This window comes from Rhodococcus sp. NPDC004095 (assembly GCF_053604015.1).
The window spans coordinates 345,294-574,394 of sequence record NZ_JBSGGS010000002.1 but is presented as its reverse complement, the minus strand read 5'-3'; the positions used below and the strand labels follow the sequence as shown (position 1 = coordinate 574,394).

The 229,101-nt window shown below is 69.5% G+C and carries 207 protein-coding genes, 1 pseudogene and 1 riboswitch (1 of these 209 cut by a window edge); of the genes and pseudogenes, 105 read left to right on the top strand and 103 right to left on the bottom strand.

Annotated features, from left to right (window positions below; genetic code table 11):
- Window positions 1-143: 143 nt before the first annotated feature.
- Genes hypE through ACWEPG_RS05685 form a run of 5 tightly spaced genes read left to right on the top strand, consistent with a single transcriptional unit; the run spans window position 144 to window position 4,678 of the window.
- The gene (hypE, locus tag ACWEPG_RS05705; protein WP_450113676.1) at window positions 144-1,229 is read left to right on the top strand and encodes a hydrogenase expression/formation protein HypE; all 1,086 of its coding nucleotides are present in this window, start codon (window positions 144-146) and stop codon (window positions 1,227-1,229) included.
- 35 nt (window positions 1,230-1,264) lie between these two features.
- Entirely contained in the window at window positions 1,265-1,537 is a 273-nt protein-coding gene (locus ACWEPG_RS05700) for a HypC/HybG/HupF family hydrogenase formation chaperone (protein WP_450113675.1), read from the top strand.
- 16 nt (window positions 1,538-1,553) lie between these two features.
- The gene (hypD, locus tag ACWEPG_RS05695; protein WP_450113674.1) at window positions 1,554-2,720 is read left to right on the top strand and encodes a hydrogenase formation protein HypD; all 1,167 of its coding nucleotides are present in this window, start codon (window positions 1,554-1,556) and stop codon (window positions 2,718-2,720) included.
- Window positions 2,721-2,723: 3 nt separating this feature from the next.
- Window positions 2,724-3,494: a DUF6390 family protein gene (locus tag ACWEPG_RS05690; RefSeq protein ID WP_450113673.1), complete on the top strand. Its 771-nt coding sequence runs from the start codon at window positions 2,724-2,726 to the stop codon at window positions 3,492-3,494.
- Window positions 3,495-3,520: 26 nt separating this feature from the next.
- Entirely contained in the window at window positions 3,521-4,678 is a 1,158-nt protein-coding gene (locus ACWEPG_RS05685; protein WP_450113672.1) for a HoxN/HupN/NixA family nickel/cobalt transporter, read from the top strand.
- 271 nt (window positions 4,679-4,949) lie between these two features.
- On the opposite strand, the gene ACWEPG_RS05680 is transcribed toward ACWEPG_RS05685, so the two are convergent.
- The 3 genes from ACWEPG_RS05680 to dapA form a co-directional block, all read right to left on the bottom strand.
- Window positions 4,950-5,762 carry a CAP domain-containing protein gene (locus ACWEPG_RS05680; protein WP_450113671.1) on the bottom strand — a complete coding sequence of 271 codons (813 nt, stop codon included), beginning with the start codon at window positions 5,760-5,762 and terminating at the stop codon, window positions 4,950-4,952.
- 269 nt (window positions 5,763-6,031) lie between these two features.
- Window positions 6,032-6,901, bottom strand: a complete 870-nt coding sequence (locus ACWEPG_RS05675) for a thermonuclease family protein (RefSeq protein ID WP_450113670.1) — start codon at window positions 6,899-6,901, stop codon at window positions 6,032-6,034.
- A 425-nt stretch (window positions 6,902-7,326) separates the two neighbouring features.
- Window positions 7,327-8,298, bottom strand: coding sequence for a 4-hydroxy-tetrahydrodipicolinate synthase (gene dapA / locus ACWEPG_RS05670; RefSeq protein WP_450113669.1), 972 nt, complete (start codon window positions 8,296-8,298; stop codon window positions 7,327-7,329).
- Window positions 8,299-8,368: 70 nt separating this feature from the next.
- Here dapA and ACWEPG_RS05665 point away from each other — a divergent pair, with 70 nt between their 5' ends.
- From ACWEPG_RS05665 to ACWEPG_RS05650, 4 genes are all read left to right on the top strand, one after another.
- Window positions 8,369-9,295 carry a LysR family transcriptional regulator gene (locus ACWEPG_RS05665; RefSeq protein ID WP_450113668.1) on the top strand — a complete coding sequence of 309 codons (927 nt, stop codon included), beginning with the start codon at window positions 8,369-8,371 and terminating at the stop codon, window positions 9,293-9,295.
- 46 nt (window positions 9,296-9,341) lie between these two features.
- A complete protein-coding gene (locus ACWEPG_RS05660; protein ID WP_450113667.1) occupies window positions 9,342-10,313 on the top strand; it encodes an ATP-binding cassette domain-containing protein in 972 nt (323 codons plus the stop codon).
- On the top strand, window positions 10,310-11,113 hold the full coding sequence (locus ACWEPG_RS05655; protein WP_450113666.1) for an ABC transporter permease: 804 nt from the start codon (window positions 10,310-10,312) through the stop codon (window positions 11,111-11,113). The genes ACWEPG_RS05660 and ACWEPG_RS05655 overlap by 4 nt, the downstream gene beginning before the upstream one ends.
- A gap of 106 nt (window positions 11,114-11,219) precedes the next feature.
- Window positions 11,220-11,807, top strand: coding sequence for a hypothetical protein (locus tag ACWEPG_RS05650; RefSeq protein ID WP_452594032.1), 588 nt, complete (start codon window positions 11,220-11,222; stop codon window positions 11,805-11,807).
- A gap of 543 nt (window positions 11,808-12,350) precedes the next feature.
- Here ACWEPG_RS05650 and ACWEPG_RS05645 read toward each other — a convergent pair.
- The 7 genes and pseudogenes from ACWEPG_RS05645 to ACWEPG_RS05615 all read right to left on the bottom strand — a co-directional run.
- Window positions 12,351-12,497, bottom strand: a pseudogene (locus tag ACWEPG_RS05645) (LysM peptidoglycan-binding domain-containing protein); the annotation flags it as partial.
- 192 nt (window positions 12,498-12,689) lie between these two features.
- On the bottom strand, window positions 12,690-13,460 hold the full coding sequence (locus tag ACWEPG_RS05640) for an anti-sigma factor (protein ID WP_452594031.1): 771 nt from the start codon (window positions 13,458-13,460) through the stop codon (window positions 12,690-12,692).
- The gene (gene sigK / locus ACWEPG_RS05635) at window positions 13,457-14,026 is read right to left on the bottom strand and encodes an ECF RNA polymerase sigma factor SigK (protein ID WP_450113664.1); all 570 of its coding nucleotides are present in this window, start codon (window positions 14,024-14,026) and stop codon (window positions 13,457-13,459) included. The genes ACWEPG_RS05640 and sigK overlap by 4 nt, the downstream gene beginning before the upstream one ends.
- A gap of 89 nt (window positions 14,027-14,115) precedes the next feature.
- Complete coding sequence (locus tag ACWEPG_RS05630) at window positions 14,116-14,910, bottom strand: DUF1295 domain-containing protein (RefSeq protein ID WP_450113663.1); 795 nt, start codon at window positions 14,908-14,910, stop codon at window positions 14,116-14,118.
- A complete protein-coding gene (locus ACWEPG_RS05625; RefSeq protein ID WP_450113662.1) occupies window positions 14,907-16,184 on the bottom strand; it encodes a class I SAM-dependent methyltransferase in 1,278 nt (425 codons plus the stop codon). The genes ACWEPG_RS05630 and ACWEPG_RS05625 overlap by 4 nt, the downstream gene beginning before the upstream one ends.
- Window positions 16,181-16,939 (bottom strand): DUF1365 domain-containing protein, encoded by a 759-nt coding sequence (locus ACWEPG_RS05620; protein ID WP_450113661.1) that lies wholly within the window; start codon window positions 16,937-16,939, stop codon window positions 16,181-16,183. Before ACWEPG_RS05620 ends, ACWEPG_RS05625 begins: the two co-directional genes overlap by 4 nt.
- Window positions 16,936-18,285 carry an NAD(P)/FAD-dependent oxidoreductase gene (locus ACWEPG_RS05615; RefSeq protein WP_450113660.1) on the bottom strand — a complete coding sequence of 450 codons (1,350 nt, stop codon included), beginning with the start codon at window positions 18,283-18,285 and terminating at the stop codon, window positions 16,936-16,938. Before ACWEPG_RS05615 ends, ACWEPG_RS05620 begins: the two co-directional genes overlap by 4 nt.
- Window positions 18,286-18,432: 147 nt before the next feature.
- Here ACWEPG_RS05615 and ACWEPG_RS05610 point away from each other — a divergent pair, with 147 nt between their 5' ends.
- Window positions 18,433-19,089: a fasciclin domain-containing protein gene (locus tag ACWEPG_RS05610; RefSeq protein WP_450113659.1), complete on the top strand. Its 657-nt coding sequence runs from the start codon at window positions 18,433-18,435 to the stop codon at window positions 19,087-19,089.
- A 36-nt stretch (window positions 19,090-19,125) separates the two neighbouring features.
- A complete protein-coding gene (locus tag ACWEPG_RS05605; protein ID WP_450113658.1) occupies window positions 19,126-19,716 on the top strand; it encodes a lipocalin family protein in 591 nt (196 codons plus the stop codon).
- A gap of 19 nt (window positions 19,717-19,735) precedes the next feature.
- Here the strand turns inward: ACWEPG_RS05605 and ACWEPG_RS05600 are convergent, their stop codons facing one another.
- The 7 genes from ACWEPG_RS05600 to ACWEPG_RS05570 all read right to left on the bottom strand — a co-directional run bounded on the left by ACWEPG_RS05600 (window position 19,736) and on the right by ACWEPG_RS05570 (window position 29,265).
- A complete protein-coding gene (locus tag ACWEPG_RS05600) occupies window positions 19,736-20,752 on the bottom strand; it encodes an alcohol dehydrogenase catalytic domain-containing protein (protein ID WP_450113657.1) in 1,017 nt (338 codons plus the stop codon).
- A gap of 159 nt (window positions 20,753-20,911) precedes the next feature.
- Entirely contained in the window at window positions 20,912-22,441 is a 1,530-nt protein-coding gene (locus tag ACWEPG_RS05595) for an SDR family oxidoreductase (protein ID WP_450113656.1), read from the bottom strand.
- Window positions 22,438-23,802 (bottom strand): TIGR01777 family oxidoreductase, encoded by a 1,365-nt coding sequence (locus ACWEPG_RS05590; RefSeq protein ID WP_450113655.1) that lies wholly within the window; start codon window positions 23,800-23,802, stop codon window positions 22,438-22,440. The genes ACWEPG_RS05595 and ACWEPG_RS05590 overlap by 4 nt, the downstream gene beginning before the upstream one ends.
- Window positions 23,803-23,860: 58 nt before the next feature.
- Window positions 23,861-25,225 (bottom strand): cryptochrome/photolyase family protein, encoded by a 1,365-nt coding sequence (locus tag ACWEPG_RS05585; protein WP_450113654.1) that lies wholly within the window; start codon window positions 25,223-25,225, stop codon window positions 23,861-23,863.
- A 202-nt stretch (window positions 25,226-25,427) separates the two neighbouring features.
- Window positions 25,428-27,137 carry a cation:proton antiporter gene (locus ACWEPG_RS05580; protein ID WP_452594030.1) on the bottom strand — a complete coding sequence of 570 codons (1,710 nt, stop codon included), beginning with the start codon at window positions 27,135-27,137 and terminating at the stop codon, window positions 25,428-25,430.
- A gap of 61 nt (window positions 27,138-27,198) precedes the next feature.
- Window positions 27,199-27,771, bottom strand: a complete 573-nt coding sequence (locus tag ACWEPG_RS05575) for a TIGR03086 family metal-binding protein (RefSeq protein WP_450113652.1) — start codon at window positions 27,769-27,771, stop codon at window positions 27,199-27,201.
- Window positions 27,772-27,855: 84 nt separating this feature from the next.
- Window positions 27,856-29,265 carry a bifunctional phosphatase PAP2/diacylglycerol kinase family protein gene (locus tag ACWEPG_RS05570; RefSeq protein ID WP_450113705.1) on the bottom strand — a complete coding sequence of 470 codons (1,410 nt, stop codon included), beginning with the start codon at window positions 29,263-29,265 and terminating at the stop codon, window positions 27,856-27,858.
- A 406-nt stretch (window positions 29,266-29,671) separates the two neighbouring features.
- On the opposite strand from ACWEPG_RS05570, the gene ACWEPG_RS05565 reads away from it, so the two are divergent.
- The 8 genes from ACWEPG_RS05565 to ACWEPG_RS05530 all read left to right on the top strand — a co-directional run bounded on the left by ACWEPG_RS05565 (window position 29,672) and on the right by ACWEPG_RS05530 (window position 35,740).
- A complete protein-coding gene (locus tag ACWEPG_RS05565; protein WP_450113651.1) occupies window positions 29,672-30,040 on the top strand; it encodes an STAS domain-containing protein in 369 nt (122 codons plus the stop codon).
- Between the two features lie 440 nt (window positions 30,041-30,480).
- Window positions 30,481-30,636, top strand: coding sequence for a DUF6131 family protein (locus tag ACWEPG_RS05560; RefSeq protein WP_450113650.1), 156 nt, complete (start codon window positions 30,481-30,483; stop codon window positions 30,634-30,636).
- A gap of 80 nt (window positions 30,637-30,716) precedes the next feature.
- Window positions 30,717-31,130, top strand: coding sequence for an ATP-binding protein (locus tag ACWEPG_RS05555; protein WP_450113649.1), 414 nt, complete (start codon window positions 30,717-30,719; stop codon window positions 31,128-31,130).
- Window positions 31,131-31,204: 74 nt separating this feature from the next.
- Window positions 31,205-31,912 carry a SigB/SigF/SigG family RNA polymerase sigma factor gene (locus tag ACWEPG_RS05550; protein ID WP_450113704.1) on the top strand — a complete coding sequence of 236 codons (708 nt, stop codon included), beginning with the start codon at window positions 31,205-31,207 and terminating at the stop codon, window positions 31,910-31,912.
- Window positions 31,913-32,025: 113 nt separating this feature from the next.
- Complete coding sequence (locus tag ACWEPG_RS05545; protein WP_450113648.1) at window positions 32,026-32,403, top strand: TA system antitoxin ParD family protein; 378 nt, start codon at window positions 32,026-32,028, stop codon at window positions 32,401-32,403.
- The gene (locus ACWEPG_RS05540; protein WP_450113647.1) at window positions 32,400-32,975 is read left to right on the top strand and encodes a zeta toxin family protein; all 576 of its coding nucleotides are present in this window, start codon (window positions 32,400-32,402) and stop codon (window positions 32,973-32,975) included. Before ACWEPG_RS05545 ends, ACWEPG_RS05540 begins: the two co-directional genes overlap by 4 nt.
- Before the next feature lie 144 nt (window positions 32,976-33,119).
- Window positions 33,120-34,520: a WS/DGAT/MGAT family O-acyltransferase gene (locus ACWEPG_RS05535; protein ID WP_450113646.1), complete on the top strand. Its 1,401-nt coding sequence runs from the start codon at window positions 33,120-33,122 to the stop codon at window positions 34,518-34,520.
- A gap of 68 nt (window positions 34,521-34,588) precedes the next feature.
- On the top strand, window positions 34,589-35,740 hold the full coding sequence (locus tag ACWEPG_RS05530) for a serine hydrolase domain-containing protein (RefSeq protein ID WP_450113703.1): 1,152 nt from the start codon (window positions 34,589-34,591) through the stop codon (window positions 35,738-35,740).
- A gap of 38 nt (window positions 35,741-35,778) precedes the next feature.
- Here ACWEPG_RS05530 and ACWEPG_RS05525 read toward each other — a convergent pair whose 3' ends face one another.
- A complete protein-coding gene (locus ACWEPG_RS05525; RefSeq protein WP_450113645.1) occupies window positions 35,779-36,984 on the bottom strand; it encodes an Ig-like domain-containing protein in 1,206 nt (401 codons plus the stop codon).
- A gap of 399 nt (window positions 36,985-37,383) precedes the next feature.
- Between ACWEPG_RS05525 and ACWEPG_RS05520 the strand changes: the two genes are divergently transcribed.
- Window positions 37,384-38,370, top strand: coding sequence for an alpha/beta fold hydrolase (locus ACWEPG_RS05520; RefSeq protein ID WP_452594029.1), 987 nt, complete (start codon window positions 37,384-37,386; stop codon window positions 38,368-38,370).
- A 26-nt stretch (window positions 38,371-38,396) separates the two neighbouring features.
- On the opposite strand, the gene ACWEPG_RS05515 is transcribed toward ACWEPG_RS05520, so the two are convergent.
- Complete coding sequence (locus ACWEPG_RS05515; protein ID WP_450113643.1) at window positions 38,397-38,831, bottom strand: CBS domain-containing protein; 435 nt, start codon at window positions 38,829-38,831, stop codon at window positions 38,397-38,399.
- Window positions 38,832-39,006: 175 nt separating this feature from the next.
- Window positions 39,007-39,441, bottom strand: coding sequence for an SRPBCC family protein (locus ACWEPG_RS05510; RefSeq protein WP_450135525.1), 435 nt, complete (start codon window positions 39,439-39,441; stop codon window positions 39,007-39,009).
- A gap of 542 nt (window positions 39,442-39,983) precedes the next feature.
- Between ACWEPG_RS05510 and ACWEPG_RS05505 the strand changes: the two genes are divergently transcribed.
- The gene (locus ACWEPG_RS05505) at window positions 39,984-41,321 is read left to right on the top strand and encodes a phosphoribosyltransferase family protein (protein ID WP_450113702.1); all 1,338 of its coding nucleotides are present in this window, start codon (window positions 39,984-39,986) and stop codon (window positions 41,319-41,321) included.
- Between the two features lie 48 nt (window positions 41,322-41,369).
- On the opposite strand, the gene ACWEPG_RS05500 is transcribed toward ACWEPG_RS05505, so the two are convergent.
- Complete coding sequence (locus tag ACWEPG_RS05500; protein ID WP_450113641.1) at window positions 41,370-41,717, bottom strand: carboxymuconolactone decarboxylase family protein; 348 nt, start codon at window positions 41,715-41,717, stop codon at window positions 41,370-41,372.
- A gap of 203 nt (window positions 41,718-41,920) precedes the next feature.
- On the opposite strand from ACWEPG_RS05500, the gene ACWEPG_RS05495 reads away from it, so the two are divergent.
- The 7 genes from ACWEPG_RS05495 to ACWEPG_RS05465 all read left to right on the top strand — a co-directional run bounded on the left by ACWEPG_RS05495 (window position 41,921) and on the right by ACWEPG_RS05465 (window position 46,904).
- Window positions 41,921-42,805, top strand: coding sequence for a universal stress protein (locus ACWEPG_RS05495; RefSeq protein ID WP_450113640.1), 885 nt, complete (start codon window positions 41,921-41,923; stop codon window positions 42,803-42,805).
- A gap of 49 nt (window positions 42,806-42,854) precedes the next feature.
- Window positions 42,855-43,319, top strand: coding sequence for a DUF1918 domain-containing protein (locus ACWEPG_RS05490; protein WP_452594028.1), 465 nt, complete (start codon window positions 42,855-42,857; stop codon window positions 43,317-43,319).
- Window positions 43,320-43,383: 64 nt separating this feature from the next.
- The gene (locus ACWEPG_RS05485; protein WP_450113638.1) at window positions 43,384-43,872 is read left to right on the top strand and encodes a flavodoxin domain-containing protein; all 489 of its coding nucleotides are present in this window, start codon (window positions 43,384-43,386) and stop codon (window positions 43,870-43,872) included.
- A 239-nt stretch (window positions 43,873-44,111) separates the two neighbouring features.
- Window positions 44,112-44,399: a DUF1876 domain-containing protein gene (locus ACWEPG_RS05480; RefSeq protein WP_450113701.1), complete on the top strand. Its 288-nt coding sequence runs from the start codon at window positions 44,112-44,114 to the stop codon at window positions 44,397-44,399.
- Window positions 44,400-44,450: 51 nt separating this feature from the next.
- Window positions 44,451-45,050 carry an Rv1733c family protein gene (locus ACWEPG_RS05475; protein ID WP_450113637.1) on the top strand — a complete coding sequence of 200 codons (600 nt, stop codon included), beginning with the start codon at window positions 44,451-44,453 and terminating at the stop codon, window positions 45,048-45,050.
- A 115-nt stretch (window positions 45,051-45,165) separates the two neighbouring features.
- A complete protein-coding gene (locus ACWEPG_RS05470; RefSeq protein ID WP_450113636.1) occupies window positions 45,166-46,074 on the top strand; it encodes an ABC transporter ATP-binding protein in 909 nt (302 codons plus the stop codon).
- Window positions 46,074-46,904 (top strand): ABC transporter permease subunit, encoded by an 831-nt coding sequence (locus ACWEPG_RS05465; protein WP_450113635.1) that lies wholly within the window; start codon window positions 46,074-46,076, stop codon window positions 46,902-46,904. The genes ACWEPG_RS05470 and ACWEPG_RS05465 overlap by 1 nt, the downstream gene beginning before the upstream one ends.
- Before the next feature lie 234 nt (window positions 46,905-47,138).
- Here ACWEPG_RS05465 and ACWEPG_RS05460 read toward each other — a convergent pair whose 3' ends face one another.
- Together ACWEPG_RS05460 and ACWEPG_RS05455 are read right to left on the bottom strand one after the other, a co-directional pair.
- A complete protein-coding gene (locus tag ACWEPG_RS05460; protein ID WP_450113634.1) occupies window positions 47,139-47,747 on the bottom strand; it encodes a leucine-rich repeat domain-containing protein in 609 nt (202 codons plus the stop codon).
- A gap of 1,504 nt (window positions 47,748-49,251) precedes the next feature.
- A complete protein-coding gene (locus tag ACWEPG_RS05455) occupies window positions 49,252-49,476 on the bottom strand; it encodes a hypothetical protein (RefSeq protein ID WP_452594027.1) in 225 nt (74 codons plus the stop codon).
- Between the two features lie 444 nt (window positions 49,477-49,920).
- On the opposite strand from ACWEPG_RS05455, the gene ACWEPG_RS05450 reads away from it, so the two are divergent.
- Window positions 49,921-50,910 carry an Acg family FMN-binding oxidoreductase gene (locus tag ACWEPG_RS05450; RefSeq protein ID WP_450113700.1) on the top strand — a complete coding sequence of 330 codons (990 nt, stop codon included), beginning with the start codon at window positions 49,921-49,923 and terminating at the stop codon, window positions 50,908-50,910.
- Window positions 50,911-50,931: 21 nt separating this feature from the next.
- Here the strand turns inward: ACWEPG_RS05450 and ACWEPG_RS05445 are convergent, their stop codons facing one another.
- The 6 genes from ACWEPG_RS05445 to acsA are packed head-to-tail and all read right to left on the bottom strand — an operon-like array spanning window position 50,932 to window position 58,414.
- Entirely contained in the window at window positions 50,932-53,244 is a 2,313-nt protein-coding gene (locus ACWEPG_RS05445; RefSeq protein ID WP_450113632.1) for a heavy metal translocating P-type ATPase, read from the bottom strand.
- Window positions 53,245-53,288: 44 nt separating this feature from the next.
- Window positions 53,289-53,537, bottom strand: coding sequence for an acyl carrier protein (locus tag ACWEPG_RS05440; RefSeq protein WP_450113631.1), 249 nt, complete (start codon window positions 53,535-53,537; stop codon window positions 53,289-53,291).
- A 10-nt stretch (window positions 53,538-53,547) separates the two neighbouring features.
- A complete protein-coding gene (locus tag ACWEPG_RS05435; protein ID WP_450113630.1) occupies window positions 53,548-54,651 on the bottom strand; it encodes a dihydrolipoamide acetyltransferase family protein in 1,104 nt (367 codons plus the stop codon).
- 12 nt (window positions 54,652-54,663) lie between these two features.
- Window positions 54,664-55,638, bottom strand: a complete 975-nt coding sequence (locus ACWEPG_RS05430; RefSeq protein WP_450113629.1) for an alpha-ketoacid dehydrogenase subunit beta — start codon at window positions 55,636-55,638, stop codon at window positions 54,664-54,666.
- On the bottom strand, window positions 55,635-56,636 hold the full coding sequence (gene pdhA, locus ACWEPG_RS05425; protein ID WP_450113628.1) for a pyruvate dehydrogenase (acetyl-transferring) E1 component subunit alpha: 1,002 nt from the start codon (window positions 56,634-56,636) through the stop codon (window positions 55,635-55,637). Before pdhA ends, ACWEPG_RS05430 begins: the two co-directional genes overlap by 4 nt.
- Entirely contained in the window at window positions 56,633-58,414 is a 1,782-nt protein-coding gene (gene acsA / locus ACWEPG_RS05420; protein WP_452594026.1) for an acetate--CoA ligase, read from the bottom strand. Before acsA ends, pdhA begins: the two co-directional genes overlap by 4 nt.
- 168 nt (window positions 58,415-58,582) lie before the next feature.
- On the opposite strand from acsA, the gene ACWEPG_RS05415 reads away from it, so the two are divergent.
- Window positions 58,583-60,109: a bifunctional aminoglycoside phosphotransferase/ATP-binding protein gene (locus ACWEPG_RS05415; protein ID WP_452594025.1), complete on the top strand. Its 1,527-nt coding sequence runs from the start codon at window positions 58,583-58,585 to the stop codon at window positions 60,107-60,109.
- A complete protein-coding gene (locus ACWEPG_RS05410) occupies window positions 60,106-61,062 on the top strand; it encodes a 1-phosphofructokinase family hexose kinase (RefSeq protein WP_452594024.1) in 957 nt (318 codons plus the stop codon). The genes ACWEPG_RS05415 and ACWEPG_RS05410 overlap by 4 nt, the downstream gene beginning before the upstream one ends.
- Before the next feature lie 23 nt (window positions 61,063-61,085).
- Here the strand turns inward: ACWEPG_RS05410 and ppsA are convergent, their stop codons facing one another.
- Window positions 61,086-63,395, bottom strand: a complete 2,310-nt coding sequence (gene ppsA / locus ACWEPG_RS05405) for a phosphoenolpyruvate synthase (protein WP_450113624.1) — start codon at window positions 63,393-63,395, stop codon at window positions 61,086-61,088.
- A gap of 191 nt (window positions 63,396-63,586) precedes the next feature.
- Here ppsA and ACWEPG_RS05400 point away from each other — a divergent pair, with 191 nt between their 5' ends.
- The gene (locus ACWEPG_RS05400; RefSeq protein ID WP_450113623.1) at window positions 63,587-64,150 is read left to right on the top strand and encodes a CBS domain-containing protein; all 564 of its coding nucleotides are present in this window, start codon (window positions 63,587-63,589) and stop codon (window positions 64,148-64,150) included.
- Here the strand turns inward: ACWEPG_RS05400 and ACWEPG_RS05395 are convergent.
- Together ACWEPG_RS05395 and ACWEPG_RS05390 are read right to left on the bottom strand one after the other, a co-directional pair.
- A complete protein-coding gene (locus ACWEPG_RS05395) occupies window positions 64,122-65,570 on the bottom strand; it encodes a wax ester/triacylglycerol synthase domain-containing protein (protein WP_450113622.1) in 1,449 nt (482 codons plus the stop codon). The two genes, ACWEPG_RS05400 and ACWEPG_RS05395, sit on opposite strands and share 29 nt — an antisense overlap.
- Window positions 65,571-65,617: 47 nt before the next feature.
- Window positions 65,618-65,893, bottom strand: a complete 276-nt coding sequence (locus ACWEPG_RS05390) for an SHOCT domain-containing protein (RefSeq protein ID WP_450113621.1) — start codon at window positions 65,891-65,893, stop codon at window positions 65,618-65,620.
- A gap of 257 nt (window positions 65,894-66,150) precedes the next feature.
- Between ACWEPG_RS05390 and ACWEPG_RS05385 the strand changes: the two genes are divergently transcribed.
- Both ACWEPG_RS05385 and ACWEPG_RS05380 read left to right on the top strand, forming a co-directional pair.
- Window positions 66,151-66,669 carry a flavodoxin family protein gene (locus ACWEPG_RS05385; protein WP_450113620.1) on the top strand — a complete coding sequence of 173 codons (519 nt, stop codon included), beginning with the start codon at window positions 66,151-66,153 and terminating at the stop codon, window positions 66,667-66,669.
- Between the two features lie 24 nt (window positions 66,670-66,693).
- A complete protein-coding gene (locus ACWEPG_RS05380) occupies window positions 66,694-68,286 on the top strand; it encodes an MBL fold metallo-hydrolase RNA specificity domain-containing protein (protein WP_452594023.1) in 1,593 nt (530 codons plus the stop codon).
- A 51-nt stretch (window positions 68,287-68,337) separates the two neighbouring features.
- On the opposite strand, the gene ACWEPG_RS05375 is transcribed toward ACWEPG_RS05380, so the two are convergent.
- The 3 genes from ACWEPG_RS05375 to ACWEPG_RS05365 form a co-directional block, all read right to left on the bottom strand.
- The gene (locus tag ACWEPG_RS05375; RefSeq protein ID WP_450113618.1) at window positions 68,338-68,793 is read right to left on the bottom strand and encodes an Hsp20/alpha crystallin family protein; all 456 of its coding nucleotides are present in this window, start codon (window positions 68,791-68,793) and stop codon (window positions 68,338-68,340) included.
- A 113-nt stretch (window positions 68,794-68,906) separates the two neighbouring features.
- Window positions 68,907-69,785, bottom strand: coding sequence for a universal stress protein (locus ACWEPG_RS05370; RefSeq protein WP_452594022.1), 879 nt, complete (start codon window positions 69,783-69,785; stop codon window positions 68,907-68,909).
- A gap of 10 nt (window positions 69,786-69,795) precedes the next feature.
- Window positions 69,796-70,290, bottom strand: a complete 495-nt coding sequence (locus tag ACWEPG_RS05365; protein WP_450113616.1) for an N-acetyltransferase family protein — start codon at window positions 70,288-70,290, stop codon at window positions 69,796-69,798.
- A 110-nt stretch (window positions 70,291-70,400) separates the two neighbouring features.
- Between ACWEPG_RS05365 and ACWEPG_RS05360 the strand changes: the two genes are divergently transcribed.
- The 9 genes from ACWEPG_RS05360 to ACWEPG_RS05320 all read left to right on the top strand — a co-directional run bounded on the left by ACWEPG_RS05360 (window position 70,401) and on the right by ACWEPG_RS05320 (window position 81,725).
- Complete coding sequence (locus tag ACWEPG_RS05360) at window positions 70,401-71,045, top strand: response regulator transcription factor (RefSeq protein WP_450113615.1); 645 nt, start codon at window positions 70,401-70,403, stop codon at window positions 71,043-71,045.
- 34 nt (window positions 71,046-71,079) lie between these two features.
- Window positions 71,080-72,798 carry a sensor histidine kinase gene (locus tag ACWEPG_RS05355; protein WP_450113614.1) on the top strand — a complete coding sequence of 573 codons (1,719 nt, stop codon included), beginning with the start codon at window positions 71,080-71,082 and terminating at the stop codon, window positions 72,796-72,798.
- Window positions 72,799-72,894: 96 nt separating this feature from the next.
- Window positions 72,895-76,551, top strand: a complete 3,657-nt coding sequence (otsB, locus tag ACWEPG_RS05350; protein ID WP_450113699.1) for a trehalose-phosphatase — start codon at window positions 72,895-72,897, stop codon at window positions 76,549-76,551.
- A gap of 117 nt (window positions 76,552-76,668) precedes the next feature.
- The gene (locus ACWEPG_RS05345; protein ID WP_450113613.1) at window positions 76,669-77,841 is read left to right on the top strand and encodes a 4Fe-4S dicluster domain-containing protein; all 1,173 of its coding nucleotides are present in this window, start codon (window positions 76,669-76,671) and stop codon (window positions 77,839-77,841) included.
- A complete protein-coding gene (locus ACWEPG_RS05340) occupies window positions 77,838-78,326 on the top strand; it encodes a cyclic nucleotide-binding domain-containing protein (RefSeq protein WP_450113612.1) in 489 nt (162 codons plus the stop codon). The genes ACWEPG_RS05345 and ACWEPG_RS05340 overlap by 4 nt, the downstream gene beginning before the upstream one ends.
- A 25-nt stretch (window positions 78,327-78,351) precedes the next feature.
- Window positions 78,352-79,161, top strand: a complete 810-nt coding sequence (locus ACWEPG_RS05335; RefSeq protein WP_450113698.1) for an FAD/NAD(P)-binding protein — start codon at window positions 78,352-78,354, stop codon at window positions 79,159-79,161.
- Window positions 79,161-79,952, top strand: coding sequence for an NADH-quinone oxidoreductase subunit B family protein (locus ACWEPG_RS05330; RefSeq protein WP_450113611.1), 792 nt, complete (start codon window positions 79,161-79,163; stop codon window positions 79,950-79,952). The genes ACWEPG_RS05335 and ACWEPG_RS05330 overlap by 1 nt, the downstream gene beginning before the upstream one ends.
- Window positions 79,945-81,237 carry a Ni/Fe hydrogenase subunit alpha gene (locus ACWEPG_RS05325; protein ID WP_450113610.1) on the top strand — a complete coding sequence of 431 codons (1,293 nt, stop codon included), beginning with the start codon at window positions 79,945-79,947 and terminating at the stop codon, window positions 81,235-81,237. The genes ACWEPG_RS05330 and ACWEPG_RS05325 overlap by 8 nt, the downstream gene beginning before the upstream one ends.
- Window positions 81,234-81,725 carry a hydrogenase maturation protease gene (locus ACWEPG_RS05320; protein ID WP_450113609.1) on the top strand — a complete coding sequence of 164 codons (492 nt, stop codon included), beginning with the start codon at window positions 81,234-81,236 and terminating at the stop codon, window positions 81,723-81,725. The genes ACWEPG_RS05325 and ACWEPG_RS05320 overlap by 4 nt, the downstream gene beginning before the upstream one ends.
- On the opposite strand, the gene ACWEPG_RS05315 is transcribed toward ACWEPG_RS05320, so the two are convergent.
- Complete coding sequence (locus ACWEPG_RS05315; protein ID WP_452594021.1) at window positions 81,712-84,477, bottom strand: cation-translocating P-type ATPase; 2,766 nt, start codon at window positions 84,475-84,477, stop codon at window positions 81,712-81,714. The two genes, ACWEPG_RS05320 and ACWEPG_RS05315, sit on opposite strands and share 14 nt — an antisense overlap.
- Window positions 84,474-85,283: an HAD family hydrolase gene (locus ACWEPG_RS05310; RefSeq protein WP_450113607.1), complete on the bottom strand. Its 810-nt coding sequence runs from the start codon at window positions 85,281-85,283 to the stop codon at window positions 84,474-84,476. The genes ACWEPG_RS05315 and ACWEPG_RS05310 overlap by 4 nt, the downstream gene beginning before the upstream one ends.
- 387 nt (window positions 85,284-85,670) lie before the next feature.
- Here ACWEPG_RS05310 and ACWEPG_RS05305 point away from each other — a divergent pair, with 387 nt between their 5' ends.
- Window positions 85,671-85,949, top strand: coding sequence for a hypothetical protein (locus tag ACWEPG_RS05305; RefSeq protein WP_452594020.1), 279 nt, complete (start codon window positions 85,671-85,673; stop codon window positions 85,947-85,949).
- 29 nt (window positions 85,950-85,978) lie between these two features.
- Window positions 85,979-86,167, top strand: a complete 189-nt coding sequence (locus ACWEPG_RS05300) for a hypothetical protein (protein ID WP_452594019.1) — start codon at window positions 85,979-85,981, stop codon at window positions 86,165-86,167.
- A 94-nt stretch (window positions 86,168-86,261) separates the two neighbouring features.
- Here the strand turns inward: ACWEPG_RS05300 and ACWEPG_RS05295 are convergent, their stop codons facing one another.
- The 5 genes from ACWEPG_RS05295 to ACWEPG_RS05275 all read right to left on the bottom strand — a co-directional run bounded on the left by ACWEPG_RS05295 (window position 86,262) and on the right by ACWEPG_RS05275 (window position 88,196).
- Entirely contained in the window at window positions 86,262-86,615 is a 354-nt protein-coding gene (locus ACWEPG_RS05295; RefSeq protein ID WP_452594074.1) for a J domain-containing protein, read from the bottom strand.
- Window positions 86,616-86,657: 42 nt separating this feature from the next.
- Window positions 86,658-87,122: an Hsp20/alpha crystallin family protein gene (locus ACWEPG_RS05290; protein WP_450135491.1), complete on the bottom strand. Its 465-nt coding sequence runs from the start codon at window positions 87,120-87,122 to the stop codon at window positions 86,658-86,660.
- 255 nt (window positions 87,123-87,377) lie between these two features.
- Entirely contained in the window at window positions 87,378-87,500 is a 123-nt protein-coding gene (locus tag ACWEPG_RS05285) for a hypothetical protein (protein WP_450113603.1), read from the bottom strand.
- A gap of 52 nt (window positions 87,501-87,552) precedes the next feature.
- Entirely contained in the window at window positions 87,553-87,750 is a 198-nt protein-coding gene (locus ACWEPG_RS05280; protein WP_450113602.1) for a hypothetical protein, read from the bottom strand.
- Between the two features lie 5 nt (window positions 87,751-87,755).
- Window positions 87,756-88,196, bottom strand: coding sequence for a MerR family transcriptional regulator (locus ACWEPG_RS05275; RefSeq protein ID WP_452594018.1), 441 nt, complete (start codon window positions 88,194-88,196; stop codon window positions 87,756-87,758).
- A 150-nt stretch (window positions 88,197-88,346) separates the two neighbouring features.
- On the opposite strand from ACWEPG_RS05275, the gene ACWEPG_RS05270 reads away from it, so the two are divergent.
- The gene (locus ACWEPG_RS05270; RefSeq protein ID WP_450113600.1) at window positions 88,347-88,766 is read left to right on the top strand and encodes an Hsp20/alpha crystallin family protein; all 420 of its coding nucleotides are present in this window, start codon (window positions 88,347-88,349) and stop codon (window positions 88,764-88,766) included.
- A gap of 904 nt (window positions 88,767-89,670) precedes the next feature.
- Window positions 89,671-90,111: an STAS domain-containing protein gene (locus tag ACWEPG_RS05265; RefSeq protein WP_450113599.1), complete on the top strand. Its 441-nt coding sequence runs from the start codon at window positions 89,671-89,673 to the stop codon at window positions 90,109-90,111.
- A 96-nt stretch (window positions 90,112-90,207) separates the two neighbouring features.
- Here the strand turns inward: ACWEPG_RS05265 and ACWEPG_RS05260 are convergent, their stop codons facing one another.
- The 4 genes from ACWEPG_RS05260 to ACWEPG_RS05245 form a co-directional block, all read right to left on the bottom strand.
- Complete coding sequence (locus ACWEPG_RS05260; RefSeq protein ID WP_452594017.1) at window positions 90,208-90,738, bottom strand: glycosyltransferase family 2 protein; 531 nt, start codon at window positions 90,736-90,738, stop codon at window positions 90,208-90,210.
- A gap of 20 nt (window positions 90,739-90,758) precedes the next feature.
- Window positions 90,759-91,082: a hypothetical protein gene (locus ACWEPG_RS05255; protein ID WP_450113597.1), complete on the bottom strand. Its 324-nt coding sequence runs from the start codon at window positions 91,080-91,082 to the stop codon at window positions 90,759-90,761.
- A gap of 93 nt (window positions 91,083-91,175) precedes the next feature.
- Window positions 91,176-93,365, bottom strand: a complete 2,190-nt coding sequence (locus ACWEPG_RS05250; protein WP_452594016.1) for an acyltransferase family protein — start codon at window positions 93,363-93,365, stop codon at window positions 91,176-91,178.
- Between the two features lie 84 nt (window positions 93,366-93,449).
- Window positions 93,450-93,812 (bottom strand): cupredoxin domain-containing protein, encoded by a 363-nt coding sequence (locus tag ACWEPG_RS05245; protein ID WP_450113595.1) that lies wholly within the window; start codon window positions 93,810-93,812, stop codon window positions 93,450-93,452.
- 214 nt (window positions 93,813-94,026) lie between these two features.
- Here ACWEPG_RS05245 and ACWEPG_RS05240 point away from each other — a divergent pair, with 214 nt between their 5' ends.
- Window positions 94,027-94,194, top strand: a complete 168-nt coding sequence (locus ACWEPG_RS05240) for a hypothetical protein (RefSeq protein ID WP_450113594.1) — start codon at window positions 94,027-94,029, stop codon at window positions 94,192-94,194.
- 11 nt (window positions 94,195-94,205) lie between these two features.
- On the top strand, window positions 94,206-94,334 hold the full coding sequence (locus ACWEPG_RS05235; RefSeq protein ID WP_450113593.1) for a hypothetical protein: 129 nt from the start codon (window positions 94,206-94,208) through the stop codon (window positions 94,332-94,334).
- A 50-nt stretch (window positions 94,335-94,384) separates the two neighbouring features.
- Here the strand turns inward: ACWEPG_RS05235 and ACWEPG_RS05230 are convergent, their stop codons facing one another.
- Window positions 94,385-95,308, bottom strand: coding sequence for a universal stress protein (locus ACWEPG_RS05230; protein ID WP_450113592.1), 924 nt, complete (start codon window positions 95,306-95,308; stop codon window positions 94,385-94,387).
- Window positions 95,309-95,514: 206 nt separating this feature from the next.
- Here ACWEPG_RS05230 and ku point away from each other — a divergent pair, with 206 nt between their 5' ends.
- From ku to ACWEPG_RS05215, 3 genes are all read left to right on the top strand, one after another.
- Entirely contained in the window at window positions 95,515-96,456 is a 942-nt protein-coding gene (ku, locus tag ACWEPG_RS05225) for a non-homologous end joining protein Ku (protein WP_452594015.1), read from the top strand.
- Between the two features lie 142 nt (window positions 96,457-96,598).
- Window positions 96,599-98,728 (top strand): catalase, encoded by a 2,130-nt coding sequence (locus tag ACWEPG_RS05220; protein ID WP_452594014.1) that lies wholly within the window; start codon window positions 96,599-96,601, stop codon window positions 98,726-98,728.
- 55 nt (window positions 98,729-98,783) lie between these two features.
- Window positions 98,784-99,059: a hypothetical protein gene (locus ACWEPG_RS05215; RefSeq protein ID WP_450113588.1), complete on the top strand. Its 276-nt coding sequence runs from the start codon at window positions 98,784-98,786 to the stop codon at window positions 99,057-99,059.
- A 26-nt stretch (window positions 99,060-99,085) separates the two neighbouring features.
- On the opposite strand, the gene ACWEPG_RS05210 is transcribed toward ACWEPG_RS05215, so the two are convergent.
- On the bottom strand, window positions 99,086-99,517 hold the full coding sequence (locus ACWEPG_RS05210) for a cupredoxin domain-containing protein (RefSeq protein WP_450113587.1): 432 nt from the start codon (window positions 99,515-99,517) through the stop codon (window positions 99,086-99,088).
- Window positions 99,518-99,694: 177 nt separating this feature from the next.
- On the opposite strand from ACWEPG_RS05210, the gene ACWEPG_RS05205 reads away from it, so the two are divergent.
- The 11 genes from ACWEPG_RS05205 to ACWEPG_RS05155 all read left to right on the top strand — a co-directional run bounded on the left by ACWEPG_RS05205 (window position 99,695) and on the right by ACWEPG_RS05155 (window position 106,295).
- Complete coding sequence (locus tag ACWEPG_RS05205; RefSeq protein WP_452594013.1) at window positions 99,695-100,660, top strand: PfkB family carbohydrate kinase; 966 nt, start codon at window positions 99,695-99,697, stop codon at window positions 100,658-100,660.
- Entirely contained in the window at window positions 100,657-101,412 is a 756-nt protein-coding gene (gene surE / locus ACWEPG_RS05200; RefSeq protein ID WP_450113585.1) for a 5'/3'-nucleotidase SurE, read from the top strand. Before ACWEPG_RS05205 ends, surE begins: the two co-directional genes overlap by 4 nt.
- 91 nt (window positions 101,413-101,503) lie before the next feature.
- Entirely contained in the window at window positions 101,504-101,704 is a 201-nt protein-coding gene (locus tag ACWEPG_RS05195; RefSeq protein WP_450113584.1) for a hypothetical protein, read from the top strand.
- 2 nt (window positions 101,705-101,706) lie between these two features.
- Window positions 101,707-102,237, top strand: a complete 531-nt coding sequence (locus ACWEPG_RS05190; protein ID WP_450113583.1) for a DUF6328 family protein — start codon at window positions 101,707-101,709, stop codon at window positions 102,235-102,237.
- Between the two features lie 76 nt (window positions 102,238-102,313).
- Window positions 102,314-102,583 carry a DUF7218 family protein gene (locus ACWEPG_RS05185; RefSeq protein WP_450113582.1) on the top strand — a complete coding sequence of 90 codons (270 nt, stop codon included), beginning with the start codon at window positions 102,314-102,316 and terminating at the stop codon, window positions 102,581-102,583.
- A complete protein-coding gene (locus tag ACWEPG_RS05180; RefSeq protein ID WP_452594012.1) occupies window positions 102,564-103,118 on the top strand; it encodes a DUF2231 domain-containing protein in 555 nt (184 codons plus the stop codon). The genes ACWEPG_RS05185 and ACWEPG_RS05180 overlap by 20 nt, the downstream gene beginning before the upstream one ends.
- 75 nt (window positions 103,119-103,193) lie before the next feature.
- Window positions 103,194-104,342, top strand: a complete 1,149-nt coding sequence (locus tag ACWEPG_RS05175) for a carboxylate-amine ligase (protein WP_450113580.1) — start codon at window positions 103,194-103,196, stop codon at window positions 104,340-104,342.
- Between the two features lie 125 nt (window positions 104,343-104,467).
- Window positions 104,468-104,662 carry a CsbD family protein gene (locus tag ACWEPG_RS05170; RefSeq protein WP_450113579.1) on the top strand — a complete coding sequence of 65 codons (195 nt, stop codon included), beginning with the start codon at window positions 104,468-104,470 and terminating at the stop codon, window positions 104,660-104,662.
- Between the two features lie 233 nt (window positions 104,663-104,895).
- Window positions 104,896-105,225, top strand: coding sequence for an STAS domain-containing protein (locus tag ACWEPG_RS05165; RefSeq protein ID WP_452594011.1), 330 nt, complete (start codon window positions 104,896-104,898; stop codon window positions 105,223-105,225).
- 35 nt (window positions 105,226-105,260) lie between these two features.
- Entirely contained in the window at window positions 105,261-105,650 is a 390-nt protein-coding gene (locus ACWEPG_RS05160) for an ATP-binding protein (RefSeq protein WP_452594010.1), read from the top strand.
- 36 nt (window positions 105,651-105,686) lie between these two features.
- Window positions 105,687-106,295, top strand: coding sequence for a PAS and ANTAR domain-containing protein (locus tag ACWEPG_RS05155; RefSeq protein WP_452594073.1), 609 nt, complete (start codon window positions 105,687-105,689; stop codon window positions 106,293-106,295).
- A 235-nt stretch (window positions 106,296-106,530) separates the two neighbouring features.
- On the opposite strand, the gene ACWEPG_RS05150 is transcribed toward ACWEPG_RS05155, so the two are convergent.
- Complete coding sequence (locus ACWEPG_RS05150) at window positions 106,531-107,154, bottom strand: RES family NAD+ phosphorylase (RefSeq protein WP_452594009.1); 624 nt, start codon at window positions 107,152-107,154, stop codon at window positions 106,531-106,533.
- On the bottom strand, window positions 107,151-107,681 hold the full coding sequence (locus ACWEPG_RS05145; protein ID WP_450113576.1) for a hypothetical protein: 531 nt from the start codon (window positions 107,679-107,681) through the stop codon (window positions 107,151-107,153). Before ACWEPG_RS05145 ends, ACWEPG_RS05150 begins: the two co-directional genes overlap by 4 nt.
- Window positions 107,682-108,075: 394 nt before the next feature.
- On the opposite strand from ACWEPG_RS05145, the gene ACWEPG_RS05140 reads away from it, so the two are divergent.
- Entirely contained in the window at window positions 108,076-108,921 is an 846-nt protein-coding gene (locus ACWEPG_RS05140; protein ID WP_450113694.1) for an alpha/beta fold hydrolase, read from the top strand.
- Between the two features lie 26 nt (window positions 108,922-108,947).
- Here the strand turns inward: ACWEPG_RS05140 and ACWEPG_RS05135 are convergent, their stop codons facing one another.
- The 13 genes from ACWEPG_RS05135 to ACWEPG_RS05075 all read right to left on the bottom strand — a co-directional run bounded on the left by ACWEPG_RS05135 (window position 108,948) and on the right by ACWEPG_RS05075 (window position 115,597).
- Window positions 108,948-109,259 carry a gas vesicle protein K gene (locus ACWEPG_RS05135; RefSeq protein WP_452594008.1) on the bottom strand — a complete coding sequence of 104 codons (312 nt, stop codon included), beginning with the start codon at window positions 109,257-109,259 and terminating at the stop codon, window positions 108,948-108,950.
- Window positions 109,252-109,461, bottom strand: a complete 210-nt coding sequence (locus ACWEPG_RS05130; RefSeq protein WP_452594007.1) for a gas vesicle protein — start codon at window positions 109,459-109,461, stop codon at window positions 109,252-109,254. Before ACWEPG_RS05130 ends, ACWEPG_RS05135 begins: the two co-directional genes overlap by 8 nt.
- Window positions 109,458-110,240, bottom strand: a complete 783-nt coding sequence (locus ACWEPG_RS05125) for a GvpL/GvpF family gas vesicle protein (protein WP_450113573.1) — start codon at window positions 110,238-110,240, stop codon at window positions 109,458-109,460. Before ACWEPG_RS05125 ends, ACWEPG_RS05130 begins: the two co-directional genes overlap by 4 nt.
- A complete protein-coding gene (locus tag ACWEPG_RS05120) occupies window positions 110,233-110,613 on the bottom strand; it encodes a gas vesicle protein (RefSeq protein ID WP_450113572.1) in 381 nt (126 codons plus the stop codon). Before ACWEPG_RS05120 ends, ACWEPG_RS05125 begins: the two co-directional genes overlap by 8 nt.
- Window positions 110,610-110,900, bottom strand: a complete 291-nt coding sequence (locus ACWEPG_RS05115) for a gas vesicle protein GvpO (RefSeq protein WP_450135439.1) — start codon at window positions 110,898-110,900, stop codon at window positions 110,610-110,612. The genes ACWEPG_RS05120 and ACWEPG_RS05115 overlap by 4 nt, the downstream gene beginning before the upstream one ends.
- Before the next feature lie 6 nt (window positions 110,901-110,906).
- Window positions 110,907-111,143 (bottom strand): gas vesicle protein GvpG, encoded by a 237-nt coding sequence (locus ACWEPG_RS05110; RefSeq protein ID WP_450113570.1) that lies wholly within the window; start codon window positions 111,141-111,143, stop codon window positions 110,907-110,909.
- Between the two features lie 3 nt (window positions 111,144-111,146).
- Entirely contained in the window at window positions 111,147-111,929 is a 783-nt protein-coding gene (locus ACWEPG_RS05105; RefSeq protein WP_450113569.1) for a GvpL/GvpF family gas vesicle protein, read from the bottom strand.
- Window positions 111,929-112,342 (bottom strand): gas vesicle protein GvpJ, encoded by a 414-nt coding sequence (gvpJ, locus tag ACWEPG_RS05100; protein WP_450113568.1) that lies wholly within the window; start codon window positions 112,340-112,342, stop codon window positions 111,929-111,931. The genes ACWEPG_RS05105 and gvpJ overlap by 1 nt, the downstream gene beginning before the upstream one ends.
- A complete protein-coding gene (locus ACWEPG_RS05095) occupies window positions 112,339-113,316 on the bottom strand; it encodes an SRPBCC family protein (RefSeq protein WP_452594006.1) in 978 nt (325 codons plus the stop codon). The genes gvpJ and ACWEPG_RS05095 overlap by 4 nt, the downstream gene beginning before the upstream one ends.
- Before the next feature lie 95 nt (window positions 113,317-113,411).
- Window positions 113,412-114,050, bottom strand: coding sequence for a hypothetical protein (locus tag ACWEPG_RS05090; protein ID WP_452594072.1), 639 nt, complete (start codon window positions 114,048-114,050; stop codon window positions 113,412-113,414).
- A 104-nt stretch (window positions 114,051-114,154) separates the two neighbouring features.
- Window positions 114,155-114,505: an STAS domain-containing protein gene (locus ACWEPG_RS05085; RefSeq protein ID WP_452594005.1), complete on the bottom strand. Its 351-nt coding sequence runs from the start codon at window positions 114,503-114,505 to the stop codon at window positions 114,155-114,157.
- Between the two features lie 258 nt (window positions 114,506-114,763).
- The gene (locus ACWEPG_RS05080; protein ID WP_450113693.1) at window positions 114,764-115,102 is read right to left on the bottom strand and encodes a DUF6292 family protein; all 339 of its coding nucleotides are present in this window, start codon (window positions 115,100-115,102) and stop codon (window positions 114,764-114,766) included.
- A gap of 114 nt (window positions 115,103-115,216) precedes the next feature.
- On the bottom strand, window positions 115,217-115,597 hold the full coding sequence (locus ACWEPG_RS05075; RefSeq protein ID WP_450113564.1) for a hypothetical protein: 381 nt from the start codon (window positions 115,595-115,597) through the stop codon (window positions 115,217-115,219).
- 188 nt (window positions 115,598-115,785) lie between these two features.
- Here ACWEPG_RS05075 and ACWEPG_RS05070 point away from each other — a divergent pair, with 188 nt between their 5' ends.
- Complete coding sequence (locus tag ACWEPG_RS05070; protein WP_450113563.1) at window positions 115,786-116,427, top strand: methyltransferase; 642 nt, start codon at window positions 115,786-115,788, stop codon at window positions 116,425-116,427.
- Window positions 116,411-116,692 carry a CDGSH iron-sulfur domain-containing protein gene (locus tag ACWEPG_RS05065; protein WP_450113562.1) on the top strand — a complete coding sequence of 94 codons (282 nt, stop codon included), beginning with the start codon at window positions 116,411-116,413 and terminating at the stop codon, window positions 116,690-116,692. Before ACWEPG_RS05070 ends, ACWEPG_RS05065 begins: the two co-directional genes overlap by 17 nt.
- Here the strand turns inward: ACWEPG_RS05065 and ACWEPG_RS05060 are convergent.
- From ACWEPG_RS05060 to ACWEPG_RS05050, 3 genes are all read right to left on the bottom strand, one after another.
- Entirely contained in the window at window positions 116,630-117,658 is a 1,029-nt protein-coding gene (locus ACWEPG_RS05060; protein WP_452594004.1) for an iron-containing redox enzyme family protein, read from the bottom strand. The genes ACWEPG_RS05065 and ACWEPG_RS05060 overlap by 63 nt on opposite strands.
- 94 nt (window positions 117,659-117,752) lie before the next feature.
- Window positions 117,753-119,009: a hypothetical protein gene (locus ACWEPG_RS05055; protein ID WP_452594003.1), complete on the bottom strand. Its 1,257-nt coding sequence runs from the start codon at window positions 119,007-119,009 to the stop codon at window positions 117,753-117,755.
- A 40-nt stretch (window positions 119,010-119,049) separates the two neighbouring features.
- The gene (locus tag ACWEPG_RS05050) at window positions 119,050-121,080 is read right to left on the bottom strand and encodes a phage holin family protein (protein ID WP_452594002.1); all 2,031 of its coding nucleotides are present in this window, start codon (window positions 121,078-121,080) and stop codon (window positions 119,050-119,052) included.
- An 88-nt stretch (window positions 121,081-121,168) separates the two neighbouring features.
- On the opposite strand from ACWEPG_RS05050, the gene ACWEPG_RS05045 reads away from it, so the two are divergent.
- The 7 genes from ACWEPG_RS05045 to ACWEPG_RS05015 all read left to right on the top strand — a co-directional run bounded on the left by ACWEPG_RS05045 (window position 121,169) and on the right by ACWEPG_RS05015 (window position 128,656).
- Window positions 121,169-122,623 carry a flavin-containing monooxygenase gene (locus ACWEPG_RS05045; RefSeq protein WP_452594001.1) on the top strand — a complete coding sequence of 485 codons (1,455 nt, stop codon included), beginning with the start codon at window positions 121,169-121,171 and terminating at the stop codon, window positions 122,621-122,623.
- A complete protein-coding gene (locus ACWEPG_RS05040) occupies window positions 122,610-123,386 on the top strand; it encodes an MBL fold metallo-hydrolase (protein ID WP_450113557.1) in 777 nt (258 codons plus the stop codon). The genes ACWEPG_RS05045 and ACWEPG_RS05040 overlap by 14 nt, the downstream gene beginning before the upstream one ends.
- A 101-nt stretch (window positions 123,387-123,487) precedes the next feature.
- Window positions 123,488-123,865 carry a chorismate mutase family protein gene (locus tag ACWEPG_RS05035; RefSeq protein WP_450113556.1) on the top strand — a complete coding sequence of 126 codons (378 nt, stop codon included), beginning with the start codon at window positions 123,488-123,490 and terminating at the stop codon, window positions 123,863-123,865.
- Between the two features lie 9 nt (window positions 123,866-123,874).
- Window positions 123,875-125,950, top strand: a complete 2,076-nt coding sequence (pabB, locus tag ACWEPG_RS05030) for an aminodeoxychorismate synthase component I (RefSeq protein ID WP_452594000.1) — start codon at window positions 123,875-123,877, stop codon at window positions 125,948-125,950.
- Entirely contained in the window at window positions 125,947-126,813 is an 867-nt protein-coding gene (locus tag ACWEPG_RS05025) for a prephenate dehydrogenase/arogenate dehydrogenase family protein (RefSeq protein WP_450113554.1), read from the top strand. Before pabB ends, ACWEPG_RS05025 begins: the two co-directional genes overlap by 4 nt.
- Window positions 126,810-127,757 (top strand): diiron oxygenase, encoded by a 948-nt coding sequence (locus ACWEPG_RS05020; protein WP_450113553.1) that lies wholly within the window; start codon window positions 126,810-126,812, stop codon window positions 127,755-127,757. Before ACWEPG_RS05025 ends, ACWEPG_RS05020 begins: the two co-directional genes overlap by 4 nt.
- 68 nt (window positions 127,758-127,825) lie before the next feature.
- A complete protein-coding gene (locus ACWEPG_RS05015; RefSeq protein ID WP_452593999.1) occupies window positions 127,826-128,656 on the top strand; it encodes an oxidoreductase in 831 nt (276 codons plus the stop codon).
- Window positions 128,657-128,797: 141 nt separating this feature from the next.
- Here ACWEPG_RS05015 and ACWEPG_RS05010 read toward each other — a convergent pair whose 3' ends face one another.
- The 5 genes from ACWEPG_RS05010 to ACWEPG_RS04990 all read right to left on the bottom strand — a co-directional run bounded on the left by ACWEPG_RS05010 (window position 128,798) and on the right by ACWEPG_RS04990 (window position 158,379).
- Window positions 128,798-129,328, bottom strand: coding sequence for a hypothetical protein (locus tag ACWEPG_RS05010; protein ID WP_450116007.1), 531 nt, complete (start codon window positions 129,326-129,328; stop codon window positions 128,798-128,800).
- 122 nt (window positions 129,329-129,450) lie between these two features.
- Complete coding sequence (locus tag ACWEPG_RS05005) at window positions 129,451-130,086, bottom strand: RES family NAD+ phosphorylase (RefSeq protein WP_450116006.1); 636 nt, start codon at window positions 130,084-130,086, stop codon at window positions 129,451-129,453.
- Window positions 130,087-130,095: 9 nt separating this feature from the next.
- Window positions 130,096-130,716, bottom strand: a complete 621-nt coding sequence (locus tag ACWEPG_RS05000; RefSeq protein WP_450116005.1) for a hypothetical protein — start codon at window positions 130,714-130,716, stop codon at window positions 130,096-130,098.
- Window positions 130,717-130,830: 114 nt separating this feature from the next.
- A complete protein-coding gene (locus tag ACWEPG_RS04995) occupies window positions 130,831-157,725 on the bottom strand; it encodes a non-ribosomal peptide synthase/polyketide synthase (protein ID WP_452593998.1) in 26,895 nt (8,964 codons plus the stop codon).
- A gap of 321 nt (window positions 157,726-158,046) precedes the next feature.
- Window positions 158,047-158,379, bottom strand: coding sequence for a hypothetical protein (locus tag ACWEPG_RS04990; protein ID WP_450116003.1), 333 nt, complete (start codon window positions 158,377-158,379; stop codon window positions 158,047-158,049).
- A gap of 313 nt (window positions 158,380-158,692) precedes the next feature.
- Between ACWEPG_RS04990 and ACWEPG_RS04985 the strand changes: the two genes are divergently transcribed.
- Window positions 158,693-159,031 carry an RNA polymerase-binding protein RbpA gene (locus ACWEPG_RS04985; RefSeq protein WP_450116002.1) on the top strand — a complete coding sequence of 113 codons (339 nt, stop codon included), beginning with the start codon at window positions 158,693-158,695 and terminating at the stop codon, window positions 159,029-159,031.
- A 94-nt stretch (window positions 159,032-159,125) separates the two neighbouring features.
- On the opposite strand, the gene ACWEPG_RS04980 is transcribed toward ACWEPG_RS04985, so the two are convergent.
- Genes ACWEPG_RS04980 through ACWEPG_RS04965 form a run of 4 tightly spaced genes read right to left on the bottom strand, consistent with a single transcriptional unit; the run spans window position 159,126 to window position 163,694 of the window.
- On the bottom strand, window positions 159,126-159,902 hold the full coding sequence (locus tag ACWEPG_RS04980; protein ID WP_450116001.1) for a polyprenol monophosphomannose synthase: 777 nt from the start codon (window positions 159,900-159,902) through the stop codon (window positions 159,126-159,128).
- Entirely contained in the window at window positions 159,899-161,557 is a 1,659-nt protein-coding gene (lnt, locus tag ACWEPG_RS04975) for an apolipoprotein N-acyltransferase (RefSeq protein WP_450135415.1), read from the bottom strand. The genes ACWEPG_RS04980 and lnt overlap by 4 nt, the downstream gene beginning before the upstream one ends.
- Window positions 161,547-163,124, bottom strand: coding sequence for an amidohydrolase (locus tag ACWEPG_RS04970; protein WP_452593997.1), 1,578 nt, complete (start codon window positions 163,122-163,124; stop codon window positions 161,547-161,549). The genes lnt and ACWEPG_RS04970 overlap by 11 nt, the downstream gene beginning before the upstream one ends.
- Window positions 163,125-163,130: 6 nt before the next feature.
- Window positions 163,131-163,694, bottom strand: coding sequence for an FxsA family protein (locus ACWEPG_RS04965; protein ID WP_450115998.1), 564 nt, complete (start codon window positions 163,692-163,694; stop codon window positions 163,131-163,133).
- Window positions 163,695-163,832: 138 nt separating this feature from the next.
- Between ACWEPG_RS04965 and ACWEPG_RS04960 the strand changes: the two genes are divergently transcribed.
- Both ACWEPG_RS04960 and ACWEPG_RS04955 read left to right on the top strand, forming a co-directional pair.
- A complete protein-coding gene (locus tag ACWEPG_RS04960) occupies window positions 163,833-164,777 on the top strand; it encodes an RNA polymerase sigma-70 factor (RefSeq protein WP_450115997.1) in 945 nt (314 codons plus the stop codon).
- An 81-nt stretch (window positions 164,778-164,858) separates the two neighbouring features.
- Entirely contained in the window at window positions 164,859-166,046 is a 1,188-nt protein-coding gene (locus ACWEPG_RS04955; protein WP_452593996.1) for an NAD(P)/FAD-dependent oxidoreductase, read from the top strand.
- Window positions 166,047-166,058: 12 nt separating this feature from the next.
- On the opposite strand, the gene ACWEPG_RS04950 is transcribed toward ACWEPG_RS04955, so the two are convergent.
- The gene (locus tag ACWEPG_RS04950) at window positions 166,059-166,574 is read right to left on the bottom strand and encodes a hypothetical protein (protein ID WP_452593995.1); all 516 of its coding nucleotides are present in this window, start codon (window positions 166,572-166,574) and stop codon (window positions 166,059-166,061) included.
- Between the two features lie 218 nt (window positions 166,575-166,792).
- Between ACWEPG_RS04950 and ACWEPG_RS04945 the strand changes: the two genes are divergently transcribed.
- Window positions 166,793-167,419 (top strand): class I SAM-dependent methyltransferase, encoded by a 627-nt coding sequence (locus ACWEPG_RS04945; protein WP_450115994.1) that lies wholly within the window; start codon window positions 166,793-166,795, stop codon window positions 167,417-167,419.
- A 3-nt stretch (window positions 167,420-167,422) separates the two neighbouring features.
- On the opposite strand, the gene msrA is transcribed toward ACWEPG_RS04945, so the two are convergent.
- From msrA to ACWEPG_RS04930, 3 genes are all read right to left on the bottom strand, one after another.
- Window positions 167,423-167,935: a peptide-methionine (S)-S-oxide reductase MsrA gene (msrA, locus tag ACWEPG_RS04940; protein ID WP_452593994.1), complete on the bottom strand. Its 513-nt coding sequence runs from the start codon at window positions 167,933-167,935 to the stop codon at window positions 167,423-167,425.
- A gap of 291 nt (window positions 167,936-168,226) precedes the next feature.
- Window positions 168,227-169,570 (bottom strand): helix-turn-helix domain-containing protein, encoded by a 1,344-nt coding sequence (locus ACWEPG_RS04935; protein ID WP_452593993.1) that lies wholly within the window; start codon window positions 169,568-169,570, stop codon window positions 168,227-168,229.
- Window positions 169,571-169,635: 65 nt separating this feature from the next.
- Window positions 169,636-170,376: an alpha/beta fold hydrolase gene (locus ACWEPG_RS04930; RefSeq protein WP_452593992.1), complete on the bottom strand. Its 741-nt coding sequence runs from the start codon at window positions 170,374-170,376 to the stop codon at window positions 169,636-169,638.
- Window positions 170,377-170,452: 76 nt separating this feature from the next.
- Here ACWEPG_RS04930 and ACWEPG_RS04925 point away from each other — a divergent pair, with 76 nt between their 5' ends.
- Window positions 170,453-171,148 (top strand): helix-turn-helix transcriptional regulator, encoded by a 696-nt coding sequence (locus ACWEPG_RS04925; RefSeq protein ID WP_452593991.1) that lies wholly within the window; start codon window positions 170,453-170,455, stop codon window positions 171,146-171,148.
- 302 nt (window positions 171,149-171,450) lie between these two features.
- Here ACWEPG_RS04925 and ACWEPG_RS04920 read toward each other — a convergent pair whose 3' ends face one another.
- Both ACWEPG_RS04920 and ACWEPG_RS04915 read right to left on the bottom strand, forming a co-directional pair.
- Entirely contained in the window at window positions 171,451-172,512 is a 1,062-nt protein-coding gene (locus tag ACWEPG_RS04920; RefSeq protein ID WP_452593990.1) for a hypothetical protein, read from the bottom strand.
- A gap of 507 nt (window positions 172,513-173,019) precedes the next feature.
- The gene (locus ACWEPG_RS04915) at window positions 173,020-173,772 is read right to left on the bottom strand and encodes an alpha/beta hydrolase (protein ID WP_450115988.1); all 753 of its coding nucleotides are present in this window, start codon (window positions 173,770-173,772) and stop codon (window positions 173,020-173,022) included.
- A 382-nt stretch (window positions 173,773-174,154) separates the two neighbouring features.
- On the opposite strand from ACWEPG_RS04915, the gene ACWEPG_RS04910 reads away from it, so the two are divergent.
- The 14 genes from ACWEPG_RS04910 (at window position 174,155) to ACWEPG_RS04845 (ending at window position 186,289) form a co-directional block, all read left to right on the top strand.
- A complete protein-coding gene (locus tag ACWEPG_RS04910; protein WP_450116010.1) occupies window positions 174,155-175,219 on the top strand; it encodes a tyrosine-type recombinase/integrase in 1,065 nt (354 codons plus the stop codon).
- A gap of 136 nt (window positions 175,220-175,355) precedes the next feature.
- On the top strand, window positions 175,356-175,655 hold the full coding sequence (locus ACWEPG_RS04905) for a hypothetical protein (protein ID WP_450115987.1): 300 nt from the start codon (window positions 175,356-175,358) through the stop codon (window positions 175,653-175,655).
- Window positions 175,656-175,677: 22 nt separating this feature from the next.
- Window positions 175,678-176,388 carry a response regulator transcription factor gene (locus tag ACWEPG_RS04900; RefSeq protein ID WP_450116009.1) on the top strand — a complete coding sequence of 237 codons (711 nt, stop codon included), beginning with the start codon at window positions 175,678-175,680 and terminating at the stop codon, window positions 176,386-176,388.
- Window positions 176,385-177,716 carry a sensor histidine kinase gene (locus ACWEPG_RS04895; protein WP_450115986.1) on the top strand — a complete coding sequence of 444 codons (1,332 nt, stop codon included), beginning with the start codon at window positions 176,385-176,387 and terminating at the stop codon, window positions 177,714-177,716. The genes ACWEPG_RS04900 and ACWEPG_RS04895 overlap by 4 nt, the downstream gene beginning before the upstream one ends.
- Before the next feature lie 59 nt (window positions 177,717-177,775).
- On the top strand, window positions 177,776-178,540 hold the full coding sequence (locus ACWEPG_RS04890; RefSeq protein WP_450115985.1) for a TSUP family transporter: 765 nt from the start codon (window positions 177,776-177,778) through the stop codon (window positions 178,538-178,540).
- A gap of 45 nt (window positions 178,541-178,585) precedes the next feature.
- On the top strand, window positions 178,586-180,100 hold the full coding sequence (locus ACWEPG_RS04885; protein ID WP_450115984.1) for a TldD/PmbA family protein: 1,515 nt from the start codon (window positions 178,586-178,588) through the stop codon (window positions 180,098-180,100).
- Complete coding sequence (locus ACWEPG_RS04880) at window positions 180,097-181,461, top strand: metallopeptidase TldD-related protein (protein WP_450115983.1); 1,365 nt, start codon at window positions 180,097-180,099, stop codon at window positions 181,459-181,461. Before ACWEPG_RS04885 ends, ACWEPG_RS04880 begins: the two co-directional genes overlap by 4 nt.
- Window positions 181,458-181,847, top strand: a complete 390-nt coding sequence (locus tag ACWEPG_RS04875) for a YchJ family protein (RefSeq protein WP_450115982.1) — start codon at window positions 181,458-181,460, stop codon at window positions 181,845-181,847. Before ACWEPG_RS04880 ends, ACWEPG_RS04875 begins: the two co-directional genes overlap by 4 nt.
- 16 nt (window positions 181,848-181,863) lie before the next feature.
- A complete protein-coding gene (locus ACWEPG_RS04870) occupies window positions 181,864-182,409 on the top strand; it encodes a putative immunity protein (RefSeq protein ID WP_450115981.1) in 546 nt (181 codons plus the stop codon).
- A 199-nt stretch (window positions 182,410-182,608) separates the two neighbouring features.
- Window positions 182,609-182,788: a hypothetical protein gene (locus ACWEPG_RS04865; protein WP_450115980.1), complete on the top strand. Its 180-nt coding sequence runs from the start codon at window positions 182,609-182,611 to the stop codon at window positions 182,786-182,788.
- Window positions 182,785-183,402: an AMIN-like domain-containing (lipo)protein gene (locus ACWEPG_RS04860; RefSeq protein WP_452593989.1), complete on the top strand. Its 618-nt coding sequence runs from the start codon at window positions 182,785-182,787 to the stop codon at window positions 183,400-183,402. The genes ACWEPG_RS04865 and ACWEPG_RS04860 overlap by 4 nt, the downstream gene beginning before the upstream one ends.
- Window positions 183,403-183,443: 41 nt before the next feature.
- The gene (locus ACWEPG_RS04855) at window positions 183,444-184,874 is read left to right on the top strand and encodes a lipase maturation factor family protein (RefSeq protein WP_450115978.1); all 1,431 of its coding nucleotides are present in this window, start codon (window positions 183,444-183,446) and stop codon (window positions 184,872-184,874) included.
- A 21-nt stretch (window positions 184,875-184,895) separates the two neighbouring features.
- Window positions 184,896-185,276, top strand: a complete 381-nt coding sequence (locus tag ACWEPG_RS04850) for an RNA-binding S4 domain-containing protein (protein ID WP_450115977.1) — start codon at window positions 184,896-184,898, stop codon at window positions 185,274-185,276.
- A 104-nt stretch (window positions 185,277-185,380) separates the two neighbouring features.
- Window positions 185,381-186,289, top strand: a complete 909-nt coding sequence (locus tag ACWEPG_RS04845) for a hypothetical protein (protein WP_450115976.1) — start codon at window positions 185,381-185,383, stop codon at window positions 186,287-186,289.
- 78 nt (window positions 186,290-186,367) lie between these two features.
- Here the strand turns inward: ACWEPG_RS04845 and ACWEPG_RS04840 are convergent, their stop codons facing one another.
- Together ACWEPG_RS04840 and ACWEPG_RS04835 are read right to left on the bottom strand one after the other, a co-directional pair.
- Entirely contained in the window at window positions 186,368-187,294 is a 927-nt protein-coding gene (locus ACWEPG_RS04840) for an esterase/lipase family protein (RefSeq protein WP_450115975.1), read from the bottom strand.
- 191 nt (window positions 187,295-187,485) lie between these two features.
- The gene (locus ACWEPG_RS04835) at window positions 187,486-187,866 is read right to left on the bottom strand and encodes a PPOX class F420-dependent oxidoreductase (protein WP_450115974.1); all 381 of its coding nucleotides are present in this window, start codon (window positions 187,864-187,866) and stop codon (window positions 187,486-187,488) included.
- A 224-nt stretch (window positions 187,867-188,090) separates the two neighbouring features.
- On the opposite strand from ACWEPG_RS04835, the gene ACWEPG_RS04830 reads away from it, so the two are divergent.
- A complete protein-coding gene (locus ACWEPG_RS04830) occupies window positions 188,091-189,452 on the top strand; it encodes an MFS transporter (protein WP_452594071.1) in 1,362 nt (453 codons plus the stop codon).
- A gap of 274 nt (window positions 189,453-189,726) precedes the next feature.
- Window positions 189,727-191,154: a rifampin monooxygenase gene (gene rox / locus ACWEPG_RS04825; RefSeq protein ID WP_450115973.1), complete on the top strand. Its 1,428-nt coding sequence runs from the start codon at window positions 189,727-189,729 to the stop codon at window positions 191,152-191,154.
- 53 nt (window positions 191,155-191,207) lie between these two features.
- Here the strand turns inward: rox and ACWEPG_RS04820 are convergent, their stop codons facing one another.
- Window positions 191,208-194,849 (bottom strand): cobaltochelatase subunit CobN, encoded by a 3,642-nt coding sequence (locus ACWEPG_RS04820; protein ID WP_450116385.1) that lies wholly within the window; start codon window positions 194,847-194,849, stop codon window positions 191,208-191,210.
- 35 nt (window positions 194,850-194,884) lie between these two features.
- Window positions 194,885-195,021: riboswitch (cobalamin riboswitch) on the bottom strand.
- A 9-nt stretch (window positions 195,022-195,030) separates the two neighbouring features.
- Between ACWEPG_RS04820 and cobG the strand changes: the two genes are divergently transcribed.
- Genes cobG through cobJ form a run of 3 tightly spaced genes read left to right on the top strand, consistent with a single transcriptional unit; the run spans window position 195,031 to window position 198,379 of the window.
- The gene (gene cobG / locus ACWEPG_RS04815) at window positions 195,031-196,188 is read left to right on the top strand and encodes a precorrin-3B synthase (protein WP_450116384.1); all 1,158 of its coding nucleotides are present in this window, start codon (window positions 195,031-195,033) and stop codon (window positions 196,186-196,188) included.
- Between the two features lie 29 nt (window positions 196,189-196,217).
- On the top strand, window positions 196,218-196,844 hold the full coding sequence (locus ACWEPG_RS04810; protein WP_450116383.1) for a precorrin-8X methylmutase: 627 nt from the start codon (window positions 196,218-196,220) through the stop codon (window positions 196,842-196,844).
- Window positions 196,844-198,379 (top strand): precorrin-3B C(17)-methyltransferase, encoded by a 1,536-nt coding sequence (gene cobJ, locus ACWEPG_RS04805; RefSeq protein WP_450116382.1) that lies wholly within the window; start codon window positions 196,844-196,846, stop codon window positions 198,377-198,379. Before ACWEPG_RS04810 ends, cobJ begins: the two co-directional genes overlap by 1 nt.
- Before the next feature lie 26 nt (window positions 198,380-198,405).
- On the opposite strand, the gene ACWEPG_RS04800 is transcribed toward cobJ, so the two are convergent.
- The 7 genes from ACWEPG_RS04800 to ACWEPG_RS04770 form a co-directional block, all read right to left on the bottom strand.
- Window positions 198,406-198,705 carry a hypothetical protein gene (locus ACWEPG_RS04800; protein WP_450116381.1) on the bottom strand — a complete coding sequence of 100 codons (300 nt, stop codon included), beginning with the start codon at window positions 198,703-198,705 and terminating at the stop codon, window positions 198,406-198,408.
- Between the two features lie 178 nt (window positions 198,706-198,883).
- Window positions 198,884-199,711: an alpha/beta fold hydrolase gene (locus tag ACWEPG_RS04795; protein ID WP_450116380.1), complete on the bottom strand. Its 828-nt coding sequence runs from the start codon at window positions 199,709-199,711 to the stop codon at window positions 198,884-198,886.
- Between the two features lie 44 nt (window positions 199,712-199,755).
- Window positions 199,756-200,151 (bottom strand): DUF5313 family protein, encoded by a 396-nt coding sequence (locus ACWEPG_RS04790; RefSeq protein WP_450116379.1) that lies wholly within the window; start codon window positions 200,149-200,151, stop codon window positions 199,756-199,758.
- A 3-nt stretch (window positions 200,152-200,154) separates the two neighbouring features.
- Window positions 200,155-201,897 (bottom strand): SulP family inorganic anion transporter, encoded by a 1,743-nt coding sequence (locus tag ACWEPG_RS04785; RefSeq protein WP_450116378.1) that lies wholly within the window; start codon window positions 201,895-201,897, stop codon window positions 200,155-200,157.
- A gap of 184 nt (window positions 201,898-202,081) precedes the next feature.
- The gene (locus ACWEPG_RS04780; RefSeq protein ID WP_450116387.1) at window positions 202,082-203,953 is read right to left on the bottom strand and encodes a phosphoenolpyruvate carboxykinase (GTP); all 1,872 of its coding nucleotides are present in this window, start codon (window positions 203,951-203,953) and stop codon (window positions 202,082-202,084) included.
- 86 nt (window positions 203,954-204,039) lie between these two features.
- Window positions 204,040-204,903: a hypothetical protein gene (locus ACWEPG_RS04775; RefSeq protein WP_450116377.1), complete on the bottom strand. Its 864-nt coding sequence runs from the start codon at window positions 204,901-204,903 to the stop codon at window positions 204,040-204,042.
- An 84-nt stretch (window positions 204,904-204,987) separates the two neighbouring features.
- Window positions 204,988-205,353, bottom strand: a complete 366-nt coding sequence (locus ACWEPG_RS04770) for an ArsR/SmtB family transcription factor (protein WP_450116376.1) — start codon at window positions 205,351-205,353, stop codon at window positions 204,988-204,990.
- A 295-nt stretch (window positions 205,354-205,648) separates the two neighbouring features.
- On the opposite strand from ACWEPG_RS04770, the gene ACWEPG_RS04765 reads away from it, so the two are divergent.
- Window positions 205,649-206,812: a steroid 3-ketoacyl-CoA thiolase gene (locus tag ACWEPG_RS04765; RefSeq protein ID WP_450116375.1), complete on the top strand. Its 1,164-nt coding sequence runs from the start codon at window positions 205,649-205,651 to the stop codon at window positions 206,810-206,812.
- Window positions 206,813-207,026: 214 nt separating this feature from the next.
- Window positions 207,027-207,377 carry a zinc ribbon domain-containing protein YjdM gene (locus tag ACWEPG_RS04760; protein ID WP_450116374.1) on the top strand — a complete coding sequence of 117 codons (351 nt, stop codon included), beginning with the start codon at window positions 207,027-207,029 and terminating at the stop codon, window positions 207,375-207,377.
- 119 nt (window positions 207,378-207,496) lie between these two features.
- Here ACWEPG_RS04760 and ACWEPG_RS04755 read toward each other — a convergent pair whose 3' ends face one another.
- Entirely contained in the window at window positions 207,497-208,285 is a 789-nt protein-coding gene (locus tag ACWEPG_RS04755) for an SDR family NAD(P)-dependent oxidoreductase (protein ID WP_452593988.1), read from the bottom strand.
- Window positions 208,282-209,607: a flavin-containing monooxygenase gene (locus ACWEPG_RS04750; protein ID WP_452593987.1), complete on the bottom strand. Its 1,326-nt coding sequence runs from the start codon at window positions 209,605-209,607 to the stop codon at window positions 208,282-208,284. Before ACWEPG_RS04750 ends, ACWEPG_RS04755 begins: the two co-directional genes overlap by 4 nt.
- A gap of 125 nt (window positions 209,608-209,732) precedes the next feature.
- On the opposite strand from ACWEPG_RS04750, the gene ACWEPG_RS04745 reads away from it, so the two are divergent.
- Entirely contained in the window at window positions 209,733-212,018 is a 2,286-nt protein-coding gene (locus tag ACWEPG_RS04745) for a TIM-barrel domain-containing protein (protein ID WP_452593986.1), read from the top strand.
- A gap of 39 nt (window positions 212,019-212,057) precedes the next feature.
- On the opposite strand, the gene ACWEPG_RS04740 is transcribed toward ACWEPG_RS04745, so the two are convergent.
- On the bottom strand, window positions 212,058-215,375 hold the full coding sequence (locus tag ACWEPG_RS04740; RefSeq protein ID WP_452593985.1) for a protein kinase domain-containing protein: 3,318 nt from the start codon (window positions 215,373-215,375) through the stop codon (window positions 212,058-212,060).
- Window positions 215,376-215,594: 219 nt separating this feature from the next.
- On the opposite strand from ACWEPG_RS04740, the gene ACWEPG_RS04735 reads away from it, so the two are divergent.
- Window positions 215,595-215,951, top strand: coding sequence for a YciI family protein (locus ACWEPG_RS04735; protein ID WP_450135381.1), 357 nt, complete (start codon window positions 215,595-215,597; stop codon window positions 215,949-215,951).
- 109 nt (window positions 215,952-216,060) lie between these two features.
- Window positions 216,061-217,296 carry an RNA polymerase sigma factor gene (locus ACWEPG_RS04730; RefSeq protein WP_450116368.1) on the top strand — a complete coding sequence of 412 codons (1,236 nt, stop codon included), beginning with the start codon at window positions 216,061-216,063 and terminating at the stop codon, window positions 217,294-217,296.
- Here ACWEPG_RS04730 and ACWEPG_RS04725 read toward each other — a convergent pair.
- Genes ACWEPG_RS04725 through ACWEPG_RS04710 form a run of 4 tightly spaced genes read right to left on the bottom strand, consistent with a single transcriptional unit; the run spans window position 217,282 to window position 220,782 of the window.
- Window positions 217,282-218,025 (bottom strand): cobalt-precorrin-6A reductase, encoded by a 744-nt coding sequence (locus tag ACWEPG_RS04725; protein WP_452593984.1) that lies wholly within the window; start codon window positions 218,023-218,025, stop codon window positions 217,282-217,284. The two genes, ACWEPG_RS04730 and ACWEPG_RS04725, sit on opposite strands and share 15 nt — an antisense overlap.
- The gene (cobM, locus tag ACWEPG_RS04720; protein WP_452593983.1) at window positions 218,025-218,774 is read right to left on the bottom strand and encodes a precorrin-4 C(11)-methyltransferase; all 750 of its coding nucleotides are present in this window, start codon (window positions 218,772-218,774) and stop codon (window positions 218,025-218,027) included. The genes ACWEPG_RS04725 and cobM overlap by 1 nt, the downstream gene beginning before the upstream one ends.
- On the bottom strand, window positions 218,771-220,045 hold the full coding sequence (gene cbiE, locus ACWEPG_RS04715; protein WP_452593982.1) for a precorrin-6y C5,15-methyltransferase (decarboxylating) subunit CbiE: 1,275 nt from the start codon (window positions 220,043-220,045) through the stop codon (window positions 218,771-218,773). Before cbiE ends, cobM begins: the two co-directional genes overlap by 4 nt.
- Complete coding sequence (locus tag ACWEPG_RS04710) at window positions 220,045-220,782, bottom strand: SDR family NAD(P)-dependent oxidoreductase (RefSeq protein WP_450116365.1); 738 nt, start codon at window positions 220,780-220,782, stop codon at window positions 220,045-220,047. The genes cbiE and ACWEPG_RS04710 overlap by 1 nt, the downstream gene beginning before the upstream one ends.
- Before the next feature lie 45 nt (window positions 220,783-220,827).
- Between ACWEPG_RS04710 and ACWEPG_RS04705 the strand changes: the two genes are divergently transcribed.
- Window positions 220,828-221,241 (top strand): pyridoxamine 5'-phosphate oxidase family protein, encoded by a 414-nt coding sequence (locus ACWEPG_RS04705; protein ID WP_452593981.1) that lies wholly within the window; start codon window positions 220,828-220,830, stop codon window positions 221,239-221,241.
- Window positions 221,242-221,320: 79 nt separating this feature from the next.
- A complete protein-coding gene (locus tag ACWEPG_RS04700) occupies window positions 221,321-221,770 on the top strand; it encodes a hypothetical protein (RefSeq protein WP_450116363.1) in 450 nt (149 codons plus the stop codon).
- Window positions 221,771-221,777: 7 nt separating this feature from the next.
- On the opposite strand, the gene ACWEPG_RS04695 is transcribed toward ACWEPG_RS04700, so the two are convergent.
- Both ACWEPG_RS04695 and ACWEPG_RS04690 read right to left on the bottom strand, forming a co-directional pair.
- Entirely contained in the window at window positions 221,778-222,734 is a 957-nt protein-coding gene (locus tag ACWEPG_RS04695; RefSeq protein WP_452593980.1) for a R2-like ligand-binding oxidase, read from the bottom strand.
- A 76-nt stretch (window positions 222,735-222,810) separates the two neighbouring features.
- Window positions 222,811-223,944: a M24 family metallopeptidase gene (locus ACWEPG_RS04690; protein WP_452593979.1), complete on the bottom strand. Its 1,134-nt coding sequence runs from the start codon at window positions 223,942-223,944 to the stop codon at window positions 222,811-222,813.
- A gap of 38 nt (window positions 223,945-223,982) precedes the next feature.
- Between ACWEPG_RS04690 and ACWEPG_RS04685 the strand changes: the two genes are divergently transcribed.
- The gene (locus ACWEPG_RS04685; protein ID WP_450116360.1) at window positions 223,983-224,930 is read left to right on the top strand and encodes a 5'-3' exonuclease; all 948 of its coding nucleotides are present in this window, start codon (window positions 223,983-223,985) and stop codon (window positions 224,928-224,930) included.
- Between the two features lie 9 nt (window positions 224,931-224,939).
- Here ACWEPG_RS04685 and ACWEPG_RS04680 read toward each other — a convergent pair whose 3' ends face one another.
- The 3 genes from ACWEPG_RS04680 to tatC all read right to left on the bottom strand — a co-directional run.
- Window positions 224,940-225,809: a DUF4333 domain-containing protein gene (locus ACWEPG_RS04680; RefSeq protein WP_450116359.1), complete on the bottom strand. Its 870-nt coding sequence runs from the start codon at window positions 225,807-225,809 to the stop codon at window positions 224,940-224,942.
- Window positions 225,810-225,921: 112 nt separating this feature from the next.
- Window positions 225,922-228,612: a DEAD/DEAH box helicase gene (locus tag ACWEPG_RS04675; protein WP_452593978.1), complete on the bottom strand. Its 2,691-nt coding sequence runs from the start codon at window positions 228,610-228,612 to the stop codon at window positions 225,922-225,924.
- Between the two features lie 108 nt (window positions 228,613-228,720).
- On the bottom strand, window positions 228,721-229,101 hold the 3' portion of the coding sequence (gene tatC / locus ACWEPG_RS04670; RefSeq protein ID WP_450116357.1) for a twin-arginine translocase subunit TatC. It continues 543 nt past the right edge of the window; the window shows 381 of its 924 coding nt (coding positions 544-924); its start codon lies off the right edge, out of view; it ends in the stop codon at window positions 228,721-228,723.

Sequence of the window (229,101 nt, the reverse complement as noted above, 5' to 3'; positions counted from 1 at the left end):
GGTGGGAGGTCGGCCATGAGCGCGGAGACCGACGTGGGAGGTCGACCATGAGCGCGGAGACCGACGTGGGAGGTCGACCATGAGCGCGGAGACCGACGTGGGAGGTCGACCATGAGCGCGGAGACCGAGGCAGGAGGTCGACCATGAGTACCGAGGCCGAACGGGAGGACCGGGTCCTCGAACGGATCGAGGCGTTCCGGCGGCGTCGGCCACGACTGCGGGACACGGTGATCTCGCTGTCGCACGGCGCCGGCGGCAAGGCGTCCGCCGCGCTGGTGGATGCGGTGTTCGTCGACGCGTTCCGCAACACCGAACTCGAGCAGCTCGGCGACGCCGCGACCGTGCGCCCGGGCCCCGCGGAGCGGCTCGCGTTCTCGACCGACTCGTTCGTCGTGCAGCCGCTGTCGTTCCCGGGTGGCTCGATCGGGCATCTGGCCGTGCACGGCACCGTCAACGACCTGGCCGTGTCCGGGGCCCGTCCGCGTTGGCTGTCGGCGGCGTTCGTCATCGAGGAGGGTTTCGAGATCGACCGGCTGCGCGGGATCGTCGCCGACATGGCGACCGCGGCCACCGCGTCCGGGGTCGAGATCGTCACCGGTGACACCAAGGTGGTGGGCCGGGGCGCCGCCGACGGGCTGTACATCAGCACCGCGGGCGTCGGGATCGTGCCCGAGGGTCGACGCCTGGGCGCCGACCTGGTCCGGCCCGGCGACCGGGTGGTGATCTCCGGGACCATCGGGGATCACGGCATGGCGGTGATGCTGGCCCGCGGCGATCTGGCCATCGAGGCGGACATCGCCTCGGACACCGCCCCGGTGCACTCGCTGGTGGAGGCGTTGCTCGCGGCGGCACCGTCGACCCGGTGGATGCGCGATCCCACCCGCGGCGGCGTCGGCACCGTGTGCAACGAACTGGCGCAGGCCACCGGCCTGGCCGTGATCCTGGACGAGGCGTCGCTGCCGATCCGGCCGGCGGTGGTCGGTGCGTGCGACCTGCTCGGCATCGACCCGTTGTACGTCGCGAACGAGGGCAAGTTCGTGGCGATCGTGTCCCCGGACGAGACGGACGCCGCGGTCGCCGCGCTGCGGGCCTGCCCGGGCGGTGCCGAGGCGACGGTGGTCGGCGAGATCCTCGCCGAACCGGAGGGGATCGTCGCGCTGCGCACCGCGTTCGGCGGCAGCCGGATCGTGGACATGCTCGTCGGTGATCCGCTGCCCCGTATCTGTTGAGAACCCGGATCTGCCGAGGTGAAAGGAGTCACGTCATGTGCCTGGGTATCCCCGGCCGGGTGGTCGACATGGTCGATCCCGCGCAGCATCTGGCGAAGGTGGACGTGGGCGGGGTGCAGCGCGCGATCAGCGTGCGGCTGCTCGCCGACAGCGGACTGCAGGTGGGCGATTGGGTGCTGGTGCACGTCGGATTCGCGATGGCGCGCATCGACGAGGCCGAAGCACAGGTGACGCTGGACCAGGTCCGCAGGATGGGCGCCGACTACGTCAACGAGATCGACGCCTTCAACGCGTCGGACATCGCGTGAAAGGCAGGGCAGCGACATGAGATTCGTCGACGAGTTCCGAGACCCGGCCGCGGCCCGCGCCCTGGTGGCGTCGATCACCGAACTTGCGGCCGCCGACGAGTTCAAGTTCATGGAGGTGTGCGGCGGCCACACCCACACCATCTACCGGCACGGCATCGAACATCTTCTGCCGCCGTCGGTCGAATTGGTGCACGGCCCCGGATGCCCGGTGTGCGTGATCCCGATGGGGCGCATCGACGACGCCATGTGGCTGGCCGAACAGCCGAACGTGGTGTTCACGACGTTCGGCGACATGATGCGGGTGCCCGGATCCCGCGGAAACCTGATCGAGGCGAAGGCCCGCGGCGCGGAGGTCCGCTTCGTGTACTCCCCGCTCGACGCGCTGAAGATCGCCGTGGACAACCCGGACAAGCATGTCGTGTTCTTCGCCGTCGGCTTCGAGACCACCGCGCCGTCCACCGCGGTGACGCTCGTGCGGGCCCGGCAACTGGGGTTGGAGAACTTCACCGTGTTCTGCAACCACGTGACGATCGTCCCGCCGATCAAGGCGATCCTCGAGTCACCGGACCTGCGACTGTCCGGGTTCCTCGGCCCGGGGCACGTGTCGACGGTGGTGGGGTTGCGGCCGTACCGCTTCGTTCCCGAGGTGTACGGAAAGCCGATCGTGGTCGCGGGTTTCGAGCCACTCGACATCCTGGCCTCGGTCCACATGCTGCTGCGGCAGATCCGCGACGGGCGGTGCGAGGTGGAGAACCAGTACAGCCGCGTGGTCCGCGCGGACGGCAATGTGCAGGCGCTGCGCCTGATGTCGCAAACCTTCACCCTGCGCCCGCACTTCGAGTGGCGCGGGCTCGGATTCATCTCGCAGAGCGCGCTCGGTATCCACCCGGACTACGCCGACTTCGACGCCGAGCAGCGATTCTCGATGCCCGGTCTGCGGGTCGCGGATCCGAAGGCCTGCCAGTGCGGTGAGGTCCTCAAGGGCGTCATCAAGCCGTGGGAGTGCAAGGTGTTCGGCACCGCCTGCACCCCGGAGACCCCGATCGGTACGTGCATGGTCTCACCCGAGGGGGCGTGCGCGGCCTACTACAACTTCGGGCGCCTGCACCGGGAGACGGCGGAGCTGGTGGGACGGCGCGGCGCGGCGGGGCAGCCGTTGGTGGGTCAGGGCGAGACGGTCTGACCGATGGCCGAGCCGACGGAGGGTCAGCGGCTGTTCGCCCGCTACGCCCATGCCCCGAACGCGCTCGGATTCTGCGGTCCGGCCGGGGTGGCGGCACTCGAGCACGCCGCGTGCGGTGCGGGCGACGGCGGCGCCGTCACCGACGCGGCACGCAGGTTCAGCGGTGCCTGGCCCTATCAGGAACTGCTCGCCGAGCTGACCGGCATCGCGGATCCCCTCGACGTACGGGTGGTCCGGGCCTACTGGACCGGGAGCGACCTGACCGACCGCGTCGACCCGCATGTGTTCGGGACCCGGTTGCTGGAGCGGCTCGGGTCCGCGGCCGGACACTACTGGACGCACCTGACGCCGGCGCTGCTCGACGAGGCGGCGCCCACGCACGCCTTCCACGTCTTCGGCGTGTATCCGTGGTCGCGGTTGCTCGACACGGGCATGCCGCAGCCGTTGCAGGTGCTCGATTCCTGCCGGATCCGCTGGGGCATCGTGCTCGACGTCGATGCCGCGTCGGCCACCGTGCGCTCCCGGCCGCTCGAGTTCGACGGCGCCCGTCTGGATCTCGGTACCGAACGGATCGAGCGCGTGCAGCGACGGACCGCGTCGGGGACGTTCGTGCCCGCGCTCCGGGTGGGCGAGCAGGTCGCGATGCACTGGGGCTTCCTGTGTGATCGGCTGACCGGGGACGAGGCCGAGCGTCTCGCGGCCGGGACGGTCCGCCAGCTCGCCTGCACGAACGAACGACTCGCCGCCGAACCGGCGACGACGGATGTGCCGTGAACTCCCGCGGAGAGGACACGATCGCAATGACGACATCAATGCCCGCCTCCGGCATCACCACCACGCCGTCCGGCCGTCCCTTCACGTCGCGCATGGCCCGAATCCGGTCCGGGCTCACCGCAGCCGAATGGGTGCGGGTCGCGGCGATGGTGGCGGTGATCGTCGTGCTGCACGTGCTCGGATGGGGAATTCTGGCGCTCGTCGTCGCCCCACAGCACTACAGCCTCGGCACGACGACCCTGGGGCTCGGTGTCGGGTTGACGGCCTACACCCTCGGACTGCGGCACGCCTTCGACGCCGACCACATCGCGGCGATCGACAACACCACCCGGAAACTGATGAACGACGGCCAGCGGCCGCTGTCGGTCGGTTTCTTCTTCTCGCTCGGACATTCCACGATCGTGTTCGGGCTGGCGGTGCTGATCTCGATCGGCATCAAGGCCGTCGTCGGGCCGGTCGAGGACGACGACTCGGCGCTGCACCATTACACCGGGCTGATCGGCACGACCGTCTCGGGCACCTTCCTGTACGTGATCGCGGCGATCAACGTCGTGATCCTGTTCGGGATCGTGCGGGTCTTCCGCCAGATGCGCGCCGGTCGGTTCGACGAGACCGCGCTCGAGGAACAACTGAACGCCAGGGGGCTGATGAACCGCGTCCTCGGCCGGGCGATGAGGTCGATCACCCGGCCCTGGCAGATGTACCCGGTGGGGTTGCTGTTCGGGCTCGGCTTCGACACCGCCACCGAGATCGCGCTGCTCGTGCTCGCCGGCACCAGCGCCGCCGCGGGTCTGCCGTGGTACGCGATCCTGTGCCTGCCGATCCTGTTCGCCGCCGGGATGAGTCTGCTCGACACGATCGACGGCTCGTTCATGAACTTCGCCTACGGCTGGGCGTTCTCCCACCCGGTCCGCAAGGTCTACTACAACCTCACCATCACCTTCCTGTCCGTCGCGGTTGCGCTGCTGATCGGCACCGTCGAGCTGCTCGGCCTGCTCGCCGAACAACTCGGCTGGACCGGCGGCATCTGGGACCGGCTGGCCGGCCTGAACCTGAACCTGCTCGGCTACCTCGTCGTCGCCCTGTTCGTGGTCACCTGGGTTGCCGCGCTGGCGATCTGGCGGTACGGGCACATCGAGGAGCGGTGGACCGCGCGCCTGGCGACCGCCCCGGCCGAGGACTGACCGAGACGTCGGTGAGGCGCGGACGTCGGTGAGGCACGCGTGTGGGGCAGCCGCTTGACCAATGTCCCTGGGCAGTACAGCTGGAACAGCGCGGGTCACTCGGAGTCGACAAGTGCGCGGTTCGCCGCCCAAAGCCGGAGCCCGGTCCGCCCCGCGTCGGGATTTCCATGATTCCAGAGCGGGTGCACCCCAGACTTGGGCGTCGCGATCGATGAGAAGTGGCAGTACGCCACCCAACAGTCCGGTCTGCTGGAGCGTTGGACGCATCAGGTCAGTGTGTGGCGAAGTCACCGACCGCGGTCATTTTGCCGTTGCCCGAAGAGGTGGAGACGCCGGCGTCGGTAAGAGCGCAGTTGGTGATGATGGCACGATGGCCCGGGCTGTTCATCCACCAGTTGACCGCCGCCTCGGGTGTTGCACCGCCGCCGGTACCCCAGTAGACGATTTCGCCCCACCGCGCGACGGGAGCGTAGCCTGCGGCCGCGATCCGGGCATCTGGAGACGAGCCGTCCGAACCGGTATGGCCCGTCACACCACTGTTGAGCATGTCCGTTGCGTGCCGACTGGCGGCCGCAGCGAGCTGGCCGTTGGATGCGACAGGACCGCAACCATTCGCTGCGCGCTGCTGGTTGATCAGGTTGAGCACAGCGCCGCCCTGATCACCACCGGGCTGTTGCTGCGGGTGGCGATTGGGTTGGTTGCGCTGATAGCGCGAATCGGCCGCGGCATTGTCGGCCCAGGTCTGCGACCGAATATCGGGAGTCACGCAGACCACGTCACCGTTGAAGGCCTCCCGCCAGACGAATCCTTGCTTGCAGGTATTCGGCCCGTACGCGCCGCCGCCGGGTTGGACCCGATCTGCGGCCGTTGCGTTTTCCTGGGCCGTGCGTGACCGGACCTGCGGCGGCACACAGACGGTGTCACCGACCCGAGCCTCCCGCCATACGTAGCCCTGGACGCAGGTGTCGGGCCCGTAGGGCAGGTCATGGTCGGCGTGGGCCGGCGCCGTACCAGTAGTCGCCGCCAGCAGGCTTACCCCCACTATCGACAAGGGCAGCAGCGCATGCTTGAAGCTTGCAGACATGGTTGTCCCTCCGACTTGTCTGTCTTGTGTATTGGCCGTGTGGGCCACAGCGCGAAGCGTATGGCGCTGGAGGATCGCCGCACACGCGTAGTCGAGTACTCGACTTTGCAGGCGTTTCGGGGTTCTTGGTTCTTCCTGTCAGCCCGGCTGTCCGTAGATGGCGACGACGACCGTGTTGTCCATTCCTGCGTCCGTCCCCGCGCAGTGGTCTACGACATTCCGGGCTCCAATCGACGAATGAGGTAGGACGTTGGATTGGCGTCCGTCCTTCATTTCTCGTCAAAGACGAGGTCAGTTGGAGGGTGCGTGAGGCGGACGGTGTCTGCCTGGACATCGACGATGGCGTCGAGTCCGGTGGTGGAGTGCCCAGTGGAGAGTATGAAGAACTTGTCCTGGGCCTGGGAGAGGAAGGAGGCAAACCCGGCCAACGACAGGTTGCCGGGATCCAGCTCAAAGTAATCGACCAGGCGGCGAAACAGTTTCGGCAGGATGACAACGTCCTCGGTGAGGGTGGTTGCCGTGTCGATCACTGCGCCGCTGGTGGTGGCGTCGACGGCCCACACCCCGTCCTTGGCGGCGTGTGCACTCTCGACTGCGGCGGTGAATTCGTTGCGTAGGGCGGGAAACAGGTTGCGGTAGTAGGTGGGGTATGCCAGCCCGGTACTGAGCAGATGATGGTTGAGAGTGGTGCGCAGCAGGGTGGTATCGACGAACACAGGGCTTCCGGATGTGGTGGGAGGTGCGCCGCGACAGACGAATGCTACGCAGCGGCCGTACAAATCGGCGCCGCGAGTCAGTATGAACCCGTTGACGGTATCGGGAGTGCAAGCGGTGACCGTCTCGGCGCTGTTGCGTTCGACGTTGGTGAAACCGAGCCAGCCGAGCAGCTCTTCGGCTGCGGCGTGCCCCAATCCCAGCGGTTGGTGGGTGCGGGTGCCGTGTTTGGGCGTGTAGTGGGTCTCGAGGGCGTCGATTCCATCCAGGCGTAGCTGCGCTGCCCCAGAAGCGGTCCGTTTGACCGGATGCGGTCCGCCGACGAGTTCCCACTCGGCGGGCGCGTCCGGGATGAACCGGACGGAGTCCCCGTCAGGCTGGGCCCCCTTGGCTCGGAATGCGCCCTTGATCAGTACGAATGACATGTCCCCTCCTGTTGGCGGACTTGATGCGGCGTCGAGCGATCGATACTTGAGAGGTTCGTCGTCGGGCACGTTGGTGGCGCGAGTATGCGGCTACTCGATTTTCGACGTGCATCTGTTGCGCCCTGCTTCCGCGGTGCGACATTCCAGCGTCAGTCTCCGGCCTGGCGATGCGATCCGGGCGGGGATGTTGATCACGTGATCGCGGTGCCGCGCATCCGCGGCCGCCCCACGCGGTCTCGTCGATCGATGCAATCGCGGCCCGGATCTGTGGGTTCATCCTCTCGGTCCCCTGAGAACCAGGCTCGGCGCGGACGGCTGCGGCGGAAACGAACGTGTGCCCGAAGTAGGTCGACCCCGCGCGGGCCAGGACCCGGCCACTCGCCCCGACGCCTCGGGCGGTACCGATCGCCTTGGGCGAGTAGGCGTTACATCACCGGTGGATCCAGGCTCAGGCGCTTGTCTCGGGGAATGGCGTCGGTGGCGCGAAGGTCTCGGAGCGCGTCGAGGATCGGGGTGGGCGCCGTGGCCGGAACCAACGGCAACCGGACGTTCGGTGTCGATATCCGGCCCTGCGCGTGGAGAACGGCCTTGAGGAGCGTGGGGTTCGGTTCGGACATGAGGGCGGACGCGGGTCCGACGAGTCGACTTCCCAGCGCGCGTGCCTCCTCGAGCCGTCCCTCGTGCCACAACCGGACCAGCTCGGCGAACTCGCGTCCGCAGACGTTCGCGGTCGCCAGGACCGCGCCCGCCGCGCCCATCGCCAACAGCGGTGAGACCAGCGTGTCCTCGCCCGCGAGCACCGAGAACACGTTGGCAGGAGCGGAGCCTGCGGGGCGACCGGAGGAGGCCGTTTCCGCGATCAGTCGCGCGGTGTCGGTGTCCACCACGCCGACCGCCTGCTTGACGCCGACGATTCGCGGATGCCGCGACAGGCGCGTCAGGGACTCCCAGCCGAGCTGCTGTCCGGTGCGATACGGAACGTTGTAGACGATCAGCGGGAGTGGGCTGCGGTCGGCGACGTACTCGAAGTGCGCGACGACGCCGGCCTCGGACGGACGGGTGTAGTACGGGACAACCGTCAGCGCCGCCGCGGCGTCGACGCTCGAGTTCAGCTCTTCGACGGCTCGGACCGTGCCCGCGGTGTCGTTGCCTCCCGCCCCGACGATCAGTGGCACACCGTGTTCGCGGCACACCCTGCCGCAGATCCGCACGACCTCTCGACGTTCCTGCGGGCTCAGCGTGGACGGCTCCGCGGTCGTCCCCAGCGCGACGATCCCGGCCGCACCGTCCTCGATCGTGTCGTGGGCGAGGCGTTCGAGGTCGGCGACCGCGAGCTCGCCGCCGTCGGTGAAGGGCGTGACGAGCGGGACGAGGAGTCCTGACGGGTGGAAGGTCATATTCCCACTCTCACCGTCCGCACAATCAAGATCCAGTTACTGTTCCTTCGTCTGTCCGTAAGCTGAACTGATGCTCGACATTCGCAAGCTGAGGCTTCTTCGCGAACTCGCCCATCGCGGGACCATCGCGGCCGTCGCCGACGCGCTCGCGTACACGCCGTCCGCGGTGTCGCAACAGCTCGCGGCGCTCGAACGGGAGGCCGGCCAACCCCTGCTGACGCGGACGGGCCGTCGGGTGAGCCTCACTCCCGCCGGGGTCGTGCTCGTCGAGCACGCCGAGGTGGTTCTCGCCGACCTCGAGCGCGCCGAAGCGGCGCTCGCCGCGACTGGCGCCGGCCTGTCGGCATCGGTTCGGTTGGGCGCGTTTCCCACCGCCCTGCGGACGATCGTGTTGCCCGCGATGACGGAACTCGCTCGCGCCCAACGGAACCTGGAGCTGACGGTGACGGAGGCCGATCCGGCCGACGTGCCGGACCTTCTTCGCGGCGGCCGACTGGACCTCGCGCTGGTTCACGAGTACGACAACGTCCCCTCCACCGTGGGGGCGGGCATCGAACTGGAACCGCTGCTGGACGAGGTCGTGTACCTGGCCTCGTCCGCCGCCCCCGGTGTACCCGCCGCCGATGTGGTCCGCAGCCAGTCCGGGAGCCGGTGGATCGTCGGCAACCCGGACACCCTCTGCCACACCATGACGGTGCGCACCTGCCAGTCGCAGGGTTTCGAGCCACTCGTCGCCCACCGCGTCGACGATTTCGCCGCTGTCCTCGGCCTCGTCGCCGCGGGCGCCGGTGTGGCACTCGTTCCCCGGCTCGGGGCGACCGATGTCCCGGACGGTGTGGTGCTCACCGCCCTCCCGATCGGCAGACGGACCCGGATCGCCTACCGCCGCGGCAGCGGATCCCAGCCGGCATTCGCCGCGGTGAGCGGTGAATTGCATCGCGCGGCCCGGGCCTTCCACGACGGCCCCGCCGATCCAGCGGTCGAAACCTGTCGGTGACCTCGGGCACACTGGGAGTCGAAACCACCGGACACGGGGAGGACTCATGGCCGATGCCATAGTCGTCGAAGGTCTGATCAAGAGGTACGGCAAGGTCACGGCCCTCGACGGAATCGATCTGACGGTCCCAGCGGGGACGGTCACCGCTCTGCTCGGGCCGAACGGGGCAGGCAAGACCACCGCGGTTCGCGTGCTGACCACGCTGCTGGTTCCCGATGGGGGCACCGCTCGCGTCGACGGGCTCGACGTGGTTGCCGACGCCCAGGAACTGCGTTCACGCATCGGCGCGTCCGGTCAGTACGCGGCCGTCGACGAGTACCTGACGGGATTCGAGAACCTCGAGATGGTCGGCCGGCTCTACCACCTCGGCATCAAACGCAGCCGCGACCGGGCCAGGGAACTGCTCGAGCAGTTCGATCTCGTCGCCGCCGCGGACCGCCCGGTCAAGGGCTACTCCGGGGGCATGCGCCGCCGCCTCGACCTCGCGGGCGCACTCGTCGCGCAGCCACCGGTGCTGTTCCTCGACGAACCCACCACCGGCCTCGACCCGCGCGCCAGGCTCGCGTTGTGGGACGTGATCGACGAACTGGTCGCGCAGGGGACGACGCTGCTGCTCACCACCCAGTACATGGACGAGGCCGAGCGGCTGGCCGATCGGATCGCGGTGATGGACCGCGGCGCGGTCATCGCGCGCGGCACCGCCGACGAACTCAAGGACCAGGTCGGCGGCGAGCGCATCGAACTCGGGCTGGTGGACGCCGCACGGCTACCCGACCTGCGGACCGAACTCGCGCCGCTGTCCGCCGGGGAGATCCAGGTCGAGTCCGGTATCCGGAAGGTGGTCGTCCCGGTCAGCGGCGGAGCGGACACCCTCGCCGCGGCGCTCGCACGGCTGTCCGCGGCCGGCATCCGGGTCACCGACGTCGCGTTGCGCAAACCCACCCTCGACGACGTCTTCCTCTCCCTGACGGGGCACGAGGCGCAGGACGTGGACGTGGACGAGGAGGCGGTGCGATGAACGCGATGCAGATGGTGGCGTCCGACGGATTGACCATCGCGAAGCGAAACATCATCAAGATCAAGCGGGTTCCCGATCTCATCGTCTTCACGACCCTCTCGCCGATCATGTTCGTGCTGCTGTTCGCGTTCGTGTTCGGCAGCGCGATAGAGATCCCCGGGATGTCCTACCGCGAGTTCCTCATCGCGGGCATCTTCACGCAGACCGTCATCTTCGGTGCCACGTGGACCGGGCTCGGGATGGTGGAGGACCTGCAGAAGGGCATCATCGACAGGTTCCGGTCGCTGCCGATGGCGCCCTCGGCGGTGCTGATCGGCCGGACCTCCACCGACGTGCTGATCAACGTCATCAGCCTGGTGGTGATGACGCTGACGGGCCTGCTCATCGGGTGGCGGATCCACTCGTCGCTGGGGGAGGCCATCGCCGGCTACGTGCTGATGCTGCTGTTCGCGTACGCCCTGTCGTGGGTGATGGCGGTGGTGGGCATGTGGATTCGCACGCCGGAGGTGTTCAACAACGCGAGCTTCATGGTGATCTTCCCGCTGTCGTTCATCGCGAACACCTTCGTCGACCCGTCCTCGATGCCCACGGTCCTGCGGGTGATCGCGGAGTGGAACCCGGTGTCCGCGCTGACCCAGGCGGTGCGTGAGCTGTTCGGCAACACCAATCCGATGATGCCGCCGCCGCAGGCGTGGCCGCTGCAGAACCCGGTCCTGGCGTCGCTGCTGTGGATCGCGCTGACGCTGATCGTGTTCGTGCCGTTCGCGATCCGCCGGTACAAGAAGGCCGTCAGCCGCTGAGAGGCTCGGCAGCAGTCACGGGTGTCGGTCAGACATGCCGTACCGCCGCAGGTAGCGGCCCGCCTGGTGAGGGCGTGGCGGCACTCTGTCGCTGACCGGTGAAGTTGTGCAGATCACTGTGCTGACCTGGGAAGGTCCGCCCCGGCTGTGGACGTTCGATCAGAGCCGAATCGGTCGCCTCCCGGTGCACACTGTCATGGTGAGGAAAGCCGTGAGGGGTGCCGGTGCTCTTGTCGCGATCGCCGCCGCGTGCGCCTGTTCGCCGGTCGATGACCACGAATCGCCTGCTCCGACCGTTCTCATCCAATCAACACAGTTCGCACCGCCGCCGCCGCCGATTACCGATCTCGTTCCCACTGCCGAGCAGCTGACCACGCTGTACAACGCCACAACCAACTACTCGATACGGGAGGAGGATCGGTCGCGACTCTTGGACGGTCCCAGCGATCAGACCTTGCAGATCGCGCGGTCCTGGGGTGCACTGCCCATGCCCCAATACATCCAGTTCACCACCGTGGAACCCGACGGACCGGACCGTGTCGATGCGAGTGGGCAGGGCTACGTCGACGGCATGGCCCCGTATCCGGTGGGGCCAATTCCTTTCGTGCGTTCCGACAACGAGTGGAAGCTGTCCCACCTCCACGTTTGCGGCGTCTTGACCGGGCTTCCGGGGCCAGACGGGGGTTGTCAGTGAGCCTGACCGTCGTCCGGCGCCGGTAGGTCGATGATGTGGGTACAGGGGCGAGTGGAAGCGACCTATCGCCCAAATTCGGGGAGCGATTCCGGGTCCTGCCCGAATCAGTTGCGTCGCTTCGAGGCTCCTGTGCGTGAGTCATGCAGGCGGCAATCCCTCGAGAAATCCGGAAATGCTGTACTCCCCATCGGGGTGGTCGTATATCCCGCCGCCAACCGAGGCGCCGCCGGCTGCGTCGAACTGCAGTGTGGCCGGACCGTCCACATATATTCTCACCGAATGGTTGAAGGCGAAGAAGCGCCTTTTCCCATCGAAGGCTGTGCCACACAGAATCCACGGAAATGCATACCTCGGTGTCCCGGCGGCGCCGTGGCTGAGAAAGGCAGCGCCGAGGATCTCCTCGTCCCCGTTGTACATCCCGGTCACGGTCTCGATCACAAGACGTCTTCCAGCCGGTACCTTGTCCGGCAGTACGCATCGACCCAGGCTCTCGCTGATCATGTCGCCATGCGTCCGGAATACGTCCGAGTGTCGAGGCAGGTCCGGGATCAACAAGACCTGACCGACCGGCAGGCTGTCCGGATTTGCGATGCTGTTCGCCGAAGTGATTATCGGAAACATGGATCCGTCACCGTAAAAGCGTTGCGCAATCGCGAAGAGCGTGTCTCCGCTTACCGTGGTGTATTTCCTTGCCATCACACACCTCCAAGCCCTATGGAACTTCTGCGGTGATCCGGTCTGTGGTGCTGCGGACATTGTTGCCGTCGTGCAGCGGTCGTTCCGGCGGATTCACGATGTCACGTTCTGGACCGTCTGGCAGCGCGTCGTGGCAGCCGACCGGCATGGCAGCGGCGATTGTTGTCGACTCGATCCGCCCGATGATCAGGTCAGCGGCAACTCGGCGAAGATCTGCCCGGTCGGCTGGGTCGAGCCGCCCGGCGGTTCCACGGTGAAGCCGAGCGCGGTCGCGTCGCCGATGCCCTCGAGCACCGCCGTCGTCGACGGGGCCACGGCGCCCGCGTCCATCGTGCCTGCCGGCTGGGCGCTGCCCTGATCGTTCATCAGCCACATCTGGTAGACGGTGCCCTCCGCGGGCGGGGCGACGTTGTTCATCACCAGCACACCGGCGCCCACGTCCTTCGAGTAGACGACGGTGGCGGTGCCACCGCCCTCGATCGACCCGGACGAGGTGCGTACGTCGTCGGCGGCGAACACCTGCTCCGCCGTGGGGGCGGGCTCCGACGACCACATCCGCGAGCCCACGGCGACGCCTCCCACCGCGACCACGACGGCTGCGGCCGCCGCCAGCAATCCGTTTCGCAGCCGGTGACGCCGCGCGGCACGCCGCGCGTCCAGATCGACCGGGGCCGGGTTCGGTGAGGCATCGGGCCGGTCCGCGATCGCGTCGAGTACCCGGCCGCGCAGCTGCTCCGGTGGTTCGACCGCGGTCGCCGCGGCCACGTCGGCCATCGTCTCGCGGGCGTCGCGGACGCGGCTTTCGAACTCGGATTTCTCGGCCGGCCCAGCCGTGACCAGCCGGGCCTCGATCCGTGCACGTTCGGTGTCCGAGACGGCGTCGAGGGCGTACACCTCGGCCAGTTCGAGCCAGTCACGTTCCACGCCCCGGACACCGGGGACCGCATCGTCGGTCATTGCCGCTCACCTCCGAGACAGTTCCGGAGGCGGAGCAACCCGTCCCTGATCCTGGACTTGACCGTGGGAAGCGTCGCCGAAAGCTGTTCGGACACTTCGCGGTACGTGAGGCCGCGATAGTAGGCCAGCTCCACGGACTGGCGTTGCAGGTCCGTCAGCGTGCCCAAGCACCGCACCACCATGCGCCGATCCTCACGCCGCGTCACCTCTTCGGTCACGCTGTCGAACGGTGACTCGACGGTGCTCGCCCGATACCGGGATTCCCGATCCGAGCCGGACTGTTCGGCGCGCACCCGATCCACCGCCCTCCGGTGGGCGAGGGTGATCACCCACGACAGCGCGGAACCCTGGGTGACGTCGAACGCGCGGGCCGTCCGCCACACCTGCAGGTACACCTCCTGCGTCGTCTCCTCGCTGTACCCGGGATCGCGGAGCACCCGCAACACCATCCCGTAGACCCGGGCGCGGGTCAGATCGTAGAAACGGGCGAATGCCGACTCGTCCCGGTCCGCGACCCGCTGGAGCAGCGCCGCGAGCGTGTCGGTGTCCCCGCTGACGCCGGTCATCGGCCTTGTCCACTCATCGCAGGAAAGCCTATCGGCGGGTATTCGGGCGCTCAAGGCGGCATCCGCCGTGCTCCTGTCCAGCACGACCCTCACCGCCGCGGTGGTCGCGGCACGAAGAACGCGGTGCGCTGCTGGTAGTCCCGGTATCCCGGGCGCCGCGACATCGTCGTCTCCAGCGGGCGCGCACCGGTCGCGTACACCAGGAAGTACGTCATCAACGCCGGCGACGCCACGGTCAGCGCGCCCGGCCACACCGAGGCGCAGATCAGCCACAGGCCCCACCACACGCACGCGTCCCCGAAATAGTTCGGGTGCCGGGTCCACGCCCACAGACCGGTGTCGATGATGCGTCCCCGGTTCGCGGGATCACCACGCCAGCGCGACAACTGCCGATCTCCGACGGACTCGAACGTCACTCCCGTCACCCACAGCGCCACACCCGCGGCGACGGCGAGGGAACCGACACCCTCGGTCGGGCCGAGGACCGCCGACACCTGCAGGGGCAGCGACACGAACCACTGCGCGGCGCCCTGCGTCGCGAAGACCCGGGTCACCACGGTGCGGGTACTCGCGCCCCCGGCGCGGTCGAGCAGGTCGCGGTAACGCGGATCCTCGCCGCGGCCCTTCGATTTGAGATACATGTGCACGCTCAGCCGCAGACCCCACACGGCGACGAGGACGAACAGCAGCCACCGTCTCCCGGCTGCGCCGTCCCCGATCACCGCCGCGGCGAGTGCGACCAGCACGAATCCGGCACCCCAGGCCACGTCGACGACGTTGACGCGGTCGAGTCGGCGGCTCACCGCGAACGCGACCGCCTGCACCACCGCGACAGCGGCCAGCGAGGTCACCGCGACCACCGCGAAGGTCGACCAGGCGCTCATCGCGGACCTCCGTCCTTGGCGAGAACGATCTGCTGGACGTCCAGGTAGCCGGACCGGAACCCCGCCTCCGAGTACGCGAGGTAGAACTCCCACATCCGGCGGAACGTCGCATCGAATCCGAGCGCGTCCACGGCCGCCGCGTTGGCGACGAACCGTTCCCGCCACAGGCGGAGCGTGTCCGCGTAGTCCGCCCCGAAGCGGTCCCGCGCCCGGATCCGCAGCGACGTGGTCGCGGCGGCGGCCTCGAGCGCCTCGGGGGAGGGAATCAGGCCGCCGGGAAAGATGTACTTGGTGATCCAGGTGTGCGTGTTGCGGGTGGCGCGCATCCGCGCATCGGTCATGGTGATCGCCTGCAGTGCGACTCGTCCGCCCCAGACCAGCACGTGGTCCAGCACCGCGAAGTAGGCCGGCCAGTACTCGTACCCGACCGCCTCGATCATCTCGACGGAGACGACGGCGTCGTACTCGCCGCGCACCGCGCGGTAGTCGAGCAGGTCGACCCGCACCCGGTCCGCGTACCCGGCGTCCGCCACCCGCCGGCGCGCCAGCTGTTGCTGCTCCGCCGACAGGGTCACCGACCGGACCGTCGCGCCGCGCCGTGCGGCACGGATCGCCAGTTCTCCCCATCCGGTGCCGATCTCGAGCAGCCGGGTACCCGGGCCGACGCGGGCGGCGTCGAGCAGCCGGTCGATCTTGCGGTGCTGCGCCTCGGCCAGGGTGTCCCATCCGGGGGTCCAGCCGTCGAACAGCGCACTCGAGTACGTCATCGTCTCGTCGAGGAACAGGCGGAAGAGGTCGTTGGACAGGTCGTAGTGGCGGGAGACGTTCGAGGGGGCCTGCTCCCGCGAATTGCGCTCCCAGGAGGGTCGACGACGCGCCACCAGCGGACGCAGGGCCTGCAGGACGCCCGGGATCAGCATGGACGCGGACGCCGCGAACGGTGTCAGCGCGGAGGCGGGATCCGGCGAACTCCAGTCGCCCGCCATGTACGCCTCGCCGAATCCGATCAGCCCGTCGGCGGCCACCCGTCGCGCGAACGCCTCCGGGCGATGCACGATCATGCGCGGCGCGTGCGCATCACCTGAGCCGATGACCGTCCCGTCGGGATAGTCGACCCGCACGTCGAGCCGGGCCACGGCACGCCGGAACAGGAGGGCGGCGACCGGCGCGCCGAACCGCGCGATCGCACCGGTCGGTCGGCGCGCGACGTCCGGCCACCGAGCCGGATCGGGTCCCGGCAGGGTCGGCGCGCCGTCGGTGCGGGTGACGCTCATCGGAGGACCTCCGGGTTCGGGTGGGACGTGGTGGCCGTGGACGACGACCGGGGACGCGGGACGACGGGCAGGCCGCGCAGCCAGAGCGCGATGCCCTGGATCCGGATCCGCGCGGACACGAGGTGCGGTGCCAGCGGTGCCCGCAGCACGGTGCCTGCCACCCCGCCGACGGTGGCCGGCACGCGGTTCCCGTGCATCGTCGCCACGAAGGGTGCGTGCCCGTCCCGGTGCAGGGTCACCGAGATCGCGAGGCGCTCCGCAGGCTCCGGGACCCGAAGCGTGTAGTGGCCCGCCACCGGATTGAACGGCGACACGTAGAACGCCTTCGCCGCCTCCGCCCGCCCCGTGGGATCCGGGCGCAGCACATAGCTGTGCCTGCCGCCGTAGGTGTTGTGGACCTCCGCGACCACACAGTCGACGATGCCGTCGCGGTCGTGGCACCAATACAGGCTCAGGGGGTTGAAGGCGTGCCCGAGCACGCGGGCACCGAGCAGCGCGGTGACCCGCAGGCCGCCCGGATCGATGCCGGCGTCGACGAGAACCGCGTCGAGTCCGGCCCGCAGGGTGCCCGGCGCCGGCGACCGATCGAAGTGGTCGCGCACGTCGAATCGGGCGAACGGCCGCAACCACACCGGCAGACCGGGCAACTCGTCCAGGTCGACGAACCAGCTGTAGCCCGGGTAGTCGAAGGCGTGCCGGATCGGGCCGGCGCGTACGTGGCGGATCCGGGTGCGGTAGATCGCTGGGGTGTTCACGCGCGCGCTCCCACCGCGATGCCGTCGAGGGCGCCGATCCGGCGGGCCGCGCGCACTCCGGACGCGGCGCCGTCCTCGTGGAAGCCCCACCCGTGGTAGGCGCCGGCGAACGCCACGGTGTCGGAGTCCAGTTCCGGCAGCCGCCGCTGCGCGGCCACGGATTCCGGTGTGTAGAGCGGATGTTCGTACGTCATCTCCGCGAGCACGGTCGACGGGTCGATGCGGTCCGCGCCGCCGAGGGTCACGAGCAGCCGCCGACCTCCGGCCTCGCGCAGTCGCATCAGCCGGGTCATGTCGTAGGTGACGATGACGCCCGGTGCCCGTTCACCCGCCCTCGGAACGAGGTAGTTCCACGACGCGCGCGCCGCCCGGGCGCGGGGCAACACCGATTCGTCGGTGTGCAGCCGGGCCCGGTTCGTCGAGTAGGTGATCGCGCCGAGCACAGCGGACTCGGCCGGTGTCGGTTCGGCGAGCAGGCGCAGCGCCTGGTGCGGGTGTACCGCGACCACCGCCGCATCGAAGCGGCGCGGCGCACCGCCTGCCGTGACCACCACGCCGCCGCCGCTGCGGACGAGGCGTTCGACCGGTGTGCCGGTGCGCACCTCGTCGAGCGCGGCGGTGATCTTCTCGACGTAGCGGGCCGAGCCGCCTGTGACGGTTCGCCACGGCGGTGACCCGAAGACCGTGAGCATGCCGTGGTGGTCGAGGAAGGTCAGTAGATAGCGCGCCGGGTACCGCATCGCGTCGTCCGGGTCGCACGACCACACCGCCGCGACCAGTGGGATGGTGAAGTGATCGACGAAGTACCGGGAGAACTTCAACCGGTCCAGGAACTGCCCGAGAGTCTCCTCGGTCTCCGCCGGTCCGTCGTCGAGGAGTGCCCGCGCCGCCCGGTGGAAGCGCGGCACCTCGCCCAGCATCCGCAGGTACCGGCCGCGGCCGACGGTGCGCACGGTCGGCAGCAGCCCGGAAATCCCCTTTCCACCGGCGTATTCGAGGCCGTTCGCGTCCGAGCGCACCGACATCGACATGTCGGTGGCCTGGGTGGCGACGCCCAGCTCGTCGAACAGTGCGCACAGGGTCGGGTAGGTGCGGTCGTTGTGCACGATGAACCCGGTGTCCACGTCGACCCGCCTGCCGGCGCCCAGATCCACGGTGTGGGTGTGGGCGTGACCGCCAAGCCGGTCGTCCGCCTCGAACAGCGTCACCCGGTCGCGTCGGGCCAGCTCGTGAGCCGCGGCCAGTCCGGCGATCCCGCTGCCGATCACCGCCACCGAACGTCGCCCGGCTCGCTCGGGCGGTTCGGGAACGGGCGCCGGACCGCGGGGACGCGAAGTGGTCGTCATGACCGGTGTTCGGAACAGGGACCGGTCCGGATGGGTCGGACATTTTCTCGGTGCGCGACCCATCCGGGTCCGGAGCGGCCCCGAATCGCAGCCGACACAACCTCGTCGGCGGCACCTCGGCCGCCGCCACACGGAAGGACCCACATCATGGGAATCAGCACACGCAAGAATCTGGCGCTGGTCGGGGCGGGGGCGATCGCCCTGTTCGGCGCCGTCGCCTGTTCCTCGGACGACACGTCTTCGGCGCCGGAGTCCCCGGCGACCTCCGAGACGCAGCCGATGGCAACGGATTCGGCGATGCCGAACGCGCAGTCCGCGTCGCTGGTCGGACCGGGCTGCGCAGCCTACGCGGAGCAGGTCCCCACCGGCCCCGGCTCGGTCGAGGGCATGGCGCAGGAGCCGGTGGGCGCCGCAGCGTCGAGCAACCCGATGTTGACCACTCTCACCGCGGCGGTGTCCGGTCAGCTCAATCCGCAGGTCAACCTCGTCGACACCCTCAACGGCGGCCAGTTCACCGTCTTCGCCCCTGTCGACGCGGCCTTCGAGAAGGTCGACCCGGCCACTCTCGAGACCCTGAAGACGGACGCGGCCGCCCTCACCAATGTCCTGACCTATCACGTCGTTCCGGGCCGGATCGCACCCGCCGACATCGCGGGCACCCAGACTACGGTCCAGGGCGGCACAGTCGAGGTCACCGGATCCGGCGACGACTGGAAGGTCAATCAGGCGGGCGTCATCTGCGGCGGCATCCAGACCGCGAATGCGACCGTGTACCTGATCGACTCGGTCCTGTCGCCCCAGTAGCCGATCCCCCCACTAGACGACAGCGAGGAGACATTCATGAGATCGACGATGCGAACCGTTGCGGTGGCCTGTGCCGCCGCGGCGGCGGTCGTGCTGCCGGGGTCGACGACCGCAGCCGCCCCGTTGGGCCCCCTGACACCGGTGGACCGCGTCGACCTGACGCGTTACCTGGGAACGTGGCATCAGCTGGCCGCCAATCCCGCCCCGTTCAACCTGGACTGCGTGCGCGACACCACCGCCCGGTACAGCGCGGTCGACGATCGGGACGTGCGGGTCGAGAACTCGTGCACCACGGTCACCGGTGCCCGCCGCGGGATCGTGGGCAACGCGCGGGTCAACGGCCCGGCCGAGTTGCACGTGTCGTTCCCGTCGGTACCGGGGCAGGACAACCCGGACGGGCCGAGCAACTACCTGATCGCCCACCTCGCTGGCGACTACTCGTGGGCGCTGGTCGGCGACCCGACCCGGCTGTCCGGCTTCGTCCTGTCGCGCAGTCCCGTGGCGGACCCGGGCCGCTGGCACGAGATCCGGCAGGTCGTGGAGGCGAACGGCTACAACTCGTGCCTGATGCTGACCTCGCCGACCAGCACCGGGCTCGCGGACATCCGGCCCCTCTGCACCCTCTGACGGCCCGGCACCTCCGCCGCTACCGCGTGGTGAGGACCATGCGGTAGCGGGCCCGGCCCTCCGCCATCGCGGCGTAGGCGTCCGCCGCCTCGGCCAGGGGGCGTTCCTCGATCCGGGCCCGCACGCCGGACAGGGCCGCGAAGTCCATCGCCTCCTCGACGTCGCGGGCGGTACCCGAGGGGTGCCCGGTCACGGTCAGCCCGGGCTGGATCAGCTGAAGCGGACTGATCGGAAGGGGGTCGGCCGTGACGCCGACGACGACGAGTTCACCCTCGGGTTGCAGGCCGCCGATCGTGTCGGCCATCGCCGTCGAGTTCGCCGCGGTCCCGAGGACCACCGACACGCCACCGAGCTTCCGCAGGGCCGCACCGACGTCGCCCTCCGTGGAGTCGACATAGTGGTGGGCGCCGAGTTGCCGGGCGTCCTCGCCCTTGTCGCCACCGCGGGCGATGGCGATCGTCTCGAAGCCCATCGCCCGGGCGAACTGCACACCGAGGTGGCCGAGCCCACCGATCCCGAGGACCGCGACCCGGTCGCCGGGCGCCGCCCCGGTCTTCCGGAGAGCATCGAAAGTGGTGACGCCCGCGCAGCTCATCGGAGCGGCTTCCGTGAAGGACAGCTCGTCCGGGATCCGGGCGAGCGCGTTGGCCGGCACCGTCACCGACTCGGCGTAACCCCCGGGGTACTGCCAGCTGGGAATCTGCAGCTTCTCGCAGTGGATGAAGCTGCCCCGGCGGCAGGGCACGCACTCGTTGCAGTGGCCGCCGAACCAGCCAACGGCGACGCGGTCGCCGACGGCGTGGTCGTCGACGCCGGGGCCGAGTTCGGCGATCGTTCCGGCGATCTCGTGACCGGGCGTCAGCGGCCACGTCATGTCCGGGAAGGCGCCACCCACGAACGCGCGGTCGGTGCCGCAGACTCCGCACGCGGAGACGGCGATGCGGACGTGGTCCCGTTCGGGTGGCGTCGTCTCGACCTCGGTCAGGGTCAACGCGCCGCCGGGGGACTGGACGTGAACTGCTCGATGAGTGGGCATGACGCATCCTCGATGGAACGTTCGTCGCGGCGGGCCGCGGTCGACATCGTGTGCCGTGCCACGCCCTCGGGTCCGCGTTCCAGTCAAACGCCTCGACGGAGTTCCTGGCAAGGCCTCCCGGACCGGTCGGTCCATTCCGCGCGCGGGCCCGGAACGGGCTCAGGACCGGTGCGCGGGCCGGTGACGCGGCTCCCGATGGGGGGAGCCGCCGTGCGGTGACGCGCTCCGCCCGGCGGCGCCGGCGATGTTCTCCAGCATCCCCGCGAAGATCACTCGGTGGAACGGCACGAGCGCATACCAGTAGAGCCGTCCTGCCACACCTTTCGGCAGGAACACCGCACGCTGCCGGAGCCGGGTCCGATCCGGGCCGAGGGTGGTCAGGTCCCACTCGAGCCACGCGCGTCCGGGGGCGCGCATCTCCGCCCGCAACCGCAGCAGCACCGGACGCTCGATGCGTTCGACCCGCCAGAAGTCGAGCGCATCGCCGGTGTGCAGGGTGCGCGGATGACGGCGCCCCCGCACCAGCCCCACCCCACCGAACGCGCGGTCCAGCCAGCCGCGCACCGACCACGCTAGGGGGAACGAGTACCAGCCGTTCTCCCCGCCGATCGCCTCGACGACCGACCACACGGACGCCTGGTCGCTGGGACAGTCGATGTGTCGCTCGTCGACGAATGCGTTATCGCCGGCCCACTCCGGGTCGGACGGCAACGGATCGGCGGGTGCACCGACGGGCGAGGCGTTCGCCCACGTGGTTTCGACGTCGCCACGCTCGATCCGGCGCAGTGCCAGGCGCACCGCCTCCCGGTAGCCGGTCAACCCGTCCGGTGGGGGCGCGATCACCGAGTCGATCTCGTGGTCGCGCATCACCGCGTCCGTGCTGACAGACTCGATCAGCGCGCGACCCAGTTTCGGGGGAATCGGCGTGACCAGGCCCACCCACAGCCCGGCCAACCGTGGCGTGAGGACCGGCAGGACCAGGATCCGCCGTCGCCGCAACCCGGCGACCTGCGCGTACACCTGCATCATCTCGCCGTACCGCAGGATGTCGGGACCGCCGACGTCGTAGGTTCGGCTGTGCGGCAACGGCGCCGTCGCCGCGCCCACCAGGTAGTGCAGAACATCGCGGACCGCGATCGGCTGAATGCGATTGTTCACCCAACGCGGCGTCGTCATCACCGGCAATCGATTGCTCAGGTGGCGGATCATCTCGAACGACGCCGACCCCGATCCGATCACGACGCCGGCCTGCAGGACGAGGGTGGGCACCGACGAGTCCAGCAGGATCCGGCCGACCCGTGTCCGGGATCGCAGGTGCGGGGACAGCGTGCCCGTGTCCGGGTGCAGCCCGCCGAGATACACGATCCGGCGCACTCCCGCATCGCGGGCGGCGGCGACCACGTTGCGGGCGCACCGCTGCTCGGTGTCCTCGAACCGTCCCCGACCACCCATCGAATGCGCCAGGTAGTACAGCACGTCCACGTCGCGGCATGCCCGCGCCAGCGACTCGGGGTCGTCGAGGTCGCCGCGCACCACCTCGACGTCGTCGGCCCACGGCACGTCGCGGAGCTTGTCCGGCGTCCGCGCGAGCACCCTGACCCGATGCCCCGACCGGACCAGGCGCGGAGCCAATCGGCCGCCGATGTATCCGGTCCCGCCGGTGACGAGGATGCGCAGCGGCGCGGTCACGTCGGCTCCGCGATGTGCCCGAGCTGGTGACGCAGCGACGGCTCCAGCGTGGGGCGGCGGTACCGGTGGCCGGCATCGAGCAGGGTCTGTGGCACCACCCGCTGGTTGGCGGTCGCCAACTCCCGCGCGCCCTGCGCGCCGAGCAGGAGCCGCGGCCCGAATCCGGGCACCGGCAGCAGCGCGGGGCGGTGTAGCACCCGGGCCAGGGTCCGTGCGTACTCCCCGGCGCGGACCGGCTCCGGTGCCACCGCGTTCACCGCGCCCGACAGTCGCGGATCGGTCAGTGCGCGGTGATAGATGTCGACGAGGTCGTCGAGGTCGATCCACGACAGCCACTGGCGCCCCGAACCGACGCGGCCGCCGAGGCCGGCGGCGAACAGCGGTCGCAGCAGCCGCAACGTCCCGCCGCGGGGAGACTGCACGATGCCGGTGCGCACCCGCACCACCCGAATCCCGGCGTCGGAGGCGGGCGACGTCGCGGCCTCCCAGTCGGCGACGACGTCCGCGAGGAATCCGGAGCCCCTGCCGGCGTCCTCGCGGAGCGGTTCGTCGTCGCGGTCGTACCCGTAGAGGCCGATCGCGGAGGCGCAGACGAAGGCGGTCGGTCCGTCCGAGGCCGTGCCGGCGAGTTCGGCGAGCCGGCGGGTCGGCTCGATCCGGCTGTCCCGGACCGCGGCCTTGTGTGCCTCGGTGAACCGGCCTGCGATCGACGCACCCGCCAGGTGCACGACCGCGTCGACATCGTCGAGGAGATCCGGCGAGGGTGCGGCGGGGAACCACTGACGTTCGTCGGGACTCCGCGGCGCCCGACGCACCAGGCGCAGCACCTGGTGCCCACCGGTGCTCAGGAAGGCGGTCAGCGCGGACCCGACCAGACCGGAGGCGCCGGTCACGGCGACGGTCATCGGCCGGGTCCCGCGGTCTCGGGCCTCCTGATGCGCGGCCAGGTCGTCCGCGAGCTGCCGGTGCCGGTACGCGAACATCTGGCGGAGCATCGACGCGGGTACCGGTGTCTCCACGCCGTCCACCACGCGCGTGGTCCGGGCGTCGACCTCCACGAAGGTGTGGACGTGTCGCCACGGCACCAGCATCCCGGCGGGTAGGGAGGCAGGGCCGTCCCGCACGATCCGGTCGACGAACCGGCGCGGTGGGTCGTACGCCGACGCGTCGTGCTGGGCGATCCACCGCAGGCCACCGGGCAACGACAACTCGGCGCGGCCGTCGGCGAGCGAACCGGCCTCCGAGATCGCCCCGACAGGCTGCCAGGGCGGGAGCAGACGGTGCAGCGCGCCGGGCCTGGCGTACCAGTCGAACACCTCTCGGCGAGGCGCGGTCACGGTGCTCGCGTACTCGATTCCCATGCGAATTCCTTCCGATCGTGCGTTCCGGGAATTCGGTACCGACCGCCGTTCGGACGGGTCAGCTCGGACCGCTGATCCGCCCGTACCGCTCCAACGCGACGAGCCGCTCGTGCGCGTGATCGACGATCGGGTGCGGATAGCCGTCCGGGGGACCGTCCGGAAGGCGGTGCACCCGCTTGCCCGCGACTGCGCGCAGTTCGGGCACCCAGCGGCGCACGTAGTCGCCCGTCGGATCGAACTTCTCGCCCTGCGCGGTCGGGTTGAACACCCTGAAATACGGCGCGGCATCCGTACCGGAGCCCGCGGTCCACTGCCAGCCGTGCTGATTCGACGCCAGGTCGCCGTCCACCAGGTGCGTCATGAAGTGGCGCGCGCCCCGCCACCACGGCAGGTGCAGATCCTTCGTCAGGAACGACGCGACGATCATCCGCACCCGGTTGTGCATCCACCCCTCGGCGAGCAGTTGCCGCATGCCCGCGTCGACGATCGGGAACCCGGTGCGCCCCTGGGCCCATGCGATGAACGCGCGATCGGCGTCCACGCCGGTGTCGTAGGCGATGTGATCGAAACGCGGGTTGTAGTTGCCGCGCGCGGTGTCGGGACGGTGAAACAGGACGTCGGCGTAGAAATCGCGCCAGGCGAGTTCGCTGCGCAGCGTCGTCGCGCTCTCGTCGGAGCGACCCGAGAGGTCGTGCAGGACGGTGCGGGGGTGGATGCAGCCGAACTTCAGATACGGCGACAGGCGGCTCGTGGAGTCGCGATCCGGACGGTCCCTGTCACTCGAGTACGCGGCCAGGTCGCCGTCCCGGAAGTCGGCCCAGCGCTGCAGGGCGGCGTCCTCGCCGGCGCGGGGGAGGAGGGGGCCGTCCCCGTCGTGCGGAGGCGGCACGGGTACCCGCGCCGCGACACCTTCCGGGTCGATCCAGTCGACGGTGTCGGGTCCGGTGGCGGCGGGAGCGCGCCAGCCGTGCTCGAGCCAGGCCCGGCGAAACGGTGTGAACACCTTGTACGCGGTGCCGTCCGATTTGTGGATCCGGCCGGGCGCCACCGCGTAGGGGGAGCCCGTCGCGACGAGCGGGACGTCGCCCAGTGCGGCCGCGACCGCGTCGTCCCGCCGGGTGCCGTACGGGCCGTAGTCGGCGGTGACGTGCACCGACGCGGCGTCGAACTCCCGCGCCAGCGCGGGAACCACCGCAGTCGGATTTCCGGTGGTGACGAGCAACCGGCCGCCGAGGTCCTCGTCGAGGGAGCGCAGGCATTCGATCAGGAAGTTGCGCCTCGGCGCGCCCGAGGGGCGGAGCAGCGCGTCGTCGAGAACGAACAGGGCCACGGCGGAGTCGCCGTCGTCGGCGACGGACAGCAGGGTGGGGAGGTCGGTCAGTCGCAGATCACGCCGGAACCAGACGAGTGCAGTCCTGCTCATGACGGTCATTCTCCGCCATCCGTGCGGCAGGACGTTCCTCGCCGATATTTGTACGTCTGACCTGCTGATATGTTCCAGATCCCCGACGCGGCCCGCAAAATAATGTCATAACGCAGCTTATCGGCAGTAGGGGTGGCTCGAACCCGGCAAACCTCGCCGACCAATAACCCGCCCCGAGGGGGCGGGCCCTCGGGGCGCGCGGTCAGTGGGCCTGTTGCTCGCCGAGCGCCTCGAGGCGCGTCTCTTCGAGGTCGAGTCGGCGTTGCGCCGCCTCGAGGGTCTGGGAGCTGTACGTACCGCGGGAGCGGGCGTGGAGGAGGGCGGCGCGCTCGGCGAAGATGGTGTCCAGACGCACGCGCAGGTACTCCTCGCGGCGCAGATCGTGCTCGGGATCGGGGGAGGACCCGCCCCGGGCCTCGCGCTTGCCGATCAGGCTGTCCTGGCGGACGCGGGCCAGCACGTCCGGGTCGGTCTCCTGCGGGGCGTCGGCGAGGGCGGCCTCCGCCGCGTCCGCGAGCTCCTCGAGCAGCTTGCCGTACTCGGCGCGCAGCCGGGCCGTGTCGTCCGCGGGCACGTTCACCCAGCGGATCACCCACGGCAGCGTGAGCCCCTGCAGAAGCAGGGTGGTGACCGCGACGACGAATGCGATCAGGATCAACTCGGCGCGGTACGGGGTGTCGTGGGGGAGCGTTTGGGCGGCGGCCAGGGTGATGGCCCCGCGCATCCCGGACCACGCGAGGACGACTCCGCCCCGCCAGCCGAGGGTCTCGGTGAGCAGGAAGTCGATGTCCGCGCTGGTTCGGGTCACGCGGCGGCGGATGAGTGCCTTGCGGCCAGGGCTCAGCCTCTCCACGTCGTCGAGGTCACGCAGACGTTCTTGCCATCGTTCGATGCGCGGTGCCCTCGCCGCTGCTCGGCGTTCGTCCCGGCGGAGCACGGCCACCAGCGGAACCACGAAGATCATCCGCGCGGCGATGACGAAGGCGGAGGCGAGGAGACCGAACAGCAGGCCCTGCCCGGACGGCAGTCCCGCGTCCTGGACCTCGTCGAGGAGGTGTTCGAGGCTCAAGCCCATGATGAGGAAGATCGCCGATTCGAGGAGGAAGGCGATCGTGCGCCAGTTCATCTCCTCGGTGATGCGGTCCTGGGCACGCAGGAAGCGGGGACTGAGGTGCCCGGTGACAAGTCCGGTCACGACGACTGCGAGCACGCCCGAGGCACCGAACTCCTCGACGGGCACGAAAGCGACGAACGGCACCACGAACGAGATCGCGGTGTTGAGCACCGTGTCGTTGATCCAGCTCCGCACGCGGACGTTGACGACACCGACCACGACGCCGACGACCGAGGCGAAGACCACCGAGAACACGAAGTCGCCGGCCACGTGCCACAGCGACACCGCACCCGCCATCGCGGCGATCGCCGACCGCAGCAGCACCAGGGCGGACGCGTCGTTCACCAGGCCCTCGCCCTCGAGGACGGTCAGCAGCCGGGACGGCAGGCCGAGCTTGCGGCCGACCGACGTCGCGGCGACGGCGTCGGTCGGGCTGATAACGGCGCCGAGCGCGAACGCCGTCGCCCACCCGAGGTCGGGAATCAGCAGGTGGAACAGCGCGCCGGCGCCGGCGGTGGTGACCAGCACCAACAGCACCGCCAGCCCGCTGATGGCCTTGAAGTTCCGGCGGAAGTCCTGCGCGGGCATCGTCACCGCTGCCGAGTACAGCAGGGGAGGCAGGACCACGGCGAGGATCCACTCCGGCTCGACGTCCACGTCGGGCACCGCGGGGACGAAGCTCAGTCCGATTCCGACGACGACCAGGCTCAGGGGAGCGGCCAGACCCAGACGCTGTGAGAAGGCCGATACGGCAACGATGCTGGCTACGCCGATGATGGCTATGAGGGTGAGATCCACAGGGTCATTGTGGTCGTCCTCCGGCTACCCGCCTCGCCCCGACACCCGCGCCAGGCGTGATCTATCCGGTCCAGCGCGGGTCACGGCCGGTGAGTGCGATCAGTCGCTCGAGCGGCGTGGCATCCGCGGGGGCGGCGACCTCCGGGCCGAACAGCCCGCTGCGCGCCTCCTCGGTGCCGGGACCGCTGAACTGCGCGACGAAGTCCCGCGCCCCGTTCACCGAGGCGTCGTCGACGAGGTAGGACTGTCCGGTCGCGCGGGCCACGTCCCAGCCGTGAACCACGACCTCGTTCATCGCGACGCGACCGGCTTCGCCTCCGGTGAGGTCGACCCCGCCGGCGCGGGTGTTTCCGGACCATGCGGCCTCGTCCCGCCACGCCTGCGCGAGCTCGTCCAGCCGGGTCGCGATGTGGTCGCGCCAGTCGTCGGGGAGCCGGTCTCCGCGCCCGGACGGACCGACCTCGAGTGGCTGCTTCCGGGCAGCGAGCGTGAACGCGAGGGCCAGACCGTCGATGTGGTCGAGCAGATCCGCGACGGTGTACTCGCGGCACGGCGTCGGGGCGCTGAGCTGGTCGTCACGGACACCTCGGACGATACCGGCGACCGCGTGCGTGGCGGGTCGAAGGTCGAGCATGGTTGTCCTCCTGGATCGATGGGATTCACCTGTATCGACTCGGATTCGGCCTGGACCTCATCGCACCGGAGGCACTCGACCGCATCAGCGGTGCAGGGTCAGTGCCTTCGGCTTGCTTACGAATCGGAAAGTGGTGCCCTCGCCGACGACCTCGCCGTCGGTGGCCAGCGCGACGGCGGCACCACGCACCTCGACGTCGACGGCGTCGACGGTGCGGCGTACGTAGGTGGGGGAGCCGCCCAGGGTTCCGGTCGCCGCCGCGGCGGCGAGGCGAAGGCGGGACAGGGGGACGTCGGCGCGTAGGTACCGCACATCGAGGATGCCGCCCTGCAGATCCGGACGCGACATCGGAACCTGGTCGCCGGGTGAGTAGCGGCCGTTCCCGACGAACAGCATCCAGACGTCGAACTGTTCGCCGTCGATCGTCAGGGTGATCGGTTCGGCGGTGCGCAGCACCCTGATCATCGCGGCGGCAGCCGCAGGCCACTTGCCGAGGCGCGGTTCCCATTTCTCTCGTAGCCGCACCGAGTCGGGGTACCCGCCGAGGCTGGCGGTGTTGACGAACGGCCGCGGGTCGGCGCCGCCGACGGCGACTTCGGCGACGTCCACGAGCGCAGTCCGCCCCTTCTCCAGGGCGGTGACGCTGGTCTGCACGTCGGCGACGCCGGCGTCCCGGGCGAAGTGGTTGAGGGTGCCCCCGGGGAACACCGTCAGCGGCAGGTCATGGCGCAGGGCCGCATCGACGGCGGCGATCACCGTACCGTCGCCGCCGCAGACACCGAGTGCGGTCGGGGATTCGGATCCGATCCGGTCGTCGAGCAGTTCGCCGACGTCGCGGTCTGGATCCATCTCGACGATCGACGCCTTCGGCAGCTCGTCCCGGATCCGGCCGAGGACATCGTCGTCGTTGCCGCCGGAACCTGGATTGACCAGGACAAGCAGTCCCAGTCCCTGATGAAGTGGCGGCCCGTCGAGGGCAGGTCCGAGCTCGGCGGGCTCGTCGGTGCGCACCGCCCACCATCGTCTGGTCGCGAGCGCGACCGCCGCCCCCACCGCGGCTCCGGCGACGACATCGGACGGCCAGTGCACGCCGACATGCACCCGCGAATACGCCACGGCCGCGGCCAGCGGGGCCACCGCCACGCCTGCCGCGGGGGACTCGAGCGCCACACCGGTGGCGAACGCGGCCGCGGCCGCCGAATGGCCGGAGGGGAACGACGACGAGCGGGGGAGCGACCGGGCCCGTCGCAGAACTGACAGGTTCGTCAGGTCGGGCCGATGCCGAGGGAGGATCGGCTTGAGCAGTCCGTTGGTCAATGCGCTGGCGCCCGCCACCGCCAGGAGCCCACGTACCGCGGCCCGGCGTGGTCGACCACCCGCGGCCACCAGCACCACGGATACACCCCACCAGAGCTTGCTGTGGTTGGCTGCGCGGCTCAGATGCCGCAGGCCCCGGTCCGCCGGGGAGGGGTTCAGTCCGGCACTACGGGCCATCAACTCGGCGTCGACCTCGCGCAGCAGCCGGCGAGGATGCCGCAATCTCGATCGTCCTGGGCTCACGTGCGGTCTCCTCTCGCAAGAACACTCTCCCCAGCGTCGCACGTCTCGAGCGGTGGACGCGCGCACCGACACGGTGCCCGACCGGCTGGTGTGGGTCCGTCATCTTCGTGATCGTGATCGTGATCGCCGGTCTGATTCTGTGACGAGCACCCCTGCAGCGTTCGTGATAGGAAGAGAAGGGGGTTGCCCCTGATCGTTCCGCCGGCCGAGCGCCGCGACGGGCGGGTTACCGGAGTGACATGGAACCGACAGTTCGCTGCGTTTCAGGGGCTCGCAGTCACGCGCAACCGATCACGGAGGTCAGCCGTGCACATACAGACGCGTCGCTACGACCCACTCGATGTCTGCCTGGGTGTCCGGGAGCGGCGCTCGCCGAGAATCACGGTTGTCAGTGTCGCCGGCGACGTCGACGAACCCGCGGTGGCCAACCTTCACGGACCGAATCGAAGCCGGGGTTGCAGAAGCGTCGCATTCGGTGATCGTGGATCTGACCAACGTCGAGTTTCTGGGTCTCTCCGGGGTGCAAGCGCTGGCGGTGGAGAAGATCCGTGCCGAGCGCAGCGCTGTCGAGATGCTTCTCGTGCCGGGAGGTCGTGGTGTGATCCGGCCGCTCACCGTAGCGGGGCTGCGGGACCGCTTCCTCCGATTCGGATCGGTCCGGGAAGCCGTGGAAAGCGTGTGCGTGGGACCCGCGAGACTCGCGGGTTAGCCGCGTCCGCGATCGAACTACTCATCGAAAGCCTTGTCCCGCAGAGACGTTCTCACCGGGGCACACTCTGCACCGGAGGTCCCGGGGCAGGCGGCGGTGCCGGTGGGATCGGATCCGGGCCCGGCCCGGGGACCGGTTCAGGCGACGGCGGCTGAGGTCCGGGAGGGTGGGGTTGTGGTTCCGGATCCGGGATCGGTGGCGGAGTGGGTGGCGGTGGCGTGGGCACGGGTGGCTGGGGGATCGGATCCGAGGGGATCGTCCTAGTCGTGGCCGGCGACGCAATCGTGGTCATGGCCACCGGGTGCCCACGGTTGCCGTGGTGAAAACTGCCACTTCCGTGATCGGGCGGATCTCGGCCGCACGAGGTTTGTGATCCGCCGGTTCGGGGAAATCGATCGCGAACCGGGCAAGTTCGGCCCTTATGGCAAGGAGGTCAGGTCGTGATCATTCTCGGAGTCATTCTCGCGATTCTCGGGTTCGTGTTCGGAATCTCGATCCTGTGGACCATCGGAATCGTGCTGATCGTCATCGGCGCAATCCTGTGGATTCTCGGGGCGGCCGGGCACGCGGTGGGCGGCCGCGCTCACTACTACTGAATCCCAGCTTGCGCACTTGATCTCCCCACCACATGGAGGTAGCAGTGGGACAGTGGGCGATTGGACTGGAAGGAGTCACGATGGGGGACGGCGCGATCGTCACCTCGCCGGTCGAGGTGACGGTGGCTGCCGACTTCGGTCAACTGCCCGTCTTGCGGGCAGTCGCCGAGACCATCGCGGTGCTGGCCGATTTCAATCTCGACGATGTGTCCGACATCAAACTGGCCGTCGACGAGGTCTGTTCTCAGCTGATCAAGGACGCACTCACCGGCGCCGCACTGATCTGCAAGTTCGTCGTCGCAGGGGGCGCGATCGAGGTCGAGGCGTGCGCGGACACATCGTCCCGCACGATCCCGGATGAGCGCGGGTTCGGATGGCATGTGCTGCAGGAACTGACCGACGATATCTCGGTGAGCCACCTGCCGCTGGGATCCGATGACCGCGGCTACCGCACATCGATCGTGTTCACGAAGAGGATGGGCGGCGACGCCTAGTGGCGGTCGTCGGGCAGGGGCACGGAACAGACACGTCCGACCCCTACGACAATCTGACGGATCTGTTCGTACAGATGTGCCGGCCGGACACCGACACCGATGCCGTTCGGGAAGAAATCGTCACGCGCGCACTGCCTTTGGCCGAGCACATCGCCCGCCGGTTCCGCGGCCGCGGCGAGGCGTACGACGACCTGCTCCAGGTGGCACGACTGGGGCTGGTCAACGCGGTGGACCGGTTCGACGTCACCCGCGGTACCGACTTCGTTTCCTTCGCCGTCCCCACGATCATGGGGGAGGTGCGCCATCACTTCCGCGACGTCGGATGGGCGATACGGGTGCCCCGCCGGATGAAGGATCTCCACCTCGAGATCACCAGGGCGGTCGGCGTGCTCGCGCAACGGCTGGGACGGGCGCCGTCGGCCCGCGAGATCGCAGACGAACTCGGACTCGACGTATCCGAGGTGGCCGACGGACTGCTCGCCGGAGGGGCGTATCACACGATGTCGATCGACGCCCCGATCGGCGACCAAGAGGACAACGCTCCACTCGTCGACACCATCGGCGCCGATGACGCCGCGCTGGAAAAGGTGGAGAACTTCGTGGCGCTGGGACCGGCGCTGGAACGGCTGCCCGAGCGCGAGCGGACGGTCCTGATCCTGCGGTTCTTCGGAGGAATGACGCAGACGGAAATCGCCACACGGGTCGGGATCTCGCAGATGCACGTGTCCCGGTTGCTGTCACGAACCCTCGCGCAGCTGCGCAGCGAACTCGAGGGTCGGTGAACGACGGTGGTCGATCCTTCGGTCGCGATGCGTGACGGAGCCGCCTCCAGGGCGAGTTTGTAGCAGATTGCTACACTGGATTCGGTTGTGAGGCGTCGCCCGAAGGAGCAGTCATGACGAATGTCGCGGACAAGGTGACCAGGTTCTCGTCGGAACTCGTCGATGCGGCGGCGGCCGAGGGGGAGCGGGAGAACCGCTCGGCGCGCCAGCAGCTCGAGCACTGGGCCCGGGTGGGCCGCGAGGTGTCGAACCAGCGCCAGGTGGCGCGCCGTCGCGTCGAGGCCGCGCTCGCCGGTCGGCTGCCGCTGCGCGAGCTGTCCGACGAGGAAGGCGTGGTCTTCAACGCCGAGATCGCAGCCGCGCTCGAGGAGTCACTGGCCACCGGCGATCACGTCGCCGATCGCGCCGCGCAGGGCCGCGCCACGATCGTGCTCGATGAGCAGGGCCGCGTCGTCAAGCACCTGCCTGACGGCACCCAGATCATTCTGTGAGGCGGCTCGACCTCGTCGTCGGGCCGAACGGTGCCGGCAAGTCCACCTTTGTCGAGCAGCGTCTCGCGCCGCTTCTTCCGGGCAGTGTCTTCGTCAACGCCGATGTGATCGCGCAGGACCGCTGGCCCGACAGCGCCGAGGAGCACTCCTACGAGGCGGCACGGATCGCGGCGACCATCCGAGACGCCCTGATCGAGCAGGGGGAGTCGTTCATCGCCGAGACGGTGTTCTCGCACCCGTCGAAGCTGGAGCTGATCGACCGTGCGCGCAGGGCAGGCTACGTCGTCGTGCTGCACGTGGTGCTGGTGCCGGTCGAGCTGTCGGTCGCTCGTGTCGCCGAGCGCGTCGTCGAGGGTGGGCATCGGGTGCCGGAGGAGAAGATCCGGGATCGGTTCGGGCGGTTGTGGTCGCTGGTGGTGGAGGCGATCGGCAGAGTCGACCATGCGAGCGTGTACGACAACACCGCGGCCGACGTCACGCGGATCGTCGCCAGGTTCGTCGACGGGGAAGCGGTCGGCGAGATCAGCTGGCCCGTGTGGACTCCGCCGGAGCTGACCGAGTTGGTGGTGTGAGCCGCCGCTTCGGGTACGGGCGGTCCGGCTGGAGGCGGTGGGCTGCGATCGCCGGCCGGATGAGTGCGTTGCCGTAGTTCTGGACGGAAGAAGTCCGAGGGTGTAAAGCTGAGGAGCGATGCGTGCGCACCGCGGAGGTGCCTGATGGAATTGATGTCACCCGTTGACCTGGCGTTGCTCGTGGGAGAGATCGGTTCGCGCACCCTGCACGTCGCTGCCCTGATGGTGTTCGATGCGGCCGAGGATCAGGACGAGACCTTCGTCGAAGCGGCCTACCGGCAAGCCCTGACCTACACCACCGTGCACCCGGCGCTCATGCGCAGGCCAGTCGCACGATTGTCCACGGCAGGCCTGCCCACGTGGGAGACGGTCGACTGCATCGACATGGGCAGGCACCTGCTGTGGTCGGTGCTGACTCCTCCGGCAGGAGACGCGGAGCTGTACCAGTTGGTCGCACGTCTCCACGAGAGCCAGCTCGACCGCTCCAGACCGCTGTGGAACGCCCATCTGATCGAGGGTCTGTCCGGCGGGCGATTCGCCCTCTACGTGAAGATCCATCACGCGCTCCTCGACGGAATGTCCGGGATACGTCTGATCGAGCGTTCGCTGAGCACCGATCCGCTCGAACGCGGCAAGCCGGTTCCGCTCATGCTCGATGGCGAAGAGCCCGTGAAGAGTCCTGTCCGGGACGGGTGGGGGCTGATCGGCTCCGGCCGCCGGGCCCGCGACCTCGCCGAGGGGATGGTCGCCGCGGTGGAAATCCTCGGCAAGGCCCTGTTCGGAGAGGCGGGCAAGGTCGTAGCAGGTCTGAGGTCCGAGGCCACGGTGTTGCCGATGCAGGCCCCTCGGAGTGTCCTGAACGCAAAGATCACCTCAGCGCGGGCTTTCTCTGCCCGTTCGTGGCCGAAGGCGAGGATCAGGGCCGTTCAGGATGCGACCGGCGCTTCCTGCGGTGATGTGATCCTCGCGATGTGCGCGGGCGCGCTGCGCATCTGTCTGCTCGAGCGGGGCGAGCTGCCGCATGCGCCGCTGATCGCCTTGGTGCCGGTGGCGCAGCGCAGGCGCATGGACGCCGATTCGGGTGGAAACTCGGTAGGGGTGGCGCTGTGCAATCTGGGAACGGACTTGGCAGACCCACTCGATCGACTGGACCTGATCGTGCGGTCGATGACCGCCGCCAAGAATCGGATTCACGAGCAGGGCCTGTACCCGTCCCTGATGACGGCAGTTCCGGACCTCGTCTCGAACCTGACCACGATATTGCCGATCGACCCTCACCTGAGGCCCACATTCAATCTGGTGATCTCGAACGTTCCCGGTCCACGGCAGCGGTTGTACTGGAACGGCGCGCCGTTGCGGCAGCTGTACCCGGTCTCCGTCGTCTTCGACGGTATCGACCTGAACATCACCGTCTGTCACTACGCGGACGAGCTCCAGTTCGGTTGTATCGGGGCACCGGAATCAGTTCCGCACATCGAGCGTTTGACTGAAGTGCTCGAGGAAGCATTGTGCGACCTCGAAACCGCGACAGCAGTGGATGGATGATGAACAACCCGGCCGTTCACCCCGACCGCCCCACCCCGGTGCCAGCGCCGCCGCTCGTGACAGACGCGATGCGCGTCGACCCCGGATTCCGGACACTGGCAGCCCAGTTCTTCGACCTGTTCCAGAAGACACAGGACGGCGGTGGTGCACTCGCCGTCTACCTGCACGGTGAGCCGGTGCTCGACGTGTGGGCGGGGTGGGCGACACCGGTCGACCGGTGGCAGGTGGACACCGTCGCCTTGTCTTTCTCGACCGGAAAGGGTGTCGCCAGCACGGTGCTGCATCGTTTGGCCGAGCGGGGGATCATCGACTACGACGCCCCCGTCGCCCTGTACTGGCCCGAGTTCGCCGCCGCAGGTAAGGAAGCGATCACTGTCCGGGACCTGATGAGCCATCGCGCCGGGCTGCACCGGGTGCGGGGCCTGGTTCCCGGTCCGCTGGGGTTGCTGGACCACACCGCCGTCACCACCGCACTGGCCGCCAGCGCGCCGGACCCCCGCAGTCCGAGGCTGCCCGGGTATCACGCGGTCACCTACGGCACGCTGGTCGCGGAGCTGGCCGCGCGAGCGACTGGGAAGCCGTTCGCCGAGCTGGTGCGCACGGAGATTGCCGAGCCGCTCGGCGTCCCCGAGTTCTGGTTCGTCGTTCCGCCGGAGGAGCGATACCGGATCGCCAAGACCTTCCCGCGGATCAATCCGTTCCGGCTGTCGTGGGAGACGACCTCGTTCGCGCTTTCCAGGATCCCGGGGCTCAGGGGCGTCGCCGATGCCGGAATGCCGAAGGGATTCGACGAACTCGTGCGCAACCCAGCGATCCACGACTTCGCCATGCCGGGATGGAACGGTGTCTTCAACGCTCGCGCGCTCGCCAAGATGTACGCGGCGCTCGCCAACGGCGGCAGCGTCGAGGGCATCCAGTTCCTGCGACCGGAGACCGTCGCGCAATTGAGCGAGGTGCAGACCACTGACCGTGACTATGTCCTCGGCATCAGGATGAACTGGCGGCTCGGCTATCACGCCGGCCTTGTCGCCAGCCGGACGCAGTATGGACAAGCCTTCGGTCACTACGGACTCGGTGGGTCCGGCGCATTCGCTGACCCCAAGTCCGGTCTGGCACTGGCCTTCGTGACGAATCGGATGGGGAACGCGCTCACCCCGTTGACCGACCTACGGATGATGCGGCTGGGCGCGCACGCGCAGTCCATCGCACGCCGACTGTGACCTCGTCCGCCACGGTCCGGGCGAGGCGCGGCCTGCACTCACATTCCGCGTGACCGGGACCGGGCGACCACGAGAAGCGTCACGACGGCGGCGGCGCCGAGGGCGATGAACACTGCGGTCTCCGGTACCCGGTTCGTGCTCGGCTCGCCTGCAGCCGTCACCGTCAGGGTGCGCACCTCGGACGTCGACGCGATGGTCCCCGGGGCGCCCGAGTACTCCGCCCCGATCCTGTGGTCCCCGGCATCGGTGAAGGTGTGAGACGCCGATGCCCGGCCGTCGATCACACCGACCGGGTCGCCCAGATCGACACCGTCCGAGCGGAACTGAACAGTGCCGCCACCGGGCGCCGGAGAAACAGTGGCAGACAGGGTGATCGACGTCCCGGCGGGCACCGACTCCGGTACGGAGATCACCGTCGACGTTCTCACATCGGTCGGACTCGAGATGGCGACAGTTGCCAGGGGACCCGCCCCGGCGTTCAGCGGCCCGGTGGGCGTGTCTCGCGGCGAACACCGGGTCGCGGCCCACCGGGTTCCGAACATCGATGCCTTGGCGAGTGAAGTGTTGAAATTCGCGTCGTTGTCGAATTCGCCGGCCGCACCCGCAGTCCTGAGTTTCGGTGCGATCACGCCGGACTGGCCTGCGGTCATCGTGACCTCTATTGCGGGCATCTGGAACCAGGTGTCCCCGTTGGGGTTGGTCGAGCCGTCGAGGTTCTTCGAGTTCTTCGGAACCCGGATGCCGCCCTCGGTGTCGGTGCCCGACGTTGGGCTGTTGCCGATCACCTCGTTGTTCCCGGACAGTCGCAGAACGCCACCCGAGACGTCGTCGACGACACCGTTGTCGTCGACGCGAAGCACGTTGGGTGCCACGTTGTCGAGGTTGAAGCCCGTGCCGGCCACCACCGTGGCGCCGACGAACACCGCGTTGGCCGGGATCTCGAAGTCGTTCTTCAGTCGGGAGACACTGACGGTGGTCGCCCCCGATTTCGAGGAGGGATAGGACCTCGGACCCGTCTGAATTCGATAGGTGAACCGCTGTCCCGGTTCGACGGTGGTCGGCGCCTCGACGGTGACCGCATCCGCCCCGAGATCGTCGACGTCGATGACGGAAGACGCCCGGCAGGCATCGATGAACGACACCTCGGTCGGTGCCCCGACTGCGACGGACGACCCCAGTGTCAGGCACGAAGCCATCATCGCCGCAGCGGCCGGTGGCCTCCAGCGCCGCGGCGTCGACAACATGAATCGCTCCTCCTCTGGTGACACTCCGAAGGTCACCAGTTGGGTTGTCGCACAGGGCGAGTGCTCTCCGAATGCCGGCGGCGAACGGATTGTGATTCTCGGCTGGACCAGGCTGGCTACAGGAGTTCGGTCACGCCGGGTGCGCTCGGTGGACGGTCGACGGTCTGGCCATGGGTTCGGGGAACATCACGCTCTGCCACCAGCCGCTGAGCGGGCTCGGGTCCGGCCACACGACGTCCGGCTCAGGACCTGACTCGTTGACTGGCTGATCGTTGCGAACTGGTCTGCGGTACATCTGTTCTCCCGGTGGGCCCGAGCGTGTGATCGGACTCAGTGAACCGTGCAGTCGCCGGCATCAGTAGGGCCCGCGGTCACACGTGGTAGGGGCCTTCGGCCCGAATGTCGGCCTCGACGCCACGCGGGATTGTGGCCCGAGGCTCTGTGCGCGATGGGTTCGATCAGCGTTTGCTCGAATATGTGAACACGGATCGTGGTGACAGCGTGGCGCCGCGCGTGCGGTGGCGCCGGACCACCGTCAGCGGCCGACCGGTCCGATATGCCGTTGGTGGAAGCGGGCCGGTGGTGTTGTTCCTGCACGGATGGGGGCTGGGTGGACAGGCCTATCGTCAACCTCTCGCGCAGCTGGTTTCCGCGGGAATACAGGTGGTTGCACCGGCGCTTCCCGGTTTCGGTGGCACCGCCGCAATGTCGAAACGAACCCGCACGTTGACGGAGTACGGGCGATGGGTCGGGCATTTCGCCAATGCGATCCGGCTGGAACGTCCGGTCACCCTGGTTGGCCACTCTTTCGGAGGTGGCGTGGCCGTCGCCGCCGCGTACCGGGCGCCGGATCTGGCCGAGCGACTCGTCCTCGTGAATTCGATCGGTGGCTCGGCGTGGGTGGACGGCCGGGGACTCGTACAGGCCATCCGGGACAGGCCCGTTTGGGACTGGGGCCTGCACCTTCCCGCTGATCTACTTCCGAGACGTCAGGTCACTCGGGTGTTGCCCGTGATACTTCGGGACGCAGTACCCAATGTGCTGCGAAATCCTGTCGGAGTGTGGGAAGTCGCGCGCATCGCGAGGACTGCAAACCTCACCAGGGAACTCAACGCGCTGGCGAACCGACGACTGCCCATTTTCGTTGTCTGGAGTCTCCGAGACAACGTCATCCCGATGGCCACCACCATGTCGTTGCGTGCTGCGTTGGGGGAGCCTCGGACCATCACCGTACCCGGCGGGCATGCCTGGCTGATGGATGATCCCCGCTCGTTCGGCGAGATCATCACGAACGTGGTCTTCGAGGCTCCCGAGGGCGCGCCGAGCATCGGTGACATGGACGCAGATGGACGGGCGACCGGGGGGCACCAGTGCGGGCCCGCGTGACCCATTCCCTGGGCGGCCCGGGTCGATCACTTCCCGGACAGCTCCCCGGCCGCACAGATCGCCTCGACGAATTCACCGACCGTACGTTCCGGAAGGTGCCGGGCCAGATCGGCCTCGCTGATCATCCCGACCAGTTGGTGGTCGTCGAGGACGGGAAGCCGACGGATCCGGTGCTCCTCCATCATCGAGAGGACCTCTTCGGCCGGCGCTGCCGCATCGATGTAGTGGATGTGCCCCTGAGCGAGTTCGATCGCGGTGGTTGCCGACGGGTCTTGGCCGTTGGCAATACATCGAACGACGATGTCGCGGTCGGTGATGATGCCATATAGTCGGCCGTCGTCGCCGCAGATCGGAAGCGCGCCAACATCGAGGTCTCGCATGTGCCTTGCTGCGGTGGTGAGGGTGTCGTGTTCACCGATGCAGGTGGCTCCGTTGTGCATGATTTCTCGTGCGATGGTCACGAGTTTCCTCCAGATTTCGGTGTTCGCCGCGTCGGTGGCTTTCGTGGCCCGGACGCGCGGCCGCTGGCGCAAGTAGGCGCGGGTCGGCACCGTCATGATCTCGGACGCTCCGGTGGCATCGACAGGGCCGATGGTCACCAAATTCGGCCCGTCGGCTCGACGCCGCCGACGACGGTCAGATCTGCGCCAGCTCCCGACGAAGCCCCTGCGCGCCCCTGTCGAGCAGGTGTGCCACGGCCCGCCTGAGCAACGGTTCCGCCCATCGAAGCCATCCCTGGAACGCGAATCGGACCCGATAGGTGACCAAGCAGCGACCGCTCGGATGCGCGGTGACGGTGATCGTGTCGAGTGCGATCAGCGAGACGTTCGCGCCGCGCAACTCGATCGACCTGCCGGGTGTCAGGGCGACGACCTCGTAAATCAGGTCGCTGGTCCGGCCCGCGAACCGGGACGTGTTCGCATACCGGGTTCCGACGCCGCCGTCGCCTGAGATCCGCACGGTGCGGATCGTGCCAGGATCCCATCGCTCGGTGGTGGTGAAGTCCGCGAGGTACGCGAACACCGCGCCGGCTGACGCTTCGGTCGTCAGCTCGCGCTGCATGTCGATCATCGGGGCTCCTCCCGTTGCTGGGACCGAAATGACCAGATCTCTCGTATGAACGGTTCGCAGCGACAGACGAATCGGATGGGTGCCGCGCAAGTACCCTCGAGACCGTGGACTGACCGTACGGGTGTCACCGGCATCGCAGGCATGCGCGAAGACCCGAGACAGCGGCTACGCACTTCCGCTCGGCGGCACGTTCGCCAGCAATCATCGAACGCCGCGGATCCGGCCGAACGCGTCGCGTGGAGCCGCCACTGTCATCGCGTCAATCTGGTGGGCTGATGCGTGGCGTGTCCCGGAGCTGACGTCCTGTCCGGGTTCTCGCCTCGATTTGCCGGTGAGCCTTCCCTCCGGCCGCGAGAGATGACAGGGCACAAAGTCTCTTGACAGGTCCATTCGCAGGCAGCAGCTTGTCGGGGGGCCCGCGTCGGGGGGCCACACAAGGGCACTCTGGCCCTGGCATCGCATCGAGGTCGAGGCGACGATGGTCGGTGAGACGGATCAGCGACCCTTACAGCCGTACCGCGGTGCGCAAGGAGGCGAGGGTGATGTTCGTAGACAGAGCCGATGCGGGTATTCGACTCGCAAGGGCACTGCGACACCTGAACGGTCCAGATGTCGTCGTCGTGGGTCTGCCGCGAGGTGGTGTGCCGGTCGCGTGGGAGGTCGCGCGGGCGCTCGGCGCCCCGCTGGACGTCATCGTCGTCCGCAAGCTCGGCGTGCCGTTTCAGCCCGAGCTGGCCATGGGCGCGATCGGAGAAGGCGACGTGCAGGTGCTCGACCAGTCCGTGATCGACAAGGCCGCAATCACCCCCGCGGAACTCGCCGCCGCCGTGAGTGTCGAATGTGCCGAGTTGAAACGGCGTGTGCACCGTTTCCGGCCTGAGCGCCCCGCAATTTCACTCGCTGGGAAGACGGTCATTGTGGTCGACGACGGCGCGGCAACGGGATCGACCGCCAAGGCTGCGTGTCAGGTGGTGAAGGCGCGTGGCGCCGCCCGGATCGTGGTCGCCGTACCGGCAGCACCCCCCGTCGCGGTCACAGACTTCTTCCAGTTTGCCGACGATGTGGTGTGCCTGGCGTCACCGACGCCCTTCGATGCCGTCGGTCAGTGGTACCAACACTTTCCGCAGGTATCGGACGCTGAGGTTGCGCAATTGCTCCAACGCACCACCCCCGATCGGATCCCGACGCCGGTGACCTCGCCGGGAGATGCCCCGCAGGACCTGGATGAAGACGTCGTCATACAAACCGACGACGCCTGGCTCTCCGGGCACCTGGCATTGCCGGCCGATTCGACCGGGATCGTGGTGTTCGTGCACGGCAGCGGCAGCAGCAGATACAGCCCGCGGAACCGGTTTGTCGCGCGCACATTGAACGAGGCCGGGATCGGCACCCTCTTGATCGACCTGCTCACGCCGGAGGAGGAAACCGACCGACGCTGCGTCTTCGACATCACGCTGCTCGCGCGCCGGCTCTTCGACGTCACCGAATGGCTGCGTCGTCGACCCGAGACCGCCACCGCACAGATCGGCTATTTCGGCGCGAGTACCGGCGCCGGCGCTGCACTGTGGGCTGCCGCCAATCCTGCCGCCGGGCCGTTCGCAGTCGTCTCCCGCGGAGGACGCCCCGACCTCGCTGCCGTCAGGCTTGACGGGGTCACCTGCCCGACGCTGCTCATCGTCGGCGGACGGGACGACGCCGTCGTCGCGCTCAACCGTCAAGCACTCAACCGACTTCGGTGTGAACGCGAACTCACAATCGTCGAAGGGGCTACGCACCTCTTCGAAGAGCCTGGAACACTCGAAGAAGTCGCTGCACTGGCCTGTGACTGGTTCACCGCCCACCTGGCCGCATTGCCCGGTACCGGTGGTGGCAGTGCGTGATCGCTGCCTCGGTCCAGACGAACGCGCCTTCGGTGTCGATTCCGATGATCACGGCTGCTCCGCCAGGAACTCGTGAAATGCAGCGAATGCGCGGGGACCGTACACGGTTCCCGGTCCACCGGCCATCATGATCGCAACACCGATGGCCTCTGCTGCTTCCTCTGGGGTGCTGCCCTGCGTAGCGGCTCCCCGCGCATGTGTGGCGATGCATCCGTCGCATTGCGTTGTCACCGCGATCGCCAGGCAGATCAGTTCCTTGGTCTTGGCATCGAGCGCTCCAGGTGCCAAGGACGCAGCGTAGAGCTGCCCGAAACTCTCGTAGACCTGCGGAATCGCTTGACGCAACGCGCGGGCTGGGGCGCGTAGCTCCTGTTGGACATCTTTTCCGTAACCCATGACGTCCTCCGAATACTCGACGACGGACCTGTCGAGAACGTTCCCCGTCAGCCTCGGTCCTACACGTGCATCGCCTTGCACCCTGTCGACTGATGACCACCGGATGAGGGACCTTCGCCCCTGGGCGGTGTCTTCCCGCGTTGCGAAGATGACGTGACACCCAACTCGCGGCAGACGCGCTTGCCCGAACCGAGGAGTCCACATTGGATGCCAATGCCCCGATCGTGGTAGGCGTCGACGGATCCGAGTCCTCCAACGACGCGGTTCGCTGGGCCGCCCGCGATGCGGTTCGCCGCTCCGCACCCCTGCATCTGGTCTCGACGATGTATGTCGCAGGGACCTACGGCGTTCCGGTCGGCCTGCCACCGGCGTATTTCGACGACCACGAGGTTGTCGGACGGCGCCGATTGGCGCGGGCACTCGAGGTGGCACGTGCGGAGGCGTTGCCCCACCCACTGGCGGTTGATTCAGAGCTGGTGTGGGGTCACCCGGGCGGTCTTCTGCTGGAGCGGGCGCACGCCGCGCGGATGTTGGTGGTCGGATCGCGGGGACTCGGGGAGGTGTCGGGCGGCCTTCTGGGGTCGGTCAGTGCGACGGTCGCTGCTCACGCTGGCTGTCCGGTTGCGGTGATCCGAGAGCTTGCGGACCCCGAAGGTCCTGAAGGCGGTTCGGTGCTGGTTGGCGTGGACGGGACCCGTAACAGTGAACCGGCGCTTGTGGAGGCGTTCACCGAGGCGTCGCTCCGCGGGGCCGAACTCGTCGCGGTCCACGCGTGGTCCGACACCAACATCGGGAGCCTCTTCACTGCCGACCGTGGACTTGACTGGCTGTCGATCCAGGAGCGAGAAGAAGCTCAGCTCTCGGAGAGCCTCGCGGGTCTCGGCGAGGACTTCCCGGGCGTTCGTGTCACTCGGGTTGTCGTCAAGGACCAGCCCGCTCGAGAGCTGACCGAGCTGTCGGACCATGCGCAACTGGTGGTCGTCGGATGTCGGGGTCGGGGCGGGTTCGCGAGCCTTCTGCTCGGCTCCACGAGCCGGGCGCTACTGCACGCCATCGCCCGTCCCCTACTGATCGTCCACGCGCACTGACGAGCGTTCCCACCGGACGCCAGGACGATCTCTCGATTCACGGTGACGTGTGTCGTCTGTCCGAGGACTCTCGGCCCTACTCCAACGCGGGGTCGGGGGAGTGACGTGGGGGAGGAAGTTGTGGGCATGCTGTCGCCCGGCCGACCCAGTCCGCTGGCACCCACCTGGTCGGCGCGTGGAGCACAAACCGCGGCTCCGAAGACAGGGTGTCGCTGGAGACGACAGGGGGAGCGGTGTGTACGCCGTACCGGGAGACTGGCTCGTCGTCAAGGGAACGACCGTCGGTGCCGCAGACGAGGTCGGACAGATCCTCGGGGTGCGACGGGAGGACGGTACACCGCCATACCTGGTCAAATGGCTGCACGACGGCCACGAGGCGTTGGTCTTCCCCGGCCCGGACGCGCACGTCGTTCCGGCAGCCGACATGGAACGGGAAGACGCCCGGAAACGGAACAGGATTGCCGAGGTCCAACGGGCCATCGTAAGGGGGAGTCGGCCGCCCCGGCGCGCATGACCCGCAGCCGTCGCGGTCTCTCGGCACGGGGCTCGCGGCGATGAGCGAAAACCCCCACGTTCTCGTGGTCTACGCCAGCGCACACGGTTCGACAGCCACGATCGCCAACCACATAGCCGCCACGCTCACGGCCGCCGACGTATCCGTGCACACCGCCTCGGTGGACGAGGACCCCGATCCGAGTTCGTTCGGCGGGGTCGTGCTCGGAAGCGCAATCCACGACCGAGACGTCCTTCCCGCGTTCCGCGCGTATCTCGATCGCCGTCATACTGCGTTGTCGACGCGGCCGACATGGTTGTTCAGCGTGGGCATGGGCCCCGCACTTCGTGGCCCCGTGGGCGCACGACTGGGGCGGATGGTGCCGAAACCGATCGCCAGAATCCGCGACACTTTGGGCGTCAACGACTATCACGCCTTTGCTGGGGTGTTCGAACGCCCGCCCGAGCGACGTACACGGCTGATCATCCGGCTGCTGGGGGCACACTACGGTGACAATCGGGACCTCGCCGACGTGGCAACGTGGGCGAGCAGGATCGCCGGGGAACTCCGCTGACTGTCCTCGGCAGCGGGCCCTGTCTCGCAGGGTAAGGCATCAACGACATTGTCCACGCCGCGGATGTGCCGCCACGAGCGTCCGGAGCAACGGTCGGCCGACCTCGATCGTCGTTGCCAGCCGTCGGTCAGAGGAGCAGGTCACCAAAGATGGTCCTTCGACTCTATTCACCTGACGGCCATGCCTCCATGCTGGACTCGGCATTTTCCTTGACATGGCAGGGAGGTGACACCGCCATCATGAATCTGCACGAGAAGAAGTGGTCGGTGGACATCATCATCGACGAACACGATTCCACGACGGGTGAAACCCGGACCCGAGCGGAGGCCCGGCTTCGAACGAAGGACGCCACGTCGTTGGTCGGCATCGGAGTGGCACGTCGCAACCCACGGGACGCCGACATCCCAGAGATCGGCGACGAGTTGGCCGTCGCACGCGCACTCGCCGACCTGGCCCACCGGCTGATCGATACGGCGGCCACAGATCTCGAGGCAGTCACTCACGAACGGGTTCACCTCGATGCATAACCGCTCGGGAGTTTCGGGCGCTCGAATCGGATGATGTGAAAGAACTGGATGATGGAGGTCAACACCATACCGGCGCGATTGTGGCGATTGCGTCCGTGGAACAGCAATCGGCTGATGCGCGGTAGCGATCGGCTCGAGGCGTGGGCCGTTCTCGCCTCTGCGGCCATCCTGCTGTTCCTGGTCCCGATCTTCGCCGCAATCGGTACCGCGACCTACACCCGCTTGACCGATCAGGCTCGGACCGAGCGCTCTACCCACAGTGAAGTGCAGGCGGTGCTGCTCGAGGATGCCAACAGCGAGGCAGTGAGCACTATGGCGGGAACCGCCGCCGGCCAAGGGCACGCCCGCGCGCGATGGCAGGTGCGGGGTATCGATCACTCCGACACCATCACGGTCGGGCCTGGTGCGAAAGCCGCGCAGACCATATCCATCTGGGTGGACGGGAGCGGAACGCCAGTCGATTCACCGCGGACTGGAGCGGAGAATGCTGCTACCGCGATCGACGACTCGATTGCGCTGTGGGTGACGGCAGCTGTGGTGTGCACCGGTCTGAATCTGGGGCTGCACAGTTTGCACACGAAACTGCGACTGGCGCAGTGGGACAGCGAGTGGAGAGGCTTCGGATCGTCACCGGGATGGTCCGTGAGATGAGACGTCACGACGACAAGGCCCGTTTCGAAGCTCCCGACGAGGTGTCCGGGTGCCGATCACGGGAGAGGCCGAAAGCCTCTGGCCTGCCCTGCGGGGAAGCTGACATAGTCGAGGAATGGCCTCCGCGTCGGATGTGATAGTGCGGACCCAGAAGCTGACAAAGACCTACGGTCGGCTCACGGCCCTTTCCGCCGTCGACCTCTGTATCGAGCGCGGCGAAGTCTTCGGGTACCTCGGCCCCAATGGTGCCGGGAAGTCCACCACGCTGCGTCTGCTGATGGGGATGTTGCGCCCCACCTCTGGGACCGCGGAGTTGTTCGGAATCGATGCGTTCGCGTCGTCGGCATCCGTCCGTCGACGCGTCGGCTATGTTCCCGGCGAGCTCGCCCTGTATCCGAGAATGACCGGGCGCCAACACATCGATTACGTGCAGAACCTTCGCAGGGACCGTGACACGCAGTACGCAGATGCCATGGCCTCCCGCCTCGATCTGGAACTCGGCAAGACGGTACGTGCACTCTCCAAGGGCAACCGGCAGAAGCTCGCACTGGTGCTCGCGCTGATGACGCGCCCCGAGCTGCTGATCCTCGACGAGCCGACGGGCGGCCTGGATCCGCTCGTACAACTGGAGTTCTACGCGATTCTGCGTGAGCACACCACCGCGGGAGGGACTGTGTTGCTTTCCTCCCACGTCCTGAGCGAGGTGCAGCGGGTCGCGGACCGTGTCGGTGTCCTGCGTGACGGCCATCTGGTGGCCGTCGAGACACTCGAGGACCTGCAGGCGAAGTCGCTGCACCATGTTGTCGCCGAGTTTGCAGATCCGGTGGACGTCGAGGACTTCCGGCGCATCGAGGACGTGCGCGATGTCGTGATCGATGGAACCGTCCTCCGTTGTAGCGCACCGCAGTCTGCGCTGGATGGTCTCGTCAAACACGTAGCGCGGTACCCCCTCATCGATTTCGAATGCGCTGAGGCGAGCCTCGACGAGACCTTCCTCGCGCTGTACGGCTCGGAGGATCCGTGATGCCGGACATCGATTTCAGCCGGGCAGTGGCCACCCGCACCGTCTTCACCAAATCTCTGTGGGATCAGCGGCGGTCGCTGCCCGCCTGGGCGGTGGGGCTGGTGTTGCTGGTCGCCATGTATGTCGCGATCTGGCCGAGTGTGCGGGACCAACCGTCGATCAGTGACTTCGTCGAGCAGATGCCGGAGGCGATGCGGGCGCTGTTCGTGATGTCCGGTGCGGACATGTCCACCGCAGTCGGCTACGTGCAGGTGGAACTACTCTCGTTCATGGGCCCGCTGTTGCTGCTGCTGTACGCGATCGCCACCGGCGCCGCAGCGGTCGCGGGGGAGGAGGAGCGTCGCACCCTGGGCCTGCTGTTGTCCAGCCCGATCGGCCGTAGCCGAATCGTCGTGGAGAAGTTCGCCGCGATGGCGGTGGGAGTCGCGCTGCTCGGGATCGTCACCGGAGTCGCTCTGATTGCGGAGGGACGTCTGGTCGACATGGACCTGCCCGCCGGCAACGTCGCCGCGACGATGGTGCACCTGTCGCTGCTCGCCCTCGTGTACGGCACACTCGCGACCATGCTCGGCGCGCTGACCGGGCACACCATGGTCAGTCGTGCCGTGCCTGCCGTCGCGGCCGTCCTCGCGTACGTCGTCAATGGCCTCGGTCCTGTCGTGTCCTGGCTCGAGCCGTGGCAGAGGTTCTCGCCGTTCTTTCAGTACGCCGGACACGATCCCCTCCGCAACGGACTATCCGTGCCAGCCGTCCTGGTCTCCCTGGGTACGGTGGCGGTCCTCCTCGCTGTCGCATTACCGGGATTCCGCCGCCGCGACGTCGCGGGGTAATCGACGACGAAAGGCCTTCGTATCCGGCTTCGGAAGCCTCGAATGTGGGGCTGCGTGGATCACCTGCACACCGTTGCAGGTGATCCACCGGGGAAAATTGGTAGTCGCCATCGTGCTCATTGCCGGCTTTCTCGTACTCATTTCTCGCCCGGACGCAGGCGCAGGTTCCAGTCCTGGTGATGGCGGCCCAATGCGACTTCCGGCACTGGCGCACCCAGTCGTCCTTCCGTCCACTCACCCGTCGATGATGGTCAGGTTGGCCATGCTGCGCAGCGAGGAAACATCTGTGACGTGCGATCCGGAGAGTTCGAGCATTCCCAGATGCGGCAAGCCGGCCAGTGGCGAGACGTCCGTGATCGAGGTCCCCTCGAGGTCGAGCCAGGTCAGGCCCGTCAGGCTCGCCAGCGCAGCCACGTCGACCACCTCGGTCTCCGCGAGTTTGAGGCAGGTGAGGCCGCTCAGGCCCCCCAGGGGGTCGACGTCCCGGAGTGGCGTCCAGCGCAGGTCCAGAAACTCCAGTCCGGTCAGACCGGCAAGCGGGGACACATCACTGACTTCCGTTGCGCTGAGGTAGAGGTGGGTGAGAGCGTTCAGGCCCGCCAACGGGGACACGTCCCGCACAGGCGACCAGCGTAGGTCGAGCCTCTGCAACGCGGTCAGCGTCGACAGCGGGCGAAGATCGATCACTACCTCCCCATGCAATCGCAGTTCGGTCAGGTTCGACAGTTCGGACAACGGGGCCAAGTCCGCCACGGGTAGCTGATCAAGCTCGAGGAACGCAGTCCGGGCGATGGCTTCAGCATCCAGAGGTGTCGAGATCGGACGGCCCAGCTGCGCGTTCACCGCAGCAAGCACACCAGCCGCCCCCTGACGCACGCTACGTCTCGGGCTCATCATTGCGATCCTTCGCCTGTTCGGGACATGGTCCGGCGGGTCACGCTCCCCGGGAGGGTGCGTGCAGCGGCAGGGGGCACCTCAGATCGCACCCGCACAGTATGCGAGTGCGCTACGACTGCCAGTTCGCTGGGACCGTCATGATTGCCCCGCAATCTGAGGTTGGTTAACCATCTTGACAATTGGCCAACTATGCCGGCGATTCACACGGGTAGTCGCGATGAGTGAATGCTGTTGCTGCGCAATATATTTCATGGATAATCGCAATTATCCATGAAACTCGGTCGAGGTCCCGGGCCTCCACGTGGGGAGCGTAGCCGCGTCCGGTGTTCCGGTGCCGATGCGGCGGCCGTCCGGATGCCGGCCCGAATGATCCTGCATGTGTGTCACGACGACACACGGCGGTCTTTGCGTAGAGACCCGGGCGTCGGGTCGGTACGGACACGGTCCGCGTGGCCTCGTCCGAATGGGGTCGGCAGGCGGTCGGGGCCACCGGGTTGGGTCCGGCCCGCCACGGCTCGACGACACGGACCCACGGGTAGGGTGCCGATGCTCGGCATCCGGTGCGCGGCCCTGTGCGGGGACACCCCGATCCATTCAAACTGACATAATGTTCCTTATCGGGTGGGCATGAATTGCGGTGATAATGTGCCTTTCGGTGCCTTTCGGTGCCTTTCGGTGCCTTTCGGTGCCTTTCGGTGCCTTTCGGTGCCTTTCGGTGACGACCGTTGTCCGCAGTTCGCGGCCGTCGACGTCTTCCTTGCCGGAGTTCGTCCGATGGTCCTTGTGTCGGCCTTCGTGGGCGCCGTTGGCAACCGGCGTGCGTCGCGCACCGCATCCGCCGACCCGTCGCTCCGGCCGGCCTTCGTGGCGGCGCCTGGCCGCGGCTCGGCCGGCTGTGTCGCCACGGCCGAATGTCGGTCTCGCCCTCTCTGGTCGGCACGCAGTAACCGAGTCGGTATCCCGGTTCCTCGGCCCTCGCTCCCTGCCTCCGGTTCCCCCACTTCAATACGTCACTGTGACGTATTGAAGTGGGGGAACCAGGACGCCGAACCGGGTTGAGTGTCGAACCGACCCCGAGTCGGTCCTCGGTGCGGCGGTGTGCTTGTTCGGGCACTGTCACATTCGCCGGCCGATATGATCCGCGTCGCACTCCGCGAGCTAGGTCATGTGGCGGATCGAAACGCGTCCTTACACTTTGCCCGGCGCCGGTTCTGGCGCACTTCACATCGCACATCGGGGGTTTCATCATGGGTTCATCGGAGATCATCGGCCTGTTCCAGGCGGTCTCGGGTTTGATCAACATCATTTCCAAGATCAGTGACGGGAGCTCCGACTCGGAGTCGCCGACCACCCTGGAAGGCTAGGCGACACAACGTAATCCGGGGGCTGCGGTAATGGATCCTTACCGCAGCCCCCGGATTGATGTCTGCCCGTCGGTCGTGACGGGTCGTCATGCCTCGCCGTGTTGCCCGCCCGGCCCGGATTCCGGCAGGTCGCTGTCGGGGTCTGCGCCGGAATCGTAGCCGAAATCGTCTGTCCCCGAACCGGGTCCGCGCTCATTCGGACCGAAGCCGAACCCCGTGGACATGTTGCCGGTCCGGTCGCGACGCCGCCCGAACAGCACGACCAGTGTTGCCGCTCCCGCGAGCGTGACAACTCTGCCCATCGCGGACATTCGCACTCCTACCATCCTTCTGTCGTCTTCGCGCCGTCACGACGCGCGCATTCTGTCCGGAATCCGCGCTCGGCCGGGACGCCGGGTCGCAGCGTATTCCACACACCGACGTCCGGTCCGGACCGACAGGCGACTGGCAGGAAGTCGGCAGGAATTGCCGCTACCGGCGATAGCGGAAAATTGCTCTTCGCGGATGCGCTCACCCGCCATTCCCTCCCCCGCACGCCCTGCGCGCGAATCCGAGTGGTCTCCCCGATCGCGGCGGCGCGAACCGACCTGGATCAAGGGACAAACGTCATCGATCCCGATCCGCGCCGCGGCAACGCGCCCGTTCACCGAGTGACAATCGGCCCTAACCCGGCGCACCGGGTTGGCGGGACACTGACTGCATGGGCCCGCTCCGCGGCATGGGCCGTGTCCGCGCATCGGGCGGAAGTGGAGACGATCGTGAACACCTTTCCCGACGTGAACGTGGTCCGAATCGCTGTGGATCTCGCGGGGCGTGCGCCTTCGGTTCACAACAGTCAGCCGTGGCAGTGGACGTACTCGGGCGGCCGGCTGGAGCTGTATGCCGAGCGTGCCAGGCTCCTGCCGTCGATGGATCCGTCGGGCAGGCAGTTGGTGGTCAGTTGTGGTGCGGCCTTGCAGCATCTGGAGACGGCGCTCACCACGCTCCGCTGGAGATCGGATGTCGAGCGGTTCCCCGAGGGGGCGGCGTCGGACCACCTCTCGACCGTTCGATTCCAGAGGGACGCAAGTCCGCGTTCGCACGACTTCGACCTGGTTGCCGCGATCCGCCACCGCAGTTCCGATCGTCGGCCGTTCGGCCCGCTCGGGGGTGAGCAACGGCTCCCCGCGCACCTGCAGGATCTGGTCGGACGACGGGGCGTCCAGCTGACGGTCCTGCCCGCGGATGCTCGGCCGACGTTGGCGGAGGCCACCGCCGCGACGGCTTCGGCGCGCAGGTACGACGCCACGTACCAGGCCGAACTCCGCTGGTGGGCAGGACATTTCCTCACATCGGGCGGGATACCGCCGGAAGCGCTCGCCACCGACGAGGAGCGGTCCCGGGTGGACATCGGGCGTGAGTTTCCCGCTGGTGAGGACGACTACTCCGCCGAGGAGGTCGACCGGTCGACCGTTCTGGTGCTGAGCACCACCGCGGATGGCCGGCCGGATTGGCTCCGTGCCGGGGAGGCGCTGTCGGTGGTGCTGCTCGAGGCCACCGTCGACGGGCTTGCGACCTGTCCCCTCACCCATGTCACGGAGCTGACGCCGAGCCGGGAGTTGGTCCGCGGCCTCCTCCCCGACCGCGGGTTCCCGCAGGTGCTGATCAGGGTGGGCGTCGCGACGAGGGAGCTCCCGCCCCGGCAGACGCCGCGCCGACCGACCGACTCGGTGTTCACCGTGGTACCGGGCGAGGGTCGCCGGTGACGGCGGGAGTTGCGGGCACCGTCATCCAGGGCGGTCGGGGTCGTCTCCCTGGGTGGCGAGCGTGAAGTAGCTCTCTTCTTCCTGGACGAAGTGCAGTCGCAGCAATGCGTACAGCCCGTACAGGCAGGCCAGCAGGTCTTCGGATTGGTCGGGGTCGAGTCCACCCCGCGCGTCGACCCGTCGTCGGTGGTTGTGCAGCCGGCGACCGAGCCGGTCGATCTCGGCGTGCATCCGGCTCATGGTGGCGGTGGCTTCCCCGCTGCCGAGCGGGCCTGCGAGCGCCGGATACAGTTCCGTCTCCTCGGCGCGCTCGTGCGGCAGGAGCGTTCCGGTGAGAAAGTCGTCGGCTCGGCGTAGCGAGGTCACCGCGTGTGCCTGATCGCCGGCGGACACCGACTGGGCGACGTCGCGCAGCAGGGCCAGCTTGTCGCGCATCGCTTCGTGTTCGGCGGAGAAGCGGTGCAGCAGCCGATCGGTTTGTGGCGGTACCGCGCTGTCCGGTGCGCGTTCGCCGCGCAGGGCGCGAAGTGCGTTGAGTATGACGGCGACGTCGATCGCCTCCTGCAGCAGCGCCCCGAGGGCAGGCGTGAGCCACCCGGCCGCGGCGAAACCCATGGCGACCAGGGACATTCCCATGCCCGCCGCCGCGCTTTCCACCGCGATGCGGCGTGAGCGGCGCGCGATCTCCATGGCGTCGGCCAGCCGGTCGAGGCGGTCCGTGGTCAACACGATGTCCGCGGCCTCCGAACTTGCCGTCGAGCCTCGCGCTCCCATCGCGACTCCCACGCTTGCCGCGGCGAGAGCGGGAGCGTCGTTGACGCCGTCGCCCACCATCACCGTCACCGCTGATTCCCGCTCCCGGCGCACACCTGCGACCTTGTCCGACGGGCTCTGCTCGGCATACACCTGATCGAGGCCGAGGACCCTCCCGATCTCCTCGGCGGGCTCGCGCCGGTCCCCCGTGAGCATGACGAGTCTGCTCAGTCCGGCCGATCGGAGTCGGCGCAGGGTGCGAGGTGCATCTCGACGCAGCGGGTCCGCGAACAACAGGGCGCCGAGCAGCTCGTCGTTCGCGGTCACCCACGCGACGCCCACGCCGTCGAGGGCACTGCGGGCGAGGGTCGCGCGGGCCCAGCCGGGGGCGTCGGGCGGCAGTGGCCGGGCGCCGACGGTCACCCGGCGACCATCCACGGTCGCGGTCACTCCGGTGCCGGCCTCTTCCACGACGTCGGCGGGATACGACAAGGTCAGCTTCCGCACCTTTGCCTCCTGCACCAGGGCGGCGGCGAGGACGTGCGGCGACAGCTGGTCGGCGGATGCGGCCAGTCGCAGGACCTCGGCGCGGTCCTGGCCGGGGGCCGCCACGATGTCGGTGCCCGTGGGTCGCCCGGTGGTGAGGGTGCCGGTCTTGTCCATCACCAGGGTGCGCGCGTGGCCGAGGTTCTCCAGGGCGCCCCCACTGCGGATCACCACCCCGATTCGGGAGGCCCGGGAGAGGCCGGAGACGATCGCGACCGGCGCTGCGAGCAGCAGCGGGCACGGGGTCGCAACGACGAGTACCGCCACTGCGCGGTCCGCGGAGCCGCTGACCGCCCACGCCGTCACCGCGACAGCGGCCGCCACCGGTACGAACCATGCGGCGATCCGGTCCGCGAGCCGGACGACCGGCGCGGACTCGGCGGCGGCCTCGCGTGCCAGCCGCACCACGCCGGCGTAGGTGCTGTCGTCTGCGGTAGCGCCCGCCTCCATCTCGAAGACGTCGCCGGCGTTGACGACGCCCGAGCGCACGGCTTCGCCGGGACGGCGCACGACCGGGTCGGGTTCCCCGGTGAGTGCCGATTCGTCCAGCACCGCTGGGCCGTCGGTGACCCAGCCGTCGACGGGAACGGTCTCGCCGGGGCCGACGATCAGATCGTCGCCCGTTCGGATCCGGTCGATCGGCACGGTCTCGACGTCGTCCCCGACACGACGGCGGGACGAGCGTGGGGCGCGATCGAGCAGGGCGCGCAGGTCCTTGGACGCGCGGCGGGTCGCCGCGGCGTCGAGGCTGCGCCCGGTCGCCAGCATGACCGCGATGAGTGCGCCGGCGAGATACTCGTCGACCAGCAGCGTGCCGATCAGCGCGAGCACGGCGATCAGATCCACCCCGATCCGGCCGCGGCGCATCGCGTCGACGACCCACCAGACGGACGGGACGATCGCGGCCAGGGTCCCTGCGATCCAGCACCGGTCCGCGAGGGTGGATGCACCGACGAGCCAGGCGAGGGCGCCGGCGGCGAGTGCGCTGGCGGTGACGACCAGGAGCGCGGGCTCGAGGGCTCGGCGCCAGCGCACCGGTTGCCCTCGCGCCGCTCGATCGACCACGACGACCTTCCCCTCTAGCCCGGTGTCCGAGCGGCCAGGTAGTCGGTCAGGTCGCGCAGGGTGACGAGGCGGCCGTAGTCGGATTCTGGTATGTCGACATCGAACCGTGCATGCAGCCGGACCAGAAGGTTCAGCCAGTCCATCGAGTCGAGGTCGACCTGATCGCGGAGCGGGGAGTCCGGGGCCAGTTCCTGCCCCGAGACCTCAGGGGCGATGTCCTCGAGTGCGGTCACCACGGCGGACTCTATCTCGGCAGCATCCACGTTCGGCTCCTCACAGGTCGTTCGGGCGTTGCAGACGATCTCGGATCCCGGCGAGGAACTGCGCGCCGCGGTGTCCGTCGGAGACCCGGTGGTCGGCGGCCAGGGTGGCGGTGACCACGGGTACCACGGACAGCGTCCCGTCGACGGCCCATGGGCGGTGACAGGGTCTGCCGAAACCGACCAGCGCGACCTGCGGTGGGTAGATCACCCCGTAGACAGTGCGCACGCCCTGCTCGCCGAGGTTGGTCACCGTGATCGTGGGGTCGGACATCTCGGAGCTGCGCAGTGATCCGGCACGGGCGCGGGCGACGAGATCGGTGAGTTCTCGCATCAGCTGGTCGAGGGGCTTGTCCGCGGTGTCGTGGATCGCGGGCGCGACCAGTCCGCCCTGCCGCAGGGATATTGCGACCCCGACGTGGACGGACGTCGGCGACCGGAACTCGCCGTCCCGCCAGACTCCGTTGATTTCGGGGAACTGTACGGCGGCGAGTGCCACGGCCTTCAGTTGCAGGGCGGCCATCAGGATTCGCGAGGTCACCGGGCGTCCGGCGTTCTCGGTCTCGAGCCAGTCGGTCGCGGTTCGGAGCGGGATGTCCTCGGCGAGGTAGTAGTGCGGGATCTCCCGTTTCGAACGGCTCATCGCAGCGGCGATCGCCCCGCGCATGTCGCGGACCCGCTCCTCGGTTGGACCGGGTTTGGCTCCAGCGGTGCCGCGGCCGTCGTCGGCGGCGTGAAGCACGTCGCTCAGGGTGACAACCGATTCCGGACCCGTCCCGGTGAGCGTCGCCGGGTCGATCCCCCGCGTGTCGGCTTCCCGGCGTGCAGCCGGGGTGATGTGTACGCGGGTGGGCGGTGCCGGTCCGGTTGGCGGTTGCTCCCCCGGTTCAAGCAATGTCGCGAGGGGTGTTCCCACCGACACCGTGGTACCGGGCTCGACGAGAAGTTGACGAACGGTGCCTGGACGCCAGATCTCGACGTCGACGGCCGCTTTGACGGTGTCGACGGTTGCGATGGCCTGGCCGCGCTCCACTTCGTCGCCTGGTGCAACGAGCCAGTCGGTGAGCGTGCCCTCATCCATGTCTGACCCCAGCGAAGGCAGTGTGAACTCGAACATCGGGCCTCCCGGTCACCGGACTCCGACGGCGGCTCGTACCGCGGACACGATCGTGTCCACTTGCGGTAGCGCAGCCTCCTCCAGATGTTTGGCGTACGGAACCGGAACCTCGGCGCTGCACACCCGCTGCGGTGGAGCGTCGAGTTCGTAGAACGCGGACTCCACGATCCGGGCGATCACCTCCGCGGCGAGACTGCCGCTGCGCCATCCTTCGTCGACGACGACGACGCGTCGAGTCCTGGACACGGACCCGACGATTGTTTCGGTGTCGAGAGGCCGCAACACCCGCAGATCGATGACCTCGGAGTCGATCCCCAGGTCTGCGAGCACGTCTGCCGCGGCCATCACCTTCGGCAGTGACCCCCCGTACGAGACGAGGCTGACGTCTGTACCGGCACGACGGATGTGGGCGGTGTCGATGTCCACCGGTTGTGTCTGTGTCAGGTCGTCGGTCGTGTTGTAGAGCCGTACGTGCTCGAACATGATCACCGGATCCGGATCCTCGAGTGCGGGTGTGAGCATGCCCCTGGCGTCTGCGACGGTGGCCGGGGCGAGTACCCGGATTCCGGGTATGTGCGCATACCAGTTCTCGAGACTGTGGGAGTGCTGCGCGGCGAGTTGGCGCCCTGCACCGGTTGCCATTCGGATAACGACTGGCACGGAGAACTGGCCTCCGGACATGTGGCGGAGCGACGCCGCGGTGTTTACGATCTGATCCAGCGCGAGCAGGCTGAAGTTGACGGTCATGATCTCGACGATCGGTCGCATCCCGCCGATTGCCGCGCCGATGCCGACCCCGACGAATCCGAGTTCCGACAGCGGCGCGTCGCGGATCCGGTCGGGCCCGAACTCGTCCAGCAGTCCCCGTGAGACGGCATAGGTGCCTCCGTAGCGGCCCACGTCCTCTCCCATGAGGAAGACCCGATGGTCGGCTTGCATAGCCTCCCGGATCGCGTCTCGCACGGCTTCGCGATAGCTGGTCTTCACCGCGCCTCCCCGACCGTGTCGATCGGCGCGATCACGTCTCGCAGGAGTTCTGCCGGTTGCTCGGCGGCGCCGGCCTCGGCGAACGCGACTGCGGCCTCCACCTCCGCGCCCACCGCGGCGTCGATGCGCAGGAACTCCGCTTCGGTGAACAAGCCGAGTTCCTTGAGCCGGGCCGAGAAGGTGTGGATCGGACCGCGCTCCTTCCACGCGTCCACCTCGGCCTTGTCTCTGTACAGCTCGGGATCGAACATCGAGTGGGGGCGGAATCGGTAGGTCCGGAACTCGATGAAGAACGGGCGTCCGGTGGTGCGGACGTGCGCGGCCCCGGCCCGGGCGGCTTCGAGGCTGGCGATCACGTCCATCCCGTCGGCGCGGAGCGTGGGGACATCGAAGGAGGAGGCCTTGACACACAGGTCGGTCTGCGACTCGGATCTGGCCAGAGCGGTCCCCATCGCGTACAGGTTGTTCTCGCAACAGAACAGCACGGGAAGCCGCCACAGGGACGCCAGATTCATCGACTCGTGGAACGCGCCTTCGGCCATTGCTCCTTCGCCGAAGAAGCAGGCGGTGACTCGCTGAATGCCCTGCATCTTGTCGGCCAGGGCCAGCCCGACCGCGAGCGGCAGGCCGCCTGCGACGATGGCGTTGCCCCCATAGAAGCGGGTCGTGGCGTCGAACAGGTGCATGGAACCACCGCGTCCTCGCGAGCAACCCTCGCGTTTGCCGAACATCTCCGCCATGATCGCGTTCATCGGGACTCCGTGCACGAGCGCATGCCCGTGCTCGCGGTAGGTGGCGACCACGGCCTCTCCCGGGTCGAGTGCGTGCAGGGCGCCGACGGCGACGGCCTCCTCTCCGATGTACAGGTGAAGGAAGCCGCGGATCTTCGCTGCGCCGTACAGTTCTGCCGCCTTCTCCTCGAGCCGACGGATGCGCAGCATGTCGGTGAGAAGTGCGACAGCAAACGCCTTGTCGTATGGAAAGTCGGTTCCGGTCATCCGCCTGCCTCCAGCGTCGAGGTGTCCCCCTCGGCCAGTCCGAGTTCGCGAGCCCTGAGTACCCTGCGCATGATCTTTCCGCTGCGGGTGTGAGGCAGGGTCTCGACGAATTCGACGTCCTTCGGTGCCACAGCGGCTCCCAATGCGGTGCGGGCGTGGCCGAGCAGCTCCCTGCGTAGCCCGTCGTCGGCGGTGCAGCCGCTCTTGACAGTGACGAATGCCTTGACCACCTGCCCGACCGTTGGGTCCGGGATCCCGATCACGCCCGCCTCCGCGACCGCGGGATGCTCCATGAGGACGTTCTCGACCTCGAACGGCCCGATGAGGTGTCCGGCGGACTTGATGACGTCGTCGGCGCGCCCGACGAACCAGAAGTAGCCGTCGGCGTCCCGTTTGGCGAGGTCGCCCGTGAGGTACCAGTCGCCGGAGAAGCACTGGCGATAGCGTTCCTCCTCGTTCAGGTAGCCGCGGAACATCGACGGCCACCCCCGGCGCAGCGCCAGTTCGCCTTCCACGTTCGGGGAGTCGATGACCGCCACGTCGTCGGTTCTGCGCCCATCGCGCGGTGGGGTGACGATGCAGGCGTCGACGCCGGGTAGTGGTCGGCCCATCGACCCCGGTTTGATGTCGAAGCCCGGTGTGTTGGCGATCATGATTCCGCCGGTCTCGGTCTGCCACCAGTTGTCGTGGATCGGATGTCCCAGGTTGTCGCGCCCCCACAGCACTGCTTCGGGGTTCAGCGGTTCGCCGACACTGGCGATGAACCGTAATCGCGGAAAGGCGTGCTTGTGGGCGAGTTGGGGCCCTGCCTTCATCAGCATCCGGATGGCGGTGGGTGCGGTGTACCAGACGGTCACCGATTGATCGCTCAGGATCCGGTACCAGTGCTCGGCGTCGAATTCGGCGGTGTCGACGACCGAGGTGACGCCGTGCAGGAGCGGGGTTATCACCCCGTAGGAGGTTCCGGTCACCCAGCCCGGGTCGGCGGTACACCAGAAGATGTCCGAGGGGTGCAGGTCGAGGGCGTAGCGTCCGGTGGCGAAGTGCGTGGCCACCGCCCCGTGAACGTGGATCGCTCCCTTCGGGGTGCCGGTCGTCCCGCTCGTGAAGTGGAGCAGCGCGGGGTCCTCCCGGCCCGTCGGGGTGGTGGCGGCATCGTCGTCGGCTTCCGCCATCGCGGTCCGGAAGTCGATCGTGCCCGGCGGTGGGTGGTCGTCTCCGTCCCCCACGATCAGGATGTGGCGCAGGCAGGGCAGCTGGTCGGCGATCGCTGCCACGCGGCGGCGGTAGATCCGCTCGGTGGTCACCAGGACGCGGGCGTCGCCGAGGCGGATTCGGGTGGCCAGTGGTTCCGGACCGAAGGCGGAGAACAGTGGAGCGACGACGCAGCCGTTGCGAAGTGCGCCGAGGACCGTGACGTACAGTTCCGGGATCCGTCCGAGCAGGACGAACACCCGCTCTCCTTTCTGCACCCCGAGATTCCGCAGAACATTGGTGAAGGTTCGTGCACGCCTGCCGAACTCGGAGAATGTGAGGGTGTCGGCGGTCGGTCCGCCGCTGTCGCGGCCTTCCTGTGAGACGAACCGGAACGCGGGGGTGTCGGCCAGTGGTCCGGCGGCGTGCCGGTCGACGGCATAGTGGGCGATATTGCATCCACCGGGCGACTCGCCCAGTTCGCGCTCCACCTCGGTCCAACGGAAGCGTGCGCGTTCGCCTTCGTAGTCGGTGAAATTCGGGGCGACTCCGGTTCCTGCGGTTTCGTGGTAAATGGTGGCCATACGGGTTGTCCTGCTCGACTGGGGAGGCGAGGGTCGGGTCCAGCATGGGCGCGTCGGAGCCGGAGCGGATAGAGGCAAAGGACCATTTTCGGTGACCAATTACTCTGGGCGGGGTCCGCGACGCCGGTTTGAATTCCACCGACGGCATCGACGGATCAGGTGAGGCGAATGGTGCGCGCGACCGACCCGGCGCCGCCACCGGCGGCTGTGCGGGAAACCCATACCGCATATGTGTTCATGGTCGGCGACGTGGTCTTCAAGGCGAAGAAGCCGGTGCGGACTGCGTTCCTGGACTTCGGCACGGCGGAGCTGCGGGCGGCGGCGTGCCACCGGGAGGTGGACCTGAACCGGAGACTGTGTCCCGACGTGTATCTGGGTGTCGCCGAGCTGACCGACCCGAACGGCGGCCCGCCGGAGCCGCTGGTGAAGATGCGGCGGATGCCGGACGACCGGCGGCTGGCGACGATGATCGCCGGCGGGGAGGACCCCGCAGTGCACCTGGATGCCCTCGCCCGCCTGCTGGTCCGCTTCCACCGTCGGTGCCGGCGCGGCGCCGACGTCGACCGGGACGCGACGCGGGACGCTGTCCTCACGCGCTGGCGGGACAACGTCGACGAGGTTCGGGGATACGATGCGGACCTCCTCCCACGGGCGGAGATCGACGAGATCGAGTGTCGCGCGCACGACTATCTGGCCGGTCGCGGTGACCTGTTCGCCGAGCGGATCGCCGATGGACGGATCGTCGACGGCCATGGCGACCTGCTGGCCGAAGACATCTTCTGTCTCCCGGACGGTCCGCGGATCCTCGACTGCCTCGACTTCGATGATCGCCTCCGTCATCTCGACGTGATCGATGACCTCGCCTGTCTGGTGATGGATCTGGAGTATCTGGGCCGGGCGGATCTGGGGGCGGGTCTCCTCGCTCGCGTTCGGGCGGAGTCCAGCGACGATCCGCCGCGGTCGCTGGTCAATCACTTCGTCGCGTATCGGGCGTTCGTGCGGGCCAAGGTCGCGGCCCTGCGCCACACACAGGGCGCCCCGACGGCGCGGGCGGATGCCCGCAGGCACTGTGGCCTGGCAGTGCGCCACCTCCGGCGGGGCACTGTGCGGCTGGGCCTGGTCGGCGGCTTGCCGGGCACCGGAAAGTCCACGCTGTCGCGTGCTCTCGGAGAGGACGCCGGTGCGGCCGTCCTGTCCAGTGACCAGGTACGGAAGCAGCTGGCGGGCGTGGACCCGCGGCAGTCCTGCCCGACCGAGTACGGGCACGGCCTGTACACGCGTGAGATGACCGATCGGACTTACACAGAACTGCTCGGGCGGGCGTCAGAACTGCTCGGCCGGGGCATGTCGGTTGTGCTCGACGCCTCGTGGATCGATCCGAGGTACACCGAGTGGGCGCAGTCGGTTGCGCGCCGCACGCGGAGCGAGTTGATAGAGATCGAGTGCGTGGCGCCGCGGTCCGTTGCCCTGGAGCGGGTCGCCGGGCGGCCACGTGGTGAGTCGGATGCGAACGCCGAGGTGTACGACGCGATGGCGGCGCGCCTCCGGCATCGGCCGGCGGCGACCCGGATCGACACGACGACCGAGCTGCGTGCGGCGACGGACGCCGCCCTGGCTCGATGGAATGCACCGGAGGAGCCACAGCACGATCCGGCCCGGCGGGCCGGCGACCCGCCGTCAGGAGGCCCCGGATGACCGACGTCGTCACGCTGACCATGAATCCGGCCCTCGACATCGCGACCACCACCGGGCGGGTCGTCCCGACGGACAAGATGCGTTGCGGCGAGCCGCGCCGGGACCCTGGCGGCGGCGGAATCAATGTCGCCCGGGTCTTGACGGTGCTCGGCGAACCCGCGCTTGCGGTGTTCCCCTCCGGCGGGCACAGTGGCCGCGCGCTGGAGGATCTCCTGGCCTCCGAGCGGGTCCACAGTCGGACCGTCACGATGCGGCGATCGACCCGGGAGTGCTTCACCGTCAATGAGGAGCGGACCGGGCTGCAGTATCGGTTCGTGTTGCCCGGACCGACCCTCACTTCCCTCGAGGTCGATTCGTGCCTCGACCGGTTGACCTCCGCGGCGGCGGGTGCGCGATACGTCGTCGCGAGTGGAAGCCTGCCCCCTGGGGTGCCGGCGGACTTCTATCAGACCGTCGCCGACGCGGTGTCGGATCTGGGTACGCGCCTGGTCCTGGACACGTCGGGGCCGCCGTTGCGCGCGCTCCGTCGCGGGGTATATCTCCTCAAACCCAGCATCCGCGAGTTACGTGACTGCGTCGGGCGGGACCTGCGATCCGTTGACGACCAGGTCGCCGCCGCGCGGGATCTCGTCGATCGGGGGGTCTGCGCTGTGGTGGTGCTGTCGCTGGGCGCGGAGGGTGCGGTACACGTGACGGCCGACGACGCCGAGTACTGCCCGTCCGTCGAGGTACCAGTGGTCAGCGGCGTCGGGGCGGGTGACAGCCTGGTGGCGGGCATCGTGTTCGGCCTGGTCAGGGGGTGGGCGTTGCGGGACGCGGTGCGGTACGGCGTCGCGGCCGGTGCGGCGACGCTCGGCAGTCCCGGGACCGCACTGTGTACTCGGGCGGACATCGATCGCTGCCACGAGCAGTTGATCCGCCGCATCGCGGTGGGCGGCCCCGTCGAGGGCTGATCGGGTCGGTGCGGCCGGGTTCTTCAGTTGTCGGCAGCGCGGGCACGGTCCAGCAGGATCCGGCGTTCGGCGGCGGCGATCACGCGCCGGGTGTGAGCGACCGCGTCCGGTGTCACCGAGACCGAGTTGATCCCCTGTCGGACGAGGTGCTCGGCCAGGGCCGGGTTCGTCGACACCGCCTGACCGCACAGTGACGTTGTCATTCCGGCGCGGGTGGCCCGTTCGATGATCGTGCCGATGGCGTCGAGCACGGCCGGGTCCATCGTGTCGAACAGGTCTCGGCAGATCTCGGAGTCGCGATCGACGCCGAGGACGAGTTGGGTCAGGTCGTTCGTGCCGATGGAGACGCCGTCGATGCCGAGGGTCGCGTAGTGCGGGATCCAGTAGGCGACGGACGGGACCTCGGCCATGATCCAGCGGTGCATCCGCCGGTCCGATCCGAGTGGATGTGCGTCGAGGTGCCGGAGGCAGCTCTCGAGTTCCCACCGGGTGCGCACGAACGGGATCATCAGGTGCACGTTCGGGCTGCGTTGCCGGACGGTGTGGACCACGTCGAGGTCGAGTCCGAACAGTTCCGGTTCGCGGACGTATCGGTAGCAGCCGCGGTAGCCGATCATCGGGTTGTCCTCGGAGGGTTCGACGTCCCCGCCGGACAGGTTCGCGAACTCGTTGGTGCGCAGATCGATCGCCCGGTATACGACCGGCCGGGGTGCGAAGGCCGCGGCGATGCGGTGGACACCGTCCGCCATCTTCGCGACGTACTCGTCGCGCCTGCCCTCGGCGAGCAGTCTCGCGGGATGCATCCCCTGCAGCGCGTCCATGATCATGAACTCGGCGCGCAGGAGACCGACCCCGTCGACATCGGTTGCCGCGACGCGTTCGGCGGCCTCGGGCGTCGCCAGGTTGGCGTACACCGCCGTCGCGGTCGTCTCCATCCACGTGGTCCCACCTCGATCGGGCGGAATTGAGGGCGCCGCGGGGCGCGTTGGCGTGGCCGCGGCGCCCTCCGACACGGTGCCCGCGTCGCCGTCGACGGTGACGACGGTCCCGTCGACGAGAGTGGTCGTGGCGGTCCGGGTCCCGACGATGACGGGGCGGCCCAGTTCGCGACCGACGATCGCGGCGTGGCACGTGATGCCGCCCCCGTCCGTGACGATCGCCGCCGCGCGGCGCAGCACGGGAAGCCAGTCGGGCCGGGTCATCGGGGCGACGAGGATGTCGCCGTCGTGCAGCAGGTGCGCGTCGGCGACCGACAGGAGCACGCGAACCGGCCCGGACACGGTCCCCGGGCTGGCGCCGAGTCCCTGTGCCAGGATCCGCCCTGTCGGGGCCGACGGACCTGTCTCGGCCCGCTCCGGGTGGCCCCCGAGGGTGGTGATCGGGCGGGTCTGGACGAGCCAGAGGTCGTCGCCGGCGAACGCGAACTCGAGGTCCTGCGGCGCCTGGTAGTGCTGCTCCACCGACACGGCGAGGCGTGCGAGTCCTTCGAGCTGGTCGTCGGTGAGCACCCGCTTGCCTCGGTCGGCCGGCGCGATTTCGGTGCGGTGCTCGCCGCCTGCGTCGGCCGTGATGGCGAAGGCCTGCGACCCGATGTGTGTGTCGAGGACCCTGAGCCCGTCCTTCGCCACGACGTAGGTGTCCGGCTCCACCTGGCCCCCGACCACGACCTCCCCGAGGCCGGCGGCGGCCTCCACGACCACGCGATCACGGTCCCCACTTCGAGGGTCGGCGGTGAAGGCGACTCCCGAACTCTCCGAGTCCACCATGGTCTGGACGACCACCGCGATCGCCGGCTCCGCGTCGTACGCCTGGACACTGCGGTAGGTCAGGGCCCGTTCCGACCACAACGACGCCCAGCACTTGCGGACTGCCTCGACGAGGGCATCCGCGCCGACGACGTTGGTGAAGCTGTCGTGGATGCCTGCGAACGAGGTGTCCGCGGCGTCCTCCCCCGGCGCCGATGAACGCACCGCGACCCGTACCGCGTCGCCGAGGTCGTGGTAGGCCGACACGATGCGGGCGCGAAGCTCGTCGGGCACCGGTGCGCCGAGCGCGAGCGCGCGCAACTCGCGCGCGGCGGCGGTGAGTTCGTCCTCCCCGGTCCCGGCGGCGGGAACGCTCCTGGCGCGCAAAGTGTCCCGCACGCCGGCCTCCGCCATCGTGTCCAGGTAGGCGTCCTTGGTCAGGACGAATCCGGCGGGGACGGGGAAGCCGGCGTGCGTCAGCTCGCCGAGATTCGCCGCCTTGCCGCCCACGCTGGGTGTGTCGGGCAGACCGATCCGGTCGATCGGGCGCACCCACCGGTTCTCGACTACTGCTGGGGTGGTGGCCATCGGAACTCCTCACCGTTTCCCACCAGCCAACACCGAGGCAGGCCGGTCGCACAGGGCCGAAAGTCACCGCTGCCGGCCCCCGGCCACCCGGCGGCTCGCTCGCGGGTCGTCGGGACGGTCAGGAAGGGTCGAATGGCCCTTTCGGCGGACACGTCGGGTGGTGACGCTGGATCTCGAGGGAAGGAGTCGTGATGCATGCGCGGCACATCATGAGCAGTCCGGTCACCACCGTGACACCGGCGACTTCGGTCGACGAATGCCTCCGTCTCGTCGAGGAGTTCGGATACACCGTCCTGCCCGTGGTCGACGACGCCCAGAAGCTGGTGGGCATCGTCTCCGAGGGCGACCTCCTCCGCGAGAAGTTCCGCACGCCGCGCCCGGTCGACGAGGCCGTCGCGGAGGCGATGACCAGTCCGGTGGTCGCGATGACCCCGGACGCCGACGTCAGCGACCTCGCCTCCGCGATGCTGCGGTCGGGATTGCGCGGGATACCCATCGTCCACGACCACGACGTGGTCGGGATCGTGACCCGGCGGGATCTGATCGGCGTGCTGGCAATGGACGACGGTCACATTCAGCGGGAGGTGCAGCACCGGCTGGACGTGTACGCGGGAACCCGACGCTGGACGGTCGCGGTCGCCGAAGGCCGAGCGGAGATCGCCGGCCTGACCGACGCCGATCCGGAACTGGGGGTCGTCACGGCGCTGGCGGAGACCGTTCCCGGTGTCACCGAGGTTCGGTTCGCCCAGGCGTGAGCCGCGCGGATCCGCCGGGGCCGGTGGCCCTCATCGGATCGAGAACCACGGCTGTGCCCGGGGTGTCCGGGCACAGCGCGAGCACGTCCCGGAATCCGCCGGCGAGCGATTCGGTGAGCGTACCGAGGTCGGGGACGGAAGCGGTGTCGGCGTTGATCCCGACACCGCACCAGGACGTGTAGGACAGCAGCGTGACATTGAAGGCCGAGCCCAGGGTGGGGCTGAACGCGTAGTAGCGGAGCACCTCCGCCCCGGCGGTGAACAGCGGTATCGGTGAACCCGGCACGTTCGAGGCGAGGAAGTCGACGTGCTTGAGCATGTTGCCCAAGGTCGCTGCCGGGAGCAGGTTCAGAGCGCCGGCGATGGCGGGCGAGAGCGCCACCGCGGGCTCGTGTCGCATATGGTCGACGACCGAATGGACGTGGTGGATCAGATCGGCGGGATCGTCGATGTCGGTGCGCAACGCGAATCGCGCGAGCGTGATCCGGTTGCCGCCCAGGGGGTCCTCGTCTGTGCGCAGGCTGATGGGCATGGTCAGCCGCAATTCGTGCACGTCCGCCCCGTGATGGCGGTGGTATCGCGCCATACCCAGCAACACCGATGCGAGGAATCCGTCGTTGACGGAGCCGCCGCCCGCCGCGGCAGCCCGGTCGAGCGCCTGCATCGAGACGTCGAGCACCGCGAGTCGTCGACGGGTGCTGCGAGCGGTCATCACCGGGGACAGCGTGCTCAGGATCGGACGCGTGAACCGCGTCGTCGACATCACCGCGGTGACGTTGTCGCGCAGCGTGCTTGCCGGGTGCCGCGCGAATCCCACACTCTGTCTGGCCAGCGTCGTCGACGCCTGCCGAACCAGCCGGCCCGCGGTGTCCCGGTACCAGTCGAGCCCGCCGGGGAAATGCGATGTCGCCGCGTCCGTTGCGGCAGGCGCAGCGACGCGGGACGCGTCGTGCGGTCCGCCTTCCCTGGTGAAATCCACGATCTCCCGGGCGATCTGCATGCCCCCGACCCCGTCGGTGAGGCTGTGATGCACCTTCATCACGAGGGCGGTACGGCCGGAATCGAGCCCGCTCAGCAGGGTGAACTCCCACAGCGGACGGTCCTTGTCGAACGCCGTCATCGCGGCAACCCGCGCGAAGTCGAGCACACCGTCCCAGCCACCCGGCTCCGGCACGGCGAGTCGGCGCAGATGCCAGTGCAGGTCGAAGTCGGGGTCGTCCACCCAGCGGGGCGGGGCCGGACCCAACCGGTCTCTGACCGCCTTGCGCCGGAAGATCGGGATCTGCCGTGTCGCCCGCTCCATCATCTCGACGAATCGTGCCCAGTCGGGGTGCCGATCGAGCAGCGCGACGGCGACGATCGTCGAACGCAGGATCGGGTCCGCTTCCATCCGCCACGACAGGTGATCCGTCTGCGTCATGTGGTTCATCCGACCGCCTCACTCGCGATGGTGGCTGCGACCGGCGATCACGGTGATTGCTCGGCCCGCAACGTCTGCATGCGCTCCTGGTACTCCGCCGTGTCGATCTCTCCGCGCGCGAACCTCTCGGCCAGAACCTGTTCGGCTGCGCCGCCCGAAACGGGTGGGGGCGCCGGGGGTGGGTTGTGGCCCGCATAGCGGATCAGCGCGACGACAGCCAGAGCCAGCACCCCCCAGAAGAGCGCCATGCCGATCAGCATCAGCGCATAGCCCCACCCCCATCCACCGGGTCCGTACATGTACATCACAGCCAGGCCTCCCACTCTGCACGTCGCTGCGCCGGGACCGGGTACAGCCCACTGCACCCCGCTTGTTCAGTGTCCCGCGTCCCCGTCGTCCGCCACAGGGTCTTTCGGCCCAACCCGGGGGCGGGTGCTCGTCCGGTGACGATGCCGCGGGAGTGTGTATGGGGTCGTTCGGCCCTAGCCCGACCCGGGACCGGCGGGTTCGATGGCAGGCAGAGGCGTGCACACGTTGGAGTTGAACGACGCGCCACGGGATTCTCGAGGGAGGAATCGTCATGCGCACACTCGTCGTCTACGAGTCGATGTTCGGAAACACTCGTCACGTGGCAGAGGCGATCGCCCGGGGTATCGGCGCCTCGGGCGAGGTGAAGACCGTCGCGGCGTCGCGCGCCGATCAGGAGGATCTGTCCGGCTACGACCTGCTGGTTGTCGGCGGTCCGACGCACGCACACGGGATGAGTCGCCCGTCGACGCGCCGCGGAGCGGAGAAGACCGCCGCCAAACCCGACAGCGAGGTGGAACTCGAACCGGACGCGGAGAGCGAGGGCATCCGCGAGTGGCTCTCGTCGTTGTCGCCCGCGCACGGCCACGCGGCCACGTTCGACACCCGCGGGGACGCGCCCGCGTTCCTGACCGGAAGGGCGTCGAAGGGAATCGGGAAGAAGCTTCGGCACCTGGGATACGACCTCGTCGCGGAGTCGGAGAGCTTCCTCGTCGACAAGGAGTCGCACCTGGAGGCGGGCGAGGAGGACCGAGCCGAGCAGTGGGGCCGCTCGCTCGCCCAGCAACCCTGACACCGGTCAGGATCGGAGACCTCGATGACGGATCACGTGAATCTGACCTTTCACGGGGCGGCGAAGACGGTGACCGGCTCGTGCATGGAGCTTTCCACCAACGGGACCAGGATCCTGGTCGACTGCGGTCTGTTCCAGGGGTCACGCAGCCTCGAGACGCTGAACCACAGCGCGTTCGCGTTCGACCCGCACGAGATCGACGCGGTTGTCGTGACCCATGCCCACATCGACCACTGCGGGCTCCTGCCCAAACTGGTGGCCCGAGGTTATGGCGGATCGATCTTCTGCACCGACCAGACCGCGGATCTGCTGGAGTACATGCTTGCCGATGCCGGACGAATCCAGGAGTTCGAGGCGTCCCGCCGAAACCGTCGGCGTGATCGCGTCGGCGAGGACTCCTTCACCCCGCTGTACACCGAACGAGACGCCGTCATGACATGGCAGCGGACGCGCCCGGTGCCGCTCGGCGAGTGGTTCGCTCCCGCACCCGGCGCACGGGTTCGGCTGTGGAATGCGGGGCACATTCTCGGAGCCAGTTCGGCGGAGGTCGAACTGGCCGGTGTCCGCGTGTTCTGTTCCGGCGACCTCGGTCCGCGGAACAAGGCCTTTCACACCGGGCCCGCGGGGCCCTCCGGTGTGGATCACGTTGTCTGTGAATCCACCTATGGCGGCCGCGCACGGGCACGGCTGACCATCGCCGAACGGCGCGGCCTGCTCGAGGACGAGGTCAACCGGGCGATCGCTCGCGGCGGCAATCTGTTGATTCCTGCGTTCGCCCTCGAGCGGACGCAGGAACTGCTGCTCGACATCGCATGCCTGGTCGAGGAGAATCGAATTCCCAAAGTGCCGGTTTTCGTGGACTCACCGTTGGCGACCCACGCCACCCGGGTGTTCGCCAGGCATGCGCGGGAACTCGAGGATCTCGGTGGGAGGGACATCTTCCACCATCCCGCGATTCATTACGTGGACAACGCCGCCGCCTCCGCACGGATAAACGACATGTCGGGAGTGATCGTCATCGCGGCCTCGGGTATGTGCGAGGCGGGGCGCATCCGCCATCACCTCGTGCAGAATCTGCCCAGGCAGGATTCCACTGTTCTGTTCGTCGGGTTCCAGGCTCAGGGGTCGCTCGGTCGTGTGATCCTCGACGGCGCGCGGCGAGTGCGGATCTCGGGCACGGATATCAACGTGCGGGCTCGGATTCGACGGATCGACAGCTACTCCGCACACGCCGACCAGACCGAGCTGCAGGACTGGATCAGGGAACGCAAGCCGATCTCGGGCAGCCTCTTCCTGACCCATGGTGAGCCGACGGCGCTGGCGGCGCTGGCCCAACTCGTTGCGGAGGAGGACCCGTCCCTGAACGTCGTCACCCCGGAGATCGGCGAAGGCTACCGGCTACGGCCCGGAACCCCCGCGACGCTGGTCCAGACCGCCCGTTCGGACGCGGCGCAACTGGTCGGCCGGGACTGGCAGAACGACTACGCGGATTTCACGGTGACACTCAAACAGCACCTGGCCCTGATCGAGGATCCCGAGGATCGGCAAACGGCCATCGCCGAGATGCGGAAGATACTCGACGGATACGCCGAGCGGCGCACGCGGGCCCACGGCTGATCACGCACGGCGTTCCAGCCGCAGGGCGCGCTGCGCAGGTACCGCTCGACCCTACTTCCCCGCCTCTCCGCCCGCCTTGATCTCGACGTGCTTCGCCGGGGCCGGGGCCTCGGCCACCGGAACCGTCACCGTGAGGATCCCATCGGCGTAGGTCGCGTCGATGGCGTCCTCGTTCGCGCCCGCAGGCAACGGCATCGAACGGTAGAAGCTGCCGTAGTGGAACTCCGACCGCAGGCCCTCTTCCTGCCTTTCGGTGCGTTCGGCCTTGATGGTCAGCTGGCCGTCCCGGACGCTGATGTCGACATCCTTGGCCGGATCCACCCCGGGCAGTTCGGCACGCAACGTGTACCGGCCCTCGGCGAGATGCTCCTCGACCCGGATCATGTGACCCTCGATCGCCGTCCATGGCGACATCGACTCGAACCGGGCCACGAGGTCCGACCAGTCCGGCATCGCGGGCCAGATCGACGGTGGCTGGGTGGGACGGTGTGGCGACAGCATGCCCATGATTTCCTCCTTGCGCGACAACACTGTTCCGACCCCTTCACGTCACACCCCGGGGCCGGCGGGCGATAGGGCCGAGTGTCGTCGGGCCGGGGACCCATGTCACCGCCGCCCGCTCAGTGCGGTGCGTGCACGACCAGCAGCGGGCAAGTCACGGTGTGTATCAGTGCCCGGCTCGTGGAGCCGAGCAGCAGGCCGGCGAATCCACCGCGGCCCCGGCTTCCGACCACCACCAGCTGCGCCTGTGCCGACTGCTCGGCGAGCTCTCGTGCGGGCTTGTCCTTGACCACGACCCGGCGGACGCGGACGTCGGGAAAGTTCTCGCCGAAACCCGCGAGGCGCTCCGCGAGCTGCGCGTGTTCCCGCTGGTGAATCGACTTCCAGTCCAGTCCGCGGTCCGCGTTGAGCAAACTCGCGAGGTTGGTGTCCGACCATGCGTGGACCGCGACGAGTTCGACGCCGCGCAGTGACGCCTCGGTGAATGCCTCCGCGAGCGCTGGTTCGCTGTTCCGGGTGCCGTCGACACCGACGACAACCGGGCCGCATTCGGGTTCGGCGCGTTCTGGGATCACCGCGACCGGACAGCGGGCGTGTGCGGCGACCGCGGGACCGACCGAACGCGGACGGTCACCCGCCTCGTCGCCGAGCCCGCGTGAGCCGACGGCCAGCAGGCCCGCGGTGGCGGAGCGCTCGAGCAGGATGCCGGCGGGGTGACCCCACGTCAGCTCTGCGTCGATGTCCAGCGGGTGCGGTTCCGCCGCCGCGCGTGCCACCTCGAGCGCGTGCGACAGGAGGCGGTTGCCCTCGCGTTCGTGATCGTCGACGAATGCTTGCGGCAGACCGGCAGGCACCCCGTGCTTGCCCGCGACGAACACGGTCGAGATCAGGTGCAGCGGCGCCGAGCGTCGTACCGCAGCGCGCGCCGCCCAGTTGACCGCGTCGAAGGCGGAGTCGGACCCGTCCACTCCCACCACTATCGGAGCGTGCGTGTTCATGACGTTCTCCTCAGTGCGATCTCGACAGCGCGATCTCGACGTGCACGACGCTCCCCTCCCGCGAACGCGTCGTCGGCAGACCGGTTTCGTCGATGACCTTCAGCATCGTGACGTTCTCGAGCAGCACCTCCGCGACGAGCGTGCGGATGCCACGCTCCCGGGCCATCTCGGCGAGGCGCGCCAGCAGCGTGGTGCCGATGCCATGGAGTTGGTGATCGTGCCTGACGATCATGGCGATCTCCGCGGTTTCCGGGTCGTCGAGAACCACGAGATTCGCGACGCCGACCAACTCGCCCGCGTCGAATGCGCCGACGGCGCCGTGCCGCCGGTCGACCGCGGCGAGCCTGGACACCAGTGGCGCGAGATTCTTGGGCCGCGCGGCGAGGAACCGCAGATATCCGTCGTGCTGGTCCAGGGACTCGTGCAATTCGACGACCGCCGGGGCGTCGTCGGCCGTCAGGGCCCGGATCCGGATCGGGGCGATCGCTCGCTCGACGTCCGTCATGCGACGACGGTAGTCCCGACCGCTTCGGTTGCCCAGCCTCACCGGCGTCGACCCTGCACCCGGCGGCCGGAACTGACGTACGGTGATACCCGGGAGCGGGAGGTTTCCGCATGATCAAGGTCTTCCTGGTCGACGATCACGAGGTCGTGCGCCGGGGATTGGTCGAACTACTGGCCTCGGATCCCGAACTGGAGGTCGTCGGCGAGGCGGGGACCTGTGCCGCTGCACTGGCCCGGATACCGGCTCTGCGACCGGACGTGGCGGTGCTCGACGTGCGACTACCCGATGGCAGCGGCATTGAGCTGTGCCGCGAACTGATGGCCCGACTGCCCATGCTGCACTGCCTGATCCTGACCTCCTTCACCGACGAGGAGGCGATCCTCAGTTCGATCCTGGCCGGCGCGAGCGGCTACGTGGTCAAGGACATCAAGGGATTCGAACTGGTCAGGGCGGTGCACGAGGTCGGCGCGGGCAAGTCCATGCTCGACAGCAACGCCGCCGCCGCGCTGATGTCGAAGCTACGGGCGTCGGAGGCGGAGGACACCGGTCCCTTCTCCGGCCTCTCGGACCAGGAGCGGACGCTGCTCGAGCTGCTCGGGGAGGGCCTGACCAATCGGCAGATCGCGGCCCGCATGTTCCTGGCCGAGAAGACCGTCAAGAACTATGTTTCGCGTCTGCTCACCAAACTGGGCGTCGAACGGCGCACGCAGGCCGCCGTGCTGGCGGCGAAGGTGGAACCCCGGGCACGCTCGTGACCGCCGCACCACGATCCATGACAGGAGGTGAACCGTGACCGGGAAGGCCCGGGACGGGAGCGCGGACCTGGTACTCGGGTACCTCACGAGGGACGCTCGCTCGACCCCGTCGGACGTCCGGGGCCGGGTGCTCGAAATCGTGCGCGCGAGACAGAATGTCGACGGCCTGCTCGGTGCGATCCTGGCGGTGGCCTCCGGGCTCGATCTCGACGACACCCTGCGCACCATCGTGCACGCGGCGATCGGCCTGGTGGACGCGCGGTACGGCGCGCTCGGTGTGCTCGGCCCCGGGGACGAACTCGTCGAGTTCATCTACGAGGGGATCGACGAGCAAACCCGCGAGCTGATCGGCGACCTGCCCCGCGGCCGCGGCGTTCTCGGCGTCCTGACGACCGATCCCGAACCGATTCGGATCGCGGACCTGTCGACCCACCCGGCGGCGGTGGGATTCCCCGCCCACCACCCGCCGATGCGCACGTTCCTCGGTGTTCCCGTGCAGACACGCGACACCGTGTTCGGGAACCTGTATCTCACGGAGAAGGCGGACGGGAAGCAGTTCACCGCCGACGACGAGGTCGTCCTCGAAGCCCTGGCCGCCGCGGCGGGCATCGCGATCGAGAATGCCCGGCTGTACGCACTGTCCCAGACCAAGCAGTCCTGGCTCGAAGCCACCCGCGAGATCACCTTGGCATTGTTGGCCGGGAACGAGCCACCGGTGGTCCTCCAGGTCGTCGCGGACAAGATGCTGGAACTGACCGGGTCGTCCTGCGTCCTGCTCGCGGTCCCGGACGATCCCGACGCCGAGCAGGAGTCGGTGACCGAGTTGGTGGTGAGCGTGGCGGCCGGGACGACACCGGTCGACGTCGTCGGCCGCCGGATTCCGCTGTCCGGACCGGGATTGGGCGAGGCGTTCCGCACCCGGCAACCCGTGTGCGCCGACCGGTTGACGCTCGACCCCGGTCCGAACGCGGTCACCTTGCCCGGTGCGTCACTCGCGCTGCCGCTGCGCGCTGCAAACGCGGTCTCCGGCGTGCTCGTGTGTCTTCGCGGGACACGCGGAGAACCCTTCGACGCGGACGAGCTGTCGCGGATGTCGGCATTCGCCGATCACGCCGCGGTGGCGCTCACGCTCGCGAACGCGCAACGCCAGATGCGTGAGCTCGACGTGCTGGCCGACCGCGATCGCATCGCCCGTGACCTCCACGACCATGTCATCCAGCGCCTGTTCGCCGCCGGTTTGTCGCTGCAGGGAACCGTGCAGCGCGCAAAGTCTCCGGACGTACACAGGCGGCTGCTCGGCACCGTGGACGAACTCCAGGAGATCATCGAGGACATCCGTTCGGCGATCTTCGACCTGCACGAGGGCGAGGCCGGGGTCACTCGGCTCCGGAGTCGACTGCACCAGGTGATCGCCGACGTCACCGCCGATTCCGGCCTCCGGACCACTGTGCACATGTCGGGTCCGCTCTCCGCCCTGGCACCGGATCTGGCCGACCATGCCGAGGCGGTGCTACGAGAGGCGCTGAGCAACGTGGTCCGCCACGCCAAGGCCACCGCGGTCACCGTCACCGTCACCGTCGACGACGACCTGCTCCTCGAGATCTCCGACAACGGAAGGGGAATCGCGCGCGGCGAACCCGGGCGAGGTCTCGACAACCTCCACTCGCGCGCCGAGGCCGCCGGTGGAACGGTCACGGTCGACAGCACAGCGATGGAGGGCACCACCGTCCGCTGGCGGGCCCCGGTGCGCTGACGGCCCACTTCCCCACCGGGCCTGCACACCCCGGCCGGATCTCGTTCTCTGTTCGGGAACAGGGAAAAACGCGTGCGCGACGTGGATACTGAGAAGGTGATCCGCCCGGTCATCGATCTGCGCTATCACCGTGCCGTCATTTTCGCCGCCGACGTGGTGGTGGACCCGGCCGACCCGACGCGGTGCGCCGAATCCGTTGTCGCACTGGCGGAACGGTTGCACGGCGCCGGCGTCCTGTGTGCGGTGGTCGCGAGCGGTGAGACGCTCGGCCGGTGCGAGGCAGCCGGAATCGGCAGGTGGTTTCCGGTGAGGATCGGTGATGCGACGCCGCAGGACGCTGCCGTTGAACTCGGCGTCGCGCTGACCGGAGCAGTGCTCGTCGCCTCTGGTGAGGATGTCGTGGCCGAGGCGCGCGGTGCCGGCTTCGCCCTCGTCGTCGCCGTCGACCGGGCGGAGCGCGGCGACGAGTTGCTGCGCCGCGGCGCGGACGTGGTCGTGCGAGACGCCGCCGAGATCGAACTTCGGGTCGGTGACCGGCGACTGAGCGAGATTCCCGGTGCCCTGACCGAGCGGCGCGCGCTCACCGCGCCGCTTCGCGTGTGCCGGCCCGCCGTGTTCCTCGATTTCGACGGCACGTTGTCCGAGGTGGTGCCGGACCCGGCGGCGGCCGTGCCGGTCGACGGCGTGGCGGCCGCCCTGACGCGGCTCGTGGCCGAATGCCCCGTGGCGGTGATCAGCGGACGCGATCTCGCCGACATTCGGGCGCGGGTCGGGGTGCCCGGCATCTGGTACGGGGGAAGCCACGGTCTCGAACTCGTGGGGCCCGCGGGTCAGCGGTACGAGAATTCGGACGCGCTCGCGGCGATCCCCGTGCTCGATCGGGTGGCCCGGCAGCTCGAGCAGCGTCTGCGACACATCCCCGGGGTGTTCGTCGAGCACAAGCGGTTCGCGGTCGCGGTGCACTACCGGAACGTGGGCGACGACCACGTCGGCGAGGTCGTGGCCGTGGTGTCCGAAGTGGCAGGCGGTGAGGCCACGCTCCGAATCTCCAGTGGCCGCAAGGTGATCGAACTCCGTCCGAATCTGGACTGGGACAAGGGCCGGGCGTTGCGCTGGATCCTCGAGCGCGTCGTCGATCGGGACGTCGACACCGGGGCGATTCTTCCGATCTACGTCGGAGACGACCTCACCGACGAGGATGCCTTCGATGCGTTGCCGAACCGGGCCGTCGGCATCGTGGTGCGGAGCCCGGAATCCGGAAATCGGTGGTCGGCGGCGCGCTTCGCGGTGGACGGCCCGGTCGAGGTCCGCGAGCTGCTCGAGCGACTGGCCGAGATCGCGGAACTCGACTCCCCGACCGCGCCGAGGGACGGGGCCTGGATTCTCCACTTCGACGGCTACGACCCGGCGGCCGAGAAACTGCGCGAAGCGATCTGCACGGTCGGCAACGGGTACTTCGCCAGCCGTGGTTGTGCACCCGAATCGGTGGCCGGCCGCGGGCACTACCCGGGCACCTACGTGGCGGGCCTCTACAACCGCCTGGGCGACGAACGTGCGGGCGTGGTCATCTCGAACGAGAGCCTGGTGAACGCGCCGAACTGGCTGCCGACGACGTTCCGCGTCGACGGCGGGCCGTGGTTCGACGTCGACACGGTCGACCTGCTCGAGCACCGGCAGGACCTCAACCTGAGACGGGCTGTGCTGACGAGGCGGATCCGCTGCCGCGACGCGGCGGGCCGGACGACGACGCTGCTCCAGCGGCGGTTCGTGGCTATGCACAGTCCGCACGTCTGCGCGCTGCAGACGGTCATCGTCGCCGAGGACTGGTCCGGGACCGTCGAAGTGCGGTCGGCTCTGGACGGTTCGGTCCGGAACAGCCTGGTCGATCGCTATCGCGATCTCGCAGGCACCCACCTCGAACGGGTCCAGGCGGTGGAGCTGGCGCCGGACTCGGTGTTGCTGACCGTCCAAACCAACCAGTCGCGCGTCCCGGTGGCGATGGCGGCCCGAACGACGGTGCGACGAGACGGTGAACTGTGCGAAGGCGGGCGCCGGTGGTTCGACACCGACGGTGTCGTCGGCCACGACATCGTCGTCCACCTCGCGGCCGGCCAATCCGTCACGGTGGAGAAGACGGTGACCCTCTTCACCGGACACGACCACGCGGTCTCCGACCCCGCCGACGAGGCGGCGCGCCTGCTGCCCGGGCTCCGTGGATTCGACAGCCTGCTGGCCGGGCACGCCCTGGCCTGGGAGCACCTGTGGGACCGGGTCGGTATCGACATCGCGGGGCAGGTGGAAGCGTCGCGGATCCTGCGGTTCCACTTCCTGCACCTGCTGCAGACGGTCTCCCGGATCACGGCCGATCTGGACGTCGGTATCCCGGCCCGCGGGTTGCACGGCGAGGCCTATCGCGGTCACATCTTCTGGGACGAGTTGTTCGTCTTCCCGGTGCTGACGCTGCGGGGTCCGGCATTGACGCGGTCTTTGCTGCTGTACCGGTTTCGCCGGCTGCCCGAGGCCCGCCGCGCTGCCCGGGCGGCGGGCCACCGCGGCGCGATGTTCCCGTGGCAGTCGGGCAGCGACGGCCGCGAGGAGAGCCAGCAACTGCATCTGAACCCGCGGTCGGGCCGGTGGCTTCCGGACACCAGTTGGCGGCAACGCCACATCGGCATCGCGGTGGCGTACAACGTGTGGCAGTACTACCAGATCAGCGGCGACGTCGAGTTCCTCGCGTACTTCGGCGCCGAGATGCTGATCGAGATCGCCCGTTTCTTCGCCAGTGTGGCGTCGTACGACCGGTCACGGTCCCGGTTCGTCATCCGGGGTGTGATGGGGCCGGACGAGTTCCATTCCGGCTACCCGGATGCGCCCCAGGACGGGATCGACAACAACGCCTACACCAATGTCATGGCGGTGTGGGTGATCTTGCGCGCTTTCGACGCATTGGATGCGGTCACCGAGCCGGACCGAACGGAACTCGTCAACCGTCTCCATCTGGATGCACCGGAGCTGGCCCGGTGGGAGGAGATCAGTCGCCGCATGTTCGTGCCCTTCCACGATCGGGTGATCAGCCAGTTCGAGGGGTACGGCGATCTGAGCGAACTCGACTGGGACCGCTACCGGCGGCGGTACGGGGACATCCGGCGGCTCGACCGGATCCTCGAGGCCGAGGACGACGACGTCAACCGCTACCGCGCGTCGAAGCAGGCGGACGTGCTGATGCTGTTCTACCTCCTCTCCGCCGACGAACTGCGAGACCTGTTCGGGAGGCTGGGATATCGGCTCGATCCCGAGGACATTCCGCGGACGGTCGACTACTACCTCGACCGGACGTCCCACGGCTCGACGTTGAGCGCGGTGGTGCACTCCTGGGTGCTCGCGCGCGGCAACCGCGAGAAGGCGATGGCGTTCTTCGAAAGCGTGCTCGCCTCCGACATCACCGACATCCAGGGTGGTACGACGGCCGAAGGGATCCACCTGGCGGCGATGGCCGGCAGCGTGGACCTGCTGCAGCGGTGTTTCACCGGCCTGGAGACACGCGGCGACAGGCTGGTTCTCGGCCCGCAGTGGCCGGAGTCCATGGGGGCGCTGGAGTTTCCGATCTTCTACCGCGGTCACCAGCTGTGGTTGACGGTGAGCGGGCGCAGCGTGGAGGTGCGGGCCGCGGCCGGCAATCAGCGACCGATCGAGATCGAGTGCCGCGGCCAGGTCGTCGAACTGCGGCCGGGTGCCACCGTCAGGCTCAGCTAGCCGCACGATTGACCGGCGCGAGGACACCGCCGATACTGGGAATTTACCGGTACGGCCGAACCAACGGCGGACATCGAGCGGCGCAAGACGATCCGCTCGCGACGCGAGGAGGGGCCTGTGGAGGGCACCCGGCATCCCGATCAGCAGCAGCCCGACCCCGCGCCGGGCGGAGCGGTGCTCGACCGGCGCGGACTCGACGACCTGGTCACGGTGCTGCGTGGCGACGGCTATCGGGTGATCGGCCCGACCTTCGACGACAACGCCATCGTCCTGCGCGAGCTCGAGAACGGTGACCAACTCCCGGACGGGTGGGGCGTCACCACGGCGCCCGGCCGGTACCGCGTGCACCGGCGTGACGACGGGGCGGTGTTCGGGCACTCGTCGGGTCCGCAGTCGTGGAAGCAGTACCTGCATCCGCCGCGCAGGCAGCTGTGGTCGACGAGCGGGGACGACGAGTTCCGTCCGCCACCCGACGAGGAGGTGTCCTACGCGTTCCTCGGTGTCCGAGGCTGTGACCTGGCGGCCATTCGTACGTTGCGGACCGTCCTGGCCGGCGGAGGCGACGGCCGGACCGCGGCGCTGTTCGCGCGGCTGTTCGTCGTCGCGGTGGACTGCACGGAGCCGGGCGGGGTGTGCTTCTGCGCGTCCATGGGCACCGGTCCCGGAGCCGCGGGCGACTACGACCTGCGGTTGACCGAACGCCTGACCGACGGTGCTCCGCACTATCTCGTCGACGTCGGGACGAGTCGGGGCGCGGAGGTCCTGGCGCGGGTGCCGCACGCGCCCGCCGCACCCGAGGAGGTCGACCGCGCCGCGCAGGAGGTGTGCGCGGCCGCGGACCGGATGGGCCGGCAGATGCCCGACGTCGATCTCCGCGAGCTGCTGCGCACCGCCCGCGATGCCGACGTGTGGGACGACGTGGCGTCCCGATGTCTGACCTGCGGCAACTGCACGATGGTGTGCCCGACGTGCTTCTGCACGAGCGTCGAGGACGTCACCGACCTCACCGGAACGGGTTCCGAACGCTGGCAGCGGTGGGCCTCGTGCTTCGAACCCGAGTTCTCCCACCTGCACGGGGGTGACGTCCGGGAATCGGGGCAGAGCCGCTACCGCCAGTGGATCTCGCACAAGCTCGGCACCTGGTACGACCAGTTCGGCTCGTCGGGGTGCGTGGGTTGCGGACGGTGCATCGACTGGTGTCCCGTCGGCATCGACATCACCGAGGAGGCCGCTCGCCTGGCCGAGGCGTTCCCGGCCGTCGGCGCGGATCCCACCCGGGGATCGGGATGAATTCCACTGCACCCGAGCAGGTTCCGATGTTGGCCGGGCTGGATCCGGAGCATCTGCGAGCGCTGTTGGGGTTGTCGCGGCTGGTGGAGTTCGCCGCCGGGGAGAACGTCTTCCGGGAGGGCGACCTCGCGCAGCGGCTCTGGCTGGTGCGCGGTGGTCGGGTCCTGCTGCACACCCATGTTCCCGGGCGCGGCGACGTGCCCATCGAGACGCTCGGGGTCGGCGACGTGCTGGGCTGGTCGTGGATGACCGCTCCCTACCGGTGGCATTTCGCCGCCACCGCGCGGTCCGCTGCGCGCGCGCACGAGATCGATGCGGAGCTGCTGCGCGAGGCGAGCGCGGTGGACCCGGTGTTCGGGTACGCGGTCGCGTGCGCGTTGTCCGGTGCGCTGGTCGACCGGCTCCAGGCCACCCGGGCCCGGCTGCTGGACCTGTACGGCGAACCGCAGGCGTCACCGCCTCGCACCGACCGGGGCACGCGGTGACGACGTGAGGACCGCGACGGATCCGATGGTGCCCACCCGGTATCTGGTGCGCGACCGGGTGACCGAGACCCACGATTCGGTCACCCTCTCCCTCGTCCCGATCGGTGCGCCGCTGCCCGATTCCACGCCCGGGCAGTTCATGATGCTCGCCGCCCCCGGCATCGGCGAGGTCGCGGTCTCGATCAGCGGCGCGCCGGGCGGCGGGGAACTTCAGCACACCGTCCGCGCGGTCGGTGCGGTCAGTCGCGCTCTGCACGACGCCCCCGTGGGTTCGACCCTCGGCGTGCGGGGCCCGTTCGGCACCGGATGGGAGCTCGGTTCGTGCCGCGGCCGCGACGTGGTCGTCGTGGCCGGTGGTGTCGGGCTGGCGGCCGTGCGGTTCGCGGTCCTGGCGATCCTCGCGGCGCGTGACGCCTTCCGCCGGGTTGTTCTGGTCGTCGGTGCCCGTGGCCCCGACGAGTTCCTGTTCCGGCGCGAACTGGGTGCGTGGTCCGCCGCCGGGGCCATCGACGTGGAGACCACCGTCGACCGGCCGAGCAGCGACTGGGACGGCCCGGTCGGGTTCGTCACCGAACCGCTCGGGCGGCTGCGTCTGGACCCGGGCCGGACGACGGCCCTGCTGTGCGGCCCGGAACCGATGATGCGGTTCGCGGCGCGGGTGCTGATCGGCAAAGGGGTGGCCGCGGCGGACATCCGCGTCTCCCTGGAACGGAACATGCAGTGCGGCACGGCCCTGTGCGGGCACTGCCAGCTCGGCGAGCTCCTGCTCTGCCGCGACGGCCCGGTCGTCGACTACACCGTTGCCGGGGCACTTCTCCACGTGCGGGAGCTGTGATGACGAAACCGACCCTGGCGGTGTGGAAGTTCGCGTCCTGCGACGGATGCCAGCTCTCGCTGCTCGACTGCGAGGACGAACTGCTCGGACTGTCCGAGGAGGTGACCATCGCCCACTTCATGGAGTTCTCCAGCGCGACTGTCGACGGGCCCTACGACCTCTCGCTCGTCGAGGGATCGATCACCACCGCTACGGACGTGGACCGGATCCACCGTATCCGGGACCGGTCCCGGATGCTGGTGACGATCGGGGCCTGCGCGACGGCGGGCGGGATCCAGGCGTTGCGCAACTTCGCCGACGTCGAGGAGTTCGCGTCCCACGTCTACGCCTCACCCGAGTACATCGACACCCTCGCGACGTCAACGCCGATCGCCGCCCACGTGCACGTCGACCACGAGCTCCGCGGCTGCCCCATCGACCGGCGCCAGCTCCTCGAGGTGCTGACCGCGTTCCTGGCCGGCCGGCGTCCGGACACCCCCGCGACCAGCGTCTGCAACGAATGCAAGCGCCGCGGCCTGACCTGTGTGATGGTCGCGGACGGGACGCCGTGTCTCGGTCCGGTCACCCACGCCGGCTGCGGTGCGCTGTGCCCCGCTCAGGACCGCGGCTGCTACGGGTGCTTCGGCCCGATGAAGGGGCCGAACCTCGCCTCGATGGCGGCCTGGTTGCGCATCTGCGGCATGGACGACGCGGCCATCGACCGGGTGCTGGCCACCTTCAACGTCGCCGCACCCGAGTTCGCCGCCTACACCCACGGCGAGCCCGACCGGCCGGGGACCGGCGATGGGTGACGAGGACAGGCGACTGATCGTGCGCGCCCTCGCCCGCGTCGAGGGCGAGGGCAGGCTCCGGGTCACGGTCCAGGGCGGCCGGGTCGAACGGGCCGAGCTGAGCATCTACGAACCGCCCCGGTTCTTCGAATCGTTCCTGCGCGGCCGGGACTTTCGCGAGCCGCCGGATCTCACCTCCCGGATCTGCGGGATCTGCCCGGTCGCCTACCAGGTCAGTGCGTGCAACGCCATCGAGGACGCGTGCGCGGCGCCTCCCGACGACGCCGTGGTCCGGCTGCGCCGGCTGCTCTACTGCGGAGAGTGGATCGCCAGCCACGTGCTGCACATCTACTTCCTGCACGCCCCGGACTTCGCGGGCGTCGCCGACTCGATCGCGCTCGCCCGCACCGACCGTGCCCGGGTCGAGACCGGACTGCGGCTCAAGAAGGCGGGCAACGCGATCCTCGAACAGCTCGGCGGTCGCCCGATCCACCCCGTCAACGTCCGCGTCGGCGGCTTCTACCGCACACCCACCCGCGACGAGCTCGCTCCGCTCGCCGAGCAGCTGCGCCGCGCCCTCGACGACGCCCTCGACACGGTCGCCTGGGCCGCCGGCTTCGACTTCCCCGATCGCGAACTCCCCTACGAGATGATCGCGCTGACGGAACCCGACCGATACGCCATCGAGTCCGGGACCGTGCACACCTCGTCCGGTGCCCGGTTCCCGGCCGCGGACTTCCCCGCCCACGTCGTCGAACACCAGGTTCCGCACTCCACCGCGCTGCACGCCCGGCTCGACGGCGAACGGGTCCTGGCCGGACCGCTCGCCCGGTACTCGCTGGGCAGCGCGAGGCTGTCGGTGACCGCGCGGCAGGCCGCCGCGGCGGCGGGACTCGGCGATGTGTGCCGGAACCCGTTCCGCAGCATCGTCGTCCGGGCCGTCGAGGTGGTCTACGCGGTCGACGAGGCGCTGCGGTTGATCGCGTCCTACGAGCGGCCTCCGCGGCCGGCGCGCGACGTCCGCCCCCGGGCGGCGACCGGTCACGGGGTCAGCGAAGCCCCCCGCGGACTCCTCTACCACCGGTACGACGTCGACGGGGACGGCGTCATCCGCGATGCGGTCATCGTGCCGCCGACCTCGCAGAACCAGTCGGCAATCGAGCACGAGCTCGCGGGTGTGGTCGAGCGGCACCTCGACCTCGACGACGCGGAGCTCACCGCCCTGTGTGAGCGGACGATCCGCAATCACGACCCGTGCATCTCCTGCGCCACACACTTTCTCGACCTCACGGTGGATCGTCGATGACCGCGGTGCTGATCGCGCTGGGCGACGAGTTCCGCCGCGACGACGGCGTGGGACCGGCCCTGGCCCGGAGCCTGCACCGGGACGGCGTTCCCGCCCGGACCCTGATCTCGCCCGGTGACCCGATCGAGCTGATCGAGGCGTGGAGCGGCGCCCGGGTGGCCGTCGTGCTCGACGCGCTGCGGATGCCGCACCCGCGACCGGGACGGGTGCACGTGCTCGCCGCCGCCGATCTGCCCGTCGCCACCGCCGGGACCCACGGGTTCGACCTGGGCGCGGCGATCGCCCTGGGCGGGGCCCTCGGCCGCATGCCGGCCCGGCTGGTGATCGTTGCCGTGGAGGTCGCCGACGTCGCGCCGGGCCGGGGCCTGTCGCCCGCGGTCGCCGCCGCCGCCCCCGCGGTCGCGCGCGCGGTCGCCGCGGCGCTGTCCGCGGACGCCGAGCCCCGCATGGAGCACCCGGATCCGGTCGCCGGTGTCACCGATCGGTGACCGGTGCCGCCCTCCGGCGCGCCAGCCACCGCAAGGCCTCGTCGACGCCCCACACGATGAACGGCAGCGGCAGCAGCGCCGCCACCTGCCAGGGCTGCGGAGTGACGGTGCCGAAGACGCGTTGCAGGAACGGGACCGTGACGACCAACGCGGCGAAACACAGTTCGAAAGCGATGCCCCACAACAACAGCGGATTCGTGGCGAACCCGATCCGGGCGAGCGATGCCCGTCGGGTGCGTGCGGCGGTGGCGGTGCCGATCTGGCAGGCGACGATCCCGAGGAAGGTCATCGTGGTGGCCTGCTGCCAGGTGTGATGCAGCGGCCCCGACCCGAGGTCGGCCCCGATCGTCCACCCGCCCGCGACGAGCGTCGCGGCGAACAGGGCCATCACCAGAACCGCCGATACGCCTCCGAGGACGCCCCACGCGCGCAACAGCATCGGACCGTCGATCACCGGCTGGGACCGCGGTCTCGGTGCGCGCTCCATCAGCCCGGGTTCCGCGGGTTCGCGCCCCAACGCGAGCGCGGGCAGGGTCTCGGTGCCCAGGTCGATGGCGAGGATCTGCATGATCGTCAGCGGCAGCGGAACCGCTCCCCCGGTGAGGGCGTAGATCAGGAAGGGCACGACCTCCGGCGTCGCGTGCGCGAAGATGTAGACGATGAACTTGCGCACGTTGTCGTAGACCTGCCTGCCGGCCTCGACGGCGCTGACGATGGTCGCGAAGTTGTCGTCGGTGAGCACCATGGTGGCCGCTTCCCGTGCGACGTCGGTACCCGAACGACCCATGGCGACACCGATGTCGGCGCTGCGGAGCGCGGGTGCGTCGTTGACGCCGTCGCCGGTCATCGCGACGATGTGTCCCTGCGCCTGCAACGCATCGGTGATGCGCAGTTTCGATTCCGGTGAACTGCGCGCGAAGACCAGCTCACCCTCCGTGGCGAGCATCGCGTCGAGTTCGTGATCGGACATCCGGTCCATCTCGTGTCCGCCGATCACCCGGAGACCGCCCCGACCGATGCCCACGCCCTCCGCGATGCCCCGCGCGGTCAACGCGTGATCTCCCGTCACCACGACGAGGCGGATCCCGGCCGTGTGGCAGCGCGTGACGGCGTCGGCGACCTCCGGCCGCGGCGGGTCGACCATGGCCGCGACCCCGAGGAAGACCAGATCGCGTTCCGCCTCGTCACGGCCGAGCCCGGCCGCGGTGGCGGCGTCGAGGCGACGGTCCGCCAGCGCGAGCAGCCGCCGGCCCTGCCGGGCCCAGGGCGTCACCGACGCGTCGATGTCGGCGCGGTCGGCGTCCGTGAGTGCACGGTCGGCGTCCCGGCCGACGGCGATCCGGGTGCAGCGCGCGAGAACCTCCTCCGGCGCACCCTTGGTGTGCACCCGCGCTCCGTCGTTGGTCGCGTCGATGGTGGACATGCGCCGGAGGTTCGGGTCGAAGTGGAAGTGCGCGATCCGATCGCGGTGATCGCTGCGGGGATCGACGCCGAGCTGCTCGGCGGCGTGTAGCAGCGCCAACTCGGTCTGGTCACCGACCTCGTCGCCGCCCGGCCCGGCCAGTTCGGCGTTGCTGCAGGACACGGCGGCCCGAGCGAGGCGGTCCAGGGCCGAGCCCGGGGCGACGACGACCGTCCGGTCGAAGTCGAGGACACCGTCGGTGGTCCGGATCCGGTCCACCCGCATGCGATTGAGGGTGAGGGTGCCGGTCTTGTCGGTGCAGATCACGCTCGTCGATCCGAGGGTTTCCACCGCCGAGATCCGTTTGACCAGCGCTCCCTGCCGGGCCAGGGCACGCACACCGACCGCAAGGGCGAGCGTGATGGTCGGCAGCAGGCCCTCGGGGACGTTCGCGACCAGGAGCCCGATCGCGAAGGTGACGGCGTCGCCGAACGACAGTCCGGCCGCCAGGGTGCCGAGAGGAATGAACGCGATCCCCATCCCGACCGCGACCACGGCGATGAGCCGGGCGACCCGCTTCACCTGCCGCTCCAGTGGGCTCTCCTCGTGTCGAACTCGCTGGGAGAGCGCGGCGATACGGCCGAGTTCGGTGCGCATCCCGGTGGCGAACACGACCGCGGTGGCTTCGCCCGCGGTACAGGTGGTTCCACTGAAGACGATGTCCCTGGCCCGGATGAGCGGGACGTGACTGTCCGCGATGTCGACGGCCACCGCGACCGGTGCGGATTCCCCGGTCAGTGTGGACGTGTCGACCTCGAGCGAGCCCGTGAGCAACCTGGCGTCGGCGGACACCCGGTCCCCCTCGCCGACGACCATCACATCCCCGGGGACGAGCTCACGCGCGTCGATCTGCCGTTCCGCACCGTCGCGGAGGACCCGGGCATGCGGAGGCAGGTAGGCCGACAGCGCCTCGACCGCCTGTTCCGCATGGCGTTCCTGGACGAAGGCGAAGCCCGCGTTCAGGAGGATCACGACGACGATCGCGACGGCCAGCGGTCCCGAGCCGGACAGCGCGGCGAGGACGGTGGCCAACCACAGCAGCAGCGCGAGCGGATGGACGAGTTGGCGGAGCAGTTCCCGCCACCACGGTTCACCGGCCTGTCGCACCAGTTCGTTGGTCCCGGTCACGGTCAGCCGCCGCTCGGCCTCGCGCCCGGACAGGCCTTCGCGACGCGACCGCAGGTCACGCAGGAGGCGGTCCAGTGCCTCCTGGGGATCGGCGGACGGCGGTGGCGCCGCAACCGTGGTGGTGGACGAATGGAGGTAGGAGTGGTGCGCCGACCGGCTCACGCGTGGCCGGTCCGATCGGGGGCACCCGTGGTCTCGAACGTCCAGGACAGGGCGTCGACGCCGGGCACGACGACATCCGCGCCGCTGCGCCGAAGCGCTGCCGCGTGTCCCGCGGGCGCGAGCCCGACGACGAGGCCGAATCCGCCGCGGCGGGCGGCCGTGACACCGGATTCGGCGTCCTCGATCACGATCGCGTCGCCCGGGTGCAGCCGCAGCCGCCGCGCCGCTTCGAGGAAAAGCGCGGGGTCCGGCTTCCCCGGCAGCGCGAGCCGGTGGGCGTCGTGCCCGTCGACCCGGCAGTCGATCGCGTCGGTCAGTCCCGCGCGGGACAGCACAGCGGCGGCGTTCCGGCTGGCACTGACGACCGCGACGGGCACCCCCGCGCGGCCCAGCCGGTCGATGAGGTCCACGGTCGGTGCAATCGGGTGCGGTCCCTCCGCGTCGAGCAGGTCGTGGAACATCCGGTCCTTGCGCTCCGCCAGCCCGGACACGGTCTCGACCTCGCGCCCACCGCGTGTGGCGGGCTCCTCCGGGAGGATGATCGAGCGCGAGGCGAGGAAGGACCGCACCCCGTCGGCCCGATTCTTCCCGTCGACGTAGGACAGGTAGTCCTGCGCGCTGAAGGCCGGCTGTGCAGGGTGGCATCGGGTGAGGAAGTCGTCGAACACCGCCGCCCATGCTCGGCGGTGCAGGGTCGCGGTGTCGGTGATCACCCCGTCGAGGTCGAAGATCACCGCGCGGAACTCCCGGCCGCGCACCCGCACACAGGGGTCAGCTGAGGCGCCACCCGCGTCGGTCGGTTTCACGTTCAGTCCTCCCGTCTTGTACAGCTTCGGCCGCGTTGCCTGTTTGCGTCGCCGTCCAAGGGCGGCGGGATGCGGTGAAGTTGGTGCTGTGTGACAGGTCGATTCCGTGGGTAGCCCATTGCCGTGGAGTCGTGGGGCCTTCTGATTCTGATCTGCGTCGCCGCGTACCTATCCTGGCAGATGACGGGCTCTGGGTCCGGCTATCGAACCCGCCGTCGTCCGGGAGCGGAACGGTCCCCGTGACGCGAGAACTGTGGCATGGGTCCTTCTCCCTGGAGGGGATCTCCAGTCCCTGGGGGACCAATCGTTGCCGGATGCGGGCGGGCCAGCAGCGATCCGCACTTGGGAGAGGATTCTTCCTGTGTACTCGGGGGTAGTCGAGGCGGCATGGAGAAGCAACTTCGCATCTACCTCAACGATCAGCTCGCCCTCGGTGTTCTTTGGCGGGAGATGGCTCGAAGGTCTGAACGCGAGAACCGCGATACCGACCTCGGTGCTGCGCTCGCGCGGGTTTCGGCAGGCATTGCCGAAGATATCGAGACCTGTCGCACGATGATGCACCGCTTGGGCATCCGGGAAAACCCCTCAAGACCGGCCTGGCAATGGGCGCAGAACGACTGGGACGACTCAAACTCAACGGACGAGCACATGGCTATTCGCCACTGAGCCGGTTCAGTGAGTTGGAATTCCTCACGATGGGCGAAGCCAAGAAACAGTTGTGGACCACCCTGCGCGACATTGCGGGCCTAGACCGGCGGCTTCCCAACATCCACTTCGACGAGCTGATCGAGCGCGCCGAGAGTCAGCGGAGTGAGCTGGATCCGTTCCGCGTCCAAGCGGGAACCGCGACACTGGCTGCCCCAGTCGGCCGCATGGCCACCTAATGGAGTTCACGCCCCGATCTCGCTACCGCCTCGCACGCCTGCCGCCCGTTGCCCTCCACATCACGGGCGCTGATATCGACGTCCGGTCCCGCGGTCACCTCCCGAAACGTACAGGTCCAGCCCACAGCGGGGACCGTCGCCGGGCGTCGGCCGCTTTCTGGGTTACGGGGATGTCGACAGGCGTTCCGGTGCTCCGTGCAGGTGTAACTGGCGCGGGATCGGGATGGTCGCGGTCGTATTCTGTCCGGCGTCGTGAATCTCGGAGGACCCGGTAGGCGGCGATGATCCGGCCAAGGCATTCATCCTCGACAGGGTCCGACCGGAACCGTGTATCGGGGTGGTGGGCGCGGATGAGTCGGCGAAACGCATGGCCGATCTGATCCTGGCTGGCGGAGGGATCCACCCCCAAGACCTGATACCAGTCCTCTCGCTCGGGGCGGTACTCCATCACCCACGCCTCCTGTCGACCGGCCGGGTCCTGGCGTCGTCGTTACTCTGTGGACTGTTCAGGATCGTCCGGCGCGTTCGCGTCGACCGCCTTCTGTTGGCCGCGGGATGCGACGGTGATGCGACGCCTCTTCGCTTGCTCCTGCGCCGGAAGCGTGACCGTCAACACGCCGTTTTGGTAGGTGGCGCTGATGTTGTCCGCGTCGATTCCCTCGCCGAGGTGAAGTCGACGTACGAAGCGCCCGGCGAACCTCTCCGAAGTCATCCATTCCACATCGTGTTCGGTGCGTTCGCTACGCATTGCCGTCAGAGTCAGAACACCGTTCTCCACGCTGACTTCGATCGAGCCCGGATCCACGCCCGGCAGGTCGGCGTGCAGCACGTAGTGGTCCCCTGAGCGGTACAGGTCCATCGGGATGAACCGCGGAACCCTCTCCGATCCTGCCCTCGTTCCCAGCATCCGTTCGGTGAGTTGATCGATGTCGCGGAACGGATCGAATCCCAACACGGTTTCGCCTCCTGGTCCTCGTGTGGCGGCTCGGTGATGTCCTTGCGGCGCGTTCAATCCGTCGAGTAACCGGGTCTGGCGCCCGCCGAGCGCCCAAAGCTTATCTTCCGGTATAGGTAATCTGTACTGCTTGAAAAAGATCTATGAACCTCGCTGCTCTCCCGGCGAGCGCAACTGGGACGGTGTCGGGGTCGAACGACACCCGCGTGCCCAGCGCTGAGGCCACCAACCGGGGGTGGTGCGGCGCGGCGGCGTTCAGCCGCTCTGCTGCCCGCCCGGAGGGCGGCCGGCGAACATCTGCTCGATCCGGCGCTTGATTTCCTCGGTACTCAAGCTCGAGGACGTTGCAGCGGGTCGCTGCGCTGACGGTTCGGTCATCTTCCCTCCCGAAATGATCTCCAAGCCATGAACAGTCCCAGGCCGATCCCTGTCAGGTCCTGCGCTCCTCGGCGTCCCACGGCACGGCGAGAGCCTGGTCGATCCGGTCAGCCTCGGAGGCGTCCCACCCGACGCCCGCCTGCGCCATCTCATCGAGGTCCGGTTCGTTCTGATCGACGACATCGAGACGCTGTTCGATCAGGTCCGCTTCACCGGTGACAGTCAGGGTCCGGTCCGTGTCGTTCGTCATCAGGGCTATCCCTTCCTGTTGCGTTGTTCCTGTCGTAGCTGTGCGTTGTCGGACGTGAGCTGCGCGTTGTCGGACGTGAGCTGCGCGTTGTCGGACGTGAGCTGCGCATTGTCGGACGTGAGCTGCGCGTTGTCCGACTTCAGGCGGGCATTGGTGGACCTCAGCCAGCTGCTATCGGTCTGCAGTTCGACATTGTGGCTCTCCAGTTTCAGGATCTTGGCGATGCCGGCGAGGTTCACCCCGCTGTCGATGAGCTCGGTGATCCGTTGCAGTCGGTTGATGTCCTCATCGCTGTACCGTCGCGTGCCCCCGTCGGTGCGAGCAGGGGTGAGCAATCCCTTGCGTTCGTACAGCCGCAAGGCTTGCGGCCCCACACCTGACAGCTCCGCGGCGACCGAGATGCCGTAAACCCCGCGCGCTTCCCGTGCGGACGATTCCTTCGTCATCGACATCTCCGTTTCAGCTCTCGGCCCTTGTCGCACTCTTACTCAAGTGCTATATCTAATCTATACCACGGAATGCAGATAACGTGGTGATTGTTGGAAGGATCATCGGGACAGAACCGAGACTGGAAGGGTTTGTTGGAGGTGGCCACGATGTTGATGCGCACTGATCCGTTCCGTGAGCTCGACCGCTGGACCCAGCAGGTGCTGGGAACGGTCGCCCGGCCGGCGGCGATGCCGATGGACGCCTGGCGCGAAGGTGACCAGTTCGTTGTCGAGTTCGACCTCCCGGGGGTGCCGGCCGATTCGCTGAACCTCGACGTCGAGCGGAATGTACTGACTGTGCATGCAGAGCGGCCCGTGCGTGACGCGGACGTCGAAATGGTGGCTTCCGAACGTCCTCGGGGGGTGTTCAGCCGCCAGTTGTTCCTCGGCGAGAACCTCGCCGCCGATCGGATTGAAGCCAAGTACGCCGACGGGGTGCTCAGGTTGACGATTCCGGTGGCGGAGAAGGCCAAGCCGCGGAAGATCGAAATCAACACCACCGCTGGTCAGGAAGCGATCACGGCCTGAGTCCGGCGCAGTGCGAGCGCGCTTCAGGAGATGAGACAGATGATCACCGTGGACCGCGTGTACGACGCTCCCCCCGAAGTGGGCCAGGCGCCATGCCTCGTCGCCGACGAGGCATGGCTGGCCAGCGTAATTGACGACATCTTCGGCGAGATGCCCTCTTCGTGCACTCCGCCAGAAGGACCGCCGTGCACGCTCACGGCGCGGCGGCCACCTTCACCTCGGCCGGTCCCGAGTGACACAGGACAGGCGGGGGTTGGGCAGGCCACGTCGGCGCGTCTACGTCAAGCCAGGAGGGGCGGTCCTGAACGCGCTCCCCCCGACCGCCGGCACCGCGTGCCGTAGCTCCCCCGTGCCATTGATCTAGGAGGTGATACAGCACCTGATTCAATACGGTGAGTCCCTGCGGGGCCGCTCGCATCGAGTTTCTTCGTAGCCGGCGCAACGAGCCGAACACTTCCGGCTCTGCGCACTGCGCCCGTACGGCGTGACACCACGTTGCGAGCTGCCCCGCAGCCGTGACCGGCCCCCGCGGACGTGTCGCCGTGCGCACCCACATCCGCTGGCCAGGCCAAACCTCTCGGCCCCGGAGCGTCTTCGTCTGGAGTGCGCGTGCCCGTCTTGAGTCAGGCGACCCACCGGCATCCGTGTGAGGGATGTGGGGCGTCGGGTCTCCGTCGCTGAGGGAGGCTGTCTGTCTGCAACGACCTGTTCAGTATTGGTCCGGCCCGACTGGACAATTGGTCCGTTGCCGTGGCTGTCGCGGAGTGCTACACCGGTAGTGGGTTTCGATTCGACCTTGACGCTGACGGCTCGGACCTCGCTGTCGGTCGACACTCCCCGCGGCCCACCCAATCCATTCGGCGGTTGAGCAAACAGCTGCGTTCGACCACGTTGGAGGTTTGCCGTGCGCGTCCACATTCATTGCTTGGCCCACCCGCTAGTCGAATCCGTCAACGGCGTCGGGTGTTGTCGTGTCCGTGGACCGGGCCCGACCATTGCCTCAGTGGTCGGCGACGTTGACGCGCGGGTGATCGCCGACTTCGTCAAGGGCCTGGACAAGGCCCTCCGCGAAGCACGTCGCACCGTCATCGTCGACTTCTCGCACGCCGGCTTCGTGTCGATTGCGGGTGTGCAGGCCCTCGCTGAGGCTCAGCTCCACGCGGATCTCCGTGGCCTGGCGATGCTCCTCGTCCCCGACGAGAGTTCCCGGCGGGTGTTGCAGGTCGTCGACGCGGACCAGCACTTCCGCTGTTTCCCGAGCGTTCGTGCGGCCGTGGAGGCTCGACGTGCGGAGCTTTCCGCGCACGTCGATCTCGACTACGTGCTCGTCCGGTCGCGGCAGTAACCGAGCCAGATGAAGTCATCGGGCGCGCGGGGCCTCTCGAGGGTGCGCGCCCGATCCGAGGGGCCGCCGGAGCTGAGTGTGCGCTCCGGCGGCGTTTTACCCGGCCCGGCAATGCCCGAACCGACGAGCACCGGGGTTGAACGTGCGGACGGTGTCGCGTCGGCGATCAGAGCCGCTCCGCGCCACCGCGGGCACACGCCGGACGAGCGACATCCACAGGGCGAGGTTCCGCGGGTCGTGTGCTGTTTCGGCCACTAGTTCCCGGAGAAGCCGGACGCAGTGTGCACCGGGCCTCCGCATGAGCGCCGTGAGGATTCGATTGCGTTCCTCGCGTCGTCGGCGTGCCCGACGGTGCAGTCGGCGGCGTAACGGCTTGTGATACGCCACCAGGTCCGGCAGGTAGCACAGATCCCATCCGTGCTGCGACAGGTCGATCGCGAGCAGATCCTCCTCACCGGCGAACTGCAGGAGCCTGCTGAACCCACCCACCTCGAGGTATGCGTCGCGACGCACGATCGCCGCACTCGCCAGGAAACCGAGCACCGACACGCCCGGCAGGTCCGGCAGGCGCCCCAGCGGACTGGACTCCATGCGCTCCGAGATCGGATCGTCCCGCTGTTCCGGCATCGACACCATGCGGGCGGCGATCAGTCCGACCGTGGGATGCGCATCGAAGGTGCGCTCGCCCCGTTGCAGTGCTTCAGGTCCCCACCACGAATCGTCCTCACAGAATGCGACATCCGGTTCACGGCCACGACCGCGACGATTCCCAGGATCAGGACCACGGCACCGGCGAGACCGCTGATCCACGCCCAGCCCTCGTATCCGTAACCGGCGGCGAGCACACACAGCGCGATCAGGACGACGCCGCCCATCACACCTCCGTATCCCGGCCAGCCTCGGACGTCCCGCACCGCCTCACCGGCGTGTTCGCGGGCGGTGTTCGATCCTTCGACGTGTTCGTCGGTCACGAGGTCCCTTCCTTCCGTCGGCCTTACGTCACCGGCATACCCCGGAACGGCGTGCACGAATCCCCAGCGTCGGGGTCGGCCGATCCGGACGCGTCAGCGCGGGGCGAGGGCGCGGTCCGCGAGTGCGCCGACGACCGGTGCCAGCGCCCGGGCGTGCTCGATCGTGAGGTGGTTGTCGTCGCGGAAGACCAGGTCGTTGCCGACCACGACCGGGCAGCGGTCGGAGGTGCAGAACAGGTCGGACAGGTCGGCGTACTCGCCGCCTCCGGCGGTGGTGGCCGCGGCCTCGGCGGCGATGCCGGGCGCGCTGAGCGCCGCCGGCCGCTGCGGCGAGCAGGCGGTGGCGTCGTCGAGGTGCTCGGACAGGCACACCGGCACGACACCGCGTGGATCCGGAATCGGTCCCAGGACGAGGACTCGCGCGCCGGTCGCCCGGAGCTGCGCGACCATGGCGGTGAGGCTGCGGAGATACTCCGGGCCGTACATCGCGAAACCGAAGTCGCCGCCGTACCGGCGGGACATGCTCAGCACGATCAGTTGCGGCCGCTCGGTCTGCAGCCGCGCGACGACCTCGCCGCGCCACTGGTCGCATTCGGTGTACGCGCGACCGAGATACGGGCTGGTCAACGGCAGATCCAGGAGCGGGCAGGTGACCTTGCCCATGGTCTCCAGTCGCCAGTGCCGCTGCTCGGCGACCGACTCGAATGCCGGACTCCACATCGCCGCGTGCGAGTCTCCGACCAGGGCCGCCGTGGTCGGCGACGCGATGTCACCGGACGCGCATTCGTCCTGCCCGACCTCCAGCCACGAGCGCACGCAGCCGTTGAGGAACACCTCCGGCTTGCTCGCGGGCGCGTCGGCCAGTGGCGGGGCCAGATTCGACGGGACGGGACCCAACCCGGCCGACGCCGTTACCGCGGCCTGCACCTGGGCGGTCAGGTCCTGTACCGCGACGTCGTGCGGGTCGGCGGTGGGCGCCGCCACCTGCGTCGGTGCGGTGACCGTCAAGGCCGCGGCCTCCTGCCCGTGGCCGACCGGAACGGGGCGCACCATCAGCAGCGCCAGACAGGTCGCCACCGCGACCGCGGTCACGGCGCCGCCGAGCGCGAGGCTGCGCACCGATGAGCGGCGCAGGGACGCCGCGAATCGGACGGGGTTCTCCACCAGGTTCAGCGTGAGGATCGCGAGCCCGGCGGCCACCGCCACCGCACCCAGTCGGCCGGACAGGCCCAGCTCGTGGCCGACGAGCTCCGGCGCGAGGATAAGCAGGGGCCAGTGCCACAGGTACCAGGAGTAGGACGTCCTGCCGATCGCCCGCATCGGTCCGAGCGACAGGCCGCGACCGACGCCCCACCGGGACGCCGCGCAGCCGGCGCCGATCACCAGCGCGGTGCCGAGCACCGGCAACAGGGCGGCGGTGCCGGGATAGGGTGTCGTCTCCCCCAACCGCACACAGGCGAGGGCGATCAGTCCCAGTCCGCCCCACCCGGCGAAGGCCGCGGGCAGTGCGGGCAGCCGGCGCCACAGCGGGACGGACAGTGCCACCAGGCCGCCGACGGCCAACTCCCAGGCCCGCGACGGCAGCGAGAAGAACGCCCACGGCGGCTGCGTGTGGGTCCAGGCCAGCGACACCGCGAACGATCCGGCGGCCACCCCCGCCAGGACCAGCAGGTACGGCAGCGCCGAGTGCTCGGTCCGGGCCCGGGAGCGTCGCCGCACCACCCAGGCGACCGCGACGATCAGCGCCGGCCACACCAGGTAGAACTGCTCCTCCACGCCGAGGGACCAGAAGTGCTGGAACGGTGACGGGGGCGTGGCGGCGGCGAGGTAGTCGGTGCCGCGCATCGCGAACCGGTAGTTGCCGACGTAGAGCGCACTGGCGATCCCGTCGCCGAGCGCGTCCCGTGCCTGCAGTGGCGGCAGGAGCAGTGCCGAACCGACCGCCGTGGCGACGAGCACGAGACCGCCGGCCGGGAGCAGGCGGCGGGCACGGGCGCCGTAGAAGCGGGCCATCCGGACGGAACCGGTGGCGGTCACGTCCCGCCACAACAGGCCGGTGATGAGGAACCCGGAGACGACGAAGAAGACGTCGACGCCGACGAATCCCCCACCGAGGCCGGGTACGCCCGCGTGGAAGAGAACCACGGCCAGGACCGCGACGGCCCGCAGGCCCTCGATGTCCGGGCGAAAGGTCGCTTCCGGCGTGGACGCCGCACCGGCGGAATCGGCGAGGCGGTCGCGGCCCGGGCGGCGCCAGCGTTCCGCGATGCCAACCGAATTCACTCGCGCCATCTTGGCAGAGGCACGACTCGCGTGGCGGGAAAACCGTGCTTCTAGGCGCGAGCGGGTTTGCGCCGGTGACGGCGTTCACTCCACGACGAGGGATCCGCGCATCGTCGGGTGGTACGTGCAGTGGAACCGATACGTTCCCGGCGTCATCGGCGCGGTGAAGGTGGCGGTCGATCGGCCGCCGACGTCCTCGTCGAACTCCCCCGCGTCGTCCGATGTCACCGAATGCCTGACCTCGTCGCCGTTGCCGACCGTCACCTCGACGCCGGGTCGCACGGCGAGTGTCGTCGGGACGTACGAGTGGTCCTCGATGGAGACGACCAGCGCAGCGGCATCCGTCGGCCTCCCCGTATCCGGGGCCTTGTCACCGGCGGGTGTGTCGCATCCGGTACCCACCGCCACAGCCACCACAGCGGCGGCCGCGCAGGTCGCGGCGCTCATCCTTCTCACGTTGTCCTCCTGAGCGAGTGGGTGCCCAGCCGAACGACACGCCACACACCGGCCTCGCGGTGGCGAGCGGGTGGGAGTGGTTCGATCGAGCGGAGTGAGTGTCATCGGAGTTGGATTCACATCGAGGTTTGCCATATCCCCCAGGTGGGTATCCGACACTCGCGAACGTGGGCCGCATCGGTGCCGCGCCGCAGAGGAGGTCGCGATGAGTCTCGACAGGACGTCCGCCGGCACCGAGTCGGGTGGGGTCGAGCAGGGCCGCGCACCCGCCGAGCCGCCGGTGGATGCCGAGAGTGGAATCGTGATCGTCTGGCCGGACCCCAGCCCGTTGGACTCCTGGTGGGAGACCGTGCTGAAGCGGCCGACATCGTGATCCGGTGACCCGTGACCCGCCGCGGGCGCCCACGCGGATCCGACGACAGCTGGCCGCACCTGCTGCTGCTCGGCGGAGCAGTCATCCTGTTCTTCGTGCTGGGCCTGGTGCTGATCGCGCTCGTCAACGAGATGCTCTGAGAAGGTTCTCCGACCGAGCTCGGCGCCGGCCCGGGTACCGGTCCCCGGTGCTAGTCTGCCTGCGCCGCCGCGTCGTCCGATCGATCGGTGCGGACGATCATGAGCGGGCACTCCGCGGTGTGCAGCAGTTCCATGCTGGTCGAACCCATCAGCATGCCCGCGAATCCGCCGCGACCGTGGCTGCCGACCACCAGAAGCTCCGCATCGACCGCCACATCCCGAAGTGCTTTCGCCGGATGTCCCCGGGTCACGGTCCGCGTCACGGGCGTTTCCGGGTACCGCTCGGGCCAGCCGGCAAGGCTCTCGGCGAGTGTCGCCTGTTCGGCCACCTCGACCTCGTCCCACGGCAGATCGAGGTGACGGTCGAAGGCCGTGGACAGCGCGAACTGGGACCAGGTGTGGACCGCGACGAGGCCGGTCGCGCGCAGTGACGCCTCCTCGAACGCCGTCGCCAGCGCAGGTCTGCTGTTCTCGCTGCCGTCCACTCCGACCACGACGGTGCCGGTGCCGGACGTCTGCCCGGCGTGGCCGCGGATGACGACCACCGGCCCGTGGGCGTGGGTGGCGAGGGCGACGGCGACCGACCCGGCGAGCGCCGTGGTGATCTGACTCAGTCCGCGGTTGCCGACGACGACCATCCGGGCAGACTTGGACGCCTCGAGCAGGGCGGGTCGTTCAGGTCCGTCGAGAACGCACGTGACGACGTCGGTGACGGACGTCGAGGTGTCCGTGGTGCGGGCGATCGCGGCGGCCTCGTCGAGGTTGGCGCGGACCACGCGGTCCCGGTCGGTGAAATAGCTCGGCGGCAGGCGGATTCCGTTCCCGGTCGCGGTGACGGCGCCGAGCGCGGAGACGATGTGCAGCGGGCATCCGTGGAGTTGGGCCTCGCGGGCGGCCCAGCTGACGGCGGCGAAGGAAGTGGTGGATCCGTCGACGCCGACCACGACCGGCGCACTCGTCCCGACAGCGTCCACGGTGAGACCTCCACGACCTCGAACGTTCCCATCGTGGACCGGCCCCGCGGAATCGGGGTAGGGCCGAAGGTCCCCAACTCGTGATGCGCGGGCGTCGGCGAGACCCAGGGGTGATCTCCGGTCACCGCCCGCGAGGTTTGCCCACGCCCGGGCCGGGTATGCCACGAAGCGAACTCGAGCCCGGGAGTGTGGTGTCGATGCGGTCGATGTGGAAGGGAACCATCGCGTTCGGGCTGGTCGCCGTCCCGGTGCGGCTGTACGCGGCAACCGAGAACCAGAACCTGGCGTTCCACCAGGTCCACGTCGAGGACGGCAGCCGTGTGCGGCATCGAAGGTTCTGTGCGGCCGAGGACAAGGAGATTCCCTTCGACGAGATCGGGAAGGGCTACGAGACGGCGGACGGACAGGTCGTCGTGCTGACCGACGAGGATCTCGCGGATCTGCCCCTGCCGAGCGCGCACACCATCGAGGTTCTCGCGTTCGTTCCCATCGAATCGGTGGATCCGATCTACTTCGACAGGAGCTACTTCCTCGAGCCGGAGAAGTCGGCCGTGAAGCCGTTCGTGATGCTCCGCGACGCGATGAACAAGTCGGGCCAGGTGGCCGTGACGAAGATCGCGATCCGCCAGCGCGAGTCGCTCGCCCTGCTGCGCGTCCATCGTGACGTGATCATGGTCGACACCATGCTCTGGCCGGACGAGGTGAGGTCCCCCGAGTTCGACTTCCTCGCCGCCGATCCTCCGCAGGTGAGTGTGAAGGAGATGAAGATGGCCGCCCAGCTCATCGACGCGCTGTCCGAGCCGGTGTTCGACCCGGGTGAATACCACGACGATTACCGGAAGGCACTGAAGGAACTGGTGGAGGCGAAGATCGAGGGGCACGAGACGGTCGAGCCACCGGCGGCGACCCAGGCCCCTGACGCGGATGTCACCAGCCTCCTCGAGGCACTGTCGAGCAGCATCGAGGCGTCCCGGTCGTCGGGCGGGAGCAAGCGGACCACCGGCAAGCGCACCACCGAGGAGAAGAGTTCGAGCAGGGCGACGAGTTCCGGCGAGGAGAAGGCCTCGAGCCCGAAGAGGCGCACCACGAAGTCCTCGTCCCGAACGGGAGGAACCGGCGGCCGTCGCCGCGCCCGTTCGCAGGGGTGAGGCCTCCCCCGGGTTTGCCACACGGGCCGACCGGGTACCAGCAGGACCGAAGGCGTGCGGATCGGTCCGCCCTCGCCGGCGCCCGCTTCGCCACCCGGTTCGGAACATCGGTACCCGATGGACACGTGTGGAGGTGCTCGAAATGGCGGAACGCTCGTCGCGTCGGGAGGAGCCCCGGAACGGGGACCCCAAGGACGGCCAACTCGACTCGGCACGGGTGGACCGGTCCACCGGCCACCTCACCACGCAGCAGGGCGTGCCCGTCGCGCACACCGACGACTCCCTGACGGTCGGTGAGCGCGGCCCGACGCTGCTGGAGGACTTCCACTTCCGGGAGAAGCTCACCCATTTCGACCACGAGCGGATCCCCGAGCGCGTGGTGCATGCCCGCGGCGCAGGCGCGTACGGCGTGTTCGCACCCTACGACGACCGGCTGTCCGCCTACACCTCCGCCGGGTTCCTGACCCGGTCGGACGTGGAAACACCTGTGTTCGTGCGCTTCTCGACTGTGGTTGGGTCGCGGGGATCCGCAGACACGGTGCGTGACGTGCGCGGATTCGCCACCAAGTTCTACACCGCGCAGGGCAACTACGACCTCGTCGGGAACAACTTTCCGGTGTTCTTCATCCAGGACGGCATCAAGTTCCCGGACCTGATCCACGCGGTCAAACCCGAGCCCGACAACGAGATCCCCCAGGCGCAGTCGGCGCACGACACGTTCTGGGACTTCGTTGCACTGCAGCCGGAGACCCTGCACACGGTGATGTGGTTGATGTCGGACCGGGCACTGCCGCGCAGCTACCGGATGATGCAGGGCTTCGGGGTCCACACCTTCCGGCTGGTCGACCACGACGGGCGGGGCACGTTCGTGAAGTTCCACTGGCGTCCCCTGCTCGGGGTGCACTCGCTGCTGTGGGAGGAGTGCCAGCAGATCGCAGGCAAGGATCCCGACTTCAACCGGCGTGACCTGTGGGAGTCCATCGAATCCGGCAGTTTCCCCGAGTGGGAGCTCGGTGTGCAGCTTGTGCCCGAATCCGACGAGAACGCCTTCGCATTCGACCTCCTCGACGCGACGAAACTGATTCCGGAGGAGGCGGTGCCGGTGCTCCCGGTGGGCCGGATGGTGCTCGACCGCAACCCGGACAACTTCTTCGCCGAGACCGAACAGGTCGCCTTCCACACCGCGAACGTGGTTCCCGGCATCGACTTCACCGACGATCCGCTGTTGCAGGCACGGAACTTCAGCTATCTCGACACCCAGCTCATCCGGCTCGGCGGCCCCAACTTCGCCCAGCTGCCGGTCAACCGGCCACTCGCGGACGTCCGGACGAACCAGCAGGACGGATACGGTCAGCACCGGATCCCCCAGGGCCGGACCGCGTACACGGAGAACACGCTCGGCGGCGGATGCCCCGCGCTCGCCCGCGAGGACGGATACCGGCATCGCGCCGAGCTGGTGGAAGGGGCGAAGGTTCGGATCCGCGCGGACGGCTTCCACGATCACTACAGCCAGGCCCGGATGTTCTGGAACAGCATGTCCGAGGTCGAACGCAGGCACATCGTGGCCGCGTTCGGGTTCGAGCTGGGCAAGGTGCGATCGGTGGACGTGCGAGGCCGGGTGCTCGCACAACTGAACCTCCTCTCGCACACCCTGGCGTCCGAGGTCGCGCCCCTTGTCGGCATGGCCCCGCCATCACACGACCTGATGATCGGTGACGGCGCCGCCTCGCCCGCGCTGTCCCAGACCGGTCAGGCGCCAGCCGGGATCGCAACCCGCAAGATCGCGGTGCTGGTGGCCGACGGCGTCGACGTCGTCGGAGTGCAGCGCCTGCAGGAGACGCTCGAGGGGCTGGGGGCGGTGATCGAACTTCTCGGCCCGACGGAGGGCGCGATGCTCGGCGGCTCCGGTGGCTCCCTCACCGCGGATCGGGCGATCAACACGATGGGGTCAGTGCTCTACGACGCGGTGGTGGTCCCGTGCGGGCCGTCGAGCAACGCGACCTTGGCCGCGGACGGGGCCGCCGTGCACTTCGTCACCGAGGCATACAAGCACGCCAAACCGATCGCCGCGTTCGGAGTGGGTCTGGATCTGTTGCGGGCGGCGGGGATTCGCGAGGAGCTGGCCGATCGGGCCGACGTGGTCGTCTCGCACGGCGTGATCTCCTCGGCCGCGGCGTCCGATGCGCTGCCGAGCGCGCTGTTCGCCGAGTTCGCCGACGCGGTCTCCCGGCACAGGTGCTGGGATCGCGACACCGACCCGGTGCCGGCGTGACGAACTCGGACCGCCAGGGCGTTTCGGCCGGCCCGTGTGCGGGCACAGGCCATCCATGACCGAACCACGACGTGAACCAGCCGACAACATCGAGGAAGAAGAGCGAGCCGCCTCGGGTGCGGAGTCCCTGGACGAGGACCGCCTGGGTGCCGATCCTATCGACGTGGGATACGACGCGCCCGACCACTGGGCGGAGGCCGACCGCTTCGGCACCACCGAGGCGGAGTCCCGCCGCGGCGAGTCGCTCGACGAGCGCTTGCGTGAGGAGGAGCCCGACGTCGACTCCGCGGCCGAGCACCCCGATGTCGACGGGGACCGCCCGGAGCCGTGACCCGGCGGCGTCACTGGACGGCCGTGTCACTGGACGACGAGGGTCCCCACCATCTCAGGGTGGTACTTGCAGTGGAACCGGTATGTGCCGGGGGTTGTCGGCGCGCGGAAGGTCGCGGCGGCGTTCCCGTCGACGTCCTCGTCGAACGCGCCCGCCGTGTCCGATGTCACGGAGTGTTCGGCGCCGTCGCGGTTGTCGATCGTCACCTCCGACCCCGCCCGCACCGTCGCCGGAGTCGAGAAGGCGAAATTTTGAACGGTGACCACCGCCTGCCCGGCGGGACTGTCCGGGATCTCGTCGACGGTGTCCTGTGCCTCGGCGGTGTCGTTGTCACCGTGTGGTCCGGGCAAGGAGGTCTGCGGCGCCTCCGGCGTGGTCGGTTCGTTGTCGCCGCATCCCGCCATGGTGAACAGGACCAGTGCGGCGCCTACCACGGTCGCGCCCGCGGTTCGATTCATCTCGTGCTCCTGACCGTCGGTGTTCGCGCGTGATACCCGGTACGGCGCGAGCCGAAACCGTGGTCGGGACGGGCCCGGTCAGCCGGTCAGAGCGTCCGGTCCTGCACCCGACGCCCCGGAGGGTCACACGTCGAGGACGGGGTTTCCCGGACCCGCCCGGCGGGTATGCGGTCACCGATGAGTGAACCGCGCCGTTCGACCGCCGACAGTCCTCCGCGGATCTGTGTCTTCGCGCCCGATCCGGTGCTGACGATCACGCTCGAGGACCTGCCGGACGGGAGCAATGAGCTGCACGTGCACGCCGGTGGTCAGGGGTTCTGGATGGCGCGCATGGCCCGCATCCCCGGCGCGCGGGTGAGCCTGTGCGGCGCCTTCGGTGGTGAGACGGGCTCGGTGCTGCACGACCTGATCGCTCGGGACGGGCTCGACGTGCACTCTGTGCGGGCACGTGGACCGAACGGCGCCTACATTCACGACCGGCGCGGTGAGGACGGCGAGCGGCGGACGATCGAACCCATGGCGTTGAGTCGGCACGAGGCCGACGACCTGTTCGGCATCGCGCTCGGCGCGGCCATGTCGGTCGATGTGATGGTGCTCGGGGGAATGCGGAGCGGCGGCGTCGTACCCACCGATGTGTACTCCCGGCTGACCGCCGACCTGTCCGGATTGGGAATCGCCGTGGTCGCCGACCTGTCCGGGGACACCATGGCCGCCGCCGCGTCCGCAGGGCCGACGGTGCTCAAGGTCAGCCACGAGGATCTCCTCGGCAGCGGGCACGTGGACTCGGCAGCCGAGTCACATCTGGCTGAGGCCATGACCTCACTGGCCGAGGAGGACACGGGCACGATCGTGGTGTCCCGGGCGGCGGAGCCGGCTCTGGTCCTGTCCGGCGGGGAGTTCTCGGAGGTCGTCTCACCGCCCCTGCGCGTCACCGACCCGGCCGGTGCCGGGGACTCCATGACGGCGGGAATCGCGGTCGGGCTGGCCCGCGGCGACCCGATCGAGGGAGCACTCAAACTCGGTGCCGCCGCCGGTGCCGCGAACGTCACGCGCCACGGCCTGGCCATGGGACAGCGCGCCGTGGTGGCCAGGCTCGCGGACGCGGTCGTCGTTCGGCGCTGTACCGGAGACCCGGGCCGATGAGGGCGCTGGTGGTCAACGACGACGGGGTGGACTCCGCCGGCATCGGTGTGCTCGCCCGGGTGGCGAGGGACGCCGGGCTCGAGGTGGTGGTGGCGGCACCCTCCTCGGACAGCAGCGGTTCGAGTGCCGCACTGACGCGCCTCGAGGAGCACGGTCGGCTGGTGGTCGATCACCGCGAGTACCCCGATCTTCCCGGTGTCGAGGTCATGGTGGTCGAATCCTCCCCCGCGATGATCGTGTTCCTCTCCGCCTCTGGCGCATTCGGTGCCAGACCGGACCTGGTGCTGTCCGGGATCAATCACGGGCCGAACACCGGGCAGGCCGTCCTGCACTCGGGGACCGTTTGCGCCGCCTTCACCGCCGCCAACCAGGGCGTGCTCGCGGCAGCGCTGTCGATGAACGCCGCCGTGCCGGAGCACTGGGCGACCGCCGAAGCGGTGGCCCGCTCGGCGATCGACTGGCTGATCGCGAGCGGGGTGAACGGCACGGTCCTGAACATCAACATCCCGGATGTGCCCCCCGCGTCCTGTCGGGGGATTCGGTACGCCTCGCTCGCCGCGTTCGGCGCCGTGCAGGCGGTGATGGAGGAAACCTCCAGCTCGCGCCTGGCGGTCACGTTCACCGGTGTGCGCGCGAGCGAATTCGAAAGCACGGATGCCGGTCTGCTGCGACAGGGCTGGGCGACCGCGACGGTCCTCCGGGCGCCCGCCGAGGCGCCGGACGTCGACGTGGACGGGCTCGCGCCGCGATGAACGCGGCGGGACGGCAGCACGACGGGCCGACTTTCTGCGCGCGTTTGATACTCCGCCCCGCGGGGCACCCCCCACCCGAGTGAGGTGTGCCATGAGGATCGTTCTGCTCGTCGCGGTGATCTGGCTGGTCATCGGCGCGGTCGCCGCCTATCAACGGGGGTACTTCGAAAGCGCACCCGGCGACTGTGCCGGCGCGGGCACGACCGCGGTGACGGTGGTCGCGGGACCGTTGAACTACGTCGGTGTCAATCCGAAGGTCACCGACTGCGAACTCCCCCAACCGAGTACGTGATCATGCGAGGGTCTCCGGTCGACCACGCCGCGGCGGACGACGGCTGGGACCGTGCCGCGCGGCACGAGACGCCCACCGAACGCCTCGACCGGAACTGGGCCAGCCTGCTGCAGGAGCTCCGCGTCACCCAGACCGGCGTCCAGTTGCTGACCGGGTTCCTCCTGATCCTGCCGTTCCAGCCCAAGTTCGACACACTCTCCGAGGTGGAGCGCGGGGTGTATCTGGTGGCGGTGCTCTCGGCGGTGGCGTCGACCGTGCTGCTCGTCGCGCCGGTCGGGATGCACCGCATCCTGTTCCGCAGGCACCGCCTGGAGACCCTCGTCGCCACCGCACACGGATGTGCGATCGCCGGTGGCGCCCTGCTCGGCCTCGCGTTGTCCTGCGTCGTCGTCCTCACCGTCGGTGTGGTCGCCGGGATCGAATTCGGGATCCTGGCCGGGGCCCTCGCGGCGATCATGTTCGCGTTCTTCTGGCTGGTGTGGCCGTGGCTGCTCCGCCGTGATCCCCCGACCCGTGATCCTGCGAACGGGTGAGTGCACCGGCAGCGCCACGGTTTCGCCGGACCGGGCCGTGGGTATCCGACATGGACGCCGACGGAAGGAGGAGACGATGCCCAGGAAGGGTTCCGATCCGCATCTCAAGGACCAGGAGATGTACGAGGAGCTCCGCAAGCAGGGCGACTCGAAGGAGAAAGCGGCGCGCATCTCGAACGCCGCCGCCAACCGGGGACGCAGCAGCGTGGGTCGCAAGGGCGGACACGGCGACTCCTACGAGGACCGCACGGTTCCCGAACTGCGCGACCGCGCAAAGGAAATCGGCCTCACCGGCTACTCGAAGATGAACAAGGGGGAACTCGTCGATGCGCTCCGCAACCACTGATCTGTCACAGCCCGACACCTTCGGCGTTCGAGAGGTGCTGGCGATCCCGGAGTCGTTGACAGGCCTCGATCAGGTCGGCGATCCACTGCACGCTCGCCTCCAGCAGGTCTTCGGCGGCAGGGTCGGAGCGGCCCTCCGCGGTTCCTGGCTCGGGCACCCGGTGCACCCGATCGTGGTGACCGTTCCGATCGGCGCGTGGACGGCCGCGGTCCTGCTAGAAACCTTCCTCCGTGATCATCGCGCGGCCCGCAGGCTGATCGGCCTCGGACTGATCGCCGTGCCGTTCGCCGCCCTGACGGGCTGGGCGGACTGGTCCACCCGCGACGCCACGGAACGGCGCGCCGGGCTGGTGCATGCGGCAGGAGTCAACCTCGCCGCACTGGCGATGGTGTCGTCCTACCGGCAGCGCAGGAACGGACCGACCGCGCGTGCCGAGGCGAGCAGCCTCGCTGCCGTCCTGATCGTCGGCGCCGGCGGCGCGCTCGGCGGCCACATTGCGTTCGGTCGTACGCCCGGGAACCCTGCCGACCGCTGAACCCGCCCGGTTTCGTCGCGCGAGCTCCGGCGCGGATCGGTGTTTCCTGCGCGGCGTACCGGGCATCCTCCGCTCGTGAGCACCGAAACCGCCCCGTCCCCGCCTCGGCCGGACGATCCGGCGCGCCCCTCCTTCGGGGTGGAGGAGGAATTCCTGCTGGTCGACTCCGAGACCGGGCAACCGAGTCTGTGCAACGACGCGGTGGTGGCCGCGGCCGAGCGGTCGGGGCTGGACCTGCAGCTGGAGCTGTCCCAGTGTCAGGTGGAGACCAACTCGCCGGTCTGCTGGGACACCGGCACCCTCCGTGACCACCTCCTCTCCTCCCGTTCCCAGGTTGCCGCGGCGGCCCATTCGGAGGGCTGTCGACTGGTGGCAGCGGGAACACCGATACTCGGGCCGTGGCGCATCCCGATCAGCGATGCCGAGCGCTACCAGCGGATGGCCGACCGCTTCGGGGTCCTCACGATCGAGCAGGCGGTCTGTGGCTGCCATGTGCACGTGGACGTCCCCGATCGCGAACTCGCCGTCCAGGTCTGCAATCACGTGCGCCCATGGCTGCCGACGCTGCTGGCGCTCGGTGCCAACAGTGCATTGCACCGCGGCGCCGACAGCGGGTACTCGAGCTGGCGGTCCGTCGTGTGGTCCCGGTGGCCGACGTCCGGGCCGCCGCCGTTGTTCCGATCGGCGGAGCACTACGACCGGATGGTCGACACCCTCGTCGATTCCGGTCTGCTGATGGACGAGCGGATGGTCTATTGGGACATCCGGCCGTCCTGTCACCTGCCGACCGTGGAGATACGGATCGCGGACGTGCAGCCGACCGTGGACGAGGCGATTCTGCTGGCCACGTTGATCCGGGCGCTGGTTGCGACGTCCACACGGGTTGTCGCGGCCGGTGCGGCGGCACCCGACGTCGACCTCGAAACGCTTCGTGCGGCAACGTGGATCGCCGCTCGCGATGGCCTGGCGGGTCGGGCGATCGACCCGCGAACCGCGACGCCCTCCGCGCCGCTGCCGATGATTGATGCGCTGATCGCGCATGTCCGGGACTCTCTCGACGAGTTCGGTGAGTATCCCCGCATCGACCGCCTGGTGCGCCGGCAGCTGGCCACCGGTAACGGTGCGCAGTGGCAACGCCGCACCTGGCACGAGTGCGGCACGCTCGAGGCGGTGGTGGAACGGTCCGCGCAGCGGACGCTGCAGGGCGCCCCCCACCTCGATTGACACGAGCGGGTTTGGAACCGCGTCGCACCTGGGTACCCGGACAGTGGGCCGCACGGTCGTCGAGAGAACCCGAAGTGGCCGCCCGTCGCGTATTCGCGGCGGATCCGAACCCCGAAGGAGAACTCATGGGTGCCGTCGACAAGGCGAAGAACAAGACCGAAGAGCTGGCCGGGAAGGCCAAGGAGAAGCTGGGCCAGGCCACCGGAGACAAGGACACCGAAGCCGAGGGCCACGCCGACCAGGCCAAGGGCAACCTGAAGCAAGCAGGTGAGAAGGTCAAGGACGCCGGAGGCAAGGTCAAGGACGCCTTCAAGGACTGATCTCCCGGTTCCCGCCGCCACCCACCCAATTGGTCGGGTGGCGGCGGGCAGCTGTGGGTGCACGACTGCGCGCACGCCGGGAAATGTTCTGGTAGAAAGGGACGCGGTTGAGCCAACAGCCACATCGCGTACAACGATGTCAGGGGCCCGCTGTGCTTCACCTCCTCCTTTCCCCTTCCGGTCCGACCAACGGTTCGACCACGAGACGGCAGGCATCGGCGAACGGTGCGTCCGTGGTCCGCGTGGCCGGTGACGTCGACGCCGCCACGATCGACGGCTTCACCATTCGTCTCAACGACGGCCTGACTGCAGCTCGCCGCGCGCTGATCGTCGACCTCTCGCGCATCCGATTTCTGTCCATCACAGCCTGTTTCATCCTCGGCGACGCCCAGTGGCGGGCCGGATACGACGGCGTGGAAGTTGTCTTGGTGGCACCGGATCGACAGGTACGGCGTGCGCTGGCGGCGACCGGCATACTCCAGCGGTTCCGTATCTTCGACACGGTCGACCGCGCGTGTGGCGCGACCGCTGTCGGCGCGGCCGGCTCCGCCCTGTGTCTGTAGGCGACGACGAGTTCGGGCAACCGGTGGAGTTGTGCGTGCCCGCCGACGCGGAACAGGCGAAGGGGATTCGCGAGGTCGCGAGCGTGCTCGGGGAACAGCACGAATTCGACGAGGACGCGATCGCCGAGCTGCAGATGGCGGTCGACGAAGCCTGTACCCGACTGATCCGTGCCGCGGTGCCGGGGACCTCGTTGGTCTGTCGATTCGGCGCGACGCGCCGTCGGCTGCGTTTCACTGCCACAGCGATAGTTGGGTCGCCCGAGGAAAGCAGGTGGTCTGAACGAGGCTACGGCTGGCATGTCCTGCAGAACATGGTCGAGGGGCTGTCGATCCGACGCGGACGCGACACGGAAGCGCGACATCTGCTCATCGTGGAGTTTGCGAAGCAGGTGGAAAGCCTCTCGGGCAGGTGCCAGACTTGTTAGGTGACGACGGCTGACGACCGCTTCCGTGAAGTGCTGATGTCCGGTCGGCTCGAAAGGGTCGGCAGTTTCCGCTTCCTGTTCGACGGCGAACGGTGGGAGTGGTCGGACGCGGTGGCCCGGATGCACGGCTACGAACCCGGCGAGGTCACCCCCACGACGGAGTTGCTGCTCGAACACAAGCATCCGGACGACCGAGACGGCGTCGCCGGCCTGCTGCAGCGGGTCCTGCACGACGGCGAGCCGTTCAGCAGCCGACACCGGATCGTGGACACCGCGGGCCACGTGCGGCACGTGGTGGTCGTCGGGCACCGCATCATGGAGGGCGACCGCCCGGTCGGGACCGCCGGGTTCTACGTCGACGTCACCAGTTCCGTTCAGGCGGACACCCACCGGACCATCACCGAGACGCTGCCCGGGCTCGTCGAATCCCGCGCCGTCATCGAACAGGCGAAGGGTGCGCTGATGGTGGTCTACGGCATCGACGCCGACCGCGCCTTCGACGTGCTGACCTGGCGCTCCCAGGAATCGAACGTCAAACTGCGGGTGATCGCGGAGCAACTCGTCGAGGCTCTCCCCGGGGCGGTGGACCTGCCCGCGGGACTTCGCGGCCGGTTCGACCACCTCCTGCTCACCACCGGCAGTTAGACGTCTGACAAATGCCTGACCCAGGCGATGAAGGCATTCAGCATCACCGCCGCGCGGTGAAAGATCGCGAGTTTGTCGTACCGCGTAGGCAACCCACGCCACTGCTTCAGGTGGCAGAACCGGCGCTCGACCACATTGCGGCCGCGATAATCGACCGCATCGAAGACCGGGGGCCTGCCACCGCCGCGAACCTGCCGGTGAGGGCAGAGTGCGGGTCCTGGTGGTGCGGCCGGGATCAGCTCGTCGGCGGCGAGACGATCCGCACCGACCGCGGCGGGCCGGCGACTGTGAGGCCGCACCGTCGAGCAGCTGCGGTGAGCGGCTCGGGGTTCGGGTCGGTCGGCCAGGTCGCGGCCTCGCCCGCCTCGTTGAACAGGCCGACCGCGTTCGGGTTCGGCCCGGTGGTGAACCGGGTCTGGTACCGCAGCCCGTCGAAGCTGACGGCGGCGAACGCTGCGGCCCACTCCTGCGGCACCGCGTACGGGGTCATCGATGCCAGTTCTCGGGTGAGGCCGAAGTCGGCGGCCCTGTCTGCGCAGGTGTCGGCCACGTTGTGCGCGTGCGGCACGGCCAGGGTCGACAGCTGACGGTCTGAGGCGAACTCCTCGGTGATGACCCCGGTGGTCGCCAGTGCCTCCCCGACGGTCTCCCGGATCGCGGTGAGCTCGTCGAACGCGAGGTAGCAGGTACCCCGCGGCGGCGTCAGGTCGAACCGGCCGCCGCCGGAGGAGGAGAACCACCAGGGGCCGTTCGCGGCGCGGTGCCCGCGGACGAGCGGCTGCGCTGCGGTGAGCTCGCAGCCGGGGAACTGCTGCAGCGGCAGGGCCGGGGGACGGAGGGCGACAGAGTCCCGGGTCACGCGGCCCACCGCGCCGCGTCGGCGCGGGCCAACTCCAGGGCCGTGTCGATCGGGTGGCCGTCGGTGACCCAGTCGACGGCGCTGCGGTCACCGAGCCCGGGCTGCGGGCTGCGCAACCACACCGCGCAGGTCCACGGGTCGGCGGCGGCGCGGAGCAACTTCCACAGGGTGATCAGGTGCGGGTGCGCCGTCCCCTCGGCGGTGAACTGCCAGGTGGGGTAGACCCACTGGCCGTCGGCGAGCCGGCAGGCGATCACCGTGCCGGCGGCCACGGCCTTGTTGACGGCCTGTCGGCTCACGTCCCACCACCGGGTGAGGCCGCCGGTGTCGTAGAACGGGCCGACCAGCTGGTCGTAGACGTGGGTGGTGGGCAGCGCGGCGGCCATGGCCGCGGCAATGGCCTCGACGTCGCCGAAGGCCTCGGCGGGGACGCCGGCCGCGCGGGCGTCGGCGAACGTCTCGTGGACGCGGCGGGTGAGAAGGTCCAGGAGCTCACGTTCCTGCTCGACCAGGGTGGGGGTGTTCATGGAAATCCTCCTGGGGGTCAACCTCGTCAACCTCAGTGTTCTCGGTTGCGTCAACCGTGTCAACCAGCCGGTCGGGCCGGTTGTTCCCGGCCATCCGTGCCCCCGCAACGAAACAGGGGACCTGGGTTTTGGCTACTCGGCCTGCCCTACCTTGCCTACCCACCCCAGCTGGTGAAGGTAGCCCAGCTACAGAAGGTGGGTTGGGTACCCAAGTTTCAACCCTGGCGGTCCTGGACGCTGCGAGGCGCTGCAGGAGACTCGACCTCTTCGGTCAGGCCCGACCGATAGTTTTGGGCTTCGCCATGGGTCTATCTGTGCACGAGCGGCTTACGGGCCAGTTCACTGGCCGGACCGTGCAGACAATGACCGGGAGGAGACCCTAATGGCAGACGTGATGAGAACGATCGACGCTGGCGGCATCACATTCGGGGTGGAGCACTTCGGGGACGCGACGGCGCCGCTGGTTCTCCTGGTGGGCGGAACCACCATGCTCTCGTGGCCGAGCGCCCTGTGCGCTGCTCTCGCCCACGGCGGGCGCCACGTCGTGCGGTATGACCTGCGCGATTCGGGGGCATCGACCACCGTCGATCCCGAGTCGCCGGCCTACACGCTGCGCGATCTGGCATCGGATGCCGCATCGCTCGCCCACGAGCTTGACTCCAGGCCGGCGCACCTGGCGGGCATTGGTGTCGGCGGGATGGTCGCCCAGGTCGCCGCGCTTGACCATGCGGAGGCGTTCAGCGCGCTCACGCTCGTCGGAACAAGGCCCGTCGCTCCAGGTCCGGTCGACGACGACCTGCCTGACCATGACGGGCCGACCATGGCCAGGGCGTTCGCGCGTCCAAAGCCGGACTGGTCCGACCGCGCCAGCGTGGCGGAGTTCGCCGCCGCCGGCGCCGAGATCCTTGGCAATGACCCCGCCGCCGCGCGCGTGACCGCCGAACGAATCTGGGACCGCACGCCGGGCACCGACCCCGCGATCCAGATGGCCAATCAGCTGGGAATGGTGTTCTCCAAGCTCGACTGCGAGCCGCGCTGGCGAGAACGTCTGCCCGAACTCGCGATGCCGGCACTCGTGGTGCACGGCAGGCGCAACCCGTTCTTTCCTGTCGGTAATGGCGAGGCGTGCGCGCGGGAGATCCCCGAGGCCCGGCTACTCGTGATAGAGAATGCAGCGACCGCGATCCCCGATGCGGCCACCGGCGAGGTGGCGGCGGCGATGCTTTCGCTGAGACGGTAACCACGGGGCGGGGTGTCCCGCTGCCATCACTCGTCGGCCAGGAGCGGTCCCAGTGGCCCGAGGTCGATGTTCAGGTCGTCGGCGGTCAACCCGAAATGATCCCGTAGTTCCGCCATTCTCTCCTCGAGCAGCATGAGGGTGGTGCCGATCCGTTCGATCTGCGCCTCGCTGAGATCACCGACCTCTACCCGGCGGATGGCCTGGCGTTCCATCAGTTGCCGCAGGAGTTCGACGATCGTGAGCACCAGGCTGACCAGACCCTTCTCCACCGACTCGGGATCGGCGTCGATGCGACGTGGAAGTCCCCGGCGGTCGCCATCCGGTCGCTGCTCAGTCATCGTCGGGGGCCGGCAGGAGTGCACTCACCGAGGAAACGAGCGTGCGGAGGGAGATCTGCACCATGTCGATGTCGGCGAGCGACAGGGTGATCTCCCCGGAGATCACGACACCGCCCGCGAGCACGCGGTCGAGGAGATCGACGAGGGCGATGCGGCGGTACTCGTCCGTCGGCAGCTGCTCGTTCGGCAACGGTTCGTTCATGGGGCCGCCCGGTCGTTGCCGGTGAACGAGTACGGGGGCCACGGCCCCGTGAGTTCGACTGTGACGCCGGGGTGTTCGGCGTCGAGTTCCGCGACCAGTGCGGCGAACTCGTCGGTGCGGGCGGTGTCCACCAGATAGGTGCCGTTGTGGATCATCCACGCGTGTCGGCCGGTGAGGACCGGGTCGGTGATCCGCTGTCTCCGCCCGTGGACCGCGACGCGGCAGAGCCGATCGTGGATGTCGCTCGCGTGAGCGGCGGCACGCTTCTCGACGTCGGCCTGTGCGGCGAGTTCGGCTCGTCGCCGCAGCAGGTAGGCGGTTCCGGTTCCGGCCGCTCGTTGTTCGCGTTCCTCGTCTGTTGCCGATGCCGCCATCGCCTTGCGGTCACCGTAGGCCTTGACTCCCCATTCGCTGCGATCCGTCACCATGCGCAGCACGGCGGCGAATTCGTCGCTCCGCTCCGCGAGCAGATCGGTGATCGGCTCGTCGCCGTGGTACAGCGTCGCCAGCCGCAGCGGCACCGTCGGACCGCAGTGCAGGAGCGCCGCCACCACCGCATCGTGTGCCCTTGCCGTGCGCGCCAGCCAGTCCAGATCGTCGAGGTTGCGTTGCAACGCGGCTTCCCCGAACTCGTCGAGATCGACCGAACCGACCGCGGCGACCAGACCGCCGGCCCGCACGGTCCGGACCTGTTCGCCGCCGACTCCTTTCACGCCGGCGAGGCCCGACGTGTCGACACCGTCCAGGGTGATGCCGTACAGCCACACTCCGTCAGTCATCGGGTGTCGACCGCGATTCGACTTCCGGCTGCCTGCCGTCCCCGATCGCCGAGCGCACCGAGTGGTCCGACTCGAGTTCGGCAACCCGCTCCTTCAACTTCCGATTCTCGAGTTCGAGGTCGCTGCTTCGGCCGGTGAGCCACGGGTCGTGCTCCCACCAGTCGATGCCAACCTCCTTCGCGGTTTCGAGCGAGGCGATGACCAACCGCAGTTTGATGGTGAGCAGTTCGATGTCGAGCAGGTTGACCTGGATGTCTCCGGCGATCACCAGCCCCTTGTCGAGTACCCGTTCGAGGATGTCGCCGAGATTGGTGGAGTGAGGTCCCCCGGCGGACTGAGGCAGATTCGCGTTTCCGGGCCCGACAACGGTCATGGGAGTCCACTCCGATCGTCGCTCACCCCGCGGGTGTACCGGCGGGTCCGCTTGTACGACAGCAGTTCGCCATCCAGGTCGAGCACCACTTCGTAGGTCGCGAGCAGGTCCGTGGACGAGGGCACGCGCCGGTCCTCGACCACCTCCACCTCGACCGTCCAGCCGTCGTCCGACGGAAGCACCGCCGTCGCGCCGAGGGGTTCTCGGCCCGTCAGCTCCGTGATGTCCCGCAGCGCCAGCTGCGCGATCTCGGGGGCCGGCAGCGGGGGCCGCTCCTCCTCTGCCATGACCTCTCACTCCTTCCGCGGACGTCTCGTCAGCTGGTCGAGGATCGCCTGCTCGGCCTGCTCCTCTTCCTCCGGCGTGATCTCGCCCCTCTCACGTGCCTCGTCCAGCTCCTCGAGCGCGCGGCGCGCTCGGGCGGGATCATGCAGCTCCTGCTCGACCTGCCGCTGAATGAGTTCGGCGAGCGAGATCACCCCGGTCACCGGTCGCAGCGGCAGGGTCGCGATGAACGACAGAATCCCCACGGCTCAGCCCTGGTCGGCCGGTTCCGCGGTGACGACGAAGTCGTATGGCGCCAGCGGTCCGAGCAGGCGCATCTCGACGCGGTTCTCCCATTCGTCCGCGAGCTTCCCCACAGCTTCTTCGAGTTCCTCCTGCCGGCCGACGTCGACGAGGAGTGCAACGTGAACGGCCTCCCTTTCGTGCGTGGGTTCGCGGATGTTGACGGCGGCGGAAAGCTCGTCGAGCGCTTCGACCGCCCTGCGGGTGTCTTCATCGCGTTTGGCGGAGATCGCGTTGGTGACGAGCTCGCCGAGCGCCATGCGGGCGTCACGGGTGGCATCCTCGGACGTGCCGCTGATCGCGTCCCGCAGCCGGGCGGCCTCGTCGTTCTCGGCGATCACCTCCCGCAGGACGGCGTGCTCGACGTAGCGGCCCTTCACCACGTATTGGGCCTTGCCCTCGAGTTCCGACAGGGCCGCCGCGAACTCGTCCGCGTGGGCCGACAACAACTCCTGTTTCACCGCATCGGTGTCGGTGAGAACCGCGCCGAACCGCAGCGGCAGGATCGGCGCGACGCGCGAGGTTCCGTCCAGCACGCGGGCGTGTGCCCGCAGGTCTTCCGGTTCCCCGAGTGGACGGTCGACCGACAGTTCACTCACGAGCGCAGCTATGTCGCCCTCCTTGACGACGCTGATGTCGGAATCCACCACTCCGACGGCGTCGTTCTCGGCTTCCACGTCGGCAGGAACTATCCCGTAGACGTAGATGCCGCTGGTTTCGGTCTTGTCCGTGGTCTGCTCGGCAGACATCACCGATCACCTCTGCTGGACTTCCGCGACGCGCGTTCGCGCTCCGGACTCTCGTCGCCGGCGAGGAACTGGCCGAGCTTCTCGCCTGCGGCCTCGATGGCGCCCTTCGTCTTCCCCTTCGCGCCGGATTCGGTCACGCTGCCGACGATGTCGGTCAGGCCCTTCGGCTGGCTTCCGGATATCTCGAGCCGGTTCACGGCCTCGGCGAACCGGAGATAGGTGTCGACGCTCGCGACGACGATGCGTGCGTCGATGGTCACCAGCTCGATGCCGACCAGCGAAAGACGCACGTACGCGTCGATGACGAGTCCCTTGTCGAGGATCGTGTCGATCACGTCGGCGAGGCCGCTCGAATTGGGACGCCCCGCGACCCCTCCTCCTGAGCTACCTGCGGGTTGTATGGCGGTGGTCATGTACGTGCTCCTTGCTTTCGGCGCGGCCCGCTCGCTGCCGCTTCCTTACGGGTACGGCCGGCCGGGCGGCGTCGCGGTGCCTTCTGCGGAGGTTTGGACTCTTCGTCCTCCTCCTCGTATTCGTCCTCTTCGCCTTCGTCCTCTTCGCGCTCACCGGAGCCTCGCTCCCCCGTCTCCTCGCCCTCCTCGGCTTCGGGTTCGCCGGGTTCCTCGCCTTCCTCGGGTTCCTCCTCGGGCTCGACGACCTTGCCGTCGCGAATTTCGCCCGGCCATCCCTCCACTTCTTCTTGGTGAAGGATGGTCTGGGTCATGACGTGACGCTGGAAGTGCTTGAGTTCGAGGCGCATTCGCCTTCCCTGCGCCCGCCAGATGTTGCCCGTCTTCTCGAAGAACCCCTGCGGGTGATACTCGAGGACGACGAGGATCCGGGTGAGGTCGGGCGTGAGCTCGTGGAAGGTCACCGCACCGTCGACGAAGCCCTTGGCGCCCTTGGACCGCCACACGATACGTTCGCCGGGAACTTGCTCGATGATCGTCGACTCCCAGGTTCGATGGGACCAGAAGACCTGCGCCTTCCAGCTCAGCTTCTCGTCCGACACCTGCTCGACCTTCTCCAGCTTCTTCATGAACTGGGGAAATTCTCCGAACAGCGTCCACTGGTCGTACGCGACCTGCACCGGAACGCCGACATCGATGGACTCCACGATGTTGATGATCTTCTTGCCTTTGCCCTTACCCTTGCCGCCGGTGAACGCGTTCTTGATGGCGGACAGCTTGTCCTTCACTCCCTGTTTCACCGCGGCCATCCCCGCGCCCATCGCGGCCTTGACGGGCGACTTGCCTTCGCCGAGCTTCTCGGCGCCGGTGACCGCCGCGAGCAGACCGGGACCGCCTTGCTGAGCGGCGTACTCGTTGAGCCGTCCGGTCGCATCGAGCACCTTGTTCGACAACGACGACACCGCCTTGTCGGTCACGGTGGAAACCAGTCGCTGCACCGACTCCTGCAGTGGCGACAACTCCTCCGAGGTGTCACGGCTCGTCTCGTCGTTGGACTTGTCAGTCATCGTGATCACTTCCGGGTCCGGCGTACCGGCGCGGAGTCACTCGAAGCCGGCGCACGTGTCTTCCTGGGCCGTGCCGGAGCCTCGTCCTCGTCGTCGTCTGCCCTGGCGGACGACCGGGACCGGGTGGACCGAGACGAACCCTCCTCGCTCCGGCGCCTCGCGGCGGGACGCTTCCGTGCACGGGGCGCTTCATCCTCCACCGGCTCCTCTTCTTCGTCTTCCTCGTACTCGTCTTCGTCGTATTCGTCTTCCGGCTCCGGCTCCGCGCGCTTGCGCTTCTTTCCGGTCACGACCTCGCCGACGCCCTCGCCGACGCCCTCGAGCAGGTCTTCTCCACCCTGGACGACTCCCTTACCGCCGGATTGGAGCCGTTCGCTGAGGGAATCGATCCGGCCGCTGGCCGCCGTCGTCGCCGCCGTCTTCGCAGCGGTCAGCAGCTCACCTCGGATCGACTTCCCCAGTTTCGCGACCTCCGGTGAGGCGGCGAGTGCCTTGCCGCCCCGTTCCAGAAGATCTCTCGGTGCGGCCGGGAACCGACCGGTCAGGCCTGCGCCGGCGAGCATGAGCGCGGTCTTCATCCGGCGCGTCCGGCCCAACAGATATCCGGCCCCTACCGCGAGGCCCACCTGCATTTTGGTATTCATCGCCAATTCCTCATCGAAGATCTGACGCACGTGCCGTCTCGGAAAGTGCGTTTTGTCTCGACTACCCCCGAGCCCGCCTGCTCAATCAGTCCGGGCGAACAAATTCACCGTCGGCGCTTTGGGTCGCAGCGCACGAGCTCGCGCATCCCGGTCGCGTCGAGTGCGCGTTCGACTCCGCGCGACTCCACGAGGACGCTCAGGTCGAGGTGGTCACGCCACGCCCTCTCCTGCGCCGGACCCAGTGCCAGGGCCGCCGCCGCGCTGAGGAACTGCACGGCCGACAGATCGACCACCACGGAGTGTTGGCTGATGGTGAGCGCGCGGTCGAGGACGTTGAGGAATGTGGGGAGCAGTGCGGCGTCGAGATCGCCCACGACGATCACCACGGCGGTGTGACAACCCGTCAGCGTGCCGGCGTCGTCGGACAGCGGATCGCGCCCGAGTGGGGATCCCACGAATTGGCGCTCCAGTGTGGCGGTTGCGAACATGACGAACCTCCCAGAACTTTCGGGATGGTTCGCGCGCCGACAACCTGTCGTGGCCACCACGGGGGCCATGTAGGACTGGCAATTCGATGAGCCCGAATCGGACACGAACCGCGTCGGCTGTCATCTCAACCGCATCTCTTGCTACCACACTGCGGCAGTCCTGTACACCCTCCTGCGGCAGTCCTGTACACCCTCCCGGGAACAGCAGGTCCGGCACCGGTCCGTTCAGGGCGGGCTTCTGCGTGCCTGAAGGCACGAATCACAGAGTGCGACAACCGATTCGGGATGCGGAACGGGTGCGCCCGTGGTGCTGCAGAGCGTGATCATGTCCTCGCTCGAACCGGTCTCGACCGCGAGTCTCCAGCCACCCGAGTCCAGCCAGATCAGCGCCAGTTCCCGGCCCGGGAACAACACGTCGTCACGGGGCAACGGGATGTATGCCTCCGATGCGGGCCCCGACGCACAGAACTGCCAGCGGACATCGCCGTGCGCGGCGCCCACCGCGGCACTCACCGACTCGACGTACCGCCGGAAACCGGACTCCGTCGAGATTTCGTAGTCCATCACCACTGTCGCCGGACCTTTTCGACCGTCCATGGCCACGGTATGCCCAGGCCGGACCAGAGCAAACCCCTGGTCGGTGCCCGGGTGTACCCGCGGCGACAGCAGCGGTCGAGACTACGGGCAGGCCGGGGACACGAGGTTGTAGATGTTCTCCGCCTGTTCCGGGGTCGGCTTGGTGTCGCCGTTGGCGGCCAGCGTCTCGATCTGGACGGTGACCGCCTCCTTGGATGCCCCGGTCGCGAGTTGGTCGCAGGATTCGGTGACGATCTTCTCGATATCCTCGTCGCTGCGGCCTTCCGCCAGTTCCGAATAGCCGGTGCGGAAGGAGGCGACGAAGGCGGTCAGCTTGGCCTGGTCGACCCCCGATTCCACGCTCGTGACCATGCCTCCCGTGTGCTCGCTCGGCATGTTGTTGTCGCCGCTGTCGTCGGAACCGCAGCCGGCAAACGCCAGCACCCCGGCCGCGGCAATGGTCAGTGCAATCGAATTCCTCATGACCCCGGCTGTGCCCGCCCGTCGTGTCGCTCAAACGCGTTCACGTTTCGGTTCGCGCCAACCGGGTACGTGAGGACACCATGCACCCCTTCGCGAGGACGACGGACTTGGTCGGGCCGGTCGACTGTGGGCCGTCGTTGCTCGCAGCCGGTCGCCGTGCTGCGACGCCGGTCCTCCGGTTGCCGGGCGTGTACCGGCCGCAGGAGGACACCTGGCTGCTGGCCGCGGTGCTCGGTCGCCGTCCGCTGCCGCGGACGACCCGGGTGCTCGACTTCTGCACAGGCAGTGGGGCGCTGGCACTGACCGCGGCAACTCTGGGCGCCGCCGGGGTCACCGCCGTGGACGTCTCGGCGCGGGCGGTGCTGTCCGCGCGTGCGAACGGGATGCTGCGGGGCCTGCACATCCGGGTTCGCCGCGGCGGCATGGGAGTCGCTCTCGCCGGGGGCCCCTACGACCTGGTGCTCGCGAACCCGCCCTATGTGCCCGACCCGGGAGCCCGGGCTCCCGGGCCCACACTGCCGTTCCGCTCGATCTCTTGGGATGCCGGCGCGGACGGCCGTGAGGTCCTGGAGCCGCTGTGTGCCCATGCCCGGCAGCTGCTGCGACCGGGAGGCCGCCTCCTGCTCGTGCAGTCGGAGTTCGCGGATCCCGGAAGCACGCTGGCGGCCCTGCGGGAGTCCGGGCTGCACGCGGTCGTCTCGGCCAGTGTCGACATCCCGTACGGACCGGTTCTGCGCAGCAGGGCCGGGTATCTGGCAGCCCGCGGTCTCACGGCACCGGGGCAGGTCACCGAGCGACTGGTGGTGATTCGTGGTGATCGACCGTGCTGATCCCCCGGCATGGGACTCGCCTGCCGCGCAGCTCGTGCGGCGGGTGCCCGGCGGTCCCGCGCTGGTGCGCGGCCCGGTGCGCCTGACGCGGCCCGACGGTCAGGTGATCGTGTGCGAGCGGTTCGTCGTCGCGGTGTGCCGATGCCGCCGCAGCACGATCTTCCCGCTGTGCGACACCAGTCATCGGTCCCTGCGTCGCCGCTCAGTGGGAGACAGCGGGGTGGGAGACAGCGGGTTCGGGTCGGCGGCCGACGGCGAGCAGTGAGCTCACGCCGTGGCGCCAGCTGGACAGCACCAGGTCGGTGAGACGACTGTCGAGCAGGGCGGCCGCCTGAATTCCGAACACGACGTCCGTCGCCAGTTCGGGCTCCTGATCGAGCATCGCCCCGACCACATCGGTCCTGAGAACCTGTTCGTGTACGGCGTCCGCCTCGACGTGTTCGGCGTAGAAGTGGACGCACGGCGGCGGCGCGTGCATCCGCTCGAGGGCGGCGACGAGGCGGCGTGCGCTGGGAGGGGTCGAGATCTCGGCGGCCGCGAACTGCCCGACGAGGGCGCCCCGCAGTCCGCGACGGAGCCCGCAAAGTGACGTCAGGTTCACCGTCGCAAGAGTCTCGGGTGGCACGCAGTCCAGGTAGCCGAGGTAACCGGTGTGCAGGTCCGCGGCGCGCAGCAGGTTCTCGAACAGGGTGGAGTGCACGCGCTCCGGGTGGCCGGCGCCGAACTCGTCGAACTCCACCGCCACCAGCGCGCACTTCGCGCCCTCTCGCAGTCGCGGGATCACCCAGGCCTGCGGGTCCGCCTCCTTCAACTGGTAGATCGACCGGTGCACGAAATACTCGCGCATTTCATCCCACGTGCCCGCTCGTTCCAGGTGGGCGCTGACGCCTCCCGATTCGGGTGTGTCCGCCGCGACCTCGTCGAGCGCACCCTCGACGTCCGCGCCGCCGGGGATCTCGGCGCGCACGCGCGCCAGGAACGCACGTTCCATGGCGCTGCGCGCCCGGATCAGCTCGGGATCCCATTCCCAGTCGGGGTCGACTCCGCGAAACCCTCGATAGTGCAGTTCGTAACAGACGTGGAGCGCGAGTTGCACGTCGCCGCCGAGCGGGTCCGCATGCCCGAGCGGGGGCGGTCGCCGCATCGACTGCGGCGAATCGGACAACGCGCTGATGATCTCGCACGAGATGGGTCCGCGCGGGACGGGAAGAGCGGGCGTCGGCACCGGCACGTGACAAGTATGCCTCCGACGGACTCCGCGCAAACACCCTCGGCCCCTCCCGGCATGCCCGGTTCGGACAACCGGGCATGCCGGCGTTCCCTGGTCACGTCGCGTCGAAGCAGGACCGCCATCCGCCGGATCGGTACGTCTGCGCGGCGCAGTACGTGGCCCGCGGATAGTAGTCGTCCATCGTGGTCGACGGGTCGGCGTGCCGGTCCTGCGACGCCTGCACCGAGTACGGGTAGAACCGGTTGCTCGGCAGCATGTGCCGCAGGAACAGCACCTTCTTCGCGACGTCCGTCGAACCCCACGGCAGCACGGTCACCGCCGGATCGGAGGCGGCTTCGCTCGGCAGGTCGCCCGGCGCGGCGAGGACGTAGGTGTAGAACCCCGAATCATCCACGCGGGTCTGGAAATCCGCGGCACACGCGACCACCGGGTACGGCGAGACCAGGTCGTTCTGGCACATCGACCAATACCGGACATCGGTGCCGGGTTCGGCCGCGGGCACCCCGGCGCGGGTGTCGGGGAAGGTGGGGGCGCGGCCGCGGACCACCACGATCCGGCCCGGCTGATACGTCAGTCCCGCGCCGACATACTTGTTGTCGCCGTTGGGAAACAACCCGGACGTACTGGCCGGGTTGACGAACGTCGCCTCGGGGACGTCACCGGGAAACGCGCCGGCCGCGGCGGAAGCGATCACGCTGTCGAAGGCGGTCGTCGCGGCGCCACCGAGCGGTCCGGCGGTCACGGTCGCGGGGTCGAACGGGGCTGCGCACGTGGTGATGTCGACGGTGCGGCCGGCGCGGGTCAGGCTCACCTCGGGCAGCGGGACTCCCCCGGTGGGTGACGATGCGTCGTCCGGTACGTACACCCGGATGATCAGAAACCCGACCGGTGCGCGCTGGGCGCCGGAACCGGTGGGCAGCGCGGAGATCTCGTTGCTGCCGTGATCGGCGGCGCCGGTGACCACACTCGCGTGCCAACGACGTTGCGGCGCCGGCAGATCGGCGTCCGCGGTGTCGGCGAACGGGTTGCCGCTGCCGGGATCCGATGCGATCTGGTTGTCGCGCAGGGTGTCCACGGTGTCGAAGTTCGTGCCGTACGTGTTCAGCGACATGTACCGGGCGTAGGGGTACCAGCCGCTCAGGTTGATCCGGTCACCGTCGACGAGCGCGTACGGCAGCACCCAATAGGTGGCGTTGGCGTCGGGGAACGCGATGTTCAGCGCCGTGGAGTTCGACATGAACTGCCAGGCACACCCGATCTCCGGGGCCGCCGCGGCGGGGACGGCGGTCAACACCCCGCCGGCCACGGCGAGGGCCCCGAGTGCCGCGCACGTCCTGGCCCGCAGGCGCATGGTTACACCGTAAGACCCGTCGTCCTCACGCACAAACCTCTCAGCCCAGGTCACGCCACCCGACGAGGACCCGGTGCACCGCCTCGGCGCCGTGCAGCGGCTGCGGCGGCGCGGGCAGGTCGGACGGGTAGAGCAGGAACGGTGTGGTCTGCGGGCCGCCGAGACCGCCGTGCGAGCCGACCTGTTCCTCGAAGGCGGCGACCTCGTCGGTGTCGGGCCAGTACCGTCCGTTGATCATCAGGTCGGCGACGTTGTCGAAACTGTCGGTGCGACGGATCCGGGAGAGGGTGCAGGGACCGAAGTCGGCCAGCGGATCCCGGCCCGTCACCTCGCCGGTCGCGACGTCGACGCTGCCGTCGCGGCCGAGGACGACGGAGCCGCCGTCCTCGCGGGCCACGAGCACGAATCCGATGCCGGGATGCCCGGTCAGCGCGGGCAGGAGTCCCGGATGGTGCTCGTCGATCCACGTCAGGGTCGCGCGGCCGGGAACCCGGGGGAAGCTGACCAGTCCGAGGTTCCCGGAGGCCAGGACCACAGGTTTGCCGGGCTCCCCCGGTGCGGTCGTGTCGACCGCGGTCGTGCGCAGGCTCGCTTCGGCGTACCCGAGTCCCTCGGCGCCGCGCCCGCGGGTGCCCGTCGTCGCCGCGTGCACGTGGTGGCCCGGTCGTGGCTGGGCGGGCGGTGGTGTCCCGGGTTGCTCGCCGCAGGCCCGCAGCACGAGATCCTCGAGGGCTTCGCCGTACCGCTGGCTGAAGGTTGCGCCCTGGCTCTGCCCGTGATCGGAGAGCACGACGATCCGGTACGGCCGCCGGGCCTGGGCGGCGACGGCGACGATCATGCCGATCTCGGCGTCGAGTTTGCGCAGCACGTCGCGGGTTTCGGGTCGTTCGACGCCGGAGTGGTGGGAGACCTCGTCGTAGCCGACCAGGTCGACGTACACGGCCCCACGTCCGGCGATCAGGTCGCCGATGACGGCGGAGACCACGACGTCGGTCTCGACGACGGTGGTGAACGCGCGGACCAGCGGGTACAGGCCGCCGCGGCGGATCCGGGGCGTGACGTCGGCGCGGCGTTGCCCGTAGGCCTGGCGGATCTCCCGGAGCACCTCGGCGACGAGCCGGATACTGGTGCGCAGGGCGCTGGCCGGATCGGCGAAGTAGTGGGCGTAACCGGCCGCGCCGCCACCCATCCGGGCGCCGCGCATCCGGCTGACGACGAGCACGTTGTCCTCGGCGCCGCCGGTGAACAGGTTGCCGCGGCTGGCGCCGCGACCGCCGCTGAGCAGCCCGTCGCGGTGCGCGCGTTCGGTTTCGCGGGCGGCATTGTCGGCGGGGTTGCTGAACACGGCGACGGCGTCGCGGGACTTGTCGTACCAGCGGAACGCGGGGACGTTGTGGTTGTCGCCGTGCAGGATTCCGAGTTGGCTGGCGCCGGTCTGACTGCTCCAGTCGGTGTGCCACGGCACCAGAAGGTGCGAGCGGTCCCGCACGAGGTCGGCGAGCACGGGGACGATGCCGTCCCGGATCGCGCGCTGCAGTACGCCGTGGCCGAGCCCGTCGATCTGAATGCAGAGCAGCCCTGGGCCTTCCGTGTCGACGCGGACGGACTGTCCGGTGCGGCGCAGCCGGGACCGGTTGCGCCGCACCAGCATCATCCGGTAGGTGTCGTCGCGGCGGGCCGCCATCGCGCCCGCGACGGCAGAGCCGACGAGCGACAGCACCACCGACAGCGCGAGCAGGTCGCGGGCCCGGTCGACGGTTGCGAGCGGAACCAGCCTCACCGCGAGCATCATGATCAGCCAGTTCCCGGCGAAGGCTCCGATGAACAGCAGTGCCGGGCCCGCCCACAGCATGGCCCGCACCAGCAGCGGCCACAGGATCACCGACAGGATGCCGAACACCAACGCCAGCGCCAGGGCCGCGGGTACCGTCGCGAACCATCCGCCGCCCGGCACGGCGTCGAGGCGGACGCCCGGGAGCACCAGGTCGGTGAGCACGAGCGCCAGGGCCGAGATCAGCCACAGGACCAGGAATTCGGTGGCGGACCGGGCGACGGATCCCACAACGCGCATCGACGTACCTCCCTTTGCTACGGATCGTAGGGGTGAAGTGCGGTGATACTGTCGAGGCACGACGAACCCCCCACCGGTGGTGACTGACATGTCAACCGAACACGTCGATGTGCTGATCGTGGGAGCAGGGCTGTCCGGTATCGGGGCGGCGTGTCACCTGCGGCGGAGTCGGCCGGCCGCGACGGTGGCGATTCTCGAGGCGCGGGACCGCATGGGCGGCACGTGGGACCAGTTCCGGTATCCGGGGGTGCGATCGGACTCCGACATGTACACCCTCGGCTACGCGTTCCGGCCGTGGCGAGGCGCGAAGGCGATCGCGGACGGGCCGTCGATCCTGGACTACGTGCGGGAGACGGCGGCCGAGTACGACGTGGCGCGCTGGATCCGGTTCGGGCACCGGGTGGTCGAGGCCCGGTGGAGTTCGGACGAGGCCCGGTGGACGGTGACCGCGGACCGGGGCGGCGATCGCGTGCAGATCACCTGCGGTTTCCTGTTCGTCTGCAGCGGCTACTACGACTACGGGCACGGCTATCGTCCCGAGTTCGCCGGTGTCGACACGTTCGGCGGGCAGATCCTGGACCCGCAGCACTGGGACACCGAGTTCGATTACTCGGGCAAACGGGTCGTGGTCATCGGAAGCGGCGCCACCGCCGTGACGCTGGTGCCTGCGATGGCCGCAACCGCGGCCCATGTGACGATGCTGCAGCGCTCGCCCAGCTACGTGCTGTCGCTGCCGTCGCGTGACGCGCTGGCGCGGACGCTGGGCCGGGCCCTGCCCGCGCGGTGGGTGTACCAGCTCATTCGGTGGAAGAACGTGCTGCGTTTCATGGTGTTCTTCGAGCTGAGCCGGCGGCGGCCGGAACTGGTGAAGCGCCTGCTGCACAAGGGCGTCCGCACACAGCTGGGGGCGACGTACGATCTACGGCACTTCACCCCGCGGTACGACCCGTGGGATCAGCGGATGTGCTTCGTGCCCGACGGTGACCTGTTCTCGGCGATTCGCTCGGGGGCGGCCACGGTGGTCACCGACGCAGTGGAGTCGTTCACCCCCACCGGGATCCGGCTGACGTCGGGTGCGGAGCTGCCCGCCGATGTGGTGGTGACGGCGACGGGGCTCGAACTGCTGCCACTCGGCGGGATGGCGCTGTCGGTGGACGGGGCCGCGGTGGATCTGTCGAAGATGTTGGCCTACAAGGGCATGATGATCGAGGGGGTGCCGAATCTGGCCTTCTGCATCGGCTACACGAACGCATCGTGGACGCTCAAGTGCGATCTGACATGCGACTACGTGTGTCGGCTGCTGGAGTACATGGACGAGAGGGGCTACCGGCAGTGCACGCCACGCAACACCGACCCGGCGATGCCGCGACTGCCCGCGATCGACTTCAGTTCGGGCTATGTCCGGCGGGGCATCCACCGGTTCCCTCGACAGGGTGGGCGGACACCGTGGCGGCTGCATCAGAACTATCCGCTCGACATCGTGGCGCTGCGATTCGGGTCGCTGGCGGACGAGTCGATGGTGTTCTCCCGTGACGGGCGCTGACCGGGACACGGTGCGTGTCGAATGGCTGGGTCACGCGACGGTGTCGATCACCGACGGCGCGACGACGGTCCTGACCGATCCGGTCCTCACCGCTCGGGTGGGCCACCTGCGTCGGCGCCGGGGCCCGGACCCCCTCGTGGAGCTTTCCCGGCCGGACGCGGTGCTGCTCTCGCACCTGCATGCCGACCACACCCACATTCCGTCGTTGCTGCTGCTCGACGGTGAGACACCCATCGTGGTGCCGCGCGGTGCGGTCGACGCGTTCGCCGGCCTGCGCCGGTTCGGCGACCGGCTGATCGAGCTGGGCGCCGGGGACGAGACGGTCATCGGCGACGTGACGGTGCGGGCGGTGCCCGCCGATCACGACGGCAGGCGGTGGCCGCGCGGGGCGCGGGCTCAGGCGGTGGGATACGTGGTGACGGGCTCGGCGACCACCTACTTCGCCGGGGACACCGCGCTGGACCCGGCGATGGCGGACTGGGTGCCGCGTTGTGACGTGGCCCTGCTGCCGGTCGGCGGGTGGGGGCCGAATCTGGGTCCCGGGCACATGGATCCGGAGGCGGCGGCACGGGCGGCGGAACTGGTGTCCGCGGGCACCTCGGTGCCGGTGCACTTCGGGACGTTGTGGCCGATCGGTTTCGACGCGGTGCGGCCGCTCCGGTTCCACGGTCCGGGCGGCGAGTTCGTGCGGCGCGCCGAGGCGGCGGGGCTGCGCGCGGTGGAACTGGCCCCGGGCAGCGCGGCCACCGTTGATCAATCGTGACCTGCGAACATCGGCGAACCGTATTGCCGGACCCCGCGACGGTGGGACCATGAAGGGCAAGTCGGGGACACAGTTTCGGACAGTTCAAGGTGGTACCGAGCATGGACGATTCGACCGGCAGCACCCGGATCGGCAGCATCAGCACCGAGGTACCCGAGCCTGAGCGCCGGGATCCGAGAGGGCACGAGCTCGAGGGCCTGCGCGCGGAGTTGGACGGCATCGACGACCGACTCCTCGACGACATCCGTGCCCGGATCGAGATCTGCAGCCGAATCGCACTGGTCAAACGCCGGCACGCGATCCCGATGATGCAGCCGCGTCGGGTCGGGGCGGTGCACGAGCACGCGCACTCGTACGCGCTCGACCACGACCTGTCCCCGCAGTTCCTGCACGACGTGTACGACCTGCTGATCGCCGAGACCTGTCGGGTCGAGGACCAGATCATCGCGGTGCCGACGGCGGAGGACGAGGCGAACTGAGGGGGCACCGTGCGGACGCTGCTGATCGACAACTACGACTCGTTCACGTACAACCTGTACGCCCTGTTGACGGAGGTCAACAGGTGCACCCCGACGGTGGTCACGAACGACACGCCCTGGGCGTCGGTGCGGCTGGCCGACTACGACAACATCGTGATCTCGCCCGGTCCGGGACGACCCGACCGTGTTCGGGACTTCGGGATCAGCAAACAGGCGCTGACGGAGAGCGGGCTGCCGGTGCTCGGGGTGTGCCTGGGACATCAGGGACTCTGTCACCTGTTCGGGGGCGGCGTGGTCCCGGCACCGGAGCCGCGACACGGCCGGCTCAGCACGGTGCGGCACGACGGCCGGGGCCTGTTCGCCGGCATCCCCTCCCCGTTCCGGGCGGTGCGGTACCACTCGCTGGCCGTGGAGGACCTGCCCGCCGATCTGGAGGCGCAGGCGTGGGCCGATGACGGGGTGCTGATGGCGGTGCGGCACCGCGAGCGCCCGTTGTGGGGGGTGCAGTTCCATCCGGAGTCGATCTGCACCGAGTACGGCCGCGAACTGGTGGAGAACTTCGTGTCGTCGACGCCGGTGCGGTCCCGTCGTCCCGCTCCACCCGCGGCACCGGTGGCCGCCGAGGAGCCGGCGCACCGGTACCGGGTGCGGACCGCGCGGGTCGATCGCGCGGTCGACCCGCACGCGGTGTACGAGCGGCTGTTCGCGGGCGGACCGAACGGGTACTGGCTGGACGGGTCCGCGGCGACCGCGGCGGACGGCCGGTTCTCGGTGATGGGCAACTGTGCGGGCCCGCGGGCGGAGTACGTCACGTACCGGGTGCCGGAGACGACGGTACGGGTGTCCCGGTCCGACGGGGCCTCGCACGAGATCCGCAGCCCCCTGTTCGACTACCTCGACGAGCAGTTGCGTGCACGCGCGGTCGCGCCGCGGTCGGACCTGCCGTTCGGCTTCTGCCTCGGCTATGTGGGGTACCTGGGTTACGAGTTGAAGGCGGACACGGGCGGACAGCTGGCTCACGCGTCCGAGCAGCCGGACGCGGCGTTGGTGTTCGCGGATCGGGCCCTCGTGATCGACCACACGGCCGGCTGCTGTCACCTGCTCGCGCTCGAGCTCGCCGACGGGCCCGACGATCCGGCCACCACGCGCTGGATGCGGGAGACGGCGGCCGCGCTCCGGGAGCTCGAGGACGGCGCCGGGTCGGCGGCGGCGACCGCTCCCCCGCTGGTGCCCCACCACGCGGACGTGCCGATGACGTTCCGGCACGACCAGCAGACCTACCTGCGGCTGATCGAACACTGTCTCGCGGAGATTCGCTCCGGCGAGTCCTACGAGGTGTGCCTGACGAACGCCGCGACGGTGCACCAACGGCTCGACCCGCTGGCCGGGTACGCCTGCCTGCGGGAGATCAGTCCGGTGCCCTACAGTGCGCTGCTGCAGTTCACCGGACTGTCGGTGCTCAGCGCGTCCCCGGAGCGGTTCCTGCGCGTACACGCGGACCGGACCGTCGAGTCGAAGCCGATCAAGGGCACCCGGCCGCGGTCCGACGACCCGGACCGGGACCTGGCGTTGCGGCGCGATCTGCTGCTGAGCGAGAAGGACCGCGCGGAGAACCTGATGATCGTCGACCTGGTGCGCAACGACCTGTCCCGGGTGTGCGTGCCGGGATCGGTGCACGTGCCCTTGCTGTTCGACGTCGAGACGTACGCGCCGGTGCACCAGTTGGTGTCGACGGTGCGCGGACGGTTACGGGAGGACCAGTCGGCGGTGGACTGTGTGCGGGCGGCGTTCCCCGGCGGTTCGATGACGGGGGCGCCGAAGGTGCGGACGATGGAGATCATCGACAAGCTCGAGGCCGGCCCGCGTGGCGTGTACTCCGGCGCGATCGGCTACTTCTCGCTGACCGGCACCGCCGACCTGTCGATCGTGATCCGCACGATGGTCGCGGCCGGTGACTCGGTGACCTTCGGTGTCGGCGGGGCGATCGTCGCGTTGTCCGACCCGGACGAGGAGTTCGAGGAAACGATGGTCAAGGCACTGTCTATGCGGCGCTGCCTGTCTATGGCCGGTGAGAGCGAGCCGTGACCACACCGGCCACCCGGATGCCGCGATCGGTCGTCGTGGCCGGTGGTGCGGGCGCGGTCGGCGCGATGCTCGTCGACAGGTGGCGTGGATCCGGTGCCGCGGTGACCGTCGCGGACGTCGCGTCCGGCATCGACATACGCTGTCCCGAGGGCGAATTGACGGAAATGATCGATAGCGCCGATGTGGTGGTGCTGGCGGTGCCGGAAGGCGTGGCGCTGACCGCGGTCGCGACGGTGGGACCGATGCTGCGGCCGGATGCCGTGCTGGTCGAGACCCTGTCGGTGAAATCGAGGTTCGCGGAGGCGGTTGCCGGGGCGCAGGTCGAGGCCGCGGTGGTCGGGGTGAACCCGATGTTCGCGCCGGCACTGGGGTTGCCCGGCCGCGCGGTGGCGGCGGTGATCCACCGCGACGGGGCCGCCGCGGACGCGGTGGTCGCCGAGATCCGCGGTTGGGGTGCACGGGTGCAGGTGACGACCGCGGACCGGCACGACCGGGTGTGCGCGGCGATGCAGGCGCTCACCCACGCGGCGGTGCTGGCGTTCGGGCTGGCCCTGGCGGATCTCGATGTCGACGCGGACGAGACCGCGGCCCTCGCCCCACCCCCGTTCACCGCCCTGTCCGCGCTGCTCGCCAGGATCGCCCGCGGCACACCCGAGGTGTACCGGGACGTCCAGACCGCGAACCCGTACGCGCCGGCGGCGCGGGAGGCGTTGGCGCTGGCGGTGTCCCGGATGTCGGACGCCTGCGCCGCCGATGCAAGCGCGTTCGCGGAGATGCTCGCCGACGCCGCCACGCCCCTCGGCGATCGGGCCCGGGGCTACGCCGACCTGTGCGCGGGCCTGTTCGAAGGACTGCCCCGGTGACCGGCCGCCTACCCGAGCACGATCCCACCGACCCGGTGGAGACGGCGGTGATCCGCGGTCTGGTGCGCAGCTGGCCGCGCCGGGCGACGGTGCGGCGCACCGAACCCGAGCTCGAAGGACCGACGATGGACGAGCTGTTCGACGCCGATCGCATCGACTACCCGGAGGTCCTGCTGCCGTTCGCCGGCCACCCGGCGTACGAGAAGCAGGACGAGGACGTCCGAGACCGGATCCGGGCGTGGGCGTGGATCTCCTACAACCGGAACGTGATCGACGTCGAACAGGACGTGGTGACCCCGGGCTTCGGCCTCCTGTTCCGGGATGCGTTCGACACCGGCTTCTCCGACACCGCGCGGGCGGCGGTGGTCCAGGCGATGGTCGACGAGGAGTACCACACGCTGATGCACCTCAACGCGTCCGCACTGACCCGGCGCCGGCGCGGCTGGGCACTGGGTGAGGGCGCACTGCCCGCGACTGCGATGGTGCGCGGGCACCGCGATGCGGTGGCGCGGGCGGATACTCCGCGCGACGCCGCGTTGACGACGCTGGCGTACGAAACGGTCGCGGAGACCTCGATCGGCGACTATCTGGCCCTGATCGCGAACGACCGCAGCATTCAGCCGGTGCACCAGGCGACGGTCGCGCTGCACCGCCGCGACGAGTGCGCGCACGCCTCGGTGGCCACGGAGATGATCGCGTTGGTCCACGACAAGCTCGATGAACGCGACCGGAACACCCTCGCGGCGGCGCTGCGCGAGGGGGTCGAGGCGTTCACATCGACGGATCTGATGGTGTGGTCGGCGATCCTGTCCGCCGAGCACGTCGACGGCGGCGACGCGATGCTGCGCGACGTCGCCGCCGACCCCGAGCGCCGCCGGTTCCTGCAGGACTGCAGCGCCATCGACCGCCTGCTGGCGCGCTTCGGTCGGTCCGATTCGCAGTGAGGTCGGGTTCCGGTGGCGACGGCCCAGAAGAGGACACGAACGTCGGTTCGGTGTCGTAGTGAGGCGATATGACCACCAAGACAGCGCTCGTCACCGGGGCCTCCTCCGGTATCGGCGAAGCCACCGCACGCACACTGGCCGACCTCGGCTACACCGTCTACGGCGCGGCGCGGCGTACGGGCCGCTTGCAGAAACTCACGGACCACGGCATCCGACCGCTGGCGATGGACGTCACCGACGACCCGTCGGCGACCGCAGGAATCGACCGGATCATCGCCGAGACCGGCCGCATCGACGTGCTGGTCAACAACGCCGGATATGGCTCCTACGGCGCGATCGAGGACGTGCCCTTGGGTGAGGCCCGCCACCAGTTCGAGGTCAACGTGTTCGGCGCCGCGCGCCTGGCCCAGTTGGTCCTGCCGCACATGCGTGCCCAGGGAAGCGGCACCATCGTCAACATCACCTCCATGGGCGGCAAGATCTACACGCCCCTCGGGGGCTGGTACCACGGCACCAAATTCGCCCTGGAAGGACTCAGCGACTGCCTACGCCTCGAGGTGCGGCCTTTCGGGATCGACGTCGTGGTGATCGAGCCCGGCGGTATCGCTACCGAATGGGGCGGCATCGCCGCCGATCACCTGCGCAAGGTTTCCGGCAACACCGCCTACTCCGTCCAGGCCCGAGCCGTGGCCACCTTGCTCGGCTCCGACGCCAACGCCAAACGTAACTCGCCACCGCAGGTGATCGCCGACACGATCGGCAAGGCCGTCACTGCGCGCCGCCCCAAGACCCGCTACACCGTCGGATTCGGAGCCAAGCCGTTGATCTTCGCGAAATGGTTACTGCCCGACCGCGTCTTCGACGCGATCATCAAACGCGCCACCGGCGTTCGCGACTGACAGACAAGCACAACAGGCGAACCATCTCCGTAGGTCATGCGCGACCGCAGCGGCCTCCTCGGCTCCGGAGCCGAGGAGGCCGCTGACCGGCAGCTACAGGAACTTGATTGTTGCTGCCCGGTTCCCACCTGGACCCCAGGATCAGTTCATGGGCACGACCGAGATGGTCCCCCGGCAGACGGCGTTCTGCGGGTTGACGAACCACCATCCGCCGCCGGTTTGCACGGTGACGGTGAAGTCCACCGTCCCGGTCCCGGTCCAGGTGCGGTTGATCGGGATGCCCGGATACTGCTGCAGGGCCGCCTCGTCGCTGACGCTGCGGCCGGACGCGCCGGTCGTCTGGTTGTGCCAGTCGACGAGCACCCGTGTGCCGTACCAGTTCACCCCGAACTCGAACGAGGTGGGTATGGGCAGTTCGTTACCGCCGCTGAGCAGGATCGCCGGCTCGAGTGGCCCGTCGTTTGGCGCCGCCGCCCCCGACGCGGCGCGTACGTTCCACGTGAACGCCGGCGCCCAGAAGAGCGGATTCGCACTCGAACACGTCATCGTCGTAGACGTCGGCGGCGCGGGCTCTGCATTCGCGACAGCGCCTCCACCCACCGCGACGCCGGTGGTCAGACCGACAGTCGCGAGCACCGCAGTGAACATTCGACGCACATTCTCGTTCTTCATGACTTCCTCCCCGTGGACATGAAACCCCTTGGACATCAAACGTGAGAAATGGGACGTACAGCGCCCATCAGGTTATTCGGTGGCGCAACGGAATTCATTACAGATCGTGCCACAGGCAGCGCTCAGGCGATGGTGTAGCCGAGTTCGTGGGCGGAGGTGTCGACGGCGCCGGCCAGGGCCGGATGCGCCAGGGGCAGTGACAGTTCCGGCCGCGGGGGGAACGCGTCGGCGGCGCGTTCGACGACGGCGACGGACGTGCTGCCCGCGAACCGGCCCCGGTAGATGATCCCGTCGAGGTCGGCGTGGGCACAGTGAATGGTCCGCGCCCAGTGCTGTGAGAGGCCGTGGGGTGCCGAGTCGAGGGCGTGGTTGCCGCCGACGCGGGTGGCCCAGGCGCCGCCGCCGATTCCGGCCACGTCGAGCAGCCGCAGGGGGCGGGCGAACCGCAGTCCCGTCAGATACGGGTCGCCCCGGTGTCGGTCGATGACCCGCGCCGACTGGAACGCTTCGGCCAGCGCACCACGTGGACTGGATGCGCCGTACCAGACGCCGTGGCCGGGATGCTCACCGCGCGGGGCCGGATGGTGGTCGAACCGCAGGATCGGCCCGAACGTGCGCAGCTCGTTCCACGGCAGGACGTGCAGCCCGGTGGTGCGGTGCACCCGCCACGTCAGCTCGGCCGGCTGCCACTCGACGACCTCCCTGGGGAGCAGTCCCGCCGCGCGGAGTTCGGGGACCGGCGGGGGTGGCGGGAGCATCGCCCCCATCTACGCCGATTCCCACTCGGCCGCGGTGAGCACGTCGGTGACCGGTGCAAGGTCGGCGGCGGAGCCGGCACTGCCGTTCAGCCACGTCACGATCGACACCGGGCGACCGTCGACGATCAGCGACGGCTGCGGGCGGGTCAGCAGCGCCTGCACCGTCAGCGGGTGCAGGTCCTTCGCGAGCAGCGGGAGCACCTTCTCGAGGTGCGGCACCGCTCCGGTGTCGGTGAACTGGGCCGGGGGCAGCAGGCGGTTGCGGCCCGAGTCGAACGCCCACAGGGTGCCGGTCGCGATGCGTTGCCGGACCCGGGCGGGGGTGACACCCAGGCGTGCCGCGGCGTCGGTGATCGACAGGGAGGTCCCGACCAGCTTCAACATGCGGATGTCGCGGTCCACCCGGGCCGCCGTGGCGGTGGCGGGATCGGCGGTGAACCCGGCGTCGGCGAGCACCTGAGCGTCGTGCTCGGACAGTGCGGGGGTGCCCGGGTTGCGGGAGTCGAGGCTGTGCAGGATCTGGACGAGGTCGTCGCGGCCGATGTCGGCGCCGGTCACCTCGCGCAGGGCGTCCTCGAAGTCGAGGTCCCCTCGCAGGTAGCGGGCTTCCACGGTTGCTGCGTCGTTCACCACAACCACCCAGCCTTTCGTCGATTTCCGGGTGCAAATCGATGATAGCGCGGAGCGGGTGGGGCGGCCACCACGAACCCGAGCGCACGCCCGCGACCGAACGTGGGTCGGCGACTAGTGGCTGGTCAGGTACTCGTCGAGCACCGGGCCGACGACGGCGAGGACCTCGGGTTCGATCATCTGGTTGTGTTCGCAGTCGATCTCGATCTCCCGGATGCCGCCGGTGACGGCGTCGCGCCACTCCTCGGGCGAGTGGTCGTCGTCCGCGGAGCGTGCCGCGCGGAAGAACAGCAGGTCGCCGTCGAAGACGTCGGGGCTGAAGGTGCGCATGATGTGGGTCGAGTCGGTGAACCCGGCACTGATCCGCTGCAGGTGCTCGGCGGTCAATCCGGTGCTCTGCCCGAACGATTCGTCGAGCAGTTCGACGGCGCGTTCGTAGGTGAGGGTGTCGCCGTCGCCGGCGGGCAGGTCGAGACCGAGCCCGTGCAGCAGCTCCCCGACCGTGAGGGTGTCGGGGGTGCCGTCGTCGAGGCCGACGTAGCTGTCCATGATCGCCAGCGTCGCGACCTCTTCCCCGCGCGAGCGCAGTTCGACGGCGACGGCGTGGGCGATGACGCCGCCGAGCGACCAGCCGAGCAGGTGGTACGGCCCGTGCGCCTGCACCGACTGCATCTCCTGCACGTACCGCTGCGCGAGTTCGGTGACGGAGGTGAAGTGCGGGCCCCCGCTGATGACGGGCAGCTGCAGGCCGTACGCGGGCCGGTCACCCGACAGGTGCCGCACCAGACCGGCGTAGCCCCACGACAGCCCGATCCCGGGGTGGATGCAGAACAGCGGCGACCTACTGCCCTGGGTGCGCAGCGGGATCAGCACGCTCAGCGCCTGGTCGACGGGGGCCGCGCCGCCGGGTTCGTCGATGGCCAGGGCGATTCCGCGGGGTGTCGGGTCGAGGAACACCGCCTGCAGCGGCAGCCTCCGGTCGAGGCGGGACGCGATCTCGCCGACCAGGCGGGTCGCGACGATCGAGTTGCCGCCGAGGTCGAAGAAGCTGTCGGCGACCCCGACCCGGTCGACGCCGAGGACCTTCTCGAACACGTCGGTGACGGTGCGTTCGGTCGGGGTGCGCGGCGGCTGGTACAGGTCGGCGCGGGAACCGAACTCGGGGGCGGGCAGTGCCCGGCGGTCGAGTTTGCCGACCGGGGTCATCGGCACGGAGTCGAGGACGGTGACCGCGGCGGGCACCATGTGCGCGGGCAGCCGGGCCGCCACGTACGCGCGCAGCTCGCCCGGGTCGGGCCGCATGCCGTCGGCGCCGACGACGTAGGCGGCGAGCAGTGTCGCCCCCGACGGTCCGGTGTAGCCGATGGTCGCGGCGAAGCCGATCGCCGGATGTCCGGCCAGCACGGCGTCGATCTCGCCGAGTTCGATGCGGAAGCCGCGGACCTTGACCTGGAAGTCGCTGCGGCCGACGTACTCCACGGTGGCAGGCCCGTCGGTCGTGGTCCGCCAACGGACGATGTCGCCGGTGCGGTACATCTCGGAGCCGGGCTCGCCGAACGGGTTCGCGACGAAGCGGCCTGCGGTCAGCCCGGGGCGGTGATGGTAGCCGCGGGCCAGGCCCGGTCCCGAGATGTACAGCTCGCCCGGGACGCCGACCGGGACCGGGTGGAGTCGGGTGTCGAGGATCATCTCCTCGAATCCGATCGCGGGCCTGCCGATGTTGACGGCCTCGTCGGCGCTCATCGGGTCGCTGACGCTGGCCTGGATGGTGGTTTCGGTGGGGCCGTAGCCGTTGAACATGCTGCGGCCGCGCGCCCACTTGGCGACCAGCTCGGGCGGGCATGCCTCACCGGCGACGGCGAGCACCTTCAGCTCGTCGAGACCGGTGTCATCCATCGACGACAGCGCGGTCGGGGTGATGAAGGCGTGGGTGACCCGTTCGCGTCGCAGCAGGTCGGCGAGTTCGGTGCCGCCGTAGATGGTGGGCGGCACGATCACGACGCGGGCGCCGGCACTGAACGCCATCATCAGCTCGAAGACCGAGGCGTCGAAGCTCGGGGACGCCAGGTGCGAGACCCGCGACTGCGGGCTGACCTTGAAGCGGTCGTACTCCTCGGCGGTGAGGTTCGCGATGCCGCGGTGGGTGATGATCACGCCCTTCGGCAGACCGGTGGACCCGGAGGTGTAGATCAGGTACGCCGGATGCGCCAGGTGCAGGGGCGAGATGCGGTCGGCGTCGGTGATCGGGGCGGCGGACGTGGCCGCCAGCTCCTCCTCCAGGTCGTCGAGGACCAGCCACGGCACCGTGTCCGGGAGAGCATCGCGGCGGTCGGTGACGGTCAGGCCGAGCACCGCCTCGGAGTCCCGGAGCATGTAGTCGATGCGGTCGCTCGGGTAGGTCGGGTCGACGGGGACGAACCCGGCGCCGGCCTTGGCGACCGCCCAGATCGCGGCGATCTCCTCGAGCGACCGGGACATCCCCAGCGCGACAAAGGTTTCCGGTCCGACACCCCGGGCGGTCAGCGCGCGGGCGAGGCGGTTGGACATGTCGTCGAGCTCCCGATAGGTCACCCGGCGATCCCGGAAGGCCAGGGCGACGGACTCGGGGTCGACGGCGGCGGCCGCGGTGAGCAGGTCCGGCCACAGCTGGGGCGCGGCTCCCTCGGGGCCCTGCGCCGGCGCGTACTCGGCGAGTTCGACGGCACCGAGGATGCCGATGTCGCCGACGGCACCGGACGGGTCGGCGGTCACCGCGCGCAGGATCCGCAGGAACCGGTCCGCGAGCGCCCGCACGGTGTCCGCGTCGAACAGGTCGGTGGCGAAATCGAAGGCCCCGCTCATCCCGGCCGGGTTCTGCTCGTCGTCGAAGCGTTCGGCGAGGACGAGTTCGAGGTCCTCCTTTGCGACGCGGGTCGACAGGTCCATCGCCTCGGCCGCCAGGCCGGGCAGCTCCAGGTGCGGGGTCTCGGTGTTCTGGAACTCGAGGGAGACCTGGAACAGCGGCGAGTACGAGGTGGACCGCGGCGGATTCAGCTTCTCGACCAGCAACTCGAACGGCAGATCCGCGTGCGCGAACGCGTCGAGGTCGAATTCCCGGACCTTGCCGAGGAACTCGGTGAACGACTCCGCGGCGTCGATCCGGGTGCGAAGCACCAGGGTGCCGACGAACATGCCGATCATCTCGTCGAGCGCGGCATCCCCGCGACCGGCGATCGGGGTGCCGATCGCGATGTCGTCGGTGTCGCCGAGGCGGGACAGCATCAGCGCGTAGGCGGCGTGGACCGCCATGAAGACGGAGGCGCCCTCCCCGCGGGCCAGGTCGGCGACGGCGCGGTGCAGGTCGGCGGGGACGGTGAACTCGACGCGGTCGCCCCGCATCGTCTGCTGCAGGGGTCGGGGCCGGTCGGTGGGCAGGGCGAGGACGTCGGGCAGGCCGGCAAGCGCGTCCCGCCAGAACTGCCACTGTCTGCTGATCAGCGACTGCTCGTCGTCGTCGGAGCCGAGGACGCGGTGCTGCCACAGCGTGAAGTCGGCGTACTGCGCGGGCAGCGGCGTCCACTGCGGGGCCTGCCCCGCGCTGCGGGCCAGGTAGGCGGCCATCACGTCGCGGGCCAGCGTGGCGAGGGAGGCGCCGTCCGCGCTGATGTGGTGGACGACCACGACGAGGGCGTGGTCGTCCGGCGCGAGTGCGTACAGGGCGGCGCGGATCGGGACGCCGGCGCTCACGTCGAAACCGCGGGACGCGAAGTCGGTTATCCGGGAGGGCAATTCGCCAGCCGTGGTCTCGGTCTCCACGAACTCGGTCAACGCGTCCGCGGTGCGGACGATCCGCTGCGTGGGCTCCCCGTCGACGACCGGGAACATCGTGCGCAGCGATTCGTGGCGGTCCAGGACGTCGGCGACCGCGCCGCGCAGCGCGGCGACGTCGAGGTCTCCGGTCAACCGGACCGCGAGGGGAATGTTGTAGGCCGGCGAGGTGGTGTCGAACTGGTTGAGGAACCACATCCGCTGCTGCGCGAGGGAGATCGGGATCCGCTCCGGCCGCGGTCCGGCGGTCAGCGCGGGGCGGCCCCGGTCGTGCTCCGAGTCGTCGATCCTCGCCGCCAGGGCCCGCACGGTCGGCGCCTCGAACAGCGCCCGCACCCCGACGGAGGTGCCGAGCGCGGCGGCGAGCCGGGCGGTGACCCGCGTTGCGACCAGCGAGTTTCCGCCCACCTCGAAGAAGTCGTCGTCGATGCCGATCCGGTCGAGGCCGAGCACCTCCGCGAACACGTCCGCTACGGTCCGTTCCAGTGCGGTCGTCGGGGCGGTGAACCGGCCGCCGCGGCCGGCGAACCGCGGGCTCGGCAGCGCCGCGCGGTCGAGCTTGCCGACCGGGGTCAGGGGGATCTCGTCGAGGATGGTGACGGCCGCGGGCACCATGTGCGTCGGCAGCCGGTGGGCCAGGCCCGCGGTGAGTTCGGCGGGATCGAGGCGGTGCCCGGTCGCGGGCAGGACGTAGCTGGCGAGCGCGGTGTCCCCGGACGGTCCGTCGACGGCGACGGTCACGGCGAACCCGACGCCGGGCTGGGCCATGATCGCGGCGTCGATCTCGCCGAGTTCGATGCGGAAGCCGCGGATCTTGACCTGGAAGTCGCTGCGTCCCAGATACTCGACCGTGTATTCGCCGGTTCCGACGGTGCGGGTCCAGCGGACGATGTCGCCGGTCCGGTACATCCGCTCGCCCGGCGCGTACGGGTTGGCGACGAAGCGGCCGGCGGTGAAACCGGGGCGGTTGTGGTAGCCGCGCGCCAACCCGACACCGCAGATGTACAGCTCGCCGGGCGCGCCGACGGGCACCGGCTGCAGGTGGGATCCGAGCACCAGTTCCTGGACGCCGCGGATCGGGCCGCCGAGGCTGATCGGCCGGTCCGGCGTCATCGGTGCGCTGATGTTCGTCATCACCGTCGTCTCGGTCGGTCCGTACGCGTTGTGCAGCAGCCGGCCGGGCGCCCACCGGGTGACGAGGTCCGGCGGGCACGCCTCGCCGCCGAACACCACGTCCTGGAACTCGTCCAGTCCGCCGGGATCGACGGTGGCCAGCGCCGCCGTGGTGACGAAGGCGTGGGTGATGCGTTCGGCCTTGATCAGCTGCGCGAGTTCGGTTCCGCCGTAGACGGTCGGCGGTGCCAGCACCATCGTCGCGCCCGCTCCGAACGCCTGCAGGTACTCGAACACTGCGCCGTCGAAGCTGGGTGTGGAGAAGTGCAGCGTCCGGGAACCGGGTGCGGCGGCGAACCGGTCGAGCTGGTCACGCGCGAAGTTGTCCAGGCCGGTGTGGGTGACGACGACACCCTTGGGGGTGCCGGTCGACCCGGACGTGTACACCAGGTAGGCGGCGTTGGTCAGTTCGATCGGGGCGAGCCGGTCGGCGTCGGTGATGGGCTCGGCGGATTCGGCGGCGCACCGGTCGGCGAAGGCGGGGGCGTCGAGGTACAGCCAGGGCACCGAGTCGGGCAGCGTCCCGCGGTGGGCGTTCAGCGCCAGGCCGACAGTGGCACCGGAGTCCGTGAGCATCTGGGTGATGCGCTCCGGCGGATAGTTCGGGTCCACCGGGACGAACGCGGCACCGGTCTTGGCGACCGCCCACATGCACAGCACCGACGACAGCGACCGGGCGACACCCACCGCGACGAACGTCTCCGGTCCGGCGCCGAGCCCGATCAGGACCCGGGCCAACCGGTTCGAGCGTTCGTCGAGCTCGCGGTAGCGGACCTCGTGGCCCTCCGCGCTCAGCGCGACCGCGTCGGGATCGAGTGCCGCTGCGTCGGTGAGGATCTGGGGCAGCGTCCGCAGGGACCGTCCGGCGGGCCCGGCCACCGGCAGCAGTTCGGCCAGTTCGGTGGCGTCGAGGGCGTGGGCCTGTGCGACGCGGGTCTCGGGGCTCGTGGACAGCAGGCGCAGCACGCGGTGCACGCGGTCGGCGATGACGGCGATCTCGCCGCGGCCGAAGGCGTCCGAGTACTCGTACTTCAGGTGCAGTGACTCCTCGCCCGTCCGGGAGGTCGCCTCCGACGCGACAAGCGCCAGCGGATAGTGCGCGGAGTCGCGGCCGCCGACCGCTGCCACCCGCATCCCCGCGATGTCGGTGTCCTCGCTCAACCCGGCCCGGTCGACGGGATAGGACTCGAACACCGTGAGGGTGTCGAACACCGATCCCGGTCCGGCGGCCTGCTGGATGGCCGGCAGGCCGAGAAGGTGGTGGTCGAGCAGGCTCGCCTGTTCGACCTGGAGCCGATCGAGGAGCTCGCCGAGGGATTCGTGCGGGTCGAGGGTGACCCGGACCGGGATGGTGGTGATGAACAGGCCCACCATCTCCTCGATGCCGGGGATCTGCGGCGGACGCCCGGAGACGGTGGCACCGAACACCACGTCGTCGCGGCCGGTCAGCGCGCCGAGGACGACACCCCACGCGGCCTGCACGACGGTGTTGACGGTGACGCCGCGGCCGCGGGCCAGCGCGCGCAGGCGGGCGGTGTCCTCGGAGGTCAGCGACACCGCGTACTCGCGGGACCCGGCGGGCGCCGGCTGCCCGGGTGAGATCGGGGCCAGGAGCGTCGGCTCCCCCACGTCGCCGAGGCGGTCGCGCCACACGTCCATCGAGGCGGCGCCGTCACGTCCGGCCAGCCAGTGCAGGTAGTCGCGGTACGGCCGGACCCGAGGCAGGTTCGACGCATCGGCGTCGGTGGCGTACAGGGTGAGCAGGTCCCGCAGGATCAGCGGCGTGGACCAGCCGTCGAGCAGGATGTGGTGGTTGGTGAGCACCAGGCGGTACTCCCCCGGTGCGATCGTCACCAGCAGCAACCGAAGCAGCGGCGGGGCGGTCATGTCGAAGCCGGCGGTCCGGTCCGCGTCGAGGATTCGGGTGAACTCGGACTCGGCGACGCCGCGGTCCCATCCGGTCAGGTCCGTCTCGGTCCACGGCAGCACCGCGTGGGCGGGCACCACCTGCACGGCGGTGCCGTCCGGATCATGCACGAACGCGGCCCGCAGGTTCGGATGCCGGTCCAGCAGTGCCTGGCCGGCGCGGCGCAGCCGGTCGGCGTCGACGACGCCACGCAGGTCGAGCGTCAACTGCACCACGTACGGATCGACGGCGTGCTCGGTGACGCGGGCCTGGAACAGCAGCCCCGACTGCAGCGGACCGAGCGACCAGATCTCGGACAGGTCCGGGTAGCGGGCCTCGAGGCGGTCGATGGCCCGCTGGTCGAGGTCGACGAGGTCCACGTCGGACGGGGTGAGACCCCCGGCAGCCGGGTCGGCGGCGTGCCGGGCGACGGCGGTCAACGCCTCCACCCACAGTTCCGCGAGCAGCGTGACCTCCTCCGCCGACAGCACCCCGGTCGGGAACTCCCAGGTCGCCTGCAGCCGCGACCCGTCGGCACCGGCGAGGGTGACGGCGTTGACGTCGAGGACGGCCGCGACCGGCAGGTCGGGGCTCGGCCGGTCGTCGAGGTCGACGTCGGCGACGGGCACCCAGCCGGCGTCGGTGTCGGTGACCGTGCCTCCGAGGCGGCCGAGGTAGTTGAAGGAGACCTGCGGGGTGCGGGTGTCGGCGAGTGCGGTCGTCCCGTCCGGCGGGTACCGCAGCAGCCCGAACCCGATGCCGTGGTCCGGGACCGCCAGCAACTGCTCCTTGACGGCCTTGATCGCGGCTCCGGTGGCCGGACCGGAGTCGAACGCCTCGTCGAGGTCCACCCCCTCCAGGTCGAGCCGCACCGGGTAGATGGTGGTGAACCAGCCGACCGTGCGGGCCAGATCGGCCCGGGCGGCACCGCCCGCTCCGGGCTGGTCGGCACCGCCGACGCCGGTTTCCTCGCGGCCGTGCCCCTCCACGTTGATCAGCGCGTCGGTGTGGAACTCGCCGCGATCGGCCCGCCACCGGGTCAACGCGAGCGCCAGCGCGGTCAGCAGTCCGTCGTTGACGCTGCCGTGGAAGGACTCCGGCACCGCGGTGAGGAGCGCCTCGGTGACATCGGCAGGCACATCCACCCGCACCCGCTCCACGGTCGCGTTCACATCGACCGTGGGGTCGAGGGCCCGGGTGCCGAGCACCGGATCAGGTCCGGCGAGCACCGAGGTCCAGTATCCGAGCTCGGAGGTGCGGTCGGTGTCGGCGAGCGCGCGCGACCACCTGCGCATCGACGTTCCGACGGGTGCGAGCGCGGGTTCGGTGTCCTGCACGATCCGGGACCACGCGATCGCCAGGTCCGGCACCAGCACCCGCCACGACACCCCGTCGACCGCCAGGTGATGCACCACCAGCAGCAACCGACCGGACCCGGTGTGGTCCGACCCGCCGACCGGGTCGAACCACACCGCCTGCAGCATGATCCCGGCTTCCGGGTCGAGCCTGCCTGCTGCGTCGGCGAGCTCCGCAGCGGCGATCCGCTCGAAAGCGGCACCGCTCACGGAGTCGACGGGCACCCGGGTCAGAGCGGGCCCCACGGACCCGGGTGCGGCGACCGTCATCGTCGCGGTCGCGCGGTCGAGCCGGGCCCGGAGCATGTCGTGCCGATCCAGCACGGCGCGGAGGGTGCGTTCGAGATGCTCACGGGTGGCGCCCGCCGGCAGGGTCAGCAGCGCCGACTGCGTGTACCGGCCCAGATCGCCCGCACCGGCCCGGTCGAGCAGCCACCGCACGATCGGGGTGGCCGGGAAGGAACCGACCCCGCCGCCGGGCAGTTCTTCGAGGACCGGCACGTCCTCGACGGTGGACTCCTCCGCTATCTCCGCGAGCGCGGCGACGGTCTTGTGCTCGAACACCTGCCGCGGGGTCAGCGTCAGGCCCGCGTCCTTCGCCCGGGCGACCAGTTGGATCGACATGATGCTGTCGCCGCCGAGCGCGAAGAACGAGTCGTCGACGCCCACGGTGCGGGACGAGTCGGCACCGCCGACGGTGTCGAGTCCGAGCACCTCGGCGAACAGCCCGGCGAGTTGTGCCTCGGCCTCGCTCGCCGGGTCCCTGCCCGCACCGGCGAGGGCCCCGAAGTCCGGCTCCGGCAACGCCTTCCGGTCCAGCTTCCCGTTCGCGGTCAACGGCAGCCGGTCCAGGTCGACGAACGCGGTCGGCACCATGTGCGAGGCGAGTTCGGCGGCGAGGTGCTCGCGCAGCCGTCCCCGGTCCACCTCGACGCCGGGCTCGCGGACCAGGTAGCCGACCAGGCGCGTCCGGCCGGCGCCGTCGTCGTGGACGGTGGCGACGGCGGCCGCGACGCCGGGGAAGCCGAGCATCTCGGACTCGATCTCGCCGAGTTCGATGCGGAAGCCGCGGATCTTGACCTGCATGTCCGAGCGACCGAGGTATTCGAGGTGCCCGGTGTGGTCCCAGCGGGCCAGGTCGCCGGTGCGGTACATCCGTGCGCCCGGCGCGCCGGACGGGTCGGCGACGAACCGGGCCGTGGTCAGGTCCGGGCGGCCGAGGTAGCCGCGGGTGACCTGGTCGCCCGCGACGTACATCTCCCCGACCACGCCCGGTGGGACCGGACGCAGGCGGCGGTCCAGAATCGACACCCGCAGACCCGGGATCGCGCGGCCCACCACGCTCGCCGACGACGTCGCAGCCAGTTCCGGAGTCAGCGGCAGCCGGGTGACGTGCACGGTGGTCTCGGTGATCCCGTACATGTTCACCAGTTCGGGTCCTGCAGTGAGATTCCCCGTCGCTTCGCTCGCCCCGCCGTGGCGGGTGTACCAGCGCCCGAGCTGCGCGAAGTCGAGGGCCTCCCCGCCGAAGATCACGTACCGCAGTGCCGCAAGCAGGTCCGCTCCGCTGGCCTCGCGGTCCGCCTCGGCCAGTTGGTAGAACGCGGTCGGGGTCTGGTTCAGGACCGTGACCTGTTCCCGTTCGAGCAGGCGCAGGAACTGCTGCGGGGATCGGGCCGTGTCGTGGTCGACGACGACGAGCCGGCCACCGTGCAGCAGCGGCCCCCACAGTTCCCAGACCGAGAAGTCGAAGGCATAGGAGTGGAACATGGTCCACACGTCCGCCGGTCCGAAGTCGAAGCTGTCGCGGGTGTTCTCGATCAGGGTCAGCACGGAACGGTGCGGGACGAGCACGCCCTTGGGGCGCCCGGTCGAGCCGGAGGTGTAGATGACGTACGCGATCGCGGCCGGGTCGAGTGGCGCGGCGCGGTCGGCGTCGGTGACGGGTGCGGGCGACATCGCGGCCAGCCGGGCCGCGACGTCCGGGGCGTCGAGCAGCACCGTCGGGACATCGCTGTCGGGCAGTCGCGCGACGTCCGCGGACACCGACAGCGTGCACACGGGGTCGGCGTCGGCGAGCATGAACGCCAGCCGGTCGGGTGGGTAGCTGACGTCGAGCGGCAGGTATCCGGCGCCGGACTTGATCACCGCGAGCAGCGCTACGACCAGGTCGGTGGTACGCGGAAGCGCGACCGCGACAAGCCGTTCCGGTCCCGCGCCGCGCTCGGTCAGCAGGCGGGCGAGCCGGTTGGCGCGGGCGTCGAGTTCCGCGTACGTGAGGGTGGTGTCCGCGAAGGTGACCGCGGTCGAATCGGGGTACGTGGCGACCGCGGACGCGAACGCGTCCGCCAGCGTGGTCTGCGGGGCGCGCCGGCCGGGGAGATTCCACTCGGTGTCGATCGCCGCGTGTTCGGCCGCGGTGCACAGGTCGAGGTCGCCGATCGGCCGATCCGGGTGACTGTTGACCGCCGTCAACAAGCGCTCGAAACGGGCGGCGAGGGTCGCGGCGGTGCGGCTGTCGAAGACGTCGGTGGCGTAGGTCAGGGCACCGGTCATCCCCGCCGGGGTGCCGTCGTCGGCGAACGTCTCGGCGAGGGTCAACTGCAGGTCGAACTTCGCCACCGGCAGATCCGGTTCGAGCGCGGTGACCGTCAGGCCGGGCAGCGTGAGGGTCGGCAGTTCGTTGTTCTGGAACTCGATCAGGACCTGGAACAGCGGGGTGTGACTGGTCGACCGGTCCGGGGCGAGGGCGTCGACGAGCACCTCGAAGGGCAGGTCGGTGTGTTCGAACGCGGCCACGTCGCGGGCCCGCACGTCGCCGATCAGATCCCGGAACGACCGTTCCGGCGGGACCGGGCTGCGCAACACCAGTGTCCCGACGAACATGCCGACCATCTCGTCCAGCGCGGCGTCGCCGCGCCCGGCGACCGGGGTGCCGATCGCGAGGTCCTCGGATCCGGTGGTCTTCGCCAGCAGCACCGCGAGCGCCGCGTGCATCGTCATGAACATCGTCGCGCCGCGGGTGCGGGCGAGGGCGGCGAGCGCCCGGTGCGTGTCGGCGTCCACGGTCAGCGGGATCCGCCCGCCGCGCAGGGTGCGCTCGGCGGGACGCGGCCGATCCGTGGGCAGCGCCAGGACCTCCGGGAGGCCGGCGAGCTCGTTCGACCAGAAGTCGAGTTGGGTGGCGTGTCGGGAGGCCGGATCGGCGGGGTCGCCGAGCAGGCCCCGCTGCCACAGTGCGAAGTCCGCGAACTGGACGGCCAGCGGCTCCCGGTCCGGCGCGACCCCCGCCGCGCGCGCGGCGTAGGCGGCCATCACGTCCCGGGCCAGCGGCGCCATCGAGAAGCCGTCCGCGCAGATGTGGTGCACGACGATCGCCAGGACGTGCTCGGTCGGCGACAGCCGGAGCAACGACACCCGGATCGGGACCCCGGCGGTGACGTCGAATCCCGCGCCGACGAATTCCGCGAGGCGGGTGGGCAACTCGGCCTCGGAGACGGTCTCGACCGACAGGTTGGTCGACTCGTCCGCGGTCAGGACCACCTGCTCCGGTTCCCGGTCCGCACCGAGCGGGAACACGGTGCGCAGCGACTCGTGCCTGGTCTGCACGTCACGGAGCGCGGCGGCCAGCGCATCGACGTCGAGGTCGCCGCTCAGGCGCACCGCGAGGGGGATGTTGTAGGCCGGCGACGCGGTGTCGAACTGGTTGAGGAACCACATCCGCTGTTGGGCCGGCGAGAGCGGCAGCCTCGCCGGGCGCGGGCCGGCGACCAGGGGCGGCCGGTCCGGTCCGGTGCCGGTGTCGGCGACCAGCTGTGCGACCTCCCGCACCGTCCGTGCCTCGAACAGGGCGCGCACCCCGACGGTCGCGCCGAGGGTGGCACCGAGCCGGGCGGCGACCCTGGTCGCGATCAGCGAGTTGCCGCCGAGGTCGAAGAAGTCGTCCTCGGCGCCGACCCGCTCCAGGCCGAGGACGTCGGCGTAGACGTCCGCGACGGTCTGTTCGATCGGATTCGACGGCGGAACATACTGTGCCGAAACGAACTCGGGCTCCGGGAGGGCCGAGCGGTCCAGTTTGCCGACCGGGGTCAGCGGGATCTCGTCGAGGAAGGTCACGGATTCGGGGACCATGTGTGCGGGCAGGCGGCCCCGGACGAACTCACGGATCTCGGTCGCCGCCGGTCGCGGCCCGGGGGTCGTCACGTAGGTGGCGAGATGGGTGTCCTCGCCCGTCCTGCGGGCGACGGTCACCGCGAAGTCGACATCCGGGTGGGCGGCGACGGCGGAGTCGATCTCGCCGAGCTCGATGCGGAAGCCGCGGATCTTGACCTGGAAGTCGGCGCGGCCCAGGTAGTCGAGCTCGAGCGTGGTCGCGCCGGTCGTCGTGCTCGTGTGCTCCGTCCACCGCACCAGATCCCCGGTCCGGTACATCCGCTCCCCGGGCTCGCCGTACGGGTTGGCGACGAACCGGCCTGCGGTGAAGCCGGGACGATCGTGGTAGCCGCGGGCCAGGCCGGGACCGCACAGGTACAGCTCACCGGGTACCCCGAGCGGGACCGGCTGCAGCCGGGTGCCGAGCACCACCTCGGAGACCCCGAGCACGGGCCCCCCGATCCCGACCGGCTCCCCCGCAACCAGCGGCTCGCTCATGTCGGCCATGATCGTCGCCTCGGTCGGCCCGTAACCGTCGAAGAACCGGCGGCCGTCCAACGCGGCCCACTTGGCGGCCAGTTCCGGTGGGCAGGCCTCGCCGCCGACCATCACGGTCGTGAACTCGTCCAGGCCGGTCGGGTCGACGGTCTCCAGGCCGGCGACGTTCACGTACGAGTGGGTGACGTGCTGGCGGGCGATCACGTCGGCGAGTTCGATTCCGCCGTACACGGTCGGCGGGACGATCACCATCGTGGCGCCGGGACCGAAGGCGAGCAGGTAGTCGTAGACCGCGCCGTCGAAACTCGGGGACGCGAAGTGCATGGTGCGGCTGCCGGGAGTCGCGCGCATCCGCTGCTGCAGTTCGTGGGTGAAGTTGTCGAGGCCGCGGTGCGGGACCACCACCCCCTTGGGGGTGCCCGTCGATCCGGACGTGTAGATCACGTAGGAGGCGTGGTCGAGGCGCAGGGGCGCCCGGCGGTCGGCGTCGCTGACCGGTGCCGCGGAGACGGAGGCGAGCAGATCGGCGGCGTCCGGTCCGTCGAGGACCAGCCAGATCACCTGGTCGGGCAGCCGGTCCACGGTCGCCGCGTCCGTGATGCCGAGTACCGCACCGGAATCGGCGAGCATGTGCGCGACCCGCTCGGGTGGGTAGTTCGGATCGGCCGGCATGAACGCGGCCCCGGACTTGGCGATCGCCCACATCGCGGTCACCGACTCCACCGAGCGGGCCAGGCACAGCGCGACGGAGGTGTCGGGTCCGGCGCCGCGGGCGATCAGCAGCCGCGCCAACCGGTTCGACGTCTCGTCGAGCTCCCGGTAGGTGACCGAGCGGTCGCCGGTCGCGGGATCGGCCGGCGGCGCGATGAGCGCGACCGCGTCCGGGTCCTGCGCGGCCGCGTCCGAGAGGATCTGCGGGAGTGTTCGCCGGTGATCGGCCGGGAGGCCCCGGGCGGGGACCAGGTCGGTGTGCTCCCGGTCGGTGAGCAGACGCAGCCGGGACAGCGGCAGATCCGGGGTCTCGGCGAGGGCGGTCAGCGCGAGGGCCATGCGGTGCCCGAACTGTTCGACCTGCTCCCGGTCGAACAGTTCCGGGAAGTACTCCAGCTTCAGGGTGAGGGTGTCGTCGTCGGTGACGACCAACGCCAGCGGGTAGTGCGCGGTGTTCGCGTTGTCGTGGACGCCGGTGACGTGCATCCCCGCGATGTCGGTGTCCGCGGTCAGCGCGTCCCGGTCGATCGGATAGGACTCGAACACGGTCAGGGTGTCGAACACGGCGCCGGCGCCGGCGCCGGCCTGGATGTCGGAGAGGCCGACGTGTTGGTGGTCGAGCAGCGTCGCCTGCTCAGACTGCAACCGGACGAGGAGGTCGAGAAGCGTCTCGTGCGGGTCCAGGGTCACCCGCACCGGCAGCGTGTTGATGAACAGCCCGACCATCGTCTCGATGCCCGGCACCTGCGGGGGACGTCCGGCCACGGTGCCGCCGAACGTCACGTCGTCGCGACCGGTCAACTCCCCCAACAGGATTCCCCATGCCGCGCGGATCATGGTGGAAATGGTGGTGCCGCGGCCACGGGCCAGTGTCCGCAACGCGTCCGCGGTGTCGGTGTCGAGGGCGACCCGCACCTCGTGCGAGGTCGGCCCGGTCGGTCGACCGTGACCGAGCAGGGTGGCGTCCGTCGCCCCGGCCAGCGCCCGCTGCCATTCGTGCAATGACTCCTCGGCCGGGCGCCGCGCCATCCAGCCGAGGTAGTCGCGGTACGGCCGCACCGGCGGCAGGATGTCGTCCTCGCCGTCGGTCGCGTACAGGGTCAGCAGATCCCGCAGGACCAGGGGCATCGACCAGCCGTCGAGCAGGATGTGGTGATTCGTCAGCACGATGCGCTGTTCGTCCGGCCCGGTGCGGATCGCCGTCATCCGCAGCAACGGCGCGGTGTCCATCTCGAATCCGCGGGCCCGATCCTCCGCCATCAGCCGGTCCAGAGCCCGGCCGCGGTCCGCGGCGGGCAGTCCGGTGAGGTCGACTTCGGTCCAGGGCAGCTCGACGTGGCGGTGCACGATCTGCAGCGCGCGGCCGGTGTCGTCGGCGGCGAACGCGGTGCGCAGATTCGGGTGGCGGTCGAGCAGCGCCTGGCCCGCACGCCGCATCCGCACCGGGTCGGCGCCGAGCACCTCGAGCGTCAACTGCACCGTGTACGAGTCGACGGGCTTGTCCCCCTCCACGTCAGGGGTGCCGGCCGCCACTGCGTGGTACAGCAGGCCGGACTGCAACGGCGACAGGGACCAGATGTCCTGCAGATCGGGGTATCGCGACTCGAGTCCGTCGATCGCCGTCTGGCTCAGGTCCACCAGATCGAGGTCGGACGGGGTCAGCCCGCCCGCGCCGGGCGCGTCCACGTGGGCGGCGAGCGCGGTCAGCGCAGAGGTCCACAGGCCGGCGATCTCCCGGACGTCCGCGGCGTCCAGGACACCCGACGCGTACGCCCACGTGGCCCGCAGCACCGGCCGGCCGTCGACCTGTGTGGTCACCGCGTTGATGTCGAGCGCCGACGCGACCGGCAGGTCGTGGTCCTGGGCTCGCTCCATGTCCACGTCCGCGGTGGGGGCCCAGCCCGTCTCCGCGCCCTCGTCGGTGAGGTCGGTCGCGAATCGGCCCAGGTAGTTGAACGCGACCTGCGGTGCGGGCTGCCCGGCCAGTTCCGCGCCGCCCTCCGGGTCGAGGTACCGCAGCAACCCGTAGCCGATGCCGTTGTCGGGGACCGCGAGCAGCTGCTCCTTGACGGCCTTGATCGCGGCACCGGTCGCGGCGCCGCCGGTGAACGCGGCGTCGAGGTCGATGTCGGGCAGGCGCAGTCGCAGCGGGTGGATCGTGGTGAACCAGCCGACCGTCCGCGACAGATCCGCGCGACTCTCGTGGGCGTCCTGTACTCCTCGGGCATCCGGTGCCGTGACGATCTGGTCCTCGCGACCGTGCCCCTCGAGCGCGACCAGGGTGCCGCCGTCGACGGTGCGGCCATGGCCGCGGTGCCACCGGGTCAGGGCCATGGCGAGTGCGGTGAGCAGTCCGTCGGTGACGCCGCCCCGGTACGTCTCGGGGACGGCGGTCAGGATCGCGGCGCTGACGTCGGCGGGCAGTTCGACGGTCAGTCGCGCCACGGTGGACTCGACGTCGACGTCGGGGTCCAGCGGCCGCGACCCGAGCAGCGGGTCCGGGCCGGTGGACATCCCGCGCCACATCGCGAGCTCGTCGCGGCGTTCGGCGGCGGCGTCGACGAGGGCATGGGCCCACCGGCGCATCGAGGTGCCGACCGGGGGCAGCGTCGCCGTCTGCCCCGCCGCGACGTGCGCCCAGGCGATCGCCAGGTCCGGGACCAGCACCCGCCAGGAGACACCGTCGACCGCCAGGTGGTGGACCACGACCAGCAACCTGCCGTCCCCGGTCGTGGAGTCGAGCCACACCACCTGCAGCATGACGCCGCCGAGCGGGTCGAGGCGGTCCTGCGCCGCGTCGAGTGCGTCGAGCGCCTCGGACGCGTACTCCGGCGTGCCCGGCGCCGCCTGGACCGCGACCCGCCGGACACACCCGGCGGCGTCGACGGCGCCGACGGGCCGAACCTCCATCACCGCACCACCAGTGGCGGCGGTGGTGCCGCCCGATGCTGCGGCGCCGTCGATCCGCAGCCGCGCCCGAAGCATGTCGTGCCGGTCGAGGACCGCCTGGACGGTCGCCACCAGCGGCGCGAGCGAGGTCAGATCGTGCGGCGCGCGGAGCAGCGTGGCCTGCGACATCCGGTCGAAGCGCCGTCCCCCACCGACCTCCCCGACGCTGGCGCGCTCGAGCAGCCAGCGCACGATCGGGGTCGCCGGCATGTCGCCGACCCCTCCGCCGGGCAGTTCCTCGAGGACCTGCGGACCGGTGTCCCCGGCCTGGGCGACCGCCGCGAGCGCGGCCACGGTCCGGTGCTCGAACACCTGCCGCGGGGACAGGTGGACGCCGGACTCCTTGGCCCGCGCCACCAGCTGGATCGACATGATGCTGTCGCCGCCGAGCGCGAAGAACGAGTCGTCGACCCCGACCTCCCCGACACCAAGCACCTCGGCGTACAGCTCGGCGAGGACCGTCTCGGTGTGCCCGGTGGGGGCGCGCCGGGTACCGGCGCGCGGGGTGAAGTCCGGTTCGGGCAGTCCCTTGCGGTCGAGCTTGCCGACCGGGGTGACGGGCAGGTCGTCGAGCACCACCAGCGCGGCGGGCACCATGTGGGGCGCGAGCAGCGTATTGGCGAACGCGAGGACCTCGGCGCTGTCGACGGTGGCACCGATGTGGGGCACCACGTAACCGACCAGCCGGGGTCGGCCGGCGCTGTCCTGGTGCGTGGTGACGACGGCCCGGGCCACCGCGTCGTGGCGCATCAGCGCGGACTCGATCTCGCCGAGCTCGATCCGGAAGCCGCGGATCTTGACCTGGAAGTCGCTGCGCCCCAAGTACTCCAGCTCCACCCCCGCGACGTCCCCCGGCGCTCCGCTCGTCAGGGTGCCATCCCCCGTCGCTGCGCTCGTCAGGGTCCAGCGCACGAGGTCGCCGGTGCGGTACATGCGGCCGCCGGTGAACGGGTCGGCGACGAACCGTTCCGCGGTGGTGCCGGGACGGTTCCGGTAACCACGCGTCACGGACGGCCCGGTGACGTACAGCTCGCCGGTGACCCCGACCGGGACCGGGTGGAGGCGGTCGTCGAGGACGACGGCCGCGCTGCCCAGCGGGGGTCGCCCGATCGTGACCGGCCGCTCCGCGTCCATCGGCCCGGACACCGCGGCGACGACGGTCGTCTCGGTGGGACCGTAGGCGTTGTACATCGACCGGCCCGGTCGCGCCCACTGGCGGACCAGCTCCGGTGGGCAGGTGTCGCCGCCGGTGACCACGCACCGCAGATCCGGCAGCGCGTCCGCGTCGACGGAGGCGAGCGCTGCCGGGGTGACGAACCCGTGCGTGACCCGCTGCCGCCGCAGCAGCTCGGTCAGTTCGTCGCCACCGAGCATCCCGGCCGGCGCGATCACCATGGTCGCGCCGGCGCCGACGGCGAAGAACAGTTCCAGGATCGACGCGTCGAAACTCGGCGAGGAGAAGTGCAGGGTCCGCGACGCGGCCGTGACCCCGTAGCGCGCCCGCACGTCCTCGGCGAAGCCGGCCAGTCCGCGGTGCGTGACGATGACACCCTTGGGGACACCGGTGGATCCCGACGTGTAGATCAGGTAGGCACAGTGGTCGAGGAGCAGCGGCCCGGTGCGATCGGCGTCGGTCACCGCGTCCCCCGGCAGTGCGGCGATCGACGCCTCCGTTTCAGGGGCGTCGAGGACGACGGGGGTGACGCCGTCGGGCACGATGTGCCGGTGTTCGGCGAGGGTGACGGTCCACGCGGCGCCGGAGTCCTCGAGCATGTGCAGGATCCGGTCCTGCGGGTAGTGCGGATCGACGGGCACGAACGCGGCACCGGTCTTCGCGACCGCCCACACGGTGAGGACGGAGCGCAGTGAGCGCGGCACCGCCACCGCGACCACCGTCTCGGGCCCGGCGCCGAGGCCGATCAGCCTGCGGGCCAAGCGGTTCGACGACTCGTCCAGGTCGCGATAGGTCAGTGCGTCGGGACCGTCGACGACGGCGATGCCGTCCGGGTTGCCCGCCGCGGCCGCGATGAGCAGCTCGGGCAGGGTGCGCAGCGGGACGGTACCGGGTCCCCACACCGGGGCGAGGGCGTGGGCGGTGTCGGAATCGAGGACGGCGACATCGCCGACGGGCGTGTCGGGATCGGCGGTCACCGCGTCGAGGATGCGCACCAGTCGCCGCCCGAACTCGTCGATGGTCGCGGGGTCGAAAAGGTCGGCGGCGTAGGTGAACCCGGCGTCGATGCCGGCCGGGGAGCCGTCGCCGTGGAACCGTTCCGTGCAGGTCAGCTGCAGGTCGAAGTTCGCGGTCGCGACGCCGAGGTCCAGTGCCGAGACGGTCAGGCCGGGCAGCTCGAGACGCGGCCGTTCGTTGTTGCGGAACTCGAACATCACCTGGAACAGCGGCGAGTGGGCGGTGCTGCGTTCCGGGGCGAGGGCCTCGACCAGCCGCTCGAACGGCAGATCCGACTGGTGGAACGCCTCCAGGTCGCGGTCGCGGACGGCGGCGAGAAGGTCGGTGAACGAGCGCTCCGCGGGTACCTCGGTGCGCAGTACCAGGGTGTTGACGAACATTCCGACCATGTCGTCGAGTTCGGGTTCGCCGCGCCCCGCGATCGGGGTGCCGACCGCGATGTCGTCGGTCCCGGACGACCGGGCCAGCAACACCGCCAGGACGGCGTGCATCGCCATGAACACGGTGGTGCCGCGGTCCCGGGCGATCGCGATCAACCGCCGATGCAGGTCCGCGTCGATGTCGAAGGTCGACGCGGCACCGCGCAGGGACTGGGTCGCAGGCCGGGGCCGGTCGGTCGGTAGCGGCAACAGGTCCGGCAACTCGTCGAGCGTGGTGGTCCAGTGGTCGAGTTGCCGCGCCATCAGCGACTCCGGGTCGGCGGGATCGCCGAGGACCCGCTGCTGCCACGACGCGAAATCGGCGTACTGCACCGGCAGCGGGGCCCACTGTGGGACCTGCCCGGTGGTGCGGGCGCCGTACGCGCCCATCACGTCCCGGGCCAGCGGCGCCATCGAGAAGCCATCGGCGCAGATGTGGTGCACCACGATCACGAGCACGTGCCGGTCGCCGGCGACGCGCAGCAACCGGGCCCGCAGCGGCGCGGCGGTGGTGACGTCGAACCCGGTGTCGGTCAGAGCGGTGATCCGCTCCGGCAGTTCGGATTCGCTGATCGGGACCGGAGTCAGGTCCGGGGCCACCGCGGCGGTGGGCAGGATGTCCTGGGTCGGCTCGGCGCCGACCAGCGGGAACCTGGTGCGCAGGGACTCGTGCCGATCGAGCACGTCCGCCACCGCCGTCTGCAGGGCGGGGACGTCGAGAGTGCCGTCCAGCCGGATCGCCATGGCGATGTTGTAGGCCGGGGACGTGGTGTCGAACTGGTTGACGAACCACATCCGCTTCTGCGCCAGCGCGACGGGAATCGGGTCGGGGCGCGCCTCCGGTCGCAGCGGCGGCCGGTCCGCGGCGGCCGCGGTCGCCGACTCGACGCGCAGTGCCAGGGTGGCCACCGTCGGCGCGTCGAACACCTCGCGGACGCCGACATGGGCGCCGAGCGCCCCGTTGGCGCGGGCCACCAGCCGAGCAGCGATGAGCGAGTTGCCGCCGAGGTCGAAGAAGTTGTCGTGCACGCCGACGCGGGGTATCTCGAGCAGGTCGGAGACGATCGAGCAGAGAATCTCCTCCACCGGGTTGCGGGGTGCGACGAACTCCGCCGACGCGACCAGGAACTCGGGCTCGGGCAGCGCCCGGCGATCGAGCTTGCCGGACGGGCCGAGCGGGAACTCGTCGAGGACCAGGATCTGCGCCGGCACCATGTACGCGGCCAGTTCGGTGGCCGCGTGCGTCCGGACCGCGGCCGGGTCCACCGCGGCGCCCGGTGCACCGATCACGTACCCGACCAGCGAATCCCCGGTGATGTCGTCGTGATGGGTGACGACCACGGCCTGCGCGACGCCCGGAGCCGCCAGCAGCGCGGCCTCGACCTCGCCGAGCTCGATCCGCTGCCCACGCAACTTGACCTGGAAGTCGCTGCGGCCCACGTACTCCAGTGCCCCGATGCTCGGCCGGCCCGGCGCCCGACTCGGGTGTTCGAGCCAGCGCACCACGTCACCGGTGCGGTACATCCGGCTGCCGGGTTCGCCGCTGAACGGGTCCGCGACGAACCGGTCCGCGGTCAGGTCGGGGCGCCCGACGTAGCCGCGCGCGATCTGCGCGCCCGCGAGGTACAACTCGCCCCGCACGCCCACCGGAACCGGGTGCAGGCGCGAATCCAGCACGTACAGGCGGGTGTTCCACACCGGGGCACCGATCGGCACCGTGTGGACGTCGGCGTCGGAGGTCTCCCAGGCGGTCACGTCCACCGCGGCCTCCGTCGGGCCGTAGAGGTTGTGCAGCGCGGCGGTGCAGAAGCGGCGGAACGTCTCCGCGGTGGACGGGGGCAGCGCCTCGCCGCTGCAGAACACCCGGCGCAACCCCGTGCAGTCGTCGGGGCGGGCGGCGGACAGGAAGGTCGCGAGCATCGACGGCACGAAGTGGACGGTGGTCACGTGCTCGGCGGCGATGACGCGGGACAGGTAGTCCGGGTCGCGGTGGCCGTCCGGGGCGGCGAGGACCAGCCGCGCCCCGGTCTGCAACGGCCAGAACAGTTCCCACACCGACACGTCGAACGTGACCGGGGTCTTCTGCAGCACCACGTCGGTGCCGTCGAGCGGATAGGTGTCCTGCATCCACCGCAGTCGGTTGACGATGGCGCGGTGGGTGACCGCCACACCCTTCGGGGTGCCGGTCGACCCGGAGGTGTAGATGACGTACGCGGTCGAATCGGGATGCGGCAGCGGCAGCGGGGCGCCGCCGGAGCCGGACAGCTCGACCACGTCGAGGTCCAGTAGGTCGATGTCCTCGGGCAGCAGTGCCCGGTGCACGCCGGTGCTGAGCACGCACACCGGGGCCGCGCTGTCGAGGACGTGCCGGACCCGGGCCGGTGGATGATCCGGGTCCAGCGGCACGTAGGCGGCACCGGCCCGGATCACTGCGTAGATGGCGACCAGCAGTTCCGGGGACCGGCGCAGCGCCACCGCCACCCGAGACTCCGGGCCGACTCCGCGGGCGATCAGGATCCGTGCGAGTGCGTCGACCCGTTCCGCGAACTCGCCGTACGTCCAGGTCCGGTCGCCGGATACGAGCGCGACCGCGTCGGGGGTGCGGGCCACCTGCTCACGGAACAGCCCGGTGAGCGTGGCCTCGCCGTCGAGCGCGACGACGGTCTCGTTCCAGTCCTGCACGACGCGCCGGCGCTCGTCCTCCCCGACGATGGACAGATCACCGACCAGGGCCGCCGGATCGGCCGTGATCTCCTCGAGCACGCGGACGAAACGATCGATCATCGCCGACATCGTGGTGTGGTCGAAAAGGTCTCGGGCGTAGGCGAACTGGGTGTCCAACGGGCCGGGGTCGCCGGCCTTGTCGGTGTGTTCGGTGGCGATCACCTGCAGGTCGAACTTCGCGGTTCCGGTGTCGACGTCCCGGACGTCCGCGGTGACGCCGGGCAGTTCGAGATGGGCGTCGACCGCACCCTGGAGCACCAGCATCACCTGGAACAGCGGGGAGTGCGCGGTCGTCCGGGTCGGGTGCATGGCGTCGACGAGCACCTCGAACGGCAGGTCGGTACGGCTCATCGCCGCGAGGTCGTCGCCCCGGACCCGGTCGAGCAGGGTGGCGAACGGTTCGCCGGGATCGATCCGGGTCCGCAGCACCAGGGTGCCGACGAACATGCCGACGAGGTCGTCGAGGCCGGCCTCGCCGCGACCCGACACCGGGGATCCGATCGAGATGTCCGATTCGCCGCTCGACCGGGCCAGCAGCACCGCCAGTGCCGCGTGCAGCACCATGAACAGGCTGGTGCCGTGAGCGTGGGCGAGATCGAGCAGTCGCCGGTGCAGATCGGGCTCGAGGGTCACGTCGACGGTGCCGCCGCGCATCGACGCCCGCGCCGGCCGCGGCCGGTCGGCGGGCAGTGCCAGCACCTCGGGCGCGCCGTCGAGGGCCGTCGTCCAGTACTGCAGCTGCCGGGACATCAGGCTGTCCGGGTCGTCCGCGGACCCGAGGAGGTCGCGTTGCCACAGCGCGTAGTCCGAGTACTGCACGGTCAGCGGCGCCCAGGCGGGTGGTGCACCCGCGACCCGGGCGGCGTACGCGGTCAGCAGGTCACGGGCCAGCGGGCCCATCGACAGCCCGTCCGCGGCGATGTGGTGCACCACCAGCACCAGGACGTGGGTGGTGGGCTCGATGCGCAGCAGGGTGGCGCGCAGCGCGGTGCTCGCGGTGACGTCGAAGCCCTCCGTCGCCAGTGCCCGCACCCGCGGCCGCAACTGGTCGACGGGGACATCCACCGGGGTCAGGTCGAGTGCCGACTCGGCGGCAAGGAGCACCCGCTGCACGGGTCCGGTGGGAGTGTTCGGGAACACGGTGCGCAGCGTCTCGTGCCGCGCGATCACGTCGCTGAGCGCGGCGGCCAGTGCGTCCACGTCGAGATCCCCGGACAGCCGCACCGCGATCGGGATGTTGTAGACCGCCGAGGTGGTGTCGAGCTGGTTGACCACCCACATGCGCTGCTGGGCCATCGACACCGGAACCGGACCACCGAAGGAACGAACCGTCAGCGGCGGGCGGGACGGGACCGGGACGGCCGCGCCGGCGCCGGCCGTGAGTGCAGAGGCGGCCTCGTCGGCACGGTCGGCGAGCATCGCGACGGTCGGCGCCTCGAACAGGTCGAGCACGCCGAGGGACGTGCCGAGGGCGGCGTTGGTCCGTGCGATCACCCGCGTCGCGATCAGGGAGTCGCCGCCGAGATCGAAGAAGCTGTCGTCGGCACCGACGCGGGGGTTTGTCAGGACGTCGGCGAACACCGCCGCGATCCGGGCCTCCGTGTCGGTGCCCGGTTCCCGGTACTCGGTTGCGGACGCGTCGAACCGCGGCTGCGGCAGCGCCTTCCGGTCCACCTTGCCCGCCGGGGTCAGCGGCACCCGGTCGAGGACTACGATCGTCGCCGGCACCATGTGCGCCGGCAACGACTCGGCGGCCCTGGCCAGCAGTTCCGGTTCCCGGACGGTGGCCCCGTCGACGGGCAGGACGTAGCCGACCAGGGCGACATCCCCGGACGACCGGACGTACCCGGTGGTGACCGCGAACGCGACCGACGGGTCGGCGCGCAGCACCGAGTCGATCTCGCCGAGCTCGATCCGGAAGCCGCGGATCTTGATCTGGAAGTCGCTGCGGCCCAGGTACTCCAGCTCCCCCGCGTCGGTCCACCGGACCAGGTCGCCGGTCCGGTACATCCGGCCCCCCGTGAACGGGTCGGCGACGAACCGTTCGGCGGTCACCCCGGGCCGGTTCCGGTAGCCCCGTGCCAGGCTGGGGCCGGTGACGTACAGCTCGCCGATCGCGCCCACCGGGACCGGGCGCAGGCGGTCGTCCAGGACCATCGAGCCGCTGCCCCTGGACGGACCGCCGATGGTCACCGGGAGCCGCGGATCCAGGGGTGCACTGATCCCGGCGACGACGGTGGACTCGGTGGGGCCGTACGCGTTGAACATTCGGCGCCCGGTGTCGTCCTCCGGGGCGGTGCCGACCCACTGCCGGACGAGTTCCGGCGGGCACACGTCGCCGCCGGTGATCACGCAGGTGAGGTCGTCGAGCCCCGCCGGGTCGACGGACGCCAGCGCGGCCGGGGTGACGAACGCGTGCGTGACCCGCTGCCGCCGCAACAGGTCGGCCAGTTCGGTGCCACCGAAGATCCCGGGCGGCGCGATCACCATCGTCGCCCCGACGTCGACGGCAAGCAGCAGTTCCAGGATCGACGCGTCGAAGCTGGGCGACGAGAAGTGCAGGGTGCGGGCACGGGGCGTGACCCCGAAGCGTTCCCGCATCTCCGCGGCGAAGTTCGCCAGACCGCGGTGGCCGACCACAACGCCCTTCGGCACCCCGGTCGAACCGGACGTGTAGATCAGGTAGGCGGCGTCGTCGAGGTGCGGCTCGTGGACCGGGACGTACCCGCTGCCCGACACCAGGTCGAATTCGTCGACGGCGAGCCACTCGACGAGGTCCGGGATCTGGTGCCGATGGGCCCGCGTGGTCAGGCCGAAGGCCGCGCCGGAGTCGGTCAGCATGTGTTCGATGCGGTCCGCCGGATAGTTCGGATCGACAGGGACGAACGCGGCGCCCGTCTTCGCGACCGCCCACACCGCCGTCACCGATTCGATCGATCGCGCAATCGACAGGGCCACAACGGAGTCCGGACCGACACCGCGCGCGGCGAGCAGCGAGGCGAGGAGGCCGGACCGCGAGTCGAGCTCCCGGTACGTCAGGGTGCGGTCGCCGTCGACGACGGCATCCGTGTCCGGTCCCGCGGTGACCGCGTCCGCCAGGATGCGGTCCAGCGTGCGGGGCGGCACCGGCGGCGGCCCCCACACCGGGGTCAGGGCCTGCGTCTCCGTCGGCGACATCACCGGCACGTCCCCGCAAGCCAGGTCCGGGCGGTCGAGGATTGCGGTCAGCACCTGTTCGAGGCGGGCGACCAGGACGGCGACGGCCTCCGGACCGAACACGTCGTTGGCGTGGTCCACGACCAGCGCGGGCGACCGGCCGGATCCGGCGTCGGGGAACTGCAGTACGAGGTCGGCGCCGCCCGGATGGGAGTCGGGATCGATGCCCGGCGCGGAGATCGCGACGGGGAGGAAGGGAATCGTCAGGGATTCGGCGAGGCGGGCCAGCGGCGTTCGGGAATGGGCGGCGGCGCGGCGCTCGCGGTCGAACACGGCGCGGGCGAGGTCGGAGAACGGTGTGGCGGGGTCGAGCGCGGTGCGGATCGGGAAGAGGGCGTCCGGGGGCTTGTCCGCGGCATGCGCGACGGCCGTGGCGATCGCGAAGTCGTCGGCACCGGTGAGGCGGCCGATCAGCACCGCGACGGCGGCGTGCAGCAGCGCCGCATCGTCCACCCCGAGGCCGGTGGCGACCGGGTGGACCCTGGCCCACAGGTCGGGATCCAGCTCGAATTCGGTTGTGGTGTAACCGGGTTGGCGGCGTTCGTGACGAGCGCCGGGCAGGCTGGGTTCGGCGGGGAGGCCGGCCAGTTCGGCGCGCCAGAAGTCGAGCGCGGCGGACGCGCGCAGGTTCTCCTCGCCGAGAGCGGCGGACTCGCCGTGCACTTCGGTGACGGGGGTGTCCTGCCCGGCGGCGAGGAACTCCTCCGCCAGGGCGAGGAACCGGTCGTGGTGATCGCGGAGCTCGTCGGCCCCGTATCGGTTCGGGTTGCCGCGGAAGTCGACGAGAGTACGGGCGGGAGACCCGCTCTGGTAGATGTTCACCAGCAGGTCCTGCACGGGCCCGGAGGTGACGATGTGGTACTCCCCCACCACCGAACCCAGCGTGATCTCCTGCCGGAACAGCATCACGTTGACCATCGGCCCCGACAACCCCTGACGGGCGCCGGTCAGTCCGGCGTCACGGCGGATGTCCTCGATGCTGCACCGCTGGTGACGCAGTGCGCCCATCAGTTCCAGCTGCACCCGCTGGACGAGCGAGCCGACGGTGTCGTCCGCGGCAACGGTGATGTTCAGCGGCGCAACGTTGACGAGCATGCCACCCGACCGCTGCAGCGGCGCGGTGGTGCGCGCGGACACCGGCAGGTTGACGAGCACGTCGTGCCGACCGGTCATCCTGGACAGGTAGCAGGCGAACGCCGCGATGAGCACCGCCGCGGACGTCCCGCCGAACAGGTCGTCGGACGATCCGAGCCGCGCGAGGGCGGCGGGCGTCAGGGCGGCACTCTCGAGCCGGCTGCGGGCGGAAACCGGGCCCTCACGCTGGGCGAGGGTGGACCCCGATTCGATACCCCTGATGTGTTCGGCCCAGTACTCACGGTCGGCCGTGAAGCGGCTCGACTCACGGTACTTGAGGTCCAGGTCGTACACCTTGCGTAGGTCCAACGCCCGACTCGGGTCGGGTTCGACGCCCTTCGCGGCCGCGGTGTACAGCGCGGCGATCCGGTTGACCATCGTCATGCCGCTGTAGCCGTCCAGTGCGACATGATGAATTCTGGTGTACCACAGGTAATCTCGATCGCCCACCTGGAGAATCGTCATCTCCACCAGGCGATCTCGGGTGAGTCGGATCGGCGTCACGTAGTCGGTGTCGATCCAGGCGTGCGCCGCCGCCATCGGATCCCGTTCGCCACGGAAGTCGAAGAAGCCGACACTCGAGTCGATCGACGGGTCCACGATCTGGCGGGGTTCGCCGTCGATCTCGACGAGGGTCAGGAACGGCGACTGGAACTCGTGCGCGGCCGTGACGGCGGCCTCCCGCAGCAGCGGGATGTCGATTTCGCCGTGCAGCTCGACGTACTGCGCGATGAACGTCGGCACGGTCGGGTTGAGCTGCTGCGAGAACCACATCGTCCGCTGTACGGCAGACAGCGGAAATGAACCGGACGACCCGGTCTGGTCGAGTGGTTCGGTTCCTTCGGTGTGGGGATCCCGCGTACGTGGTGCGTCTGGGCCGGGATCAACAGAGGAAGAATCCTTCATCGTAATCCTCACGCAAAGGGACAGTTGCGGTGCTGTTTCGGCGTGTTCTCAACGATTCGGCGTTGTGTTCAGCGTAATGGGCGCCTCTGCCTGCCGTCTGTGGATTTGTGCGTCTGTCGTTTAGTCGAGACCACGCCCGAGGGCGTTACCTGGTTCGATCTTTCTACAGGCGACGAAAAGATGGAAGGGTCAACGCAGACGTTCGGCGTCTCGGGCCAGCTTGACCAGCGTGTCGCACAGGGTCGCGATCTCGTCCGCTCCCGCTCCCTCCGCGGCCGCGGTGGCCACGTCCTCGGCAGCGCAGCGCACCTCGAACATCCGGTCCATCGCGGCCTCCGCCTCCGCGGCGGTGAGGATCGTGGAGTCCGGCGCGATCGTGGTGCCCTTGACCGCGCTTCGCTGTTCGTACGCGCGCTGCCGACAGGACTGCCGGCAGTAGCGGCGTCGGCGGCCGACCCCGGCGTCGGGAACCTCCCGACCACACCACATGCAGGACTCGAGTCGGCGGGTGGGGCTGGGCACGACCTCACCCTACTAGGAGGTAAGCAAGTGGGCGGCACGCGAGCGTGCGGCGAGCGAGCCCGGTGCCCGTCGCTGCGGCAGTTCATGGTGGCTCCGGTGGATCGTGGAGTTGCTGACACGGTCGAGAGTTCCGGATTCCCGCACGGCCGGGGAGTCACCCTAGGGGTGAGATCGCCACACCCCCACCGGTAGAATGGCGTGGTTGCTTCTGCGCTCGGCGCGGGAACCATTCGGGAGTACGTGTCGTTGTAGAGAGTGAACGCCTGGTCCGCCGGGCGTGCTCGCGTGACGACCGAGGAGAGGAATCACCACCATGGCAGATCGCGTACTTCGAGGGAGCCGCCTCGGTGCGGTGAGCTACGAGACGGACCGTGATCACGATCTCGCGCCCCGACGGATCGCCCGGTATCGCTGTGACAACGGCGAGGAGTTCGACGTTCCGTTCGCCGACGAGGCCGAGATCCCCGGTACCTGGCTGTGCAAGAACGGCCTCGAGGGCACGCTCCTGGAGGGCGCCGCACCCGAGGTCAAGAAGGTGAAGCCGCCGCGCACCCACTGGGACATGCTGCTCGAGCGTCGCTCCGTCGAGGAGCTCGACGAGCTGCTCAAGGAGCGCCTGGAACTGCTGAAGACCAAGCGGCGCGGAGCCTAGCGGCACCGCGGCGCGGAGCCGGCGGACGCGGACAGGCGTCGGATCGACGAAAGCGCCCCGGAGGATCATCCTCCGGGGCGCTTTCGTGTCGGTACTACTTCCCGATCAGGGATCGCAGCTTGTCCCACCGGTTCTTCATGCCCCAGCCGAGGACCTTGGTGAACGCTTCGGTGATGATGTTTCCGGACATCTTCGATTCACCGAATTCGCGCTCGGTGAAGGTGATCGGCACCTCGACCATGGTGAACCCGGCCTGCAGCGCCCGCCAGCCCATGTCGATCTGGAAGCAGTAGCCGGCCGACTCGATGGCACCCAGGTCGAGGGTCTCGAGCACGACGCGACGGTAGGCGCGGTAGCCGCCGGTGATGTCCTTGATCTTCACTCCGAGCGCGAGCTGGGAGTAGATGTTGCCGCCGCGGGAGAGGATCTCCCGGCGCCGCGGCCAGTTGACGACGCTGCCGCCGGGAACGTAGCGGGAGCCGGCGACGACGTCGGCGCCCGCGTCGATCTTGTCGAGGAGGCGGTGCAGCTGCTCGGGGGCGTGGCTGCCGTCGGCGTCCATTTCCACGACGACCTGGTAGTCGCGTTCGAGGGCCCACTGGAATCCGGCGATGTATGCGGCGCCGAGCCCGTTCTTCTCGGTGCGGTGCATCACGTGGATGCGGCCGTCGGTGTCGTCGGCGGCGAGCTTGTCGGCGATGTCACCGGTGCCGTCCGGGCTGCCGTCGTCGGCGACGAGGACGTGGACGTCGGGCAGGGCCGCGTGCAGGCGGCCGATGATCAGTGCGATGTTCTCCCGCTCGTTGTAAGTCGGAATGATCACCAGCGTGTGGGAGCTCGGCTTGTCCCCTGTCGGCGTACCCGCGCTCATTCGATCCTCTCCCCCAGCCGAGGCTGGTTCTTTCCGTGAACATCCGCACCGTCCTTTGAGGGTGCGGCCGGCCGGCGCCGCCGCGCTGCCGAGTGCAGGGCTGCGGCGAGCAGGGCCAACACGGCTCCGATGCAGAGAGCGAACTCCGGAATCGGGCCGAGCCGAGTAGCCAGCGTAGTGGAGGCGCGCAGCGGCACCTGCGCCACCAGCGTCGTGGGCGTGAAAAGTGACGAAGATTCCTGCACGGTGCCGTCGGGCGCGACGATCGCGCTGACCCCGGAGGTGGCGGCGACGACGACGGCCCGGCCGTGCTCGACAGCGCGCAGTCGCGACATCGCGAGCTGCTGATACGTCATCTCGGTGTCGCCGAAGGTCGCGTTGTTGGTGGGGACCGCGATCAGCTGGGCACCGGCCCGCACCGACTGGTTCAGCGCCCGGTCGAACGCGACCTCGTAGCAGGTGGCGATGCCGATGGGAATCCCGGCCGCGTGCACGACGCCGTCGCCGGTGCCGGGCACGAAGTTACCGGCGCGGTCGGCGTACTCGGAGAAGTGCCGGAAGAAGTCGCGGTACGGCAGGTATTCGCCGAACGGCTGGATGATCTTCTTGTCGTGCTGGTCGCCGGGGCCGGTGGTCGGGTCCCAGGCGATGACCGAGTTGGTGGTGGTGCCGTCGCCCCTGACAAGGACGGTGCCGACGAGGATCGGTGCGCCGACGGCGCGGGCGGCGGCGGTGATCGCGGCGGCCGCGTCGGCGTTGCGGTAGGGGTCGATGTCGGAGGCGTTCTCCGGCCAGATCACGATGTCCGGTCGCGGGGTGCTGCCCGCGTCGATGTCGGTGGCGAGGTCGAGGGTCTGGCGGACGTGATTGTCGAGGACGGCACGGCGCTGGGCATTGAAGTCGAGGCCCAGGCGCGGGACGCCGCCCTGGATCGCGGCGACGGTGATCGTGCCGCTCGCGGTGAGATCGCTGTCGGCGGAGTCCGCTCCGGGCAGGGTCGGCCACAGGGCGGCGGCGAGGACGGGCGCGACCAGGGTCAGCGCGGCTGCGGACACCCACCGCCGGGGGGTACCGGTCAGACCCGTCACCAGGGCGGCGAGACCGGCGCCGGTCAACGCGACCGCGAAACCGACCAGCGGCGAGCCGCCGACGCTCGCGAGCGACAGCAGCAGTCCGTCGGACTGGCCGAACGCCAGCCGTCCCCAGGGAAAGCCGCCGAACGGGACGGACGCGCGCAGCCATTCGGTCAGCGACCAGGTGCTCGCGATCCACAGCGGCGCCAGCGGCAGCCGCGACACCGCGATCGCGAGCGCACCGAACAGGCCGACGAACAGGGCCTCGACGGCGGACAGGGCCAGCCACGGGACCGGCCCGACGTACTCGCCGACCCACGGCAGCAGTGGCAGCAGGAAGCCGAGACCGGCGAGGTAGCCGTACCCGAAGCCGGCGCGCCACGTACGCGGCCGGCGACCCCACCCGGTGAGAACCAGGACGAGTAGGCCGATGCCGACGGGAGCGAGGAACCACAGCGGCCGCGGTGGAAAGCTCGCGAACAGCAGCAGACCCGCGCCGACGGCCGCCGCGCCGTCCCTCAGGACCGGCACCGCCCGCCGCCACCGACCGGGCGCCTCGACGGCCACTGCCTCAGCGTTCATAGATGGTGGCGCCGCGGTGCACGGTGCGCAGGCACACCGGGTTCGGTGCGTCGTCGTCGAGGCGCGGCATCGCGGGCACCCGGGACCGCGGGTCGGTGGACCAGCGCTGCACCGTGTCCTTGGCGGCGGTGACGACCAGTTGGCCGGCGTCCCACACGGCATAGGACGCGGGGGCTCCGGGGACGAGGGTGCCCGCCAGTCCGTCGCGCACCCCGCCGGCCCGCCAGGCGCCGCGGGTGGCGGCCGCGTAGGCCGCGCGGGGCGAGATGCCGCTGCCCTCGGTGCGGTGATGTGCGGCCGCGCGCAGCGAGTCCCACGGGTTCAGCGGGGTGACGGGGGCATCGGATCCGATCGCCAGGGAGACCCCGGCGGACGCCATCGCGGCGAACGGGTTCATCGCGACCGCCCGGTCGGCGCCGAGGGCGCGCGCGTACATCCCGTCCGCGCCGCCCCACTGGGCGTCGAAGCCGGGCTGGACGCTGGCCACCACGCCCCAGGCGGCGAGCTTGGCGGACTGCTCGGCGTCGATCATCTCGACGTGCTCGAGGCGGTGCCCGCACGCCGCGACGGCCGGGCCGCCGAGCTCCGCGACGACGCGGTCGAATCCGTCGACGGCCGCGGCCACCGCGGCATCGCCGATGACGTGGAATCCGGCCTGGATCCCGGCCAGGGTGCAGGCGCGCACATGGGCGGCGATCGCGTCGCCGTCGAGGTAGGAGGTGCCGGTGTGCGGCCGGTCGGCGTACGGCTCGGACAGCCACGCGGTCCGTGAACCGATCGCGCCGTCGACGAACAGGTCACCGCCGAGCGCGTGCGCGCCGGTCTCGGCGAGCAGTGCGGTGGCCTCCTCGGCGCTGCCGACGGCCTGCCCCCAGTACGCCCGGACCTGGACACCGTGGTCGGTGGCGAGCAGTTCGGCGAGATCGGCGCGGCCGGCGATGTCCGGTCCGGAGCATTCGTGGACGGCGACGATGCCGTAGGAGGCGGCCCGGTCCAGTGCGGCGGCGCGGGCACGCGCGCGCTGGTCGATGGTCAGCAGGTCACGGGCGGCGGCGCGGGCGCGGTGGTGGTCGTCTGCGGTGACCGGGGTGTCGCCGGGGATTCCGGCGCTCGTGCGCAGCGGAGTCGAGCAGGCGGCGGAGTGCGCGTCGATCCGGGCCAGGTACACGGCCCGGCCGGGGGCGGCCTCGTCGAGCTCGGCGGTGGTGGGTCCGCGGTCGGCGTCGGGCCAGCCGGTCTCGTCCCAGCCGTGTCCCCAGATCACGGCGTCGTCGTGGGTGGCGGCGTACGCGCGCACGAGGTCGAGGCATTCGCGCAGGGAGCGGGCCGCGGCGACGTCGAGCCCGGTGAGGGCGAGTCCGGCCGCGGTGGTGTGCACGTGGGTGTCGACGAATCCTGGGGCGACGAAGGCTCCGTCGAGGTCGACGATCTCGGCATCCGGGTGAAGCGCGCGGCCGGGGCGGTCCTCACCGACCCAGACGACGGTGCCGTCGGTGATCGCCATGGACGTCGCATCCGGTGCGGACGGGCTGTAGATCCGGCCGCCGACCAACAGTTGGGTACTCACGGGACGTCAGTCTGCCCGCCCGCCGTCGGGACGGTTCGCACCGGGATCGGGAAGTATGACTTCGCCCTCGATGGCGAGCGGATCGACGATCCGCGTGGTGTTCGCTTCCGGGCCGGTCTCGACGATGACGTCCTCGACGACGGTGCCGTCGACCACGGTGCGGTGGCGCATGCGCGAGTAGACCCCGGCCCCGGCCATGCCGGTCGCACTGATCACGGCCAGCCGCTTGCCGCCGAGCAGCGTGGCAACCGGGCGCAGCAGGCGCCGCGTCGGCGGGAGCACGAGCAACAGCCCGATCAGACCGGTCACCAGTCCGGGCACGATCAGCAGGATGGATGCGGCGGCGACCAGTGCGCCGTCGACGATGGCGCGGTCGACCGAACCGGTCCCGCGGCCGGCCTGCACGAACTGACCGAAGGCGGAGCGGAACTGCGAGAAGGCGAGCGCGAGTCCGATGGCCCAGCAGACCGCGAAGAGCACGATCGTCCACCCAACCCCGATCATGGATGCGATCCAGACCACCGCCCCGATCTCCACCACGAGGTACAGCACAAAAAGTGCCAGGAACATGTCGGTCCTTTCGGTCGAAACCCTGCCCGTTCAACGTCCGGGACGTCCGATTTTCTCCCGGACCGCTCCGGAACATGAATCCGGCGCGCACACCTGGCCGGCTGGACGTGACGGGCCCGCGTCCCCGACCATGTGGTGATGTCGCTCACCGACCGCGAGGCCGATCTGTTCGAGAGCTCCAGGGGCCGCCTGGAGGCGATCGCGTACCGGCTGCTCGGGTCCGCCGGGGATGCCGAGGACACGGTGCAGGAGACGTTTCTGCGGTGGCACGCGGCCGACCGAGAGCGAATCGAGACGCCCGAGGCCTGGCTGACGAAGGTCCTCACCAATCTCTGCCTCAATCAGCTCACCTCGGCGCGGGCCAGACGCGAGACCTACGTGGGGCAATGGCTCCCGGAGCCGCTCCTGGCGGGCGACCCGATGCTCGGTCCGGCCGACACCGCCGTCCAGCGTGAGTCGGTTTCGATGGCGATCCTCACGCTCATGGAGCGACTGTCGCCCAACGAGCGCGTGGTGTACGTGCTGCGGGAGGCGTTCGGGTACCCACACCGCGAGATCGCAGAGATCCTCGACCTCACCGAGTCGAACTGCCAGCAGATCTACCGCCGCGCCAAGGGGCATGTCACCACGGACCGGCCCCGCACCGAGGTCGATTCGGTCGCTGCGACGAAGATCGTCGAGGAATTCCTCACCGCGGCACTCAGCGGCGACACCGAGCCGCTGATCCGACTGCTCACCGACGACGCGGTCAGTGTGGCCGACGGTGGAGGCCGGATCCCGGCCCGCAAGACCCCGATCGTCGGTGCGCTCGGTATCGCACGGTTCCTGCGCGGCCTGTTCCGGCCGACGGACGCCCGGCGGGCCCAGGCCGGCGGCAGGCCGGCGCTCCACGCCGTCGTCGTCAACGGCGGCCCCGCCGTGCTGGTCGAGGTCGACGAGCGGATCCTCGGAGTCCTCTGCCTCGAGGCCACCGCCGACGGGGTCGCAGCGATCCGCACCCAGGTCAACCCCGAGAAGCTTGAGCGCATCACGCGCCAGTGGGCGGCCGAGGGGCCTCACCGCCCCCTCGTCGAGATCTGGTGACCCAGATCACAGTTCGGTTCTGTCAGGGATCGCCCGGCTGTCCGGTTCAGGGAGTGACACTCAACCGGACAGGAGCGAGCCATGAAGCACCGCATTGTCATTCTCGGGGGCGGATACACCGGAACGATCACGGCGGGACGCCTCGCCAAGCGGATCCATTGCGACGACGTCGAGATCACACTCGTCGACGCCCACCCCGAGTTCGTCGAGCGGGTGCGGATGCACCAACTCGCGAGCGGACAGGACCTGCCGCACCGCCCGCTGCGCGACATCCTTGCGGGCACCGGGGTGCAGGTCCGGACGGCGCGGGTCACCGAAGTCGACGTGGACCGTCACACCGTCGACGTCACCGCCGAGCAGGGTGCCGAGACGCTCACCTACGACACCCTCGTCTACGCGTTGGGGAGCACCGCCGCCGACCACGGCGTCCCGGGTGTCACGGAATACGCACACGACGTCGCCGGGAAGCGGGCGGCGCTGCGGCTGCGGGCCCGCCTGACCGAGTTGAATCCGGGTGGGACGGTGGTCGTCGTCGGCGGCGGCCTGACCGCAATCGAGGCCGCCGCCGAGATCGCCGAGGCCCATCCGGACCTCGAGGTCGCGATCGTCGCCCGCGGCGGCGTCGGTGACTGGCTGAGCGACAAGGCCGTGCGCCACCTGCACAACGTCTTCGACCGACTCGGCATCACGGTCCACGAGCACGCCGACGTCACGCGCGTCGAGGCGAACGCGGTGGTCACCGCCGCGGCCGGCGAGATCCCCGCCGAGGTCACCGTCTGGACCGCCGGTTTCGCCGTGCACCCGATCGCCGCCGCCGCCACCCTGGAAGTGTCCGAGGGCGGGCGGATCGTCGTCGACGCCACGATGCGGTCGCGTTCGCACCCCGACGTCTACGCCGTCGGTGACGCGGCACTCGCCGACGGCGCCGGCGGCACGCCCCTGCGGATGTCCTGTGCCTCCGGAATCCCGATGGCATGGCTCGCCGCCGACGCCCTCGCCGCCCGTCTGACCGGTCGCAAGGTTCCCGAGACGACCATCGGATACAACATCCAGTGCATCAGCCTCGGTCGCCGCGACGGCATCATCCAGCGGGTGACCCCCGACGACCGGGCCACGCCCACCGCCGTCACCGGCCGCACCGCCGCCCGGATCAAGGAGTTCGTCTGCGCAGGCGCCGCGTGGGGCGTCTCCCACCCGACCGCGATGGTGCCGAGCCGTCGGCGCCATCGCGTTTCCGACGGGACGGTCGAGCCCCTCGCCGCCCCGTGAGGCCGGGCGCGGTCAGCTGCTGAAGATCGCGCCGAGGTCCGGAAGCAGGCCTGCTGCCGGTGGTGTCGAGGGGATCGACACCACCGTCGAGGCCTGCTCCACCGTGAACGTGGTGGCCGGGAACACCGCCAGGTACTCCTCGACGCCCGGGTAGGCCGAGACCCACATGGTCGGGTCGTCGTCGTGGCGTCCGCACGTGGCCAGGACGACGTAGGTGCCGTCCGGGATGTTGGAGACGACCTGGGTCGACACCCCCGGCTGTACCTCGCCCGCGTCGTAGAGGGTCTGACCGCCGGCGATGACGTCCGCGACCGGCGGCAACACCCCGCCCGGCGCGGCCGCGAGCGACGTGGCGCAGGTCAGGGTCACACCGGAGTTGTTGGTGATCGTGTTCGTCACGGTCGATCCGTTGACCGTGTAGCTGTAGCTGACGTCGCCTGCGGCAGCCGCAGATGCCAGCGCAGGAGCGGCGGCGGCAAGTGGAATCGACGCTGCCGCAACGAGTGCGGCGCGGGTGATCACGCGCATACGGGTGTCCTCTTCGTCCGGTTGGGTTCCGGTTGCGATCCTGCCCGACCCGCGGCCCGCTGCCGGTGCAGCCGACCGCCGCCGAGCACGCCGCCGGCCGCGCGTTTCCTGCCGTGACATGCGGCGGCCGCACGCCACTCCCCCTCCGGCTCGCCGACAGACGTCGGGCGTGTCACCACCGCATCCCCTGCGGGCACCGCATCGACGATCCTTGACGGATGAAGAACACGAGCGCCCCGCGAGACGACACCGTCCGAGCGTCGTACTCGGCCAGGTCCCAGGAGTACGTGGATCTCTTCGGCAGCATCGCTTCGACACACCCGTCCGATCGGGCCCTGGTGAGCAGCTGGGCCGCCACCCTGACCGGTCCCGTGCTCGACGCCGGGTGTGGCCCGGGACAGTGGACGGACTTCCTGGCCGAGCGCGGACTGGCCGCGCGCGGGATCGATCTGGTTCCCGAGTTCATCGACCGCGCGCGTACGCAGTATCCGGACCTGTCCTTCGAGGTCGGCGGCTTCGAGGCACTGGACGCCGCGACGGGATCACTGGGTGGCGTGCTCTCCTGGTACTCCCTCATTCACCACAGTCCGCAGGACATCCGGACGCCACTCGCCGAGTTCGCACGCGTGATCCGGCCGGGCGGAGGATTGCTGGTGGGCTTCTTCGAAGGAGCAACCGTAGGGAGCTTCGACCATGCCGTGACCACTGCCCATCGGTGGCCGGTGGCCGAACTCGGCGAGGAGTTGGTCACGGCAGGCTTCGAGGTGGTCGAGACACATACACGAACGGGGACCGGCCACCGGCCGCACGGCGCGATCGCCGCGCGCCGGCAGGACACCCGGTGAGGCTCAGGTGGTGGCTCGGCGGGTCGGCAGTTTCCAGTCCGGTCGCGGAAAGTGGCAGGTGTAGCCGTCCGGGTAACGCTGCAGGTAGTCCTGGTGCTCGGCTTCCGCCTCCCAGAAGGTGCCCGCGGGGGTCACCTCGGTCACCACCTTGCCGGGCCACAGCCCCGAGTCCTCGACATCGACGATGGTGTCCACGGCGACACGCTTCTGATCTTCGTCGAGGTAGAAGATCGCCGAACGGTACGAGGTCCCGATGTCGTTGCCCTGACGATCCTCCGTCGTCGGATCGTGGATCTGGAAGAAGAACTCCAGCAGCGCTCGGTAGTCCGTTCGTGCGGGGTCGTAGACGATCTCCACCGCCTCCGCATGACCCGGATGGTTGCGATACGTGGGGTGATCGTTGCGCCCTCCGGTGTAGCCGACTCGTGTCGACACCACACCCGGCTGCTTGCGAATCAAGTCCTCCATGCCCCAGAAGCATCCGCCTGCCAGAATCGCCTTACGCGTGTCGGACATTCCTTCTCCTTCGTGATTCACCCACCGGGCCGGCGTCGGCTCCGAATGTGGAGCCGTGCCGGTCACTATCGCCAAGCACCGCAGACCGACAAGAAATTCCCGTCGCACGATCACCTGCCGTGCCGGTTCGGCTTCGAGTGTGCCGCCAGCGGATGAGTTCATCGCTACGCTCGCGGGCATGGGCGGGGACTTGTTACTGCTGATCGCCACGATCGGACCGTTGGCGCTGTTCGGGTGGGCAGCCATCCGGGCGAAGCACCGCGGGCTCGGGGGAACGTTCGTCGGGCCGTTTCAGGAGATGTTCGATCCCGGTGCGGCGCGAGCACAGATCGTCATCGAGGAGATGGCGGAACTGCCGGATCCCGCGGACTCGGGCGACCCGGACAACGACGACGATGTGCCGTACACAGTGGTGTACAAGGGTGTTCGGCTCGACATCAACCGTGACAATGCTCGACGGCGCGGACGTGACGGGACCACCAGAGGTGATGGGACCACCAGCCGATCCGGGTGAGCACCCGCCTGGCCAACCCGCAACGCCGACCCCGACGCCCTCGCGTATCTCGAAGACCCATACCCGGCAATGACGCCCTTGTCGTCGACCGCGAACCGTCCGACGCGACCATCGTCGAACAGGACACCGAACGAGCGTCCGACTCCATCCGCGGGACAAGTCTCGGTACCCCTGGATGGATAGGGTGTGTCGATGAGTATCGGGCCCCGTCGCATCGAGACGAACGAGCGACACCCATGATGGCTGGCCCGGACCCTGCCGAGCCAACCCAGGAGCGGTGGCAAGCCCGGGCGATGGCCTGGCCACTGGTATGTGGGGCTGCTGTGGGTACGTGGCTCGCCTTGCAGTTCGCCGGCCCTGATGTCGGATCGAAGCTGTGGGCCATCACGATTGGGGTCTGCGCATCCCTGCCCGCAGGCGCTGTCCTGGGAGCGGTGGCGGTCGGGATCGGCAACGTTGTCCTTCGCTTCGCCGCTCACGGTCGTCCCCCGAGAAAACCGGTCCGACTCCGTGTGCTGTTCGCCGGGGCAACCGGACTGGCAATCGCCGTGCTCGCAGTGGTTGCCTTGGCGCTGATCGGGCTGACCGGCATCGATCTGTGGCCGGCGATTGCGGTTGGCAGCGTCGCCTGCGTTGCTGCCGCCGCGTACTTCCCGGAAGGCCAGACCACCGGCTAGCTGTACTGCCCCGGGGAGGTTGATCAATCGTGAGAAGGGCGGCTGGTTGCCGCACGCCGTGTGCGGGCGATGCTGGTTGTACTGGTGCAACCACGCCCCAAGTGATCCCCGCCGCTCTTGTTCTGAGGTGTAGCAGCGGGCGTAGGCCGATCCGTCGGCCATAGTGCGGTGAAAGCGCTGAACCGGGCCTTCGCGCAGCCGCATCCGCAGGCTCACACATCGCTTCGTCACGGCCTTGCTCGTCTTGTTCGGCGATGTTCTCGGCAGCGAGGAGCGATCGTGCATCGGCTCGCCGGCGAGGTAGCGATCGACCCAGCGCTTCACAGTCGGCCAGGACACCTGGAAATGGGCGGCGACCTCGCTGATCGGCCACCCCTCCTCTACGACGAGACGGGCGACCTTGAGGCGGTGTCTTGGGGTGAGTGCGGCATTTGGGTGTGTCATGAGATCCTTCGGGAATGGAAGAGGGCCAGCCGCTTCGGCTGGCCCTCTTCAGATCTGTCTGCGGTTCAGTTGGCTGGGGAAGTCGCTGCTGCGGCGAGGATGTGGGCGAGGTCGCCAGGGCGGCTCCACATGGGCCAATGCCCGGTCGGGAGGTCGATGAGGTCAACATGGTCGAGGTTTGACACCTCGGCGAACATGGGATGACCCGCGTTGGCCAGCTCCACTATCTGCGCGCTCGGGATCGAGCAGCACACCAGAGTGGTCGGGACCGCCAGACGCGCATCGTTGGTGAGCTCCACTTGCTGGCGTAGCACGGGACCGGGTTCTGGAACGGCCCTGGCTCGAAACCGCTCGAGAGCCTCAGGGCTCAGGCCCTCAAGACTGGCCTGCTCCCCGAGCGTGTCGAAGGGCGGCAGGGGAAACTCGTTCAGATCCTCGGGCGCATCCGGGGCGAAGACACTGCCGGACGCGACGGGCCCACTGTCGACCCACACCACTCGGCGGACAAGTTCAGGATGCTGATCGAGCACAAGGCTAACCGGCGCGTTGGCTCCGCTGTGCGCCACGATGACTACCGGCTGAGCCTCGGAAGCCTCAGCCTGGGTCATAGTCTGCTCGATCGCCGTCGCCTGGTCATCGAGCGTCCTGGACGCCCGCTCGGGGTCCCGCTCATCGAGGCCAGGAAGCGTCATCGGGATGGTTCGCCAGCCGTCAGCGGTCAGGTGTTCGCGCACCTCGTCCCATGCCCAAGCACCTAGCCAATGGCCAGCGATCAGGACGATGATCGGGCTGCTCGCATTGTTCATCACACCACGATGCTCTCAAGCCTCTAGGACAAGAGTATGTCACCATTTCTGACATGATTTTCTGCCGGGGTGGGGGATGAAGCGAACGGAGCGGCTCCACGCCCTGTCCGAGATGCTGAGACGCAGCGGGCCGCGTGGATGCACTGCCGAACGACTGGCAAACGAGTTCGGCGTGTCCGTGCGGACCGTCAAGAGAGACCTCGCCGCACTCGAGAACAGTGGTGCGCCGATCTGGTCGCGCCCGGGCCCCGGAGGGGGCTACGGGCTGGTCGCCCGAGGCACCCTGCCACCGGTCAGCCTGACCCCGGTGCAGGCGGTGGCGCTACTCGCGGCAGTCTCTGCTGCACCCGATGCCCCCTACGCCGATCTCGCCTTGGCCGGCGTTCGGAAGATCATGGACGTCCTCGATCCGCTGACCCGGACGAAGGCCGATGAGCTGGCCAGTCGCGTCTGGGTCGACGCGCCGCCTACTCGGCGCACGATCAAGTCAGCGCTGGAGGAAGCGATGGCCGAGCAACGGGTGGCGCGTATCCGCTACACCTCTCGTGACGGCAACACGACCACCCGCGACGTCGAGCCGGTGATGTTCGCCGCCAGGAACGGCCAGTGGTACCTGATCGGCTGGTGCAGGCTGCGCAGCGATATGCGGTGGTTCCTCGTGTCCCGTGTCGAGCACGCCAGTACCACCAAGATTGCCTGCAGCGGCCATGGCATCGACGAGATCGGAATCCCCCCGGCGACAGCAAGACCCGTGAATGGCCAAGGTGAGTGAGGCACTCGATCAACGTCTCCGGTCAGTACAGCTAGCCGCGCCACCTGCCCCGCTGAACCTGTCCGTCTCCACCATCGTCAAACACGGCGTCAGATCCACCTGAGGGAAGGCCCGCAGACACCGATTCGTCTCACGATGTAGAAGGACTTCTGCCCCATTCGCGCTGCAAGTCCGGGCACTCGACTCAGATGTCCACGTCAGCGACGGCAATGCCGCAGGTGAATCTGCCTTCCGACAAGTCGCGGATCCACCGCCGGTGCGAGCGATCAGGCGCCGCGACCGGCATGATCACGCCGCCGGTCTCAGTCCGAGGCGCGTGAGTCCGGCTCGGCCGGCGCTGCCCGGAGAGCGGCGAGTTGATCGCGGAGCGCGGCCTCCGCGGTGCGCGCCTGACCTGCCTCGACGCGGGACCGTTCGAGTTCGTCGCGGAGGGTGTCCAGTCGCATCCGGGCGTCGACCGCGGCGGCGCGTTCGTGCTCGACCGACTGCTCGAGCCGCGTGATCGTGGTCGCCGCGGCCGTCGCCGCGCTCTCCGCGGCCGACCGGAGATCCACGATGCGCTGGTCGGACACCGCCGTGACCTGGGCGAGGTGGCGGGCGGCGGTCTCGCTCTCCTCGACGGCGCGCTGCTGGGCGGCGGTCGCCGCGAGCTCGGCGACCGTGGCCCGCTGTTCGGCGGACTCGGCACGCGAATCCGACTCGCGCAGCTGTGTTCGCAATGCGTTGATCTCGGCCGCGGCGGAAGACAGTCGGGTGTCGCGGTCAACCTCCAGCGCCGCGATCTGCTCGGCGGTCTCCCCCAATCGGGTTCGGTGGGACCGTTCGAGGTCCTCGATCTCGGTCCGGTGGTCGACGGTGAGCTGTTCGACCTCGGCCCGGTGAGCCCTCAGTGCGTCGACCAGTTCGGCGTCCACAGCCTCGACGGCGGCGTCCGCGTTGGCGCGATCGTCGACGGCCGCGTCGAGCGTCGCGCGCAGCTCCGCCAACTCGGTCTCGTACTTGGCCTTCGTCTGGGCGAGTTCGACGTTCGCGCGGTGCAGTGCGCCGTCGAGTGCCGCGGGGTCGGCCAGCCGGTCGACCGCGGCGGTGATCTGACGGGCCGCGAGCGAGAACTGCTCGAGCGCGCCGTCACTGACCGTCCGCAGTTCGGTCAGGGTGCGTTCGAGGGTGCCGACCGCCTCGCTCGGGGTGGCGGTCGCGACCGCTTCGAGATCGATCTCCTGGCCCTTGGCTTTCTGTCGAGCTCGGAACGCTCGGACCCGATCCGCGTCGCTCGCGTACTTGCGGGGCCGGCCCGGTCGCGGCCGGGACTCGTCGGCGGCGCCGGCCTGTGCCGCGTCGTTCTCGTTCGGTTCGGTTTTCACGGCGTCACCCTCCAAATTGTCTTTTATTACGTTACGTTTCAGGATACGTAACATCGAAAGAAATGAAACAGTGATTCTTGATCGTCATAATCCCCACTTATGGTGAGTTACAAGTCGGGCTCGATCTCGCGCCGAACGCCGCCGAAATCCCGGTCCGAAACCGGTGGGATGAGTGGGCCCGCGGACAGTGGCGCCACGCATCTGCATGGCGACCGACTGCTCCGAGAGTGTGGGCGCCGGCGCAGTCCACCGTTGACACACGTCAACGCGACCTCGGCGACCATTCCCCCGGGATGTCCCACGCGGGTGCTCCCCGCTCGGGTCGAGATCGCCGGGACTGCATCCACTTACCGCAGCCCGAAACGTCACTGTGACGCACCAGCGCTCGAATTTGAGCCGTATCACCAGGCTCGACGTCCGGTTCGGACGCGACAACCACGTGCTTTCCCGGGCCCTGACCGGCAGGAACGTGACCGGTGTCGGCCTCCGACACCGGTCACGTCACTCCTACGCCGCGGCGGCCCGGCCGAGGTGGCGGGCGAAGAACCGGGCCGAGCTTTCTCGCTCGTGGTCCGGCACCTGGTAGTGCCTGCCCGGGTGGGCGTGCAGGGTCTTCTCCTTCGAGGCGAAGGCGTCGAACAACGCGACCCCTGCCGCGCGGTCGAGTTCGCCGTCGTCCCACGGGATCCGGTACTCGACCGGGACCGTGATCCTTCTCGCCGCCTCGATCAGGCTGTCGGTCACGAAGACCCCGCCGAAGCTCACAGCGGCGATCCGGGGTTCGACCGGCGTCAACATCAGTCCGGTCACCACGCCCAAGGTCATGCCGCCGTAGCCGATCGGCGCTGCGGCGCCGATCTCGGGCAGCGCCTGGAGTGCATCGAGGGTGGCCTGCCATTCCGGTACCGCACGCTCTGCGAGCGACAGGTTGTAGTCGATGACGATCGGGGCGATCGGCTCGCGCGATGCCCGGGCACGGTGGATCGCCTCGACCCACCGTTGATCCTGGTGGTTTCGCGGGCGGTCACCGTGTCCGGGCGCGTCAATGGCTGCCACGGTGAAGCCGTCGGTGGTCACGCTGCGGAATGCGCCTGCCACCAACCCCGGGGCCTTCTTGTGCATGCCGCCGCTGTGCCCCGACAGCAGCAGTGGTGCGCCCACGGTTCCGGATGTGGGCGACCAGAGCACGCCGGTGATGTAATCGAGGGTGAAGTGTCGTTCGACGACGCCGTTCGACGATGTCTCAGAGGTGAAGTGCATGGTGTTGCCTTTCGGGAGTGCCTTGTTGTCGAGGCGCTCCCGGCGACACCTACGCCGGTCGCCGAACCGTGAACACGAGTGGGAGCACCCACATGGTTACTGCGTTCATGGGTCTCACCTCCTGGCGTGATGTCACGGTCTCGCGGACGCTATCAACCGACGTCGAGGCTCGTCCAACGAATTTCCGGCCCGCTGACCGACCCCGCACCACGCGACCGCACGCTCCCCTCACGTGTCACCCCGAACCCGTATCGTCACCGAGGTGACGATCGCCGCCGAACCAGAGAAGTGGGATGGGATGGGCGGCGCCGGCGACTCGCCGGTGCGGTCGGGCGCACTGCCGTCGACGGTGACCCCGGTTCCCGAGGACGTCGCGGCGGCAATGCAGCGACTGCGGGCCGAGTCGGTGTCCGCAAACACGCGTGCCGCGCAGATCAGCGACTGGACGATCTTCACCCGTTGGTGCGGACGCGTCGGGCAGCGCCCGCTGCCGGCGACCCCGGAACTGGTCGGCTGGTTCCTCACCGAGAAGTCGACGGAGGTTCGGCCGGACGGGCGGCCCGCGTACGCGCCGTCGACGCTGACGCGGTGGGTGGCGTCGATCAACACGATCCACTCGCTCGCCGGGCACCCGAAGCCGGGCCAGGCGGCCGCGGTGCGGGAGATCCTGCGCGGCATCGCCCGCACCCGCGCCACCCCGCCCGCACGCCGGGAACCGTTGCTGACGGACGACATTCGGATCATCGTCGAGAAGATGCGCGCCGGGTCCTCGGCCGGATCCTGGTCGGACCGCGTCGCGGAGCGTCGGGACTCGGCCCTGCTGTTGATCGGGTTGACCGGGGCGATGCGCCGTTCCGAGCTGGCGGGACTGCTCGTCTCCGACGTCCGGCCACACCGCGCCGACGGGCTCTACGTGACGATTCGCCGGTCGAAGACGGACCAGGCGGCCGCCGGGCGCACCGTCACCCTGCCCTACGGGGCGTCGGCGGTGACGTGCCCGGTGTGCGCGTACTGGCGGTGGCGGGAGGTCGTGGACGGGTGGGACGGCACCGGCCGGGACGGTGTCGCCGCGCTGCTGTCCGGCCCCGACGACGACCACGCCGAGCACCGCTGCCGCGGGATCACCGGGACCCCGGAGTCGGTGGCGCGACCGCTGTTCCGCCGGGTGCACCGTACCGGCGCTCTCGGCGCGGCGGCGCTGTCCGGGCAGGCTGTCGCGTCGATGATCCAGCGTCGGGCCCGGCAGGCAGGGTACGCCGAGGAGTTCGTGGCGATGCTCGGTGGGCACAGTCTGCGGGCCGGGTTCGTCACCCAGGCGGTCCGCAACGCCGCCAGCGCCGAGCAGATCATGACGCAGAGCGGGCACACCGACCAGCGGATGATCGCCCTTTATTCGCGCCAGCACGCGGGCCTGCACGGCAACGCCGTGACCGCGCTCGGGCTCTGACGCGCGGCGCCGACTCTCACAAAGTTCTCAATCGCCCGCAATCGAACCCCCATCTTCCGTACCTAGCCTTGTGTCACAGGCTCTTCGGTAATCGAACATCCTTGAAGGGAAAGATGTTTCGAGGCAGGGAGGCGTCATGTCGAACATTCTGAAGACGAGCCGGGATCGGCACTGCATCACCACGACCACCGCCGAGTTGCGCAGCCGAGGGCTGGCCGTGATCGTCGCGGATGAGCGGAACTGCCGAGAGGTGCTCGTCACCGAGCCCGGCCGCGGGTGGATGGCATCCGTGCTGCCCGGTGCCACGCCCGAAGTCGAGGTCGATGTCCTGTTTTTCGCCACCGAACCGGCGCAGCAGTGGACCGAAGGTTTCCGCGAGTGGTCCGACGCGGTGGAGTGCCTGCTGAACCCCCAGCCGGCAGCCGAGGCCGCATAGCCCGGCGCTGACGGGCGTGGCACTGCAAGATGAGGAAGTGGTTGCCGTCCACAAGGTACTGATCGTCGAGGACGATTCGGACGTCCTGACCGCGCTGCGGCGCGGACTCGAACTGTCCGATTTCGCGGTCTGCACGGCAGCGGACGGGGCGGCCGCTCTGCGTGCCGTCGACGTGCACGATCCGGACCTGATCGTGCTCGATCTCACTCTCCCCGTGCTCGACGGGGTTGGGGTGGTCACCGCGTTGCGCGCGATGAAGAACGATGTGCCGGTGTGTGTGCTGAGCGCACGCAGTGCGGTCGGCGACCGGATCGCGGGCCTCGAGGCAGGCGCGGACGACTACCTGGTGAAGCCGTACGAGTTCGGCGAGCTGGTCGCGCGGATCCGCGCCCTGCTGCGGCGGCGGCCGGGTCCGGTCGACGCACACCCTGGTGGGACGGTCCACGTCGGACCGCTCACGGTCGACCTGTTGGGCCGCAGCGTCGACGTCGACGGCACGACGGTGCAGCTGACCAAGCGGGAGTTCGACCTGCTCGCGGCGCTGGCCGAGAATCGTGGGATCGTGCTCAGCCGGGAAACCCTGCTCGAGTCGGTGTGGGGATACGACTTCGAGACCGAGACGAACGTGGTGGACGTGTTCGTCAGCTACCTGCGGCGCAAGTTGGAGTTCGGCGGCGCACCCCGAGTGCTGCACACCGTGCGCGGGGTCGGGTTCGTCCTCAGAGACGGATGACCACGCACCGGGGACCGGTCTCGCTGCGGCTGCGGGTGACTGCGGCCGCAGCGTTCGGGACCGCGCTGGTCGTGTTGCTGCTCGGTGGGGTCGCCTGGATCGGTATCGAACGCCAGATCACCTCGCAGTTCGACGCCAAGCTCGATTCGGTCACCCAGGTGACGGCGGCGAACCTGACCAGCCTGCGGGTCCTGCAGGGACCGCTGCCGCTGCCACCGGATTACGCGGGCACGCTGCGCGCGGGCGGGCTGGTGGTGTCGACGACCGCCGCGACACTTCCGCCGTCGCAGGCAGGTTGGAGTGACTCGACGGTGGACGGGACGCACTACCGTGTGCGGACGGTCGAGGTGATCAGTGGGCTCGGCGCGACGATCTCGGTCGGTGCGCCGACCGCCCCGGCCCGGTCGACGATCGCCGGGCTGCACCGGTGGACGGTGGTCGTCGGTGTCGGCGCGGTCCTCGTGGCGGCCGCGTTGGGGTGGCTGTTCGCCGGGGTCGCGATCGCGCCGCTGCGCAAGCTCGCGGAACAGACGAGGCGGCTCGGCGTCGATTCCGCGGCGCCGCCGCCACAGGGGTCGGGGGCGCAGGAAGCCGAGGAGCTGGCCGCGGCGCTGCGGCAGCTGCTCGAGGCCAATGCGGCCGAGCGCGCCCGCACGAAGTCTGCGCTGGAGACGGCCCGTGACTTCGCGGCCGCGTCCGCCCACGAGTTGCGGACCCCGTTGACCGCGATGCGCACGAATCTCGAGGTCGCGACGACGATGGACCTGCCTGCGTCCACCCGCCAGGAGATCCTCGCCGACACGTTGCGTACGCAGCGGCGGGCGGAGGCCACTCTCGGTGCGCTGGAACGGCTCGCGGCCGGTGACCTGACGTCGGGTGCCGACTTCGTGCCGGTCGATCTGGCCGAGTTGCTGGACCGAGCCGCGCAGGACGCGACCCGCATCCACAGCGGGGTGGACATCGGCCTGGACGTGCCGTCGACACTGACGGTCATCGGCCTGCCCGCGGGGCTGCGGCTGGCCGTGGACAACGCCGTCTCCAACGCGGTCCGGCACGGCGGGGCGCGGGTGATCGAGATCGGCGCCCGGGACGGTCGCGACGCGGTGTACATCGCGGTGACCGACGACGGCACCGGTGTACCGACGGATGAGCGTGAGGCGCTGTTCGAACGATTCCGCCGCGGCACCACCGCGGCGCCGGACGGCTCAGGGCTGGGCCTGGCGCTGATCCGTCAGCAGGCGCAGTTGCACGGCGGCGCCGCATGGTTCGAGGACAGTCCGCTCGGCGGCGTCCGGCTGGTGTTGAGGCTGCCCCGCGCACCGTCCTGACGGATCGGCCGAGTGCGTCCGCACCGACGTGGCGACCGGGTCTGTGATTGGGTGACCTGGTGCCGTGGACCGACTGGGGTGTGCTGATGGCCGCGGCGATGGCCGCGGGCTGGGTGGACGCCGTGGTCGGCGGCGGCGGGCTGATCCTGCTGTCGGTGATCCTGCTGACCATGCCGCAGATGACGCCGCAGGAAGCGCTGGCCACCAACAAGTTGACGGCTGTCAACGGCACCGCGGCCGCCGTGGTCACGTTCGCCCGCAAGGTCCGGCTCGAATGGCGGCTGCTGGTCCCCGCCGCGCTGCTCGCCGCAGTCTTCTCGGCGCTCGGGGCGGCGACGGTGTCGCTGATCGACAAGGACCTGTTCATCCCGATCATCATGGTGCTGCTGGTGGCGGTGGCGGTGTTCGTGACGCTGCGGCCGACCGTCGGCACCACCCTCGCGAAGCACCGGCCGACGCGACTGAGGGTGATCACCACCGTCTTGGTCGCCGGTGGCGCACTCGGCTTCTACGACGGCCTCTTCGGTCCGGGCACCGGCACGTTCCTGATCATCACGTTCGCGGTGATGCTCGGCACCGAGTTCGTGCGTAGCGCCGCGATGGCGAAGGTGATCAACCTCGGCTCCAATGTCGGTGCCCTGGTGTACTTCGCGGTCACCGGCAACGTCTGGTGGGCTCTCGGGCTGACGATGGCGGCGTGCAACGTGATCGGCGCGGTCCTCGGGGCGCGGATGGCGCTGGCGAAGGGAGCCGGCTTCATCCGGATCGTGCTCCTGGTGGTGGTCGTGGTCATGGTGATCCGGCTGGGTTGGCAGCAGTTGTGAGCGCAGCCTGCGGAGCGAATCGCACCGTTCGGCTAGGTTGACCGGGTGGGAACACACGACGTCGATCCGGATTTCCTGGCGCTGCCACTGGCGGCGCTCACCGACGCGGCACTGTCCGCCGCACACACGGCCGGGGCGAGTCACGCCGACCTGCGGGTCCACCGGTTACGGACCCAGTCGATGCGGTTGCGGGACGGCGCGGTCCAATCCGTGGTCGACGGTGACGAGCTCGGGCTGGCGGTGCGGGTGATCGTCGACGGCACCTGGGGTTTCGCCTCGCACGCCGAGCTGACGGTCGAGGCCGCGGCGCGCACCGCGAACCGTGCGGTGCAGGTGGCGCGGGCGCTGCGTTCCCTGAACCGGGACCCGGTCGACCTGGCCGACGAAGCGGTGTACCGGGACGCGGTGTGGGTCTCCGAGTACGGGGTGGACCCCTTCGCGGTGCCGACCGCAGAGAAGGTCGAGTTGCTGACCGAGTACTCGGGACGGTTGTCCGGGGCGGACGGCGTCGACCACGTGACCGCGAGTGTGCTGCAGGTCAAGGAACAGACGTACTACGCGGATCTGGCCGGGTCACGGATCACGCAGCAGCGGGTGCGGCTGCATCCCGAACTCGAGGCGACGGCGGTCGATGCGGAGGCGGGCAGTTTCGAGACGATGCGCACCCTCGCTCCCCCGGTGGGGCGCGGCTGGGAGTACCTGCGCGGCGACGGCTGGGACTGGGACACCGAGCTGGCCCGGATCCCGGAGTGGCTGGCGGAGAAGGTGAAGGCGCCGTCGGTGACCGCCGGCCCGACGGACCTGGTGATCGATCCGACGAACCTGTGGTTGACGATCCACGAATCGGTCGGCCACGCCACCGAATACGACCGGGCGATCGGCTACGAGGCCGCGTATGCGGGCACGTCGTTCGCGACCCCGGACCAGCTCGGCACCCTGCGCTACGGCACCCCGGTCATGCACGTGACCGCGGACCGCACGCAGCTGCACGGTCTGGCGACCGTCGGCTACGACGACGACGGGGTGTCCGGCCAGAGGTGGGATCTGGTGCGCGACGGGATTCTCGTCGGCTACCAGCTGGACCGGGTGTTCGCGCCGCGGCTGGGGCTGGCACGGTCCAACGGCTGCTCGTACGCGGACTCCCCGCACCACGTGCCGATCCAGCGGATGGCGAACGTGTCGCTGCAACCGGATCCGGAACGGGACGTGAGCACCGAGGAGCTGATCTCCCGTGTCGAGGACGGCGTCTACGTCGTCGGCGACAAGAGCTGGTCGATCGACATGCAGCGCTACAACTTCCAGTTCACCGGCCAGCGGTTCTTCCGGATCCGGGACGGCAAGCTGGACGGCCAGCTCCGCGACGTCGCCTACCAGGCGACCACGACTGACTTCTGGGGGGCGATGGAGGCCGTCGGCGGACCCTCGACGTGGCGACTCGGTGGCGCCTTCAACTGCGGCAAGGCGCAGCCGGGTCAGGTGGCCGCGGTCAGTCACGGTTGCCCGTCGGCCCTGTTCCGCGGCGTGAACGTGCTCAACACCCGTCAGGAGGCCGGCCGGTGATCCCCGCTCAGGAACTGATCGAGAAGGCGTTGTCGCTGGTCACCGTCGACGAGGCGATGGTGATCGTCACCGACGCCGCCGAGACCGCGCTGCGGTGGGCGGGAAGTTCGATGACGACCAACGGCGATTCCCGCTCACGCACCTGGACCGTCGTCGCGATCGTCCGGGACGGTGACCGGGCGCGAGTGGGATCGGTGACGTCGTCGAGCGTCGACCCGGATTCGATCCGGGGTGTGGTGCAGGCGGCCGAGGGTGCGGCGCGCAGCGCCCGCCCCGCCGAGGACGCGATGGAACTCGTGCAGCCCGGCAACGGAACCGACGCCGGCTGGGCCGACGGTCCGGCGGAGACCCGAGTCGAGGTGTTCGCCGGTCTCGCCGACGCACTGACCGCTGGTTTCGACGGTGCGGACCGGTTGTACGGGTTCGCTCACCACCAATTGCATTCCACCTGGCTCGGAACCACGACGGGCGTGCGGCGGCGGTTCACCCAGCCTACCGGTTCGGTGGAGATCAACGGCAAACGTGGGGACGCCAGCGCCTGGGTGGGCGCGGGCACCCTGGACTTCGCCGACGTCGACGTGTCGAACCTGTTGGCGCAGTTGAGTACCCGGCTGGATTGGGCGAAGCGGACGGTGCAGCTCCCTGCGGGACGGTACGAGACGCTGCTCCCTCCCTCCGCGGTCGCGGACCTGATGATCTACCTGATGTGGACGATGGAGGGCCGCGGCGCGCAGGAGGGGCACACCGCCCTGTCGCGGGCCGGAGGCACCCGTGTCGGGGAACGGCTCACCGACATCCCGCTCACCCTGTTCTCCGATCCGCACTCCCCCGGGTTGACGTACGCCCCGTTCGTCGCGACCGCCACCTCGAGCGAGACGGTGTCCGTGTTCGACAACGGCATGGACGCGTCCCGGGTCGACTGGATCCGCGACGGCGTGATCAACGCGCTCGCCTATCCCCGGCACGCGGCCCGCGAGTTCGATGCACCGGTCGCGGTGCCGGGCGACAACCTGCTGCTCACCGGCGGTGGCAAGGGCACACTGGACGAGATGGTCGCCCGCACCGAGCGGGGACTGCTGCTGACGACGCTGTGGTACATCCGCGAGGTCGACCCGACGACGCTGCTGCTGACGGGGCTGACCCGCGACGGTGTGTACCTCGTCGAGGACGGCGAGGTGACCGGCGCGGTGAACAACTTCCGTTTCAACGAAAGTCCCCTCGACCTGCTGCGCCGGGTGACCGAGGCGGGTGCCACCGAGCCGACGCTGCCGCGTGAGTGGAAGGACTGGTTCACCCGCACCGCGATGCCGCCATTGCGGATCCCGGACTTCCACATGTCCTCCGTGAGTGCGGCGCAGTGAGCGTCACCGACGGTTCCCGCTGTCCGTGCCTGAGCGGGGAGACCTACGGGGCGTGCTGCGGCCGGTTCCACTCCGGTGCGGCCGAGGCGCCGACCGCGGAAGCGCTGATGCGGTCGCGGTACTCGGCGTTCGCGGTCGGCGACGCCGACTACCTTCGGCGTACCTGGCATCCGAGCACCCGCCCGCCATCCCTCGACCTGGATCCCGACCAGCAATGGGTGCGCCTCGACATTCTCGGCCGGTCGGGCGGCAGCCCGCTCGAATCCGCCGGGACCGTCGAGTTCGTCGCCCACTACCGGTACGGACGTGAACGCGACTCCCTGCACGAGCACAGCCGGTTCGTTCGCGAGCACGGCCGTTGGCTGTACGTCGACGCGCTGGGCTGACCGGGCGGACGAGTCGATGCCCGACGCGGCCGGTGATTTCGAGCTGACGATCGACGACCTGCGCGTCGTCGCGCGGTTCGCTGCGGAGTGCGCCGACGACCTCCTCCCGGTGTTCGAGGCTGCCGTGCCGGGTGATCGTCGCCCACGTGCGGCACTCGACGCGGCATGGGAATTCGTTCACGGCGCGAACAGGACCAGGCTGCAGCGCGTCACCGCGCTGGACGCGCACCGCGCGGCCAGGGATGCGGGCACCGAGGCCGCTCGTCTCGCTGCCCGGGCCGCCGGTGACGCCGCTGCCGCCGCCTACCTGCACCCGATCGCGAAGGCCACCCAGGTCGGCCACATCCTGCGTGCGGCTGCGAGTGCCGCGCGGGTCGCCGAGTTGATCTCGGGCGGCGATCCTGCGATCGGAGACATGGTGATCGAGCAGGTCCGGCAACGAGCGACGCCGCACCTGGTCGACGTGCTCAGCCGGTATCCGCTCGCCCCGACCGGCAGGAACCGCACGGCGCAGCTCATGAGCGCACTGGACACGTCGCTGCGCGCATCACACCCGAGGTAGCGACACGATCACGTCCAGCGCCCGCTGGTCGAGGATCGGCATCGGTCCTGATGCGTACCGTCCAGGGATGAGCCCGTGCCCGGATCCGTCGATGCGGTGGCGCCACCGACAACCGCGCGAACGATCATGACGCCCGGGGTGATCGGCCACCTGTTCCCGGATGGCTACGATCTGGTGCACACGAGGAGGGGCGGTGGCCATGAGTCGTCCGGTGACTGTTTTCGGGGTGGTGTTGCTCGGGGTGGGTGCCGTCGGCACCCTCGGATCGATCGTGTTCGGGGGCTTGCTCATCGGGCAGTGGGCGATGGCGTCCGCGGTGGTGTTCACGATGGCCGGGGTGGCCGGCGTACTTCTCGTGGGCAGGGGTCAGGAGCCGTGACGGGCACCAGGGACGCAGCGCTTGCCGCAGTCGCTGCGTGTCTGCTCGGCGTTGTCGGATGCGGCGCGGACACCGCACCCAGGTCCGACAACCCCGGATGGGTGAGTCCCGCGCCCGTCGAGCAGTCCGGTCACCTCCGGGTGGGCTCGGCGCCGGAGTCGCCGCCGACGGTGGTCGTGCCGACCTCTGGACCCGATGCCGCCGATCCGGGGCCGTGGGTCTCGACCGCAGCGGTCGCCGAGGTGACGGTCGAGGGGAATCGCGTCGTACTCCGATTCGCCGGCGACGGCACCCTGTTCTGGAAGGTCGGCTACGTCGCCGAGGCCGTTCCGCACGGTGGCGGCGCGCCGATTCCGGTGTCCGGGCGCGCCATCCTGCAGGTGGACATCATGGGCACCGCTGCTGCACCGCCACCCGGCGCGCCCGTCCACGACCGGCGGAATCCCCTGCCGGGACCGCCAGGGTCCGTCGTCACCGAACTGTTCCTGCTTCCGGGTCGCGGTGTGGGTACCGACGCCGTCACCCAGTCGTTCATCGGACTGTCCACCGCACCCGGACCGTTCGCGGTCACCACCGTCGAGGATCCGCCCGGTGTGGTCGTCTCCGTCACCTGAGCACAGACGGAGTACCGTCCGATCTGGGCGCGGTGACGGTGATGGACTGGTTCGGAGTCGGATACCTCGGCCGATGGCTCTTCACGGAAGGGCTCGCGGTCATCTATCTCGTCGCCTTCGTCGCCGCGGCCAGCCAGTTCCGTGCACTACTGGGCAGCGAGGGAATGCTGCCCATCCCCGATTACCTGGCCGCATCGTCGTTTCGCGGGTCTCCGAGCATCTTCCACTGGTACTACTCCGACCGTTGCTATGCGTCCGCGGCCTGGGTGGGTGCCGGGTTGGCGGCCGTCACTGTCGCCGGGGTGACCGCGCGGCTGCCGCTGCCGGTGTCCATGCTGGTGTGGCTGCTGATGTGGGTGCTGTATCTGTCGATCGTCAACGTCGGTCAGCTCTGGTACGGCTTCGGATGGGAGTCGCTGCTGCTGGAGACCGGGTTCCTGGCGATCTTCGTCGGCAATGCGGCGATCGCGCCGCCCGTGGTGGTGATGCTGCTGCTGAGGTGGCTGCTGTTGCGGCTCGAGTTCGGGGCCGGATTGATCAAGATCCGCGGCGATCCGTGCTGGCGCCGGCTGACCTGCCTGTACTACCACCACGAGACCCAGCCGATGCCCGGACCGTTGAGCTGGTACTTCCATCATCTTCCGCGGCCGCTGCACCGGGTCGAGGCGGCGGGCAACCATGTCACCCAACTGGTGGTGCCTTTCCTGCTGTTCGCGCCTCAGCCGGTGGCGGCGGGCGCGGCGACGGTGATGATCTTGACGCAGCTCTGGCTGGTGGCGAGCGGGAACTTCTCCTGGCTCAACTGGCTGGCCATCGTGCTCGCCTGCTCGGTGCTGCCCGACGCGATGCTGGATCGGCTGCTGCCCGTCGAGATTCCCGAGACCTCCCCGGCGCCACTGTGGTTCACGATCGCCACCCTCGCTCTGACGGCGGGTGTCGTGGTGCTGAGCTGGTGGCCGGTCCGCAACATGCTCGGACACCACCAGTTGATGAACGCGTCGTTCAACCACTGGCACCTGGTCAACACCTACGGCGCGTTCGGTTCCGTCACCCGCGTGCGTACCGAGATCGTCGTCGAGGGCACCGCCGACGAGGCGATCACCCCGGCTTCCGAGTGGCGCGAGTACGAATTCAAGGGAAAACCCGGCGACCCGGCTCGGCGGCCGCGTCAGTTCGCGCCGTACCACCTGCGTCTGGACTGGCTGATGTGGTTCGCCGCGATCTCACCCGGCTACGGTGACCGCTGGTTCGGGGGATTCGTGCGCCGCCTGCTCGAGAACGACCGAGACACCCTGAAACTGCTGCGCCGCAACCCGTTCCCGGACGATCCACCCCGGTTCGTGCGGGCCCGGCTCTACGAGTACCGGTTCACCGATCGGCGGACCCGGCGAGCGAGCGGGCGATGGTGGGATCGCGAGCTGCTCGGCATGTGCATGCGGCCGGTGAGCCTGGCACGATTCGGCAGGCCATGAGCCCTCGGTACCCTGGTGGGCGTGTCTGAATCCTCGGGTGTGCGGCTCGACAGCTGGGTGTGGTCGGTGCGGCTGTTCAAGACCCGATCGGCGGCGGCCGCGGCCTGCCGGTCGGGGCATGTCCGCGTGAACGGGGTCTCCGCGAAACCAGCGCAACTCGTCCGGGTCGACGACGAGATTCGGATGCGGGTCGGCGGCCGGGAACGGATCGTGGTCGTAACCCGACTGGTCCGTAAGCGGGTCGGCGCGCCCGAGGCCGCGCTCTGCCTGATCGACAAGTCTCCCCCTCCGCCGCCCCGAGAGGTGTTGCTGGCCGTTCCCCAGCGTGACCGCGGGACGGGCCGTCCGACGAAACGTGAACGGCGAGAACTCAATCGGCTTCGCGGGTTTAACGAAGACTAGCTAACCAATCTGGGCGAATCATCAATTCCGATTCACGGTGTCCGCGAGGGCATTCCGTGTCATGCTTCCGGCCGCCGGTGGCGTCCGCTCCGGCATGGACGTGAATGAGTGAGGTGCGGTTGATGATCGGTCGTGTCGGCAGTCGACGGGAACAGGTGCGGGGGCGCAGGCCCGCGCGGATGGCCGCCGTGGTGGCCGTCGCATGTACCTCCGCGGGACTCCTGGGCGCTGGGGGTGTGTCGGCGCAGCCTGCCGCGAGCACCGGGTGCGGGTCGGCGAACGGCAGCACGACCTGCGCATACGACAGTTCCTCCGGAATCGAAGAGTTCTTCCTGGAGGTTCCGCACGACGTGACCACCATGCACGTGGTCGCGGAAGGAGGCAGCGGCGGTGGTGCACGGGGAGGCCGAGGCGCACTCGTCGAGGGTGACATTGCGGTCACTCCCGGCTCGACCCTGTACGTGGTGATCGGGAGCGGCGGCGGAACCGGCACGAACCGCGGCGGCGGATACTCCGCGCTCAGCACCGCCTCACTCGACGAGGGTGCGGCGGCGCTCGCGGGTCGTCTCGTCGTGGCGGGAGGCGGCGGAGGCGCCGGCCTCGGCGCCGGCGGTGACGCCGGTGCGGACGCCCCCAGCGGCGGCCTCGCCGGCACCGACAGTGCCGGTGGCGCAGCGGGTCTCGGCGGCACTGCTGGGGTGCTCGGCGCAGGTGGATCCGGCGGCGTCGGCGGCGGCGGTGGCGGCGGCGGCCTGTACGGCGGCGGTGGCGGTACCGCGGGCGGCGGTGGCGGCTCGTCCCTGGTTCCGGCCGGAGGAACCCTCGGCCTCTCCTCGCCCGGCTATCGCGCCAAGCTCAAGGTGTCCTTCGATTCGGCGTACGTCGTGAGTGGCAGCTCCGACAGCGGCAGCTCGGACACCGGCAGCGCAGGCAGCTCCGATTCCGGTAGCGCGGGCAGTTCCGACGCGGGCAGCTCCGGCAGCGCCGACCTGTTCGGCAGCAGCCAGTCCTGACCTCTCCGGCGCGGCATCTCGGCGCCTGGTGAGGGGAACGTCCGGCCCGAGCCGGACGGGTCCCTCACCAGGGCGCTGTCACCGACCGGAGCAGGCGTCGCCGACGTAGGACGGGTCGAGGGCGGACTTGACGACGTGCGCGACGGTCGGCGAGCTCGGCAGGCTGCCGTGGTCGGTGGTGTCGGCCGGGCACAGATCCTGCAGCCACACGTTGCGCACGGTGGCGCCCGGCCCGGCGGTCAGGAAGGTTGCCTCCGGCGGGGTGGAGATCCTGTCCGCGTGGCTGGCGGCCACGGTGTAGTCGATGCCCGGCAGGGTGTCCCCGCCGTCGTTGAGCGAGGTGATGATCGGGCTGCCGACCAGCTGCTGGACCGCGGCCTTCCCGACGATCCCCTCCACGTCTCCGGTGAACTGCGGGAAGGTCTTCGCGAGCTCCGAGAGTCCGGACATGGTGGTGCCGTGATTGGTGGCGGCGACGGTCACCAGGGTGCGCACCTTGTTCTCCGCCGGGTCGGTGGCGGCGCCACCCTCGAACTTCAGGTAGTGCCGGGCGACCACCCCGCCTTGGGAATGCGCAACCACATCCACCTGTGCGACTCCGGTCGCCGCGCGAACCCGATCGACGAACGCGCCCACCTCCCTCGCCGAGGTCGGGATGTCTCCGTTGGCGTATGACCCGGGCTGCGACCCCATCAGGCTGGAGGTGTCCTGCCCGTAGTTGAGGGTGAACACGCAGTAGCCCTGCGCGGCGAGGTCGGGTGCGAGCGCGTCCCAGTTGTTCTGGTTGCCCCAGGTGCCGTGCACCAGCACCACCGGTCGCGGGTGCGCGGCTGCGGGGCGGCAGTTCCAGTCGTTCGCGCCTGCCGGCGCAGCGGTGGGCGTCGACGCCGCGGGCGGGGCGGGAACGTTGGCATGGGCCGCCCCGGCCGCGGCGACGGCCAGCACCCCGGCCGCGGCCAGTGTCGCGCCCTTCCGGGCAAGGCCGTGGATGGTCCTGCGAGGCATCGTGATTCCCTTCGTCATGACGGGCGCGGCCGGCTCACACCGGTGGGCCGTCCATCCGACGCCACGTGGACACCGGCGACCGCTTCAGCCGGGACTCTAGTTGCGAACTGCAAGTAACCGGTGGACGTGGCGAACTCGGTGCGCCGGACGAAGGGGGCGATGTCCCGCCGGGTGGGGACTCGTGTCGGCCGCTATGCGGCGGTGACCGCCAACCCGACCGTGCCCGCCTTCCCCCGACGCAGCAGGCTGCCCTTCATCGTGAGCCAGCCGAGGATGCCGTACCTCTTGGCGATCGCGTCACGAGCGTGATCGGTCCCGGGCGGGTCGAGGATCTCCGCGGTTGCCTCCACCGCCTCGCCCTTCGGGTTGCCGCGCACGTCGCAGGGCGCAACCGTCACCCGGGGATTGCGGCGGATCCGTTTGACCTTCCACGAGTCGGTGACCGTCCACATCAGCAACCGGTCCTCGTCCCGTGCCGCCCAGAGTGGTGTCGCCACCGGTGTCCCGTCCTTGCGAAACGTCGTCAGCAGGACGTATTTCGCGTCACCGATTTCACCGAATGTGGAGTGCATGACAACAGACTACGGGGTGTGGTCCCGGTCACCGAGACAGTCCGGGGCTCGGAGTTCCGGAGCACTTTACCGTTTCCAGCCATGCGAGCGGGGCGTTTTCGCTTGCCAGAATTCGGTAGACGGCAGACGGGTTTTCAGTGACAGCAACAGACCACATCCGAGTCGACGACGCGCCGGACGGCACCGCGCGGAAGGGTCGATACAACCGTCAACGGTCCGCCTGGGTGATCATCGCGGTTCTCGTGGCGGTGGAGATCATCAGCGCGTTCGAGACGTCGATGGTGTACGCCGCCATCCCCACGTTCATCGCGGAGTTCAACAGCAACGCGGCCACGGTCGGCTGGGCCGTGACCGCCTTCCTGCTGGTGGCGGCGGCGTCGGCGGCGGTGTGCGGGCGGCTCGGCGACATGTACGGCCGCGAACGGGTCCTGATCGTGCTGCTCTTCGCCGCCGCGGCCGGGTCGATCATCAGTGCCGTCGGCGACAGCATCGGCAGCATCATCGTCGGACGGGCGATCCAGGGCGTGGCGGGCGCGATCCTGCCGCTGTGCATCGGCCTGGCCCGCGAGCACCTGCCCGCGGCGAAGGTTCCGGTCGCGGTCGCGATCATCTCCGGCTCCGCGGTGGCCGCAGGTTCCGCGTCGCTGCTGGTGGCCGGCGTGATGCTCGACCACGCCAGCTGGCACATGATCTTCGTGGTCGCGGCCGTGTACGCGATCGGCGCCATCGCACTGGTCGCGTTCGTGCTGCCGTGGCGCCCGCCGAAGGGCACGACGGAGAAGGTGGACTACGTCGGCGCGGTCGCCTTCGTGCCCGCGATCGCGGCAGTGCTGCTCGGCGTCAACAAGTCGACGACGTGGGGATGGACCGACCCGGCGACCCTCGGCCTGGTGCTCGGTGGCCTGGCGATGATGGTCCTGTGGGTGCTGTGGGAGTTGCGGGCCACGTCCCCGATCGTCAACATCCGGCAGTTCGCCGACCGCAAGTTCGCCCTCACCATGCTGGCGACCCTGGCGATCTCGATCGGCCCCATCGGCGTGACCACGATGATCATTCCGATCGTGCTCCAGTCGCCCACCAGCGCACCGTTCGGGCTGGGCCTGACCCCGACGAACGCCGGGTGGCTCTCGTTCGTCGGCTCGATGTTCGGCTTCGTCTGCACCCCCCTCAGCGGTCGCATCGCCGCGGCGGTCGGTGCCCGCACCTCGATGCTCATCGGCAGTGTCCTGTTCCTGATCGGCAACGTGCTGCTCTTCTTCGTCCACGACTCCGTCGCCGGGATGATGGTCATGGTCATCACGGTGTCGGTCGCCACGGCCTTCGCCTACACGGCGCTGCCGAACCTGCTCGTCGAGGCGGTCCCCGAGCACGCCACCAGCGAGGCCACCGGCACCAACGCGGTGGTCCGCACCGGCGGCAGCGGCATCGGCGTCTCGATCGCGACCATGCTGCTGTCGAGCACTGCCCTGGCCAGCGGCCTGAACACGATCAGCGGCCTCAATGCCGTCATCGTGATGTTGAGCGTGATGTCGCTGGCGGCCATCGGCTTCACGCTGCTGATCCGCCGGGGCGCCACCTCGCGCTGACACGGGAACCTCGAGGAGCAGAGCCAGTGGGGCCGAACCGGATTCCGGGTCGGCCCCACTCGTGTCTCGGGTGGCTGTCGGTGTGATGCGGTTTTCGGTGGCAACAGCGGAGCACACCCCTCACCCCCTTCCAACGTACAGCGCACCCCGGGTCTTGCGGCAAGACCCCGGGTGCGTTGCAGACTCGTCAGTCCGGGTCGGAACCCGCGGCGATCAGGCGATCGAGACGCGGGTCCGCGGTCGCCCGGAATCCAGGTGGACGAATGGGGTGTGCATGAGTGACGTGATCGTTGCCGGCGGCGGGCCGACCGGTGTGATGCTCGCCGGCGAGTTGCGGTTGCACGGGGTCGATGTGGTCGTGCTGGAAAGGGAGCCGGAGCCGACGAAGGTGGTCCGCTCGCTCGGCCTGCACGTGCGCAGCATCGAGGTGATGGATCAGCGCGGGCTGCTCGAACGCTTCCTCGCACACGGCACGCGACACGAGGTCGGCGGATTCTTCGCCGGCCTCGTCAAGCCGTGGCCGGACGGGCTGGACACCGCACACGGATACGTCCTCGGCATCCGGCAACCGGTCACCGACCGTCTGCTGGCCGAACACGCCACCGAACTGGGCGCCGAGATTCGGCGCGGCATCGAACTTGTCGGGCTGAGTCAGGACCAGCGGGGCGTGACCGCGGAGTTGTCCGACGGCACCGCGCTGAGTGCGCGCTACCTCGTCGGGTGCGACGGCGGCCGCAGCACGGTGCGCAAGTTGCTCGGCGTCGGCTTCCCCGGTGAACCTTCCCGCGTCGAGACGCTCCTGGGCGAGGTGGAGTTCACGGCGGAGCCGGAGCAGATCACCGCCGTGGTGGCAGAGATCCGCAAATCCCAGTTGCGCTTCGGTGCCGCACCTCTCGGGGACGGGCTGTACCGCGTGATCGTGCCTGCCGCCGGGGTGGCCGAGGACCGCACCGCCGCGCCGACACTCGAGGAACTGCGACGGCAGCTCGAGGCGGTCGCCGGCACCGACTTCGGCGTGCACTCCCCGCGGTGGCTCTCCCGCTTCGGTGACGCGACCCGGCTCGCCGACCGCTATCGGAGCGGCCGGGTGCTGCTGGCCGGCGACGCGGCGCACATCCACCCGCCGACCGGCGGGCAGGGACTGAACCTCGGAATCCAGGACGCGTTCAACCTTGGCTGGAAGCTCGCCGCCGAGGTGGCGGGCTGGGCGCCGGAGGGGCTGCTGGACAGCTACCACACCGAACGGCGCCCTGTGGCGGCCGACGTGCTGGACAACACCCGTGCGCAGATGGAGCTGATGTCCGTCGCGCCGGGCGCCCAGGCGTTGCGCCGGCTGCTGGCCGAACTGATGGACTTCGACGAGGTCAACCGCTACCTGATCGAGAAGATCACCGCGATCGGGGTTCGTTACGACTTCGGCGAGGGGCACCGGCTCCTCGGGCGGAGGATGCGGGACGTGCGGTTGACCCGGGGGCGCCTCTACGAGCTGATGCGCGGAGGTCGCGGACTGCTGCTCGACCGGACCGGCCGGCTGTCGGTGTCGGGCTGGGCCGATCGGGTCGACCACGTCGTCGACACCGACGCCGAACTGGACGTGCCCGCGATGCTGCTGCGGCCGGACGGTCACGTGGCGTGGGTCGGCGACGATCAGCAGGACCTGCTGGGCCACCTGCCCAGGTGGTTCGGCGCAGCCGCCGACTGAGCGGTCCCGGTCGGCACGTCACGGGTGGTCGCCCGTGACGTGCCGACCCGGTGTCAGCGGTCCTCGAGGTCGCCCTCGGTTTCCAGGTACACCTGTCGCAGCCCGTCGAGGACGTCCTGCGCCGGCTCCGACCACATGTCCCGTTCGACAGCCTCGAGCAGGCGCTCGGCGATCCCGTGCAGGGCCCACGGATTCGACTGCGTCATGAACTCGCGGTTCTGCTCGTCGAGGACGTACGTCTGCGCGAGCTTCTCGTACATCCAGTCCGCGACGACGTTGGTGGTGGCGTCGTACCCGAACAGGTAGTCCACCGTCGCGGCCATCTCGAAGGCGCCCTTGTAGCCGTGGCGGCGCATCGCCTCGAGCCAGCGCGGATTGACCACCCGCGCCCGGAACACCCGCGACGTCTCCTCCGAGAGGGTGCGGGTGCGCACCGCGTCCGGTCGGGTGCTGTCGCCGATGTACGCCTCCGGGTCCTTGCCGGTCAGCGCGCGCACGGTCGCGACCATGCCGCCGTGGTACTGGAAGTAGTCGTCGGAGTCGGCGATGTCGTGCTCGCGGGTGTCGGTGTTCTTGGCCGCGACCGCGATTCGCCGGTACGCCGTCCGCATGTCGTCCGCGGCCGGGGCGCCGTCGAGGCCGCGACCGTACGCGTAGCCGCCCCAGGTGGTGTACACCTGCGCCAGATCGGCGTCGCCGCGCCAGGACTTCGAGTCGATCAGCTGCAGCAGCCCGGCACCGTAGGTGCCCGGCTTGGACCCGAAGATGCGGGTGGTGGCGCGTCGCTCATCGCCGTGCTCGGCGAGATCCGCCTGCGCGTGGGCCCGGACGAAGTTCTGCTCGGCCGGTTCGTCGAGCGCCGAGACCATCCGGACGGCGTCGTCGAGGAGCGCCAGCACGTGCGGGAACGCGTCCCGGAAGAAGCCGGAGATCCGGACCGTCACGTCCACGCGGGGCCGGCCCAGTTCGGCGAGCTCGATCACCTCGAGCCGGGTGACACGGCGGGACGCCTCGTCCCACACCGGCCGGACGCCCAGCAGCGCAAGCACTTCGGCGATGTCGTCACCCGAGGTGCGCATCGCCGAGGTGCCCCACACGCTCAGACCCACCGACGTCGGGTACTCGCCGTGATCGGCGAGATAACGCGCGAGCAGCGACTCCGCCATCGCCTGCCCGGTCTCCCACGCCAGCCGGGACGGCACGGCCTTCGGGTCCACCGAGTAGAAGTTGCGGCCGGTGGGCAGCACGTTCACCAGTCCGCGCAGCGGCGAACCGCTGGGGCCCGGTTCGATGAACCGGCCGTCGAGCGCGCGCAGCACCTGGTCGATCTCACGACCGGTGCCGCGCAGCCGCGGCACCACCTCCGCGGCGGCGAACTCGAGCACCCGGACGACGTCGGCACCGTGCTCGGCACCGACCTCCTTGGCGGCGGCGGGATCCCAGCCCGACCGCTGCAGCGCGGCGACCAGGCCGTGGGCGAGTTCCTCGATCTGGTCGACTCGTCCGCGGGCCTCGTCACCGGCCTCGCTCAGACCGAGTGCCTCCCGCAGTCCGGGGACGGTTCGTTCGCCGCCCCACATCTGCTTCGCGCGCAGTACCGCGAGAACGAGTTCGACCTCGGCGGCCCCCACGGGCGCCTGCCCGAGCACGTGCAGCCCGTCGCGGATCTGCACGTCCTTGATCTCGCACAGCCAGCCGTCGACGTGCAGCAGCATGTCGTCGAACACGTCCTCCTCGGGGCGTTCGGCCAGGCCGAGGTCGTGGTCCATCTTCGCCGCCCGCATCAGCGTCCAGATCTGCTGGCGGATCGCGGGCAGCTTCGACGGGTCGAGGGCGGAGATGTTCGAGTGCTCGTCGAGCAGCTGCTCGAGCCGGGAGATGTCGCCGTACGACTCGGCGCGCGCCATCGGCGGGATCAGGTGATCGACCAGGGTGGCGTGCGCGCGGCGCTTGGCCTGGGTGCCCTCGCCCGGGTCGTTGACCAGGAACGGGTAGATCAGCGGCAGCTCGCCGAGCGCGGCGTCGGTGCCGCACGAGGCGGACATGCCCAGGGTCTTGCCGGGCAGCCACTCCAGGTTGCCGTGCTTGCCGAGATGCACGATCGCGTCCGCTTGGAAACCTCCGGCACCCGCATCAGCTGCGATCCACCGGTACGCCGCCAGGTAGTGGTGGCTCGGCGGCAGGTCGGGGTCGTGGTAGATCGCGACCGGGTTCTCCCCGAACCCGCGGGGCGGCTGCACCATCAGCACCACGTTGCCGACCCGCAGCGCCGCGATCACGATCTCGCCGTCCGGGTCGGACGTCCGGTCGACGTACAGTTCGCCGGGCGCCGCGCCCCAGTGCTCTTCGACGGCCTCGCGGAAGTCCGCGGGCAGAGTCGCGAACCAGTCGCGGTAACGGGCCGCGGAGATGCGAATCGGGTTGCCCTCCAACTGCTCCGCCGTCAACCAGTCCGGGTCCTGTCCGCCGGCCGCGATCAGTGCGTGGATCAGCGCGTCACCGTCACCGGCCGCGAGGCCGGGCAGCGCGTCCTCCCCGTCCGCCGGGCCGAGGTCGTATCCGGCCTCGCGCATCGCGGCCAGCAGCGCGATCGCGCTGGCCGGGGTGTCCAATCCGACGGCGTTGCCGATCCGGGCGTGCTTGGTCGGGTACGCCGACAGCATCAGCGCGATCCGCTTGTCCCGGTTGGGAACGTGCCGCAGCCGCGCATGCCGGACGGCGATCCCGGCCACCCGGGCGGCACGCTCGGCGTCCGGTACGTAGGTGGTCAGTCCGTCCTCGTCGATCTCCTTGAACGAGAACGGGACCGTGATGATCCGGCCGTCGAACTCGGGCACCGCGACCTGCGTCGCGACATCCATCGGGGACAGGCCGTCGTCGTTCGACTCCCACGCCTCCCGGCTGCCGGTCAGGCACAGGCCCTGCAGGATCGGCACGTCCAGCGCGGCGAGCGCGCTGACGTCCCACGACTCGTCGTCCTCCCCCGCGGACGCGCCCGCAGGCCTGCTGCCGCCGGCCGCGAGCACCGTCACGACCATCGCGTCGACGGCGCCCAGGACGTCGAGCAGTTCCGGTTCCGCGGTGCGCAGCGAGGCACAGAAGATCGGCAGGGCCCGGGCGCCGCGGTCCTCGATCGCGCGGCAGAGCGCCTCGACGTAGGCGGTGTTCCCGGCGAGATGCTGCGCGCGGTAGTAGAGCACCGCCACGGTCGGGTTCCGTGATGTCACATTGGGGGTCGTCAGGTGACCCGATGTGACATCAGGGAACCCGGGACGGTCGAGGTGTCCCCACGTCGGGGTGTGCGCCGGGGCCTCGAACCCGACGCCGGTCAGCAGCACCGTGTCCGAGAGGAACCCGTGCAGGTGCGCCAGGTTCGCCGCGCCGCCCTCGGCGAGATAGGTGTGTGCCTGCGCCGCCACCCCGGCAGGCACCGTGGACAGTTCCATCAGTTCCGCGTCTGGTGCGAGTTCGCCGCCGAGCACGACGGTGGGCTTCCCGGCGGCGAGGACCGCGTCCAGGCCCTCCTCCCAGGCCCGGCGGCCGCCGAGGATGCGGACGATCACCAGGTCGACGCCGTCGATCAGCCCGGGCACGTCGTCGACGAGCAGCCGCGCGGGGTTCGCCCACCGGTAGTCGGCGCCACTGGCTCGTGCACTGAGCAGGTCGGTGTCGGACGTCGACAGCAACAGGATCACAGGGCTGGCCTCCTCGGGGTTTCGCGCCCCACTCGGTTCGGTGGGCAGCGTCGGAGGGTCTGACTCCCCGGGAACACCCGGGTCACAGTGGCGCGACCGCACCGGATTTGCACCGGTTTCCTCACGAGCTGCCGCAATCGCCGCTGATGCTACCGGCACGGCCCCCGTAGGCTGGTGGGTGATGTCCGATACCGAATCCGCACCTGCCCGGTCCCGACCCGACGCCTGTCCAGGGGCTCTTCAGGTGCACGAGGCCGCCGACGGCGCCCTGTCCCGGGTCCGGCTGCCCGGCGGCGCGATCACCGCAGCTCAGTTGCAGGTCCTCGCGGACGCGTCCCGCGACCTCGGCAACGGGGAGCTCGAACTCACCTCCCGCGGCAACATCCAGCTCCGCGCGGTCGCCGACCCCGACGCGTTCGCGGGCCGGCTCCGTGAGTCGGGGTTGCTGCCGTCGCCTACCCACGAACGGGTGCGGAACATCCTCGCCACCCCGTTGTCCGGGCGGATCGGCGGACTCGTCGACGTCCGCGGCTGGGTGCGGGCGCTGGACGCCGGGCTGTGCGGGGACCCGCGCCTCGCGGACCTGCCGGGCCGGGTGCTCTTCACGCTCGACGACGGCCGCGGCGACGTCTCCGCGCTGAGCGCCGACCTCGGGCTCCATGCGGTTTCCCCGGACCAGGTGGCGCTGGTGCTCGCCGGCGCCGACCACGGGGTGCGGCTGCCCGCCGACGACGGGGTCGCGATGCTGCTGGACGCGGCGCGGGCGCTGCACGAGATCCGCGGCACGCGGTGGCGTCTGCACGAGATCGACGGCGGACCGCGGCTGCTGCTCGATCGGCTGGGCCTCGGGGCGACCGCCGAGCCGATCGCCTTGACCGGACCCGAGTCCGCGGGTCCGATCGGCTGGCTCGATCAGCCCGACGGCGGGGTCACCCTCGCCGCCGGCGTGCGGTTCGGGGTGCTGCCTGCGCGCCTGGCGGACTTCCTGGTCGCCGTGGAGGCACCGATCACGGTCACGTCGTGGCGGTCGATCCTGCTGCACGACCTCGACGAAGGGGTCGCCGAACAGGTCGTCCGCGTCCTCGCCCCGATGGGCCTGATCTTCGACGCGAACTCGACGTGGCTGCAGGTCAGCGCCTGCACGGGCAGGCCAGGCTGCGCGAAGTCCCTCGCGGACGTGCGGGGCGATGCGACCGACGCCGTCCAGTCCGGTCGACTTCCCGCGGAGGGCCGCCAGCACTGGTCCGGGTGTGAGCGGCGGTGCGGCCGGCCGCGTGGCGAGGTGACCGACGTCGTCGCCACCGGCGACGGCTACCGGGTGGACCCACCCGCACGCTGAGCGTGGATCGCCCCATATCGTGGGGAGCCATGACCGACTACATCCGCGACGGAGCCGAGATCTACCGTCAGTCCTTTGCCACGATCCGGGCCGAGGCCGACCTCACCCGGTTCCCCGCGGACGTCTCACAGGCCGTCGTGCGGATGATCCACGCCTGCGGTCAGGTCGACCTCGTCGACGACGTCGCGTTCACGCCCGGCGTGGTGTCCGCGGCCCGCGCCGCGCTCCGCAACGGGGCGTCGATCTTCTGTGACGCGACGATGGTGTCGTCGGGGGTGACGCGAAAGCGCCTGCCCGCCAGGAACGATGTCGTGTGCATGCTCGGCGATCCGCGGGTGCCGGTGATCGCCGACCGTCTCGGCAACACCCGCTCGGCGGCGGCGCTGGAATTGTGGGGGCCCAAGCTGGAAGGTGCGGTCGTCGCGATCGGCAACGCCCCCACCGCGCTGTTCCACCTACTCGACATGATCGACCAGGGCGCACCGAAGCCGGCGGCGATCATCGGCTGCCCGGTCGGATTCATCGGTGCCGCCGAGTCCAAGGAGGACCTGATCCTCCGCGCCGGCGACATCGAGTACATCGTGGTGCGGGGACGCCGTGGCGGCAGCGCGATCACCGCCGCCGCACTGAACGCGATCGCCAGCGAGGTCGAGTGATGGCGGGCAAACTCTTCGGCATCGGTCTCGGCCCCGGCGACCCGGAACTGGTCACCGTCAAGGCCGCGCGGATCATCGGCGAGGCCGACGTCATCGCGTTCCACAGCGCCCGTCACGGCCGCAGCATCTCCCGCGCCGTCGCCGCCCCGTACATGCGCGAGGGACAGCTCGAGGAGCACCTGGTCTACCCGGTGACCACCGAGACCGTCGACCATCCAGGCGGCTACCAGGGCGCGATCGACGACTTCTACGCGGAGGCGTCGGAGACCCTCGCCGCGCATCTCGCCGCGGGCCGGACGGTCGCCCTGCTCGCCGCCGGGGATCCGCTTTTCTACAGCTCCTACATGCACATGCACAAGCGACTGTGCGACCGCTTCGACGCCGAGGTGATCCCCGGCGTCACCTCCATCAGCGCGGCATCCGCGGCGCTCGGGGTGCCGTTGGTCGAACGGGACGAGGTGCTCACCGTGCTGCCCGGGACGCTGCCCGCCGAGGAGCTCACGAGGCGGCTGCGGGAAACCGACTCGGCCGCGATCCTGAAGCTCGGCCGCACCTTCCCCGCTGTGCGGCAGGCGCTGGCGGACTCCGGCCGCCTCGGCGAGGCCTCGTACGTCGAACGCGCCAGCACCGACAAGCAGCGGGTCCTGCGCGCCGCCGACGTCGACGAGTCGCAGGTGCCGTACTTCTCCATCGCCATCGTGCCCAGCCCGTCGAACAATCCTGCGGCGCAGCGTGACAGCGTGACCGGGGCGAGCGAAGCGACGGGGTGTGTGACCGGGGCGAGCGAAGCGACGGGGTGTGTCACGGTCGTCGGGCTGGGGCCCGGCGACGACGCGTGGACGACCCCCGAGGTGCGCGACGAACTTGCTCTGGCGACCGATGTCGTCGGCTACACCACCTATGTGAACCGGGTACCGGTGCGGCCCGGACAGAACCGGCACTCCAGCGACAACAAGGTCGAATCCGAGCGCGCCGCAATGGCTTTGGATCTCGCCAAGCGCGGGGCTCGCGTCGCCGTCGTGTCGTCGGGCGATCCCGGCGTGTTCGCGATGGCGGCCGCCGTGATCGAGATGGCCGCCGACGAGCAGTGGCGCGACGTGCCCGTGCGGGTCCTGCCCGGCATGACCGCCGCGAACGCCGTCGCCAGCCGCGTCGGCGCCCCACTCGGCCACGACTACGCGATGATCTCCCTCTCCGATCGGCTCAAGCCGTGGGACGTGGTGGCGCGGCGGATCTCCGCGGTCGCCGCCGCCGACATGGCGATGGCCGTCTACAACCCGGCGTCGAAGTCCCGGACCTGGCAGGTCGCGGCGATGAAGGACCTGTTGCTCGAACACCGCTCCCCCGATACCCCGGTGATCGTCGGCCGCGACGTCGCCGGGCCGGAGGAGAGCGTGCGGATCGTTCCGCTCGGCGACCTCGAGCCGTCCGAGGTGGACATGCGCACGCTGCTGATCGTCGGCTCTTCGCAGACGACGATCGTCGACTCCGGCGGTGAGCGGAAGGTGTTCACGCCGCGGCGCTACCCCGGCTGACCGGTACCCGCGCCGCCGACGCGGCGTCAGTGTTCGTCGTAGTGATCGCCGTGCTCGGCGTGCCGGTGGCCGTCGTGGATGTAGTCCACGTGGTCGCCGTGCGGCACCGCGACGTGGCCGCAGCCCTCGCCGTGGTGGTGTTCGTGGCTGCCGTGCACGGAGTGCTCCGCGGTCTCGCACTCGTCGACGTGGCCGGCGTGCACGCGGTGCAAGTGTCCGTCGTGGACGTAGTCGACATGGTCGCCGTGCGGCACCGCGACGTGCCCGCAGCCGGGCCCGTGCTCGTGGTCGTGATCGGTGTGAGGGTGATGCTCGGATTGCGTCACAGGACACTTCCTCCCGGATCGACGTCAGGACGTCCCCACTCGAAGCTAGACCGCGGTGACGGGCGCCACAACACGACCGACATCGGAACCAGCCGCGCCCCCGCGCCGTTGCCTGCTGAATGCCGATTGGGTGCCGCGGACCTCTTGCACACCGACCGGCCTCCGGTGAGCTATGCGTTCATCCGGCTATCGATGGCCCGACACCTGTCAGGAAGTCCACGAGTCGCTGGTTGATCTCGTCGGGCCTCTCGAGGTATCCGTAGTGGCCGCAGTCGGCGATCTCTTCGTAGCGGCCGCCGGGAATGGCGTCGGCAACCTCGCGGCCATGGGCGGGCGGCGTCATGCGATCGTCGGCGAAGCCGATGACCAGGGTGGGCGCGGTGATACTGGCGCAATCGCCGAGCCGATTGCGTGATCGGTCCATGCCGAGCTGGGCGCGCACGCCCGCCGTGGTTCGCGGTGCGGCGGAGAATTCGAAGATGTCCAGCCACTCCTGCGCCTTCTCGGGGTCGCAGAGTGTCCGCGGCGACAGGTGCAAGAGTGCGTTCACTGCTGCGGCATACTTCGGTGGCAGTTCCACTCCCTGGTCGTGAAGGGCCTGCCGCCCCAGATTGAGGGTGGTCTCGACCGGATGCGGTCTCCCGGTGGCGGCGAGCATGACAGCCTTCGCAACCAGGTCCGGACGCGCGATCGCAAGTTCCTGGACCACGCGCGCTCCCATCGAGACCCCGACGACATGTGCAGGCGCCCCGTCGAGGTGTTCGATCAGTGCGGCCGTATCGGCTGCCAGATCGTCGATGCTCATGTTGTCCGTGCCCTCGTCCGAGGGAGCGATCCCGCGGTTGTCGAAGGTGACGACCCGGAATCCGGCCTTCACCAGGGCTGGGACCTGGTATGTGTTCCAGACGCGGCCCGGGCTGCCGCTCCCCATGACCAGCACAACCAGTGGACCGGTGCCTGTCACGGTGTAGTTGAGTCGGATTCCGTTGAGGGTGGCGATGGGCATGTCCGAGTGACTCCTTGTCATCGTGGGTGGCGGGCGGCCGTCGGCTAGGGGGCAGATCGGTATCGGGTCTCGTATCCCTCGCGTTCCTTGTCGAGCCGCTGCTGCTTGTGCTTGGCGAGGAGCTGCGGATCGAGGCCGTGGCTGACGAGGCGGTGACGCAGGTAGATGTTCTTCAGCGCGAACAGGAAGTAGACGAACGGGAGGAACAGCAGAAGGACCATGCCGATTCGGATCACCCACGGACCGGGGATCAGCATCAGGGCCGCGAGAACGGGCACGAGGGGGACGACGCAGCGGATCACGTAGCGGTGGGTTGAGCCGGGCCCCGTGACGTCGTGGACGACCCAGTCGTGGAGGTGTGGCGGCAGGGTGCGGCCGGTGAGGTAACCGAGATACTGGCGCATCGTCGGTGTGTCGGTGGTGGATTGGATTCCTGGCATCGGTCAGTCCTCTGTACTGGTGGAGGCGTAGTGGCTGTCGGGAAGGACGAGCATCCGCGCATAGCTGATGGCGCGTGGCGTCGTGTCGAAGATGTGCCGGTCCTCGCTGTCTGTGGTGGTGAACACGCCGAGGGCTTCAAGTGGGCGCACATGTTCTGGCCTGATGCCCGAGATCAACACGGTTATGTGACGGTGTTCGAGTTTGGTGATGGCATCCTTGAGGACCATGGCGCCCGTGGCGTCGAGGGCTGTCACCCGCGACATGCGCAGGATCACGACCTTCACCTCCGAGACCTCCGCAAGTTCGAGGAGGAATCGGTGGGCCGCTCCGAAGAACAACGCGCCGTCGATGCGGTAGGCGACGATGTGCTCGCGCAGAAGTTCGTGTTCCTCGGCCAGGTGCTCGTCCTGCTCCAGTGGCACCTGCTCGATCCGCGCTGCCTTGGCGACCGCCCGCAATGCGAGGATCGCGGCGAATCCGACGCCCACGGCGACTGCGGTGACCAGATCGAAAACGACGGTGACGAGGAACGTTGCGATCATCACGATGGTGTCGGCGCGAGTGGCTCGGGCGATGGCGAGGATCGAGGCAGTTTCGACCATCCGGACGGTGGTGGCCAGGAGCACCCCGGCGAGGGCGGCGAGAGGGATGTCGGCGACGAGACTTGCGGCCAGGTACACGATCGCGGCAAGGATGAGTGCGTGGGTCAGGGCCGCGAGCCGGGTGCGGGCGCCGGAGCGGACGTTGACCGCGGTCCGGGCGATCGCGCCGGTTGCCGGGACGCCTCCGAACAGCGGTGCGGCGATGTTCGCCAGGCCCTGCCCGAGCAGCTCCCGGTCGGGGTTGTGGCGCGTGCCGACTCCCATCGAATCGGCGGCGGTCGCCGACAAGAGCGACTCGAGTGCCGCGAGTGCTGCCACGGCGAGGGCCGGCGCAAGCAGCGAGGCGAGATTTCCCAGGTGTAGAAAGCTCAGAGTCGGCGCGGAGAAGCCGGACGGAATGGCGCCGATGCGCGCGATGTCCAAACCGAACAGCTGCGCGACGACTGTCGCGACTGCGATCGCGAAGAGGGAGAACGGGACCCTCGGGAAGTAGCGTCCGCCGATGAGAATCGCCACGGCGACCACCAGCGCGATCGACGGCGCCAAGATCGACGGATCCGCCACGAACTTGCGCACGGCATCGAACGCAGACTGCCACACCTTCTCGCCCTCGGCACCGGTGATTCCCAGGGCGGCCGGCACCTGCTGGAGAGCGATGACGATGGCGATACCCGCGGTGAATCCTTCGATGACGGGGGCGGGCATGTATCGGACGGCTCGGCCTACGCCCGCAAACGCCAACCCGACCAGAACCACCCCCGCGATCAACCCGACCGCAAGCACGCCCTCCGGACCGTACTCGGCCACGATCGGCACCAGGACCACTGTCATCGCCCCGGTTGGGCCGGACACCTGGAAGCGGGAACCTCCGAACACTGCCGCGACCGCTCCGGCGATGACCGCTGTCGTCAGACCCGCGGCTGCGCCGAGGCCGGAGCTGACACCGAAGCCCAACGCCAATGGCAGCGCGACCAGCGCCACGATGAGGCCGGAGAGCAGATCGGCGCCGGGTGTGCGGACCGCGGGTTTCCACTCGCTCCACCTGGGGAGGAGTTCGGCGACCGTCCGAACAGCGCCGGGGACGCGGCCACCGGCAGGGCTGGTCGCGTTCGCGGGCCCGTTCGGGTTTCCAAGTTCAGACATGTGCAGCTTCCTCGGTATGCCGAGAGTCTCGCCATCTCGCTAGTTACGAATGTTGGCAATCCACAAAAATGGAAGGTTGGACGATGCGGGTGACACCGTTCAGCCCACTGTCGGGGACAAATGTTGCGGTGCGCGGAGGAGTGCGATCTCGGTGCCCGAGTCCAGCACCCCTGTGCGCCGGATGTCAGGCTTCGCGGCGACGGGTGCGGCCCCGGACGCGACGGAAGTCGGCATCTCGTGTGGTGGCCGGTTTGCCGGGATACAGATCGGCGAGGGCGGGAGCACTGAGCCGGAGCCTGAGGGCGCCGAGCTCCTCGCGCAGGACATCGGGCAGGGTATTGCCGCCGATGGCGGCGTACCACTCGTCGATCAGCTGAGTCTCGGCGAGCCACTCGTCGACGTCGACCTTCAAGGCGGCGGCAATCTTGGTGTGGTCGAGCTGCAGGCCCGTCAAGTCGAGTGCGTCCACCGCTGGCACGTATCCGATCGGCGTCGACTCCGCCACCCCCTGACCTTCGATCCGCTCGAGTGCCCACTTCACGATCCGGACGTTCTCTCCGAACCCCGGCCACAGGAACTCGTCGTCGTCACCGCGCCGGAACCAGTTGACGTAGAAGATCTTCGGCAATCTCGCCGGATCCGCCTTCGCCCCGATGTCCAGCCAGTGCCCGAAGTAGTCGCCGACGTGATAGCCGAGGAATGGCAGCATCGCCATCGGGTCGCGGCGCACCACACCGACCTTGCCGGCCGCCGCCGCGGTGGTCTCCGAGGACAGTGTGGAGGCGAGGAACACTCCGTGTTGCCAGCTCAGCGACTCGGTGATCAGTGGAACGGTCGTGGCCCGGCGGCCCCCGAAGAAGATCGCCGAGATCGGCACGCCGGCAGAGTCGTTCCATTCCGGGGCCACGGTGGGGCACTGCGCGATCGGGGTGCAGTACCGAGAGTTCGGGTGCGCCGCACGCTCGCCCGAGTTCGGGGTCCAGTCCCGGCGCAGCCAATCGGTCAGGTGGGCGGGCGGCTGATCTGTCATCCCCTCCCACCAGACGTCGCCGTCGTGGGTGAGCGCGACATTGGTGAAGATCGAGTTGCCCCGCTCGATGGTGGCCATCGCGTGCGGGTTCGTGTGGGCGCCGGTGCCGGGGGCTACGCCGAAGAACCCCGCCTCGGGGTTGACCGCGTACAGTCGCCCGTCCTCACCGAAGCGCATCCAGGCGATGTCGTCGCCGAGCGTTTCGGCGGTCCACCCGTCGAGTGTGGGCTCGAGCATCGCGAGGTTCGTCTTCCCGCACGAGGATGGGAACGCCGCGGCGATGTAGTGCACCTCCTGTTCGGGGGAGGTGAGTTTGAGGATGAGCATGTGCTCGGCGAGCCAGCCCTCGTCCTTGGCCATCTTCGAGGCGATGCGCAGGGAGTAGCACTTCTTGCCGAGCAGTGCGTTGCCGCCGTAGCCGGAGCCGTAGCTCCAGATCATCCGCTCCTCGGGGAAGTGGGAGATGTACTTGGTGTGATCGCACGGCCACGTGGAATCCGCCTCGCCCGGACGGAGCGGGGCGCCGACCGAGTGCAGGCATTTGGCGAATTCGGCTCCGGCAGTGAGCTTGTCCCATACCTTGGCCCCGGATCGGGTCATGATCTGCATCGAGACGGCCACGTACTCGGAGTCGGTGACCTGAACACCGAACTTCGGTTCTGCTGCGTCCAGCGGGCCCATACAGAAGGCGATGACGTACATCGTGCGACCGGACATCGCGCCGCGGTAGTGCTCGGTCATGACCGTCTTCATGTCGACGGGGTCCATCCAGTTGTTCGTCGGCCCTGCGTCGGCCTCGAGTCTGGAGCAGATGAAGGTTCGGTCCTCCACCCGGGCCACGTCCTCCGGATCGGACCCACACCAGAAGGAGTTCGGCTTGCCCTCGAGTCGGACGAACGTACCCTTGTCGACCAGTTGCGTCGTCAGGCGGTCCCATTCGTCGGCGGATCCGTCGCACCACACCACGGCGTCGGGGCTCGTGAGGTCGGCGACGTCGACGACCCAGGACACGATCTCCTCGTGCATTGTCGGGGCGGCCCCGATACCGGTTGCGGGTGTGGTCACGGGTGTTCTCCTCACGGATACCTGCGGACGTGGCGTGTCATGTGTGGCTATTGGTTGGTGGACAAGGCGATGGCGCGGCCGACGTGCCGGGCTATGGCCGGGGTGACGAGGCCGTCGTCCGACGACGGCAGTGTCTGTCCCGGGGGTGTGGTCAACGCCAGGGCTCGCGCGCACGCGGCGAGGATCTCAGCGGTCACCTTCGTCGTGTCGTGCCCACACAGAGCGCTCATCAGGCCCGGCACGACCAACCGTCCCAGCGCGAAGCGGTCGGTCGGCCAGGCCACGGTGCGGCCGGGCGCGTCGGTGTCGGTCGCGGTGCCGGCGAGATCGATCAGGACATCGTGGCGCTGCATCAATCGCCGCAGGGGGAACGCATGTGCGTCAACTCTGCTCCAGTTGATCACCTCGCCGATTCCGGACTTCAACAGGACCGGACCGAGGAGGGGTGCGCGTTCGGGGCCGTTGATCACGACGCGTCCCGAACGGGGTGCGGCACCGCCGCGACGAAGAAGGGAAATCGTGGTTGCCACCAGTGCGGCGGTCAGCACATCGAGTTCGGTGACGATCACGGGTCCGCCACGAGCATCCACGTCGTCTGCGATCCGGGAGGACTCCCCCGCCCCGATGCCGGTCACGAACGCAACCGACACACGCGGTGATGCCGAGGCGATCCGCGCTGCGACAAGCCGGGAGTCCCCGGTGGCCATGGGAAGCCGCAGCACCCGAATCGGGGTGCGGCGGCGAATCAGATCCGCGTACATCTCCATCACCATCCAGGGCGAGCGTTGCGGCTCGGCCGGAGAACGGTCGCGACGGGATGCGCCGACAGTCACAACGGCGGCAGTGATCCCCTCGAGCTGAACACCCGTGCCGCCGGCGGGTCCGCGCGTGTCGTCGTCTTCGTCAGTCACCCTCGTCGTCCATTCATGCAAGATGCATATTTAAGAAAGTCTGCAATCAGTGGGTATGAGTAAACCCGGCCGGCGCCCGTTCGGTCAGCCTGCGGCCTCTCCTACCAGCACTGCCGACTCCGCTTGTTCTTCGAGCAGCTCGGCCTGCCCCGCGACGACGCCCGTGAGAATCCCCTTGGCGATCGCCAGCAGATCCGCGACCTTCGGCGAGGTCAGCGTATAGGACACCGACAGACCTTCCCGCCTGGCCGTGACCAGCCCGGCGCGACGCAGGATCGACAGCTGCTGAGACAGGTTCGCCGGTTCGATCCCCACCTCGGGCAGCATCTCCGAGACGGCGTGATCACGCTCGCTCAGCAACTCGAGGACCCGGATGCGTGCCGGGTGCCCCAGCGTCTTGAAGAAGTCCGCCTTCATCTGATACAGCGGTTGGCGCGCGCTCGTGGCCATTGCGCCTCCTGTCGTCTCCGTTGCGGGAGTGGTCGTCTTCGCTCGTAGCGACGTGGTCATGCACCCTCGCTTTCGCGGGATCATCCCACACGGAAGGCGCCACTTGCGAATTTTAGCAATTTGCTAGTCTCTGCGCTGCCAGCTTCCCCCGGTCGCACGTCTCGCGCCCTGCGGTACCCGTGTTCGTGTTTCAGTTTCAGTCGAGCAAAATTCGAAAATGGTTGGTGTGTCGACTTTTTCATGCTTCGCTGATATTAAGAACCTGTTCTAACCAAAACAGTGGAGGTTGTTGACCATGGGCACACCAGTGATCGTCGAGGCAGTGCGTACCCCCATCGGCAAGCGCGGCGGCTGGCTGTCTGGCCTGCACTCGGCCGAGATTCTCGGTACCGCACAGAAGGGCATCGTTGACCGCGCGGGCATCGATCCGCTGCTGGTCGAACAGGTCATCGGCGGATGTGTCACCCAAGCCGGCGCCCAGTCCAACAACGTCACCCGCACCGCGTGGCTCGCAGCCGGGCTCCCGTGGCAGACCGGCGCCACCACGATCGACTGCCAGTGCGGCTCCGCACAGCAGGCCAACCACCTCATCGCCGGCCTCATCGCGACCGGTGCGATCGACATCGGCATCGCGTGCGGTGTCGAGTCCATGAGCCAGGTCCCGCTCGGCGCCAACGTCGGAACCGACGCAGGCCCGCGCCGCCCGGCATCGTGGGACATCGACATGCCCAACCAGTTCGAGGCCGCCGAGCGCATTGCACGCCGCCGCGGCATCATCCGCGCCGACATCGAGACCCTCGGTGTCCGCTCGCAGGCCCTCGCGAAGCAGGCGTGGGAGGAAGGCCGCTTCAACCGCGAGATCGTCCCGGTCACCGCGCCGGTCATCGGTGACGACAAGCAGCCGACGTCGGAGATGAACGTCGTCAGCCGCGACCAGGGCCTGCGCGACACCACCGCCGAGTCTCTCGCCAAGCTCACGCCGGTCCTCGAGGGCGGTATCCACACCGCGGGCACGTCATCGCAGATCTCCGACGGGGCCGCCGCCGTCCTGCTCATGGACTCCGACCGCGCCCGCTCACTCGGGCTGACGCCCCGCGCCCGCATCGTCAGCCAGGCCCTCGTCGGCGCCGAACCCGAGTACCACCTGGACGGCCCCGTCCAAGCCACGTCCCGGGTGCTCGAGAAGGCCGGCATGAAGATCGGCGACCTGGACCTGTTCGAGGTCAACGAGGCATTTGCCTCCGTAGCGCTGTCGTGGGCGCAGGTGCACGGGCCGCACATGGACAAAGTGAACGTCAACGGCGGCGCGATCGCACTCGGACATCCCGTGGGCAGTTCAGGGTCCCGATTGATCACCACCGCCCTGCACGAGCTCGAGCGTCGCGACGGCTCGACCGCGCTGATCACGATGTGCAACGGCGGCGCGCTGGCCACCGGCACCATCATCGAGCGGATCTGACCGTCTCGGTGTCGGCCATCGGACCCATCCGCCGAAGGCCGGCACCGTTTCGTCGCGGAGTGCCCCTCGCATGTGGGGCCGTCGAAAATGAGACCGCAGAGGCGAGTCGGTTCACCTGAGAGGCGCCGACTCCGCGGCATCGGTGTTCCGCAGCAGCCTGAGCCCAGGACGACAGGTGATGGACTCGTTCACCGTCTCGAATACGATGCCTCGAATGGACCAGCCACTTCCCCCGTGCCCCCAGTGCTCGTGTGTGTACACCTACGAGATGGGCGCATTGATGGTGTGTCCGGAATGCGCGCATGAATGGGAACCAATCTCCGAGCCAACGACCTATGCGGACGGTCCGGTGATCAAGGACGCCGTCGGCAATGTCCTCGCTGATGGAGACACGGTCACTGTCATCAAGAGCCTCAAGGTGAAGGGCAGCCCCACAGGAATCAAGACCGGGACGAAGGTGCGTAATATTCGCCTCGTCGCCGGTGTCGGTGACCACGACATCGATTGCAAGGTTGACGGCATCGGCCCCATGCAACTGAAGTCGAGCGTCGTCAAGAAGGTCTGAGGCGCGGCAGTGGAAGCACTGTGCCGACTCTGATCGTATGGCGGCGCAAGGTGAGTCATCTCGACCCTCCGGACCGCCGGACAGGGCTGATCGACCCGGGACCTCGGACCGGCCGCCGATCAGAGTCGGTGGCGGGTCCGGTACCGGTCGAGATTGCGCCCGGCCAGCCGGCCGATCCACGGCAGGGCCCGCAGGGTGGCACCGGGAATCAGCATGCCCGCCTTGACCATCCAGCCGTCCGAGCGAGGGAGGTTGACCTCGACCCGGGGACGGGCGACGAGGGCGAGCACCCGGTCGGCGACGGCCTGCGGCGCGAGCGGAGCGCCGAGGAAGTTCAGCGGCGATCCCCCGGTTGCGGCCTCGTGCCGCAGCATCGGGGTGTCGACCGACCCCGGGTTGACGATGCTGACGCGCACCCCGGTTTCCGGGTGACGGGCAGCGAGCGAGAGCAGGAAGCCGCGCAGCCCGAACTTCGACGCGCTGTAACCGGGACTTTCCGCGAGCGGCAGCATCCCGCCGATCGAGGCAACCGCGATCACGTGACCGCCCCGGTCCTGCAGCCTCGGGTACAGCGCCCGGGTGAGCTGGATCGGGGCGAGCAGGTTCACCCCGAGTTCACGATCGACCTCTGCCGCCGTCACCCGCTCGAAGGGTGTGGTGACAACGATTCCCGCAACGTGCACGAGCAGGTCACAGGTGTCGATCGACGCGGTCAACGCCTCCAGCTGTGCGGGGTCGGCCAGATCGCACGGGTGCGGCCGGATCCGTCCCGGAGCCGAGTCCGCGAGCGCGTTCGCGCGGGCGGCGTCGACATCGACTGCGGTGACGTCGAAGTCGCGCGCGGCGAGTCCCCGGCAGATTGCCGACCCGATGGCTCCGGCCGCCCCGGTGACCAGTGCGCGCTTCACACCGTGACCTTGACGCGGTCGAACATCCCCGGCGTCAGGTCCGCCCAGCCGAGCTCGGCCCGAACCCGGGTCAGGTGGTCACGGAACGCGTGCGAGTCGACGTACGCGCTGTGCCGGTCGGTGCCGATGAACGAGATCCCGCCGCTCAGGTCCGGCCGGTCGGTGGCGATCCTGCGGTCGAAGGCCGCCGCCCGGGCCGGGTTGTGCTGCTGGTCGTGCAGGTAGTGGGCGAGCAGATTGGTCACCTGGTCGAACAGCGTGTACGCGCTCGAGTTGGTCTCCAGGTATCCGACGCCGAACAGGGTGGGCCGCTTCGGGTTGAAGGCCGTGAGATACAGCCGAGGTCGGCCCGCCGCCCAGTCGAAGCAGTCCTGCGGGACGTACGGGATCGCCCAGTCGTAGCCCGTCGCATACAGGACGAGGTCCGCTTCCCGGTGCGATCCGTCGCTGAACTCGACCCGGGGGCCGTCGAATCGCGCGATGTCCGGAACGATCTCGACGTCGCCGTGCTGAAGATGGTGCACCAGTTGGCTGTTGAGCAGCGGGTGCGACTCGAGCAGTTTGTGGTCGGGTCGCGGCAGGCCGAGACGGGTCAGGTCGCCTTGCAGCAGTCGGAGCAGTCCGGTCAGCAGCGGCCGTTCGAGCATCAGCGGCAGCTTCGGGCCACGTTCGGCGAACACGTCGGTCGGCGTGCCGAAGATGTGCTTGGGAATCACGTGGTAGCCGCGGCGCACGCTGACGTGGGTGCGGGCGGCCGCCGCGGCGGCGTCACAGGCGATGTCGGCGCCGGAGTTGCCCAGGCCGACGATCACCACCCGTTTGCCGCGGAACTCGTCGAGGCCGCGGTAGGTGACCGCGTGCCGCACCTCGCCGTCGAAACTGCCCGGGTGCTCCGGGATCCGGGGCTGCCAGGTCACCCCGGTCGCGCACACCACCGCCCGGTAGCGCCGCACCTCACCCGTCGACAGCCGCACGGACCACCCGTCGCCGGCGGGGATCACCTCGTCCACCCCGGTGTCGAACCGGATCGCGTCGTACAGGCCGTACGCGCGGGCGAAGCTACGCGTGTAGTCGAGGATCTGCCGGTTCCCGGGGTAGTCCGGGAACGAGTCCGGCATCGGGAAGTCGAAGAACCCCGATACCGTGCGGGACGAGATGAAGTGCGCGGACTCGTACATCGGCGTGCCGGGATTGTCGATGTCCCAGATCCCGCCGACGTCGCTGTGCCGTTCGAACTGGTCGTACTCGACACCCAGACGCCGCAGTGCCCGCGCGGCCGACAATCCGGCCGGCCCGGCACCGACGATGCACACTCGATCCATATCCAGTCCCCTTCTCCTCGCCGCACATTCAACCCGCCCGGTCCCTCGATGTCCGGGAATCGCCTCCTCCTGACCTGCTCGGCGGTACCGTGTCGCCGGTCAGGCCACGCGAAAAGGGGTGGACGATGGTCGAACTGAGTCGGCGTCGCTTTCTCGTGGTCGCCGCGGCCGGGATCGGTGCAGGCGCACTGGGAGCGGGGCCTGCAGGCGCCGCCCCCGCGGAGGGGGTGGTGGCCGACGGGCAGGCCCGGTTCCAGGTGCTCAGCCCGACACTGATCCGGCTCGAGTACGCCGACGACGGCCGGTTCGAGGATCGTCCGACGATGCTCGCGTACCGGCGAGACACTCCCGCGCCCAGCTTCTCCCGGGAGACGTCCGGTGACGACCTGGTGCTCCGTACCGGGCGCGTCACCGTGACATACCGGCGCGGCAGCGGTCCGTTCGGACCCGACAACCTGCGAATCACGGTGCGACGCGGCGACTCCGACGTGCTCGCGTCCCCGGCATGGCAGTCCCCCATTGCGACCCCGAGCCCGGCGGGCGCCGGGATGGCCGGCTACCTCGGGCTCGCGTCGGCCGAACCCGGAACCCCCGGCAACCTCGGGGGCTGGCTGCGCAGCCTGGACAGCCGCTCTGGACCCGTCCCGCTGCACGACGGACTGCTCTCCCGCGCCGGCTGGACGTTCCTCGACGACTCGCACAGCGTCCTGCTCGGCGAGGACGGCGCCACCCGCTCGCCCCGCCCCGCCCGCACCGGCGCCTACCAGGACGGCTACCTGTTCGGGTACGGCACCGAGCTGACCGCCGCGTTCGCCGACTACCGATTGCTGTCCGGTGCCGCGCCGCTGCCCCCGCGAAAGGCGCTGGGCGTCTGGTTCTCCCGCTACCACCCGTACAGTGAGCAGGCGTACCGCGACGAGCTGCTGCCCGCGTTCCGGGCCGAACGGGTACCGCTGGACGTGCTGATGGTCGACACCGACTTCAAGGCCCCGCACCGGTGGAACGGCTGGGAGTGGCGAACCGACCTGTTCCCGGATCCGCGTCGGTTCTTCCGCTGGGCGCACGACGAGGGGCTCGCGGTGGGCCTGAACGTGCATCCGTCCATCGCCCGCGGCGACGCCCGGTTCGCCGAAACCGACGCCGCGGGCGGCGGACTGGCCCCGGTGGTGATGCCGAATCTGATCAGCATCCAGTCCGACCCCGGCGGCGTGATCGATGTGCACCACGGCTTCGACTTCGCCGATCCGCGGCAACTCGACGCGTACATGGACCTGCACACCGCGTTCGAGGAGGACGGCGCCGACTTCTGGTGGCTGGACTGGTGTTGCGAGGGGTCGACGGCGGGTCCACCGGACGGCTCGATGTCGGGAGACGCGTGGATCAACTCGCAGTACACCCGCCGGACCCGTGCCCGCGGCAGCAGGTGGCCGACACTGTCGCGCGTCGGCGGCTCCTGGCAGGACTGGGCCGGGGACCGGCCCGGACCGTGGGGCGAGCACCGATCGACGATCCACTTCACCGGTGACGCGCGCTCGACGTGGGAGATGCTCGACTTCCAGACCCGTTTCACCGTCGCCGAGGGCAATGCCGGACTGCCCTACGTCTCGCACGACATCGGTGGATTCCAGGGCGCCCTGGACGACGAGTTGTACACCCGGTGGATCCAGTCCGGCACGTTCGGGCCGATCCTGCGCCTGCACTCCTCCAACAACGGCGACGCGCGGCGCCTGCCCTGGGAGTTCGGAGGCAAGGCCCGCACCGTCGCCGCGGATTTCCTGCGGCTGCGCGGCGAGCTCGTCCCGTACCTGTACACCCTCGCCCGCGAGACCCACGACAGCGGACTGCCCCTCGCCCGCGGCATGTACCTGCAGTGGCCGGATCACGAGGACGCGTACGTCCACGACCGGCAGTACACCCTCGGGTCCGACCTGCTGGTCGCGCCGGTGGCGACGCCCGGCGACCCGGCCACCCGGACCGTCTGGTTCCCGCCGGGTGACTGGATCGACTTCTTCACCGGCGAGCGGCGCAGCGGACCCGGTGTCGAGCCGGTGACCGTCCCGCTCGAGCGGGCGCCGGTGTACGCCAGGGCCGGGTCGATCGTGATCCGTCGCCCGTACCAGGACTCCGACGACCAGCGACCGCTCGATCATCTCGTCGTGTCGGTGTTCCCCGGGGCGGACGCACGGTTCACGCTCTACGAGGACGCCGGCGCCGGACTGGACTACGGCGACGGTGCGTTCGCCCGGACCACGATCCGGTGGGACGAGAACTCCAGGATGCTGAGCGTCGAGCCCGTGGTCGGCGGCTTCCCCGGGCTACCCGCCCGCCGCACCCTCGAGGTGCGGGTCGGCGATCGCGCGCCCGTCAGGGTCGAATCCGCGACCGACCGGCAGTGCGACGTCCAGGTCTGAGTCCGGAACGATGTGGGAGCAGGTGGCCGCTCGCACGCGTCAGGGTTCATCGTCTTTCTGCTCGGCGACCCAGGCGGCGATCTGAGCCCGCGATGTGAAACCGAGTTTGATCAGGATGTGCTCGACGTGGCCCTCGACGGTCCGCCGCGAGATCACCAGTTGGGCGGCGATCGCCTTGTTGGTCAGACCCTTTGCCACCAGGCCGGCAACCTGCCGTTCGCGTTTCGTCAGGGTCGCCTCGGTGTCCGCGTTGGTCGACGCGGCCGCGGACGGCTCTCGGAGTGCGTAGGCAACCGCGTCGGCGAAACTCAGAGCCCGGCCCTTGCGGTGGGCTGTCTCGAACGCCCGCTCCCCGATCGCGCCGCGGATCTGACGCTCGCACTGCTCGTGGTGGACGAGCAGGTGCAGGTACAGGAGGGTGGAGGTGCCCACGGCTCGGCGCAGCGACTCGGCTGCTCCGAGCAGGGTCGCGGCCCGCTGCGCGTCGCGCCCGTCGCCCTCGATCCACGCCAGTGCCTCCAGACCCGCGGAGGCGATGAGAGGGTCGTCCACCAGCCTGGTCAGTCGCAGGACCTGTTCCATCAGCCGAACGGCGCGGGTGCCATCACCCTGCCTCCACGCCGCGACACCCGTGGCCCACAGCGAATACGACCGATACACCGATTCGTGACGCGATTTCGTCATCTCGAGCACCCGCTCGTGGCAGGCCGCGGCCCGCGTGGCGTCACCCTGCAGTTCCAGAGTCCATCCGAGCGATTGCAGGACCGCAATCCCCACCCGGGACACCTCGTCCTGGGCGTCGAACCACTCGAGGGCCTCGCTCAGCCGGGTGTGCGCGCGGGAAAGATCACCGCCGTACAGCGCGAGCATTCCGGCGCCGGCAGCGACCAGGGCGTCGCTCGCGGGGTCGGGCGTCTGCTCGGTCAGCGCCTGCCCCTCCTCGACGAGGGCGATCCCCGCGGGCAGGTCGCCCTGCATTCCGGCGAGCAGAGCGTCGGCGTAGAGCGCTCTGATGCGTTCCGCGGCCGGTGGGAGGGGTCGGCGGGCCAGTGCGCGGTCGAGCCAGTGCCGTCCTTCGCTGAGCCGACCGCGCGACACCCAGAAGGGGAACAGGCCGACGGCGATCCGGAGCCCCGCGACGCCCTCGCCGTCACCCGAGTCGGTCAAGGCGAACTCCATCGCCTCACGCAGGTTCGGCTGTTCCCGGTCCAGGCGCTCGATCCACTCCAACTGTCGGGGCCCGATCCAGCCGGCCTCCGCATCCAGCGTCATCCTCTGATACCAATCGCGATGCCGGCTGCGCAGGGCCTCGTGCTCGCCGTCCTGCTCCGCCTTCTCCCAACCGTAGGCGCGCAGAGTCTCGAGAATCCGGTAGCGCACCGTGTCGCCGGTCTCCTCGCGCGTCATGATCGACTTGTCGACCAGCGCTGCGACGGTGTCCATCAGGTCCTCCCGATCCAGGTCTCCCCCGCAGATGTCCTGCGCCGCATCCAGTTCGAAGCTACCGGCGAACACCGACAAGCCCGCCCACAACCGCTGTTCCCGCGGGGTGCACAGCTCCCAACTCCAGTCGATCGACAGCCGCAATGTCTGCTGGCGTGGCGGCACGGTGCGCGGGCCGCGGGTCAGCAGCGAGTACCGGTCGGCCAGCCGCTCCAGGACCTGCTCGGGCGACATCGCCCGTAGTCGCGCCGCCGCCAGCTCGATCGCCAGAGGCAGGCCGTCGAGGTGACGGCAGATCTCGGCCACCGTGGCTCGGTTGTCCTCGGTGAGCTCGAATCCCGGCACCGTCGTGGCGGCCCGTTCCGCGAACAGGGTCACCGCGTCGTACCGTGGCGCGCTCCGCACGGATGGAGGTGCGTCCGTGTCGGGAACCGCCAGCGGTGGGACCGGCAGTACCGTTTCCCCGCCGATGTTCAACGGCTCGCGGCTCGTGGTCAGGATCCGAAGCTCCGGGCAGCGGCGAAGCAACGTACCGGCCAGCGCGGCGACCGCGTCGACGACCTGCTCGCAGTTGTCCAGTACCAGCAGCAGGTGCCGGGGGGTGAGGAACTCCACCACCACGTCCTCGAACGTCCGCGCGGACGGATTCCGCACTCCAAGGGCGGCGGCCACCACGTCCACGAGCAACGAACCGTCGCGCAACTCGCCCAGCTCGACCAGGCACACCCCGTCCCGAAACCCGCGCCGCATGTCCGCTGCCGCGTGGAACGCGAGTCGCGTTTTCCCCACCCCGCCGATCCCGGTCAACGTCACCAGACGCGACACGGACAGGCTCTCCTTGACCTCTGTCAGTTCCCGGCGGCGACCGACGAAACTGGAGAGTTCGAGCGGCAACTCCCCTGTGGTACTCGGCACGGCCGGTACGGCGACGGTGCGTCGTCGAACCGACGAGTTCAAGCCACGGACCGACGGCGGACGAGGCGGCGCTCCTTCTCGTCGTCGGCCGACCGAGTCGGGCAACAGGGCCATGTCATCGGCGGTGAGGTCGTTGGCGAGCTGGACCCGGCGCAGCTCGTCCCCGAGATCCGCTGCGGTGGCGGGTCGCTCGTCCGGATCGGCGGACATCGCCCGTTCGACGACCGCGCTCACGTCGTCGCCGACACCCCGTTCACGCAGATCCGGGACGGGCTCGGTGGTGATCCGCAGGAACTGTGCCACCACCTGCTCGCCGGCCCGGCGTTCGAAAGCGGCGTGCCCGGTGAGGGCGCTGAACAGGGTTGCGCCGAGACCGTAGATGTCCGAGGCGGCGCTCGGCGGGTTCCCCCTGAGCACCTCGGGGGCCGTGAACGCCGGCGATCCGGTGACGGTGCCGGTCCTGGTCTCGAATCCGCCGGAGATGTGGGCGATGCCGAAGTCGGTGAGCGCCGGCTCTCCGTACTCGGTGAACAGGATGTTCGCGGGTTTGACATCGCGGTGGACGACACCCAGACGGTGTGCCGTCTCGAGGGCGCCGGCCATCTTCACGCCGAGGCGAAGCGCCTCGGCGAGTGCGAGTGGGCCGTCGCGGCGGATCCGGGCTTCGAGCGAATCGCGCGGGTGGTACTGCATCACGATGTAGGGCCGACCACTGGCGGTTGCGCCGGCCTGCAGGACGCCGACGATGTTCGGGTGTCCCGTCAGGCAGCCCATCGCCCGCTGCTCGCGGACGAACCGTGTTCGGGCCTCTTCGTCGAGGTCGGCGGTGAGGACCTTCACGGCCACGTTGCGTTCCAGCGAGGACTGCACGCAGCGGTAGACCACGCCGAATCCGCCGCGCCCGATTTCGCGTGCCTCGTCGAATCCGGCGGCGCTCAACTCCGCCGCGACGGAAGGAACCACGGCACGCTGCGTCTCGAGCGGATCACGGTCGGCCATCTCGCTGCGCCGCCCTGACTGCTCCGAACTCCGCACCGGGCCGGCACGACCCGTGCACATGCACCATGCGCTCACCTCGGAAGGACTGGCATCCAGGATATGCCGCCGTGGTGAGGACCTCTGGAAAAGAAATTCCGGAAGCTGTCGATTCCGGGCCTCGCCGATCGACTCACAGGTAGCGGCGGGGAACGGCCCCGCCGAGCAACCCGAGGAGTCACCATGCCCCGCTACCTGTCGCTCATCCGGGTCGACGAGCGCACCGCCCCCGCCGACGGCCCCAGCCCGGAATTGATGGAACGCATGGGCGCCCTGCTCGAGGAGGTCACCAAGGCCGGCGTCATGCTCGACACGCAGGGCCTGACCCCCAGCTCGGAGGGCACGCGGATCACGTGGTCGGGAGGCGAGCTCAGCTACACCGACGGCCCCTTCACCGAGAGCAAGGAGGTGGTCGGCGGCTACGCGATCATGCAGTGCAAGGACAAGGCCGAGGCCCTCGAGTGGTCGCGGCGGTTCCTGCGGGTCCACGAGGACTACTGGACCGTCACCCTCGAACTGCGCCAGATCGCCGAGGAGTGACCGTCGCCCGAATTCCGAACGGCCTTGATCTCGAACAACCTTGATTTCGAACAACAGGGCCGCCGGACTCGCCTTGACCGGGCCCCACGGGTTTGCTGTCATCGGACCCGTGGGGTCGCAGTCGGTCGACGAGGCGATCGAGACGGTATTCCGGATCGAGTCGCCGCGGATCATCGCGGCCGCGGCCCGGATCGTGCGGGACGTGGGGACCGCGGAGGAACTGGCCCAGGACGCGCTGGTCGCTGCCCTCGAACAGTGGCCACAGACCGGGATTCCGGACCGGCCGGGCCCGTGGCTGATCGCCACCGCCCGGAATCGGGCGGTCGACCTGGTGCGCAGGCAGCAGAACTACACACGCAAGCTCGCCGAGATCGGCCGCGGTCTCGATGTGGCAGCGGCCCCCGACCTGCCACCGGACCCGGACGAGATCGACGACGACCTGCTGCGGCTGATCTTCGTTGCCTGCCATCCGGTGCTGTCCACCCCGGCGCGGATCGCGTTGACGCTGCGCCTGGTGGGCGGCCTGACCACCTCCGAGATCGCCCGCGCGACGCTGGCGTCGGAATCGACGGTCGCACAGCGCATCGTGCGCGCCAAACGGACCCTCGCCGCCCGGCAGGTGCCGTTCGAGGTTCCCACCGGACCGGACCGGGCCGCCCGATTGTCGTCGGTCCTCGAGGTGGTCTACCTGGTGTTCAACGAGGGCTACTCCGCGACAACCGGTGACGACCTGCTCCGCCCCGGACTGTGCGAGGACGCCCTGCGCCTGGCGCGGGTCCTGGCCGCGCTGATGCCCCGCGAACCCGAAACGCACGGCCTGCTGGCACTGCTGAGCCTGCAGGCCTCCCGGACCGCCGCGCGAGTGGACGCAGACGGGGCGCCGGTGCTGCTCGCGGACCAGGATCGGGCCCGCTGGAACCGGCTCCTGATCCGGCTCGGCATGGAGGCCCTGCTGCGCGCCGGCACCGGCCCGTACTCGCTCCAGGCGGCGATCGCCGCCTGCCATGCGCGGGCCGCCACGTACCAGGACACCGACTGGGCCACCATCGCGGCGCTCTACGAACGCCTGTACACGCTGACCCCGTCGCCGGTCGTGGCACTGAACCGTGCCGTCGCGGTGTCCCGGGCCGACGGCCCGGAGGCCGCACTGGTTCTCGTCGACGCCCTCGCCGACGATCCGATGCTGCGCGACTACCACCTGCTGCCGAGTGTCCGCGGCGACCTGCTCGCCCAGCTGGGCCGCGGCGGTGATGCTCGCACCGAGTTCACCCGGGCCGCGGCGCTGACCCAGAACCTCCGCGAGCGGGACCTGCTGTTGCAACGCGCCGAGTCAGTCGGCGACTGACTCGAGTGCCCACGCGGCCGCCGCCGCGACGTCGGACGTCACCGGCACCCAGGAGGGAAGCGGGGGCCGCGACACCATCAGCACCGCGACCCCCAGCTCACGGGCGGCGGTCAGCTTCGCCTCGGTAAGCGCGCCCCCGCTGTTCTTGGTCACCAGAACATCGATCCGGTTGTCGCGCAGCAGTTCCCGCTCTGCGTCGAGCCCGAACGGGCCGCGGTCGAGCAGCAGCGTCGTGGCCGTGGGTGCCGGCCCCTCCGGGGGATCGATGGCGCGGACGAGGAACCAGGCGTCCGACCCGGCGAACGCGTCGACGCCCTGCCGGCCGATGGTGAGGAAGACGCGACGGCCGAGTGCGGGAAGCGCGGCGGCCGCGGCGGCGAGCGAGTCGACCTGTGTCCAGTTGTCCTCCGGTGCCGGTGTCCATGCGGGGCGGCGCAGGATCAGCAGCGGCACACCCGCGGAGGCGGCCGCGGTCGCGGCATTGGCGGTGATCCGGGAAGCGAACGGGTGTGTCGCGTCGACGATCGCGTCGATCCTGTTCGCGCGCAGGTACTCCCGAAGGCCGTCGACGCCGCCGAAACCGCCGACGCGGACCTCGCCGTCGGGCAGACGCGGATTCCGCACCCGGCCGGCCAGCGAGGATTCGACCGCGATCCCCGGTTCGCTCACCAGCGCGGCGGCCAGCGCACGCCCTTCGGACGTGCCCCCGAGGATCAGGACGCGTCGCATCAATGGGTGACGCGGGCGCGGCTCGCCGAGTACAGGTAGCTGTCCGGGAACCCGGCCGCACCGAGCACACGCCCGACGATGATCACCGCGGTCTTCGTCACACCGGCCTCGTGCACCTGCGCCGCGATCGAGTCCACGGTGCCGCGCAGCACGATCTCGTTCGGACGGCTGGCGAACGCCACCACCGCCACCGGGCAGTCGCCGCCGTAGGGGACGCGCAGTTCGTCGACGACCTGATCGATGCGGTGCGCGGCCAGGTGGATCACCAGCGTCGCGCCGCTCGCGCCGAGCGTGGCCAGGTCCTCCCCCTCCGGCATCGCCGTCGACAGGGTCGAGACGCGGGTCAGGACGATGGACTGGGACACCCCGGGGACCGTCAGTTCACGGCCGAGGGTGGCCGCGGCGGCCGCGAATGCCGGGACGCCCGGCACGATCTCGTAGTCCACCCCAGCGGCCTCGAGCCTGCGGACCTGCTCGGCGACCGCGCTGTAGATCGACGGATCGCCGGAGTGCAGCCGCGCGACGTCCTTGCCCTCGCGGTGCGCGGAGACGAGCAGTTCGGTGATCCGATCCAGGCTCAACCGCGCCGTGTCGACGATCTCGGCGCCGTCCGGGCACAGGTCGAGCAGCTCGGCCGGCACCAGGCTGCCCGCGTACAGGCACACCGGGCTCTGCTCGATGATCCGCGCGCCGCGCAGGGTGATCAGGTCGGCGGCGCCGGGGCCGGCGCCGATGAAACGGACGGTCACGAAAGCTCCTCTGGTGACTGGATCGGGGTCGCGCACGGGGGCGTCTTCGCGGCGATCCACTGGGCGACCGGCAGCTGAGGGCGCCACGCGGTGAAACCGCCGAGTGCGCTGCCGCGGTAGATCTGGAACTTGCGCAGCCTGCCGCCGTACTCGGCGTGCCAGGCCAGCAGGAGGGCTTCCGATTCGGCGGTGACGGCGTTGACGACGATCCTCCCGCCGACCGGCAACGCCGCCCAGCAGGTCTCGAACACACCGGGCGCGGTCACGCCGCCACCGAGGAAGATCGCGTCCGGGATCGGCGCGCCGGTCAGAGACTCCGGTGCGGCGCCGCGGACGCCGAGCCCGGGGACACCGAGCCGGGAGGCGTTCGCGGCGATCCGGTCGCGGCGGCGGTCGTCACGCTCGAACCCGATCGCCCGACAGGTCGGGTCGGTGCGCATCCACTCGATGGCGATGCTGCCCGAGCCGCCGCCGACGTCCCACAGCAGTTCCCCCGGTTCGGGGGCCAGTGCGGCGAGGGTCAGGGTGCGGACCTCCTGCTTGGTCAGCTGGCCGTCCGACTCGAACGCGTCGTCCGGCAGGCCGGGCAGGCGCGTGTGCCGCACCGCGCCCGCGGTGCGCAGACAGTGCAGGGCCAGCAGGTTCAGGGCGTCCCCGGGGGCGCGGTCCCAGCCGGCGGCGGTGCCGGACACCACCGTCTCGGCCGGGCCGCCGAGCTGTTCGAGGACGGTGATCGCGGTGTCCCCGAAACCGTTGTCGCGCAGCAATTCCGCGACCGTCTCGGGGGTGTGCGCATCGCGACTCAGCACCAGCAGCCGTCGCCCGTGGGCGAGGTCGGGGATCAGCGACTCGGGCGGCGCCGTCACCAGCGACACCACCGCCGTCTCGTGGAGTGCCCAGCCCAGGCGTGCACAGGCCAACGACGCCGACGACGGATGCGCGAGCACCCGAACCCGATCCGCCCCGAGCAGCCGGACCAGGGTGACTCCGATGCCGTGGAACATCGGGTCGCCGCTCGCCAGGACGCAGATGCGCCGACCGTCGTGTTCACCGAACAGGCCCGGCAACGCCGGCACCAGCGGCGACGGCCACGGCACCCGGAGCCGGTTCGAGTCACCGGGTACGAGGTCGAGTTGACGCGCGGACCCCATCAGCACCTCGGCGTCCTCGATCGCGCGCCGAGAGTTCGGAGACAGGCCGTCCCAGCCGTCGGCACCGATCCCGACGACACTGACCGGAGCGCCCGTCAGCACATTTGTGTGATGTCCCATCAACGCGGCATCCGGCGCCAGATCGCCTGCGGCAGCAGCCGCATTACGAAGAACACGAACTGGAGCCGACCGGGGACCGCCACCCGCTCGCGGCCCTTCCCGAGCGCCGCGACCACCGCGTCCGCGACCTGACCCGGAGTGCTCGACATCGGCGCCGGGCTCATCCCCTCGGTCATCCGGCCGATCACGAACCCGGGCCGGACCAGCAGCAGCGAGACCCCGCTGCCGTGCAGGGCGTCACCGAGGCCGCTCGCGAACCCGTCCAGGCCGGCCTTCGCGGACCCGTACACGTAGTTCGCACGCCGCACCCGGACCCCGGCCACCGATGAGAACACCACGATCCGGCCCGACCCCTGCGCGCGCAGCAGCTGCGCCAGGTGCGTCAGCACCGACACCTGCGCGACGTAGTCGGTGTGGATGACGTTCACCGCGTGCTGGGCGTCCGTCTCGGCGCGCGCCTGGTCGCCGAGGACACCGAACGCGAGCACCACGGTGTCGATCGGGCCCAGCTCGACGATCTCGGAGAGCACACGGGCGTGATCGGAGACCTTGTCGGCGTCGAACTCGACGGTGTGCACTGCGGTCGCGCCCGCGGCCTGCAGGGCCCGCCGCTCGGCGTCCAGATCGCCGCTGCGCCGTGCCGCGAGGACAACCGGGCGTCCGGATGCGAGTCGCGTCGCGACCTCGAGACCTATCTCGCTGCGCCCACCGAGAACGACCACCGATCCGACACTCATGCATCCAGTGTGCCGGGCCGTAGCGCTGTGTCCTAACGTCGGGGTATGGCCCGTGCCCCCTTCGATCCCGCCGACCTGACCGCCGAGGCGCTCGCGTTCCTCACCGATCGGCACCTGGCGTCGCTGACGACCCTGCGCCGGGACGGCACCCCGCACGTGGTCGCGGTCGGGTTCACCTGGGATCCGGAGCGACTCCTGGCCCGGGTGATCACGAACGCCGGATCGCAGAAGGCACTCAATGCCGAGCGTGGCGGGTACGGAGCGGTCACGCAGATCGACGGACCCCGCTGGTTGACCCTGGAGGGCACCACCCGGGTCAGTTCGGACCCGGACGACGTCGCGGAGGCCGTCGCCCGCTACACGCGCCGGTACCGACCGCCGCGCGAGAACCCGACCCGGGTGGTCATCGAGATCAACGTCCGGCGTGCGTTGGGGGTGGCCGGGCTCCTCGGCCGCTGAGCCTCAGGCCCTCGACGGCGCCCCGGAACCGCGCCTAGTGTTGTACGGATTACGGGGGCACCCGAGCCGAGGGGCAGTCATGACACGCACAGCAACTCGAGTTTCGATCCTGGTGGGGGCGGCGGCAGCCGCGCTCCTCGCGTCGGTCCCGGCGGCGCAGGCCCTGCCGCCACACCCGTTCGGGCCGCCGGCCCTGACCATCGGCTGCGCCAACCAGGGCAGCCTCATGTCGCTGACCGGGGCCACCGGGCAGTCCGGGCCCGAACCCGGAATCAACCCCGGCGAGATCCGGTTCCAGAGCTTCCCCGCCGCGCCGCCGATCCCGGCCGCCGGTCAGGTGACCGTCGCGTGGGTCAACTACGACACCGGCCAGAACGGGATCGCGAACCTCGAGGGCACCTACCCGTACTACTCGAAGACCGTGTACACCGGGCACGGCAGGGTGATGGCGACGGTGTTCGGCACGATCGACCTCGGCAGCCTGCCGCTGTGCCAGACGAACCCGACGTTCGGCAACTTCATCGTCTGACGCGTCACTACTTGGCGGCCTCCTCGAACGCCGCCGCGTCCTCGGCCCCGAAGCGATCCTCGAGCACCTCCGGGGTGTAGTCGAGGTCGATCTCCTCGACCGGGCGACCGCGCGCCGACTCGATTGCCCCGAGACGCCGCTGCGCGCGGTCCGCCGCGTAGGCCACGAACTCGTCGTTGTCGAGACCGAAGGGCTGTACCTCGAACTGGTCGTCGACCCAGTTGATCAGGCCCAGGGCAAGCGGCATGAGCTCCGCCATCCGCTGCTGGACCACATCCCAGTTGCCGTCGTCCGCGGCCACGTGCCTGCGGCAGGTGAACGTGCCCCACGCCATGTGCCTGCGCTCGTCGTTGCCGATCAGCCGGATCAACTCCACCATGCCGGGCAGGATGTTCCATTCGGTGCACACCTTCTGCCACGCGAAGTACCCGGTCAACGCGAGGCTGCCCTCGATGACGTGGTTGTAGGTCACCGACGCGCGCACCTGGTTCGCCGGGCTCGGATCCGTCTCGAGAATCCGCAGGGAGCCGGGCAGCTCCTCGTAGAACAGTTGCCGGTAGTAGGGGTTCTCGGCGACGAACGGGTGCAGGTCCCCGGTCAGGCCGACCGCGTCCATCCAGAGCCGGAACACCTGGGTGTGCTTGGCCTCCTCGAAGCAGAACTGCGTCAGATACATCTCGTCGCCGAGCCGGCCCTCCGCGGACATCGCCTTCATGAACGGCTGGATGTCCTCGGTGACAGCCTCCTCACCGGCGATGAACTGCGTGCACAGGTAGGTGGCGCTGCGCTGCTGTTCGCTGGTCAGGCCCTGCCAGTCCTTCGCATCCTGGGTGAAGTCGATCGTCAGTGGGTCCCAGAAGTGCGCGTTGCCCTTGGCGAACAGGCGCAGCGGAAAGGCGTCCCAGTTGAGCCCGCCGGACCTGATCGATCCGAAGCCCTGCCGGGTGAGCGGTGTAGCGGTCATGGCGGCACGTCCTCACGACGGAATGGATGGTGACCTGAGTCACACCCTATGCTTGTGCCGTGCCGCCGGGAGCCGACTACAGCACGGTGAGTCCGTGCGGCCGGGTGTTCATCGACTCGCACCCATCCGCGGTCACGACCACGATGTCCTCGATCCGGGCACCCCAGTCGCCACGGAAGTAGATCCCCGGCTCGATGCTGAATGCCATCCCCTCCGCCAGCTCGATCCGGTTGCCCGCGACGATGTACGGCTCCTCGTGGACCGACAACCCGATGCCATGCCCCGTACGGTGCACGAACACCTGCGCGAGCCCTTCCGCGGCGAGTACGTCCCGCGCCGCGGCGTCCACCGCTTCGGCGGTGATCCCCGGCCGGACCGCGTCCACCGCCGCCTGCTGCGCCCGCTCCAGGACCGCGAACTTCGCCGCGACCTCCGCGGACGGCTCCCCGATGCTGTAGGTACGGGTGCTGTCCGAGTTGTAGCCCGGCGCGACGGGACCACCGATGTCGATCACCACGACGTCCCCGGACTCGATGACCCGGTCGGACACCTCGTGGTGGGGGTCCGCGCCGTGCGGCCCCGACCCGACGATCACGAATTCCGGTGCGGTGTGGCCTTCCTCGACGATCGCCGAGGCGATGTCGGCGGCCACCTCGGCCTCGGTGCGGCCGGCGCGCAGGAACTCACCCATCCGGGCGTGCACCCGGTCGATCGCCGCACCCGCCCTCCGCAACGCCTCGATCTCCGCCTCGTCCTTGACCATTCGCAGTTCCCGCAACACCCCCGTCGCGAGCACCGGCGGCGCCCCGAGTGCGGTCGTCAGCGGAATCACGTGCAGCGCCGGCATCGCCTCCGCGACCGCCGTGCGACCCGGAGTCGGGAGCAGCGACCCGACGAGGGCGTACGGGTCGACGCCGTCCACCCAGTCGTGCACGGCCAGGCCGAGATCCGCGATCGCGGAGTCCGCCAGCCCGGCCAGCTCCAGCGTCGGCACCACCACCGAGGCCGCGGTGCCGTCCGCCGGGATGACCAGGCAGGTGAGGCGTTCGAACGACGCCGCCCCCGAACCCACCAGGTACTTCAGGTCGGGGCCCGGTGTGATCAGCAGTGCGTCCAGACCGGACGCCGCGGTCAGTTCGGCGGCCCGGCGCAACCGCTCGGCGTAGACGGTGGTCGGAAAGCGTGCTGCGGACTCGCTCTGTGCACTCATGACAGTCAAGGCTAGTGGTCTTTGGCAGGATGGGCGCCATGACCGGACCCCTGCTACTCCTCGACGGCGCGAGCCTGTGGTTCCGCGCGTATTACGCGCTCCCCGAATCGTTCACGGCCGCCGACGGGCGACCGGTCAACGCGGTCCGGGGATTCACCGACATGGTCGCCGCGCTGATCACCCGCCACCAGCCGAGCCGACTGGTCGTGTGCCTGGACCTCGACTGGCGTCCCCAGTTCCGGGTGGACCTGGTGCCCTCCTACAAGGCGCACCGGGTCGCCGAGGAACTCGACGCCGGACCGGACGTCGAAGAGGTGCCCGACACCCTGACCCCGCAGGTCGACATGATCATGGACGTGCTCGCCGCCGCGGGAATCGCCACCGGCGGCGCCGTCGGGTTCGAGGCCGACGACGTGCTCGGCACCCTCGCCGCCCGCGAACGCGACGACACCACCGTCGTCGTCAGCGGTGACCGGGACCTGCTGCAGGTGGTCTCCGACGACCCGGTTCCAGTGCGGGTGCTGTACGTCGGCCGGGGACTGTCGAAGGCCGAATTGTTCGGCCCCGCCGAGGTCGCCGAGAAGTACGGTGTGCCCGCGGACCGGCCCGGCCCCGGCTACGCCGAACTCGCACTGCTGCGCGGCGACCCGTCGGACGGATTGCCCGGCGTCAAGGGGGTCGGCGAGAAGACCGCGTCCACCCTGCTGCTCCAGTACGGCTCCGTCGCGGCCCTGCGCGCCGCGGTCGACGACCCGGCGTCCGGCCTCGCCAAGGGGATGCGCGGCAAGCTCACCGCGTCCGCCGACTATCTCGACGCGGCACTGCCGGTGGTGCGCGTGGCGGTCGACGCACCCGTCGAGCTGTCCGGGCCCGACACCCTGCCGACGGCACCTGCGGACCCCGACCGGCTGTCCGCCCTCGCCGAGGAACTGAAGATCGGCGCGTCGATCGGTCGCCTCACGACCGCACTCGCGGCAGCCCGGTGAGGCGAGCGGTCACCGCGAGGTGGGCCGGCTCACCTCGTAGGTGCCGTCCTCGTCGGTGAAGGTCACCGTCACCTTCTGAGGCTGGCCCTTCACCGTGAGCGTGCAGGTGAAGGTGCCGCCCTCGACGACCTCCTGGCCTGCCGGGCACACGACGTCATCGACCTCGGTGAGTCCGTACGTCCCGGTCAGCACCTGCACGACGCCCTTCTCGGCGGCCGACCGGTCCAGGGTGGTCGTCAGCCCCAGGCCGAAGCCGCGAGTGAACAGGCCGATCAAGCCGATCACCGCGACCACCGCCAAGACGCCGATCCCGATCCACAACGGCAACTTGGACTTCGGGGCGGCCGCGGCCGGCTGCGGGAACTGCCCCTGCGGATACCCGGGCTGCTGCGGATAGCCCGGTTGCGGATACTGCGCCGGGTACTGGCCGCCCTGAGGGTACTGGGGCCCCTGCGGGTACTGCGCCGGCTGCGGGTACGGAGCCTGGTATCCCGCCTGCGGGAACTGCCCTGACGTCGGCGCCTGCTGGTACTGACCGTACGGCTGCTGCCCCGGATACTGGGACTGCTGCCCGGCCGGGTACGGATACTGCTGCTGGTACTGGGCTTCCGAATACTGGGCCTGCGGATACCCGGGCTGCTGCGAATACTGGGGCGGAACGTACTGCTGCGGCGCGCTCCACGCCTGCTGGCCCCACTGCGGCGACGGCTGTTGCGGAAGCACGGTCGTCGCCGACGGCACACCCTGCGGCGCCTGTGCGGAATCGGCCGGGCGCTCGCCCTGGCCCTGCTCGGCCTGCGGCGGAGCCTGCTGACCGGAATCGGCGTCCGCGGGCGGACGGTCACCGACCGTGTCGCCACCGCTCTCCAGGCCACTCATCTGCTGCCTCCACTCGTCGCTGCTCGCACTGTCGATCCCCCGTATCCACCCCTGTACAACGAACCCCCGGGTGGCGGCAGAGCGCGAGCGAATCCAATCACACAACCGCCGATCAAGCTGCGTCGACCGCCACCACGCCGCGGCGGATCGCACCGACCGCCTTGGCCGCCGCCGACCGCACCTCCGCGTCCGGCGCGGTCTGGTGCACCTGGTCCAGCAGGTCGATCACCTGACGGCACCACCGCACGAAGTCGCCCGCCGACAACGCCTGCCCGCGGTCGCCCGCGGCCAGCAGCGCGTCGACGAGCGGTCCACCGCTCGCCCACTTGTGAATCGCGGACACGAACCCGAAGTCGGGTTCGCGGGTCAGCGGCAGCTTGTGCCGGACCTCGTCGGTGCGCAGCGCCGACCACAACTGGACAGTCTCGCCGAGCGCGTGGCGGATCGGCGCCGTCGGACCACGATCCGCCGTGGCTGCGTCCTGCCGGGACTCGAACACCAACGCCGAGACGACCGCGGCCAGTTCCGCCGGGGCAAGCCCCTTCCACGTCCCGTTGCGCAGGCACTCGGCGACCAGCAGGTCGCTCTCCGAATACAGCCGCATCAGACGGTGCCCCTGCTCGGTGACCGCGCCGTCGGATCCGGTGTATCCGCGTTCGGCGAGCAGCCGCAGAATCCGATCGAAGGTGCGGGCGAGCGAATTCGTCGTCGCCGCCACCTTCTGCCGCTTGCTGTCGATCTCCCGCGCCAGCTTGTTGTACCGCTCGCCGATCCTGCTGAGCCGATCACGGTCCGGATCGGTGTGACAGGGATGCGAGCGAAGTGCACGCCGCAACGCCGCCAGCTCATGGTCGCTCGCGGCCGGGGACTTCCGCTTCGAATAGCGTCCGGGCGCGACGATCCCGGTGCTGCGCAGCGCCGAGGCCAGATCGCGGCGGGTGCGGGCGGTGCGGTGCTCGACGTGTCGCGGCAGCCGCATACTGCCGAGTGCCTTCGCCGGCGACGGGAAGTCGGCCGCCGAGATCCGGCCCGCCCACTTGTCCTCGGTCAGCACCAGCGGCCGCGGATCACGGGGATCGGTGTCCGTCTCGAGGACGACGGCCAGACCGGACCGGCGCCCGGTCGGGATCGCGATCACGTCACCGCGGCGCAGCGAGGTCAGTGCGGTCACCGCGTCCTGCCGACGGTCGGTGCGGCCCTGCCGTTCGAGCTGCCGCTCCCGGTTCCGAACCCGCTCGCGCAGCTGCGCGTACTCGAAGAACTCACTGTCCTCCCCGCCCAACTGGTCACGCAGCTCGACGAGTCCCTGCTCGTCGCGCTCGATCGACCGGACCAGGCCGACCACCGAGCGGTCCGCCTGGAACTGCGCGAAGGATCGCTCCAGGAGCGAGCGCGCCTCGACGGCGCCCATCCGGTCGATCAGGTTGATCGACATGTTGTAGGACGGCCGGAACGAACTGCGCAGGGGGAAGGTTCGGGTCGACGCGAGCCCGGCGACCTCGGTGGCCTCGACCCCGGGCTGCCAGAGCACGACCGCATGCCCCTCGATGTCGATGCCGCGCCGCCCCGCCCGGCCCGTGAGCTGGGTGTACTCCCCCGGGGTCAGCTCGGCGTGGGTCTCGCCGTTGTACTTCACGAGTCGCTCGAGGACGACGGTCCGGGCCGGCATGTTGATGCCGAGTGCGAGCGTCTCGGTGGCGAACACCGCGCGCACGAGGCCCTTGACGAACAGTTCCTCGACCGTGTGCCGGAACGCGGGCAGCATGCCCGCGTGGTGGCCGGCGATGCCCCGCTCCAAGCCCTCGCGCCACTCCCAGTACCCGAGCACCGACAGATCGTGCTTCGGCAGGTCCCCGGTGTGCTTGTCGATGATCGCGGCGATCTCGTCGGCCTGGTCCTCGGTGGTCAGCCGCAGCCGCGACCGCAGGCACTGCGTCACCGCGGCATCGCACCCGGCCCGGCTGAAGATGAACGTGATCGCCGGCAACAGCCCTTCCGCGTCGAGGCGGGCGATCACCTCCGGGCGCGGCAGCGGACGGTTCGCCGAACTCGGCGCCGAACCGCGACCGCGGCCGCGCGGCTGCCAGGTGTCGTACCGGTCGAGGGCCTGGCGTTCCTTGAGGTGCCGGACCAGATCCCGGTCGATGACCAGCCGGGCCGTCGGATCGGCGCCTTGGGCGGTGGTGTCGAACAGATCGAACAGTCGGCGGCCGACCATCATGTGCTGCCACAGCGGGATCGGTCGCACCTCGTCGACGATGATCTCGGTGTCGCCGCGGACGGTCCCCATCCAGGCGCCGAACTCCTCGGCGTTGCTGACCGTCGCGGACAGGCTGACCAGGCGCACGTCCTCCGGCAGGTGCAGGATCACCTCCTCCCACACTGCGCCGCGAAAGCGGTCGGCGAGGAAGTGGACCTCGTCCATCACGACGTGCGACAGTCCGCGCAGGGTCGGCGAGTCCGCGTACAGCATGTTCCGGAGCACCTCGGTGGTCATCACGACCACCGGGGCGTCCGAGTTGATGCTCACGTCGCCGGTGAGCAGGCCGACCGATGCCTTGCCGTAGCGCTCCACCAGGTCGGCGTACTTCTGGTTGCTCAGCGCCTTGATCGGCGTGGTGTAGAAGCACTTGTGCCCGGACACCAGCGCGAGGTGCACGGCGAACTCGCCGATCACCGTCTTGCCCGCCCCGGTCGGGGCGCACACCAGCACTCCGTGACCGGCTTCCAGTGCCCGACACGCCTCCACCTGAAATCCGTCCAGCGGGAAGCTCAGCTGGGCGGCGAATACGTCGAGTTCCACCCCGCAAGGCTATCGACCGGGACCGTCCGCAGGAATTCACCCGCCCGCATGGGCGCGCCGACCGGCGCACCGCGGGCAAGCGCCGCGGTGCGTCCGAACGAGTGGGACCTACAACGTGTCCGAGTAGTCGTTGACCCGGCTGGGTGCGGCGATGTCGGTGGCGGCGTCGAGCGGGGACGCCTCGTCGTCGTCGAGGGCACCCCACCCCTCGGAGTCCTTACGAGCCTTCCGCCTGTCATTGAGGCGAGCGATCTGGATGGCCATCTCCAGCAGGACGGTCAGCGCCACTGCGAGCACCAGCATCGAGAACGGGTCCTGCCCCGGGGTGGCGATGGCCGCGAACACGAACATCGCCATGATCAGGCCGCGCCGCCACGCCTTGAGCTTGGCGTAGGGCAGGATGCCGACGAAGTTCAGCGCCACGATCAGCAGCGGGATCTCGAAGCTGACACCGAAGATGATCAGCAGGTTGATCACGAAGCCGAAGTA

Bases quoted from the DNA above. Each gene is read 5' to 3' on its own strand.
- hypE (WP_450113676.1), top strand. From the start codon at position 144: ATGAGTACCGAGGCCGAACGGGAGGACCGGGTCCTCGAACGGATCGAG.
- ACWEPG_RS05700 (WP_450113675.1), top strand. From the start codon at position 1,265: ATGTGCCTGGGTATCCCCGGCCGGGTGGTCGACATGGTCGATCCCGCG.
- hypD (WP_450113674.1), top strand. From the start codon at position 1,554: ATGAGATTCGTCGACGAGTTCCGAGACCCGGCCGCGGCCCGCGCCCTG.
- ACWEPG_RS05690 (WP_450113673.1), top strand. From the start codon at position 2,724: ATGGCCGAGCCGACGGAGGGTCAGCGGCTGTTCGCCCGCTACGCCCAT.
- ACWEPG_RS05685 (WP_450113672.1), top strand. From the start codon at position 3,521: ATGACGACATCAATGCCCGCCTCCGGCATCACCACCACGCCGTCCGGC.
- ACWEPG_RS05680 (WP_450113671.1), bottom strand. From the start codon at position 5,762: ATGTCTGCAAGCTTCAAGCATGCGCTGCTGCCCTTGTCGATAGTGGGG.
- ACWEPG_RS05675 (WP_450113670.1), bottom strand. From the start codon at position 6,901: ATGTCATTCGTACTGATCAAGGGCGCATTCCGAGCCAAGGGGGCCCAG.
- dapA (WP_450113669.1), bottom strand. From the start codon at position 8,298: ATGACCTTCCACCCGTCAGGACTCCTCGTCCCGCTCGTCACGCCCTTC.
- ACWEPG_RS05665 (WP_450113668.1), top strand. From the start codon at position 8,369: ATGCTCGACATTCGCAAGCTGAGGCTTCTTCGCGAACTCGCCCATCGC.
- ACWEPG_RS05660 (WP_450113667.1), top strand. From the start codon at position 9,342: ATGGCCGATGCCATAGTCGTCGAAGGTCTGATCAAGAGGTACGGCAAG.
- ACWEPG_RS05655 (WP_450113666.1), top strand. From the start codon at position 10,310: ATGAACGCGATGCAGATGGTGGCGTCCGACGGATTGACCATCGCGAAG.
- ACWEPG_RS05640 (WP_452594031.1), bottom strand. From the start codon at position 13,460: ATGACCGACGATGCGGTCCCCGGTGTCCGGGGCGTGGAACGTGACTGG.
- sigK (WP_450113664.1), bottom strand. From the start codon at position 14,026: ATGACCGGCGTCAGCGGGGACACCGACACGCTCGCGGCGCTGCTCCAG.
- ACWEPG_RS05630 (WP_450113663.1), bottom strand. From the start codon at position 14,910: ATGAGCGCCTGGTCGACCTTCGCGGTGGTCGCGGTGACCTCGCTGGCC.
- ACWEPG_RS05625 (WP_450113662.1), bottom strand. From the start codon at position 16,184: ATGAGCGTCACCCGCACCGACGGCGCGCCGACCCTGCCGGGACCCGAT.
- ACWEPG_RS05615 (WP_450113660.1), bottom strand. From the start codon at position 18,285: ATGACGACCACTTCGCGTCCCCGCGGTCCGGCGCCCGTTCCCGAACCG.
- ACWEPG_RS05610 (WP_450113659.1), top strand. From the start codon at position 18,433: ATGGGAATCAGCACACGCAAGAATCTGGCGCTGGTCGGGGCGGGGGCG.
- ACWEPG_RS05605 (WP_450113658.1), top strand. From the start codon at position 19,126: ATGAGATCGACGATGCGAACCGTTGCGGTGGCCTGTGCCGCCGCGGCG.
- ACWEPG_RS05600 (WP_450113657.1), bottom strand. From the start codon at position 20,752: ATGCCCACTCATCGAGCAGTTCACGTCCAGTCCCCCGGCGGCGCGTTG.
- ACWEPG_RS05590 (WP_450113655.1), bottom strand. From the start codon at position 23,802: ATGGGAATCGAGTACGCGAGCACCGTGACCGCGCCTCGCCGAGAGGTG.
- ACWEPG_RS05585 (WP_450113654.1), bottom strand. From the start codon at position 25,225: ATGAGCAGGACTGCACTCGTCTGGTTCCGGCGTGATCTGCGACTGACC.
- ACWEPG_RS05575 (WP_450113652.1), bottom strand. From the start codon at position 27,771: ATGCTCGACCTTCGACCCGCCACGCACGCGGTCGCCGGTATCGTCCGA.
- ACWEPG_RS05570 (WP_450113705.1), bottom strand. From the start codon at position 29,265: ATGGCCCGTAGTGCCGGACTGAACCCCTCCCCGGCGGACCGGGGCCTG.
- ACWEPG_RS05565 (WP_450113651.1), top strand. From the start codon at position 29,672: ATGTCTGCCTGGGTGTCCGGGAGCGGCGCTCGCCGAGAATCACGGTTG.
- ACWEPG_RS05555 (WP_450113649.1), top strand. From the start codon at position 30,717: ATGGGGGACGGCGCGATCGTCACCTCGCCGGTCGAGGTGACGGTGGCT.
- ACWEPG_RS05550 (WP_450113704.1), top strand. From the start codon at position 31,205: ATGTGCCGGCCGGACACCGACACCGATGCCGTTCGGGAAGAAATCGTC.
- ACWEPG_RS05545 (WP_450113648.1), top strand. From the start codon at position 32,026: ATGACGAATGTCGCGGACAAGGTGACCAGGTTCTCGTCGGAACTCGTC.
- ACWEPG_RS05535 (WP_450113646.1), top strand. From the start codon at position 33,120: ATGGAATTGATGTCACCCGTTGACCTGGCGTTGCTCGTGGGAGAGATC.
- ACWEPG_RS05530 (WP_450113703.1), top strand. From the start codon at position 34,589: ATGCGCGTCGACCCCGGATTCCGGACACTGGCAGCCCAGTTCTTCGAC.
- ACWEPG_RS05525 (WP_450113645.1), bottom strand. From the start codon at position 36,984: ATGTTGTCGACGCCGCGGCGCTGGAGGCCACCGGCCGCTGCGGCGATG.
- ACWEPG_RS05520 (WP_452594029.1), top strand. From the start codon at position 37,384: ATGTCGGCCTCGACGCCACGCGGGATTGTGGCCCGAGGCTCTGTGCGC.
- ACWEPG_RS05510 (WP_450135525.1), bottom strand. From the start codon at position 39,441: ATGATCGACATGCAGCGCGAGCTGACGACCGAAGCGTCAGCCGGCGCG.
- ACWEPG_RS05505 (WP_450113702.1), top strand. From the start codon at position 39,984: ATGTTCGTAGACAGAGCCGATGCGGGTATTCGACTCGCAAGGGCACTG.
- ACWEPG_RS05500 (WP_450113641.1), bottom strand. From the start codon at position 41,717: ATGGGTTACGGAAAAGATGTCCAACAGGAGCTACGCGCCCCAGCCCGC.
- ACWEPG_RS05480 (WP_450113701.1), top strand. From the start codon at position 44,112: ATGAATCTGCACGAGAAGAAGTGGTCGGTGGACATCATCATCGACGAA.
- ACWEPG_RS05475 (WP_450113637.1), top strand. From the start codon at position 44,451: ATGGAGGTCAACACCATACCGGCGCGATTGTGGCGATTGCGTCCGTGG.
- ACWEPG_RS05470 (WP_450113636.1), top strand. From the start codon at position 45,166: ATGGCCTCCGCGTCGGATGTGATAGTGCGGACCCAGAAGCTGACAAAG.
- ACWEPG_RS05465 (WP_450113635.1), top strand. From the start codon at position 46,074: ATGCCGGACATCGATTTCAGCCGGGCAGTGGCCACCCGCACCGTCTTC.
- ACWEPG_RS05455 (WP_452594027.1), bottom strand. From the start codon at position 49,476: ATGTCCGCGATGGGCAGAGTTGTCACGCTCGCGGGAGCGGCAACACTG.
- ACWEPG_RS05435 (WP_450113630.1), bottom strand. From the start codon at position 54,651: ATGTTCGAGTTCACACTGCCTTCGCTGGGGTCAGACATGGATGAGGGC.
- pdhA (WP_450113628.1), bottom strand. From the start codon at position 56,636: ATGACCGGAACCGACTTTCCATACGACAAGGCGTTTGCTGTCGCACTT.
- acsA (WP_452594026.1), bottom strand. From the start codon at position 58,414: ATGGCCACCATTTACCACGAAACCGCAGGAACCGGAGTCGCCCCGAAT.
- ACWEPG_RS05415 (WP_452594025.1), top strand. From the start codon at position 58,583: ATGGTGCGCGCGACCGACCCGGCGCCGCCACCGGCGGCTGTGCGGGAA.
- ACWEPG_RS05410 (WP_452594024.1), top strand. From the start codon at position 60,106: ATGACCGACGTCGTCACGCTGACCATGAATCCGGCCCTCGACATCGCG.
- ppsA (WP_450113624.1), bottom strand. From the start codon at position 63,395: ATGGCCACCACCCCAGCAGTAGTCGAGAACCGGTGGGTGCGCCCGATC.
- ACWEPG_RS05400 (WP_450113623.1), top strand. From the start codon at position 63,587: ATGCATGCGCGGCACATCATGAGCAGTCCGGTCACCACCGTGACACCG.
- ACWEPG_RS05395 (WP_450113622.1), bottom strand. From the start codon at position 65,570: ATGACGCAGACGGATCACCTGTCGTGGCGGATGGAAGCGGACCCGATC.
- ACWEPG_RS05385 (WP_450113620.1), top strand. From the start codon at position 66,151: ATGCGCACACTCGTCGTCTACGAGTCGATGTTCGGAAACACTCGTCAC.
- ACWEPG_RS05380 (WP_452594023.1), top strand. From the start codon at position 66,694: ATGACGGATCACGTGAATCTGACCTTTCACGGGGCGGCGAAGACGGTG.
- ACWEPG_RS05375 (WP_450113618.1), bottom strand. From the start codon at position 68,793: ATGGGCATGCTGTCGCCACACCGTCCCACCCAGCCACCGTCGATCTGG.
- ACWEPG_RS05370 (WP_452594022.1), bottom strand. From the start codon at position 69,785: ATGAACACGCACGCTCCGATAGTGGTGGGAGTGGACGGGTCCGACTCC.
- ACWEPG_RS05365 (WP_450113616.1), bottom strand. From the start codon at position 70,290: ATGACGGACGTCGAGCGAGCGATCGCCCCGATCCGGATCCGGGCCCTG.
- ACWEPG_RS05360 (WP_450113615.1), top strand. From the start codon at position 70,401: ATGATCAAGGTCTTCCTGGTCGACGATCACGAGGTCGTGCGCCGGGGA.
- ACWEPG_RS05340 (WP_450113612.1), top strand. From the start codon at position 77,838: ATGAATTCCACTGCACCCGAGCAGGTTCCGATGTTGGCCGGGCTGGAT.
- ACWEPG_RS05335 (WP_450113698.1), top strand. From the start codon at position 78,352: ATGGTGCCCACCCGGTATCTGGTGCGCGACCGGGTGACCGAGACCCAC.
- ACWEPG_RS05330 (WP_450113611.1), top strand. From the start codon at position 79,161: ATGACGAAACCGACCCTGGCGGTGTGGAAGTTCGCGTCCTGCGACGGA.
- ACWEPG_RS05325 (WP_450113610.1), top strand. From the start codon at position 79,945: ATGGGTGACGAGGACAGGCGACTGATCGTGCGCGCCCTCGCCCGCGTC.
- ACWEPG_RS05320 (WP_450113609.1), top strand. From the start codon at position 81,234: ATGACCGCGGTGCTGATCGCGCTGGGCGACGAGTTCCGCCGCGACGAC.
- ACWEPG_RS05305 (WP_452594020.1), top strand. From the start codon at position 85,671: ATGGAGAAGCAACTTCGCATCTACCTCAACGATCAGCTCGCCCTCGGT.
- ACWEPG_RS05300 (WP_452594019.1), top strand. From the start codon at position 85,979: ATGGGCGAAGCCAAGAAACAGTTGTGGACCACCCTGCGCGACATTGCG.
- ACWEPG_RS05295 (WP_452594074.1), bottom strand. From the start codon at position 86,615: ATGGAGTACCGCCCCGAGCGAGAGGACTGGTATCAGGTCTTGGGGGTG.
- ACWEPG_RS05285 (WP_450113603.1), bottom strand. From the start codon at position 87,500: ATGACCGAACCGTCAGCGCAGCGACCCGCTGCAACGTCCTCGAGCTTG.
- ACWEPG_RS05280 (WP_450113602.1), bottom strand. From the start codon at position 87,750: ATGACGAACGACACGGACCGGACCCTGACTGTCACCGGTGAAGCGGAC.
- ACWEPG_RS05275 (WP_452594018.1), bottom strand. From the start codon at position 88,196: ATGACGAAGGAATCGTCCGCACGGGAAGCGCGCGGGGTTTACGGCATC.
- ACWEPG_RS05270 (WP_450113600.1), top strand. From the start codon at position 88,347: ATGTTGATGCGCACTGATCCGTTCCGTGAGCTCGACCGCTGGACCCAG.
- ACWEPG_RS05260 (WP_452594017.1), bottom strand. From the start codon at position 90,738: ATGCCGGAACAGCGGGACGATCCGATCTCGGAGCGCATGGAGTCCAGT.
- ACWEPG_RS05245 (WP_450113595.1), bottom strand. From the start codon at position 93,812: ATGAGCGCCGCGACCTGCGCGGCCGCCGCTGTGGTGGCTGTGGCGGTG.
- ACWEPG_RS05240 (WP_450113594.1), top strand. From the start codon at position 94,027: ATGAGTCTCGACAGGACGTCCGCCGGCACCGAGTCGGGTGGGGTCGAG.
- ku (WP_452594015.1), top strand. From the start codon at position 95,515: ATGTGGAAGGGAACCATCGCGTTCGGGCTGGTCGCCGTCCCGGTGCGG.
- ACWEPG_RS05220 (WP_452594014.1), top strand. From the start codon at position 96,599: ATGGCGGAACGCTCGTCGCGTCGGGAGGAGCCCCGGAACGGGGACCCC.
- ACWEPG_RS05215 (WP_450113588.1), top strand. From the start codon at position 98,784: ATGACCGAACCACGACGTGAACCAGCCGACAACATCGAGGAAGAAGAG.
- ACWEPG_RS05210 (WP_450113587.1), bottom strand. From the start codon at position 99,517: ATGAATCGAACCGCGGGCGCGACCGTGGTAGGCGCCGCACTGGTCCTG.
- ACWEPG_RS05205 (WP_452594013.1), top strand. From the start codon at position 99,695: ATGAGTGAACCGCGCCGTTCGACCGCCGACAGTCCTCCGCGGATCTGT.
- surE (WP_450113585.1), top strand. From the start codon at position 100,657: ATGAGGGCGCTGGTGGTCAACGACGACGGGGTGGACTCCGCCGGCATC.
- ACWEPG_RS05195 (WP_450113584.1), top strand. From the start codon at position 101,504: ATGAGGATCGTTCTGCTCGTCGCGGTGATCTGGCTGGTCATCGGCGCG.
- ACWEPG_RS05190 (WP_450113583.1), top strand. From the start codon at position 101,707: ATGCGAGGGTCTCCGGTCGACCACGCCGCGGCGGACGACGGCTGGGAC.
- ACWEPG_RS05185 (WP_450113582.1), top strand. From the start codon at position 102,314: ATGCCCAGGAAGGGTTCCGATCCGCATCTCAAGGACCAGGAGATGTAC.
- ACWEPG_RS05180 (WP_452594012.1), top strand. From the start codon at position 102,564: ATGCGCTCCGCAACCACTGATCTGTCACAGCCCGACACCTTCGGCGTT.
- ACWEPG_RS05170 (WP_450113579.1), top strand. From the start codon at position 104,468: ATGGGTGCCGTCGACAAGGCGAAGAACAAGACCGAAGAGCTGGCCGGG.
- ACWEPG_RS05155 (WP_452594073.1), top strand. From the start codon at position 105,687: ATGTCCGGTCGGCTCGAAAGGGTCGGCAGTTTCCGCTTCCTGTTCGAC.
- ACWEPG_RS05145 (WP_450113576.1), bottom strand. From the start codon at position 107,681: ATGAACACCCCCACCCTGGTCGAGCAGGAACGTGAGCTCCTGGACCTT.
- ACWEPG_RS05140 (WP_450113694.1), top strand. From the start codon at position 108,076: ATGAGAACGATCGACGCTGGCGGCATCACATTCGGGGTGGAGCACTTC.
- ACWEPG_RS05135 (WP_452594008.1), bottom strand. From the start codon at position 109,259: ATGACTGAGCAGCGACCGGATGGCGACCGCCGGGGACTTCCACGTCGC.
- ACWEPG_RS05130 (WP_452594007.1), bottom strand. From the start codon at position 109,461: ATGAACGAACCGTTGCCGAACGAGCAGCTGCCGACGGACGAGTACCGC.
- ACWEPG_RS05125 (WP_450113573.1), bottom strand. From the start codon at position 110,240: ATGACTGACGGAGTGTGGCTGTACGGCATCACCCTGGACGGTGTCGAC.
- ACWEPG_RS05120 (WP_450113572.1), bottom strand. From the start codon at position 110,613: ATGACCGTTGTCGGGCCCGGAAACGCGAATCTGCCTCAGTCCGCCGGG.
- ACWEPG_RS05115 (WP_450135439.1), bottom strand. From the start codon at position 110,900: ATGGCAGAGGAGGAGCGGCCCCCGCTGCCGGCCCCCGAGATCGCGCAG.
- ACWEPG_RS05105 (WP_450113569.1), bottom strand. From the start codon at position 111,929: ATGTCTGCCGAGCAGACCACGGACAAGACCGAAACCAGCGGCATCTAC.
- gvpJ (WP_450113568.1), bottom strand. From the start codon at position 112,342: ATGACCACCGCCATACAACCCGCAGGTAGCTCAGGAGGAGGGGTCGCG.
- ACWEPG_RS05090 (WP_452594072.1), bottom strand. From the start codon at position 114,050: ATGAATACCAAAATGCAGGTGGGCCTCGCGGTAGGGGCCGGATATCTG.
- ACWEPG_RS05080 (WP_450113693.1), bottom strand. From the start codon at position 115,102: ATGGACTACGAAATCTCGACGGAGTCCGGTTTCCGGCGGTACGTCGAG.
- ACWEPG_RS05075 (WP_450113564.1), bottom strand. From the start codon at position 115,597: ATGAGGAATTCGATTGCACTGACCATTGCCGCGGCCGGGGTGCTGGCG.
- ACWEPG_RS05055 (WP_452594003.1), bottom strand. From the start codon at position 119,009: ATGCGCCTGCGGGCCAGGACGTGCGCGGCACTCGGGGCCCTCGCCGTG.
- ACWEPG_RS05050 (WP_452594002.1), bottom strand. From the start codon at position 121,080: ATGCGCGTTGTGGGATCCGTCGCCCGGTCCGCCACCGAATTCCTGGTC.
- ACWEPG_RS05045 (WP_452594001.1), top strand. From the start codon at position 121,169: ATGTCAACCGAACACGTCGATGTGCTGATCGTGGGAGCAGGGCTGTCC.
- ACWEPG_RS05035 (WP_450113556.1), top strand. From the start codon at position 123,488: ATGGACGATTCGACCGGCAGCACCCGGATCGGCAGCATCAGCACCGAG.
- ACWEPG_RS05015 (WP_452593999.1), top strand. From the start codon at position 127,826: ATGACCACCAAGACAGCGCTCGTCACCGGGGCCTCCTCCGGTATCGGC.
- ACWEPG_RS05010 (WP_450116007.1), bottom strand. From the start codon at position 129,328: ATGAAGAACGAGAATGTGCGTCGAATGTTCACTGCGGTGCTCGCGACT.
- ACWEPG_RS05005 (WP_450116006.1), bottom strand. From the start codon at position 130,086: ATGCTCCCGCCACCCCCGCCGGTCCCCGAACTCCGCGCGGCGGGACTG.
- ACWEPG_RS04995 (WP_452593998.1), bottom strand. From the start codon at position 157,725: ATGTGGTTCTCGCAGCAGCTCAACCCGACCGTGCCGACGTTCATCGCG.
- ACWEPG_RS04985 (WP_450116002.1), top strand. From the start codon at position 158,693: ATGGCAGATCGCGTACTTCGAGGGAGCCGCCTCGGTGCGGTGAGCTAC.
- ACWEPG_RS04980 (WP_450116001.1), bottom strand. From the start codon at position 159,902: ATGAGCGCGGGTACGCCGACAGGGGACAAGCCGAGCTCCCACACGCTG.
- lnt (WP_450135415.1), bottom strand. From the start codon at position 161,557: ATGAACGCTGAGGCAGTGGCCGTCGAGGCGCCCGGTCGGTGGCGGCGG.
- ACWEPG_RS04965 (WP_450115998.1), bottom strand. From the start codon at position 163,694: ATGTTCCTGGCACTTTTTGTGCTGTACCTCGTGGTGGAGATCGGGGCG.
- ACWEPG_RS04960 (WP_450115997.1), top strand. From the start codon at position 163,833: ATGTCGCTCACCGACCGCGAGGCCGATCTGTTCGAGAGCTCCAGGGGC.
- ACWEPG_RS04955 (WP_452593996.1), top strand. From the start codon at position 164,859: ATGAAGCACCGCATTGTCATTCTCGGGGGCGGATACACCGGAACGATC.
- ACWEPG_RS04950 (WP_452593995.1), bottom strand. From the start codon at position 166,574: ATGCGCGTGATCACCCGCGCCGCACTCGTTGCGGCAGCGTCGATTCCA.
- ACWEPG_RS04945 (WP_450115994.1), top strand. From the start codon at position 166,793: ATGAAGAACACGAGCGCCCCGCGAGACGACACCGTCCGAGCGTCGTAC.
- msrA (WP_452593994.1), bottom strand. From the start codon at position 167,935: ATGTCCGACACGCGTAAGGCGATTCTGGCAGGCGGATGCTTCTGGGGC.
- ACWEPG_RS04935 (WP_452593993.1), bottom strand. From the start codon at position 169,570: ATGACACACCCAAATGCCGCACTCACCCCAAGACACCGCCTCAAGGTC.
- ACWEPG_RS04930 (WP_452593992.1), bottom strand. From the start codon at position 170,376: ATGAACAATGCGAGCAGCCCGATCATCGTCCTGATCGCTGGCCATTGG.
- ACWEPG_RS04925 (WP_452593991.1), top strand. From the start codon at position 170,453: ATGAAGCGAACGGAGCGGCTCCACGCCCTGTCCGAGATGCTGAGACGC.
- ACWEPG_RS04915 (WP_450115988.1), bottom strand. From the start codon at position 173,772: ATGCACTTCACCTCTGAGACATCGTCGAACGGCGTCGTCGAACGACAC.
- ACWEPG_RS04910 (WP_450116010.1), top strand. From the start codon at position 174,155: ATGCAGCGACTGCGGGCCGAGTCGGTGTCCGCAAACACGCGTGCCGCG.
- ACWEPG_RS04905 (WP_450115987.1), top strand. From the start codon at position 175,356: ATGTCGAACATTCTGAAGACGAGCCGGGATCGGCACTGCATCACCACG.
- ACWEPG_RS04895 (WP_450115986.1), top strand. From the start codon at position 176,385: ATGACCACGCACCGGGGACCGGTCTCGCTGCGGCTGCGGGTGACTGCG.
- ACWEPG_RS04870 (WP_450115981.1), top strand. From the start codon at position 181,864: ATGCCCGACGCGGCCGGTGATTTCGAGCTGACGATCGACGACCTGCGC.
- ACWEPG_RS04865 (WP_450115980.1), top strand. From the start codon at position 182,609: ATGAGTCGTCCGGTGACTGTTTTCGGGGTGGTGTTGCTCGGGGTGGGT.
- ACWEPG_RS04855 (WP_450115978.1), top strand. From the start codon at position 183,444: ATGGACTGGTTCGGAGTCGGATACCTCGGCCGATGGCTCTTCACGGAA.
- ACWEPG_RS04845 (WP_450115976.1), top strand. From the start codon at position 185,381: ATGAGTGAGGTGCGGTTGATGATCGGTCGTGTCGGCAGTCGACGGGAA.
- ACWEPG_RS04840 (WP_450115975.1), bottom strand. From the start codon at position 187,294: ATGCCTCGCAGGACCATCCACGGCCTTGCCCGGAAGGGCGCGACACTG.
- ACWEPG_RS04835 (WP_450115974.1), bottom strand. From the start codon at position 187,866: ATGCACTCCACATTCGGTGAAATCGGTGACGCGAAATACGTCCTGCTG.
- rox (WP_450115973.1), top strand. From the start codon at position 189,727: ATGAGTGACGTGATCGTTGCCGGCGGCGGGCCGACCGGTGTGATGCTC.
- cobG (WP_450116384.1), top strand. From the start codon at position 195,031: ATGTCCGATACCGAATCCGCACCTGCCCGGTCCCGACCCGACGCCTGT.
- ACWEPG_RS04810 (WP_450116383.1), top strand. From the start codon at position 196,218: ATGACCGACTACATCCGCGACGGAGCCGAGATCTACCGTCAGTCCTTT.
- cobJ (WP_450116382.1), top strand. From the start codon at position 196,844: ATGGCGGGCAAACTCTTCGGCATCGGTCTCGGCCCCGGCGACCCGGAA.
- ACWEPG_RS04795 (WP_450116380.1), bottom strand. From the start codon at position 199,711: ATGCCCATCGCCACCCTCAACGGAATCCGACTCAACTACACCGTGACA.
- ACWEPG_RS04790 (WP_450116379.1), bottom strand. From the start codon at position 200,151: ATGCCAGGAATCCAATCCACCACCGACACACCGACGATGCGCCAGTAT.
- ACWEPG_RS04785 (WP_450116378.1), bottom strand. From the start codon at position 201,897: ATGTCTGAACTTGGAAACCCGAACGGGCCCGCGAACGCGACCAGCCCT.
- ACWEPG_RS04780 (WP_450116387.1), bottom strand. From the start codon at position 203,953: ATGCACGAGGAGATCGTGTCCTGGGTCGTCGACGTCGCCGACCTCACG.
- ACWEPG_RS04770 (WP_450116376.1), bottom strand. From the start codon at position 205,353: ATGGCCACGAGCGCGCGCCAACCGCTGTATCAGATGAAGGCGGACTTC.
- ACWEPG_RS04765 (WP_450116375.1), top strand. From the start codon at position 205,649: ATGGGCACACCAGTGATCGTCGAGGCAGTGCGTACCCCCATCGGCAAG.
- ACWEPG_RS04760 (WP_450116374.1), top strand. From the start codon at position 207,027: ATGGACCAGCCACTTCCCCCGTGCCCCCAGTGCTCGTGTGTGTACACC.
- ACWEPG_RS04750 (WP_452593987.1), bottom strand. From the start codon at position 209,607: ATGGATCGAGTGTGCATCGTCGGTGCCGGGCCGGCCGGATTGTCGGCC.
- ACWEPG_RS04745 (WP_452593986.1), top strand. From the start codon at position 209,733: ATGGTCGAACTGAGTCGGCGTCGCTTTCTCGTGGTCGCCGCGGCCGGG.
- ACWEPG_RS04740 (WP_452593985.1), bottom strand. From the start codon at position 215,375: ATGGCCGACCGTGATCCGCTCGAGACGCAGCGTGCCGTGGTTCCTTCC.
- ACWEPG_RS04735 (WP_450135381.1), top strand. From the start codon at position 215,595: ATGCCCCGCTACCTGTCGCTCATCCGGGTCGACGAGCGCACCGCCCCC.
- ACWEPG_RS04725 (WP_452593984.1), bottom strand. From the start codon at position 218,025: ATGCGACGCGTCCTGATCCTCGGGGGCACGTCCGAAGGGCGTGCGCTG.
- cbiE (WP_452593982.1), bottom strand. From the start codon at position 220,045: ATGGGACATCACACAAATGTGCTGACGGGCGCTCCGGTCAGTGTCGTC.
- ACWEPG_RS04710 (WP_450116365.1), bottom strand. From the start codon at position 220,782: ATGAGTGTCGGATCGGTGGTCGTTCTCGGTGGGCGCAGCGAGATAGGT.
- ACWEPG_RS04705 (WP_452593981.1), top strand. From the start codon at position 220,828: ATGGCCCGTGCCCCCTTCGATCCCGCCGACCTGACCGCCGAGGCGCTC.
- ACWEPG_RS04700 (WP_450116363.1), top strand. From the start codon at position 221,321: ATGACACGCACAGCAACTCGAGTTTCGATCCTGGTGGGGGCGGCGGCA.
- ACWEPG_RS04695 (WP_452593980.1), bottom strand. From the start codon at position 222,734: ATGACCGCTACACCGCTCACCCGGCAGGGCTTCGGATCGATCAGGTCC.
- ACWEPG_RS04690 (WP_452593979.1), bottom strand. From the start codon at position 223,944: ATGAGTGCACAGAGCGAGTCCGCAGCACGCTTTCCGACCACCGTCTAC.
- ACWEPG_RS04685 (WP_450116360.1), top strand. From the start codon at position 223,983: ATGACCGGACCCCTGCTACTCCTCGACGGCGCGAGCCTGTGGTTCCGC.
- ACWEPG_RS04680 (WP_450116359.1), bottom strand. From the start codon at position 225,809: ATGAGTGGCCTGGAGAGCGGTGGCGACACGGTCGGTGACCGTCCGCCC.